Source organism: Aeromonas sp. QDB54, assembly GCF_027707385.1.
Lineage (GTDB): Bacteria > Pseudomonadota > Gammaproteobacteria > Enterobacterales > Aeromonadaceae > Aeromonas > Aeromonas hydrophila.
Map to the genome: position 1 here is coordinate 1 of NZ_JAPCIT010000002.1, position 204,444 is coordinate 204,444.

General features: G+C 60.6%; 221 protein-coding genes, 9 tRNA genes and 1 pseudogene. 118 read left to right on the forward strand and 113 right to left on the reverse strand.

What is annotated here, in order from left to right; genetic code table 11:
* Positions 1-131: 131 nt before the first annotated feature.
* The 4 genes from PG881_RS01785 to rsmC form a co-directional block, all read right to left on the reverse strand.
* Positions 132-217 (reverse strand) — tRNA-Leu (locus PG881_RS01785).
* Between the two features lie 116 nt (positions 218-333).
* A complete protein-coding gene (gene glgA, locus PG881_RS01790) occupies positions 334-1,794 on the reverse strand; it encodes a glycogen synthase GlgA (RefSeq protein ID WP_124251894.1) in 1,461 nt (486 codons plus the stop codon).
* Complete coding sequence (gene glgC, locus PG881_RS01795; RefSeq protein WP_011707513.1) at positions 1,784-3,001, reverse strand: glucose-1-phosphate adenylyltransferase; 1,218 nt, start codon at positions 2,999-3,001, stop codon at positions 1,784-1,786. The genes glgA and glgC overlap by 11 nt, the downstream gene beginning before the upstream one ends.
* Positions 3,002-3,150: 149 nt before the next feature.
* A complete protein-coding gene (rsmC, locus tag PG881_RS01800; protein ID WP_270797864.1) occupies positions 3,151-4,179 on the reverse strand; it encodes a 16S rRNA (guanine(1207)-N(2))-methyltransferase RsmC in 1,029 nt (342 codons plus the stop codon).
* A 280-nt stretch (positions 4,180-4,459) separates the two neighbouring features.
* Between rsmC and dapA the strand changes: the two genes are divergently transcribed.
* The 4 genes from dapA to PG881_RS01820 all read left to right on the forward strand — a co-directional run bounded on the left by dapA (position 4,460) and on the right by PG881_RS01820 (position 8,831).
* Complete coding sequence (gene dapA, locus PG881_RS01805; protein WP_011707511.1) at positions 4,460-5,332, forward strand: 4-hydroxy-tetrahydrodipicolinate synthase; 873 nt, start codon at positions 4,460-4,462, stop codon at positions 5,330-5,332.
* A gap of 94 nt (positions 5,333-5,426) precedes the next feature.
* Positions 5,427-7,067 carry a GGDEF domain-containing protein gene (locus PG881_RS01810; protein WP_270797865.1) on the forward strand — a complete coding sequence of 547 codons (1,641 nt, stop codon included), beginning with the start codon at positions 5,427-5,429 and terminating at the stop codon, positions 7,065-7,067.
* A 4-nt stretch (positions 7,068-7,071) separates the two neighbouring features.
* A complete protein-coding gene (locus tag PG881_RS01815; protein ID WP_011707509.1) occupies positions 7,072-8,175 on the forward strand; it encodes an EAL and HDOD domain-containing protein in 1,104 nt (367 codons plus the stop codon).
* Between the two features lie 65 nt (positions 8,176-8,240).
* Entirely contained in the window at positions 8,241-8,831 is a 591-nt protein-coding gene (locus PG881_RS01820) for an HAD family hydrolase (protein WP_270797866.1), read from the forward strand.
* A 139-nt stretch (positions 8,832-8,970) separates the two neighbouring features.
* Here the strand turns inward: PG881_RS01820 and hfq are convergent, their stop codons facing one another.
* Entirely contained in the window at positions 8,971-9,333 is a 363-nt protein-coding gene (gene hfq, locus PG881_RS01825; RefSeq protein WP_011707507.1) for an RNA chaperone Hfq, read from the reverse strand.
* Positions 9,334-9,510: 177 nt separating this feature from the next.
* Here hfq and PG881_RS01830 point away from each other — a divergent pair, with 177 nt between their 5' ends.
* From PG881_RS01830 to PG881_RS01840, 3 genes are read left to right on the forward strand one after another with little or no spacing between them, the layout of a single operon-like run.
* The gene (locus PG881_RS01830; protein WP_011707506.1) at positions 9,511-10,791 is read left to right on the forward strand and encodes a paraquat-inducible protein A; all 1,281 of its coding nucleotides are present in this window, start codon (positions 9,511-9,513) and stop codon (positions 10,789-10,791) included.
* Positions 10,784-12,430, forward strand: coding sequence for an intermembrane transport protein PqiB (gene pqiB, locus PG881_RS01835; protein WP_017409490.1), 1,647 nt, complete (start codon positions 10,784-10,786; stop codon positions 12,428-12,430). Before PG881_RS01830 ends, pqiB begins: the two co-directional genes overlap by 8 nt.
* Positions 12,430-12,999 (forward strand): PqiC family protein, encoded by a 570-nt coding sequence (locus PG881_RS01840; RefSeq protein ID WP_016352114.1) that lies wholly within the window; start codon positions 12,430-12,432, stop codon positions 12,997-12,999. The genes pqiB and PG881_RS01840 overlap by 1 nt, the downstream gene beginning before the upstream one ends.
* 85 nt (positions 13,000-13,084) lie before the next feature.
* On the opposite strand, the gene ompA is transcribed toward PG881_RS01840, so the two are convergent.
* Positions 13,085-14,143 carry a porin OmpA gene (gene ompA, locus PG881_RS01845; RefSeq protein WP_270797867.1) on the reverse strand — a complete coding sequence of 353 codons (1,059 nt, stop codon included), beginning with the start codon at positions 14,141-14,143 and terminating at the stop codon, positions 13,085-13,087.
* Positions 14,144-14,376: 233 nt separating this feature from the next.
* Between ompA and PG881_RS01850 the strand changes: the two genes are divergently transcribed.
* Positions 14,377-15,111 carry a substrate-binding periplasmic protein gene (locus PG881_RS01850; RefSeq protein ID WP_270797868.1) on the forward strand — a complete coding sequence of 245 codons (735 nt, stop codon included), beginning with the start codon at positions 14,377-14,379 and terminating at the stop codon, positions 15,109-15,111.
* A gap of 59 nt (positions 15,112-15,170) precedes the next feature.
* On the opposite strand, the gene PG881_RS01855 is transcribed toward PG881_RS01850, so the two are convergent.
* Positions 15,171-16,187, reverse strand: a complete 1,017-nt coding sequence (locus PG881_RS01855; protein ID WP_270797869.1) for an SGNH/GDSL hydrolase family protein — start codon at positions 16,185-16,187, stop codon at positions 15,171-15,173.
* Positions 16,188-16,424: 237 nt separating this feature from the next.
* On the opposite strand from PG881_RS01855, the gene PG881_RS01860 reads away from it, so the two are divergent.
* Entirely contained in the window at positions 16,425-16,805 is a 381-nt protein-coding gene (locus PG881_RS01860) for a YgiW/YdeI family stress tolerance OB fold protein (protein WP_011707500.1), read from the forward strand.
* A 68-nt stretch (positions 16,806-16,873) separates the two neighbouring features.
* On the opposite strand, the gene mltC is transcribed toward PG881_RS01860, so the two are convergent.
* The 5 genes from mltC to exeA form a co-directional block, all read right to left on the reverse strand.
* The gene (mltC, locus tag PG881_RS01865; protein ID WP_005305423.1) at positions 16,874-17,974 is read right to left on the reverse strand and encodes a membrane-bound lytic murein transglycosylase MltC; all 1,101 of its coding nucleotides are present in this window, start codon (positions 17,972-17,974) and stop codon (positions 16,874-16,876) included.
* A 93-nt stretch (positions 17,975-18,067) separates the two neighbouring features.
* Positions 18,068-18,340, reverse strand: a complete 273-nt coding sequence (locus tag PG881_RS01870; protein ID WP_005305420.1) for an oxidative damage protection protein — start codon at positions 18,338-18,340, stop codon at positions 18,068-18,070.
* An 8-nt stretch (positions 18,341-18,348) separates the two neighbouring features.
* Positions 18,349-19,410: an A/G-specific adenine glycosylase gene (gene mutY / locus PG881_RS01875; RefSeq protein ID WP_270797870.1), complete on the reverse strand. Its 1,062-nt coding sequence runs from the start codon at positions 19,408-19,410 to the stop codon at positions 18,349-18,351.
* A gap of 197 nt (positions 19,411-19,607) precedes the next feature.
* Positions 19,608-20,288: a GspB family T2SS assembly factor variant ExeB gene (gene exeB, locus PG881_RS01880; RefSeq protein WP_270797871.1), complete on the reverse strand. Its 681-nt coding sequence runs from the start codon at positions 20,286-20,288 to the stop codon at positions 19,608-19,610.
* Positions 20,288-21,934, reverse strand: coding sequence for a type II secretion system protein ExeA (gene exeA, locus PG881_RS01885; RefSeq protein ID WP_194759237.1), 1,647 nt, complete (start codon positions 21,932-21,934; stop codon positions 20,288-20,290). The genes exeB and exeA overlap by 1 nt, the downstream gene beginning before the upstream one ends.
* Positions 21,935-22,206: 272 nt before the next feature.
* On the opposite strand from exeA, the gene PG881_RS01890 reads away from it, so the two are divergent.
* Entirely contained in the window at positions 22,207-23,445 is a 1,239-nt protein-coding gene (locus tag PG881_RS01890; protein ID WP_270797872.1) for a multifunctional CCA addition/repair protein, read from the forward strand.
* An 83-nt stretch (positions 23,446-23,528) separates the two neighbouring features.
* Here the strand turns inward: PG881_RS01890 and PG881_RS01895 are convergent, their stop codons facing one another.
* From PG881_RS01895 to PG881_RS01910, 4 genes are all read right to left on the reverse strand, one after another.
* Positions 23,529-24,407, reverse strand: a complete 879-nt coding sequence (locus PG881_RS01895; protein ID WP_270797873.1) for a hypothetical protein — start codon at positions 24,405-24,407, stop codon at positions 23,529-23,531.
* A gap of 76 nt (positions 24,408-24,483) precedes the next feature.
* The gene (locus PG881_RS01900) at positions 24,484-25,398 is read right to left on the reverse strand and encodes a hypothetical protein (RefSeq protein ID WP_270797874.1); all 915 of its coding nucleotides are present in this window, start codon (positions 25,396-25,398) and stop codon (positions 24,484-24,486) included.
* 96 nt (positions 25,399-25,494) lie between these two features.
* A complete protein-coding gene (locus PG881_RS01905; RefSeq protein WP_011707492.1) occupies positions 25,495-26,184 on the reverse strand; it encodes an LrgB family protein in 690 nt (229 codons plus the stop codon).
* On the reverse strand, positions 26,177-26,578 hold the full coding sequence (locus tag PG881_RS01910; protein WP_270797875.1) for a CidA/LrgA family protein: 402 nt from the start codon (positions 26,576-26,578) through the stop codon (positions 26,177-26,179). Before PG881_RS01910 ends, PG881_RS01905 begins: the two co-directional genes overlap by 8 nt.
* Positions 26,579-26,705: 127 nt before the next feature.
* Here PG881_RS01910 and PG881_RS01915 point away from each other — a divergent pair, with 127 nt between their 5' ends.
* Positions 26,706-27,599 carry a LysR family transcriptional regulator gene (locus PG881_RS01915; RefSeq protein WP_270797876.1) on the forward strand — a complete coding sequence of 298 codons (894 nt, stop codon included), beginning with the start codon at positions 26,706-26,708 and terminating at the stop codon, positions 27,597-27,599.
* A gap of 15 nt (positions 27,600-27,614) precedes the next feature.
* Here PG881_RS01915 and pdxR read toward each other — a convergent pair.
* Positions 27,615-29,043: pseudogene (gene pdxR / locus PG881_RS01920) on the reverse strand (MocR-like pyridoxine biosynthesis transcription factor PdxR).
* Between the two features lie 128 nt (positions 29,044-29,171).
* Here pdxR and PG881_RS01925 point away from each other — a divergent pair.
* The 3 genes from PG881_RS01925 to PG881_RS01935 are packed head-to-tail and all read left to right on the forward strand — an operon-like array spanning position 29,172 to position 30,812.
* Positions 29,172-29,639 carry an OsmC family protein gene (locus PG881_RS01925; RefSeq protein ID WP_039214022.1) on the forward strand — a complete coding sequence of 156 codons (468 nt, stop codon included), beginning with the start codon at positions 29,172-29,174 and terminating at the stop codon, positions 29,637-29,639.
* A gap of 17 nt (positions 29,640-29,656) precedes the next feature.
* On the forward strand, positions 29,657-30,094 hold the full coding sequence (locus tag PG881_RS01930; RefSeq protein WP_017409504.1) for a rhodanese-like domain-containing protein: 438 nt from the start codon (positions 29,657-29,659) through the stop codon (positions 30,092-30,094).
* Positions 30,084-30,812, forward strand: a complete 729-nt coding sequence (locus tag PG881_RS01935; RefSeq protein WP_039214023.1) for a GNAT family N-acetyltransferase — start codon at positions 30,084-30,086, stop codon at positions 30,810-30,812. The genes PG881_RS01930 and PG881_RS01935 overlap by 11 nt, the downstream gene beginning before the upstream one ends.
* A 51-nt stretch (positions 30,813-30,863) precedes the next feature.
* Here the strand turns inward: PG881_RS01935 and ybaK are convergent, their stop codons facing one another.
* The 3 genes from ybaK to PG881_RS01950 all read right to left on the reverse strand — a co-directional run bounded on the left by ybaK (position 30,864) and on the right by PG881_RS01950 (position 33,451).
* A complete protein-coding gene (gene ybaK, locus PG881_RS01940) occupies positions 30,864-31,334 on the reverse strand; it encodes a Cys-tRNA(Pro) deacylase (protein WP_016352096.1) in 471 nt (156 codons plus the stop codon).
* Positions 31,335-31,481: 147 nt separating this feature from the next.
* The gene (locus tag PG881_RS01945; RefSeq protein WP_016352095.1) at positions 31,482-32,747 is read right to left on the reverse strand and encodes an inorganic phosphate transporter; all 1,266 of its coding nucleotides are present in this window, start codon (positions 32,745-32,747) and stop codon (positions 31,482-31,484) included.
* Between the two features lie 23 nt (positions 32,748-32,770).
* Positions 32,771-33,451: a TIGR00153 family protein gene (locus tag PG881_RS01950; RefSeq protein WP_039214024.1), complete on the reverse strand. Its 681-nt coding sequence runs from the start codon at positions 33,449-33,451 to the stop codon at positions 32,771-32,773.
* A gap of 169 nt (positions 33,452-33,620) precedes the next feature.
* On the opposite strand from PG881_RS01950, the gene PG881_RS01955 reads away from it, so the two are divergent.
* Positions 33,621-34,580, forward strand: coding sequence for a CYTH domain-containing protein (locus tag PG881_RS01955; RefSeq protein WP_270797877.1), 960 nt, complete (start codon positions 33,621-33,623; stop codon positions 34,578-34,580).
* 109 nt (positions 34,581-34,689) lie between these two features.
* Here the strand turns inward: PG881_RS01955 and PG881_RS01960 are convergent, their stop codons facing one another.
* Together PG881_RS01960 and lpxL are read right to left on the reverse strand one after the other, a co-directional pair.
* Complete coding sequence (locus PG881_RS01960) at positions 34,690-35,157, reverse strand: energy transducer TonB (RefSeq protein WP_011707480.1); 468 nt, start codon at positions 35,155-35,157, stop codon at positions 34,690-34,692.
* A gap of 152 nt (positions 35,158-35,309) precedes the next feature.
* Entirely contained in the window at positions 35,310-36,233 is a 924-nt protein-coding gene (gene lpxL, locus PG881_RS01965; protein ID WP_029304767.1) for an LpxL/LpxP family Kdo(2)-lipid IV(A) lauroyl/palmitoleoyl acyltransferase, read from the reverse strand.
* Between the two features lie 305 nt (positions 36,234-36,538).
* On the opposite strand from lpxL, the gene hldE reads away from it, so the two are divergent.
* On the forward strand, positions 36,539-37,966 hold the full coding sequence (gene hldE, locus PG881_RS01970; protein WP_270797878.1) for a bifunctional D-glycero-beta-D-manno-heptose-7-phosphate kinase/D-glycero-beta-D-manno-heptose 1-phosphate adenylyltransferase HldE: 1,428 nt from the start codon (positions 36,539-36,541) through the stop codon (positions 37,964-37,966).
* 103 nt (positions 37,967-38,069) lie between these two features.
* Here hldE and tolC read toward each other — a convergent pair whose 3' ends face one another.
* Entirely contained in the window at positions 38,070-39,395 is a 1,326-nt protein-coding gene (gene tolC / locus PG881_RS01975) for an outer membrane channel protein TolC (RefSeq protein WP_024944694.1), read from the reverse strand.
* A 304-nt stretch (positions 39,396-39,699) separates the two neighbouring features.
* Here tolC and nudF point away from each other — a divergent pair, with 304 nt between their 5' ends.
* From nudF to parC, 11 genes are all read left to right on the forward strand, one after another.
* A complete protein-coding gene (nudF, locus tag PG881_RS01980; protein ID WP_180807529.1) occupies positions 39,700-40,341 on the forward strand; it encodes an ADP-ribose diphosphatase in 642 nt (213 codons plus the stop codon).
* 1 nt (position 40,342) lies between these two features.
* Complete coding sequence (locus PG881_RS01985; protein ID WP_101149808.1) at positions 40,343-40,789, forward strand: DUF1249 domain-containing protein; 447 nt, start codon at positions 40,343-40,345, stop codon at positions 40,787-40,789.
* Between the two features lie 26 nt (positions 40,790-40,815).
* Positions 40,816-41,634 carry a 3',5'-cyclic-AMP phosphodiesterase gene (gene cpdA / locus PG881_RS01990; RefSeq protein WP_011707475.1) on the forward strand — a complete coding sequence of 273 codons (819 nt, stop codon included), beginning with the start codon at positions 40,816-40,818 and terminating at the stop codon, positions 41,632-41,634.
* A gap of 9 nt (positions 41,635-41,643) precedes the next feature.
* Positions 41,644-42,231, forward strand: coding sequence for a YqiA/YcfP family alpha/beta fold hydrolase (locus PG881_RS01995; RefSeq protein ID WP_101149791.1), 588 nt, complete (start codon positions 41,644-41,646; stop codon positions 42,229-42,231).
* 2 nt (positions 42,232-42,233) lie between these two features.
* The gene (locus PG881_RS02000; RefSeq protein WP_101149790.1) at positions 42,234-42,857 is read left to right on the forward strand and encodes an NUDIX hydrolase; all 624 of its coding nucleotides are present in this window, start codon (positions 42,234-42,236) and stop codon (positions 42,855-42,857) included.
* A gap of 37 nt (positions 42,858-42,894) precedes the next feature.
* Positions 42,895-43,296 carry a GFA family protein gene (locus PG881_RS02005; protein WP_011707472.1) on the forward strand — a complete coding sequence of 134 codons (402 nt, stop codon included), beginning with the start codon at positions 42,895-42,897 and terminating at the stop codon, positions 43,294-43,296.
* 66 nt (positions 43,297-43,362) lie between these two features.
* Positions 43,363-43,632, forward strand: coding sequence for a DUF1656 domain-containing protein (locus tag PG881_RS02010; protein WP_011707471.1), 270 nt, complete (start codon positions 43,363-43,365; stop codon positions 43,630-43,632).
* Positions 43,625-44,491 carry an efflux RND transporter periplasmic adaptor subunit gene (locus PG881_RS02015; protein ID WP_016352082.1) on the forward strand — a complete coding sequence of 289 codons (867 nt, stop codon included), beginning with the start codon at positions 43,625-43,627 and terminating at the stop codon, positions 44,489-44,491. Before PG881_RS02010 ends, PG881_RS02015 begins: the two co-directional genes overlap by 8 nt.
* A 1-nt stretch (position 44,492) precedes the next feature.
* The gene (locus PG881_RS02020) at positions 44,493-46,502 is read left to right on the forward strand and encodes an FUSC family protein (protein ID WP_101149789.1); all 2,010 of its coding nucleotides are present in this window, start codon (positions 44,493-44,495) and stop codon (positions 46,500-46,502) included.
* A 114-nt stretch (positions 46,503-46,616) separates the two neighbouring features.
* The gene (gene parE, locus PG881_RS02025; protein WP_044800865.1) at positions 46,617-48,512 is read left to right on the forward strand and encodes a DNA topoisomerase IV subunit B; all 1,896 of its coding nucleotides are present in this window, start codon (positions 46,617-46,619) and stop codon (positions 48,510-48,512) included.
* A gap of 71 nt (positions 48,513-48,583) precedes the next feature.
* The gene (gene parC / locus PG881_RS02030) at positions 48,584-50,878 is read left to right on the forward strand and encodes a DNA topoisomerase IV subunit A (RefSeq protein ID WP_101149788.1); all 2,295 of its coding nucleotides are present in this window, start codon (positions 48,584-48,586) and stop codon (positions 50,876-50,878) included.
* Between the two features lie 102 nt (positions 50,879-50,980).
* Here parC and PG881_RS02035 read toward each other — a convergent pair whose 3' ends face one another.
* The 12 genes from PG881_RS02035 to PG881_RS02090 form a co-directional block, all read right to left on the reverse strand.
* Positions 50,981-51,970 carry a toll/interleukin-1 receptor domain-containing protein gene (locus PG881_RS02035; RefSeq protein WP_080722524.1) on the reverse strand — a complete coding sequence of 330 codons (990 nt, stop codon included), beginning with the start codon at positions 51,968-51,970 and terminating at the stop codon, positions 50,981-50,983.
* A 203-nt stretch (positions 51,971-52,173) separates the two neighbouring features.
* Positions 52,174-52,548: a hypothetical protein gene (locus tag PG881_RS02040; RefSeq protein WP_043127135.1), complete on the reverse strand. Its 375-nt coding sequence runs from the start codon at positions 52,546-52,548 to the stop codon at positions 52,174-52,176.
* Between the two features lie 58 nt (positions 52,549-52,606).
* Positions 52,607-52,858 carry a hypothetical protein gene (locus PG881_RS02045; protein WP_162517877.1) on the reverse strand — a complete coding sequence of 84 codons (252 nt, stop codon included), beginning with the start codon at positions 52,856-52,858 and terminating at the stop codon, positions 52,607-52,609.
* 237 nt (positions 52,859-53,095) lie between these two features.
* Positions 53,096-53,998 carry a cold adaptation protein AtcC gene (gene atcC, locus PG881_RS02050; protein WP_101149786.1) on the reverse strand — a complete coding sequence of 301 codons (903 nt, stop codon included), beginning with the start codon at positions 53,996-53,998 and terminating at the stop codon, positions 53,096-53,098.
* Positions 53,999-54,009: 11 nt separating this feature from the next.
* Positions 54,010-54,777 (reverse strand): cold adaptation protein AtcB, encoded by a 768-nt coding sequence (atcB, locus tag PG881_RS02055; RefSeq protein WP_270797879.1) that lies wholly within the window; start codon positions 54,775-54,777, stop codon positions 54,010-54,012.
* Between the two features lie 13 nt (positions 54,778-54,790).
* Positions 54,791-55,333 carry a cold adaptation protein AtcA gene (gene atcA, locus PG881_RS02060; RefSeq protein ID WP_270797880.1) on the reverse strand — a complete coding sequence of 181 codons (543 nt, stop codon included), beginning with the start codon at positions 55,331-55,333 and terminating at the stop codon, positions 54,791-54,793.
* A 23-nt stretch (positions 55,334-55,356) separates the two neighbouring features.
* Complete coding sequence (gene atcJ / locus PG881_RS02065; RefSeq protein WP_113739870.1) at positions 55,357-55,641, reverse strand: cold adaptation protein ActJcold adaptation protein ActJ; 285 nt, start codon at positions 55,639-55,641, stop codon at positions 55,357-55,359.
* Positions 55,642-55,920: 279 nt separating this feature from the next.
* Positions 55,921-56,463, reverse strand: a complete 543-nt coding sequence (locus PG881_RS02070; protein WP_270797881.1) for a protein disulfide oxidoreductase — start codon at positions 56,461-56,463, stop codon at positions 55,921-55,923.
* 3 nt (positions 56,464-56,466) lie between these two features.
* Positions 56,467-56,619, reverse strand: coding sequence for a copper resistance protein (locus PG881_RS02075; RefSeq protein WP_408771211.1), 153 nt, complete (start codon positions 56,617-56,619; stop codon positions 56,467-56,469).
* A gap of 11 nt (positions 56,620-56,630) precedes the next feature.
* Positions 56,631-57,386, reverse strand: coding sequence for a DsbA family protein (locus PG881_RS02080; protein WP_270797882.1), 756 nt, complete (start codon positions 57,384-57,386; stop codon positions 56,631-56,633).
* Positions 57,387-57,396: 10 nt separating this feature from the next.
* Positions 57,397-59,439 carry a protein-disulfide reductase DsbD family protein gene (locus PG881_RS02085; protein ID WP_270797883.1) on the reverse strand — a complete coding sequence of 681 codons (2,043 nt, stop codon included), beginning with the start codon at positions 59,437-59,439 and terminating at the stop codon, positions 57,397-57,399.
* A gap of 54 nt (positions 59,440-59,493) precedes the next feature.
* A complete protein-coding gene (locus PG881_RS02090; protein WP_044801244.1) occupies positions 59,494-59,874 on the reverse strand; it encodes a hypothetical protein in 381 nt (126 codons plus the stop codon).
* Positions 59,875-60,050: 176 nt separating this feature from the next.
* Here PG881_RS02090 and PG881_RS02095 point away from each other — a divergent pair, with 176 nt between their 5' ends.
* From PG881_RS02095 to pspG, 4 genes are all read left to right on the forward strand, one after another.
* Positions 60,051-60,779 (forward strand): 1-acylglycerol-3-phosphate O-acyltransferase, encoded by a 729-nt coding sequence (locus PG881_RS02095; protein ID WP_016352068.1) that lies wholly within the window; start codon positions 60,051-60,053, stop codon positions 60,777-60,779.
* A 206-nt stretch (positions 60,780-60,985) separates the two neighbouring features.
* Entirely contained in the window at positions 60,986-61,648 is a 663-nt protein-coding gene (gene pspA / locus PG881_RS02100) for a phage shock protein PspA (RefSeq protein WP_270797884.1), read from the forward strand.
* A gap of 2 nt (positions 61,649-61,650) precedes the next feature.
* On the forward strand, positions 61,651-61,857 hold the full coding sequence (locus PG881_RS02105) for a PspC domain-containing protein (RefSeq protein WP_017411260.1): 207 nt from the start codon (positions 61,651-61,653) through the stop codon (positions 61,855-61,857).
* 42 nt (positions 61,858-61,899) lie between these two features.
* Positions 61,900-62,118, forward strand: a complete 219-nt coding sequence (gene pspG / locus PG881_RS02110) for an envelope stress response protein PspG (RefSeq protein ID WP_010636066.1) — start codon at positions 61,900-61,902, stop codon at positions 62,116-62,118.
* A gap of 216 nt (positions 62,119-62,334) precedes the next feature.
* On the opposite strand, the gene PG881_RS02115 is transcribed toward pspG, so the two are convergent.
* Complete coding sequence (locus PG881_RS02115) at positions 62,335-62,745, reverse strand: GIY-YIG nuclease family protein (RefSeq protein WP_270797885.1); 411 nt, start codon at positions 62,743-62,745, stop codon at positions 62,335-62,337.
* A gap of 44 nt (positions 62,746-62,789) precedes the next feature.
* Here PG881_RS02115 and PG881_RS02120 point away from each other — a divergent pair, with 44 nt between their 5' ends.
* On the forward strand, positions 62,790-63,524 hold the full coding sequence (locus tag PG881_RS02120) for a substrate-binding periplasmic protein (protein ID WP_043119440.1): 735 nt from the start codon (positions 62,790-62,792) through the stop codon (positions 63,522-63,524).
* On the opposite strand, the gene rarD is transcribed toward PG881_RS02120, so the two are convergent.
* Positions 63,506-64,414 (reverse strand): EamA family transporter RarD, encoded by a 909-nt coding sequence (gene rarD, locus PG881_RS02125; protein ID WP_270797886.1) that lies wholly within the window; start codon positions 64,412-64,414, stop codon positions 63,506-63,508. The genes PG881_RS02120 and rarD overlap by 19 nt on opposite strands.
* A gap of 102 nt (positions 64,415-64,516) precedes the next feature.
* Between rarD and PG881_RS02130 the strand changes: the two genes are divergently transcribed.
* A complete protein-coding gene (locus tag PG881_RS02130; RefSeq protein WP_102987937.1) occupies positions 64,517-65,098 on the forward strand; it encodes a uracil-DNA glycosylase family protein in 582 nt (193 codons plus the stop codon).
* A 10-nt stretch (positions 65,099-65,108) separates the two neighbouring features.
* On the opposite strand, the gene PG881_RS02135 is transcribed toward PG881_RS02130, so the two are convergent.
* Positions 65,109-65,966 carry a DMT family transporter gene (locus PG881_RS02135; protein ID WP_011707447.1) on the reverse strand — a complete coding sequence of 286 codons (858 nt, stop codon included), beginning with the start codon at positions 65,964-65,966 and terminating at the stop codon, positions 65,109-65,111.
* Between the two features lie 91 nt (positions 65,967-66,057).
* On the opposite strand from PG881_RS02135, the gene PG881_RS02140 reads away from it, so the two are divergent.
* Positions 66,058-66,975 (forward strand): LysR substrate-binding domain-containing protein, encoded by a 918-nt coding sequence (locus PG881_RS02140; protein ID WP_270797887.1) that lies wholly within the window; start codon positions 66,058-66,060, stop codon positions 66,973-66,975.
* A gap of 90 nt (positions 66,976-67,065) precedes the next feature.
* On the opposite strand, the gene znuB is transcribed toward PG881_RS02140, so the two are convergent.
* Together znuB and znuC are read right to left on the reverse strand one after the other, a co-directional pair.
* Positions 67,066-67,845: a zinc ABC transporter permease subunit ZnuB gene (gene znuB, locus PG881_RS02145; RefSeq protein ID WP_011707445.1), complete on the reverse strand. Its 780-nt coding sequence runs from the start codon at positions 67,843-67,845 to the stop codon at positions 67,066-67,068.
* A gap of 21 nt (positions 67,846-67,866) precedes the next feature.
* Entirely contained in the window at positions 67,867-68,631 is a 765-nt protein-coding gene (znuC, locus tag PG881_RS02150) for a zinc ABC transporter ATP-binding protein ZnuC (RefSeq protein WP_017411255.1), read from the reverse strand.
* A 94-nt stretch (positions 68,632-68,725) separates the two neighbouring features.
* Between znuC and znuA the strand changes: the two genes are divergently transcribed.
* Together znuA and PG881_RS02160 are read left to right on the forward strand one after the other, a co-directional pair.
* Positions 68,726-69,640: a zinc ABC transporter substrate-binding protein ZnuA gene (gene znuA, locus PG881_RS02155; protein WP_049046015.1), complete on the forward strand. Its 915-nt coding sequence runs from the start codon at positions 68,726-68,728 to the stop codon at positions 69,638-69,640.
* Positions 69,641-69,725: 85 nt separating this feature from the next.
* Entirely contained in the window at positions 69,726-70,400 is a 675-nt protein-coding gene (locus PG881_RS02160) for a transglutaminase-like cysteine peptidase (protein ID WP_045788979.1), read from the forward strand.
* Here PG881_RS02160 and PG881_RS02165 read toward each other — a convergent pair.
* Positions 70,395-71,336: a TAXI family TRAP transporter solute-binding subunit gene (locus tag PG881_RS02165; RefSeq protein WP_270797888.1), complete on the reverse strand. Its 942-nt coding sequence runs from the start codon at positions 71,334-71,336 to the stop codon at positions 70,395-70,397. The two genes, PG881_RS02160 and PG881_RS02165, sit on opposite strands and share 6 nt — an antisense overlap.
* A complete protein-coding gene (locus PG881_RS02170; RefSeq protein WP_270797889.1) occupies positions 71,336-72,628 on the reverse strand; it encodes a LapD/MoxY N-terminal periplasmic domain-containing protein in 1,293 nt (430 codons plus the stop codon). Before PG881_RS02170 ends, PG881_RS02165 begins: the two co-directional genes overlap by 1 nt.
* A gap of 260 nt (positions 72,629-72,888) precedes the next feature.
* Here PG881_RS02170 and mepM point away from each other — a divergent pair, with 260 nt between their 5' ends.
* Positions 72,889-74,226: a murein DD-endopeptidase MepM gene (mepM, locus tag PG881_RS02175; RefSeq protein WP_270797890.1), complete on the forward strand. Its 1,338-nt coding sequence runs from the start codon at positions 72,889-72,891 to the stop codon at positions 74,224-74,226.
* Positions 74,227-74,292: 66 nt separating this feature from the next.
* Here mepM and PG881_RS02180 read toward each other — a convergent pair whose 3' ends face one another.
* Entirely contained in the window at positions 74,293-75,237 is a 945-nt protein-coding gene (locus tag PG881_RS02180; RefSeq protein WP_135318948.1) for a D-2-hydroxyacid dehydrogenase, read from the reverse strand.
* A gap of 162 nt (positions 75,238-75,399) precedes the next feature.
* Here PG881_RS02180 and PG881_RS02185 point away from each other — a divergent pair, with 162 nt between their 5' ends.
* Complete coding sequence (locus PG881_RS02185) at positions 75,400-75,981, forward strand: YjaG family protein (protein ID WP_011707437.1); 582 nt, start codon at positions 75,400-75,402, stop codon at positions 75,979-75,981.
* 48 nt (positions 75,982-76,029) lie between these two features.
* On the opposite strand, the gene PG881_RS02190 is transcribed toward PG881_RS02185, so the two are convergent.
* Positions 76,030-76,509, reverse strand: a complete 480-nt coding sequence (locus PG881_RS02190; protein WP_011707436.1) for a MarR family winged helix-turn-helix transcriptional regulator — start codon at positions 76,507-76,509, stop codon at positions 76,030-76,032.
* Between the two features lie 163 nt (positions 76,510-76,672).
* On the opposite strand from PG881_RS02190, the gene PG881_RS02195 reads away from it, so the two are divergent.
* Both PG881_RS02195 and PG881_RS02200 read left to right on the forward strand, forming a co-directional pair.
* Entirely contained in the window at positions 76,673-77,200 is a 528-nt protein-coding gene (locus PG881_RS02195) for a hypothetical protein (protein ID WP_011707435.1), read from the forward strand.
* 9 nt (positions 77,201-77,209) lie between these two features.
* On the forward strand, positions 77,210-78,808 hold the full coding sequence (locus tag PG881_RS02200) for a BCCT family transporter (RefSeq protein WP_270797891.1): 1,599 nt from the start codon (positions 77,210-77,212) through the stop codon (positions 78,806-78,808).
* Positions 78,809-78,901: 93 nt separating this feature from the next.
* On the opposite strand, the gene mutS is transcribed toward PG881_RS02200, so the two are convergent.
* Positions 78,902-81,484, reverse strand: coding sequence for a DNA mismatch repair protein MutS (gene mutS, locus PG881_RS02205; RefSeq protein WP_270797892.1), 2,583 nt, complete (start codon positions 81,482-81,484; stop codon positions 78,902-78,904).
* Between the two features lie 180 nt (positions 81,485-81,664).
* Here mutS and pncC point away from each other — a divergent pair, with 180 nt between their 5' ends.
* The 9 genes from pncC to PG881_RS02250 all read left to right on the forward strand — a co-directional run bounded on the left by pncC (position 81,665) and on the right by PG881_RS02250 (position 88,954).
* Positions 81,665-82,156 carry a nicotinamide-nucleotide amidase gene (gene pncC, locus PG881_RS02210; RefSeq protein WP_270797893.1) on the forward strand — a complete coding sequence of 164 codons (492 nt, stop codon included), beginning with the start codon at positions 81,665-81,667 and terminating at the stop codon, positions 82,154-82,156.
* Positions 82,157-82,235: 79 nt separating this feature from the next.
* A complete protein-coding gene (gene recA, locus PG881_RS02215; RefSeq protein ID WP_011707431.1) occupies positions 82,236-83,300 on the forward strand; it encodes a recombinase RecA in 1,065 nt (354 codons plus the stop codon).
* A 41-nt stretch (positions 83,301-83,341) separates the two neighbouring features.
* Entirely contained in the window at positions 83,342-83,842 is a 501-nt protein-coding gene (locus PG881_RS02220; protein WP_017411244.1) for a regulatory protein RecX, read from the forward strand.
* Positions 83,843-84,310: 468 nt separating this feature from the next.
* Positions 84,311-86,935 carry an alanine--tRNA ligase gene (gene alaS / locus PG881_RS02225; RefSeq protein ID WP_270797894.1) on the forward strand — a complete coding sequence of 875 codons (2,625 nt, stop codon included), beginning with the start codon at positions 84,311-84,313 and terminating at the stop codon, positions 86,933-86,935.
* A gap of 16 nt (positions 86,936-86,951) precedes the next feature.
* A complete protein-coding gene (locus PG881_RS02230; RefSeq protein ID WP_011707428.1) occupies positions 86,952-88,199 on the forward strand; it encodes an aspartate kinase in 1,248 nt (415 codons plus the stop codon).
* Positions 88,200-88,292: 93 nt separating this feature from the next.
* Entirely contained in the window at positions 88,293-88,481 is a 189-nt protein-coding gene (gene csrA / locus PG881_RS02235; RefSeq protein ID WP_005305164.1) for a carbon storage regulator CsrA, read from the forward strand.
* A 214-nt stretch (positions 88,482-88,695) separates the two neighbouring features.
* Positions 88,696-88,788, forward strand: a tRNA-Ser gene (locus tag PG881_RS02240).
* Between the two features lie 3 nt (positions 88,789-88,791).
* Positions 88,792-88,868 (forward strand) — tRNA-Arg (locus tag PG881_RS02245).
* Positions 88,869-88,877: 9 nt separating this feature from the next.
* Positions 88,878-88,954: transfer RNA gene (locus tag PG881_RS02250), tRNA-Arg, on the forward strand.
* A 357-nt stretch (positions 88,955-89,311) separates the two neighbouring features.
* On the opposite strand, the gene pbpG is transcribed toward PG881_RS02250, so the two are convergent.
* The 6 genes from pbpG to pepA all read right to left on the reverse strand — a co-directional run bounded on the left by pbpG (position 89,312) and on the right by pepA (position 97,485).
* Positions 89,312-90,139 carry a D-alanyl-D-alanine endopeptidase gene (gene pbpG / locus PG881_RS02255; RefSeq protein WP_011707427.1) on the reverse strand — a complete coding sequence of 276 codons (828 nt, stop codon included), beginning with the start codon at positions 90,137-90,139 and terminating at the stop codon, positions 89,312-89,314.
* A 138-nt stretch (positions 90,140-90,277) separates the two neighbouring features.
* On the reverse strand, positions 90,278-90,943 hold the full coding sequence (locus PG881_RS02260) for a DedA family protein (protein ID WP_016352045.1): 666 nt from the start codon (positions 90,941-90,943) through the stop codon (positions 90,278-90,280).
* Between the two features lie 18 nt (positions 90,944-90,961).
* Entirely contained in the window at positions 90,962-92,254 is a 1,293-nt protein-coding gene (locus PG881_RS02265) for a hemolysin family protein (RefSeq protein ID WP_029302168.1), read from the reverse strand.
* Positions 92,255-92,440: 186 nt separating this feature from the next.
* Positions 92,441-95,293 (reverse strand): valine--tRNA ligase, encoded by a 2,853-nt coding sequence (locus PG881_RS02270; protein ID WP_158196633.1) that lies wholly within the window; start codon positions 95,291-95,293, stop codon positions 92,441-92,443.
* Between the two features lie 65 nt (positions 95,294-95,358).
* Positions 95,359-95,814, reverse strand: coding sequence for a DNA polymerase III subunit chi (locus PG881_RS02275; protein WP_029304802.1), 456 nt, complete (start codon positions 95,812-95,814; stop codon positions 95,359-95,361).
* A 162-nt stretch (positions 95,815-95,976) separates the two neighbouring features.
* On the reverse strand, positions 95,977-97,485 hold the full coding sequence (gene pepA / locus PG881_RS02280) for a leucyl aminopeptidase (protein WP_011707422.1): 1,509 nt from the start codon (positions 97,483-97,485) through the stop codon (positions 95,977-95,979).
* A gap of 172 nt (positions 97,486-97,657) precedes the next feature.
* On the opposite strand from pepA, the gene lptF reads away from it, so the two are divergent.
* Together lptF and lptG are read left to right on the forward strand one after the other, a co-directional pair.
* On the forward strand, positions 97,658-98,770 hold the full coding sequence (gene lptF, locus PG881_RS02285) for an LPS export ABC transporter permease LptF (RefSeq protein WP_005305138.1): 1,113 nt from the start codon (positions 97,658-97,660) through the stop codon (positions 98,768-98,770).
* A 141-nt stretch (positions 98,771-98,911) separates the two neighbouring features.
* Positions 98,912-99,982, forward strand: a complete 1,071-nt coding sequence (lptG, locus tag PG881_RS02290; protein ID WP_011707420.1) for an LPS export ABC transporter permease LptG — start codon at positions 98,912-98,914, stop codon at positions 99,980-99,982.
* 153 nt (positions 99,983-100,135) lie between these two features.
* Here the strand turns inward: lptG and PG881_RS02295 are convergent, their stop codons facing one another.
* Positions 100,136-100,657: an RDD family protein gene (locus PG881_RS02295; RefSeq protein WP_164927748.1), complete on the reverse strand. Its 522-nt coding sequence runs from the start codon at positions 100,655-100,657 to the stop codon at positions 100,136-100,138.
* A 143-nt stretch (positions 100,658-100,800) separates the two neighbouring features.
* Here PG881_RS02295 and PG881_RS02300 point away from each other — a divergent pair.
* A tRNA-Leu gene (locus PG881_RS02300) sits at positions 100,801-100,886 on the forward strand.
* A gap of 753 nt (positions 100,887-101,639) precedes the next feature.
* Here the strand turns inward: PG881_RS02300 and PG881_RS02305 are convergent.
* The 23 genes from PG881_RS02305 to PG881_RS02415 form a co-directional block, all read right to left on the reverse strand.
* Positions 101,640-103,250, reverse strand: coding sequence for a hypothetical protein (locus PG881_RS02305; protein ID WP_270797895.1), 1,611 nt, complete (start codon positions 103,248-103,250; stop codon positions 101,640-101,642).
* Positions 103,247-103,807, reverse strand: coding sequence for a baseplate complex protein (locus PG881_RS02310; RefSeq protein ID WP_270797896.1), 561 nt, complete (start codon positions 103,805-103,807; stop codon positions 103,247-103,249). Before PG881_RS02310 ends, PG881_RS02305 begins: the two co-directional genes overlap by 4 nt.
* Entirely contained in the window at positions 103,804-104,379 is a 576-nt protein-coding gene (locus PG881_RS02315; protein WP_270797897.1) for a hypothetical protein, read from the reverse strand. Before PG881_RS02315 ends, PG881_RS02310 begins: the two co-directional genes overlap by 4 nt.
* Positions 104,380-104,491: 112 nt before the next feature.
* Positions 104,492-107,371, reverse strand: a complete 2,880-nt coding sequence (locus PG881_RS02320) for a phage tail-collar fiber domain-containing protein (RefSeq protein WP_270797898.1) — start codon at positions 107,369-107,371, stop codon at positions 104,492-104,494.
* A complete protein-coding gene (locus PG881_RS02325; protein WP_270797899.1) occupies positions 107,371-108,051 on the reverse strand; it encodes a phage tail protein in 681 nt (226 codons plus the stop codon). Before PG881_RS02325 ends, PG881_RS02320 begins: the two co-directional genes overlap by 1 nt.
* Entirely contained in the window at positions 108,044-109,231 is a 1,188-nt protein-coding gene (locus PG881_RS02330; RefSeq protein WP_270797900.1) for a baseplate J/gp47 family protein, read from the reverse strand. The genes PG881_RS02325 and PG881_RS02330 overlap by 8 nt, the downstream gene beginning before the upstream one ends.
* Entirely contained in the window at positions 109,228-109,551 is a 324-nt protein-coding gene (locus PG881_RS02335; protein WP_241871730.1) for a DUF2590 family protein, read from the reverse strand. Before PG881_RS02335 ends, PG881_RS02330 begins: the two co-directional genes overlap by 4 nt.
* The gene (locus tag PG881_RS02340; protein ID WP_270797901.1) at positions 109,551-111,320 is read right to left on the reverse strand and encodes a phage tail tape measure protein; all 1,770 of its coding nucleotides are present in this window, start codon (positions 111,318-111,320) and stop codon (positions 109,551-109,553) included. Before PG881_RS02340 ends, PG881_RS02335 begins: the two co-directional genes overlap by 1 nt.
* Before the next feature lie 9 nt (positions 111,321-111,329).
* Positions 111,330-111,473: a DUF6890 family protein gene (locus PG881_RS02345; RefSeq protein ID WP_019838951.1), complete on the reverse strand. Its 144-nt coding sequence runs from the start codon at positions 111,471-111,473 to the stop codon at positions 111,330-111,332.
* A gap of 41 nt (positions 111,474-111,514) precedes the next feature.
* The gene (locus PG881_RS02350) at positions 111,515-111,778 is read right to left on the reverse strand and encodes a putative phage tail assembly chaperone (RefSeq protein WP_019838950.1); all 264 of its coding nucleotides are present in this window, start codon (positions 111,776-111,778) and stop codon (positions 111,515-111,517) included.
* On the reverse strand, positions 111,775-111,969 hold the full coding sequence (gene lysC, locus PG881_RS02355; RefSeq protein WP_232254303.1) for an Rz1-like lysis system protein LysC: 195 nt from the start codon (positions 111,967-111,969) through the stop codon (positions 111,775-111,777). The genes PG881_RS02350 and lysC overlap by 4 nt, the downstream gene beginning before the upstream one ends.
* The gene (locus PG881_RS02360) at positions 111,902-112,336 is read right to left on the reverse strand and encodes a hypothetical protein (protein WP_270797902.1); all 435 of its coding nucleotides are present in this window, start codon (positions 112,334-112,336) and stop codon (positions 111,902-111,904) included. Before PG881_RS02360 ends, lysC begins: the two co-directional genes overlap by 68 nt.
* Positions 112,333-112,794, reverse strand: coding sequence for a glycoside hydrolase family 24 protein (locus PG881_RS02365; RefSeq protein ID WP_019838948.1), 462 nt, complete (start codon positions 112,792-112,794; stop codon positions 112,333-112,335). The genes PG881_RS02360 and PG881_RS02365 overlap by 4 nt, the downstream gene beginning before the upstream one ends.
* Complete coding sequence (locus tag PG881_RS02370; protein ID WP_019838947.1) at positions 112,781-113,107, reverse strand: phage holin, lambda family; 327 nt, start codon at positions 113,105-113,107, stop codon at positions 112,781-112,783. The genes PG881_RS02365 and PG881_RS02370 overlap by 14 nt, the downstream gene beginning before the upstream one ends.
* A 21-nt stretch (positions 113,108-113,128) precedes the next feature.
* Complete coding sequence (locus PG881_RS02375; RefSeq protein WP_270797903.1) at positions 113,129-113,338, reverse strand: TraR/DksA family transcriptional regulator; 210 nt, start codon at positions 113,336-113,338, stop codon at positions 113,129-113,131.
* Positions 113,339-113,341: 3 nt separating this feature from the next.
* Positions 113,342-113,797 (reverse strand): phage protein, encoded by a 456-nt coding sequence (locus PG881_RS02380; RefSeq protein ID WP_270797904.1) that lies wholly within the window; start codon positions 113,795-113,797, stop codon positions 113,342-113,344.
* Positions 113,798-113,800: 3 nt separating this feature from the next.
* Positions 113,801-114,925: a DUF2586 domain-containing protein gene (locus PG881_RS02385; RefSeq protein WP_270797905.1), complete on the reverse strand. Its 1,125-nt coding sequence runs from the start codon at positions 114,923-114,925 to the stop codon at positions 113,801-113,803.
* Between the two features lie 4 nt (positions 114,926-114,929).
* Entirely contained in the window at positions 114,930-115,616 is a 687-nt protein-coding gene (locus PG881_RS02390; protein ID WP_139742112.1) for a phage virion morphogenesis protein, read from the reverse strand.
* The gene (locus tag PG881_RS02395) at positions 115,613-116,125 is read right to left on the reverse strand and encodes a phage tail protein (protein WP_270797906.1); all 513 of its coding nucleotides are present in this window, start codon (positions 116,123-116,125) and stop codon (positions 115,613-115,615) included. Before PG881_RS02395 ends, PG881_RS02390 begins: the two co-directional genes overlap by 4 nt.
* 8 nt (positions 116,126-116,133) lie before the next feature.
* Positions 116,134-116,595 carry a head completion/stabilization protein gene (locus PG881_RS02400; RefSeq protein ID WP_270797907.1) on the reverse strand — a complete coding sequence of 154 codons (462 nt, stop codon included), beginning with the start codon at positions 116,593-116,595 and terminating at the stop codon, positions 116,134-116,136.
* Between the two features lie 170 nt (positions 116,596-116,765).
* A complete protein-coding gene (locus tag PG881_RS02405) occupies positions 116,766-117,494 on the reverse strand; it encodes a phage terminase small subunit (RefSeq protein ID WP_171279749.1) in 729 nt (242 codons plus the stop codon).
* 3 nt (positions 117,495-117,497) lie between these two features.
* Positions 117,498-118,559 carry a phage major capsid protein, P2 family gene (locus PG881_RS02410; protein ID WP_270797908.1) on the reverse strand — a complete coding sequence of 354 codons (1,062 nt, stop codon included), beginning with the start codon at positions 118,557-118,559 and terminating at the stop codon, positions 117,498-117,500.
* Positions 118,560-118,568: 9 nt separating this feature from the next.
* Entirely contained in the window at positions 118,569-119,435 is an 867-nt protein-coding gene (locus tag PG881_RS02415; RefSeq protein WP_270797909.1) for a GPO family capsid scaffolding protein, read from the reverse strand.
* A gap of 215 nt (positions 119,436-119,650) precedes the next feature.
* Between PG881_RS02415 and PG881_RS02420 the strand changes: the two genes are divergently transcribed.
* From PG881_RS02420 to PG881_RS02430, 3 genes are all read left to right on the forward strand, one after another.
* Positions 119,651-121,471: a terminase large subunit domain-containing protein gene (locus PG881_RS02420; RefSeq protein WP_270797910.1), complete on the forward strand. Its 1,821-nt coding sequence runs from the start codon at positions 119,651-119,653 to the stop codon at positions 121,469-121,471.
* Positions 121,468-122,481: a phage portal protein gene (locus PG881_RS02425; RefSeq protein ID WP_270797911.1), complete on the forward strand. Its 1,014-nt coding sequence runs from the start codon at positions 121,468-121,470 to the stop codon at positions 122,479-122,481. The genes PG881_RS02420 and PG881_RS02425 overlap by 4 nt, the downstream gene beginning before the upstream one ends.
* Positions 122,482-122,546: 65 nt before the next feature.
* The gene (locus tag PG881_RS02430) at positions 122,547-122,798 is read left to right on the forward strand and encodes an ogr/Delta-like zinc finger family protein (protein ID WP_010636117.1); all 252 of its coding nucleotides are present in this window, start codon (positions 122,547-122,549) and stop codon (positions 122,796-122,798) included.
* A 32-nt stretch (positions 122,799-122,830) separates the two neighbouring features.
* On the opposite strand, the gene PG881_RS02435 is transcribed toward PG881_RS02430, so the two are convergent.
* Positions 122,831-123,418 carry a hypothetical protein gene (locus tag PG881_RS02435; protein WP_270797912.1) on the reverse strand — a complete coding sequence of 196 codons (588 nt, stop codon included), beginning with the start codon at positions 123,416-123,418 and terminating at the stop codon, positions 122,831-122,833.
* Between the two features lie 416 nt (positions 123,419-123,834).
* Here PG881_RS02435 and PG881_RS02440 point away from each other — a divergent pair, with 416 nt between their 5' ends.
* A complete protein-coding gene (locus PG881_RS02440; RefSeq protein ID WP_270797913.1) occupies positions 123,835-124,197 on the forward strand; it encodes an XRE family transcriptional regulator in 363 nt (120 codons plus the stop codon).
* Positions 124,198-124,725: 528 nt separating this feature from the next.
* On the opposite strand, the gene PG881_RS02445 is transcribed toward PG881_RS02440, so the two are convergent.
* The 15 genes from PG881_RS02445 to PG881_RS02515 form a co-directional block, all read right to left on the reverse strand.
* Positions 124,726-125,058 (reverse strand): hypothetical protein, encoded by a 333-nt coding sequence (locus PG881_RS02445; RefSeq protein ID WP_270797914.1) that lies wholly within the window; start codon positions 125,056-125,058, stop codon positions 124,726-124,728.
* Entirely contained in the window at positions 125,055-125,216 is a 162-nt protein-coding gene (locus tag PG881_RS02450; RefSeq protein ID WP_270797915.1) for a hypothetical protein, read from the reverse strand. Before PG881_RS02450 ends, PG881_RS02445 begins: the two co-directional genes overlap by 4 nt.
* Before the next feature lie 250 nt (positions 125,217-125,466).
* Entirely contained in the window at positions 125,467-125,694 is a 228-nt protein-coding gene (locus tag PG881_RS02455; RefSeq protein ID WP_270797916.1) for a hypothetical protein, read from the reverse strand.
* 2 nt (positions 125,695-125,696) lie between these two features.
* Entirely contained in the window at positions 125,697-126,194 is a 498-nt protein-coding gene (locus tag PG881_RS02460; RefSeq protein ID WP_270797917.1) for a hypothetical protein, read from the reverse strand.
* Positions 126,191-128,521, reverse strand: a complete 2,331-nt coding sequence (locus PG881_RS02465; protein WP_442866397.1) for a replication endonuclease — start codon at positions 128,519-128,521, stop codon at positions 126,191-126,193. The genes PG881_RS02460 and PG881_RS02465 overlap by 4 nt, the downstream gene beginning before the upstream one ends.
* A gap of 250 nt (positions 128,522-128,771) precedes the next feature.
* Positions 128,772-129,308 carry a DNA methyltransferase gene (locus tag PG881_RS02470; RefSeq protein ID WP_270797918.1) on the reverse strand — a complete coding sequence of 179 codons (537 nt, stop codon included), beginning with the start codon at positions 129,306-129,308 and terminating at the stop codon, positions 128,772-128,774.
* Entirely contained in the window at positions 129,305-129,841 is a 537-nt protein-coding gene (locus PG881_RS02475; RefSeq protein ID WP_270797919.1) for a hypothetical protein, read from the reverse strand. The genes PG881_RS02470 and PG881_RS02475 overlap by 4 nt, the downstream gene beginning before the upstream one ends.
* Positions 129,838-130,254 (reverse strand): hypothetical protein, encoded by a 417-nt coding sequence (locus PG881_RS02480; RefSeq protein ID WP_270797920.1) that lies wholly within the window; start codon positions 130,252-130,254, stop codon positions 129,838-129,840. The genes PG881_RS02475 and PG881_RS02480 overlap by 4 nt, the downstream gene beginning before the upstream one ends.
* Entirely contained in the window at positions 130,251-130,460 is a 210-nt protein-coding gene (locus PG881_RS02485; RefSeq protein ID WP_195879719.1) for a hypothetical protein, read from the reverse strand. Before PG881_RS02485 ends, PG881_RS02480 begins: the two co-directional genes overlap by 4 nt.
* Complete coding sequence (locus PG881_RS02490) at positions 130,457-130,648, reverse strand: hypothetical protein (protein ID WP_045525318.1); 192 nt, start codon at positions 130,646-130,648, stop codon at positions 130,457-130,459. Before PG881_RS02490 ends, PG881_RS02485 begins: the two co-directional genes overlap by 4 nt.
* Positions 130,645-130,818, reverse strand: coding sequence for a hypothetical protein (locus PG881_RS02495; RefSeq protein ID WP_228520097.1), 174 nt, complete (start codon positions 130,816-130,818; stop codon positions 130,645-130,647). Before PG881_RS02495 ends, PG881_RS02490 begins: the two co-directional genes overlap by 4 nt.
* Positions 130,819-130,820: 2 nt before the next feature.
* Positions 130,821-130,997, reverse strand: coding sequence for a hypothetical protein (locus tag PG881_RS02500; protein WP_160163719.1), 177 nt, complete (start codon positions 130,995-130,997; stop codon positions 130,821-130,823).
* Positions 130,998-131,063: 66 nt separating this feature from the next.
* Positions 131,064-131,522, reverse strand: a complete 459-nt coding sequence (locus tag PG881_RS02505) for a hypothetical protein (protein ID WP_045525323.1) — start codon at positions 131,520-131,522, stop codon at positions 131,064-131,066.
* A 10-nt stretch (positions 131,523-131,532) separates the two neighbouring features.
* The gene (locus PG881_RS02510) at positions 131,533-132,042 is read right to left on the reverse strand and encodes a phage regulatory CII family protein (protein WP_010636129.1); all 510 of its coding nucleotides are present in this window, start codon (positions 132,040-132,042) and stop codon (positions 131,533-131,535) included.
* A 26-nt stretch (positions 132,043-132,068) separates the two neighbouring features.
* A complete protein-coding gene (locus tag PG881_RS02515; protein ID WP_010636130.1) occupies positions 132,069-132,287 on the reverse strand; it encodes a hypothetical protein in 219 nt (72 codons plus the stop codon).
* Between the two features lie 165 nt (positions 132,288-132,452).
* On the opposite strand from PG881_RS02515, the gene PG881_RS02520 reads away from it, so the two are divergent.
* The 10 genes from PG881_RS02520 (at position 132,453) to PG881_RS02565 (ending at position 140,674) form a co-directional block, all read left to right on the forward strand.
* The gene (locus PG881_RS02520; protein ID WP_270797921.1) at positions 132,453-133,151 is read left to right on the forward strand and encodes a LexA family transcriptional regulator; all 699 of its coding nucleotides are present in this window, start codon (positions 132,453-132,455) and stop codon (positions 133,149-133,151) included.
* A gap of 9 nt (positions 133,152-133,160) precedes the next feature.
* Positions 133,161-134,015: a hypothetical protein gene (locus PG881_RS02525; RefSeq protein ID WP_270797922.1), complete on the forward strand. Its 855-nt coding sequence runs from the start codon at positions 133,161-133,163 to the stop codon at positions 134,013-134,015.
* Positions 133,996-135,048, forward strand: a complete 1,053-nt coding sequence (locus PG881_RS02530; RefSeq protein WP_270798045.1) for a site-specific integrase — start codon at positions 133,996-133,998, stop codon at positions 135,046-135,048. Before PG881_RS02525 ends, PG881_RS02530 begins: the two co-directional genes overlap by 20 nt.
* Before the next feature lie 243 nt (positions 135,049-135,291).
* On the forward strand, positions 135,292-136,308 hold the full coding sequence (locus PG881_RS02535) for a tyrosine-type recombinase/integrase (protein ID WP_270797923.1): 1,017 nt from the start codon (positions 135,292-135,294) through the stop codon (positions 136,306-136,308).
* Positions 136,309-136,366: 58 nt separating this feature from the next.
* Positions 136,367-137,005, forward strand: a complete 639-nt coding sequence (locus PG881_RS02540) for a hypothetical protein (protein WP_270797924.1) — start codon at positions 136,367-136,369, stop codon at positions 137,003-137,005.
* 106 nt (positions 137,006-137,111) lie between these two features.
* Positions 137,112-137,363, forward strand: coding sequence for a hypothetical protein (locus PG881_RS02545; protein WP_270797925.1), 252 nt, complete (start codon positions 137,112-137,114; stop codon positions 137,361-137,363).
* A 300-nt stretch (positions 137,364-137,663) separates the two neighbouring features.
* The gene (locus tag PG881_RS02550) at positions 137,664-137,999 is read left to right on the forward strand and encodes a hypothetical protein (protein WP_270797926.1); all 336 of its coding nucleotides are present in this window, start codon (positions 137,664-137,666) and stop codon (positions 137,997-137,999) included.
* Positions 137,992-138,183 carry a hypothetical protein gene (locus tag PG881_RS02555; protein ID WP_270797927.1) on the forward strand — a complete coding sequence of 64 codons (192 nt, stop codon included), beginning with the start codon at positions 137,992-137,994 and terminating at the stop codon, positions 138,181-138,183. The genes PG881_RS02550 and PG881_RS02555 overlap by 8 nt, the downstream gene beginning before the upstream one ends.
* Positions 138,180-139,733: a DUF3987 domain-containing protein gene (locus PG881_RS02560; protein ID WP_270797928.1), complete on the forward strand. Its 1,554-nt coding sequence runs from the start codon at positions 138,180-138,182 to the stop codon at positions 139,731-139,733. Before PG881_RS02555 ends, PG881_RS02560 begins: the two co-directional genes overlap by 4 nt.
* Before the next feature lie 581 nt (positions 139,734-140,314).
* Entirely contained in the window at positions 140,315-140,674 is a 360-nt protein-coding gene (locus PG881_RS02565) for a hypothetical protein (protein WP_223933925.1), read from the forward strand.
* Between the two features lie 71 nt (positions 140,675-140,745).
* Here the strand turns inward: PG881_RS02565 and PG881_RS02570 are convergent, their stop codons facing one another.
* Positions 140,746-141,342 carry a hypothetical protein gene (locus PG881_RS02570; protein WP_270797929.1) on the reverse strand — a complete coding sequence of 199 codons (597 nt, stop codon included), beginning with the start codon at positions 141,340-141,342 and terminating at the stop codon, positions 140,746-140,748.
* A gap of 275 nt (positions 141,343-141,617) precedes the next feature.
* Between PG881_RS02570 and PG881_RS02575 the strand changes: the two genes are divergently transcribed.
* Positions 141,618-141,860, forward strand: a complete 243-nt coding sequence (locus PG881_RS02575) for a hypothetical protein (protein WP_103244571.1) — start codon at positions 141,618-141,620, stop codon at positions 141,858-141,860.
* A 93-nt stretch (positions 141,861-141,953) separates the two neighbouring features.
* Here the strand turns inward: PG881_RS02575 and PG881_RS02580 are convergent, their stop codons facing one another.
* Positions 141,954-142,163 (reverse strand): superinfection immunity protein, encoded by a 210-nt coding sequence (locus PG881_RS02580; RefSeq protein ID WP_103244572.1) that lies wholly within the window; start codon positions 142,161-142,163, stop codon positions 141,954-141,956.
* A 251-nt stretch (positions 142,164-142,414) separates the two neighbouring features.
* Between PG881_RS02580 and PG881_RS02585 the strand changes: the two genes are divergently transcribed.
* The 7 genes from PG881_RS02585 to PG881_RS02615 all read left to right on the forward strand — a co-directional run bounded on the left by PG881_RS02585 (position 142,415) and on the right by PG881_RS02615 (position 148,110).
* Entirely contained in the window at positions 142,415-142,843 is a 429-nt protein-coding gene (locus PG881_RS02585; protein ID WP_270797930.1) for a hypothetical protein, read from the forward strand.
* Positions 142,840-143,073: a hypothetical protein gene (locus PG881_RS02590; protein ID WP_270797931.1), complete on the forward strand. Its 234-nt coding sequence runs from the start codon at positions 142,840-142,842 to the stop codon at positions 143,071-143,073. The genes PG881_RS02585 and PG881_RS02590 overlap by 4 nt, the downstream gene beginning before the upstream one ends.
* A 3-nt stretch (positions 143,074-143,076) precedes the next feature.
* Positions 143,077-143,664: a hypothetical protein gene (locus PG881_RS02595; protein ID WP_270797932.1), complete on the forward strand. Its 588-nt coding sequence runs from the start codon at positions 143,077-143,079 to the stop codon at positions 143,662-143,664.
* Positions 143,661-143,918, forward strand: a complete 258-nt coding sequence (locus PG881_RS02600; RefSeq protein ID WP_270797933.1) for a hypothetical protein — start codon at positions 143,661-143,663, stop codon at positions 143,916-143,918. Before PG881_RS02595 ends, PG881_RS02600 begins: the two co-directional genes overlap by 4 nt.
* A 677-nt stretch (positions 143,919-144,595) precedes the next feature.
* Complete coding sequence (amt, locus tag PG881_RS02605; RefSeq protein ID WP_016351995.1) at positions 144,596-146,032, forward strand: ammonium transporter; 1,437 nt, start codon at positions 144,596-144,598, stop codon at positions 146,030-146,032.
* A 336-nt stretch (positions 146,033-146,368) separates the two neighbouring features.
* Positions 146,369-147,721 carry a 23S rRNA (uracil(1939)-C(5))-methyltransferase RlmD gene (gene rlmD, locus PG881_RS02610; RefSeq protein WP_270797934.1) on the forward strand — a complete coding sequence of 451 codons (1,353 nt, stop codon included), beginning with the start codon at positions 146,369-146,371 and terminating at the stop codon, positions 147,719-147,721.
* A 206-nt stretch (positions 147,722-147,927) separates the two neighbouring features.
* Positions 147,928-148,110 carry a DUF5363 family protein gene (locus PG881_RS02615; protein ID WP_187268880.1) on the forward strand — a complete coding sequence of 61 codons (183 nt, stop codon included), beginning with the start codon at positions 147,928-147,930 and terminating at the stop codon, positions 148,108-148,110.
* On the opposite strand, the gene tppF is transcribed toward PG881_RS02615, so the two are convergent.
* A complete protein-coding gene (gene tppF, locus PG881_RS02620; RefSeq protein WP_270797935.1) occupies positions 148,079-148,696 on the reverse strand; it encodes a type IVa pilus pseudopilin TppF in 618 nt (205 codons plus the stop codon). The two genes, PG881_RS02615 and tppF, sit on opposite strands and share 32 nt — an antisense overlap.
* A gap of 40 nt (positions 148,697-148,736) precedes the next feature.
* Between tppF and PG881_RS02625 the strand changes: the two genes are divergently transcribed.
* From PG881_RS02625 to deoD, 7 genes are all read left to right on the forward strand, one after another.
* A complete protein-coding gene (locus tag PG881_RS02625) occupies positions 148,737-149,513 on the forward strand; it encodes a TatD family hydrolase (protein WP_270797936.1) in 777 nt (258 codons plus the stop codon).
* A gap of 225 nt (positions 149,514-149,738) precedes the next feature.
* Complete coding sequence (locus PG881_RS02630) at positions 149,739-151,013, forward strand: NupC/NupG family nucleoside CNT transporter (RefSeq protein ID WP_016351990.1); 1,275 nt, start codon at positions 149,739-149,741, stop codon at positions 151,011-151,013.
* Between the two features lie 123 nt (positions 151,014-151,136).
* Entirely contained in the window at positions 151,137-151,307 is a 171-nt protein-coding gene (locus PG881_RS02635; protein ID WP_005305103.1) for a XapX domain-containing protein, read from the forward strand.
* Between the two features lie 391 nt (positions 151,308-151,698).
* Positions 151,699-152,472 (forward strand): deoxyribose-phosphate aldolase, encoded by a 774-nt coding sequence (gene deoC / locus PG881_RS02640; protein ID WP_011707413.1) that lies wholly within the window; start codon positions 151,699-151,701, stop codon positions 152,470-152,472.
* A 109-nt stretch (positions 152,473-152,581) separates the two neighbouring features.
* Positions 152,582-153,913 carry a thymidine phosphorylase gene (gene deoA, locus PG881_RS02645; protein WP_011707412.1) on the forward strand — a complete coding sequence of 444 codons (1,332 nt, stop codon included), beginning with the start codon at positions 152,582-152,584 and terminating at the stop codon, positions 153,911-153,913.
* Positions 153,914-153,927: 14 nt separating this feature from the next.
* A complete protein-coding gene (locus PG881_RS02650) occupies positions 153,928-155,136 on the forward strand; it encodes a phosphopentomutase (RefSeq protein ID WP_270797940.1) in 1,209 nt (402 codons plus the stop codon).
* Between the two features lie 77 nt (positions 155,137-155,213).
* Positions 155,214-155,930, forward strand: coding sequence for a purine-nucleoside phosphorylase (gene deoD / locus PG881_RS02655; RefSeq protein WP_011707410.1), 717 nt, complete (start codon positions 155,214-155,216; stop codon positions 155,928-155,930).
* A 69-nt stretch (positions 155,931-155,999) separates the two neighbouring features.
* Here the strand turns inward: deoD and PG881_RS02660 are convergent, their stop codons facing one another.
* Together PG881_RS02660 and PG881_RS02665 are read right to left on the reverse strand one after the other, a co-directional pair.
* Positions 156,000-158,246: a sensor domain-containing diguanylate cyclase gene (locus PG881_RS02660; protein ID WP_270797941.1), complete on the reverse strand. Its 2,247-nt coding sequence runs from the start codon at positions 158,244-158,246 to the stop codon at positions 156,000-156,002.
* 53 nt (positions 158,247-158,299) lie between these two features.
* Positions 158,300-158,908 (reverse strand): AhpA/YtjB family protein, encoded by a 609-nt coding sequence (locus tag PG881_RS02665; RefSeq protein WP_017411238.1) that lies wholly within the window; start codon positions 158,906-158,908, stop codon positions 158,300-158,302.
* A gap of 120 nt (positions 158,909-159,028) precedes the next feature.
* Here PG881_RS02665 and serB point away from each other — a divergent pair, with 120 nt between their 5' ends.
* Together serB and PG881_RS02675 are read left to right on the forward strand one after the other, a co-directional pair.
* Positions 159,029-160,039: a phosphoserine phosphatase SerB gene (gene serB, locus PG881_RS02670; RefSeq protein WP_270797943.1), complete on the forward strand. Its 1,011-nt coding sequence runs from the start codon at positions 159,029-159,031 to the stop codon at positions 160,037-160,039.
* A 49-nt stretch (positions 160,040-160,088) separates the two neighbouring features.
* A complete protein-coding gene (locus PG881_RS02675) occupies positions 160,089-160,994 on the forward strand; it encodes an alpha/beta fold hydrolase (protein WP_029304809.1) in 906 nt (301 codons plus the stop codon).
* Between the two features lie 126 nt (positions 160,995-161,120).
* On the opposite strand, the gene PG881_RS02680 is transcribed toward PG881_RS02675, so the two are convergent.
* Positions 161,121-163,499 carry a PilZ domain-containing protein gene (locus PG881_RS02680; RefSeq protein WP_270797944.1) on the reverse strand — a complete coding sequence of 793 codons (2,379 nt, stop codon included), beginning with the start codon at positions 163,497-163,499 and terminating at the stop codon, positions 161,121-161,123.
* Positions 163,500-163,599: 100 nt separating this feature from the next.
* Between PG881_RS02680 and radA the strand changes: the two genes are divergently transcribed.
* Entirely contained in the window at positions 163,600-164,964 is a 1,365-nt protein-coding gene (gene radA, locus PG881_RS02685; RefSeq protein ID WP_024945847.1) for a DNA repair protein RadA, read from the forward strand.
* Between the two features lie 72 nt (positions 164,965-165,036).
* Here radA and PG881_RS02690 read toward each other — a convergent pair whose 3' ends face one another.
* Entirely contained in the window at positions 165,037-165,417 is a 381-nt protein-coding gene (locus PG881_RS02690; RefSeq protein ID WP_011707404.1) for a PilZ domain-containing protein, read from the reverse strand.
* A 101-nt stretch (positions 165,418-165,518) separates the two neighbouring features.
* Complete coding sequence (locus tag PG881_RS02695) at positions 165,519-166,001, reverse strand: Rsd/AlgQ family anti-sigma factor (RefSeq protein ID WP_011707403.1); 483 nt, start codon at positions 165,999-166,001, stop codon at positions 165,519-165,521.
* A 97-nt stretch (positions 166,002-166,098) separates the two neighbouring features.
* Here PG881_RS02695 and PG881_RS02700 point away from each other — a divergent pair, with 97 nt between their 5' ends.
* The 3 genes from PG881_RS02700 (at position 166,099) to PG881_RS02710 (ending at position 167,142) form a co-directional block, all read left to right on the forward strand.
* Positions 166,099-166,284: a hypothetical protein gene (locus PG881_RS02700; protein ID WP_130631666.1), complete on the forward strand. Its 186-nt coding sequence runs from the start codon at positions 166,099-166,101 to the stop codon at positions 166,282-166,284.
* A 58-nt stretch (positions 166,285-166,342) separates the two neighbouring features.
* Positions 166,343-166,615 (forward strand): nucleoid-associated protein HU-alpha, encoded by a 273-nt coding sequence (gene hupA / locus PG881_RS02705; protein ID WP_005305063.1) that lies wholly within the window; start codon positions 166,343-166,345, stop codon positions 166,613-166,615.
* Between the two features lie 101 nt (positions 166,616-166,716).
* Complete coding sequence (locus tag PG881_RS02710) at positions 166,717-167,142, forward strand: hypothetical protein (RefSeq protein ID WP_010636148.1); 426 nt, start codon at positions 166,717-166,719, stop codon at positions 167,140-167,142.
* Positions 167,143-167,216: 74 nt separating this feature from the next.
* Here PG881_RS02710 and PG881_RS02715 read toward each other — a convergent pair whose 3' ends face one another.
* Both PG881_RS02715 and dusA read right to left on the reverse strand, forming a co-directional pair.
* Complete coding sequence (locus PG881_RS02715; RefSeq protein WP_201887128.1) at positions 167,217-167,366, reverse strand: hypothetical protein; 150 nt, start codon at positions 167,364-167,366, stop codon at positions 167,217-167,219.
* 2 nt (positions 167,367-167,368) lie between these two features.
* Positions 167,369-168,355 (reverse strand): tRNA dihydrouridine(20/20a) synthase DusA, encoded by a 987-nt coding sequence (gene dusA / locus PG881_RS02720; protein ID WP_270797948.1) that lies wholly within the window; start codon positions 168,353-168,355, stop codon positions 167,369-167,371.
* Between the two features lie 138 nt (positions 168,356-168,493).
* On the opposite strand from dusA, the gene zur reads away from it, so the two are divergent.
* Genes zur through PG881_RS02735 form a run of 3 tightly spaced genes read left to right on the forward strand, consistent with a single transcriptional unit; the run spans position 168,494 to position 169,638 of the window.
* Positions 168,494-168,952, forward strand: a complete 459-nt coding sequence (gene zur, locus PG881_RS02725; protein WP_011707398.1) for a zinc uptake transcriptional repressor Zur — start codon at positions 168,494-168,496, stop codon at positions 168,950-168,952.
* Positions 168,942-169,403: a chemotaxis protein CheX gene (locus PG881_RS02730; RefSeq protein WP_016351979.1), complete on the forward strand. Its 462-nt coding sequence runs from the start codon at positions 168,942-168,944 to the stop codon at positions 169,401-169,403. The genes zur and PG881_RS02730 overlap by 11 nt, the downstream gene beginning before the upstream one ends.
* Before the next feature lie 4 nt (positions 169,404-169,407).
* Positions 169,408-169,638, forward strand: coding sequence for a hypothetical protein (locus PG881_RS02735; RefSeq protein WP_029302182.1), 231 nt, complete (start codon positions 169,408-169,410; stop codon positions 169,636-169,638).
* Positions 169,639-169,708: 70 nt separating this feature from the next.
* Here the strand turns inward: PG881_RS02735 and brnQ (PG881_RS02740) are convergent, their stop codons facing one another.
* From brnQ (PG881_RS02740) to PG881_RS02750, 3 genes are all read right to left on the reverse strand, one after another.
* Positions 169,709-170,986 carry a branched-chain amino acid transport system II carrier protein gene (gene brnQ, locus PG881_RS02740; protein WP_270798046.1) on the reverse strand — a complete coding sequence of 426 codons (1,278 nt, stop codon included), beginning with the start codon at positions 170,984-170,986 and terminating at the stop codon, positions 169,709-169,711.
* A gap of 393 nt (positions 170,987-171,379) precedes the next feature.
* The gene (gene brnQ, locus PG881_RS02745; protein WP_011707394.1) at positions 171,380-172,687 is read right to left on the reverse strand and encodes a branched-chain amino acid transport system II carrier protein; all 1,308 of its coding nucleotides are present in this window, start codon (positions 172,685-172,687) and stop codon (positions 171,380-171,382) included.
* A 191-nt stretch (positions 172,688-172,878) separates the two neighbouring features.
* Positions 172,879-173,589 carry a tRNA1(Val) (adenine(37)-N6)-methyltransferase gene (locus PG881_RS02750; protein WP_270797950.1) on the reverse strand — a complete coding sequence of 237 codons (711 nt, stop codon included), beginning with the start codon at positions 173,587-173,589 and terminating at the stop codon, positions 172,879-172,881.
* A 128-nt stretch (positions 173,590-173,717) separates the two neighbouring features.
* Between PG881_RS02750 and srmB the strand changes: the two genes are divergently transcribed.
* On the forward strand, positions 173,718-174,941 hold the full coding sequence (gene srmB / locus PG881_RS02755) for an ATP-dependent RNA helicase SrmB (protein WP_016351974.1): 1,224 nt from the start codon (positions 173,718-173,720) through the stop codon (positions 174,939-174,941).
* Positions 174,942-175,117: 176 nt separating this feature from the next.
* On the opposite strand, the gene yaaA is transcribed toward srmB, so the two are convergent.
* The 3 genes from yaaA to tapT are packed head-to-tail and all read right to left on the reverse strand — an operon-like array spanning position 175,118 to position 178,095.
* Positions 175,118-175,891, reverse strand: coding sequence for a peroxide stress protein YaaA (gene yaaA / locus PG881_RS02760; protein ID WP_270797951.1), 774 nt, complete (start codon positions 175,889-175,891; stop codon positions 175,118-175,120).
* 31 nt (positions 175,892-175,922) lie between these two features.
* Positions 175,923-177,032: a type IVa pilus ATPase TapU gene (gene tapU, locus PG881_RS02765; RefSeq protein WP_270797952.1), complete on the reverse strand. Its 1,110-nt coding sequence runs from the start codon at positions 177,030-177,032 to the stop codon at positions 175,923-175,925.
* A 28-nt stretch (positions 177,033-177,060) separates the two neighbouring features.
* Positions 177,061-178,095 (reverse strand): type IVa pilus ATPase TapT, encoded by a 1,035-nt coding sequence (tapT, locus tag PG881_RS02770; protein ID WP_011707389.1) that lies wholly within the window; start codon positions 178,093-178,095, stop codon positions 177,061-177,063.
* A gap of 39 nt (positions 178,096-178,134) precedes the next feature.
* On the opposite strand from tapT, the gene PG881_RS02775 reads away from it, so the two are divergent.
* The 5 genes from PG881_RS02775 to PG881_RS02795 are packed head-to-tail and all read left to right on the forward strand — an operon-like array spanning position 178,135 to position 181,048.
* Complete coding sequence (locus PG881_RS02775; RefSeq protein WP_270797954.1) at positions 178,135-178,836, forward strand: YggS family pyridoxal phosphate-dependent enzyme; 702 nt, start codon at positions 178,135-178,137, stop codon at positions 178,834-178,836.
* Positions 178,837-178,894: 58 nt separating this feature from the next.
* Positions 178,895-179,719, forward strand: a complete 825-nt coding sequence (gene proC, locus PG881_RS02780) for a pyrroline-5-carboxylate reductase (RefSeq protein WP_146062683.1) — start codon at positions 178,895-178,897, stop codon at positions 179,717-179,719.
* A 40-nt stretch (positions 179,720-179,759) separates the two neighbouring features.
* Positions 179,760-180,311, forward strand: coding sequence for a YggT family protein (locus PG881_RS02785; protein WP_017411214.1), 552 nt, complete (start codon positions 179,760-179,762; stop codon positions 180,309-180,311).
* Positions 180,311-180,610 (forward strand): DUF167 family protein YggU, encoded by a 300-nt coding sequence (yggU, locus tag PG881_RS02790; protein ID WP_011707385.1) that lies wholly within the window; start codon positions 180,311-180,313, stop codon positions 180,608-180,610. The genes PG881_RS02785 and yggU overlap by 1 nt, the downstream gene beginning before the upstream one ends.
* Before the next feature lie 18 nt (positions 180,611-180,628).
* On the forward strand, positions 180,629-181,048 hold the full coding sequence (locus tag PG881_RS02795; RefSeq protein ID WP_011707384.1) for a DUF4426 domain-containing protein: 420 nt from the start codon (positions 180,629-180,631) through the stop codon (positions 181,046-181,048).
* 54 nt (positions 181,049-181,102) lie between these two features.
* Here the strand turns inward: PG881_RS02795 and PG881_RS02800 are convergent, their stop codons facing one another.
* Positions 181,103-181,414: a hypothetical protein gene (locus tag PG881_RS02800; protein ID WP_270797957.1), complete on the reverse strand. Its 312-nt coding sequence runs from the start codon at positions 181,412-181,414 to the stop codon at positions 181,103-181,105.
* A gap of 112 nt (positions 181,415-181,526) precedes the next feature.
* Positions 181,527-183,131 carry a peptide ABC transporter substrate-binding protein gene (locus tag PG881_RS02805; protein ID WP_270797958.1) on the reverse strand — a complete coding sequence of 535 codons (1,605 nt, stop codon included), beginning with the start codon at positions 183,129-183,131 and terminating at the stop codon, positions 181,527-181,529.
* Between the two features lie 172 nt (positions 183,132-183,303).
* Between PG881_RS02805 and PG881_RS02810 the strand changes: the two genes are divergently transcribed.
* On the forward strand, positions 183,304-184,011 hold the full coding sequence (locus PG881_RS02810; RefSeq protein ID WP_011707381.1) for a ParB-like protein: 708 nt from the start codon (positions 183,304-183,306) through the stop codon (positions 184,009-184,011).
* Positions 184,012-184,060: 49 nt separating this feature from the next.
* Here PG881_RS02810 and PG881_RS02815 read toward each other — a convergent pair whose 3' ends face one another.
* Positions 184,061-184,726 carry a CatB-related O-acetyltransferase gene (locus PG881_RS02815; protein ID WP_270797959.1) on the reverse strand — a complete coding sequence of 222 codons (666 nt, stop codon included), beginning with the start codon at positions 184,724-184,726 and terminating at the stop codon, positions 184,061-184,063.
* Between the two features lie 290 nt (positions 184,727-185,016).
* On the opposite strand from PG881_RS02815, the gene PG881_RS02820 reads away from it, so the two are divergent.
* A complete protein-coding gene (locus tag PG881_RS02820; protein WP_011707379.1) occupies positions 185,017-185,445 on the forward strand; it encodes a DUF2753 domain-containing protein in 429 nt (142 codons plus the stop codon).
* Positions 185,446-185,448: 3 nt separating this feature from the next.
* On the opposite strand, the gene PG881_RS02825 is transcribed toward PG881_RS02820, so the two are convergent.
* Positions 185,449-186,198 carry an enoyl-CoA hydratase-related protein gene (locus PG881_RS02825; RefSeq protein ID WP_065475681.1) on the reverse strand — a complete coding sequence of 250 codons (750 nt, stop codon included), beginning with the start codon at positions 186,196-186,198 and terminating at the stop codon, positions 185,449-185,451.
* Positions 186,199-186,287: 89 nt separating this feature from the next.
* On the opposite strand from PG881_RS02825, the gene PG881_RS02830 reads away from it, so the two are divergent.
* From PG881_RS02830 to PG881_RS02840, 3 genes are all read left to right on the forward strand, one after another.
* A complete protein-coding gene (locus PG881_RS02830) occupies positions 186,288-186,728 on the forward strand; it encodes a copper chaperone PCu(A)C (protein ID WP_016351963.1) in 441 nt (146 codons plus the stop codon).
* A gap of 95 nt (positions 186,729-186,823) precedes the next feature.
* A complete protein-coding gene (locus PG881_RS02835; protein ID WP_270797962.1) occupies positions 186,824-187,453 on the forward strand; it encodes a TIGR04219 family outer membrane beta-barrel protein in 630 nt (209 codons plus the stop codon).
* A gap of 64 nt (positions 187,454-187,517) precedes the next feature.
* A complete protein-coding gene (locus PG881_RS02840) occupies positions 187,518-188,195 on the forward strand; it encodes an SDR family oxidoreductase (RefSeq protein WP_253628120.1) in 678 nt (225 codons plus the stop codon).
* An 85-nt stretch (positions 188,196-188,280) separates the two neighbouring features.
* On the opposite strand, the gene PG881_RS02845 is transcribed toward PG881_RS02840, so the two are convergent.
* Together PG881_RS02845 and PG881_RS02850 are read right to left on the reverse strand one after the other, a co-directional pair.
* On the reverse strand, positions 188,281-190,005 hold the full coding sequence (locus PG881_RS02845; protein ID WP_016351962.1) for a proline--tRNA ligase: 1,725 nt from the start codon (positions 190,003-190,005) through the stop codon (positions 188,281-188,283).
* 135 nt (positions 190,006-190,140) lie between these two features.
* Complete coding sequence (locus tag PG881_RS02850) at positions 190,141-192,150, reverse strand: methyl-accepting chemotaxis protein (RefSeq protein WP_016351961.1); 2,010 nt, start codon at positions 192,148-192,150, stop codon at positions 190,141-190,143.
* Positions 192,151-192,388: 238 nt separating this feature from the next.
* Here PG881_RS02850 and ruvA point away from each other — a divergent pair, with 238 nt between their 5' ends.
* The 17 genes from ruvA (at position 192,389) to PG881_RS02935 (ending at position 204,441) form a co-directional block, all read left to right on the forward strand.
* Complete coding sequence (gene ruvA / locus PG881_RS02855; protein ID WP_270797965.1) at positions 192,389-193,003, forward strand: Holliday junction branch migration protein RuvA; 615 nt, start codon at positions 192,389-192,391, stop codon at positions 193,001-193,003.
* An 8-nt stretch (positions 193,004-193,011) separates the two neighbouring features.
* Positions 193,012-194,022: a Holliday junction branch migration DNA helicase RuvB gene (ruvB, locus tag PG881_RS02860; RefSeq protein ID WP_011707371.1), complete on the forward strand. Its 1,011-nt coding sequence runs from the start codon at positions 193,012-193,014 to the stop codon at positions 194,020-194,022.
* A 937-nt stretch (positions 194,023-194,959) separates the two neighbouring features.
* A complete protein-coding gene (gene cydA / locus PG881_RS02865; RefSeq protein ID WP_065475691.1) occupies positions 194,960-196,516 on the forward strand; it encodes a cytochrome ubiquinol oxidase subunit I in 1,557 nt (518 codons plus the stop codon).
* A 12-nt stretch (positions 196,517-196,528) separates the two neighbouring features.
* The gene (cydB, locus tag PG881_RS02870) at positions 196,529-197,665 is read left to right on the forward strand and encodes a cytochrome d ubiquinol oxidase subunit II (protein ID WP_270797967.1); all 1,137 of its coding nucleotides are present in this window, start codon (positions 196,529-196,531) and stop codon (positions 197,663-197,665) included.
* Positions 197,666-197,679: 14 nt separating this feature from the next.
* Positions 197,680-197,796 (forward strand): cytochrome bd-I oxidase subunit CydX, encoded by a 117-nt coding sequence (gene cydX / locus PG881_RS02875; RefSeq protein ID WP_005304933.1) that lies wholly within the window; start codon positions 197,680-197,682, stop codon positions 197,794-197,796.
* Positions 197,783-198,094: a cyd operon YbgE family protein gene (locus PG881_RS02880; RefSeq protein WP_039213707.1), complete on the forward strand. Its 312-nt coding sequence runs from the start codon at positions 197,783-197,785 to the stop codon at positions 198,092-198,094. The genes cydX and PG881_RS02880 overlap by 14 nt, the downstream gene beginning before the upstream one ends.
* 105 nt (positions 198,095-198,199) lie before the next feature.
* On the forward strand, positions 198,200-198,607 hold the full coding sequence (gene ybgC, locus PG881_RS02885; RefSeq protein ID WP_011707367.1) for a tol-pal system-associated acyl-CoA thioesterase: 408 nt from the start codon (positions 198,200-198,202) through the stop codon (positions 198,605-198,607).
* Entirely contained in the window at positions 198,597-199,286 is a 690-nt protein-coding gene (gene tolQ, locus PG881_RS02890) for a protein TolQ (RefSeq protein WP_011707366.1), read from the forward strand. Before ybgC ends, tolQ begins: the two co-directional genes overlap by 11 nt.
* Entirely contained in the window at positions 199,286-199,732 is a 447-nt protein-coding gene (gene tolR / locus PG881_RS02895; RefSeq protein WP_011707365.1) for a protein TolR, read from the forward strand. Before tolQ ends, tolR begins: the two co-directional genes overlap by 1 nt.
* Before the next feature lie 5 nt (positions 199,733-199,737).
* A complete protein-coding gene (gene tolA, locus PG881_RS02900) occupies positions 199,738-200,901 on the forward strand; it encodes a cell envelope integrity protein TolA (protein WP_011707364.1) in 1,164 nt (387 codons plus the stop codon).
* Positions 200,902-200,995: 94 nt separating this feature from the next.
* Positions 200,996-202,321: a Tol-Pal system beta propeller repeat protein TolB gene (gene tolB, locus PG881_RS02905; RefSeq protein ID WP_011707363.1), complete on the forward strand. Its 1,326-nt coding sequence runs from the start codon at positions 200,996-200,998 to the stop codon at positions 202,319-202,321.
* Positions 202,322-202,370: 49 nt separating this feature from the next.
* Positions 202,371-202,895 (forward strand): peptidoglycan-associated lipoprotein Pal, encoded by a 525-nt coding sequence (gene pal / locus PG881_RS02910; RefSeq protein ID WP_005304908.1) that lies wholly within the window; start codon positions 202,371-202,373, stop codon positions 202,893-202,895.
* A 158-nt stretch (positions 202,896-203,053) separates the two neighbouring features.
* A complete protein-coding gene (ybgF, locus tag PG881_RS02915; RefSeq protein ID WP_201904063.1) occupies positions 203,054-203,863 on the forward strand; it encodes a tol-pal system protein YbgF in 810 nt (269 codons plus the stop codon).
* A 174-nt stretch (positions 203,864-204,037) separates the two neighbouring features.
* Positions 204,038-204,113, forward strand: a tRNA-Lys gene (locus tag PG881_RS02920).
* Between the two features lie 31 nt (positions 204,114-204,144).
* Positions 204,145-204,220: transfer RNA gene (locus tag PG881_RS02925), tRNA-Val, on the forward strand.
* Positions 204,221-204,268: 48 nt separating this feature from the next.
* A tRNA-Lys gene (locus tag PG881_RS02930) sits at positions 204,269-204,344 on the forward strand.
* 21 nt (positions 204,345-204,365) lie between these two features.
* A tRNA-Val gene (locus PG881_RS02935) sits at positions 204,366-204,441 on the forward strand.
* The last annotated feature ends 3 nt before the right edge of the window (positions 204,442-204,444 follow it).

Sequence of the window (204,444 nt, forward strand, 5' to 3'; positions counted from 1 at the left end):
AGAGGGACTCGAACCCTCACACCCGGGGGGCACTAACACCTGAAGCTAGCGCGTCTACCAATTCCGCCACCTTCGCACATTCGGGTTATCAGTCTGGATTGACATGCTGTCTGATAAAGCATGTTGCAGTATGGTGCGAAGAGAGGGACTCGAACCCTCACATCCGTGGGACACTAACACCTGAAGCTAGCGCGTCTACCAATTCCGCCACCTTCGCATCACTGCGGTGGGGGATTCTATAGAGTTTTGAAGGAGCGTCAACAGCCAAAGGGGACTTTTTTCGCTGTTGACGTTCAAAGCAGCATCAAGGGGACAAAACTTCAGCAATCAGCCTCAGTGGCGGGCCAGTGCGTCCTGATACATCTGCTCGTATTGAGTGACCGAATCCGGCCAGTTGAAGCGGGTGTTCATGGCATTGCGCTGCACCCTGGCAAACTGTTCGGGATCCTGCAGGTAGTAGAGCAGGCTGCGGCGCATGGCATCGAGCAAGATGTTGGCGGTCGGATCGTTGAAGCAGAAGCCGGTGGCGTGCTCCGGGTCGGCATCCCAGTCCACCACCGTATCTTTCAGGCCGCCGACGGCCCGCACCAGCGGCAGGGTGCCATAGGCCAGGCTGTACATCTGGTTGAGTCCGCACGGTTCGAACAGGGAGGGCATCAGGAAGAAGTCGGCACCCGCTTCCACCAGATGAGCGAGCCGGTCGTCATAGGTGTTGATGAAGGCGAGCCGGTCCGGGAATTGTTGCGTCAGGGTCTGCAGCTGAGCTGCGAGGGAGGGATCCCCCGAGCCGACGATCACCACCTGCACCTTGTGATGCAGAAACTTGTCCAGCACCGGCAGCAGCAGGTGAACGCCCTTCTGCTCGGTCAGCCGGCACACCATGCCATAGATGGGCAGATCCACCACCGGCAGGCCGGTCTCCTGTTGCAGGCTCTGTTTGCAGATGCACTTGCCGGCCAGGTTGTCGACGTCATAGGTGGCCGGCAGGAAGTCGTCAAACGCCGGATCCCAGTCCTGATAGTCACAGCCGTTGAGGATGCCACGCAGATCCGCCGCCCGTTGCTGGAAGATGCTGGCCATGCCGTGGGCACCCAGGTGGGTCAGCAATTCGCTGGCATAGTTGGGGCTGACCGCGTTGATCTTGTCGGCATAGAGCACACCGCACTTGAGCAGGTTGACGTGGCCGTAGTCGTAGCTGATGCGCTGTTCGTAGTCGGCAATCTCGGGCACGGCCCAGAACTGCTGGCGCTCGAATACCCCCTGAAAGGCCGCGTTGTGAATGCTGATCACGCTGCGAGTGTGCTGGAAGAAAGGGTTGTGGGCGTGACGGGTTTTCAGCAGCAGCGGCAGCAGGCCAGTGTGCCAGTCGTTGCAGTGCACTATGTCGGGGGCAAAGGCGAGCTGCTCGCTGGCATGCAGCGCGGCCGCAGCCAGAAAGGCGAAGCGCTCGCCGTTGTCCGGATAGGCCTGGTTGTTCTCGGCGTAGAGCTGGGGGCGATCGAAGTACTGCGGACAGTCGAGCAGGTAGACGCAGACTCCCTCCAGATCCATCTGATAGATGCGATAGCCGATATCCGGCAGGCCCGGGTGGGTTGGCAGCCAGCGCGAGACCAGCAGTTTGGCCTCATCCCGTCGCTTTATCGTCTTGTAGAAGGGCAGCATGATCCTGACATCATGCCCCTTCTGGGCCAGGTACAGCGGCAGGGCTCTGGCCACGTCCGCCAGGCCCCCGGTCTTCACAAGCCCCTCAACTTCCGAGGCAACGAACAGGATTTTCAGTGGGTTAATAGCCAACTCTTGCTCCCTTAGGTACCACGACGATACCGCCTTCGGACACGGTAAATCGTTCTCTGTCATGGTCCAGATTTTCACCGATCACGGTGCCGGGCGCAATTTCAACGTTCTTGTCGATGATGGCGCGGCGAATGGAGCAGCCCTCGCCGATCTTCACGTCCCCGAGCAGAACCGACTCGCTGATGTGGCTGCAAGGCCCCACGTTGCAGCGAAAACCCAGGATGGAGCGCTGGATCTGGCTGCCCTGGATGAAGCAGCCGCCGGAGATCAGCGAGTTGGCAATCTTCACCTTGCAGTCGTCGGTATCGACGAAGGTGGCGGGCGGCAGCGGCGGGTAGTGGGTATGCAGCGGCCACTTGCGGTTGTAGAGAGAGAAGGGGGCATCGTCGGCCACCAGGTCCATGTGCGCCTGCCAGTAGGAGTCCAGCGTCCCCACGTCGCGCCAGTAGACGTTGGGTTTCTCGCCCGGAATGACGTTGGTGCTGTAGTCATAGACATAGACGGGAGCGCGCGGGAACAGGCTGGGGATGATGTCCTTGCCGAAATCGTGGCTGGAGTTCTCCTCGGCGGCATCGCGCTTCAGTTCGCGATAGAGCGCCTCGGTCTCGAAGATGTAGTTGCCCATGGAGACCAGCGCCTGGGTGGGATCGCCGGGGATGTGCTTGGGCCGCTTGGGCTTCTCTTCGAAGCCGATCATCCGGCCCTCCTGATCCACCTCGATCACCCCGAAGGCGCTCGCCTCCTCGATGGGCATGCGCAGGGCGGCGACGGTCAGGGCGGCGGCCTTCTGCTTGTGGAAGGTCACCATCTGGCTCACGTCCATCTTGTAGATGTGGTCGGAGCCGAAGATGCAGACGTGCTCGGGGTCGGAGATCTCGATGAAGCGCAGGTTCTGGTAGATGGCGTCGGCGGTACCGTCATACCAGCGTTTGCCCATCCGCATCTGGGCCGGGATCGGGTCGATGAAGCGATCCGTGATGCCGACGATGTTCCAGCCCTTCTTCATGTGCAGATAGAGGGACTGGGACTTGAACTGGGTCAATACGTAGATGCGCAGGAAGTCGGCGTTGACGAAGTTGTTGAGGACGAAGTCGATCAGTCGGTAGCTGCCGCCGAAGGGAACCGAGGGCTTGCTGCGGGTGGTGGTGAGTGGCTGGAGGCGAGTACCTTCGCCGCCGGCCAGGATCATGGTGAGTATGCCTGCCATCGTATTTCTCTCCCTGAATTCATACTATGAAAAGGTTTTCAGCTTGATGCAAAAAAACACCCCTAAAGGGGTGGTTTGAGGTGTGACAATTACCTTATCAGATCCCGTATGGGGCTCTCTACCTGTTTCCGGTGACTGGTTACACTTATTTACACTTTGCTCAGATAGACCTTGAATTTGGCATCGCTGCTGATCACTTCAGTCCGTTTGAAGTGCGTCTCCAGTATAGGCTGATATCGCAGGAAGGCGTTGGCAACTATCGTCAGCGAGCCCTGGGACTGCAGATGATCCGGCGCCTTGGCCAGGAAGGTCTCGGTGGCCGCGTAGAAGGTCTTGAGGCCGGCGTGGAACGGCGGATTGGAGACGATCCGGTCAAATTTCCCCTGAATGTCGGAATAGACATCGGATGCCCGCACCTCGCCCTGCAGGCCGTTGATGGCCAGAGTGCGGCGGCTGGACTCCAGCGCCAGCGCGTTGATATCCACCATGGTGACCTTGAGCCCGGGATTGCGCTTGGCCAGCACCGAGCCAATCACCCCGGCGCCGCAACCGAAATCGAGCAGCGATCCCTGCATGGCCGGCAGGCTGGCCAGCAGCATCTGGCTGCCGAGATCCAGTTCGGATGCACTGAACACGCCGGGTAGGGCCAGCACGGTCAGTTCGGTGTCGCCGGCCTGGCATTGATAGCGACCAAACCAGCTATCCAGCTCGAACGGTTCAACCGGTTTGCTCAGCTCGCCGTGATAGAGCGAGCAGCGGCGCGCCGAGTCGCGTTTGACCGGCTTGTCGCCGTAGGGGGCCAGCAGCTTGTCGGCCCCATTGATGCCACCGCGGTTTTCACCGGCGAGGAACAGCTCGGCACCGGCTTCCAGCAGCGGGGTCATCATGGCCAGCAGATACTGGGCCTCGGCCTTGGCCTTGGGCATCAGCAGCAGCAGAGCATCGAAACGGGGGGCGCCGCCGAGCTGATGGTCGAACAGGATGGCATCCCCCAGCGCGGCCTGCTGGCTGCGGTAGTAGCAGTAGTCCGTGGTAAAGACGGTGAGGGAGTGGGCCAGGGTCGCCAGCTGGCGGGGATAGTCATCCTCCAGCGCGCCGCACACCAGCAGCCGCTTGCCGACAAAGAGGGCTTGGTTTCGTTCCAGCATCTGGCTGACGGCACTGATCGGGCTGCTCATCGGGTCTCTCCACGCAATTTTGGGCGGCCATTATACATAGCCGCTTTCGCCTTGACATTTATGCCGTGTTCCCGAAATATGCCCAGACACTATTTTTTGAGCAGAGATGACGCAATGCGGTTCAACGGGTTGAAACGAAAGCATAAAAAAAGCCTGACATTCGGGCCTGCCGACGTTCGCGCGTAACCTCTCATCCCTGAGCAGATTCAAACCCCGGTTGCGCACATCGTACCGGGGTTTTTTATTGCCACATTCATGAGTCAACGGAGAAGGAAATTCCATGTTCAAAGGTTCAATCGTCGCCCTGATCACCCCCTTTCGACAGGGCAAGCTGGATGAAGAAGCGCTGGCGCGTCTGGTGGAGTGGCATATCGAACAGGGTACCCACGGCATAGTGCCGGTGGGCACCACGGGCGAGAGCCCGACCCTGACCCATGACGAACACTGCCGGGTGGTGGAGCTGGTGGTCAAGCTGGTGGCGGGCCGCATTCCGGTGATCGCCGGGGCCGGCTCCAACAACCCGGTCGAGGCGATCGAATACACCCGTCATGCCGAGCAGGCGGGGGCTGATGCCACCCTGCACGTGGCCGGTTACTACAACCGCCCCAATCAGGAGGGGCTCTACCACCACTTCAAGGCGGTGCACGACGCCACCAGCAAGCCGATCATCGTCTACAACATCCCGCCACGCGCCATCGTCGACGTGCAACCGGCCACCCTGGCCCGCCTGGCCGAGCTGCCGCGCATTGCCGGGGTGAAAGACGCCACCGGCGATCTGGCCCGCCCCTGGACCGAACGCCAGCTGATCAAGAAGCCGTTTGCCTGGCTGTCCGGTGAAGATGCCACCGCCGTGGCCTACAACATTGGCGGCGGTCAGGGCTGCATCTCGGTGACCGCCAACGTGGCGCCCAAGCTGGTGGCCGAAGTGCAGAACCTCACGCTGGCCGGCCAGTGGCAAGCCGCGCGTGAGCTGCAAGATAAGCTGATTCCGCTCCATCAGGCGATGTTTGCCGAGCCGAGCCCCGCCGGCGCCAAGTATGCGGTCTCCCTGCTGGGCTTTTGCAGCGAGGAGTGCCGCCTGCCGGTGATGCCGCTGTCCGAGGCGACGCGCACCCGCATTCGTGACGCGATGCAGGCATTGAATCTGTTATAAAAAGTGGGCTCTGGATCGCGCTTTTGACTGGCTAGTCAATTAAAGTGCAAAGTTTGCCGATATACTCGCTTGGATACAACCAAGGATGGCAGGCATGCAGGAATGGGATCCAGAGCACTTCACCAGTTTTGAACATCTCTGTGAAGTGACGCTGGCGGCAGTCAGGGAAAAAACCGAAGCCGAACAGATCTACTTGTGGCTGCGGGCGCCCGAGTCCCAGCTATACAGCTTTCAGCTCGAACAGGGGCTGATCTGCCTGACTGCCGACGCCCTTGCTACGCTCCAGCTGCCAATCGTTTTCATCGAGCATGCCCTCGACAAGGGACAGCTGGTGGTGGAGCAGCTAGCCCACCCTCACGACATCTGGGAGACGGTTGAACCGCAGACGACACGCCTGCGCGCCTGTTTCCCGCTCAAGCGCCACAAGGGGCTGGAGGCGGTGGTCTATCTGGAGACCCGTCGTCGCCTCGATCGCCTCTCCCGTCGCCAGCAACAGAGCATTCAGCTGCTGATGCACTATCTTGCCGCCGAGCTGGAGAGCCGGTTGCTCGCCAGCCAGATCGATCTGGAGCGGGATCAACGACTGCATACCCAGGCAGACCTCATCCGCAGCCAGGCGCTGCAAGGCTCCTTCCTCAGCATGTTGCAGGCGCTACATCAGGTGGGAGTTCAGCTCTCCCGCTGCGACAGCGAGCATCAACTGCTGCGTGAGGCCGTGGTGCTGGCCCGCCAGGATCTGCAGTTCGATCGCATCGCCATCTTCCTGGTCGACGCTGAGTTCAAGACCATGCACGGTACCTGGGGTACCAACGAGGCGGGCGAGTTGATCGACGAACACCACTTCATCAGTCCCATTCCGGATCACCCCACGGTGCAGGAGGCGCTGCACCGCAAGGATTATGTGCTGGTGCTGGAGGATGCGCCGCTCTACTACGAAAAGCAGGAGGTGGGTCGCGGCTGGAACGCCATGGTGTCGCTGTGGGACGGCGCCACCCCGATCGGCTGGATTGCGGCCGACAACCTGCTGTGGCGTCGCCCGCTCAAGGCCTATCAGAGCGAGATCTTCAAGCAGTATGCGGCCATGCTCTCCCAGTTGCTGATCCGCCAGCGCACCCAGGAGGCGCTTGAGCGTTTCAATCGTGAACTGGAGCAGCGGGTCAGCGAGCGCACCATGCAGCTGGCGGAGACCAACCGGGCGCTGGAGGAGGCCAACAAGCGCCTGTCGCTGCTGTCACTGGAGGATCCGCTGACCGGCATCGCCAACCGCCGCCACTGGGATCTCACCATGCAGCGAGAGTGGGAGTGGGCGCGCCGCCATCAAAACCTGCTGGCGGTGCTGATGATCGATGTGGATGAGTTCAAGTCCTACAACGATCACTTCGGTCACGCCAAGGGGGACCAATGTCTGCAACAGGTGGCCCGTCTGCTGCAAGAGGCGGAGCGGCGGCGCACCAACCTGGTGGCCCGTTACGGTGGCGAAGAGTTCGTGATCCTGTTGTGTGGTCCGCAACCCGGCGAAGCGGAGCGATTGGCGGAACAGATTCACCAGGGGCTCAGCGAATTAAAGATCCCGCATCCGGCCTCCCGAGTTGCTGATTTCATTACGGTTAGCATAGGCTTTAGCTATCTGGTTCCCTCGCTGGATGGAACATGGCAGAGCTTGACCGAACAGGCTGATCAGGCGCTCTATCATGCCAAATCGCAGGGGAGGGCGTGTACGCTAGCCTATCGGTGAGCCCATGTTGTTACGTCGCTATCCCATCTTCAACCGCCGCCTCGCCCTCGTCGCCTATGGCATCGACTACCAGCTTGCCGACCCGTCCGAATGGACGCTGCTGGCGGCCCAGTGCCGGCTGCTGGCACAGGGGCGGCAATACCTGCTGCCCTTCACCCACGAGCAGCTCGATGAACTGCGCCCCCTGCTGTTTGATCAGGACACCATACCGCTGGTCGAGGCCTCGGCCGATCGGCTGCCCGCCTCTTTCCCCGTGCTGGAACAGTGGCGCGACTACCGGCGCCGGCTGGCGGTGCACGGTGCCCAGCGCGAGCCGCGCTGGTTCAACGCCTCCCGGCTGCTGGTGTTCTGGATGGGCGAAGAGGGGATCCGCCAGCCGACGGAGCACAAGCGGATGGCGCTCGACATCGAGACCTGGGGAGACTTCCTGCCGCTCAAGGAGGCGGGGGTCGACTTCTTCGCCGGCGGTTTTCTCGCCCGCCCGGAGCTGGTCAATCAGCGTGCCGCCCAGCCGGACATGAAGCTGGTGCAGGAGATACTGCAGCTGATCTGCCGCGAGGAGTTCTCCTTCGCCCGGGTAGCCACCCTGCTGGAGCAGGATGCCTGGTTGCCGGGGCAGTTGCTGAGCTATGTCAACGCCCCCGGTTTCGATCACGCCAGCCCCATCGTCTCGGTCACCCGGGCGCTCTCCTATCTGGGGGAGCAGGAAATCCGCAAGTTCGTGCTCATCTACGGGCTGGCCAGGGTCAGTCAGCACATGCCGGAGGCCTGCACCCGCATGGCCATCGCCCGCGGCCGCTTCTGCGAGCTGATCGCACTGAATGCGCTCGGCAAGGCGGCTGCCAGCTGGGCCTTTCTGGTAGGGTTGGTACTGGATGGCTCGCTGCTCTCCGAGCAGCTCAAGGCTCACCTGCCCAAGGACGTGAGGCGGGCGCTGGAGTCTCGCGAGGGGCCGCTGTTTCATCTGTTCCAGCTGGTGAAGAGCTATGAACAGGGGGATTGGCCCTTGCTGGCCCAGCTGGCACCTACTTATCAGCTGGAGCCCGCCAGACTGACGCCCATCTATTTTCAGGCACAAATGTGGGGGCAAGCGTTTCTCGCCACCTAGGTCGTGGCGAGCAAAGATGGCTCTGGCTAGAATGGGGGCCCTTTGTTCAGAGACAGACTCCGCACATGACCCTATCCGGATTTCAAGGCCTGGTATTTGACCTCGACGGCACCCTGGTGGACTCCATGCCGCTGCACCTCGCCGCCTGGGCGCACACGGCCCGCGAATTTGGCTTTTACTTCGATGCCGACTGGTTCTATGAGCTGGGCGGTATGCCGAGCCGCAAAATCGCCCTGCTGGTGGCCGAGCAGCAGCAGATCGCCCTGGATCCGCTCATCGTGACCCGCTGCAAGACCGAACACTACGTGGCCAACCTGCACAAGGCGACCGTTTTCCCGGCCATGCTGGAACTGGTTGAGCGCTACCATGGCCGCATCCCGATGGGGATCGGCACCGGCTCGCCCCGCATCAATGCCGAGGCCGTGCTGCGCAATACCGGGCTGGATCGCTACTTCCCCGTGGTGGTGACCGCCGATGACGTGGAGCTGCACAAACCGCATCCCGATACGTTTCTGCTGGTCGCTCGTCGGCTGGGGGTCGAGCCGGCAGGCTGTCTGGTATTCGAGGATACGGGGATCGGCGTGCAGGCCGGTCAGGCTGCGGGGATGCAGACCTGCATGGTCAGGGATGGCCGACCGGTCGACTTGCAGTATTGAAGGAAAGAGAGAGAAAACGGATGGGTCCACTCGGAGGAAGAGTGGAGCCCATTCTCATACGGGACAGACATGATACATGAGAATGGACTCGGTCACCCTTTGACGCAGCAATGGCGTCGGGGTGACCCAGGCAAGTGCATTACTGCTCGCTGCTACCGCCGCCCTGGTTGTCGTCATAACGACCGGGAGCGCCGTGGGGGCGCGGCGCCATGGAGACGCGGGGTTTGCGGGCACGCTGGATGCTGACCTGCGGCCGGCCGGAGTGCATGGCGATGGTGGAAATCTTGGCCTTGTAGACCAGCTGCTGGTTGCCGTGGGCATCGGTCAACAGCACGCTGTACTGGTCGAAACCGCTGATGGTCCCCTCCAGCTTGATGCCGCTCACCAGGAAGATGGCGACCTGACTGCGATTCTTGCGCAACCAGTTGAGGGCAGAATCTTGCCCGTTCCCGAGGGAGAAGGCTTGCTCAATCGTGGAGTAGCTTGGGGATTCAGTTGTCATAAATTATTGTCCCGCGGAAAAAAAGTGGCGTTTGATTGTGCTAAATGGTCACTTGCTTGTCAAAGTCATTCTCACACCTGACCCGGATGGTGCAACGACAGGGCTGGTCGGCGCGGGCCGCTGCTGTAATAATTGGCGGCTCTGGCCCCGTGGCGGGCCTCATGCTGGGGTTTCATCTTGCATCCGGTTTCACACCAACACCAACCCACCTATACCCATGACGCCACCGCGTGCGAAGAGTGCGACCTGCTGGTGCCGGCCACCACGCTGGCCGTGGGGGAGGCGAGCAGCTGCCCGCGTTGCGGTCACACCCTGAGCCGCCATCTGCCGGAGCAGGAGCGCAGGCCCATCGCCTACGGCTTTGCGGCCATCATCATGTTCGTGCTCTCCAACTCCTTTACCTTCATGTCCTTCTCCGCCAAGGGGGTGGGGCAGGAGATGACCTTTCTACAGTGCATCACCACCCTGGTGGATCAGGGCTATCTGTTCCTCGGGGCCGTGCTGAGCCTGACCCTGATCGGCCTGCCGCTGGTCTATATCGGTTCCATCATGCTGGTGCTGTGGCGGGTCGACAAGGATCTGCACAGCAACGCCCTGCGTTCCCTCGGCCGGCTGCTGTGCCGGATCAAGCCCTGGCTGATGGTGGATGTGTTCCTCATCGGGGTGCTTATCTCGCTGGTCAAGCTGATGGGGATGGCCGACATCAAGATGGGTCTGTCGTTCTGGGCGTTCGTCGGCTACACGGTGCTGCTGATCAAGATGATCTCGTCGCTGGACCGGATGTGGCTGTGGCAACGGCTGTTCGGGCCGAGCGAGCTGCACGGGCTGACAGTGGAGGATGACGAGGCCAGCGCCATGACCTCCGGCCTGGTGGGCTGCCACATCTGCGGCGCCCTGAGCGAGGCCGGAGCCGACAGTTGCAAACGGTGCGGCGATCATCTGCACAGCCGCAAACCGGGTGGGCTGAACCGGACCTGGGCGCTGCTCTTCACCTCGGTGATCCTCTACATCCCGGCCAACCTCTATCCCATCATGGACACCGTCTTCCTCGGGGATGACAGCCCCTCCACCATTCTCGGCGGGGTGGTGCTGCTGTGGGCCATGGGCTCCTATCCCATTGCCGCGGTGATTTTTTTCGCCAGCGTGGTGGTGCCGCTGGTCAAGATCCTGGCGCTGCTGTGGCTCTGCTACATGGTACAGCGCGGCCAGGGGGCATCGCCCCTTGGCAAGCTCAAGCTTTATCGCATGACTGAATTCGTGGGACGCTGGTCGATGATCGACGTCTTCGTGGTGGCCATTCTGGCGGGCCTGATCCGGCTCGACAACCTGATGACCATCTATCCGGGCCCTGCGGCCGTCGCTTTTGCGGGTGTGGTGCTGATCACCATGGTGGCTGCCATGAGCTTCGATTCCCGCCTGATCTGGGATTTACAACAAGGAGAACGCGAACGTGAGTGAGCGTAAGAAAAGGTGGAAACCCGGCTCTGATTTTCTGAGCTCGGCCGCCGCTATCTGGATGGTGCCGCTGCTGGCGCTGTTCATCGGGATCTGGATGCTGTTCCAGCACTGGTATTCACAAGGTCCCAGCTTCACCCTGACGGTGGCGACGGCCGAAGGCATAGTGGCGGGCAAGACGGTGATCCGCTCCCGCGAGGTGGAAGTGGGCCGCATCGAGGCGGTGGAGCTCAGCGAGGACTACAGCCATGCGGTGCTGAAGGCCCGTTTGACCAACGCCGCCGCTGGCATGCTCAAGAAGGACAGCCAGTTCTGGGTGGTCAAGCCCAGGGTCGGTCGGGAGGGGGTCTCCGGCCTCGGTACCCTGCTCTCCGGCGCCTACATCGAACTGGCACCCGGCAAGAAGGGCAAGGCGCGCGACGAGTATGCCATGCTGGACAAGCCGCCACTGGCCTCGCAGGACGCCAAGGGGCTGCGATTATCGCTGAGCAGCCGCGACACCCGGGCGCTCGGGGTCGGCTCGCCCATCAACTATCAGGGCTTCACCATCGGCCAGGTGGAAGAGGCGAAGTTCCTGCCCGAGAAGAGCGAGATGCAGTATCAGATCTTCATCAACGCCCCCTATGACGTGCTGGTGAGCAGCAACTCCCGCTTCTGGATGACCCCGGGTTTCGAGGTTTCCATGAGCAGCGAGGGGATGAAGGTGAAGATGGACTCGCTGGAGAGCCTGCTGGATGGCGGCATCACCATGGGGCTGCCGCCCGGCTGGGCGCCCGGCGAGCCGGTCAAGCAGATGGACGACTTCACCCTGTTCCAGGATCAGGCCAGCGTACTGGCCGGTAGCCTGGATCAGTTCATCGACTACGTGTTCCTGTTCGAGGACAGCGTCGGCGGCCTGCACCCGGGCGCGGCGGTGGAGTATCGCGGCATCCGGGTCGGCACCGTCATCTCGGCCCCCTATCTCATCGACGAGAAAGGGGTACAGATGTTCCAGAGCCGGCAGATCCCGGTACTGGCGCGGATCGAGGTGCAGCGCCTCTCCCACCGCTATGCCAACGCGGAGAAGGAGCAGTGGCGGGCGCTGTTCGGCCGGCAGTTCAAGGAGGGGCTGCGGGCGACGCTCAAGACCTCCAGCCTGCTGACCGGTGGCAAGGTGGTGGATCTGAACTTCTATCCGGATGCGCCCAAGTTCCAGCCCACCAAGCTGGCGGGCTATCAGGTGTTCCCGACCGTACAGGCCGGGCTGGATCAGATTGAGCGCAAGGTGAACCAGATCCTCGACAAGTTCGTCGACATGGACACCGCCAAGACGCTGAACCAGGTCAACCACACCCTGGTGACCCTGGAGCAGACCCTGAAGAACGTCAGTGCGGTGAGCGCCAATCTGGACAAGTTCACCGGTCAGAGCGCGACCCAGCAGTTGCCGGCGTCCCTCAACGACAGCCTGAAGCAGTTGCAGAGCACGCTGCAGGAGTACGATGCCAACTCCCAGACCAACCAGGATCTGCGGCAGTCGGTGCAGTCGCTCAACCAGTTGATGCGCGAGTTGCAGCCGCTGGTGCATTCGCTCAACGAGCAGCCGAGCTCGTTGATTTTCGATCGGGCTCGCCCCCGTGATCCCGAGCCCAAGCGAGGTCAATGATGAAGAAACAGATGATGGCGCTGGCCTTGCTGGGCCTGCTGGCGGGTTGCAGTTCTGCGCCGACGCAGCTGCACTACTACTCCCTCGACGCCGAGGCGCAGCAAGCGGCCGCGGTGGTGGCTCAGCCGCAGCACCAGCTGGTGCTCAAGCCGGTGTCCCTGTCCGGCCAGCTGGATCGGATGAGCCTGGTCTATCAGCTGGAGGGCAAGGAGCTGCACTTCGCCGAGTACCATCGCTGGGCGGGGTCGCTGGATGCCCAGCTCGATCAGCTGACTCTGAACGGCCTCTCCAGCCGCTTGCCGGGCTGGGTGGTGCGGCAGGACGGTGCCCGCAAGGGGCCGGTGCTGACTATTTCGGTGGAGCGCTTCCAGGGGCGCCACGACGGACGCGCCGTGCTGAGCGGCCGCTGGCGCCTGCTGACCGAAGAGGGCACTGTACTGCGTGACGTCCCCTTCCAGCAGGTGCGGGTGTTGCCGGCCGATGGTTACGGCACTCTGGTGAGCGAGCTGGGAGCTGGCTGGCAGCAACTGCTCGACCAGATTGCGGCAGAGGTGCGCAAGGGCGCCTGACGCTGTGCTTATGCACGACCCAAAATGAAACGGGAGGCCTTGGCCTCCCGTTTTTTCATTCGTGGCCGTCAGCCACGCTTGAGGATCACTGCTGAACTTCCGAGATCCCTTCGACCTTGACCTCAACCCGGCGATCCGGGGCCAGGCAGACGATCAGCTCTTTCTTGGACTTGCTGGTGCAGCTGTCGCCGGTGACCGGATTGCCCTTGCCGCGACCTTCCACGTTGACCTTGCCTGCCGGCAGGCCCTTGCCGACCAGATAGTCGGCGACGGTCCGGGCGCGCTGCTCGGAGAGCTTCTGGTTGTAGGCATCGGAGCCGATGCGGTCGGTATAGCCGATCACGGTGGCGACGCCATCCTTGGGTCTGGCCTGCTCAATCTGGCTGTAGAGGTTATCCAGCGCCTGGCCGGCGGCCGGTTTGAGGGTGGCCTTGTTGAAGTCGAACAGCACGTCCGAGCTCAGGGTGAACTGTTTGTCGACCACCACCGGCTCGGGCGCCGGGGCCGGCACCGGTGCGGCCACCACGGGGGCTACCTGACCGAAGCGATAGACCACGCCGACCGCCAGCAGACCGTTGTCGAGTTCGGCCCCGGTCTTGTCGAGTGCCTTGTCGCCGAGCGGGGTGGTGTATTGGTATTCGAGACGGGCGGCCCAGTCGCGGTTGAAGGCGTATTCGGCGCCCAGGGCACCGACGAAGGCGGCGCCGTTGTCATTGTCCAGCTGCTTGCTGTCGGTCCAGGCGTAGGCGCCACCCAGGCGGGTATAGAGATCCAGGCTCTCGCTGACCGGCAGGCCGATCTTCATGGTGAGCTGGGCCAGCTGGGCCTTGATCTCGTCCCGGCTGATGTCGGTGGGGACCAGCTTGTCGGTCGCCGTGTACTTGTATTTGCCGAGCCAGTCATAACCGAGCTCGACACCGAGGTTCTGGTTGATTTGATAGCCGAGGAAGGCGCCGGCGCCGACGTCATTCTTGTCTTCTTCGCTGATGGCGTAGTTGTCCTTGATGTCCTGGTTGTGATCGACGCCATAGAAGTTGGACCAACCCAGCTTGGCACCGCCATACCAGGTATTGTCTTGTCCGGCTGCCTGGGCGTTGGCCGTAAGCAAGCCTGAAACCAGCAAGGTAATCAGTGTTTTATTCATGTTGAGCCTCTGCAATTTCATATTGTCGGGGGGAGGTTGACAGGGTCGCCTCTCCTTATGGGTCGGGGCTTATAGCATAGCCACAACAGATTAAGGGTAGTCGCTTTAAGCAGGTTCTCAACCAACTGATATAAAACATAATGTGATTACCATTGCCGCAATTTGCCGCGGGGATTTGCGCTCTGGCGAGGGAGCGCAATAGTTAACCGAGGCGGATTTGCTGCGAGGTGGGCATGAACATCAGATGGATATGGCTGTGCTGGGCATTGTGGCTGGCGCCGGGCTGGGCGGCCGAGACCCTGCAGGTGGTGACCGAGGACTATGCGCCCTACAACTATCTGGAGGAGGCTGACGTCAAAGGGCTGGGCACCGAGGTGGTGGAGGCCATGCTGGAGCAGGCCGGCTTCGAATATACGCTGGACATCTACCCCTGGGCGCGGGCCATCTCGCTGGCGCGCAACCGCCCCAACGTGCTCATCTACAGTATCAGCCGCTTCCCCGAGCGCGAGGCGCAGTTCCAGTGGATCGGGGCGATAGCGCAGATCAATTTTCACGTCTTCGCCCTGGCCAAGCGGGACGACATCAAGCCGTTCAGCCAGCTGTCGCAGGCACGGGCCTGGTCCATCGGTACGGTGCGCAACGACGCGCTGGAGCAGTACCTGATCAGTCGCAAGTTCTCCAACCTGCAACGCAACAACAACCACGAGGCCAACATGCTCAAACTGCTGATGGGGCGCATCGATCTCTGGCCGGTCTCGCAGGAGACGGCCAACTACTATGCTCGCCAGGCGGGCTATGGGCCGGAGGCCCTCAAGATAGTGCACGACATCGAGGATTTTACCGGGGGCGATCTGTACGTGGCGGCGAGTCTGAAGACGCCGCCCGAGGTGATCAAGCGACTGCAGGAGGCGCTGGCCACCATCAAGCAGAACGGCATCTACGACGGCATCGTCAAGCGCTACCGCTGAGCGGTGGGCCCGCCGGGGCTGCACAACAAAAAGGGCCGACTGTCGTCGGCCCTTTTTCATCAGTGGGCGAGGAACTCGTATTGAGCCTCGATGAAGGCTCCGGCCCGCTCGCTCAGGGCGGCGTGTACGACGGTGGTGGGGTGCACCTGATCCCAGAACATCTTGCCTTCGCAGTCGAGGGCGCTGGCACTGCGCCGTACCATGGGGCTGGCAACGGCCTGGGCCAGCAGCGGGTTGCCGGCGATGGCGAGCCGCTCCTGCGGGTTGAAGGCGGAGAGGCTGCTGTCGCTGGCGACGCTGGCTGCACTGCGGGAGGCAAACGGCTTCCACACATAGCCGCCGCCGTAGCAGGCGTTCTCGGTGTCGCTCAGACCGAAGTTCTGCGGCTCGCGCAGCATCTCGGCGAACTGCTTGTCGATCTCGAACAGCTTGACGATGCCGGTGGGGGCCAGCTGGCGTGCCAGGTTCAGCAGCAGCTGGTTGTGGTAGGCGGAGACATGGCTGGCCGCCTCGACCACTTTCTGGCTGCGGGCCGAGGGGTTCTGGCCCAGATCCGGCAGGTTGAACAACAGAATCTGCTTGGCGCCGTTCAATACCATGCGGTTGGCCGCATCGCTGATGGCGTCGCGCACCCGCTTGGCATCCTGCTCGGTGTTCCAGCCATAGGCCAGGTAATCGTTGGCACCGACCCAGAGGATCACCAGATCATCGGGCTTGAAGCTGTCCTTTTGCAGGAACTGGGTCACCTCGTAATCCAGGTTGTTGATGACCTGATACTTGGGATTCCAGGAGATCTTGTTGTAGGCCACCGCGGTGGCGCCCCCTTCCGCCTCGTTGGCGATGGTCAGCCCCGGGAACTGCTGGGTCAGCTGTTCCAGCCAGACCGGCCCGTTGGAGAAGCGGCCCTGATAGTAGGGGGGGCTGGAGGGGAGGTAACCGCGCATCTTGCTGTACATCTTGCCGGTATCGGAGAGGCTGTCGCCAAACATCACGATCCGGGAGAAGGCGGGGCGACTGTCGGCTGCCTGAACTGTCAGCGCGAAGAGTCCCAATAAACACACAAACCATTTCTTCATCTTGTTGTTCTCATTGGTTGGAAGCAGGTGGTGCCTGCAGACTGTTCCTCGATAGGCAAAGGTGCTGGGAAGCTGTTTTGCCATCTTGCAGGGTATCTAGCCGAATTTAATTTCGCAGTATGCGATATGGATTAAATCGATTACGGTCACACCGCTGTCCCCCAGATGGGGAGGCTTCACGTTTGTTTCACGCACCGGCCGGCACACTGCTCCCGTACCCAATGACAGGAGCATGAAATGAACAAGGCAAGCGTAATCGGTCTGTTGACCCTGATGTCCATCTCTTCTTTCGCCATGGCGGCCTATACCGGCCCGCAGGAGCAGAACAAGGTGTCCGTCGCGCAGTTGAAGGATCTGGCCGATGACAGCTGGGCCACCCTGGAAGGGAAGCTGGTCAAGCACCTGGGCGGCGAGAACTACATGTTCCGCGACGCCAGTGGCGAGGTGGAAGTGGAAGTGGATCAGGATGTGTGGCGTGGCACCGAGGTGGGCCCGGACGATCTGATCCGCATCCGTGGCGAGGTGGACCACAGCTGGAACAAGACCGAAGTAGAGGTGGAGAGCCTGGAGAAGGTGGGCGCCGCCCCGCAGAGCAAGGGCGGTTTCATCGCCAAGTAAGGCCTGAACCCCTACGCCAGACGTAACAAGGGCGCCTCCATGGAGGCGCCCTTTTGCTGTTGATCTGCTTAGCCGGTGCGGGCCAGCGTGCGCTTGAAGCCCTTCTCGGCCTGATTGACCTTGTAGAGATAGCGCCTGGCTTCCGCCTTGGGGTGCTGTTCGGTCAGGATCTGGTATACCGCCTCGGGCGAGAGCTGGTTGATCATGCCGGGCGCCGCCTTGCGGTCGCTGGAGAAGGTGTTGAGCACCCCGCCGGCGCCGCCGTTGTAGGCGGAGATGACGGCGTAGCGGCGCGAGCGCGGATCCTGGATATCCACCAGATAGACGGTCTGCAGCAGGTGCAGGTAGGCGGTCCCGACGTCGATGTTGTAGGCCGGGTTGAACAGGTCCTCCCGGGTCGGCTGGCCGCTCTTGCCCTTGACCCGCACGTAGACGTCCCGCCCGGCGGTGGCCGGGATCACCTGCATCAGGCCGTAGGCGTTGGCATGGCTGACCGCATAGGGGTTGAAGCTGCTCTCGGTCTTGATCACCGCGTAGATCAGGCTCTCGGCCACCCCGTACTTGCGGGAGGCTTCCCGGATCAGGCTGGCGTACTTGTAGCCCCGTCTATCCTCGTGGTTGGCCACCATGGGGATGTCAACGAAGAAGATGGTGCGAATGCCCAGGGTGCGCTTCTTCATCGCCGTGTTGAGCAGGTAGTCGGCATAGCGCTCGGCGCGCCAGTCGAAGCGGATCGGCTGGCCCTGGTTGTCCAGCACCTGGCCGTAAAGGAAGGGCTCGCCGCCGGGCAGGATCTCGGCGTCGGAGTAAAGATCCACTTCCGCCGGATCGTCCGGGGTGAGCAGGGTCTCGATGATGGCGCGGCGCAGGTGGGACCGCGGGTCGATGCCGGAGACGGTCTCGACCATGATGTGGCCGCTGGAGAAGTCGATGTGGGCCCGGCTCTTGTACTGATCCGTGTATTTGACGTAGTCAAACTTGCCCGCAAACAGCGCCTCACGCCCCCATATCTCGTTCACATTGTGGGAGAGCGCGCTGATCATGTGTTCGAAACCGCGGATGTCCTTGCCGTTGACGAGATCGTCATCCTCGTTGCCATTGGGCTTGGGGGAGGATGAGCAGGCAGAGAGAAACAGCAGGGTGCACAGCAGCCAGAAAATTCGGCCCATAGAGTCCTCAAACTGGGCGGCGGGCCGCCCGTCACTTCCGTCGTTGCCGTGAGTCGGCGGGGCCGGCCTGCGCAGGCCGGCCCCGTTCACGGATTATTTGCTGGGCGGGGTATAACCGTCGATGGCCACTTCACCCGCTTCGAACAGGTAGTTCACCATCTCTTTCTCCAGCAGCTGGCGATGCTCGAGGTTCATCATGTTCAACTTCTTCTCGTTGATCAGCATCACCTGCTTCTTCTGCCACTCGGTCCAGGCTTCCTTGCTGATGTTGTCAAAAATGCGCTTGCCGAGTTCACCGGGGTAGAGCTGGAAATCGAGACCCGGGCCCTCTTTTTTCAGGCGCTGGCAAAATACGGTACGGCTCATGTTGACCTCTATGGTTGTAAGTCCGGATAGGCGAGCAGACGGGCCGTGGCGGCCGCCAGACCCACCTCTGCAGGATGGCGTAAGTTATACCAGAGTCGGTTATCCGCTTCCATGAGCAGGGGGGCCGGCGGCGCGTCGGTTTCGACCAGCATGGGCCGGATATCGAGGTGAAAGTGGCTGAAAGTATGGCGAAAACCGGCCAGTTCACGGGGTTCTCTGCCGGTCAGGCCGAGCCGCTGCAACAGTCCTGCCACTTCGGCGTCCGACTCCACCTGGGGGAAGCAGTAGAGCCCGCCCCAGATCCCTTGCGGCGGCCGCTTCTCCAGCAGCAGCTGATCGCCGTGGCGGATGAGCAGCATGATGCCGGTACGGGCCGGGATGCTCTTCTTGGGCTTGCTGTGGGGGTAGGCGGTGGGGTTGCCCTGCGACAGCCCCTGGCAATCCTCCCGCACCGGGCAGCGCTCGCAAGCGGGCTTGCTGCGGGTGCAGACGGTGGCCCCCATGTCCATCATGGCCTGGTTGTAGTGGGCCACCCCGAGCTTGGGGGTGAGGCGGGTGGCCAGCTCCCACAGATCGTTCTCCACCTGCTTCTGGCCGGGCCAGCCGGGCAGGGCCAGCCAGCGGGTGAGTACCCGCTTCACGTTGCCATCGAGAATGGCGTGGGGCTGGCCAAGGGAGAGGGAGAGCACGGCACCCGCGGTGGAGCGGCCGATCCCCGGCAGCGCCATCACCTCCTCCAGCCGCTCCGGGAAGAGTCCACCATGGAGGTCGCGGATCTGCTGGGCCGCCTTGTGCAGGTTGCGGGCGCGAGCGTAATAGCCGAGCCCGGTCCAGTGGTGCAGCACCTCGTCGACGGGGGCGTCGGCCAGTGCCAGCACGTCGGGAAAGCGGGCCATGAAGCGCTGATAGTAGGGAATGACCGTAGCGACCTGGGTCTGCTGCAGCATGATTTCCGAGACCCAGACCCGGTAGGGGGTCTTCTCCTGTTGCCAGGGCAGGGTCTTGCGGCCGTGGAGCTGATACCAGTCCAGGATCCTGGTGGCGAAGGTCGCGTTATCTGAGTTGTTCACATTATGCTCATATTATTGATTTAAAACTAAATTGACTAACGTGTAGCGGTCTTGGCGCTGATACCAGTGCAGCGCCCGGTTGGCGAAGGTGGTGTTGTTCGGATTGCTCACGTTGTTCTCATGTTATTGATTAAAAAGGGGAGCTCTCAGGCTCCCTCTTGAAATGGTGGCCAGCCTCGGGCTGGCAGGGGCGCGCTTCAGCCGCGCCAGTCCTGCAGCGCCTTGAGGCTGACGTTCTGGCCGCCCACCTGCAGGATGATGTAATCCTGGGCGATGGCGAGCAGGGTGACGCCGGGGGCGACCTCGCTGCCTTCCCGGTAGGTGCGCCCGTTCAGGGTCACGGCCCGGTTGGCCGGGTTGGAGGAGAAGACGTGGGCACCGTAGGCCAGCGGCGGCACCTGCTGGCGGAGCGCCTGCGGCAGGGCGCTGAGCGGCGTGGCCTGCAATTCTTCCGGCACCTGTGGTGGCGCGCTCTGCTGCAACGGGGTGTTGTTGAGGGCATTGAGAATGCGCTCGGCCAGCCCCTGGCTGCTGTCGGCGGGCGCCGGTGCGGGTTGGGCATCGGTTTTGGGGATGACCACGGGTTCGGGCGGCGGCGGTGGCAGCGGACGGGTGATCATCGGCCTGGGCTCGACCCGCACGAAGGGCGGCGTCACCACCTCTTTCACCTCCACCGTCTTCTCGATGGGGCGGTTGTTGAGCAGGTGCCAGCCGTAGTTGGCGGCGGCCCCCATCACCAGCGCCAGCGGGGCCAGCAGCCACCAGATCCAGCGCCTGGGTTGTTCCTCTTCCTGGCTGACCGGCAGCCCCATCGCCGGGATGTGCGGGGTGAACTGGGGCTGGTCGGCCCGCCGCAGCGCCTTGAGCAGGGTGGACATCAGGAAGCCTCCTCCGACAGTGTGTTGATGGCATCGTCATCCTCTGCCGGATCCAGCTTGGCCGGCTTGCTGGCCCGCTGGGCTGGGTCTTCCAGCTTCGGCATGGGTTCGCCAGCCATCACGTTGAGGCGCAGCAGGGTGTTGCTGCCGGCGATGCCGTCCGGGTTCAGCCCCTGAGCGCGCTGGAACTGCTGCAGCTTGGTCTTGAGCTCGGCATCGAAGCGGCGGACCTTGCGATCCGGCTGCTGCAGGGCCCGGCTGAGGGCGTTGTCGAGCCACTGCACCTGGCTGGGGCCGGCGTTGTTGCCGATCAGGGTGACACCCCCCTTGGGCATGCGCCACAGCAGGGTGTAGCTGCCGCCCCAGTAATCGCTCAGCCACTGTCTGTCCACCTGCCAGCTCTGGTTGCCGATGAGCAGGTTGGCCTTGTCGGGCCCGAGATTGACCAGGGTGGCGTAATAGGTGCCGCCGGTCTCGTCGGTCAGGCTTACGAGGGCGGGATACTGCAGGGCCTGCAGATCGGCCAGGGAGGCCTCGCCCTCCTGGCAGCGCAGGCCGGCACGCGGCGCGTTGTCGCAGGTCGCCTCTTCCAGCTCGGTCTGGTAGCCCCACACCTTGTAGAGATTCTGCATGGCGCTGTCCGGTTCCAGCGCCTGATTGATGGCGCGGGTCAGCTGCTCCTGCTGCTCCGGGGTGTCGTCCACCTTGACCGGCACCTCCACCGTGACTACCGGGCGGGTCGGGAAGAAACCGAAGAACTGCCAGCCCCACCAGCCGGTGGCCACCAGCAAGGCACCGACCAGCGCCACCATCAAGCCGGACTGCCAGGTGCCCTCGTCACGGATGCCGCTCACCTCGAAGGCCGCCAGGCTGATGTCGCCGTGCACTATCTTGTGGCTGCCGCGGGCGAAGGCGGCGATCAGGGCGCGGTCGCAGATGAGGTTGATGAGGCGCGGGATACCGCCGGAGAGGCGGTGCAGGGTCTGGATCGCTTTGGGGGTGAAGATGGGTTGCACGCAGCCGGCCACCTGCAGACGAAAGCGGACGTAGGCGTCCACGTCCTGGCAGGAGAGTGGCAGCAGGTGGTAGCGGGCGGTGATGCGCTGGGCCAGCTGGCGCAGCAGGGGCTGGCGCAGCATCTGCTGCAGCTCGGGCTGGCCGATAAGCACCACCTGCAGCAGCTTCTTCTCGTCGGTCTCCAGGTTGGTGAGCAGGCGCAACTGTTCCAGCACGCCGGGCAGCAGGTGCTGGGCTTCGTCCACCAGCACCACGCTGCGCTTGCCAGCTGCCAGATTGGCCAGCAGGTGATCGCGAATGAGGTCGAACAGCTGCTTGAGGCCGGCATCCTGGCCATAGGCCAGCTGGAATTCGTCGCAGATGGCCGCCAGCAGATCTCGTTCGGTCAGGGATGGATTGAGGATGTAGGCGATCTCGGTCTCGGCCGGCAACTGCTGCAACAGGCAGCGGGAGACGGTGGTCTTGCCGGTGCCCACTTCCCCGGTCAGCAGCACGAAGCCGCCCCCATCCTGCAACCCGTAGTTGAGGTGGGCGAGGGCTTCCCCGTGGCGTTCACTCATGTAGAGGTATTTGGGATTGGGCGAGATGGAGAACGGGTGCTCCGACAGACCGAAGAACTGTGTGTACATAAGGATCCATTCCGTTGTTATGGGCGGCAGGTTAAAGCCTCCCCAAAGGGATGTCAAAGACCCGGATGCCATAAGGGGGGCCAGCGCGCACCCTGATTTGTCGGCGGGAGAAAGGGTGCTGCCGGGTTGGCTGGCGAGGCGGGTGGCGAGGGGCGTTTTGCCTCTCATGGGGCCGTCATCGGCTCGTTCCCGCCAATGGGGGATGGGGGCAGCCATAGTCTCCACCGGCCAAACCGGTATAATCGGGACAGGTTTATCAAGGGAGACACAGCTTGCAGACTTATCTGGTTGGGGGCGCGGTGCGGGATCGCCTGCTGGGATTGCCGCAGGGCGACAGGGATCACCTGGTGGTCGGGGCGACCGTGGAACAGATGCTGGCACTGGGCTTTACCCAGGTGGGCCGCGATTTTCCCGTGTTCCTGCACCCCAAGACCCAGCAGGAGTATGCGCTGGCCCGCACCGAGCGCAAGCAGGGGCGCGGTTATACCGGCTTCGTCTGCCACGCCTCGCCGGAGGTGACGCTGGAGCAGGATCTGCTGCGCCGTGATCTCACCGTCAACGCCATCGCCGAGGATGAGGCGGGGCAACTGCACGATCCCTATGGCGGCATCGAGGATCTGAAGCAACGGCTGCTGCGCCACGTCTCCCCCGCCTTTGCCGAAGATCCGCTGCGCATTTTGCGGGTGGCCCGCTTCGCCGCCCGTTTCCACGCCCAGGGTTTCGTGGTGGCCCCCGAGACGCTGGCGCTGATGCGCGAGATGACCGAGGCCGGCGAGCTGGCCCACCTGACCCCGGAGCGGGTCTGGAAGGAGCTGGAGAAGGTGCTGCTGGGACCGACCCCGCAGGTGTTCTTCGAGGTGCTGCGCGAGTGCGGCGCCCTGGCGGCCCTGTTCCCCGAGCTGGATGCCCTGTTCGGGGTGCCTGCCCCCGCCAAGTGGCACCCGGAGATCGATACCGGCATCCACACCATGATGGTGCTGGCACATGCCTGTCGGCTTTCGCCCGAACTGGCGGTGCGCTTCGCGGCGCTGTGCCACGACTTTGGTAAGGGGCTGACCCCGCCGGAGTTCTGGCCGAGCCACCACGGCCACGGCCAGAAGGGCTTGCCGCTGATCCGCGATTTCTGCGAGCGGTTCCGGGTACCGAACGAGTGCCGCGATCTGGCGCTGCTGGTGAGCGACCTGCACACCCATATCCATATCGCCTTCGAGCTCAAGCCGGCGACCCTGCTCAAGGTGTTCGACAAAGCCGATGCCTGGCGCAGGCCGGAGCGCTTCGCCCAGCTGCTGGACGCCTGCCGTGCCGACTTCCACGGCCGCACCGGCTTCGAGGAGCGGGTCTATGCCGAGCCCGATTATGTGGCGCAGGCGCTGGCGGCGGCCCAGGCCGTGCCGGTGAAGGAGATAGTGGCGGCCGGGTTCAAGGGGGAGGCTATTCGCGAACAGCTGGCCAAGCGGCGGCTCGATGCCATCAGCCGGGTGCGCGACGAGTGGACTTTCCTCGAGGATTGACGAGGTATAGAGACGAGACATGGACAAAAAAGCCCGGGTCACTGACCCGGGCTTTTTCATTGCAGCGTCTGCACGGCAGGCGGCTATTCACCGAGGCCGAAGCGCCCCTGTACGGGGTCGTAGTAGTAAGCCTCATAGTTGAAGTCGATCCCCTCGATGTAGGGATTCTCCAGCCGAAACAGCCGGCGGGTATGGAGGTGGGCGAAGCTCAGGGAGGGTTTGAAGGTATTCAGCCAGAGCGCCTGCAGGGAGCCGTCGCGCCAGGCGGCCTTGAGCCCCTGCAGCACCCGTTCGATGGCCTGTTGGTTGCTGTTGTGGGTGAAGAAGACCCTGGGCAGCGGATAGTAGAGCGCCACATTCTCATCTATCACCAGTCCGGGTACGTCACTGTGATTCAGTTTCTCCTGGGGCAACTCGTTGATCCCGCGGCAGAAGAGCGCGAAACGGCCGCGTGCCACCATCTTGAACAGCTGCTCGTAGCCCTCTACCTCCTGCACCTTGAAACCGGCCCGCTGCAGGATCTGCACGTCGAGCCAGCCCTTGCCCTGACCAATGTCGAAGCGCTTGAGCCCCTCCAGGCTGGTCACTCCGGCGACGGCGCTCTGCTGCTCAGGGCTGACGAAGCAGATGCGGTAGCTGACGATGCCGAGGTGGATGGGAAAGCGCACGTAGTCGATGCCGCTCATGTCCCGGTCGGAGCGGTAACTGTCCATGGCGAACAGGTTGGGGTAGTCATTGAAGCGCAGGCTGACCCACATCCGGGCCAAGGTCATGGGGGGCGCGGCCTGCATCCGGTAGTCGCCATGGCTGGCGCGGGTCTTCTCCAGCGCCAGGTGCAGCAGCTCGCGATCATAGGTGCTTCTGGGATCATGCTCGCTCTCCGGACTCATGTAGGTGAACAGGGTCGGGCTGGCCAGCACGGGCAGGGCCAGCAGCAGGGCAAGCAGCGGGGTCCAGTGCATCATGAGCTCCTGTGAAAGGCTGAGACTCCTCTGAGTGTAGTGGCTCTCCCCGGCGGCGAGCGGGGAGCCGCCGGAGTCACTGCTTGCCGCTGGCCGGCTCGCCGGGCCCGAAGCGCTGGGTGAGGGGATCGTAAAGATAGGGCTGGTAATCGAAGTCGAGCCCCTGCAGCAAGGGGTTGTCCAGCCTGAACAGCAGCCGCTGGTCCAGCCTGGCAAAATCCAGCGCCGGCTTGAAGGTCTTGAGCCAGAGCGCCTGCAGGGAGCCATCCTGCCAGGCCAGTTGCAGGCCGGCCCGAACCCGGCGCAGGGCGTGCTGGTTGTCCTTGTGGCTGTAGAAGAGGTGGATGAAGGGGTAGTAGAGCGCCAGATGCTGGTCGACCGTCAATTGCCCCAGATCCCGGTGCGTATCCAGTTCGGTCAGCAGCTCGTTGGCCCCCCGGCAGAACAGATCCACCCGGCCGCGCACCACCAGCTTGAACAGCCGCTCGTAGCCCTCCACCTCCTGCACCTTGAAGCCGGCCCTGCGCAGTATCTCGGCATCCTGCCAGCCGCGGCCCTGGCCATGGCTGAACTGCTGCAGCTCGTGCAGGGTGCGCACCTGGGCCACGGCTTGCTGCTGCTTGGGGCTGACGAAGCAGATGCGATAGCCGAGGATGCCGAGATCCACCGGAAAGCGGACGTAGTCGAGATCGTGGCTCCCCTCCGGGCGCGGGAAGCTGTCGATGGCTAGCAGGTTGGGGTAGAGGTTGTACTGCAGCACCTGACGCAGCCGGGTTCGGCTCATGGGCGGGGCCGGTCGCAGCTCGTAGTCGCCGAAGCTGTCGCGGGTCTTCTCCAGCGCCAGTTGCAGCAGCTGCTGGCCGTAGAGGGTGCGCAGGTCCCGCTCACTCTCCGGGCTGACGTGGGTCACTATGTCCAGGGCCGGCAGAAGGGGGGAGAAGAACAGGCTGCCGGCCAGCAGCCCGAGGATCATCACTCTGTGGTTCATCATACCGCTCACTGCTGTCACATTGAGTTGAGTGTAGCGGCTGTGGCGCCAAGGTTGGGGGCCTGGGCCCGGGAAACCCGGCTTTTACCGGCGCGCGGGTTACCAGAACAGTTGGCCGAGCAGGGGGGCCAGCAGCACGGTCACCATGCCGGCGATCATCATCACCATGCTGGAGACCACTCCCTCTTCATTACCCATCTGATAGGCCTTGGCGGTGCCGGCGCCGTGGGCCGAGGCACCAAACCCCGCCCCCTTACCGAGTCGGCTGCGAATGGCCAGCAGGGTGAGCACGCTTTCACCGACCGCCATGCCGATGACGCCGGTCAGCACCACGAACAGGGCGGTGAGATCGGTCTGGCCGCCGATGGCGCGGGTCGCCTCCACCGCAAACGGGGTGGTAATGGAGCGCATCGCCAGACTGCGCTGCAGCATGTCGGAGAGATCGAGCCAGCGGGCCAGCAGCACGGTACTGCCCACCGCCATCACCACCGAGGCGACCACTCCCACCGACAGCGACAACCAGTGGCGGCGAATGAGCTGGCGGTTCTCGTAGACCGGCACCGCGAAGGCGACGGTGGCCGGCCCCAGCAGCCACAGTAGCCAGTGGGATTCGGCCATGTAGTCCTGATAGGGGATGTGGAACAGCATCACCACCGCCACCAGCAGGGTGGGGGCCAGCAGCAGCGGCATCAGGGGCAGGATGCGTTTCTTGCCGTAGAGCCACTTGCTGGCGTAGTAGAACAGCAGGGTGAGGGCGAAGCAGAGCAGGCCGAGCAAGGTATCAGACATGACGACGACTCCGGCGGGCCAGTTTCAACTCGAGGCGATAGACCCGGTCCACCACCAGTGCCGTGGTGCCGAGCACCAGTATGGTGCTGAGCAGCAGCACCACCATGATGCGCCACCCCTCCTGCAGCAGCAGATCCTGATAGTTGACCACCGCCACCACCGCCGGCACGAAGAACAGCAGCATCTCGGCCAGCAACCAGCGGGCACCGGCGCTGAACCAGTGGGTCTTGACCACGCCGAGCAGGATCAACGCCAGCAGTGCCAGCATGCCGGTGAGGTTGGCAGGCAGCGGCAGATGAAAGGTACGTACCGCCAGATCCGACAGCAGCCAGATGGCGGCCAGCAGGGCGATTTGGAAGGGGGTCTGGAACCAGCGAATGCAGAGGGCTTTCATGATCTAGGTCTTTCTGTGAACTTGCTCACAGTATAGAGAGAGGTCAAACCTGCAAAAAATGAATTTAAATTATCAAAATCATGCAAAATAGGCATGATCAGGTTTTGCCGTCCGCCAGGAGAGAGCCATGGACATCCGCGCCCTGCGTTACTTTGTCGAACTGGTGCGGGAACAGAGTTTCACCCGCGCCTCCGAGAAGCTGTTCGTCACCCAGCCCACCATCAGCAAGATGATCCGCAACATGGAGGAGGAGCTGGGCCAGCCGCTGTTGAGCCGAGCGGGACGCCGCTTCACCCTGACCGACAGCGGCCGGGTGCTGTTCAACCGGGCCCAGACCATCCTGGCCGAGATGCAGCAGCTGGAGGCGGAACTCGCCGATCTGCAGAGCCTGCAATTCGGCCGGCTGGCGCTTGGCATTCCGCCCATGGTGGGCCACGTCTATGCCGATCTGATCCGCGCCTACCGCAGTCGCTACCCCAAGGTCGAGCTCTCCATCGTCGAGTACGGCGGCAGGCGCATCGAGCAGGCGGTGCTGGAAGGGGAGCTGGATCTCGCCATCACCATGCTGCCGACCAAAGAGGGGGGCGCCCTCAGTGCGCTGGAGCTGGACCAGTACCCGATCCAGGTGGTGCTGCCCGACCTGCCGCGCTGGCGCGATAGCTCTGAAATCCGGCTGGAGGCGCTCTGCGACGAGCCCTTCTTGCTCTACACCCAGGCCTTCACCCTGAGCGAGCGGCTGGAGCAGGCGTGCCGAGCGGCCGGCTTCGAGCCCCAGGTGGCGGCACGCAGCAGCCAGTGGGACTTTCTCACCGCCATGGTGCGCAGCGGCATGGGGGTCGCCTTTTTGCCCGAGCCCATCTGCCGGCGGCTGGCGCCGGACGGGCTGGTGTTGCGACCGCTGGTGCCCGAGCTGAGCTGGCGGCTCGGGGTGATCTGGCCGAGCGAGCGCTACCTCTCTCGTACCGCCGAGGCCTGGCTGGCGCTCTGCCGCGAGCAGGGGCAAACCGACCCCCAAGGCTGAGCGGGCGGGCCGCCTTCAGCCGCTTGCCAGCAGGCTGCCCAGCTGGCGGCAGAGACGGCGCAGGGCCTGGTTGTCGAGGGAGGCAAAGCCGAGCAGCCACCCCTCCTGCGTCGGCGGGCCCAGGTAGAACTGGCCGAGGGGGCGTAGCCCCAACCCCTGTGCGTTGGCGGCTTCTGTCCAGCGCGCCTCGCCGCCGGGGGGCAGCAGCACGGCGCACTGCAGGCCGGCCCCGCTGTGGATGGGGGTGAGGGCGGGGCAGTGGCTGGCCAGCTCGGCCAGCAGCAGGTCGCGGCGGCTCTGATAGACCAGCCGGCTCTGGCGCAGGTGGGTGGCGAAGTGGCCGGCGCGGATGAAGTCGGCGGTCACCGCCTGCAGCAGCTGGTTGCTGTGGCCATCGACCGCGGCCCTGGCCCGACAGAAGGACTCCATCAGCGGCCTGGGCAGTACCAGGTAGGCGAGGCGCAGCGAACCGAACAACACCTTGCTGAAGGTGCCCACGTAGAGCACCCGTCCCTGACTATCCAGCCCCTGCAGGGCGGGGAGCGGCCGCTGATCGTACTGGTACTCGCCGTCGTAGTCGTCCTCCAGGATCCAGGCGCTGTGCCGCTCGGCCTCGGCCAGCAGCGCCATCCGCCGCGGCAGGCTCATGGGCACGCCGAGAGGATACTGGTGGGCGGGCGTGGTGTAGATGAGCCGTGGTGCCGGGTGTTCCCCCTGTGGGTTGAGCCCCTCTCCATCCACCGGCACCGGGTGCACCCGGGCGCCGGCACTCTCCATGGCGGTGCGGGCCCCGGGGTAGACGGGATCCTCCACCCAGACGGTATCGCCGGCATCGATCAGCAGCTGGGTTGCCAGCAGGATCCCCTGCTGGGAGCTGGTGAGGATCAGGATCTGGTCCGGCTCGCACACCACGCCGCGCGATTGCACCAGATAGCTGCTGATGGCGCCCACGCAGCGCCTCCAGCCCCTGCGGCTCCCCGTAATTCATCCAGTCGCCGGCGTGCCGGCGCCACTGCTGCTGCATCAACCGGCCCCACAGAACCTGCGGGAAGAGGCGGGGATCCGGCTGACTGGAGGCAAAGGAGCGGCCCACCTCGGGCACGTCGTGACAGGCGCCGCTGTCGGCCATCTCCTGACCTCGGCGCGACAGACCGGCCGCCGACTGGGGCGGGCGCGGAGTCGGGGAGACCGCGGCCAGCGCCACGAAGCTGCCGGCCCCCACCTTGCGCACCAGATAGCCCTCCGCTTCCAGCCGGCCATAGGCCAGCTCCACCGTACTGCGGGAGACCCCCAGATCGGCGGCCAGCATGCGGCTGGCGGGCAGCCGGCTGTGTTGGGGCAGGTGGCCAGCCAGCATGGCCGAGCGCAGGGTGCGGACCAGCTGTTCGTGCAGCGGCAGATCGCTGGCTTGCTGGGTGGCAAACAGGGTGGGCAGGGCAGGCATGGGGATCTCCCGGGCGCTAATTGGTCTGCTCATATTGGCAAAATTGGTCGGCGTGGCAAGGCCATTATGTCGCTACATTGAGGCTCAAGGTTCGGGATTCACAACTATTGGCAATGAAAGGAGTCTGCATGTCGCAATACGGCGCCACCATCAGCTGGCAGCGCGGGGCCAGCGAGCCCTTCGTCGATCAAGGTTACAGCCGGGCCCACTGGTGGGAGTTCGACGGCGGCGTCAGGGTGCCCGCCTCCTCGTCTCCCCACGTGGTGCCGCTGCCCTGGTCGGTGGCCGAGAACGTCGACCCGGAAGAGGCCTTCGTCGCGGCGATCTCCAGCTGCCACATGCTCACCTTCCTCTGGCTGGCGGCCAGGGCGGGTTACCTGGTGGAGAGCTACCGGGACGAGGCGGTGGGCATCATGGAAGCCAATGCCCGCGGTCGTCAGGCCATCACCCAGGTCACCCTGCTGCCGCTGGTGCAGTTCGGCGGTGAACGTCAGCCGGATCTGGCCGCGCTGGAGCAGTTGCACCATCAGGCACACGAGGAGTGTTTCATCGCCAACTCGGTCACCACCGACATCACCACCCGGATCCGGGTTTGAGTACAAGGAGCGTCACTATGAGTCATGTATTGAGCAGCGGGTTGGCCAGTGCCGAACAAGCCCGCCTCTTCTTCGAGGCCCAGTTGGCCTTGCGCACCGATCCGGCGGATCTGGCCGCCGATCTGCTGGCCGGCGAAGAGCGGATCGTCGTCATCGACACCCGCTCTGCCGGTCACTATGCCGAGGGACACATCCCCGGTGCCATCAGCTTCCCCCACGCCACCATGAACCCGGCCACCACGGCCGCGCTGGCGCGGGACAAGGTCTATGTCTGCTATTGCGACGGCATCGGCTGCAACGGCTCGACCCGGGGCGCCTACAAGCTGGCGGCGCTCGGTTTTCAGGTCAAGGAGCTGATCGGTGGGCTGCACTGGTGGCGGCAGGACGGCTTTGCCGTCGCCACCGGTAGCGAAGCGGGCGTGCTGCAAACGGGAGGGATTGCCTGTGGCTGCTGATATCCATCTGAACGAGTTCGGCCAGCCGGTCGGTGCGCCGCTGCCAGACTGGCGGGGCGCCGAGTTTCCGCCCCGTCGCCCCCTCAACGGCTGGGGTTGCCGGCTGGAACCGCTGGATCCTGAGCGTCACGGCCCCGGCCTGTGGCAGGCCTTCAGCGCCGACAGCGGGGCCATGTGGACCTACCTGACCACAGGCCCTTACGCAACAGAGGCTGACATGCTGGTCTGGCTGCGAGAGTGCGCCGCCAAGAGCGACCCCCAGTTCTACACCATCTTCGACCAGGATGGTGAACAGCCGCTGGGGCTGGCCAGCTACCTGCGCATCGACCCCCTGGCCGGCAGCATCGAGGTGGGCTGGCTGCACTTTTCCCCTGCCTTGCAGCGTTCGCGGCTGGCGACGGCGGCCATGGCGCTGATGATGGCCAATGCTTTTTCCCTCGGCTATCGGCGTTATGAATGGAAGTGCAATGCCTTCAACCAGCCCTCCTGGCAGGCGGCGCTGCGCCTTGGTTTCAGCTACGAGGGGACCTTTCGCCAGAGCCGGGTGGACAAGGGGCGCACGCGCGATACCGCCTGGTTCTCGGTGATCGACAGTGAGTGGCCAGCGCTGCAGGCCTGCTTTGCGCGCTGGCTGGCGGAGGAGAACTTCGATGAGGCCGGCAGGCAGCGGTTGCGGCTATCCGAGCTGACCGCCGCCTGTCGAGCCAATAACGACTAACCCGGCAACATAACAGAGGCCCCGTCAGCGGGGCCTCTGTCGTTTCAGGCGTTACTCATGGTGCTCGCCGATGGGGGCGGCAATCCACTGCATCAGGCGCAGCATGTCAGCGGGCGCTACCCCCACCGAGAGGCCGCGCTTGCCACCGCTCACCAGGATCTCGTCAAACTGCATGGCCGAGTCGTCGAGCACGGTGGGCAAAAGCTTCTTCTGGGCCAGCGGGCTGATGCCGCCGACCTTGTAGCCGGTCAGCTTCTCCGCCTCCGCCGGCTTCATCATCTCCACCTTCTTGAGACCGGTGGCCTTGGCCAGCTGCTTGAGGCTGCACAGGCCGGACGAGGGGACGATGGCCACCACCGCCTGCTTGTCGTGATGGGCGATCAGGGTCTTGAACACCTGGGCCTCCGGCAGGCCGAGCTGGGTCGCGGCATGCTTGCCGAAGTCGTCGTGGGCTTCGCACTCGTAGGGGTAGAGCTTGTGGGGGATCTTGAGCTTCTTCAGCAGGTTGATGGCTGGCGTCATGATGGGTGCCTTGAGTCGAAACAAGGCCAAACAGTCTGCGCCTGTGGGGCGGGTGATGCAAGTTGCTCGCATCCCCAAGGGGTGGATGCGCGCACCGAGATAAAAAAAGCCCGGGTCAATGACCCGGGCTTTTCATTGCAGCGCGCCTCAGGAGAAGCAGATCTGCAGCACGTAGAAGATGGCGATGGCCAGGATGGCGCCCGCCGGCAGGGTGATGACCCAGGAGACCACGATGTTGCGCAGCACGCCCAGGTTCAGCGCCGCGATGCCGCGCGCCAGACCCACGCCCATGACCGCACCGACCAGGGTCTGGGTGGTGGAGATGGGCAGACCGGTGCCGGAGGCGATCACCACGGTAGCGGCGGTGGCCAGCTGGGCGGCGAAGCCGCGGCTCGGGGTCAGGTGGGTTATGCCGGTACCGACGGTGGCCATCACCTTCTCGCCCATGGTGGCCAGACCGATGACGATGCCGATGCCGCCGAGCGGCAGGATCCACCAGGCGATGTGGGAGCTGCCGCCGATCTCGCCGCCGGCCGCCACGATGGAGGCGACCGCGGAGAGCGGGCCGATGGCGTTGGCCACGTCGTTGGAGCCGTGGGCAAAGGCCATGGCACAGGCGGTGATGATCATCAGGATGCCGAATACCTTCTCCACGTTGGCAAAGTGCATCTTGCTGTCATCCTGCGGGTTGTATTGCTGGCCACGAATGTAGAGCCAGCCGGCAAACGCCACCGCGATGGAGATGGCGATGGAGAGCAGGATGCCCTCGCCGTCGGTCAGGTGCAGACCGACGTGGGTCAGCCCCTTCTTGATGGTCACCAGGCAGATCACCAGCGCGGTCAAGAACATGTAGAAAGGCACGTAGCGCTTGGCGTTGTTCAGCGGATCATCGGTGTTGAAGATGAGCTTCTGCACGCTGATGAACATGAAGTAGGCGATGACGCCCGAGATGGCCGGAGTGATGATCCAGGAGCCGACGATGCCGCCGAACTTGCTCCACTGCACCGCTTCCGGGCCAATGCTCACCACGGCGAAACCGACGATGGCGCCGATGATGGAGTGGGTGGTGGAGACGGGCCAGCCGAAGTAGGAGGCCAGGATCAACCAGGCGCCCGCAGCCAGCAGGGAGGCGATCATGCCGAGCACCAGCAGATCCGGCGTATCGGCAAATGCGTTGCTGTCGATGATGCCGTTGCGGATGGTAGCGGTCACTTCGCCGCCGGCCAGATAGGCACCGGCAAACTCGAAGATCATGGCGATGATGATGGCCTGACGGATGGTCAGGGATTTGGTGCCGACCGACGTGCCCATGGCGTTGGCGACGTCATTCGCGCCAATACCCCAGGCCATCAAAAAGCCGAACAAGGCCGCCACGAGCACCAGGGTGGTGCCGTAATTCGCGATAATGTCCATTCAGTGTTTACCCAGTCAGTCGATTACGAACGAGCCAGCATCAGTTCCAGACGGGCGCCAACGCGCTCGGCCTGATCTGCCAGGTCACCTACCCATTCGAGGATCTTGTAGAGGAACATAACGTCGATCGGATTGTATTTCTGCTCAACGGCTTGCAGCTGTTGGCGCAGCCCGATCTGCATGGTGTCAGTATCGTCCTCGATAAGATCCAGCTGGTGGATCATCTCGGCAACCATTTCAACTTCACGTCCTTTAAAGCCGGTTTCGAGCAGCTCATCGAGTTCTCCGATGGCTTTCTCGGCTTGGGCGGTCGCATCGATACAGCGTTTGAGATAGGCCATGAAATCGGCACGCATCTCGGAGGGGAATTCCATTTTGCGGCCAAGCATGCGGCCGGAAATATCCTTGGCACGGTTGGCAATCTTGTCCTGCTGGGTCAGCAGTTCGAGCAGGTCGGTACGGGCAACCGGCAGGAACAGGCCGCGAGGCAGCTTCAGACGAATTTCACGCTTGAGGATGTCCGCTTCTTTTTCCAGCTGGGCAATCTGCTGCCGGATCTTCTCGGCATCTTCCCAACGGTCTTCGGCAACGGCATCAAAGAAGGGAATCAACTGCTGGGAGCACTGGTGAACCTTGACGATATGCTTCTGCAGCGGCTTGATGGGGGACTTGGCAAAAAGCCCCAAAATAGTATTTACTGGCATGGCCAAACCTGTGTCGGTGAAAAAACACTCGATACGATTTTATGAGGGGCGCATGGTAACCGAACTGCGCCATCAATAAAACCGTGAATTAATCCTGATGTATCGCAGGCATTATATCCTCGCGCTTAGCATCACGCCCCCCAAAGTTGCCTGCCAGCCCGGAATGACTATGCAAACTGAGATCGAGATAAAGTTTTTTGTCTCCCGAGATATTCGACAGCCTTTTTTCAACCTTCTGAATTCAATGGAAATTATATCCAACTCTCAAGCCGAGCTCGGCAATGTCTATTTTGATACGCCAGCGCTGGATTTGCGCCGCCTGGAGATGGGATTGCGGATCCGTCGCAGCGATGATTTCGCCGAACAGACGATTAAATGTCGGGGCCAGGCGGTGGGCGGACTGCATGCCAGACCCGAATACAATGCCCCGGTCGCTGGCGATATGCCCGCGCTTGACGCTTTTCCTGACGAGATTTGGCCGAGTCTTTCCACCCGCGATGCAATACAGGGCTCCCTGGTGGCCCAGTTTCGTACCGACTTCCTGCGCCGCCACTGGTTGATCGCCTTCGCGGGGGCCGAAATCGAGCTGGCTTGGGATCAGGGGGAGATCGTCGGCGTGCTCGGCAAGAGTCGCATCGACGAGCTGGAGCTTGAGCTCAAATCCGGCGAGGCGAGCGCCCTGTTCGGCTTGGCAGAGCAGTTGGCCGGGCTTGGCGGCCTGAGGCTCGGGGCTCAGTCCAAGGCCCAGCGCGGTTATCGGTTGGCTGGGCTCGGCAAGCCGCTGGCGCTGCAAGCCTTGCCTGCACTGACCGACCTGAGTGCGGCCGAGCGTATCGCCCTCGGCCTGCAGCACTGGCAGCATCACGAGCAGTACTGGCTGGAACAGACAGACGCCGAGGCACAGGGGCTGGCGTTGCAGCAGCTGCGCCTGGGTATGGACCTGATTGCCGAGGCGGCCGGCAGGTTGCCGGCAGCGGACTGGCTGGTGGAGCTGACCCGGTTCGGGCCGCGGCTGGCCTCGGTCGCCGGACAGGCCGACTGGCAGCAGGCGTTGCCGGCCCTGTTCCTTCAGGCCGACTATGTGCGCCTGCAACTGGCCATCGCGGCCTGGCTGCACCGACAAGGGTAATGAGCCGCGCGCCGCAGCGTTTGCAATGCAAAAAGGTGAGCCTGGCTCACCTTTTTCTTTAACTGTTGATAGGGCCTGCGGGCTGGCAATGGAGGCCTGCGCGGCTGATTCAGACCTGGGTGTAGATCAGTCCGGTGCTGCGCACCACGTCTTCCCCCTGGCAGCGCAGTTCCAGTTCGCTGGTGTCGCAGGGCTGGCCGTTATGCTCGATGCAGAATTCGAAGCGGGTACGGGATTTTACCGGAATGTGCTGCGAGTTGGTGGGGGTGGCCTGCCATTGCCACTGCTGCAGCACGGCGATGGCGGCGTCGCTGAACTGCGGGTCGCTGCTGTCCAGCACCCGGATCTGTTCGGCCCGTCCCGCCGGGTTGATCACGTACTCGAGCGAGCTGCAACCGGTCTGCCCGGCCAGAATAGCCTCTTTGGGGTAGCGGGACTCCATCCGGGTGAGCGGGCTCCACTGGGCGTTCACTTCCTTGAGATCGCTTAAGGGGAGGGAGGTCAGATGGACGCTGTGGGTCTGCTGGCTGCAGCCGGTCAATGCGCACAGGGCGCCCAGCAAAAGAGTGGCTTTCATGTTCGCTTCCCTTCGTTATTGGTATTGCTGGCGGGCTGGGGCCCGCCGCTCGGCAGGGCCATTAATAAAATATTCAGCCACGAATGAAAACCCTTTACCGGCGACAGGCCAGAAAAAACCGCCTTTCGGCGGCTTTTTCGTTTTTTTCCGATTCAGTAATAGCCCGCATCGTCCGGGTTGGGCCTGGTCTTGAAGCGGCGGTGCAGCCACATGTACTGCTCCGGCGCCTTGCGCACGGCGGCTTCTATCTCGCGGTTGGCGCGGGCCGCATCGACCAGGTCGTCGCCGCTCGGATAGTCGGCGAGCGGCGCCCCGATATGCAGGGTGTAACCCTCGCTGGTGCGGATGTTGTAGCAGGGCAGGGTGACGGTGTTCTTCACCCGCGCCAGGGTGGCGGTGCCGGTGATGGTGGCAGCCTGCTCCACCGCGAAGTAGGGCACGAACACGCTGGCATGGCTGCCGTAGTCATGATCCGGCGCATACCAGAGCGCATCGCCGTTGCGCAGCGCCTTGATCATCCCCTTCACGTCCATCCGGTCCACCAGGTATTTGTTGGAGGCGCAGCGACCGTGGTACTGGGCATACTCCAGCACCGGGTTGGTGTTGGGACGGTAGACGCCGACCCCGGGCCGCACCAGGCCGAAGCAGCGGGCGTTGAGTTCCAGCGTGAGGAAATGGCAGGAGAGCAGCAGCATGCCCTGACCCTTCTCCATGGCGGCGATGACGTGCTCTTCCCCTTCTACCTTCATCAGGTTGCGCATCCGCCAATCCGGCCAGAACCAGGCCATGCCGACTTCGAAGATGGCGCAGCCCACACTCTCGAAATTCTGCTTGAGCAGTTTCTCGCGCTCATCCTTGGTCAGCTCGGGCATCGCCAGTTCCAGATTGCGGCGGGCAATCTTGACGCGGGATTTCAGCAGCTTGCGGGCCAGACTGCCGAGCTGGCGTCCCAGCCACATCTGGCTGCGCCAGGGCAGCAGCACCAGCAGCCAGAGCAGGCTGAGGCCGAACCAGCTGGCCCAGTAGCGGGGATGAAACAGGTGGGGTTCGAGGCGGGGAGCATTGTCGTGGGCCATGAAAAGTCTCTTGTTCGCAATCGCCATGCACCGGGCAAGCCCGGTCGAATAAGGGGAGGCGATAAAGGCACGTGGGGATCCTGAACGGATCGTTTTATTCGCAAGCGGGGATTCTAGCCGAAAAGCGGGGTCGGGGGCGAATGGCTATGTGCTGGTCAGAGGGGCTGATGGTGGTTCACTGGCGTAACGGGAATTGTCACTACCGGTTTCTTTAAATGGAAACCGCAGGTTTGCTTTTTCTCCCTCAAATAAAAGAGTGTGATAAAATCGGCGACTGATTTTTCAGGTTTTGAGAGTCGATACAGATGAAGATCACCCTGCCCGAGTTTGAAAAAGCCCGCGTTCTGGTCGTTGGCGATGTCATGTTGGACCGTTATTGGCATGGCCCCACCGGCCGGATCTCGCCCGAGGCACCGGTGCCCGTGGTCAAGGTCGAACACATTGAGGAGCGCCCGGGTGGCGCCGCCAACGTGGCGCTCAACTCCGCCGCGCTGGGCGCCCACGCCGTGCTGCTGGGTCTGACCGGTCAGGATGAGGCCGCCGATGCCCTGGCTGGCCAGATGGCTGGCGTCAAGGTCGCCTGTGACTTCGTTCGTCTGGCCGACTATCCGACCATCACCAAGCTGCGCGTGCTGTCGCGCAACCAGCAGCTGCTGCGTCTGGACTTTGAAGAGGCCTTCCACGATGTGGACTCCACCCTGCTGATGGGCAAGGTCGAGCAGGCGCTGCCGCACAGCGACGTGATGATCCTCTCCGACTACGGCAAGGGTGCCCTCAACGACGTGCCCGGCATGATCCAGCGCGCCCGCGCCGCCAGCATCCCGGTGCTGGTCGATCCCAAGGGGACCGATTTCGAGAAGTACCGCGGCGCCACCCTGCTGACCCCCAACATGTCCGAGTTCGAGGCCGTGGTGGGCAAGGTCAAGAGTGAAGAGGAGCTGGTTGCCAAGGGGTTGGAGCTGGTCAAGCGCTTCGAGCTGGAGGCCCTGCTGGTCACCCGTTCCGAGAACGGCATGACCCTGATCCGCGAAGGCCAACCCGAGCTGCACCTGCCGGCCCAGGCTCACGAGGTGTATGACGTGACCGGTGCCGGTGATACCGTCATCTCCACCCTGGCCACCTCACTGGCCGCCGGCAAGAGCCTGGACGAAGCCTGTGCCCTGGCCAACACCGCCGCCGGCATCGTGGTCGGCAAGCTGGGGACCTCCACCGTCAGCCCGGTCGAGCTGGCCAACGCCCTCTACACCGAGCAGGAGACCGGCTTTGGCGTCATGTCCGAAGCTCAGCTCAAGATTGCCGTGCAGGCCGCCCGTCTGCGTGGCGAGAAGGTGGTGATGACCAACGGCTGCTTTGACATCCTGCATGCCGGTCACGTTTCCTACCTGGCCAATGCCGGCAAGCTGGGGGATCGCCTGATCGTGGCGGTCAACACCGACGAGTCGGTGCGTCGCCTCAAGGGGCCGGGTCGTCCGGTCAATCCGACCGAGCGCCGGATGGCCGTGCTGGCCGCGCTGGGTGCCGTGGACTGGGTGGTGCCCTTCTCCGAGGACACTCCGCAGCGGCTGATCGCCGAGGTGCTGCCGGACCTGCTGGTCAAGGGCGGCGACTACAAGCCGGAAGAGATTGCCGGCTACGCCGAGGTGACCGCCAACGGCGGCGAGGTGCGGGTCCTCAACTTCGAGGATGGCTGCTCCACCAGCGACATCATCAAGACCATCCGCGAACGCGGCTAATACTGCTGGCTCCGTTTATCCGGGGCCATCGCCAGCAAGCGACGACACCCGGATAACAAAAAGGCGACCTGATGGTCGCCTTTTTCATTGCCGATAACGACTATCAGACTTTGGTCTTGGCTTTTGCAGTGGCAGGCATCAGACCCTGGTTTACTTCCACCAGATCCTGCGCTTCCAGCACCCCGGCAGCCTGTTTCAGGCTCAGGATATTGAGGATGTAGTTGTAACGGGCTTCGGAGAGCTTCTGCTTGGCCTCGTACAGCTTGCGGGTGGAGTCCAGCACGTCGACGATGGTACGGGTACCCACTTCGTAGCCCGCTTCGGTCGCCTTCAGGGCGCTGTCGGCGGAGATGACGGACTGGCTGTAGGCGCGTACCGAGCCGATGCTGGCGTTCACGTTGTTGTAGGAGGAACGCACCGTGCTCTGCACCGAGCGGAAGTTCTTCTCCAGCAGTTCGCTGGCTGCCACGTAGTTGTACTGAGCCTGCTTCACTTTGGAGCTAGTGGCGCCACCGCTGTAGAGCGGCAGCTTGAAGGTCAAGCCGATGTTGGCCTGATTGTCATTGCCGCCCGGCATGCTATCAAGCTTGTAATCGGTATTGCTGGTTTGCAGTCCGGCACCCAGATCCAGAGTCGGCTCATGGCCGGTCTTGGCCAGGTCAATCTGCTCCTTGGCGATGTCCTTGCCGATGCGGGCACTGTGCAGTTGCAGGTTCTTGTCCAGCGCCAGCTCCAGCCACTTGTCGGAGCCGAAGGCGGTCTTCTGCGGGCTGAAACGATCGGTGTTGAGCACGTCCAGCTGACGGTGATCGATACCGGTCAGCTCGCGCAGGGTCTCGTAGCTGTTGTCCAGCGAGTTCTCGGCGTTGATCTCGTCCGCCAGCGCCTGGTCACGAGAGGCCTCGGCTTCGTGGACGTCGGTGATGGCGGTCAGGCCCACTTCGAAACGCTGTTGGGTCTGTTCCAGCTGACGCTCTACCGCAACCTTGTTGGCGCGCACGAACTCCAGGGTATCCATCGCCTTGAGCACGTTGAAGTAGGCCTGAGCAGTACGCAGCATCAGGCTCTGGATCTCGAGGTTGTAGGCGACATCAGACTGGGTTGCCTGCTTCTCGCTGATATCCAGATTGACCCAGTTACTGCGACGATAGAGGGACTGCGACAGCGTCACTTCACCCTTGGCGTTGTTGTTGCTCTGGGTATCGTTCTTGTTTTTCAGATAATTGAGCCCGGCACCCAGATCGATCTGGGGCAGCAGAGGGGCACGGGTTTCGTTGATCTTCTCGAAGGCCTGATCGCGAACGGCTTTGGACTGCAGCAACTGCGGGTCTTTGATCTGGGCTTGCTGGTAGATGTCGAGCAGGTTTTCGGCATGGGCACCGGCACTGACGCCCAGCAACACCATGACGGACAAAAGTGTTCTTTTCATAGATCGATTTAACCTTATGTAGTAACCCAAACTGGTTGCTGGAGAGGGCAAATATTGTCACCGACCAAGCTTGATTGCAGCTTAATCACTCTACTATAAGCAAAATTTTATGATAACTGTCTCTTTTCCAGCGACAGGAACGTCAAGAACGAGGGTGAGTTTTCTCCCCCTCGTGCCTAGCCAAATGTCCTGTGGCTGCTAAAATCCGTCCCTCATCTCCGACGGGAGCGAGTGAATGAATGTTCATTCATGTTCCCGGATTTTATGGTCTAACCGAGCCAAGTCAAGCTGGCGGGAGTCTCGTATGTCGCAGCAAGCCTTGCCCCAAACCCGTCACTACTCTGCCGATGACGTGAAAATTATTGATAAATCAGCAGGATATAACGGGTTCTTCAAAGTGAACGTCTATCGTCTGCAGCACAGGTTATTTGCTGGGGGCTGGAACGAGCCCATCGTCCGCGAGCTGTTCGAGCGCGGTCATGCCGCGGCCCTGTTGCCTTACGACCCGGTGCGCGACCAGATCGTGCTGGTGGAGCAGTTCCGTATCGGCGCCATCGAGACCAGCGCCACCCCCTGGCTGCTGGAGCTGGTGGCCGGCATCATAGACCCGGGCGAGGTCGCTGAAGAGGTGGTGCGGCGCGAAGCTGTGGAAGAGGCTGGCATCGAGGTCGGCCGCTGCGAGCACGCCATCAGCTATCTGGTGAGCCCGGGCGGCAGCACCGAGCGTATCGAGGTCTACGTGGGCGAGGTGGATGCCAGCAAGGCCGAGGGGATCCATGGTCTGGCGGAAGAGGGTGAAGACATCCGGGTTCACGTGGTGAGCCGCGAGCAGGCCTATGCCTGGCTCAAAGAGGGGCGCATCGACAACGCCGTCTCCGTCATCGCCCTGCAGTGGCTGGCCCTCAATCACGGCGAGCTGCGTGCCCGCTGGCTGGCGGGGCGCTAAGGTGGCGCTCGTTCATTCCCAGGCCAAGCGCTATGTGCCTGATTTGATGTCCTTGCAGCGTACCTGCGAGGTCAACTACATGACCCTGATGAAACTGCTGCCCCCGGGCGGCAGTGTCGGCGCCGAACGCCGCTATCAGGTGGGCAACGGCCTGCAATTCCAGCTCACGGTGAGCGAGGAGAGTCGCTTCACCAGCCAGGTGATCCTGGCCCAGCACAACCCGGAATTGCCGAGTTATTTGCAGGCCCGGATAGAGATTCGTTTGTACCATGACGTGCGGATGGCGGAAGTGTGTGCGGCGCAACAGATTTCAAGGTTGCAACCACGTTATGATTATCCCAATAAAAATATGCACCAGCGGGATGAAAAGGAGCAGGTAAACCTGTTTCTGGCCGATTGGCTAAAATTTTGTCTCAGACATGGTACCAGCCTGATAAACATCCTCTAGTTGAACTCATAAAAAGAAGCGTGATTTTGGAAACAGAGCTACCCCAGGCGCAGGACGGCAGTGTGCGCCTGTTGCAAATTACCGACACCCACCTCTTCGCGAGTGCCGAGGGGCGGCTATTGGCCGTGCGCACTGCCGAGAGCCTGGCTGCCGTGCTGGAACGGGTGCAGGCCAATGACCATCCGTTCGATCTGATCCTCGCCACCGGGGATCTCTCCCAGGATCACAGTCCGGAGTCCTACCAGCGCTTCGCCTCCATGATGGCGCCGCTGGCGCGCCCCATCTACTGGCTGCCCGGCAACCACGACGACGGCCCCCTGATGACCGAATACCTGCACGCGGCCGGCATCAGCGAGGCCAAGCAGCTGGTGGGCGAGCACTGGCAGGTGATCCTGCTGGACACCCAGGTGCGCGGCAAACCTCACGGGGTGCTGGGGGATCACCAGCTGGCGGCGCTGGATCAGGCGCTGCGCCAGCATCCCGAGCGCCATGCCCTGATCGCCCTGCACCATCAGGCGGTGCCGGTGGGTTGTGCCTGGCTCGATCAGCACAATCTCAAGAATGCCGACGATCTGTTTGCCGTGCTGGCTCGCCACCCGCAGCAGAAGACCATTCTGTTCGGCCATGTCCACCAGGAGTTTGACGAGGTGCACCGCGGGGTGAGGCTGATCGCCAGCCCCTCCACCTGCATCCAGTTCAAACCGCTCTCTGATGGCTTCGCGCTGGACGAATCCGGCCCGGGCTGGCGCTACCTCACCCTCTACCCGGATGGCCGTATCGCCAGCCAGGTGTGGCGTCTGCCGGTGGGGCAGTTTGTGCCCGACCCCAATGCCACCGGTTATTGAGGAGTCGCGATGAAGCCCGTACTCCTCTACCTGCACGGTTTCAACTCCTCGCCCGGTTCTGCCAAGGCGCAGCAGATGGCTGCCTGGGTGGCTGAGCGCAGACCCGATATCGAGGTGGTGATCCCGGCCCAGCCCAACACGCCGGCGGCGGCCTGGGCGGCCATCGAGCAGACCATTGCCGATCTGCAGAGCCGTTATGGCAACGAATTCAAGCTTGGCGCCGTGGGCAGCTCCCTCGGCGGCTTTATGGCGACCCGGGTCAGCGAGCGCTACGGCTGCCACGCCGCCCTGATCAACCCGGCGGTACGCCCGCACGAGCTGCTCTGCGACTACCTCGGCCCCCAGACCAACCCCTACACGGGGGAGCAGTATCAACTGCTGCCTGAACACATGAATGAGCTGCGGGCGCTGGCGGTGCCGGTGAGCGCCCCCGAGCGACTCTGGGTGCTGCAACAGCAGGAAGACGAGGTGCTCGACTATCGCAAGGCGCTGGACGAATACCGCTTTGCCCGTCTCTCGCTGGAGTGCGGTGGCGATCACGCCTTCGTGGCGTTCGAACGCTACCCCGCCCAGATCGTCCGCTTCCTCGGGCTCTAGCCATGCAGCCGCCGTTGGCCACCTTTCTGGAACAGGTGCTGGCCACGGCGCAGGCTGGGCTCACCTACTCCAACGATCCCTTCGACATCGGCCGCTTCGAGGCGCTGCGAGCGGCCACGGTGGCGCTCATCGCCAGCCAGAGCGAGCTGGCACCGGAAGCCATCAGCGGCTGGATCGCCCTCGATCGCGGTTATCCCACCCCCAAGCTCGATGTGCGGGCCTTCATTCAGAACGATGCAGGCCATATCCTGCTGGTGCAGGAGCGCAGCGACGGCTGCTGGACCCTGCCGGGGGGCTGGTGCGACATCGGTGACTCGCCGGCGGAGGCCGTGGTGCGCGAAGTGGTGGAGGAGACCGGCCTGGCGTGTCGGGCCGTGCAACTGCTGGCGCTGTTCGACAAGCTCAAGCACCCTCATCCACCCCAGCTGCCCCACGCTCACAAGGCGTTCTTTCTGTGCGAGGCGACCGGCGGCCAGCTGCTGGGCGAAACCGATGAAACCAAAGGGGCGGGGTACTTCCCCATCGACGACTTGCCCCCGCTCTCCCGCCATCGGGTGGTGGCGTCCCAGCTGCGCACCCTCCATGAGCACTTGCTGCAGGGGCGGCGGGATACTCTGTTCGATTGATTGGCTCGGAACCTGAGCCCGTCTGCAAGGAGGCAGCATGATCAAGCGCATCGGCAATACCCCCATTCAGGAGCGGCACAAGGCCAGCTGTCACTGCGGCGCCGTGGTGCTGGAGCTGACCCTGCCGGACGGCGTGGTGGATCCGCGCCGCTGCGACTGCTCGCTCTGCCGGCGCCGGGGCGCCATCGTCGCCTCGGTGCCGCTGGCCGGCATCCGCATCCTGCAAGGGGAGGATGTGCTGCGCTGCTACCAGTTCAATACCCGCACCGCCAAACACTACTTCTGCAGCATCTGTGGCATCTACACCCACCATCAGCGCCGCTCCAATCCGGCCCAATATGGTTACAATCTCGCCTGCCTCGAAGGCGTCAATCCATTCGAGCTGGGCGAGGTTCCGCTGCTCGATGGCATCAACCATCCGGCGGATCGGCTGGTCTGACCGACAGGGTCTCATCTGCTCCTGTAGCGCCTTGCGGGGCTGTGATAGTCTTGCCAGACCCGCCGCATGGCGGGCCGTGAGTCCGCATTATCTCGCTTGCCAACAGGGAGCCCGCTTGTGACAACTTCAGCACTGCCGGATCTGATCCTGGGCGCCTCTCTCTACTTTCCGCCCCTGTTCAAAGCGGTTCTGCTCGGCCTGCTGGGCTGGCTGCCGGTGCACCACCTGCTGCGTGACTGGCTCTACGGCGGGGATGTCTGGCATCCCCTGCTGATGGATCTCTCCCTGTTTATCCTCGCCGTCAGCGGCGCCCTATGGATATTGCTACATGGCTAAATCACCCCTCGCGACCCTCAAATACTTCTCTACCCTGCTGGTCTGCGCGCTGGCGCTGGCGGCGGGCTGGTGGCTGTGGAACTACTACATGCAGGGGCCCTGGACCCGGGATGGCAAGGTGCGGGCCGAGCTGGTCAGCATCACTCCCGAGGTGTCGGGCAAGATCATCAAGATAGCGGTGAAGGACAACCAGCTGGTCAAGGCGGGGGAGGAGATCTTTACCCTGGATCCCGAGCCCTACCGGATCGCGCTGGACAACGCCCAGGCGGCGCTGGCCAAGGCCAAATCGGATCTCGACAAGGCGGAGCACGAGGCGAACCGGCGCAGCGGCCTGTCGCGCAGCGTCATCTCCGCCGAGGCGGTGGATGAGGCCCGCCTCAATGCCCAGGCGATGAAGGCGGCCTACCAGGTGGCCCAGGCCAATCTGGAGCAGGCCAGATGGTCGCTGGCCAAGACCCGGGTGCATGCCGCGAGCGATGGTTACATCACCAACCTGCAGACCCGGGTCGGCAACTATGCCAGCGCCGGCGTGCCGCTGGTGGCGCTGGTGGACATTCACTCCTTCTACGTGCAGGGCTACTTCGAGGAGACCAAGCTCAGGCACATAGCGCCGGGCAAACCGGCCGAGGTGGTGCTCTACAGCGGGGAGCAGCGGCTGCGCGGCGAAGTGGAGAGCATAGGGCGTGCCATCCACGATCAGAGCGTGGAGGGAGCCGACAACCTGCTGCTGGACGTCAAACCCAATGTGCCCTGGGTGCGGCTGGCCCAGCGGGTGCCGGTGCGGATCAAGCTGCTGGAGGTGCCGCCCGGGCTGACGCTGATTGCAGGCACCACCTGCACCATCACCATAGGGGAGTAAGGTGGCCGCCTCGCTCTGGCGCCAGACCCCCTGGGGCAAGGCCAATGGCGGCCAGTGGCGCTACGCCCTGCGCAACAGCCTGGCCATGTGCCTGTCGCTCTGGCTGGCCTTCGTGCTGGAGCTGGATTCCCCCTACTGGGCGATGACCTCAGCGGCCGTGGTGAGCTTTCCCACCGTGGGCGGGGTCATCAGCAAGAGTCTAGGGAGGGTGGTGGGCAGCTTGATTGGCGCGATGGCGGCGGTGGTGATCACCGGCCTTGGCATCAGCGATCCCTGGCTGTTCAGCTTCCTCATCGCGCTCTGGCTGGCGCTCTGTACCTACATCTCCAACCACCATCAGAACAACGTCTCCTACGCCTTTGCGCTGGCGGGCTACACCGCTGCCATCATCGCCTTCTCCTGCGTCAACGTGACCGACCCGCAGCACATCTTCGACATTGCCCAGGCCCGGGTGAGCGAGGTGATCATCGGCATCCTCTGCGGCGGCCTGCTGATGATGATCCTGCCCAGCACCTCCGATGGCGAGACCCTGCTGCAGTCGCTGCACAAGACCCAGGCCCGCCTGCTGGAGCATGCCCAGCTGCTCTGGCTGGGGGAGGCGAGCCCGGAGGTGCGCACCGCCCACGAGGGGCTGATCGGCCAGATCCTCACCATGAACGTACTGCGCATCCAGGCGGTCTGGAGCCACCATCGGCTGCGCCGCCACAACCGGCTGCTCAACTTCCTGCTGCACCGCCAGCTGCGGCTCATCAGCCTTATCTCCAGCCAGCGCCGCATGCTGCACAACTGGCCGGCGCAACCGGAGGGGTTGCAGGCGTTGCTGGAGCGGCTGCTGGCCGAGCTGGGCCAGCCCGGCTGCGACAAGTACCGCATCGCCCGGCTGCTGGCCCCCTTGGTGCCGACGGCGGCCAGCGACTACCGGCTTCACACTTTCTGGCGGCGGCTGCGCCACTTCTGCTGGAGCTATCTGGAGTGTCAGCGCTGGCTGGATCGGCTGGCCCGTTACGACGATCAGGAGTGGCCGGCACCGCCGCGCCACTCTTCGCTTACCAGCCACACCGACACGCTGGAGGCGGCCTACAACGGCGGGCGCACCTTCCTCTGCGTGCTGCTCGGCTGCGCCTTCTGGATCCACAGCCAGTGGGATGCGGGCAGCTCGGCGCTGACCCTGCTCTCCATCTGCTGCGTGCTCTACTCGGCCACCCCGGCGCCTGCCAAGGGGGCCAACACCATGCTCAAGGCGATCCTGCTGCTGAGCCTCATCTGCTTCGCGGTCAAGTTCGGCCTGATGATCCGGCTCGACGACTTCTGGCTCTTCTGCGCTCTGCTGTTCCCCGTGCTCATCACCATGCAATTGTTTAAGCAGCAACAGCCCAGGCAGGCGGTGCTGTGGGGCCAGCTCATCGTGCTGCTCGGCTCCTTTCTCGCCATCACCAATCCGCCGAGCTACGACTACCTGCAGTACATCAACGGCAGCCTGGGGCAGGCGCTGGGGGTGATGAGCGCCGGACTGGCGTTCCAGCTGCTGCGACCGAGCTCGGATCGGCGCAAGAGCCGCCGCCTGATCCGCTCCCTGCGCCGCCACTTCATGGATCAGCTGAAGCCGGCCCCGCGCCAGAGCGAGAGCCAGTTCGAATCGCTCATCTACCACTGCATCAGCCAGCTCAGCCAGAGCCAGGATCAGACCGCCCGTCTCTGGGTGCTGCGCTGGGGCGTGGTGCTGCTCAACTGCAGCCACATCGTCTGGCAGCTGCGCCAGTGGCGCGGCGAGGATCAGCCCCTCTACCTGGTGCGCGACAACTGCATCCGCTCTCTGCAGGGGATCCTCACCGAGCAGGGGGTGCAGCACGCCTCCCTGGGTCGCACCCTGGCCGAGCTGCAGCGGATCAGCGCGGCCCTGGCCAACCACAGGGAGCCGACGGCGCGGGAGCTGGCCGGCATGGTGTGGCGGCTGCACAGCTCGCTCTCCCAGTTGCAGCAGGCGCTGCCGGTGGCGGTCGAGGCGCGCTGAACGGGCCGGCGGGGTGACTTACCCCGTCCGGATCAAGCTTTGCCGCCGCCGGGTTTGTCCAATACCCTCCCAACGAGTAAGATTCTCCCCAAACGTCAATTCGCAAGGCCCTCCATGTCTACTCAATACAATGCGGATGCCATTGAGGTCCTCAATGGCCTTGAACCGGTGCGTCGCCGCCCCGGCATGTATACCGACACCACCCGGCCCAATCACCTCGGCCAGGAGGTCATCGACAACAGCGTCGACGAGGCGCTGGCGGGTCACGCCCGTACCCTGGAGGTGACCCTGTATGAAGATCAGTCCCTCGAGGTGATCGACGACGGCCGCGGTATGCCGGTCGATATCCACCCGGAAGAGGGGGTCAGCGGGGTGGAGCTGATCCTCTGCAAGCTGCACGCGGGCGGCAAATTCTCCAACAAGAACTACCAGTTCTCCGGCGGTCTGCACGGGGTGGGTATTTCGGTGGTGAATGCCCTTTCCGATCGGGTCGAGGTGACGGTACGTCGCGACGGTCAGGTCTATGACATCGCCTTCGAGCGTGGCGAGAAGGTGCAGGAGCTGACCATCACCGGCACTTGCGGCCGTCGCAACACCGGCACCCGGGTGCGCTTCTGGCCGCAGGCGAGCTACTTCGATTCGCCCAAGTTCTCGGTCACCAAGCTGGAGCACCTGCTCAAAGCCAAGGCCGTGCTCTGCCCCGGCCTCACCATCAAGTTCCTCGACAAGAACACCGGCATCAAGCTGGAGTGGTGCTACGAAGATGGCCTCAAGGATTATCTGGTCGACGCGGTCAAGCAGTTCACCTGCCTGCCGGAGCAGCCTTTTATCGGCTCGTTCAGCTCCGAACAATCGGCGGTGGACTGGGCGCTCTGCTGGTTGCCGGAAGGGGGCGAATGCCTCGCCGAATCCTATGTGAACCTCATTCCCACCGCGCAGGGCGGTACTCACGTCAACGGCCTGCGTCAGGGCCTGCTCGACGCCATGCGCGAGTTCTGCGAGTTCCGCAACCTGTTGCCGCGCGGGGTCAAGCTGACCCCGGAAGATATCTGGGATCGCTGCGCCTATATCCTCTCCATCAAGATGCAGGATCCGCAGTTTGCCGGCCAAACCAAGGAGCGGCTCTCCTCCCGCCAGAGCTCGGCGTTCGTCTCCGGCGTGGTGAAGGATGCCTTCAGCCTCTATCTGAACAGCAATACCGAGCTGGCGGAGCAGATCGCCGAGATCTGCATCTCCAGCGCCCAGCGCCGGATGCGCGCCGCCAAGACGGTGGTGCGCAAGAAGATTACCCAAGGCCCGGCGCTGCCCGGCAAGCTGACTGACTGTAACTGCGCCGATCCCATGCAGGGGGAGCTGTTCCTGGTGGAGGGTGACTCTGCGGGTGGCAGCGCCAAGCAGGCGCGGGATCGCGAGTTTCAGGCGATCATGCCGCTGCGCGGCAAGATCCTGAACACCTGGGAGGTGGAGGCCGGTCAGGTGCTCGCCTCGCAGGAGGTGCACGACATCTCGGTCGCTATCGGGCTCGATCCCGACTCAGAGGATCTCAGCGGCCTGCGCTACGGCAAGGTGTGCATCCTCGCGGATGCGGACTCGGACGGTCTGCACATCGCCACCCTGCTCTGCGCCCTGTTCGTGAAGCACTTCCGCGCGCTGGTCAATCAGGGCCACGTCTATGTCGCCATGCCGCCCCTCTACCGGATCGATATCGGTAAAGAGGTCTACTACGCCCTCGACGAGGACGAGAAGAACGGCGTGCTGCAGCGGGTCGAGGCCGAGAAGAAGAAAGGCAAGGTGATGGTGACCCGATTCAAGGGTCTGGGTGAGATGAACCCGAAACAGCTGCGGGAAACCACCATGGATCCCAACACTCGCCGTCTGGTGCAGCTCACCATGGGGCCTGAGGCCGAAGGGGATGAGACCCTGCAGCTGATGGACATGCTGCTGGCCAAGAAGCGGGCGAGCGATCGCCGCGAATGGCTCGAAGAGAAGGGCAACCTCGCCATCATTTAAGCCGTCGGTCACCTGCCGACCCGCATTTCAGGCGTGCCCTCCAGGGGCGCGCCATAGCAAGAGAAAAACATATGAGTGATGCTATCGAGCTCAGTCTGGACGGGGTAGAGCGCCAGCCAATGCGCACCTTTACCGAACAGGCTTACTTGAACTACTCCATGTACGTCATCATGGATCGGGCCTTGCCGCATATCGGCGATGGCCTCAAACCGGTGCAGCGGCGCATCATCTACGCCATGAGCGAGTTGGGGCTGTCGGCGCTCTCCAAGCACAAGAAGTCAGCCCGTACCGTGGGTGACGTGCTGGGTAAGTACCACCCCCACGGCGACATCGCCTGTTATGAAGCCATGGTGCTGATGGCCCAGCCCTTCTCCTACCGCTACCCGCTGGTGGATGGTCAGGGCAACTGGGGTGCGCCGGACGATCCCAAATCCTTCGCCGCCATGCGTTATACCGAGGCGCGGCTGTCGCGCTTCTCCGAGCTGCTGCTCTCCGAGCTCGGCCAGGGCACGGTGGAGTGGACGCCGAACTTCGACGGCACCATGAAAGAGCCGGTGGTGCTGCCTGCCCGCCTGCCGCACATCCTGCTCAACGGGGTGACCGGCATCGCGGTGGGGATGGCGACCGATATCCCACCCCACAACGCCCGGGAAGTGGCCCACGCCTGCGTGGAACTGCTGGATAATCCCAATGCTGGCCTGGATGCCCTGATGGCCCATGTGCAGGGGCCGGACTACCCGACCAATGCCGAGATCATCACGCCGCGCGACGATATCCGCAAAATCTACGAGACCGGCAAGGGTTCTATCAAGCAACGGGCGGTGTGGAGCGAAGAGGATGGCGACATCGTCATCACGGCGCTGCCCCATCAGGCCTCGGGCGCCAAGATCATGGAGCAGATCGCCGCCCAGATGGTGGCCAAAAAGCTGCCCATGGTCACCGATCTGCGCGATGAGTCGGACCACGAGAACCCGACCCGTCTGGTGATTGTGCCGCGCTCCAACCGGGTGGACGTGGAGGGGCTGATGGCCCACCTGTTCGCCACCACGGATCTGGAGAAGAACTACCGGGTCAACCTCAACATCCTGGGTCTGGACAACCGGCCCCAGGTGAAAGACCTCAAGACCATCCTCACCGAGTGGTTGAGCTTTCGTCGCGAGACGGTGCGCCGTCGCCTGCAGTATCGCCTCGACAAGGTGCTGGCCCGCCTGCACATCCTCGAAGGCTTGCTCATTGCCTACCTCAACATCGACGAGGTGATCGAGATCATCCGTACCGAGGAGGAGCCGGGCCGGGTGATGATGGAGCGCTTCAACATCAGCGAGACCCAGGCCGAGGCGATCCTCGAGCTGAAACTGCGTCACCTGGCCAAGCTCGAAGAGTTCAAGCTGCGCGCCGAACAGAACGAACTGGCGGAAGAGCGCGACAAGCTGGAACTGATCCTGGGTTCCGAGCGCCGTCTCAGCACATTGCTGAAGAAAGAGATCCTGGCGGACGCCGAGAAGTACGGTGACGATCGCCGCACCCCGCTGGTGGAGCGCGCCACCGCCGTGGCGCTGACCGAGAAGGAGCTCACCCCGAGCGAGCCGGTCACCGTGATCCTGTCCGACAAGGGCTGGGTGCGCGCCGCCAAGGGCCACGACGTCGATGTGGAGGGCCTCTCCTACAAGGCGGGGGACAACTACCTCGCCCACGCCCATGGCCGCAGCAACCAGCAGGCGGTGTTCCTCTCCACCCTGGGGAGAACCTACTCGCTGGAGGCCCACACACTGCCCTCCGCCCGCAGTCAGGGCGAGCCGCTCACCGGTCGCTTCGCGCTGGGTGCTGGCGAAGAAGTACGCCATCTGGTGATGGGTAACGAGGGCGAGCCGTATCTGATCTGTTCCGACGCCGGTTACGGCTTCGTCTGCAAATATGACGACCTCATTGGCAAGAACAAGAACGGCAAGGCGCTGCTCACCGTGCCGGAAGGGGGCCTGGTGATGGCGCCCCAGAAGATAGGCGCGCCGGACACCGATCTCTGCATGGCCATCTCCAACGAGGGGCGCATGCTGCTGTTCCCGCTCAATACCCTGCCGGTGCTCGGCAAGGGCAAGGGCAACAAGCTCATCAGCATCCCGTCCGCGCGGGTGAAGGCGCGGGAGGAGTTTGTGGTGATGGCCGCCGTCATCCCGCAGGGCCAGTCGGTCACCCTGTTTGCCGGCAAGCGCAAGCTCACTCTTAAGCCATCTGACCTTGACTACTACCGCGGCGAGCGCGGCCGCCGTGGCGCCAAGCTGCCCCGCGGTCTGCAGCGGGTCGATCGTATCGAGATTGAATCCGCCGCCGGCGCCGAGCCGGTAGCCGGGGAAAATCAGGAAGGGTAATAAAATAATAGGGAGCGAATAGTCGCTCCCTATTATTTTGAGGTGATAAATGAAAGCTTAATTTATTACCATCGCTGGGATTAAATGTTAGTTTTCGTAAACTCAGCCTAACCTACGACTTTGCTTAATTTGGTTGAAAAACATATCCCAGAGGTGTTCCGCCATTCCTTCGTTCGTGAGCAATGTTTCTCTTGAAGAACTCATATTGTAACCCCCCATCAATGGACGAAAACCAAGAACTTGACCATTTTCGGTAATGGTCAAACATTCATTGTAACTATTTCTGGCCATGCCATCCTGGCCATAACATATATCACCCACCCCATGACTACGGCCATTGTTACGCCAAATAGCACACTGACCAACCCGGCTGCCGCTGATGTAAATCGCGCAACTGAATGCATTGGCATCCAGCTGATGGAACTCAGAGTCTACTCCTGAATTACGCTTTTTAAGCTCAGACAAGGAGTTTTCAAAATATCGGGTAACGTACTCGAACCCTTCACGGCAGGCACGATCTTTATCGAGATCGGTGAAGCTCTTTGGCAAGGAAAGGTTGCTGGATCTTGGTGTGAAAATTGATCCAGTTTCTTGAGTCGAAGAAAATGTATTAATCTGTGAACGAAGGCCCACATCCTGCTGCGTATTTTTCGCCTCCATATTGTCAATGGCGCGTACTACGGCATCGACCACTTGCACATAACCTTCATCGTGACTAGCGAATTTCGTAATTGGTTTACCATCCACTGTGGCAGCAAGTATTTTGCCAAACGGTAATTGATGCCAGGCACATTCCCTTAAAATTACCGGAATAACTATTGCCTCGCCCCTTCTATGGCGCTCCATAGCATTTGCCATTTCAACCTGATAACAATAATCAGAAGCGATAAAGTCACTACTGATCAGCAAAAGCACAATATCTGCTTCAGAAAAATATTGATCAATCTTATGCTCGAATACTTCCCCTGGAATAATGCACCGGTCGTGCCATGTGGATATTCTCCCCATGCGTTTCAAGGGTGATAGATGTTTTTCAAGTTCATTACGTAATGCTTCATCAGCATGAGAATAGGAAAAAACGAGGCTAGCCATAATTCTAAGATGCTCCTGAACCATTACTGTTAGATACAACTATTCTGACGATTAAGCACGGAAGGTGCAATGAGCAATATGGCTTGTTCTGTGCTTATTACACCTGATGAGAATTGCATACCCCCCTCTCCCATTGGGAGAGGATCGGTGTGAGGGAAAGTAACCGCTGGGTGCCATCAACAGGGGAATGGCACCGCCGCAAATCAGTTGTCGAAATTCCACTGTATGGGCAGCTCAAGATCGAATATCAGCTGATCTCCGTCGAGGCGAAAGGCCACGCTGGTCTGGTGCTGGTCATATTCATCGATAAGTCGGCAGCTCTCGGCAAAGTTGGATTCGTAGCTGAGGCGCGCACTGCCGCCGGTGTGAGCCTCGTCGAGTTCCACCCCCTGTACCCGCAGTGGCTCTTTCTGACTGAGCTTGACCCGACTGTCACCCACATCCACCAGCCGCTCCAGCAGGGGGAAGAAATCCTGCTTGTGTGCCTCTATCGCCCGGGCGATGGCCTGTTCCAGCTCGGCGTGGCTGGCAAGGGGGCCATTCAGGGTGTAGCGGGTCTGTATCCTTTCCTGGGCCATAAACTGTTCCTCTTTGGGGTTGCCGGCGGGCGCTTCTCCCTTGGCTGTGACGCTGCGCTCAGGCGGGGATGCGGCCATTGCGCACCAGGGCCCGGCGGATGTTCATGCACATCTTGCCGAAGCGCTGGATCTCGTCGAAGGAGGGCGGAATGCCGCGATCGATCTGATATTGCCAGTAGCAGAGATCCGTATCCACCAGCTCCATCAGCTTTTTGGGGCAGCCGATGCAGGTGTTGTCCGGCCCGCATTTGAAGGTATCCGGTTGATAGAGCGGAAATTCCGCCTTCACGGCGTCGATGATCTGCTGCATCGCGGTAATGCGGTCCGGCTTTCTGTTCACGGCTCGTTTCCCGGCTCTGGTATGGGGAGTCATTATATCCCTGCCAAAAATGGGGCCAATGACGCTTACGGGGTAGTTTTCTGCCAAGGGCGGCGGCGATGACAAGGGTTTCTGCTGCCAGCGGGATGGCGGATAGCACAACGCCCGGCAAGCCGGGCGTTGTGGGGAGGAGCGGCGGGGGCCGTCCTGCAAGGGGGCATGGCTCCCTTAGAAGTCGTGATAGAGCGGCCAGCCGAGCAGCGGGTGCTTGAGCCCGGCGCGCATCTCGATGTTGTCGAGCTTCTCCGGCGAGGCGTTCTCTTTTTGCAGCAGCTGGTACTGGCGCACAAAGCCGAGGGTGTGCAGCAGGTTCGGCACAAAGCCCGGGCTCAGCTCCTGGCGCAGGGCGGCGGCCATGTCGGCGGGTAGCGCGCTCAGCATCAGAGCGAGCTGGGCGGCGAGGTAGTCGGTGTCATACCAGCCCTCGTCGAGCTCAACCTCTCGCGCAAGTCGGCGCTTGAGATCCTGCTTCACCTTGAGCGGGGCGGCGCCACTGCCCTTGCCGCAGAGGATGCGGTAGAGCAGGGCCTCGGCCAGCTTGTCCTCCATGGTGGGGTGGTCGCTCTCGCAGGCGAAGAAGTGCTGGTCGATGAGTTCCATCAGGCGGCTCTTGTTGTGCTCGGTCAGCGCCTTCTCGTACTCCTGCCACCCTTGCCACTCCTCCACATCGGGCGGGCTCGAGATCTTGTCCAAGAGCCGGGCATCCACGTCACCGTAGAGGCTGTTGCCAGCCTGCTTGGGGCTGACGGTGATGAGCATCGACCAGCCCTTCTGGAACGGCTTGATGGGGCCTTCCGGCGCCTGCAGCAGCGCCAGCGCCTTGGCCGGATCCCGCGCCGAGAGCTCCTGCAGGCCGAGGCTCACCACGCCGATGACGTCGTGGGCGGCTTGCTCCAGCAGGTGCATCTTGTACTTGTTGTAGTACTTGTCGGCGAATTTGAGGCTCATCAGCACCGCCTTACCCTTGATGGCGGCCAGCTGTTGTTCGCTCAAACGTTCATTGTCGCGGCCAAAGCGCAGCACCTGGGTCAGAAAGGGGCCCTGGTTGGCATCGCGAATGACTAACTGCATGAATGGGCTCCTTAATCCAGAAAGCTGAACATGTCGTCGACGTCGCCGTACTCGTCTTCCTCGACCTTGTTCTTCTCTTTGGCCTGCATCACCAGCTCGGCGGCAAACTTGTTGATGATGCCGTCCCAAGTGGAGTGTTCGCTCCGCAGCAGCGCCTTGATGGCTTTCTCCACCTCGGGGGCCAGCTCGCGAATGAGCATCAAGAGGCTGCGCGGGTCATCCAGCGCATAGTCGTGGCCATCCTCACTCTGCTGGCGCTCGCTGTAGCGCAGGGACTCTTCGAGATCTTCCTCTTCGGCGTGCAGCACGTCGCGATAGCCTTCGTCCTCTTCATAACGATCGCCACGATAGAACTCGATAAAGGGGATGGCGAGGTAGAAGAGACCGGCCGGATCTTCGGCCACGCACTCGAGGATCTCCCGCTGCTTGGCCTCGCTATCCTGGGTGCGGATCAGGTAGTTGAGGAAGTCGAAGGTGTGCTGTTGCAGCTCGTCGGCGTTGTTCTTGATCGCCTCTTCCCAATAGAGAGGCTGCTGGCAGACGATGTCACGGATCCGCTCCGGGGTCATCAGCTCGGAGATGATGGAGGGGAAGGAGATGTCGTGCTGGCCGTTGATCTGGGTCAGGGTAACGATATCAATGTTTTCAATCACTTCTGCCAGCTGGTCGTCAGACATGGTCTTGGCGATCAGCTCGAACTTCTCGCTGGCCTGCTTCGGCTCGATAACGGCCAGTTCTTTGATCTCGATGGCGGTAATTTCTATCAGACTGTTGCTCATGCCTTGCCCCAATTTAGAAACGGACTTCGTCGTACATATCCTGATCGCGGTCGTCATCACCATAGCGGTCACTGCCGCCATGGTAGTCGGCGTCGGCATCTTCCCCGTCTTCCTCTTCTTCGTCGCGCAGCTCATAGTCGTCATCGCCGCGGTGGCTGCCGCGCGGCAGCGGGTTGTCGAGCAGGAACAGCACGGCGCAGGCTTCCATCAGCTGATCTTCGCTCTGGGCCCGCACCGCCTTGACCAGCGGCAGGACGGCGTTGTTGAAGCCGATGCTCACCTTGAACTCGTCCCAGCTCGGCTGCTCGCCGCTGGCGAGCCACTTGTTCCACTGCCCCTTGGCCTTGGCCGGGAACTGCACCCGGCCATAGAGGGCGAGCGGCAGGTATTCAGGCATGAACTCCAGCATGCTCATGTCGGCCAGCAGCAGGGCCTTCATCTGGTCGGTGAACTGCTCGAGCCCCTTGGGGTCGTCCTGATCCCGGTAGGATTCGATGTTTTCACTGGCATCGCTTTGCAGGGCCTTGAGCCGTGCCTGGTCCCATTTAATTTGCATAGTTGCTCTTCTTGCCTGGTGGCTCAGGGGTAGAACTGGTCCCACATCTCCTGCATGGCAGCAGCGGGATCGGTCACGATGACGTTGTTGAAATCTTTGATAAAGGCGGCCCGCTGTTTCGGATCGGACAGCACTTCATAAGCCTGCTTTACCTGGTGCAGCTTGATAGCTGCCTGCTCTTTCTCTTCTTCGCTCGCCCCGTGCAGCTTGTCGGGGTGGTACTGGTTCGACAGCCGTCGATAGGCTTTTTTGATGTCGTTTTCACTGGCGTTGGACTTGACGCCCAACACCCGGAAGTAGTTGTTCATGACGGATCCTGCCTCACTGGCATCGTGGAATTGACCCTGCGCTGGCCTGGCGGCGGGCCTCTTGGCAAACCAGGCTCGGCAAAAACCCGACATTTTAACGCAAACAGGCCGCCATCGCCATGGATAGGAAGCGAACAGATGGGCGTACGGGTGGCGTCGTGCGGGGCCTCGTCAGGGGAGGTTTGGGGCCGTTTGTGACTATTTTGTCAGTTCCATGGTGAGCCATGTGTGACAGGGGTTGAAAAAACGCCCGGACTGGCCGGGCGTCGAGGTCAGGGGTCAGCGCAGGCTGGCCCACAGCAGGCTGGCCCACAGCAGGCGGGCCTTGAGCCCGAGCCATGAGCTCCAGCCGGTGGTGCTGCTCACCAGCGTCCCATCCTTGATGATGAGGAAGGTGGGGGTGACCCCCACCTGCCAGCGAGCGGCCAGATCCCCTCGCTCATCGTTGTGGGTGGGAAAGGCGAGCCCCTTCTTCGCCATCCCGGCGCGCAACTGGTCATCGCTGCCAGAGCGCAGCGCCACCGTCAGCACGTTTTCACCCTGCTGCCAGAGCTGCTCCACCGTGGGGGTGGTGAAGCGGCAGACACCGCACCAGCTGGCCCAGTAGTAGACCAGCAGCGGCTTGCCGCGGCTCTGCTCGGCCAGGCTGGTGGTGGTGCCATCCTGCAGGGTGAAGGGGGCCTCCATGGCCCCCGCCGGCAGGGTGGGGCCGCGCCACAGATCCAGCAGGGTGGAGATGACCAGCGCCATCAGCAGCAGCCAGAGCGCCTCCTTGCCCCAGCGGCGCCAGCGGGGTGGTTTTACGACTGCATCTTCCGCCATGGCTTAGCTCCGCTTGGCCAGCTCGGTCTTTACCAGCTGCTCCAGCTCGTCATAGGGCACGGCGCCCGGCACCAGCTGGTTGCCGATCAGCGTCGCCGGGGTGCCCTGCACGCCAAGGAGGGTGCCGATGCGCAGTCGGTGTGGTCGCAGCTCCATCAATGGCCTCCTCATGCCCGCTTGGCCAGCTCGGCTTTGACCAGCTGCTCCAGCTCGTCATAGGGCACGGCGCCCGGCACCAGCTGGTTGCCGATCAGCGTTGCCGGGGTGCCCTGTACGCCAAGAAGAGTGCCGATGCGAAGGCTGTTGCGCAGCTCCTCGGTGGCCTTGGCATCGGGCTTGAGGGCCGCGTTGCCGGTGGTCGCCAGCGCCTTGTTGATGTCCGCTTCGGTCAGCATCCCCTGCTTGCTCATCAGCTTGTCGTGCAGGGCGAGGAAGCGGGCCGGCTCCTGCTGCCACAGGGTCAGGCTGTACTGGGCCGCCTTGGCGGAGCTCTGCCCCTTGAACGGCAGCAGCTTGATCACCAGCCCCAGATCGTCGGGATAGGCCTTGAGCAGCTTGGTCAGCTGGGGATCGAACTGCTTGCAGTAGGGGCAGTTGTAGTCGGTAAACAGCACCAGGGTCAGCTTGGGGTGCTTGGCGCCGAGGCGCGGGCTGGTGGTGCTGTTGAACAGCACGTCCTGATTGCCCTTGATGAAGTCGCCGAGCTGGGCCTCCTGGGCGGCGGCGTTCTGCTTCTCCCAGGATTCGGCCGCCTCGTCGAGGATCTTGGGGTTGGCGACCAGGGTCTCGCGAATGAGCTCCTTGATGCGTGCCTCCTGCTCCGGGGTGAAGGGCGCCGCCTGCAGCAAGGGGGCGCAGAGGGTGCCGGCAACGAGGGCGGTGCAGAGGGTCAGGGTGCGCAGTTTCAGGGTACGCAGGGTCATGGGATTCTCCTTAAAAATGGGGGGCATCGGCCTGGATGAGGCCGGCCTGGTGCAACACGTCGAGCAAGTCGGCCTTGTCCAGCAGGGGCGAGAGGATCTCTCCCTCTGGCAGGCCGGGCCCGTAGATCTGGTTGAAGGGGACGGCGGCCGCGCCGCGCTGGCGCAGGAAGGCGGAGATGGCATCGCTTGGCCGGCTCCAGTCGCCGCGCAGGGCCACCACGTCAGGGGCCGATAGGGCGCTTTGCACCTCGTCACGCAGCAGCACGTTGTACTTGTTGGCCTTGCAGGTGACGCACCAGTCGGCGGTGACATCGACGAAGACCCGCTTGCGCTGGGCCAGCGCATCGACGATGGCCTGCTCAGAGAGCGGCTGCCAGACCACCCGATCGACGCTGCCCGACCCCTGCGCCGTGAGGGCGCCCCCCAGCAGCAGGGCGCCGCCGATGAGGGCCGAGAGGGAGAGGGCCAGCGTGAAGCCGCGCATACCATAGCGCCAGAGGATGCCAATCAGCAGCGCCAGCAGCATGGCGGCCATCAGCCAGCCGGTGGCCGTGCTGCCCAGATGATTGCCAAGCAGGCTCGCCAGCCAGAGGCTGGAGCCCAGCATCATCAACCCGAGCAGGATGCGCAGTCGCCCCATCCAGCGGCCCGGTTTGGGCAGCCAGAGGGCGAGGCGCGGCAGGGCCGCCACCAGCAGCCAGGGCAGGCTCATGCCAAGGCCGAGCGCGGTGAAGATGAGCCAGAGCTGGCTAAGTGGCGCCGCCAGCGCAAAGGCCACCGCGGTGCCGAGGAAGGGGGCGGAGCAGGGGGTCGCCAGGAGGGTGGCGAAACTCCCTTGCAGGAAGTGGCCACCGAGCCCCTTGCCGCCACTGGTGGCGAGGCGAGTGCTGAGATTGCTGGGCAGGCGGATTTCGAACAGCCCCAGCAGGTTGGCGCAAAACAGCAGGGTCACCGCCACCATGAAGCCGATGAACCCGGCGCTCTGGAACTGGATCCCCCAGCCGACGGCCCCCTGGGTCGCACGCAGCAGGCTGCTCATGGCCGCCAGCACCCAGAAGGAGGCAATGATCCCGGCGCTGGCGGCGAGGAACTGCTTGCGCACCTGTCGCTGTTCGCTCTCTTGCTGCTGCAGCACGGTGCCCAGTTTCAGGGCCAGCACCGGCAGCACGCAGGGCATCAGGTTGAGGATGAGGCCGCCGAGCAGCGCCGCCCCCAGCAGCCAGATGAGAGGCTGGCCTGGGGCTGGCAAGGCGAGGGGATCGGCGATGGTGGCGCGGGTCTGCCAGGCCTCATCGCCGCTGCCGAGCAGCAGGCTGAGGGATTGACCGCGCAAGTCAGGGGCATCCCCCTGCCAGCCATCGCTGACCGGAACCCGGGCAATCAGGGTGTTGCCACTCACCTCGAGCGCGGGCTTGCCGAACTCGGCCCCCTCCAGCGCATCGATGAAGAGCGCGGGCGCCTGCCAGCCCTCTGCCCGCTCGGCGCGCAGCTGCAGCTGGTTGTGCTGGTAGCCGAGCTCGACCCGGGTGTCGGCGGGCAGCGTCTGCGGCAGGGTGCTCATGGTCTGGGCCCAGCCGAAGTCGAAACCGGCCGGCGCCTGCCCATCCACCGCCAGGGTGAAGGGGTAGTCGGTCAGGATGCAGACGTTGCTGCAGGTGGAGAGGCGCAAGGTGCCCTGGAGCGGCTGCCCGGCCGGGTAGTCGAGGCTCAGGGGGAAGCGCACCTGTTGCTGATAACCCTGGGTGCTGAGCCCGGCCACCTCGAAGGGGCGCGGCGTGGGCCAGTGCCACTGGAAGTCGCCGACCGGCTGATCCCACAGGATCTGGGGCGCTATGCCCCCTTCACCCGGGCTGCGCCAGTAGGTTTTCCAGCCGGACTCGAGGGCCACCTCGAGCAGGATGCGGGTCTGGTCAGGGGCGCTGCGGTCGGCTTGCAGCCGGACCTTGGCGTGATCGTTCTGGGGGCTGGTGAGCCAGCCCGTATCGCTGGCCAATCCGCTGGATTGCCACAGCAGGCAGCCCAGCAGCAGGCTCGCCTTGAAGAGAGTTGACATAAACGTTGTCTCGCAAAAAATGAATGACAGCAGGCTGAAAAAGCGCGGCTGAACTCATTCCCGCCAGACACAGAGGGTGAGGTGAAGTCGTCGTTCGGGGGGCGACACGGCCCGTGGCGGCGGCAGTGGCGGCGTGTAGCGCCAGAGCGGGGCCAGCAGCGCGATGAGCAGGGCCACCGCAAAGAACAGTTGCTCGAGGCAGAGCAGGGTGGTGGCGCTCAGCCACTTGCCGTTGAGCTGGCAGCTGTTGGGCTGCGGGCTGGCGGGCGTGCCCTTGTCGGCCTGGTCGTCGGCCGTGACGAAGGAGGGCAGGGCCTGACAGCTGAGAGCATGATCGAGCAGAGCCAGCCGGGCCAGCGGCTGGGCAGCGCAATTGAGCACCAGCAGGCAGACCAGCAGCAGGAGTCGTTTCGCCACGCGTTGTTGGTGAATCATGCTCGCCCCGTTCATCAAGATGGCCACATCCTAACGGCCAACGCCGGGTGGGGCAAGCCGCCGTCCGTTTTAAGGCAGAGGGGCGAGTGGCAGGGGTGGTCGGTTCTGTTTGGCGAACGCTTGTTCGCTAAAAGGGGGACCAGTATACTGCGCCGAGTCAAAATCCGAGGTGTTCGATGCTCAAACTTGCCCGTGTGCTGCTGCTTGGTCTGCTGCTCATCTTCTGGTTCCTGTTCGGTCTGCTGCTTTGTCTGGTGCGTCCGCGCCATCCCAACAACGTCTATGTCTTCGCCCGCATGTATCATGCTGTCTGCCCGCTGATCGGGCTCAAGGTCCGGGTGACGGTGGCCGACGAGGTCAAATCGGTGGGGCCGGCGGTCTACGTCTGCAACCACCAGAGCAACTACGACATCTTCACCGTGACCGGCGCGGTGCAGCCCGGCGTGGTGGCGGTGGGCAAGAAGAGCCTGCTGTGGCTGCCCTTCTTCGGCCTCATCTTCTGGCTCTCCGGCAACGTGCTGATCGACCGCTCCAACCGCTCCCGCGCCATCGGCACCATCGGCCAGGTGGTGGAGCGCATCAAGAATCGCGGCACCTCCATCTGGATGTTCCCGGAGGGGACCCGCTCCAAGGGGCGCGGCCTGCTGCCGTTCAAGGCGGGCGCCTTCCACACCGCCGTACAGGCAGAGGTGCCGGTGGTGCCCATCGTCTGCTCCAGCTACTTCGGCCAGATCGATCTCAACCGCTGGGACAACGGCGAGGTGCTGCTGGAGGTGATGGCCCCGGTCTGCAGCAAGGAGCACGGCGCCGCCGGCATTCGCGACCTCTCCGACAACTGCCGCGCCCGGATGGAGGCCAAGCTGGCCGAGCTGGACAGCAAGCTCGGTCATCCCCGGGCTGCCTGAGTACACCGCTGATTGCATGAGGGAGCCGCCGGCTCCCTTTTTTATTGGTTAAAATCACCACTTGATCGGTATTTTTCGCCACTAAGACGATATTGAAAATACCTGATAAAACCTCATCTATATGTAAGTAAAGGAAAAATTATCTTGGCATGGCTCTTGTAATGTCATGGGAAGAGATAGCCATCCCATCAACAAGGAGCCAGACCATGAGCGTATTTAGCCGCCTGACCGACGTGATCAATGCCAACCTGCACAGCCTGCTCGACAAGAGCGAAGAGCCGGAGAAGATGCTGCGGCTGATGATCGAAGAGATGGAGCAGGTCCAGGTCGAGATGAGAACCCAGGCCGCCCGCGTCATTGCCGAACAGAAGCAGCTGGAGCGTCATCAGCAGGCGTTGCAGCACCAGATCCTGGAGTGGGCGGCCAAGGCCGAACTCGCCATCCAGAAGGGGCGTGAGGACCTGGCCCGGGCCGCGCTGACCGAGAAGTTGGCCGAGGTCAAAAAATGTGAGCAACTGGAGCAGGACAAGGCGCGGGTCGCCGAGGTGCTGGCTCAGCTCACCGCCGACAGCGAGCGGCTGGCCGCCAAGCTGACCGAGGCGCGCGAGAAGCAGAAGCTGCTGACCCTGCGTGAACAAACCGCTCACAGCCGGCTGCGGGCCCGTGCCCAGGTAGACAACCAGCGCATGCACGAGCTGATGGCCCGCTTTGACGGCTTTCAGGGCCGGGTCGATCAGCTGGAAGCCCAGCTGGAGGCGGCAACCCTGGGGCAGAACCCCTCGCTGGAGGCCCAGTTCCGCGAGCTGGAGCTGAACGACGAGATTGAACGGGAGCTGGCCCGCCTCAAGAGTCAAAAGGTGGAGGCATAACCATGACGCCCTGGCCGAAGGATCTTGCCCATCGCAAGCTGACCGGCGTCTGCGCCGGCATCGCCAACGGGCTGGGGCTCTCCAGGGTGACGGTGCGGGTTGCGGCCCTGATGGCGCTGATCCTGATGCCGCCCTTGGCGCTGGCCGCCTATCTGCTGGCGGTACTGATCATGCCGCCCCGTCGTGAATTGAAGCGCTGGCTGGATTGACCCCGGGTCACTCAGCGGCATTAACCCAGTGAGGAGCAACACATGCTGGAATTTATCGTCTTGATGCTGGTTCTGGTCGGCATGGCGCTGGCCGGGTTCACCGTGCTGGCCATGCTGCTGGTGAGCGGCGTCTTCGTGCTGTTTGGCGCCCTGGCCGGCATGTTTGCCCTCATCATCAAGCTGGCGCCCTGGTTGCTGGTGCTGCTGGTGGTGTGCTGGTTCATCAGCAGCCGGCGCAAGCAGGCTAATACCTACCGTTGACACTCCCTGTTACCGGATCCTTCCTTGGCCGCTGTGTACAGCGGCCTTTTTTGCGTCTGCTGGTGGCGTGCTGATTTCAGCAGCCGGCGCAAGCAGGTTAATCAACACCTACCGTTGACACTCCCTGTTACCGGATCCTTCCTTGGCCGCTGCGTACCGCGGCCTTTTTTGTGTCTGGGTGGTGGCGTGCTGGTTTCAGCAGCCGGCGCAAGCAGGTTAATCAACCTGCCGTTGACACTCCCTGTTATCGGATCCTTCCTTGGCCGCTGCATACCGCGGCCTTTTTTGTGTCTGGGCGGTGGCCAGCCAGGACTGGCTGCAGGCGAGCCAGCGCTCCGGCTGGGTGATCAGCTGCTCCTTGAAGGCCTTGCTCTGCTGCTTGAGCCGGTATTCGAGGCGCAGCGCCGCCCCTTTCTCGCCGATGACCTGCTGCCATGCCAGGGTCAGCGGCCCTTTGCCACGCAGGGCGCGGGATCCCTTGCCGCTCTGATGCTGATGCAGGCGGCGGACCGGGTCCGTGCTGATCCCGGTATAGAGCAGGCCGCTGGCGGTGCGCACCATGTAAATGAACCAGTGGCTGGCGGGCGGACTGGCAGCCGGTTCGGCGCCGGGAGCAGGTTCTCTCATTCGATCTCTCTGTGCCACACTCAAGAGCAGCTCAAGGAGGTGCGATGCGAGCGTGGTGGTGGTTGTGGTGTTTGCTGTCGATATCGGCTCATGGCGAGACGCTGCGTCTCTACGACTATCATCAGCACCCCCCCTTCATGACCGGGGAGCAGACCGGTCTGAGCCGGGATCTGGTCAAGTATCTCAATGAAAAGCTTGGCGGAGAACCCAGGCTGGAACTTTGGCTGGTGAATCGGGCCAGACTGGCGCTGGAGATGTCGGACCCCGGCTTCGATGGCCTGGTGGCCTGGGTCAATCCCGCCTGGGTGGGGGATCCCCAGCGCGAGCTCTACCTCTGGACCTTTCCCATCATGCGCGATACCAACGAGCTCATCTCCAGCGTCGCCAGGCCGGTCATCTATCGCGGGCCCGACTCACTGAAGGGGATGAGCTTCGGCGGCATCGAGGGGTATCGCTATCAGGGCATCGACGAGGCGGCGGCCAGGGGCGATCTGGTGCGGGTCGATGCCAAGAAGGTCAAGACCAACTTCAGCCTGCTGGTGCGCGGTCGCATCGACGTGACCCTGGTGCCGGGCTCGGCGCTCACTTTCTTCACCCATGACCCGGCCTTCGAGGGCAAGCTGTTCGTCTCGCCCTTTGCCCAGTCCAGCTATACCCGCCACATCCTGTTGCCAAAATCCCGCAGCGCACTGCACAGCCGGCTGAATGACATCGCCGAGCAGATGGACCGAGATCCCAAGTGGCACGCCATTCTGGAATCCTACCGCGGCAGACCCTGAGCGTCGGCGTTGCGGCGCAGATGGCGCCCGAGCTTGTGCAGCGGCAGCAGGCTCACCAGCAGGCCGGCCCAGACGAAGGCAAACCCCACCGATTTCACCGGATCCGGCGTCTCGCCAAACCAGAAGATGGCGAGCAGGAAGGCGAGGCTGGGCTCTATGTACTGCAACAGCCCCACCGTGCTCATGCGGGTGCGCATCATGCCGTAGCAGAACAGCCCCACCGGCAACAGGGTCGCGGGGGCGCTGCCCATCAGCAGCAGTCGCTCGGTCCAGTCACCGGCCACGAACTGGCTGGCACCGCTCACCGCCAGAGCGCCGATGATCAGCAGGGCGACGGGCAGCTGCACCAGAGCCTCGAGGTAGAGGCTGACGCCGGCGTCATAGTGGACCTTCTTCTTGAGCAGACCGTAGAGGGCGAAGTTGGCCCCCATGATGAGGGAGAACCAGGGCAGCTGGCCGTAAGAAAAGAGCATGTAGGCCAGCCCCGCCAGCGCCAGTGCCACCGCCAGGTGTTTTTGCGGGGTGAGCTTCTCTTTGAGGAACAACACGGCAAACACGATGTTGAACAGCGGCGTCATGAAGAAGGCGAGGCTGGTGGCCAGCACCTGGCCTGTGGTGAGGCACCAAGTGAACATGCACCAGCTGATGGACATGACGGGGCCGGCCAGCAGGATGAGGCCGAGCTGGCGCGGTTCGCTGCGTAGCCGCGCCCAGGGCACCCGGTAGCCGATGAGGAGGAACAGAAGGCCCAGCAGCACCGCCGACCAGAGTACCCGGTGGGAGAGCAGCTCCCACATGTTGACTGCGGTCATGAACTGGTAATAGAGGGGCAGCATGCCCCACAGCACGAATGAGAGGGCCGCGCTGCCGGTGCCCATCCAGTTCTTCATCTCGCTCCGTTTATTAAATTAAACAAATGTGATTGCATGATAAGTATCTGCTGAATCTTTCACAAGCAGGATCCGGCGGAAAACTCTGCTACTATCGGGCCCATGAACCGACTCGACAGTTTGTTTGAACAGATCCGGGCCTGCCGCCTGTGCGAGGCACACTTGCCGCTCGGGCCCAGACCGGTGATCCGTGGCAGCGAGCGCGCCCGTCTGCTGATCATCGGCCAAGCGCCCGGCACCCGGGTGCATGCCAGCGGCATCCCCTGGGACGATCCCTCCGGCGATCGCCTGCGCCAGTGGCTCGGGGTGGACAAGGCCACCTTTTACGATGAATCCCGTATCGCCATCATGCCGATGGGGCTCTGTTATCCCGGCAAGGGCAAGTCGGGAGATCTGCCGCCGCGCCCCGAATGTGCACCCACCTGGCACGACAAGGTGCTGATGCTGCTGCCCAACATAGAGCTGACCCTGCTGATCGGCCAGTATGCGCAAGCCTACTACCTGCGGGATGCGGCGAAAGGGTCGCTGACCGAGACGGTACGCAGCTGGGCGGACTACGGCCCGGCCTGGTTGCCGCTGCCGCATCCGTCACCGCGCAATACCTTCTGGCTCAAGAAGAACCCCTGGTTCGAGCAGGATGTGATCCCCCATCTGCAACAAAGGGTCGCCCCACTGCTGGGGTGACCCTCGTTGGCTAGAGCGCCGGTTCGACCTGTGGTTTGGGCTTGCTGCGGGCCATGGCGATGAGCGGCAGTATGATGCACAGGCACCCCAGCAGCAGCGGCAGGCCCGGCTGCTCATCGAACAGCCATACCCCGATGGCGACCGCCATCAGCAGGCCGGTGTACTCCGCGGAGGCGATTTTGCTCGCCTCCGCCTTGCGATAGGCCACCACGCACAATCCCGCATAGACCATGATCAGCGCCGAAGAGCCGAAGGCGGGCCACCACATCTGCCACTGCCAGTCGCCCCCTTCCCACCAGGCCAGCGCCATGATGAAGGGCATGCTCAACACGTTGGTAAAGAACAGGGTCTGGGCGATGGGCTGCTGGAGCGGGATCCGCTTGATCAGCAGATTGTTGAGCGCCATGGAGAGCGCCACCCCGAGCGCCGCCAGCGCCGCCCAGTTCACCTCGGTGGGGCGCAGCACGATCAGCACCCCGACAAAGCCGATGAAGGCGGTCAGCACCTTCTGGCGCGAGATCGCTTCCCCCGCCAGCCACACCGCCAGCGGCACCATCATCAGCGGCGCCGCATAGAAGAGGGCGTTGGCGGTGGCCAGCGGCAGTCGGGTGAGGGCGATCACCATCAGGCAGACGCCGACGGCCCAGATATGGGCCCGCAGCAGATGCCACTTGAGCGCCACCGGCGGGTTGCGACGCCATGACCAGAGCAGCCAGGGAGCCAGCAGGATGGCGGCGGAGAGCTGGCGGAAGAAGACGAACTGGAACACCGGCTGGTCCGGCTCCAGCACCTTGACCAGCGCGTCGGAAAAGACCGCCACCATATTGCCCAGCACCAGATAAAGGATGCCGATCCCCACTGCATTCATACCACCTCCCATGTTTGATGAGGGAAGGGTAGCCCGTGGGCCGTTATCCAGTAAAATGATAAAAAATCACCATGCATGAGAATTTTGGATAATGAAGCTACCCCCCCTGCGTGCCGTTCAATACTTCGAAGTGGTTGCCCGCCTGCTCAGCTTTTCTCGCGCCGCGGTTGAGCTCAACGTCAGCCAGAGTGCGGTCAGCCACCAGATCCGCCTGCTGGAGGATTTTCTGGGTGAACGGTTGCTGCTGCGCCAGGGCCGGCTGCTGTCGCTGACGGCGCAGGGGGAGGTCTATTTCGAGGGGATCTCCGCCGGGCTCGGCCAGATTGCCCAGAGCTGCGAGCAGCTGCGCGGCGGCGGCGAAATGCGGATCAGGCTTGCAGTCTACAGCTCGTTTGCGGTGAAGTGGCTGATCCCGCGGCTGGCGGGGCTGCGCCAGCTCTATCCCGAGCTGGATCTCAGTCTGGAGATGGTGGCGGAGGATCCCGAACTCTCCGATCGGGTGGCGGACTGCTTCATCACCGTCTCCCCCAAGGGGCCCGGTTATATGCACGATCTACTCTATCGGGAGCGGTTGATGCCGGTGTGCAGCCGGCGGCTGTGGCAGCAGGTGGAGGGGGAGTGGCCCGCAGCTCTGTGGCAACTGCCGCTGCTCTCCATCCAGGCGATCTACAAGGAGAAGGGGGAGGATTGGCGGCGCTGGGCCGACGTGGGCGGGCTGACGATCGCCCCCGAGGCGAGGATGCACCATTTCAGCCACATTCTGCTGGCACTGGAGGCGGCCAACTGGGATCAGGGGGTGGCGCTCATCAACGACTATATGCTGCAGCCGGAGGATCCCGGTCTGGTGCGACTGCCGCTGCATGCACTCGAGACCGGGGACAACTTCTATTTCGTCTGCAAGCGTTCACGCGTCCATGAACCCGCCATCAGCCGGCTGCGCCAGTGGCTCTGGCAGGAGGCGCAAGCCAGCCTGCGCCCCGGCGAGAATGAACCGCTCAGGCGTGTTTGAATAGGCTCAGCACGAGCAGATTGGTGGCGGAGAGCCAGCGAAGGGCCGAGATATGGAGTGGCCTGACGGCAGGGCTCAGGCCACTTAGGTTCAGGCTTTTTTGAACTGGCTCAGGATAAACAGGCTGGTGGCACAGACCACCACCGAAGGGCCGGCCGGGGTGTCCTGATACCAGGAGAGCAGCAGTCCACCGAGCACGGCAAGGCAGCCGATGAGGGCGGCAAAGCCGGCCATCTGTTCGGGTGTCCGGCTGAAGCGGCGGGCCGTTGCCGCAGGGATGATCAGCAAGGAGGTGATGATCAGCGCCCCGACGAACTTCATCGCCACCGCGATCACCAAGCCAATCAGCAGCATCAGCACGCAGCGCAGTACATCAACTCTTACCCCTTCCACTCGCGCCAGCTCTTCCGAGATGGTCATGGAGAGCAGGGGATCCCACAGCCGCCACAGGGTGAGCAGCACCAGGGCGCCGCCGCCATAGATCCAGAGCAGGTCCATCGGCTGTACCGAGAGCAGGTCACCGAACAGGTAGGCCATCAGATCCACCCGCACGTTGTCCATGAAGCTCAAGGTGACCAGACCGAGCGACAGGGCGCTGTGGGCCAGGATGCCGAGCAGGGTATCGGTGGCCACCTGCTGGTTGCGGCTCATGATCACCAGCAGCATGGCCATGGCGAGGCAGCAGACCACCACCGCCAGGGTGAGATCCACCTGCAGCAGGATGCCGAGCGCGATGCCGAACAGGCAAGCGTGGGAGAGGGTGTCGCCAAAATAGGCCATCTTGCGCCACACCACGAAGCTGCCGAGGGGGCCGGCCAGCAGGGCGATGCCGAGGCCGGCCGCGAGGGCGTATAACAGAAAGCTGTCCACTTGATGATCCTGTCGGGTACGTTATTGATTGCGGGAGGGCAGGCGAATGACGGGGGCCTGCGGTTCATGATGATGGTGTTCGCCGTCGCAGTGGTGATGGTGGGTGTAGACCGCCAGCACCTCCTGCTCCGGTCGGCCGAACAGACGGGCAAATTCGGGGTGGCGAGCCACGCTCTCCGGTTCGCCGTGACAGCAGACGTGGCGGTTGAGGCAGATCACCTCGTGGGTGCTGGCCATCACCAGGTGCAGGTCGTGGGAGACCATCAGCACGGCGCAGTTGAACTCGGCGGCCAGCTGGCTGATGAGGGCGTAGAGCTCGATCTGGCCGTTGATGTCCACCCCTTGCACCGGCTCGTCCAGCACCAGCAGCTCCGGTTTGACCAGCAGGGCGCGGGCCAGCAGCACCCGCTGCATCTCGCCGCCGGAGAGTTTCTGCATCCGGTTGTCCAAGAGATCTTCCGCACCGACCCGGTTCAGCGCCTCCTCGATGGAGAGGCGGCCATTCTTACCAAGCTGCAGGAAGCGGCGCACCGTCAGCGGCAGGGTGGGATCCAGATAGAGGCGCTGGGGCACGTAGCCGACCCGCAGGTCGCGGCTGCGGGTGATTTGGCCCGAATCCGGCGTGAGCAGGCCCAGTACCAGCTTGCTCAGGGTACTCTTGCCCGCCCCGTTAGGACCTACCAGGGTAGTGATTTTGCCTTTGTTCAGGGTAAAGGAGACCTTGTCGAGCACGGATCGTCCATCAAATGAAAGACAGACCTCTTTCAGCTCCACCAGTTGGGTCATGACAGCTCCGGGGTTTACAGCCTGTGAGAGTTATAATATAACAATAACGTTGGTTTGTTATATTATCACACACACACTTCCTGACGAGATCTCTATGCGAATTCTTGCTTTGATCACTGCCCTGCTGGCGGTGAGTCTGCCTGTCCGTGCCCTCGAGGTGCTGACCACCATCAAGCCGCTGGGTTTCATCGCGGCCGCCATCACCGATGGCGTAAGCGAGCCCAAGGTGCTGCTGCCGACCGGCGCCTCGCCCCATGATTTCTCACTGCGCCCCTCCGACATTCGCAGCATCAATGAGGCCGACCTGGTGGTCTGGGTCGGCCCCGAGCTGGAAGGCTTCATGGCCAAACCGCTGGCCAAGCATGCCCATGTGTTGACCCTGACCCGGGTCGAAGGGATGCCGCTGTTCGATTACAGCAAGCAGGCCGGCCACGAAGAACACGCCGACGAGGGGCATGAAGGCCATGACCATGACGGTCATGAGGGGCACCACCACGAGGGCGTCGACCCCCACATCTGGCTGGGGCCGACCCAGGCGCTGGTCATTGCCAATGCCCTGAGCGAAACCCTGAGCGCGCAGGATCCTGCCAACGCCGAGCGTTATCGCGCCAACCTGCTGGCGTTCAAGGCCAAAGTAGAGGCCAAGGACAAGGTGATTGCCGAGCAGATGAAGGCGGTGAACCAGAAGGGCTACTTCGTGTTTCATGAGGCCTATGGCTACTGGGAGCGCCACTACGGCATGAGCTCCAAGGGCCACTTTACCGTGAGCCCGGAGCGACGCCCTGGCGCCAAGACCCTGGTGGAGATCCGCAAGGCGCTGGAAGAGAAAAAGGCGAGCTGCATCTATGCCGAGCCGCAATTTTCGCCGGCGGTGATCGAGTCGGTGGCCCGCAATACCGGTGCCAAGGTGCTGCTGCTGGACGAAGTGGGTGAACAGGTGCCGCTTGGCCCGGATGGCTATCCCCGGTTCATGCAGCAGCTGGCCGACGCTTTCGCCGAGTGCCGCTGACAGACCCGTCGAGCCGTGGTGCTCATCGATGGGACGAGCGCAGCCAACTATACTGACTTCCAGCATCTGACAGGGAGTGTCTTGTATGAAATGGCTGCTCGTTTCCACCTGCACGTTGGCACTATGCTGCGCCAGCGTGCAGGCATCCCGCCTCTCCGAATACATCGCCAGCCCCGAGCTGCGGGCAAAATTGCAGGAAGTGTATGGTGGTCGTGCCATTCAGCGGGCCGAGGCATTTTCGCGCCTGCTCACGCCCAGGGCCGGTACCACGGATCAGCAGAAGATCGAGCTGGTGAACAACTACTTCAACAACCTGACCTACAGCGATGATCCCAGGTTGTGGGGAGAAGCAGATTACTGGGCCAATCCGCTGGAGTTTATCGGCGCCCGCGGTGGCGACTGCGAGGATTACAGCATCTCCAAGTACTACACCCTGATGGAGCTGGGGGTGGACGAGAAGAAGCTGCGGCTGGCCTACGTCAAGGCGGTGCGTTACAACCAGTTCCACATGGTGACGCTCTACTTCGCGACCCCCAAGTCGGATCCAATGGTGCTAGACAACATCAACAGCCGGATCCTGCCCGGCAGCAAGCGAACCGACCTTATCCCCGTCTACAGCTTTGATGCCAAAAGCATCTGGATCATGAAGTCCCGCCGTGAAGGGACGCTGGCAGGCAGTGCCGACAGGTTGGCGCAGTGGACGTCGATGAAGACCCGGTTCTCCAGCGAGCAACTGCGCTCCCCCCGCCGCGAGCTATAGCTTGCCCACGGTTTTCAACTCCTCGAAATATTTGGCCGCGCCCGGATGCTGGTCGATGCTCAGCACCGGGCCGGTCTTATTGCGTGCCTGATGGAACAGGTTGGCGTAGCCGTAGGTCTGCTCATTGAACTTGGTTTGCTGGGTCAGCATGGCCTTGGTCAGGCGGTAAACATCGGCTTCCGGCGTGCTGGCGGTGGTCACCAGGGTAGCTGCGATGGCAAAGGTCGGCGTCGCCTTGAGGTTGCCCGGGTAGATGCGAGCAGGCACCTGACTGCGCTGGTAGTACTTCACCCCCTTGAGCAGTTGATCCCGGGTAGCTCCCTCGATCGGCAGAAAACGCACGGCGCAGCGTTTGGCTGTATCCAGCACGATGCGGTTGGGGTGACCCATCACCAGGCCATAGGCATCGATCTGCTTGCTGCACAGAGACTCGGCCAGATTGGCCACGCTCTTGAGATCGAGATCCTGCTCCTTGGTGCCCAGCACGTTGAACAGGGCGAGCGCCGTCTGGCGGGTGCCTGAGCTCTTGAGCCCCATGTCGATGGGGGCCAGCTTGAGCTGCTCCAGGCTGGTGATATCGCCGTCGGCCCTTACCACGATAGTGAAAGGCTCAGCGTGGGTGGCGAAGATGGCTCTGAGCTCTGGCTGCGGCTGACTGACATACGGACCCAGGCCGTGACTGGCCTGGTAAAGCCAGTCCGACTGCACCAGCGCATAGCGGGTCTCGCCACTTTTCAGTTGGCGCAGATTTTCGATGGAGCCCGAGGTCGCCTGTAGCTTGCACTGCAATCCGGCATCGCTCTTGTTGGCCAGCCGGCAGAACTCTTTGGCGATCTGGTGATAGATCCCCTGCTCACCGCCAGTGGCGATGGTCATGGTGTCGGCCAGTAGCGGCAGTGGGCACAGCAGAGTGAGCAACAATCCGGTCTTGTTCATCATGCCTCCTTGCTGGCGTAGCCATCGATGCCCCAGTTGCGCAGGGTATCGATATCCTGAATGTCGCCGGCCTCTGCCAGCAGGGTGTAGCCCGCGCTGTGCAGGCACTGGGCCACCAGATTCCAGTAGAGCGAGGCCTGGGTTGGCTGGCAGCTGATGAAGACAGGGTTGATGGGGTCGAGTTGATTGAAGGTCTCGTTGGTCATCGGGATGGCGCTGAACGCCATCTCCACGCCCTGTTCTTGCAAGGCGGCCAGCCGCTCCTGGGCAAGGGGTGGCACATGTTCCTGATCCCAGCGCCAGTCGAGGGTCTTGCCTCTGCCCTTGGCCAGCAGGGCGGAAAATTGCGTCCAGTCAGCATGGCCAAGCAGGCTGAGCGGCAGTTGCAGCCCCTCGACCGTGTGGTGCAACCAGAGATCGAGCAGGTGCCGGATCTCGTCTGGCGAGCTGTCCAGCGAGGGGGTGACCTCTGGAATGAGGCGGCTGTAGAGGCGAATGCTGCCCTGGGTCGAGAAGAAATGTTGTTGCAGCAGGCCTTCTCCCGCCTCTGTCAGGGTTTGCAGCGGCTGATTTGGTAAAGGGATCTGTTTGCTGAGCTGGCTGATCTTGAGCCGCTGTTGCAGCAGATCCCGTTTTCGTTCGGACACCAGCTGGTTGACCGAGGCCACCAGTTCCTTGAGATCCTGCAGCCAGGGGGAGGCCAGATTGCCGCTGAACTGGCGCTTGCGGATCTTCACCAACTGCTGGTTGATCTGCTCGAGCGGGCGCAGCAGCCGGTTGCAGACCCAGGAGATCACCAGGGTGAATACCAGCAGACCGGCCAGCAGTGCCGTGCCGGTACGGCTGATGGCATTCCACAGGTGCTGGTAGGCATAACCCGTGTGTCCTTCCAGGGTGAGGGTGCCCAGCATGCGCCAGCCATCGGTCAGCTCCTGCTCAATTTTTACCGGCGGCATGTCGATAACAGAGGGGAGCCAGGTCGGCACGTTTTGCTGCGCCGTGTGAAAGACCTTCTGAAACAGCACCTGGCCATCGGGATCCAGCAGGGTGACCGCGCTGACGAAGCCGCCGTCGAACATGGCGTTGACGATGGTTTCGGCCAGTACCTTGTCATCGTTGAGCAGGGTGCCCTGCAGCACTAGGCCGAGGGCCGTGATGGCGGTTTCCAGATTGGCAGACATCTGATCGAGGATGGACTGGCGTACCGTGGTGACCTCCAGCATGAACAGCAGGATGGCCCCGACCAGGAACAAGATCAGGATGATTCTATTTAACAGTTTCGCTAACGACATATCCACCCCATGGAAAAGTTATCGCAACATGCTGAAACCTTGGGTCTGATGCGAGCGGACCCGGCTCTTAAAAATAGGAAAAAAATGGTTAAAAAAGACGATCATTTCTGCCCATAAAGGAATGTTATGCATAAAATGTGAGGTTCATGCAGATTGCTATGAACTAATTGTGAGTATTTAGGTCAAACAATCAGTTTTATACGGTTTCATAACAAACAAACTGACCACTAACACCCTTAGATCTAATGACAGGATAGCGGATGAAACGTCTCCGTCCCTTGGTAGCGCAGGCCGCCAATTGGGAACCCCCGGTTCCCCGCAAACACTTTTACGCCATGCTATTGCTGACCGCGATGACGCTGTCAGCGGTAGCCATATTGCCAGCGCCGGGTGACATCCTGGAGCGGCCATTGCGTCTGGAGTTGCCGATTGCCACCAACGGCACCGCAACCAACGAAGACAATACGGACTTCAACGACATCCCGGATCACGAGCTGGTGGAAGCCGCGACCCCGGAAGATGACATCCCGACCGATGCCACCCCCCAGTGGCAGGATTATCGGGTACGAAACGGCGAAAACCTGACCACCATCTTCAACAACCTGGGTCTCTCCACCACCACCCTCTACAAGGTGCTGGATGCCGATACCAAGAACAATCTGGCACGTCTCAAGCCCGGTCAAACCATCGAGCTGCTGATCGATCAGGACAACATACTGCAGCAGATGAAGATTCGTCTGAATATCAATCAGACCCTGATCCTGGAGCGCACCGACGACACCTACAGCGCCAACATGCTCAACGAAGAGGTGGAGTGGCAGAAGAAGGGGTATGACGGGGTCATCAACGGCAGCTTTTACGTCAGTGCCCGCAATGCGGGGATCCCGGCCAACCACATCCAGAAGATTGCCAACCTGTTCCAATGGCGGCTCAACTTCGCCAAGGATCTGAAAAAGGGCGACAAGTTCAAGGTGCTGGTGCGCCAGGAGACGGTCGAGGGCAAGAGCACCGGCAATACCCAGCTGCTGGGGGTGGAAGTGTTCAGCCAGGGCCAGAGCGTCTCTGCCTGGTTGTCTGAAGATGGCAACTACTACGATGGCCAGGGCAACAGCCTGGAGCGCGGCTTCCGCCGTTATCCGACCCACAGCCGCTACCGGGTCAGCTCCAGCTTCAACCCGAACCGACGTCACCCGATCACCGGCCAGGTGCGTCCCCACGAGGGTACCGACTTTGCCCTGCCGGTCGGCACTCCCGTGATGGCAACCGGCGACGGTGTCGTGCTGAAGGCGACCAGCCACCCGCTGGCCGGCACCTATGTGGTGATCAAGCACGGTCGTACCCTGATGACCCGTTATCTGCACCTGAGCAAGCTGCTGGTCAAGCCGGGCCAGAAGGTGAAGATGGGTGACAAGATTGCGCTCTCCGGCAACACCGGCCGTTCCACCGGTGCCCACCTGCACTACGAGGTGCGGATCAACAACCGTCCAGTCGATGCCATGAAGGTCAAGCTGCCGATGGCTGAACCGCTCTCCGGCAAGGAGAAGCGTCAGTTCCTCGCCAAGGTGAAGAGCTATCGCAAGGAGATGGAGGCCGGTTGATGCCTCTCTCGTCGAAATAAAAAGGCCCCGCCACTCTGGCGGGGCTTTTTTATTGGCTGGTAGCCATCAATAGCCCTTGTCGAAGTCTATCTTGCCGTCCAGCGGCTGGCCGTCGATGAAGCGGATATAGTTGCGCACAAAGATCTGGGCCACATCCTCGGGGAAGCTGTAGGCGCTGTTGTGCGGCGTGATGATGAGGTTGGGCTGGCCCCAGAGCTGGCTGTCGGCGGGCAGCGGCTCCTGTGCGAACACGTCCAGCACTGCCATGCCCAGCTTGCCGGTGCGCAGCGCCGTGAGCAGGTCACCTTCGTGGATGGCATTGCCGCGCCCGACGTTGAACAGGATGGCGCCCGCTTTGCAGTGTTCGAAACGGGGAGCGGTGAAGAGGTGATGCGTCTCGCGGGTGGCGGGCAGGACGCTGACGATGACGTCAGCCTGCGCCAGCACCTTGTTGAGGGCCGGCAGTTGATACACCTGATCGAAGCCGGCCCGCTCGCGGCCGCTGCGGCTGATGCCAAGCACCTTCATACCGAAGTGCTTGCCGGTGTGGGCTATGTGCTGGCCTATGCTGCCGGTACCCAAGATAAGCAAGGTGCGTCCCTTGAGGCCGTGATAGGGGTGGCTTTGCCACAGCCGCTGCTTCTGCTGCTCCCGATAGAGCGGCAGCTGGCGCATCAGGCTGAGCAGATGGCCAAACACGTATTCGCTCATCAGCGGGCCGAAGATGCCGCGCACGTTGGTGAGCTGATAGTCGCGGCGGCAGCTGGCATCCAGCAGCACGTCGACTCCAGCGTAGGTGGACTGCAGCCAGCTGAGCTTGCCGGCCTTGGCCAGCAGCGGTTTGGCCCGCGCCGGTTCAGCCATCAGAATATGGGCTTCGCCGATCAATTTTTCGGCCTCGCCCTGGTTGTCGGCCCGCAGAATGCGCAAATGGGGGAGGTGGGCCGCCTTGAGCAGGCGCTCGTAGTGAGCATTGTCCTGGCTGAGCAAAAGAAGGGTACGTTGACTCATACTCTTGTTCCTTATCAGATTTGCGGCGCGGGAGAGAGGCCGCTCTGTCCTCATCTTACCCGAGTTGACCGGCCAACATAGCCGACCAGGCCGCTTTTTCGTTTTCGCGCGGCCCCTCGTGGGCTACAATCTGCCCCACATTTTGCAAAGGATCCGACTCCAGTGTTTGGTGACAAGTTTTATAAGCGACTGGCCGAGCTACAGCCTTGGCAACAGACCGTCTACACCCTGGCGCTGGCAGAGCGCATGTACCCCAACTATGCGCTGTTTTCCCAGGCCTCCGGTTTCGGGGATGCGAAGGCATTTCGCCACGCCCTGGATCAGATGTGGAATTACCTGACGGTGAAGGGTTCCCGTGTCAATCTGGGGGCGATCCTGGAGGCGTTTGAAGTCTATATTCCCGAGCCTGGCAAATTCGAGTCCTACGGTGCCTATCCGGCGCTGGATGCCTGCGTGGCGCTGGGCTGTGCCTACAACTCGGTGATCTGCCGGGTGGGTGAAGAGGCCAACGATGCCAGCCATGCGTCGGTGGGTACCGTGGCCGGTTTCATCGAGATGCTGGAAGAGCGCGACCTCACCGACGAGGAGCTCTACGAGCACGAATACATGGAAGCCGAGCTGGAGTTCCAGGTCGAGCTGCTCAAGCGGGTTGCCCATGAGCGCGACAGCGACCGCATTCTGGCTATCCGCACCTTTGCGGCCCAGGATGGTGTCTCCAATATCGGCATCAGTCTGGAAGAGTGAGCACACTCTTCCCGGCCCATAAAAAAAGCTCCCGTTCGGGAGCTTTTTTTATGCCCGCTCCTCGGTGAGGGGCCGGACGCTCAGCACCGGGGCCGCGTCTATCTCGTCGGCATTCATCATGGCCGAGATGCGCTGCAGGGAAGAGAGCAACAGGGTCTGTTCCCAGACCTCAAGTGCCTGAAAGCGCTGGATGAAGCGCTCCTGCAGCGGAGTGGGCGCCTGGGCCAGCAGGGCACGGCCTGCGTCAGTCAGCGTCGCATGCACCTTGCGCTTGTCGGTTTCGCTGCGGATGCGCTGCACCAGCTGGCGGCTCTCGAGGCGGTCCATGATGGTGGTGGCGGTGGCCTGGCTCATGTTGGTGTGATCCGCCAGCTGGCGCATGGAGATCTGGCCCAGCTCGTCGATCCCCTTGAGCAGCAAGAGCTGGGGCGAGGTCAGGCCGGCCTCCTTGATCAAGCGCTTGGAGTGCATGTCGATGGCACGAATTATCTGGCGCAGGGCGACCAGCACTTCATCATGTTTTTCCATGGGGAACGAATCGTCGAGGGGCTGTTGAGAGGCGCAAAATTCTCCGCCTAATTCGTCACAAGGTCAATATGGTTTTTACTGTAATGATTTCTGCTCTAATCATTTTTGTGTTAGGTTAGCGGGCATTTTCCGAATTTTGACCCGACCTTTGAGGAGCAAGATGATGAGTGACGAACTGGACATCAAGTCGCTGGCGGCCGACCTTCGGGTGGTCAGAGTGCGTTATGAACTGCCTGATACCTCGGCTTTCGTGCGTTACCAGCCTGCCTATGACGAAGACCCCAACAACCTCAAGGTGCACCACTACGATGGTGAGCTGCCCCTCTCCTGCAGCGAGACTGGTTCTTTCAACCTAAAGGAGTTGGTGAATGAATTGCGTTACGCCTATGTGCTGGTGCACCTCTTCCCGGACGAGAGCGCGATGAACTTCTATCTGACCGGGCTTGATACCGGGCTGGCCCAGCTGGAGTTCATCGGCGGATCCTACGACTTCAACCGGCTCTGGATCACCAGCGGCATCTCCAACCTGGGCGTGCCCATGGCCATCTTCCTCGGCAAGCGTCATGCGGTGAATGGCCAGCCTTCGGTCAGTCTGGTGGACCACCGGGTGCAGACGGCCGGCAAGCTGGTCTACCGCGCCATCGGTGGTGCCGGCGATCACGTGGGTGAAGACTTTTTCAACAACGACTAAGGAGGCCAGATGAGAGCAAGCAAAGGGCTATTCAAAGGCCTCAACCCGATCATGGCCATGACGGCGCTCACCGTTATCACCCTGTTCCTGCTGTTCGGGGTGTTCGTTCCCGAAACCGCCGCCAGCTGGTTTGTCGGCGCCAAGGATCAGATCATTGCCGGGTTCAAGTGGTACTACATTCTGGTGGTCGCCCTGTTCCTGTTCTTCGCTGTCTACCTGATGTTCAGCCGCTTTGGCAGCATCCGGCTGGGTGACGACGACCAGGTACCGGAGTTCGGCTACTTCGCCTGGTTTGCCATGCTGTTCAGTGCCGGCATGGGCATAGGGCTGGTGTTCTGGAGCATCGCCGAGCCGATGAACCACCTGCAGGGCAACCCTTTCATCACCGAAGGGATGACCCCGGAAGCGGCCCAGATCGCCATGCGCCTCACCTTCTTCCATTGGGGCCTGCATCCCTGGGCCATCTACGTGATCGTCGGCCTGTCGCTCGCCTTCTTCAGCTATCGGCGCAAGCTGCCGCTGGCCATCCGCTCCGTGCTCTATCCGCTGCTCGGCGATCGTATCTACGGCTTCTGGGGCCATGCTGCCGACGTGCTGGCGGTGTTCGGCACTGTGTTCGGGGTGGCCACCTCTCTTGGCCTCGGGGTCTCCCAGATGAACACAGGCCTCAACCAGATGTTCGGCATGGCGGTATCGCAAGCGAACCAGCTCTGGCTCATCGGCGGCATCAGCCTGATCGCCACTCTGTCGGCGGTCTCCGGGGTTGGGCGGGGGGTCAAGCTGCTCTCCGAGCTCAATATCTGGCTGAGTGTATTCGTGCTGGGCCTCTTCCTGGTGCTGGGGCCGACCACCTACATCCTCAACGCCTATGTGCAGAACATCGGCGATTACCTGCAGAACATCGTCAAGCTGAGTTTCTGGACCAACACCGAGGCCAATGGCACCTCGGCCTGGCAGTCGAGCTGGACCGCCTTCTACTGGGGCTGGTGGATTGCGTGGGCGCCGTTTGTCGGCATGTTCATCGCCCGCATCTCCAAGGGGCGTACCATCCGCGAATTCGTGCTCGGCGTGCTGCTGGTGCCCTCGCTGCTCGGCATGTTCTGGCTCACCGTGTTCGGCGGTACCGCCATGAATCTGGAGCTGTTCGGCGGTGGCGGCGTGGTGGCCGCGGTCAATCAGGACGTGACCCTGGCGCTCTACCAGACGGTGGAACTGCTGCACTGGGAGACCTTCGGCTGGATCGCCAAGGGCGTGCTGACCCTGCTGATCTGTACCTACTTCATCACCTCCAGCGACTCGGGCACCCTGGTGATCACGACCCTGCTCTCCATCGGCGATCAGGATCCTCCCGTGCTGCACCGCGCCATCTGGGGGCTGGGTCAGGGGCTGGTGGCCGCCATCCTGCTGGTCTCCGGCGGGCTGGCCGCCCTGCAGGCCGCCAGCATCATAGCGGCGCTACCCTTCTCGGTGATCATGCTGGCCATGTGCTACTCGCTGATGTTGGGGCTCAAGCAGGAGAGCCAGCACCAGTTCGAATACCGGCAGAAGCTCAAGCGCCACGACGGTTCAACCCACATGAGCCTGCTGGAGCGGATCGGGCCGGCTTGACCTGGCTGCATCCTGTTGCGGCTGCCATCAAGCAGCCAAACAAAAGGGGAACCTCGCGGTTCCCCTTTTATCTTTCTGATCGGCAGTCGCAGGTTACAGCATCTGCTTGAGGCGATAGAGCAGATCCAGCGCCTGCCGCGGGGTGAGCTCGTCCGGGCGCACCGCTTCCAGCTCATCGACCACCGGATGGCTCTGGAGTGCCATGGCCACCGGGGCCGGACGGGTTTCGCCGGCGGCCACCGGGGTGGCACTCTCCAGCTCGTGCAGTTTGTGACGGGCCTGCTGGATCACCGATTTCGGCACCCCCGCCAGCGCAGCTACCTGCAGCCCGTAGGAGCGGCTGGCCGCCCCCTCCTGCACTGCGTGCATAAAGGCGATGGTGTCGCCGTGCTCCACCGCATCGAGGTGGACGTTGGCCAGCCCTTCCATCAGCTCCGGCAGGCGGGTCAGCTCGAAGTAGTGGGTGGCGAACAGGGTGTAGGCGCCGATCTTGCTTGCCAGCTGTTCGGCGCAGGCCCACGCCAGCGAGAGGCCGTCGTAGGTGCTGGTGCCGCGACCGATCTCGTCCATCAGCACCAGGCTGCGGGCGGTGGCGTTGTTGAGGATGTTGGCGGTCTCGGTCATCTCCACCATGAAGGTGGATCTTCCCGATGCCAGGTCATCCGACGCCCCGATGCGGGTGAAGATACGGTCGATGGGGCCGATACGGGCGCTGTCGGCCGGCACGAAGGCGCCAATGTGGGCCAGCAGCACGATCAGCGCGGTCTGGCGCATGTAGGTGGATTTACCGCCCATGTTGGGGCCGGTGATGATCAGCATCCGCCGCTCCCTCTCCAGCCGGATGGGGTTGGCGATGAAGGGGTCTGTCATCACCTGCTCCACTACCGGATGGCGGCCCGCCTCGATCAGGATCTGATCTTCATCGATGAGCGTCGGGCAGCGGTAGTCGAGGGTCTCGGCCCGCTCGGCCAGGTTGGCCAGCACGTCCAGCTCCGCCAGCGCGGCGGCGGACTCCTGCAGATCGCCGAGGTGGGGCAGCAGGGCATCGAGCAGCTCTTCGTAGAGGCGTTTTTCCAGCGCCAGCGCCTGGGCCTGGGCGGTGAGCACTTTGTCCTCGTACTTTTTCAGCTCGTCGATGATGTAGCGTTCGTTGTTCTTGAGGGTCTGGCGGCGGATGTAGTGGGCCGGCACCAGGTGGCTGTTGGCGCGGCTCACCTCGATGTAGAAGCCGTGCACCTTGTTGTAGCCCACCTTGAGGGTGTTGATGCCGGTCAGCAGCCGCTCGCGCTCCTCGATGCGGGCCAGGCTGGCGGTGGCGCCGTTGGCCAGATCCCGCAGCTCGTCCAGCTCCTGGTTGAAGCCGTCACGGATGACGCCGCCATCGCGGATCAGCACCGGCGGCACCTCCATCACGGCGCGCTCCAGCAGATCCAGCAGTTCGGGGAAGGTGCTGGCGCGTTCGCGCAGCTGCTGCACCGCTTCGTGCTCGCTCTCCGCCAGCAGGCGTTGCAACTCGGGCAACTGGGCGAACGCCTGCCGCAGGCGGGTGAGGTCGCGCGGGCGGGCCGAGCGCAGGGCCAGGCGCGCCAGCACCCGCTCCACGTCGCCGACCTGGCGCAGCAAGCCGCCCAGATCGTCATAGAGGTTCTGCTCGATGAGCTCCTTGATGGTGCTCTGGCGGCCTTTCAGGATCACCCGGTCGCGGATCGGCTGGTGGATCCAGCGCTTGAGCAAGCGGCTGCCCATGGGGGTGGCGGTACAGTCCAGCACGGCGGAGAGGGTGTTGTCGTGACCACCGGCCAGATTCTGGGTCAGCTCCAGATTGCGGCGGGTGGCGGCATCCATGATGACCGCATGATCGGGCTGCTCGAGGCGCACGCTGCGAATGTGGGGCAGGGCGGTGCGCTGGGTGTCTTTGACGTACTGCATCAGGCAGCCGGCGGCGCACAGGGCGGTCTCGCTCTGTTCTACGCCAAAGCCCACCAGATCCTGGGTACCGAACTGCTGGCACAACAGCTTGCGGGCGGTACCGAGCTCAAACTCCCACTCCGGGCGGCGGCGCAGACCGCGGCGACCCTCGACGTGATGCAGGAAGGCGAAGGATTCGGGGTAGAGCAGCTCGGCCGGATTGGTGCGCTGCAGCTCCGCCAGCAGGGTCTCTTCTTTCTCGAACTGGTTGATGAAGAAGCGGCCGGAGCCGATGTCCATGGTGCCATAGCCGAAGCGGCGACCATCGTGATAGACGGCGGCGATCAGGTTGTCCTGCCGCTCGCTGAGCAGCGCCTCGTCGGAGACGGTACCCGGGGTGATGATGCGAATGACCTTGCGCTCCACCGGCCCCTTGCTGGTAGCGGGATCCCCCACCTGCTCACAGATGGCGGCAGATTCGCCGAGCTGCACCAGCTTGGCCAGATACCCCTCGATGGCATGATAGGGCACCCCCGCCATCGGGATGGGGCTGCCGGCCGACTGGCCGCGCTTGGTCAGGGAGATGTCGAGCAGCTGGGAGGCCTTGCGGGCATCGTCATAGAACAGCTCGTAGAAGTCGCCCATCCGGTAGAACAGCAGGATCTCCGGGTTCTCGGCCTTGAGGGTCAGATACTGCTGCATCATGGGCGTGTGGGCGCTGAGATTGGCGCCTGGCGCGGTGCCGGTAGCTTGGTGTTGTGCGGTCATGTGCGATTCCAGAAGGGGCCTCTGCGGGCCAGTGTCTGCGGTGATGAGCCTTGAGCTTGATGGCGCCATTCTACACATAAGCGCCGCGTCGGGGGAGGCTGGCATCTATGCCACTGTGGTTGCGGGCGGCGGAGGCGGGATCGCATAATGTGTCTCTTGAGTGGATCAGAAGGAGCCGTGATGAAACTGGACGCAGAGATAGAGCACCTCGCCATCGAGCTGGGTAAGGCCCTCGGTCAGCGCGGTTGGCTGGCGGCAACCGCCGAATCCTGCACCGGTGGCGGGGTGGCCAGCGCCATTACCGACATCGCGGGCAGCTCAGGCTGGTTCGATCGCGGTTTTGTCACCTACACCAACGAAGCCAAGCAGCAGATGCTGGGGGTGAGCGGCGAGAGCCTTGAGCAGCACGGCGCGGTGAGCGAAGCCGTGGTGCTGGAGATGGCCCGTGGTGCGCTGGCGCACTCCTCTGCCGCCATCAGTGTCGCCATCAGCGGCATCGCCGGCCCTGGCGGCGCGACACCGGGCAAGCCGGTCGGTACCGTCTGGTTCGCCTGGGCTGATCGATCCGGTCGTCATCACTCCCTGCTGGCCCGTTTCGACGGGGATCGCCGGCAGGTGCGCCAGCAGGCGGTGAGACAGGCCTTGTCGGGTCTGTTGGCCCTGCTCAGATAAATTGGGCTTGATACTGTATGAATAGACAGTATACTTAGCCCAACTTCATTTTTACTCACGATTTCCAGCGGAGATTGGCATGGATCAGAACAAACAGAAGGCACTGGCGGCTGCGCTGGGTCAAATCGAAAAGCAGTTTGGCAAAGGCTCCATCATGCGTCTGGGCGACAGCAAGACCATGGATATCGAAGCCATCTCCACCGGCTCCCTCTCCCTGGACGTGGCGCTGGGCATCGGTGGCCTGCCGTGCGGTCGTATCGTCGAGATCTATGGCCCGGAATCTTCCGGTAAAACCACGCTGACCCTGCAGGTGATCGCCGAAGCGCAGAAGAAGGGCAAGACCTGCGCCTTCGTCGATGCGGAGCATGCGCTGGATCCCATCTATGCCGCCAAGCTGGGCGTCAACGTCGACGACCTGCTGATCTCCCAGCCGGACACCGGTGAACAGGCGCTGGAAATCTGCGACATGCTGGTGCGCTCCAACGCCGTTGACGTCATCATCGTCGACTCCGTGGCAGCCCTGACCCCGAAAGCGGAAATCGAAGGCGAGATGGGTGATTCCCACGTCGGCCTGCAGGCCCGTCTGATGTCCCAGGCGCTGCGCAAACTGACCGCCAACATCAAGAACGCCAACTGCCTGTGCATCTTCATCAACCAGATCCGGATGAAGATCGGCGTCATGTTCGGCAGCCCGGAGACCACCACGGGTGGTAACGCGCTCAAGTTCTACGCCTCCGTGCGTCTGGATATCCGTCGCATCGGCGCCATCAAGGAAGGTGACGAAGTGGTCGGTAACGAGACCCGCGTCAAAGTGGTCAAGAACAAGGTGGCCCCGCCCTTCAAGCAGGCCGAGTTCCAGATTTTCTATGGTGCCGGCATCTCCAAAGAGGGCGAGCTGGTGGATCTGGGCGTCAAGCACAAGCTGATCGACAAGGCTGGTGCCTGGTACAGCTACAACGGCGAGAAGATCGGTCAGGGCAAGGCCAACGTCATGAAGCTGTTCGCCGAGAACAAGGCGATGGCTGGTGAAGTGGAAGCCCGTCTGCGCGAGCTGCTGCTCTCCGGTGCCGTACCTGTCGATGACAAGGCTGCGCCGGTTGAGGCAGAAGAGTTTGATGCCGAAAGCGAACAAGAGTTCGAATAAGGAACAAAGGAAGGCCGGGTTGATACCCGGCCTTGTTATTTATGGTTGATGAATCTGCTGACAAACCGGTCGAACTCACTTTTGAAGAGCAACTGGCGGCGGCCCGCGCCTTTGCCATGCGCAGTCTTGCTCGCCGCGAAAGCGCCGAGTCCGAGCTGGCCAGACGGCTGCGCCAGCAGGGCTATCAGGAAGAGGTGATCGAGGCGGTTGTCGATTATTGCCGGGGTTATAACTGGGTCAACGACGAGCGCTATGGCGCCATGGCGGTAAGAGCCGGAGCGGCCAAGGGGCACGGTCCCATCAAGATCCGTTTCGAGCTGCGCCGCAAGGGGCTGGATGACAACCAGATCGACGCCGCCTTCGAGCAGCCGGAGCTGGACTGGTTTGAACTGGCCTTGGCACTGTTGGAGCGGCGAGCCAACGTGGCTGACCTTGCCGATTTCAAGCTGCGGATGAAGTGGCTCAAATACCTGCTGGGGCGCGGCTTTACCCAGGAGCAGGGACGCTATGCGTTGAGCGCCTTGCAGGAGCGCGAGCTTTAACCACACCGTTTCTGCTCTCCTGCAACCGTCTCAGTCTGCTTATGACCTGCAAGGGGGGATGGTGGCGTACTTGTTACCTAGCTCCAACACCAAATACCAAACACCCAGCAGCCAAGATTGTCATGGCGCAGTTCTGCCTCTCGCATGATACCTTCTGCTCGGGTTGTCCGTATCGTCTATCCCGCCGCCATGGACATGGTTGCATGCCCTTTGCCGCTGGTGTCTGTGGATTCAGCAACTTGCATCCTGGTGGTAGACGCGGTGAGAGGCTCCTCGGCAGCAGGCCGATTTTCCGCTGCCATCGGCCAGAACCATGGCTGAAAACGCCCCGGTTTGTCTCCCTTTTCTACCAGTCCCCATTTATGCGCGCTTTTTCACCCGTGGCGGCCCTGTCCGTTTTACTTTACCCCGCAGAAAACTTACATTAATGCGGTTAAAAGTCCGTATTCGAATCAAGCAGGATTTTCCATGTATATGTCCACGTCAGAGATTCGCGCCGCGTTTCTCGAGTATTTCCGTTCCCAGGGGCACCAGGTTGTCTCCTCCAGCTCGCTGGTACCGCATAACGACCCGACCCTGTTGTTTACCAACGCGGGTATGAACCAGTTCAAGGACGTGTTCCTTGGCGCAGACAAGCGTGCCTACAATCGCGCGACGACTTCTCAGCGTTGCGTGCGTGCCGGTGGTAAGCACAACGATCTGGAAAACGTCGGCTATACCGCTCGTCACCACACCTTCTTCGAAATGCTGGGCAACTTCAGCTTCGGCGACTACTTCAAGCAGGATGCCATCAAGTTTGCATGGGGCTTCCTGACCGAGGTGCTGCAACTGCCGAAAGAGCGCCTGCTGGTGACCGTCTACGCGACTGACGATGAAGCCTTCGACATCTGGGAAAAAGAGGTCGGTGTGCCGGCCGATCGCATCGTGCGCATCGGTGACAACAAGGGCGCACCGTACGCTTCCGACAACTTCTGGGCGATGGGCGATACCGGTCCGTGCGGTCCTTGCACCGAGATCTTCTATGACCACGGCGATCATATCTGGGGTGGTCGTCCCGGCTCACCGGAAGAGGATGGCGACCGTTTCATCGAGATCTGGAATGTGGTGTTCATGCAGTTCAACCGTCAGGCTGATGGCACCATGGAGCCGCTGCCGCGTCCGTCCGTGGATACCGGCATGGGTCTGGAGCGTATCTCCGCCATCATGCAGGGCGTGCACTCCAACTACGAAATCGACATCTTCCAGGCGCTGATCAAGAAAGCGGCCGAGATCGTCGGCACCACCGATCTGAGCAACCAGTCCCTGCGCGTCATCGCCGACCACATCCGCTCCTGTGCCTTCCTGGTGGCAGATGGCGTGATGCCGTCCAACGAAGGTCGCGGCTACGTGCTGCGTCGCATCATTCGCCGCGCCGTGCGTCACGGTCGCAAGCTGGGTGCCACCGAAGTGTTCTTCTACAAACTGGCTGCCGAGCTGGCGGCACAGATGAAGGATGTCGCCGCCGAGCTGATTGCCCAGCTGCCGCTGGTCGAGCGGGTGCTGCGCATCGAAGAGGAGCAGTTCGTCCGCACTCTGGACAGAGGCCTGCTGCTGCTGGAAGACGTGCTGGCCAATCTCGGTGATGCTAAGGTCATTCCGGGCGAGGTGGTGTTCAAGCTGTATGACACTTACGGCTTCCCGGCCGACCTGACTGCCGACGTGGTGCGCGAGCGCGAGATCGGCATCGACGAAGAGGGCTTCAAGGCCGAGATGGAGAAGCAGCGTGCTCGCGCCAAAGAGGCTTCCAGCTTCGGCGTGAACTACAACGAGATGCTCAAGCTCGACTTCGAGACCCCCTTCACCGGTTACAAGACCCTGACCGAGCGCACCCGTGTGGTCGGCATCTACAAGGGCGTGGACGAGGTGAGCGGTCTTATCGCCGGTGACGAAGCTGTCATCGTGCTGGAGCAGACCCCCTTCTACGCCGAGTCCGGCGGCCAGATCGGCGACAGCGGTACCCTGAAAGTGGACGACGGCATCTTTGCCGTGACCGATACCGTCAAAGCGGGCAAGGCGATCATCCACAAGGGTTACATGGAGCTGGGCACCCTGGAGAAAGGGGCCGAGGTCGAAGCCGTGGTCGATGGCGAGCGTCGCCAGGCCATCGCCCTGAACCACTCAGTGACTCACCTGTTGCACGCTGCCCTGCGTCAGGCGCTGGGTGGTCATGTGACCCAGAAAGGCTCTCTGGTGGGCGCCGAGCGCATGCGCTTTGACTTCTCCCACTTCGAGGGGATGACCATGGCGACCATTCGCCGGGTCGAGGAGCTGGTCAACAACCAGATCCGCGCCAACCACGAAATCACCACCCAGCTGATGGATCTGGAAGCCGCCAAGTCGGCCGGCGCCATGGCGCTGTTTGGTGAGAAATACGAAGACGACGTGCGCGTGGTGCGCATGGGCGACTACTCCACCGAGCTGTGCGGCGGTACTCACGCCAAGCGCACCGGTGACATTGGCTTCTTCAAGATCATCGCCGAGAGCGGCATCGCCGCCGGCGTGCGTCGTATCGAAGCGGTGACCGGCAAGGCCGCCATCGACTTCATGCATCAGGTCGGCGAGCAGATCGAAGAGGCTGCCGCACTGGTGAAAGGTGACCAGTTCTGCATCGCCGACAAGATTCGCCAGGTGCTGGACAAGGCCAAGATGATGGAGCGCGAGCTGGAGCAGCTCAAGGCCAAGCTGGCCGCTCAGGCCGGTAACGACCTGCTGGGTCAGGTTATCGAGATCAAGGGTCAGAAGGTGCTGGTTGCAGCGCTGGAAGGGGCCGATCCGAAATCCCTGCGCGGCATGCTGGACGAACTGAAGAACCAGATGAAGTCCGGTGTCGTGCTGCTGGCCACCAGTGGCGAGGGAAAGGTCAACTTGATCGCGGGCGTCACCAACGACCTGACCGGCAAGGTCAAGGCCGGTGAGCTGGTCAATCTGGTCGCCCAGCAGGTGGGCGGCAAGGGCGGCGGTCGTCCCGACATGGCCCAGGCGGGTGGTACCCAGCCCGAGGCAGTGCCGGCAGCCCTGCAATCCGTACACTCCTGGCTGGAAGAGCGCCTGTAATCGGGCGAGGTGATCTGTGGCACTCTATGTACAGAAGTACGGCGGCACCTCGGTCGGCACGCTGGAGCGGATCGAGGCGGTAGCTGAGCGGGTCGAGCAGACCCGCGCCCAGGGACACGACGTGGTGGTGGTGGTCTCCGCCATGTCGGGCGAAACCAACCGGTTGCTGGGCATGGCCCAGCAGCTGGATCCTGATGCCAACCGGCGCGAGATGGATGTGCTGGTCTCCACCGGTGAACAGGTCACCATAGCGCTGCTGGCGATCGCGTTGAACAAACGCGGTTGTCCTGCGGTCTCAATGACCGGCGATCAGGTTCGCATTCATACCGATTCCGCTTATGGCAAGGCGCGTATCACCCACATCGACACCGAGCAGGTTCAGGCTGAACTGGGTGCGGGCAAGGTGGTGGTGATCGCCGGCTTCCAGGGCCGTGACGAGCACAATGCCATCACGACGCTGGGCCGCGGTGGCTCTGACACCACGGCGGTTGCCGTGGCGGCGGCCATCAAGGCCGATGAATGCCAGATCTTTACCGATGTGGATGGGGTCTATACCACGGATCCGCGCATCGAGCCCAAGGCGCGCCGTCTCGATACCATCACCTTCGAGGAGATGCTGGAGATGGCCAGTCTCGGCGCCAAGGTGCTGCAGATCCGTTCGGTGGAGTTCGCGGGTAAGTACCGCGTACCGCTGCGGGTGCTGTCGAGCTTTGTCGATGGAGAGGGAACCTTAATCACATATGGAGGTGAGAGGATGGAAGCTCCCCTGGTATCCGGGATAGCGTTCAATCGCAACGAGGCGAGCCTGACCATTCTGGGTGTGCCGGACAGGCCCACCGTGGCTGCGCAGATCCTGAATCCGATCAGCGACGCCAACATTGATGTCGACATGATAGTGCAGAACACGCTGGGCGATGGGACCGCCGACTTCACCTTCACGGTGAATCGCGATGACTATCGCCGGGCGCGCGCCCTGCTGGAGGAGACCGCCAGCGAGCTGGGGGCCGCCTGCGTGCAGGGCAACGGTGAGATCGCCAAGGTTTCCATCGTCGGAGTCGGGATGTGGAACCATCCTGGCGTCGCCCGCACCATGTTCAAGGTATTGGGCGAGGAGGGGATCAACATGCAGTTGATTTCCACCTCTGAAATCAAGATATCCGTGGTGATTGACGAGAAGTACCTGGAGCTGGCAGTGCGTGCCTTGCACTCCGCTTTTGGGCTGGATCAGGAGCCTCATGAGCAGCCCTTGGGAAACAATCCCTGATTGATTTAGTTTCAACCATTTACCATATCGGTATCTTTGTAAGATAATGTCGCATATCGATATAAATACAAAACAGGATACAGGAGCAAGCGAATGCTTATTTTGACTCGTCGTGTAGGGGAAACCCTGATGATTGGTGACGAAGTGACTGTCACCGTACTGGGCGTGAAAGGCAATCAGGTTCGTATCGGTGTGAACGCACCGAAAGAGGTCTCCGTACACCGCGAAGAGATCTACCAGCGCATCCAGGCCGAGAAAGTTCCGGGCCAATCCGGCTTCTAAGCGGCGTTAATGGCTGTGACAAGGCGACACCTCATGTGTCGCCTTTTGTTTTTCTGGGGTGCTGAAAATTGTGTCGCAGGGAGTAAAAGAGCGGGATAAGTGTCGATATTGCTTGAATATTCCACGCTTTGACCAAATGCTGAGCGAACGCGTTTTTTTCTCCAAAAAAGTGTTTGACTAAAAATCCCTGTGAAGTATTATCAGCCCCGCAAACGGAGAGGTGGCCGAGAGGCTGAAGGCGCTCCCCTGCTAAGGGAGTATGCGGCTTATACCCGCATCGGGGGTTCGAATCCCCCCTTCTCCGCCATTTGCGCCCGTAGCTCAGCTGGATAGAGTACCTGGCTACGAACCAGGTGGTCAGAGGTTCGAATCCTCTCGGGCGCACCATAGTGAAAGGCGCCCGTAGCTCAGCTGGATAGAGTACCTGGCTACGAACCAGGTGGTCAGAGGTTCGAATCCTCTCGGGCGCACCATACAGAAGACAGCCTCGACCTCGGTCGGGGCTGTTTTTTTATATGGCATTTCACCGGAAGGGCTGACACGGCTCAGCTCGCGGTATCCTCCCGTTTGGCTCGACAGCCGTCATCCGTCTTGGTTTCAGCCCAACAACAGCGTGACGAAGGCTCCTATGCCTGCATGACGTGCTCCCTTGTCGTGCACCCTTGCCATCTTCTCCCTCACGCTCACGGTATCGCGTCGTATGGCTGTCTCCTTGCCTGAGGCAATCCTTTATCTTCCTTGTGATTACTGTCCCCAGATGAGCGCAGAGGCGGTTTGCGGGCAATAAAAAAGGATGCTGCAGCATCCTTTTTCATCCCCGCAGTGCGGGATCAGCTTTTCAGCCACTTGCGAATGCGGTTGGCATCGCCGACCGGGGTGCGTTTGCCCACGGAGTTGAGCAGCACGATGGCTAGCTCGCGGTTGTCCGGCTTGGCGCGCATCAGCAGGCAGCGGCCGGCCTCGTCGGTAAAGCCGGTCTTGGAGAGGCGGACATCCCAGTCCGGGTTCTTCACCAGCGGGTTGGTGTTGTTGAACATCAGGCTGTAGGCGGGGGTGCGAAAGCGCATGTCCTTACTGGTGTCCTGGGTGAACTCGCGGATCAATGGCTGGCGATAGGCGGCGGCGATGAGCTTGGCCAGATCCTGGGCGGTGGAGACGTTGCGAGTCGACAGGCCGGTGGAGTCATAGAAGCGGCTGTTGCGCATGCCCAGCTGCTTGGCCTTGTTGTTCATGGCCCGCACGAAGGCGGGGCGTCCACCGGGATAGTGACGGGCCAGCGCCGAGGCCATGCGGTTCTCCGACGACATCAGCGCCAGGTGCAGGGCATCGCGGCGTGATACCTGGGTGCCCATGCGCACCCGCGAATAGGTGTGCTTGATGGCGTCTCTGTCGTTCTGATCGATGGTCAGGGTCTGGCCGAGATCCTGGCGGGCATCCAGCACCACCAGTGCCGTCATCAGCTTGGTGATCGAGGCGATGGGGCGCACCCGGGTGGCATTCTTCTGGTACAGGGTCTTGCCCGTACCGACATCCATCACCAGCGCGCTGCTCGATTGCAACTGCAGTTTGGCCGGGTTGGGGGCAGCCAATGCTGCTGGCAATCCCAGCAGTCCAACCAATGCATAAACCAGCGCCATAGCGCTAACCCGACACCGCATACTACCGACTCCATTCACGTCGAATAAAAGGCGCTAGATTCACTCATTTTTACCCTCGCTTGACAAGAGTGCCAGCGGGTAAATCGCCATTATTTAGCTAAAAAAAGGGCCATCTTGCGATGGCCCTGTGTATTTGTCTCAATCCCGTGGCGCACTGGCTTTGCGTTTGCTCAGCCAGCGCCAGATCAGCGCGATGAGACCGCCGACCAGCAGCACGATCGGCAGGCAGAGAATGATGCTGAGGAACTGGGACTGATACTCGGACGCCAGCTTGGTGTGGCTCAGGAAGTAGCCAAAGCCGACCAGCGGGCAGATCCACATGATGGAGCTGACCAGATTGACGATGAGAAAGCGCCCCTGCGGCAGCTCGGTCGCGCCGACGATATAGGGGTAGGCGGTGCGCACGAAGGCGATGTAGCGGGCGGTGATCAGGGTCACGATGCCGTATTTGTCGAGCAGGTAGTACACCTTCTGCTGGTGCTTCTCTTCCACATGGGACAGCAGCCGGTGGTAGAGCTGGGTATGGCCCAGGAAACGCCCCTGCATGTAGCCGAGCCAGGTGCCGACGAAGGTGGCCAGGATCAGCAGCGGGATCACCCCAAGGGAGAGCACGTCCTGATAGATGAGCACGCCGGTCAGGATCAACAGGCTGTCGCCAGGCAGAAAGGCGGTGGGGATGAAGCCATTCTCCAGCACCAGAAACGTCAATAACACGCCGCAGACCATGAAGGCCATCTTGGGATCGGATAGCGTCACCAGATCCTGATGCATAAAGGCGTGAGCCAGTTGGTAAAACTGCTCCATAGTTGCAAACTCCGCAGGTTAGCTGGGTTGATCAAGCAAGGGCATGGCCAGCACCTTGTCGATGCGCAGACCATCCATGTCAACAATTTCCAGTTGCCACTGTTCCAGCGTGACCAGATCTCCGGTCTGGGGAACGCGGCCAAGGAGCAGCATGATAAGCCCTCCGAGGGTGTGATAGTGATGTTTTTCTTCTTCCGGTAGCCGAACCAGTCCCAGACAGTCCTTCAGCTCCGGCAGCGGAATGAGGCCGTCGAGCAGCCAGCTGCCGTCGGTACGCTGGAATGCCCAGTTGTCGTCGCCGTCCTCCTGCTGGAAGTCGCCGGCCAGGGTCTCCAGCAGATCCTGCTGGGTGACCAGCCCCTGCAGCTCGCCATATTCGTCCACCACCAGCACCATGTGTTCGGAGTGGGTGCGGAAGTGGTTGAGCAGCTCGAGGCCGTTCAGGGTCTCCGGCAGCAGGCTGCCATCCTGGGTCAGCGCCGCCAGATCGATGGGCTCTCCCTTGATGTAGGCGTGCAGTACCTTGCTGACATTGATGATGCCCACCAGTTCCGACAGGCTGCCGTCACAGACCGGGAAGAAGCTGTGGCGATACTCCACCAGTCGCTGCAGGTTCACCTCCAGCGGCAGGGCGAGGTCGAGATAGCGAATGTCGCTGCGCGGCACCATCAGTGACGAGAGGCTGCGCTCGTCGAGGCGGAACACATTGCGCAGCATAGTGTGTTCGTGATCCTCGATGATCCCGGCCTCCGAGCCCTCCACCAGCATGGCGTGGATCTCCTCCTGGGTCACGTTGGCACCACCGTCCTGGCTGACACGCAGGATGCGCAGGCTGGCCTTGGTGGAAGCAGACAGCAGCCAGACGAAGGGGCGGGTGAGCGCCGCCAGCCACATCATGGGGCGGGCCACCAGACAGGCGATGCGCTCGGCGCTGAGCTGGCCCAGGCGCTTGGGCACCAGCTCGCCGATGACGATGGAGAGATAGGTGACCACCACGATGACCAGCACGGTGGCGAGCAGGCTGCTGCTCTTGGGGGCCATGCCCCACTCCTGCAGCCAGAGCGCCAGTGGCTGGGCCAGCAGGGATTCGCCGTAGATACCGTTGAGCAGACCGATACTGGTGATGCCGATCTGCACCGCGGAGAGAAAATGGGTCGGATCTTCACTCAGTTTGAGGGCGATGGCGGCAGAGCGGCTCCCTTCGCTGACCATCTTGCTGAGGCGGGCCTTGCGCGCGGTGACGATGGCGATTTCCGACATGGCGAAGACGCCATTAAGCAAAATCAATCCAAACAGGATCAATATTTCCATACTGCAACAGCACTCCGAGTAGAAAAGATCGCTGGCAGTGTAATGAATTTGGGGGCGATGCGCTTGTGAAAGCGGGTGATTTGGCTCGCTAATTTTGCATGAAGAAGCGCAAAAAGCGCGGGGTGGCGGCGGGCGGTCAATAAAAAGCCCCCTGCAGGAGGGGGCTTCTACCAAGTCAAATCCGGCTTACAGCGCGGCGATCTCGGCCTGTTGGGCTTCCAGCTTGGTCAGCTGGAGACGGTAATCTTCCAGCTTCTCGCGCTCCTTGATGATGACCGCTTCCGGCGCCTTGGCGACGAAGGCTTCGTTGCCAAGCTTGCCTTCGATACGGCCGCACTCGCCCACCAGACGAGCAACCTCTTTGGCCAGACGGGCCAGCTCGGCATCCTTGTCGATGAGACCGGCCATCGGGATCATCAGCTCGGTGGCACCGATCAGCTTCTTCACCGACAGCGGGGCGGTTTCACCGTCCGCCAGTACGCGGATGGACTCCAGACGGGCCAGCGACTTGAGGAAGGCCTCGTTGTCGGCTGCGCGCTGGGCATCCTTGGCATCGCACTGGAGCAGCACGTTGAGCGGCACGCTCGGTGCCACGTTCATCTCGGCGCGGATGTTGCGGATGCTGACGATGAACTCCTTCACCCACTCCTGATCCGCCATCGCGGCTTCGTCCACCTTGGCGGCGTCGAACTCCGGGAAAGCCTGAATCATGATGGTGTCGGCGTGTACGCCGGCCAGCGGGGCGACCGATTTCCAGATGGTTTCGGTGATGAACGGGATGATCGGGTGGGCCAGGCGCAGCAGGGTCTCAAGGACGCTGACGAGGGTGTGGCGGGCAGCGCGCTGCTCGGCCTCGGAGCCCTTGGTCAGTACCGGCTTGGTCAGCTCCAGATACCAGTCACAGAACTGGTTCCAGATAAATTCGTACAGCACGCCTGCGGCGATGTCGAAGCGGTAGGTATCGAGGGCGGTACGGAAGTCACGGATGGCCACTTGCAGCTGGGACTGGATCCAGCGATCCGCCAGGCTGAACTGCATCTCGCCACCGTTGAAGCCACAATCCTGATCTTCGGTGTTCATCAGCACGTAGCGGGAGGCGTTCCACAGCTTGTTGCAGAAGTTGTTGTAGCCATCCAGGCGCTTCATGTCCCAGTTGATGTCACGACCGGTAGAGGCCAGCGCCGCCAGGGTGAAGCGCAGGGCGTCGGTGCCGTGGGCCTCGATCCCTTCCGGGAACTGCTTGGCGGTACGCTTGCCGATCTTCTCGGCCATCTGCGGCTGCATCATGTTGCCGGTGCGCTTCTCCAGCAGATCTTCCAGCGAGATGCCGTCGATCATGTCGAGCGGATCCAGCACGTTGCCCTTGGACTTGGACATCTTCTGGCCTTCTTCGTCACGGATGAGGCCAGTGATGTAGACGGTCTTGAACGGGACTTGCGGCTGGCCGTTTTCGTCCTTGATGAAGTGCATGGTCATCATGATCATCCGGGCAATCCAGAAGAAGATGATGTCGAAGCCGCTCATCAGCACGTCGGTCGGGTGGAAGGTCTTGAGCGCCTCGGTGTTGTTCGGCCAGCCCAGGGTGGAGAAGGTCCACAGGGCGGAGCTGAACCAGGTGTCGAGCACGTCTTCGTCCTGACGCAGCACGGTCACGGACGGGATGCTGTGCTTGGCGCGCACTTCGTCTTCGTTGCGGCCCACGTAGACGTTGCCGGCGTCGTCATACCAGGCCGGGATGCGGTGACCCCACCACAGCTGACGGGAGACGCACCAGTCCTGAATGTCGCGCATCCAGGAGAAGTACATGTTTTCGTACTGTTTCGGCACGAACTGGATGCGGCCATCTTCCACCGCCTCGATGGCGGTCTTGGCCATCGGCGCCACGCGCACGTACCACTGGTCGGTCAGCATGGGCTCGATGGGCACGCCACCGCGATCGCCGTAAGGCTGCTGCAGTACGTGATCCTTGATTTCGGCCAAGAGGCCCAGCTCGTCCAGCTTGGCGACGATGGCCTTGCGGGCCGCGAAACGCTCCATCCCGGCGAACTCGGTCGGCAGGGCGGCGTCATAGGCGGTGCTGGGGTTGCCGTTGCTGTCGACCACTTCGGCCTCGGCACGCACGTGGGCGTCCAGGGTGAAGATGTTGATCATCGGCAGGTTGTGGCGCTTGCCCACTTCGTTGTCGTTGAAGTCGTGGGCCGGGGTGATCTTCACGCAGCCGGTGCCCTTCTCCATGTCGGCGTGTTCGTCGGCGACGATGGGGATCAGACGATTCACCAGCGGCAGCAGAATGTGCTGACCGATCAGCGCCTTGTAGCGCGGGTCTTCCGGGTTTACCGCAACGGCGGTATCACCCAGCATGGTTTCCGGACGGGTGGTGGCGACGATCAGGTGGTCCTGGCCTTCGGCAGTCTTGGCGCCGTTGGCCAGCGGGTAGCGCAGGTGCCACATGTGGCCCTTGATCTCGCGGTTTTCCACTTCCAGATCGGAGATGGCGGTGTTGAGTTTGGGATCCCAGTTCACCAGACGCTTGCCACGGTACATCAGGCCATCTTCGTAGAGACGGACAAACACTTCCTGCACGGCGGCGGAGAGGCCTTCATCCATGGTGAAGCGCTCGCGCTCCCAATCCACGGAATCACCCAGACGGCGCATCTGGCGGGTGATGGTGCCGCCGGACTCTTCCTTCCACTGCCAGATCTTGTCGATGAAGGCTTCCCGGCCGTAATCGTGGCGGGTCTTGCCCTCTTCTGCGGCGATCTTGCGCTCAACCACCATCTGGGTGGCGATACCGGCGTGGTCGGTACCCGCCTGCCACAGGGTGTTCTTGCCCTGCATGCGGTTGTAGCGGATCAGGGTATCCATCAGGGTTTGCTGGAAGGCGTGACCCATGTGCAGGCTGCCGGTGACGTTCGGCGGCGGGATCATGATGCAGAAGGAGTCTTTGCTGGTGTCGCCGTGGGGCTTGAAGTAACCCTGGGCTTCCCAGTGCTGATAGAGCGCCTGTTCGATGGCATTGTGATTAAAAGTCTTTTCCATGGTCTCGCCGTATTCTGGATGGATGGATTCTGGTGTTGATTCGTCGTGGATCGAGGGTGGCGCAGTCAGGGCTGCGCCGGATCCGGTGCGGCAAGGACGGGCTGATCCCTCATCTCGAGGGCGTGGCCTGCCTGGCGATAGTGCTTGTAGCGCTCGCGGGCTTGCTGCTTTTGCGTTTCGTCAGTGGGGACAAAATCTACCACTTGAGCGAAGTGTCCTGCAAACAAAGGTGTCTGTTTGGCCAGATTGATGAGGCGGGCATAGCGTCGCCGTGGCGGCTGATGGCCGATCTCCACCGGTGCCTGACCGCTCTCGCCCTGCAGCTGGTGCGGCACGAAGCGCTCCGGCGGCAGCTGCCACAGCAGCTCGTCGAGGCGCAGGGCCTGCGCTTCGTCGTCGCACAGCAGGTAGATATGGCCCGCCCCCCAGCTATCGGCTACGAGCTGGCAGGCGAGGCGTTCGACGGCCGAAGCCTGCGCGTCATCCTGCTCGCTCATCAGGTAAAAGGTCACTTGGCTCATCAGGTTGATCCCGTTTGCGGTGACGGACTATTGACCGCCGGTAAGGACGGGCAGGGGATATTCCTGCCCACCCTCAATGAAACAAGGAAGAGGCGGGCCTCTTCCTTGTGATTCAGGGTAACGCCATCCCGTTTGATGCACGCATCGAACGGGATAAAAGGGTTACTCCTTCTCTTCGATGACCACCCCTGACCGGTTCAGCAGGAACTGGGTCAGCAGGGGCACCGGACGCCCGGTGGAGCCTTTCTCCTTGCCACTCTTCCAGGCGGTCCCGGCGATATCCAGGTGGGCCCAGTTGTACTTCTTGGTGAAGCGTGACAGGAAGGCGGCGGCGGTGATGGTACCGGCCGGGCGGCCGCCGATGTTGGCCATGTCGGCAAACGGACTCTCCAGCTGTTCCTGATACTCGTCGAACAGCGGCAGGCGCCAGGCGCGATCACCCGCCTGCTCGGAGGCGTTGAGCAGCTCGTGGGCCAGCGGGTTGTGGTTGGCCAAGAGACCCGTGGTGTGGTGACCCAGGGCGATGATGCAGGCACCGGTCAGGGTGGCCACGTCGATCACGGTTTCCGGATCAAAGCGATCCACATAGGTCAGCGCATCGCACAGCACCAGGCGACCTTCCGCATCGGTGTTCAACACTTCGATGGTCTGGCCGGACATGGAGGTGAGGATGTCGCCCGGGCGATAGGCGTTGCCACCCGGCATGTTCTCGCAGCCCGCCAGCACGCCGATGACGTTGATGGGCAGCTGCAGCTGGGCCAGGGCGTGCATGGTACCGAGCACGGAGGCGGCGCCACCCATGTCGTACTTCATCTCGTCCATGCCCTCGGCCGGCTTGATGGAGATGCCGCCGGAGTCGAAGGTCAGTCCCTTGCCGACCAGCACGATGGGCTTGGCATCCGGATGACCCTTGTACTCGATGATGGCCATCATGGCTTCGTTGTCGGAGCCGCGGGCCACCGCCAGATAGGAGTTCATGCCGAGCTCGGCCATCTCCTGCTCGCCGATCACCTTGGTGGTGATGTTGTCGAAGGCATCGGCCAGACGACGGGCCTGGGAGGCGAGATAGGCCGGATTGCAGACATTGGGCGGCATGTTGGCCACGTCGCGACAGACGCGCACCCCTTTCGCCACGGCCAGGCCGTGGGCGATGGCTTTTTCACCAATGGTCAATTCCCGACGCGTCGGCACGTTGAATACCAGCTTGCGCAGCGGACGGCGCGGCTCGGCCTTGTTGGTCTTGAACTGATCGAAACTGTAGAGGCCCGCCTTGGTGGTTTCTACCGCCTGGCGCACCTTCCAATAGGTATCCCGTCCCTTGACGTGCAGCTCGGTCAGGAAGCAGACCGCTTCCATGGAGCCGGTTTCGTTGAGGGTGGTGATGGTCTTGTTGATGATCTGCTTGTACTGGCGTTCGTCGAGTTCCCGCTCCTTGCCGCAACCGACCAGCAGCACGCGCTCGCTGAGCACGCCCGGTACTTGATGCAGCAACAGCATCTGGCCTGGTTTCCCTTCCAGGTCGCCACGGCGCAGCAGCGAACTGATGTAGCCATCGCTGATCTTGTCCAGTTGTTCGGCAACCGGAGAGAGGCGACGCGGCTCGAATACGCCGACCACGACGCAGGCACTGCGTTGCTTCTCAGGACTGCCACTCTTTACACTGAACTCCATGGAATCTCCTACATCCTAAAGACAAAAGGCACCTTTTATTGAATAATGCGGTGCTTGTTGGGGTATCAGAGGCGGAGCGAACAGGCACTGGCTCCGCAGTTCAAACTGGTAAAAATCCAATATACGGCCCTATTTTTCAGGCATTCGACTAAAAACACAAGTTTACTTGGGAATGACTGTGATCGTTTTCCGATATTTGTTCAGGGAAACCCTGAAAACCCAGCTGGCGGTATTATTCGTGCTGCTGCTCATCTTCGTCAGCCAGCAATTCATCCAGATCATCGGCGATGCCGCCGATGGTGAGGTGCCGACGCGCCTGGTCTCTACCCTGCTGCTGCTCAACCTGCCCAACATGGCCCTGTTGATGCTGCCCATCAGCCTGTTTTTGGCCATCTTGTTCGCTCACGGGCGCCTCTACGCCGAAAGCGAGATGACGGTGATGCATGCGGTGGGCTTCAGCCACCGTTTCGTGATGCGCAGCGCCATGGTGCTGGCCTTGCTGACGGCGGCCGTCGCCGCCTTCAACACCGGCTGGGTGGCCCCGCAGGCCAAGGAGCGCGAGTACCAGGTGATTGACGAGTTCAAGGCCGATCCGGGTATCTCCTTCCTGCAGGCAGGCCGTTTCATGGAGCTCGACAAGGGGCGCCTGGTGGCTTACATCCAGGACCTCAACGACAAGGGCTCCAAACTGCAGAAAATCTTTGTGTTGCAGCGCTCCCAGGATGGCAAGCCGCCGTCGGTGGTGGTGGCGACCGAAGGGGTGGTCACGGTCGACAGCAACGGTCTGCAGTGGCTGACCCTGAAGGATGGCTCCCGCTACGAGGGGCACTTCAATACCCGCCAGTTCCAGATCTCCGAATTCGACGAGTACAGCCTGGTGATCCGCCAGCAGGAGATGGAGCGCTCCAACCGCAAGGCGGCGGCCAAGCCGACCATGGAGCTGCTGGGTACCCAGGACAACCAGCTGATGGCCGAACTGCAGTGGCGCCTGTCGCTGCCGCTCTCCATTCTGGTGCTGACCTTCCTGGTGGTGCCGCTGGCGCGGGTCAACCCCCGTCAGGGCCGCTATGCCAAGCTGTTGCCGGCCATCCTGCTCTACCTCTCCTACTTCCTGCTGCTCAGTGCCGCCCGTTCTGCCATCGACAGCGGCCGGCTGCCGCACTGGCCCGGCATGTTCCTGGTGCCGCTGGTCTATCTGCTGCTGATCGGGTTGCCGCTCAACCTGCAGGGCACCAGCTGGTGGAACGGGGTCAAGACCCTCTATTTCAAGAGAAAATCGGCATGATGTTGCCATCTGGGAGTCTCTACTGATGTTTGGCATTCTCGATAGACATGGCGACCGGATCATTTTGATGTCGCCCCCGCTCCATACGTCTGTATTTGAGGAAAAAATCAGCATGATGCTGCAACAGGGGGGTCTCTGCTGATGTTTGGTATTCTCGATAGGTATATCGGCCGGGTTATTTTCATGTCGGTTCTGCTGTGCGAACTGACCCTGGTCGGGTTGGCGGCGCTCATCAAGTACGTGGAGCAGCTGAAGTCGGTAGGGGAAGGCAACTACGACATGCTCAGCGCCCTCTACTATGTGCTGCTCTCCATGCCGAAAGAGGCGGTGCTCTTCTTCCCGCTGGCGGCCCTGCTGGGCGGTCTCATCGGTCTGGGCCAGCTGGCGACCAGCTCCGAGCTGGTGGTGATGCAGGCGGCGGGCCGCTCCAAGATCAGTATCGTGATGGCGGCGCTCAAGACCGCCATCCCGCTGATGATCCTGGTGGGGCTGATGGGAGAGTACGTGGCACCCATCGCCAAGCGGATGGCGGACGACATCAAGGCGGGTGCCCTGTCTGAGGGTCGGCTGACCGTGTCGGCTTACGGGGTGTGGGCCCGCGATGGCAACAACTTCGTCAATATCAACGGGGTGCGCAACGATGGCGCGCTGACCGGCATCACCCTTTACCGTTTCACCCCAGAGCGCAAGCTGATCGATATCCTGCAGGCGCAGGAGGGGGTGTTCGAGCAGCATCACTGGCTGCTCAAGCAGGTACAGGTGACCCGCTTCGATGACCCCAGGCAGATCATGAGCGAGACCCAGCCCCAGATGGAGTGGAGCTCAGAGCTCACACCCAAACAGTTGGGGGTGGTGAGCATCGATCCTGAAAACCTGCCGGTGGCGGGACTGCTGGATTACATCGGCTATCTGGATGCCAACAAGCAGGATGCCGGGCGCTACAAGCTGGAGATGTGGCGCAAGCTGCTGTCACCGCTCTCGGTGGTGGCCATGATCCTGCTGGCCTCCTCCTTCATCTTCGGCCCGCTGCGCTCGGTCAGCATGGGGGCGCGGATGCTGATGGGGATCATGACCGGCTTCGCCGTCTACGTCAGCGATCGGGTGTTTGGCCCCATCAGCCTGGTGTATGCGGTACCGCCGATCCTGGCAGCCATCGCACCGAGCCTGCTGTTTGGCGGTATCTCCTTCTATATTCTGAGCCGCAAGCAGTAGCGGCCTGAAGGGCTGCTGACAAAAAGCGGCCATCGCTCCTGCTGCACTGCTGTTTGGTGGCATCTACGTCTATATCCTGAGTCGCAAGCAATAAGCGTGTCGGCCAGCAAAAAGGGCACCCTCAGGGTGCCCTTTTTCGTTGCTGCCACAGGATCAGCGATTGAGCTGTTCCAGGTTTTCCTGTTTGCCAAGCACCACCACTTCGCATTCGGACCAGATGTCCTGAAACGCGCGGGGTGACTTGTGGTTGAACAGGCAGAGCAGGTTGCCGAGGCCGAAGGCCGCCGTGGCCAGCCGGATCAGGGCCTGGGTGATGCGAATGTTGCTGCCGTCGGTATTCTGGATGCGCAGACGCCAGGCCCGCATGCCGATGGTCTGGCCGGCGCGGGTCCAGAACCAGGTGTAGAAACCGCAGATGATGAAGGCGAGCCAGGCGCTGTAGATGGGGCTGGTCAGCAGCCAGGCGGCGTCCTTGCCTTCGGGCACGGTCGCCATGCCGGTTGCCAGCAGCAAGTGTGCCACCCCCATCCCGATAAAGCCGGCGATGATCAGCAAGGAGATGACCACCAGATAGTCATAGAGCAGGGCGCCGAGCCGGCGCAGCAGGCCGGCGGAAGGGTAGCGCGCAGTCGCGGGAGGGGTCGGTGTCGGTTGGACGGATTTACGCTTGGCCATCGTTTTTATTCCATTAATATGATGCGGGCATTCTATGTAACTGACCCAGCCTCGGCAAGGCGTTGAATAAATGAGCAAACAACTGTGAGAGCAAGAAAAACACCTTGCATGCCCAAGCGCCATTCGTATAATCCCTCGCAGTTGCCCGGGTGGCGAAATCGGTAGACGCAGCGGATTCAAAATCCGCCGATGAATAATCGTGTCGGTTCGAGTCCGACCCCGGGCACCATTTAGAATTCAATGACTTAAGGCCACCCAAGCGGGTGGCCTTAAGTTTTTCTGGACCCTCAACATGGTGATGTGTCCACATCGTGTCCACCTAGGTTTAGGTGATCGGGTTGTTGTCGTGTCCACTTCCACTAGGTCAGGACCAAGCGTGACCGGACACACTTCACAGAAAACCTATTTTCCGTGGGGCAGGCCAGCCAGCGCACCCAAGCTGCCGCGCCCTTTCAAAATTTCAGTTATCAAATCGGCCCTCATTGCACCTAACTGGCTGAAACAAAACGCCTTCTAGCCGTTCCCTCGCGGCAAACCGGATCCTTCCCAATCATTCAAATCCTCGCGGAAAGTACTACCACCCCAATATATTCAACGAGTTACGTTTTCACCTTCGTTACCCAGAGCCCCGCCGAACTGTAAAACCCTGCAATTTCTTTCGATCCTTTCAGATCCTCAATGGGCCGCAGATCCTTTATCTGGCGCGGTCTGGGCCTATGGTTTTGCGGTAATCCACTTTTGCAAAAATTTTTATTGATGAGGCGCGCAGGCGGGAGCGGAAGAGCGCGGTTTCCGTGACGCAGACGCGGCGGTGGGCGTCGCTGCCTTGTGCTCGGAGGCTGTGTGCGTGCTCAGGCTTCACGTATGATGCAGCCCTGCCCGATGGTGCCTCTTCATGCGGCGCTATTCCCTGGCCATGCTCAGGCGCTGTCAGGCAGATAGAAGAAGGCCCCACGGTGTGGGGCCTTCTTCGCTTGGTAGGTTACTCAATGATGGGGGAGAGGGTGCTTGCCAGTTGGCCGGCCTGCTCGCTCTGGCCGATGAATGTATCGGCATTGGTTGGCGGTGGGCCACCGTGGTTATGGCTGGCGGCGGTGGCGGCCAGTTGCTCCACCACGTTCATCAGCTGGTTGAGCAGACGGAAGATGTTCACCCCATCGCTACCCATCCACGACTTGGGCGACGCGAAGTGCTGCAGCTCGCCGGCCAGCGCTCGGCGAACCAGGGCGATATCTTCATCCAGGTTGCCGCCCGCTGTCTGGCTCATGTTACCGGCGCTGCCCAGGATCATGTCTTCGGCGGTCAGCAGTTCGATATCCCCGAGCGCCTCGATGCACTTCATGCCCCCGATCTCTTCCACGCTACTGGCCAAGACGCTCATCCGGTGCTGACCGAACTCGCCCAGGTACTCGTCCGCCTCGCGGATCATCTGCATGGCTTTGTCGTGCTGGCGGCGGTCAGTATGGCGTGACTGGTTGCCCACGGTATCGGTACGGCTGAACACCTCGGCTCGTTGCTGCTGCAGCTGCTCGCCCGGAGCGATATCCGGCAGAGGCCAGCCAGTGCCCAGGATGGTGCGGATGAACGGCCGATCGGCACGACCAAAGGCAAACCCCAGCTCGACCATGGTCCCCTCGATGGGGAACTGCATCAGCCCCTGCTCAGGCCCGCCAAACATGACAGGCAGCGGCACAGCCCGATAGAGCGGTGTCCCTTCATCTGGCTCGCCATTCTCACCATACAGCTGGACATCTACCGCATAGCGAGGACGGAACGGGTCATTGAGCTGACCGGCGGCGGCCTGGTCGCTGATGGCCTCGACCCTGCCGAACTTGGGCAGGTGCATCTTGTCGGCCAGCTCTGGGAACTCCCCCTCCATCTTGCGCCGCTCTGGCGACTTCACCGGTTTACCTGGTGTGGCTGTGGTCAGGGTCATTTCGTCACCCTTGAGCCGTACCCGCTCCACCCGCTTGCCGTTGACGATGGCCCCCGGGCGCATGGCCGGGATCGGGGACAGGGTAATGGTGTTGCCCGCTTGGCGGGCCGAGAAGGCAGGATCCAGCTCCACCGCCTTATCTGCCCAGCGGCTATGGGCATGACTGCCCACGAAGATGGCGCCATCTGGTTGTTGATGCCAGATGAAGTCAGGTACAGAGAAGGCGCGGCCCGCATTATCGAGCAGCTGATAGCCTGTGCCGGCGCTGGTGAAGTTGGGGATCTGGGTGTCTGTGTAGTCTGCCCCGTCTGGCAGCAAGAAGGTGAGTTGGGTCTGGTCGGTCAGCCAGGCCAGCAGGCTGCGCAGGGTGGCATGCTGGATACTGACAGGGAACTTGCTGCCCAGGATCCCGGCCAGCTCACGGCATAGCAGCTTGCTGGCACCGTTGGCGGCGGGTTGGACGTCATAGACATAACCGGTGAACCAGCGGCGCAGTTCACCGTTGTAGCCGGTATCCAGGGTCAGGGTCTGCCCCTTGGTTGCCGTCCCTTCGATGGTCAGGGAGGCGCGGCCACCGGCAGAGAGGTCGAGCACGATATCATGGTCAACCAGATGGGCTGGCTTGCCCCCCAAAGTCAGATTGGTCGATAGTTTCACGCCATTACGTCTCCCAGCTTGTCATCCAGCCCCTTCATCACTTTCTCCCAGGAACTGAGCTGCTCCTGCTCAGACGCTGCCGCGCTGCTGTCTGTTTTCGCCGGCGTGGCATTGGCGGTGCCTTGCCCCACGGTGGCAGCCGCCTTGGGGAGGCGCTGCTCGCGCTTCTCCGGTACCGAGTTATGTTCGCGCAGGGTGAACTGCACCTGCCACGCCAGCAGGCCTTCTTGCTCGCTGGCGGTGATGCGGCCGGCAAACTTGGCCTGGCGCACCTTCACCGACTTGGCGAGCAGCGAGCCGACCCGGTAGATATGGCGCTTGCCGCCGTCACCTTTGGCATCAGCCAACTCAAACAGGCGGCTCAGGGTCTTCTCATCTTTGAACGGTACCAGCCCTGACACATCCAGCTCCTTGGCCTTCTCCCCCTGCTCCGAGCTGCTGGTGCTGCTGGTCTGGCCGCTGTTGTCTTTGTCCTGAAACTGCATCGATGCCGAGATCCGCATCGACTTCATCACAATGGGCTCACCGTCCAGGGTGAGCATGGCTGTCCGGCTCATTGGGTTAACTCCTGCCAGAAGGTGAGGGGGGAGGTGGAGAGCAGCAGGGCGCCAACGGTCATGCTGTGACTGTGGTCAGGGTGCTCACTGTCGAGCAGCTGTGCGGCGAGGCTGGCCGGCTCGCCATAGCCGTGCCAGCTCCACAGCATTCCGGTAAGGCTGGGCTTGTGGGCAAGTGCCTCATCCAGCTCGGCAACCCTGGCTGCGCGCTTGGCGGCCAGCAGGGCCAGCTTGGCGCGGGTGGCCACAGGGGCTGGCGAGTTCCCCTCGCTCTCCTGTAAGGCATCGTTGGCAGCCGTCAGCATCAAGCGGCGGCGCAGCGGCTCCCAGATCAGCGGTTCGTCGGCTTTCCAGCGCGGCACCATGGCCGCAGTTGGCTGGGCCATGGTGTCGTTGTTGGCACTCAGGCGGCGCAGTGCGGCGCACCACTCCGGCAGCGGCAGTATGGCGCATACCGACGCCAGCTTTGTGGCCAGTTCCTGCTCACTGGTACCGGTAACCAGCCAGGCCACCGCATGGAACGGGCCTGCAGGAAGGTGTGGATCGGCCCCATCCTGCAGCTTGGCGGCCATGGCTTTGATGGCATTGGGGGCGGCAAGGCTAGACCTGCCGCTAGATTTTATCGAAAAAGGTGAGACTACAATTAAATTTCCCATACCAACCATCTCTGCATATGTTATTGATTTATAGGCCTGCAATGGTCAGTCTTTTTTCTATTTCATTTATCTTGGCCTCATTACGGCTGTCTCTACGCCGAGCAGCAGCAAGGGCAAGCCACAGACACTGATCTGGTCTTATCCCCCACCTGTCGCCGGCTTCTTGAACAAGGACTGTGCCGGTATAGAGTGCTCTGGTCGTCCCGAACTCCCCTTCTAAGTCTTCGAATATGTCTTCGTATTGGTCTTCCCACTTGTCATAGCAAAGCAACCCGTACTCAAATCCATTGATGCCGTGTTTGGCAAACGCCTTATGTATTTGTTGTGCAAATGGGCCAAAGTGCCACCGAGCTTCATCTCCTTTATCCTTTATTGATGACAGCCACTGGAAAAGCACGATGTCAATCTCATCCGCTGCATCCAGCATTTTATCTGTGATTTCTTTTGGCGGTGTTTTTTCACGTTCGTCAGATGTGTTAATGGCTCCAGCGACACCATAGAACTCCTTAACTCTGTATGAACCTGTACCACATGTAACATCGTTGTCCTTATATGGGCCAAATGCAGTGTTTGTGAATCGGTACTTGTCCTCACCGCCAAGCCGTAAATAAACCCCGCCAGCTTGTTGCCTAAGAACAACAGCAGAAGGGTTTGCTGCATCACCAAGCACTAACCCACAAGAGCTCCCTGCAGGAGCTCCTATCCCGACATAATTAGCACCAGCCGAATTAGCAGCACCATCAAAAACAAAGTTAACCCCGCCAACAATGCTCCAGTCGCATGCATCAACAGAGCCAGTCGCTGAAAAATGAAACCGCTTATAAGGTGCTGTTATGTTGTCATACCCGAACATATAGCGACCATTACCCAAGTTAGGGTAATACTGAATGTTCCTAGTGTCCCTATTGTCTATTTCGACACCTTCAACCCCAGCAGCTGACCCTACAAGGCCATGAAGCGCTCTAGAACGAGCAATCGTAGGCTCAGTGATAAATGTTGGGTTGTTCGTGTTTATCGTCCCAAACGAGCGACTCTCCCAACCAATGCGAACACCAGAGAAGGTGTTGTTATAGTTTGTGCTGTGACTCTGGTAGTCAGACACAATCCCATAAGGCGTATCAATAAAATCAATAAAGTCAGAGTGTGCATATGATGAGCCGCTTACTCTAACACCCACTGAAGCATCTCGAGCTTTTACCCTTTTTTGATCCCACCCAATATAGGCTGTTGAGTTCCCATAAACTCTGATCGCATTGGCACCCGCTTGATAATCGCCACCCTCAATAACAACCCGGCAGCGAATGTTTGCATTCACACCATTTTGCTCACAGTCTCGAGTCCAAACATTGACGAGCTTTCCTGTCGTTCCTGCATCCATGACTAATCCTGATGCCAATCCGGAACCATTTCTTGCACCACGTAGCAGTATGTGTGACAGGATGAATCGCATCCCATTGCCGATCCAAAGAACTGACCCTTTGCTTTGTCCAGAGACATCTATTACTGCCACTGGTTCATTTTCAACCGTAGGCCCAAAAATATTGATGGGGTTTTCAGATGTTATCCCTGTGATCTTGGCGTCAGAGGCAACCACTCCAGCTGAAACTGAAATGTTCCATTGCCCCCGTAAAACACCTCCAACATTCTCTAATGCTGAAAATGCCGCTGACATGGTTTTCATTGGCCTATCAGCCGTAAAACCATCACCAGTCAGACTACCCGACCCAGAAACGTATAATGTATTTACCCCCCAAGCGAGAGAGTCAACTCGATAAACACTATCCCCTCTTTTTATTCCTCCTGGACCGCGATGCTTTACAGAATGGAACTTATCTATATTTCCTTGAACTTCATATACTGCTGGCCAATAAACATCGTTGCCTGTGGCGATAGCATCGTCTATTGCTGAAATGATGGCGGCATCATTATTGATGGATGTTTTTGACGCTCCTCCAGCATATTTTTCAGCATTCACATAAACTGGAAGCCCTCCAACAAGGCCAGCCCCAGACTCAGACTGTAATTTTTTGATGAAATCAAAAATGTAATTAAAGTCATACTCAGTGCTTACTTGTACCCGGTCATCAGCAACGGCACCCGATTGGGGGATGCTCCCAAGCTTGGCCACGAAGTGCTGATAGCCATTGCTGTCCACATGGTCGGCCAGATCCGCCACGCTGGTGATGATGGTGAAGTGGTTTTGATGCTCAGAGAGCAGCGAGCCTGAGCGGTGAACGTCTACCCAGACACCGATCGGCTTAGTGCCCGGGTAAATGATCTCCGGCTGTTTCAACTCGATGCGTAGGCCGCCGACGATGGCCACACCCTGTGTGACCTGATAGCCACTGTCCTGTTGTACGACCTTGAAACCATCGCCGATGAAGGTGTGATGACCATAGAGTTGGCAAGTCAGTTTTCGCAGGTCTTCATCCTGCCCGCGTAGGCGGGCGGCATAGTCAATCTGCCAAGTGCCGGCATCCACATGGGTGAGGGTGGCCTCGGCGGCCTGGTCGTAACCCATCAGCATCGACTTGACCAGGGAGTTACCGGTCTGGCCAGTGGTCTGGTCGGTCTTGAGCTTGGTCTCGCGGCCCTTGTAGACAATCATCCCGATCACGCCGTTTTGCTTGTTGCGCAGGTACATGGCATTGAATGAGAAGTCGCCGACCGTGGTATCCATCACGATGGTGTAGGCCACGGCGTTGTTGTTGATGCGGCCGCGCTGGTCCACGTTCTGGCGATGCACGATCTGGCTTTCCGGCGGCAGGCCGGAGTCCGGGTCGATGGGGGAGGTGATATCCAGATTCGGGATATCTGCCAGGATAAACTCATCCAGTACGACCGGTTGCTCTGCGGCCAGGCTGGACTGCCAATAGTGTTCGAATGCGTTGGTAATGACCTGGCTCATCAGGACTCCTTGCGGGGCAGGCTTGCCCCGTAAACGTGTTGAATGAAATGGATTTGACCGGCGCGCAAGTACCCCTTGCAGGCGGGTTTATTGAGGGTTGCGGCAAATACCTGTTGACCCATGTCAATGCGGCCAGCATGCAGGTAGCCCACGGCGGGATAGAGCACCTGGAAGCGGTAACGGCGGCAGGTGCGGCCGTAGTGCTGGATCAGGGTTTCCATCAGTTGCTGATTGGAGGCCAAGGCGCTGTCGGCCACCTCGATGGTGATGACGTCCCAGGGGGTAGCGTCTTGGCGTTCATGAAGCTCACACCAGCCGATGCCCAGACGCTCAAAGATGCGCTTGAAACCGGCCACTTCGCCGGAGTCCTGGGCGTTGATGAAGGCGTACTTCACCCGCTTGCGGAACAGGTCAAGCGGTTCTCCCTTGAAGCGGGTGATATCCCGCTCCCAGGCGATCAGCGCCAGCATTGCCTCCGAGCAGGTCATTGGGTCTTGCTGGGTCAGCGGTTGCAGCAGCCAGCCGCGCAGGCGGCGCCAGAAGGCCATGATGCCTTTGGCCAGGAATGCAGGCTCTTGCACTCCCTCGGCGATGGTCTTGCCGTCTTCCCACCAGGGAGCCGTGCTGTCTGGCAGCTGCGGGGCCTTGTCCTGGTGGTTGAGCTCGGTGGTCTTAGTCATGGAGGAACACCTCCAGCGCACTCAGGCGCGGGATGGCGAGGCCAGAGACGATATCCAGCTCGGTGAAGTGAAGGCTCTTTATCTCGGTGAATGCCTGATGGAGCTCGCGGCCAAGCTGGCTCAGTGAAAAGCGAGACTGCGGCCACGCCCGGGTCACTGACGGATAGTCAGCTGACTGGCGAAAGGCCGCCTTCACCATCAGCTCCACTTCACGTTTGAGTGTCAGCCGCTGTTCGGCTGTCATGTTCTCGGCTGGCCACAGCTCCAGGTGCAGCGAGTGCTCGGTTTCCGGCATGGCCATCACCTGCAGGTCATCGCCGTGGCCGTGGTTGCCCTGGTTGTTCACGTAGTCATTGAGCTTTTCGATCAAGCTGGCGGGGGTCGTCCCCACTTCCAGCAGGATGAAGGCATTGGCGGTACCCGGGCCCCGCGGTGCGTCGTGCTCGAAGAAGATGTGGTCGGCGCGGATCCCCGCCACGCTGGCCAGCATGGAGCGATAGATGGCGTCGATGTGATAGCGACCCACCGCCGAGAACTGGTTCTGGATGCGCAGGCCAAGGGCGTCATTGCTCTCGGCATCGGCGCCCTGGGTGGTGATCCAATCCCGGTCAGCGTTGCGAGCTGACAGGATGCCGGTCACCGGTTTGCTCAGCAGGTTGTAATAGCCCGGGGCCAGATTCCAGGCACCACCGGCGAACTCGGCCTCGCAGACTACCTTGGCCACGGCTTCACCGGCGGGGCTCACCACCTCTTGCAGCGGTTTCAGGCGGTAGAGGGTGCCGTTGATGCGCTCGGTGGTGATCCAGACATCGGCCGGGATGGTGACGGCCTCGCTCTGGTTGACCTTGATGAAGTTGACCAGGCCCCGGGTCTTCTGGGCAGCCTTGCGGGTGAGATCCACATCCCACGCCTTGAGGTCGAGATAGGCATCATTGGCGGTGGCTGCAAAGCTGGCCGGCAGCACATGGCCCGCCAGCAGGGTGCGGATCAGCCACAGCGCCGGAGTGATGACCACGGCGCGCACCAGCCGCCAGAACGGGCTCACATCGCTGTCGTTGGTGATGAGCGAACCGGCGGCCTCCACCTCCTTCTTGAGCTCGGCCTCCATGGCCTCTTCGGTTGTCGGTACCCCGCTTTTTGCCAGCAGGGCCATAAAATCCACGGTTGGGCGCAGGTTCACAGGGTTACCTCCAGATCGCCAAATTCATAAGTGCGGGCGGTGACCAGGATGCGGTCGGGGGCCTCTTCGCTGATCACGATGGTGCCGGGGATCAGCCTGATGTCGTTCTCGACCAGCAGCTCGATTTCGGTCATCACATCGGCGCGCAGGGTTGGGCTGCGCTCGCCGATCAGCTTGCTGGCCAGCCCTGACTCCATGATCCGGTGCTTGATGTCCTGACCGATGCTGTGGCGGTCTTGGGTGTAACGGGGTTGGCCACCGGCATCCAGCTGCCACGCCCCGTCTACCACCCAGATATCGATGTACTTGGCATCACTCATCACGGGGTCTCCAGCCATGCGTTCTCGGCCATCTGCTCAGGTGTCATCGGATTCTGGCTGGTCATATGAACCTCACCGATGTGCAGCACCTTTGCCGGTTTCTGGTTGGCGGTGGTGGCAGCTGCGTTGGCCTGGATCAGCTGCTGGCCAAGCCCACCTGACGGGATGCTGCTGCCCCCTTCGCGATAGCGAGCGAGCGGGGCGTTAATGTTGGCAGGGTTCGGCAGGTTCAGATCAGGCATTGACCCTGCTTCGATGTTGACGCCCGGGATCATGTTCAGCTTGTCGATCAGCCAGTCGATGGACTTGCCGAGCAACTGGAACACGCCCCAGTCAGAGAACGTCTTTTTCAGGTCGTCCCAGTAGTAGATGACCGCCGCCACCGCACCGATCAGCAGCACGATGCCAGCCACGATCAGGCCGATGGGGTTGGCGTACATGGCGATGTTGACCGCCAGCAGGATGGCGCGAAAGGCAACCAGCCCCGCTTTGAGCAGGTTGAGCGGCGCCATGATGATGCTCCAGGCGATGCCCAGCCCCAAGGTGGCCAGCTTGGCCAGGCCGGCAACCAGCATCCACGCCCCGGTGACCATGCTTAGGCCAACGATGGTCAACATGGCATAGCTCACCACCTTGGTCAGGTTCGGGAAGATGTGAGTCCAGCGCAGCACATCGTTGGCGCCATCAGCAAAGACGCCCACCACGGCATTGATAGCCGGCAACACCACCCCGAAGGCGGCTGCCCGGATGGCGAACCAGGCTTGCGTCACCCGTTCCCACTGGTCAGTCATGGCGGCGGCCATCTGCTCGGCCTTGCCCATGCCGTGGGTGTTGGCCAAGGCGTTGATGTTGGTGGCCAGCCCCTTGGTGTTGGTCATCAACAGTTTGATCATGGCCACCGCCTCGTCCGAGCCGAAGGCCTTCTTGAGCTCGTCCCCCTCGGCCACGCTCATGGTCTCGCCATATTTGGCCTTGAGCTTGTCCATGATGGTGAGGACCGGCAGCATGTTGCCCGCAGCGTCGGTGAACTTGAGGCCGAGCGCCTTCTGAGCACCACCTACCCCGGCCAGAAAGGCCTTGAACTTAGTCCCCGCCTCGCCGCCGCTCATGGTGGCCTGCAGCTGGCCGAGCACGGCGAACTGCTCATCCATCGAGATTCCGGCGGCGGTGGCGTTGGCCCCTATTGCCCCAAAGGCATCGGCCATGCCCTGACCGGTGGTCTTGAACAGTTGCACCGCCAGCGCCGTCTTGCCGGCCACATCCTCGACCCAGTTGGCCTTGCCCATCTGCTTGGCCTGCTGCTCGAAGATGCCGTACATGGTGCCCATGTAGTTGGTGATGGTGGCGGTGTCTGCCTTGGTGGCTTTGGCCAAGGTGGTGGATGCGCGGGTGAAGGCTGGCAGTTCGTTGCCCTCCAGCCCGGCGATCGCGGATTGGATATCGTAGGAGGAACGCACGATCTCGGTGGCCGACTCACCATACTGGATGGAGAGTTTGAGGGCCTCGCGCCCCAGTGCGCCGAGCACCTCCTTTTGCACATCCAGCGATGCCACCTCGGCCAAGGCCCGGTCCATTTCGATGGCCGGGCCCAGGGCGCCCTGGATCGCCATCACGCCGCCGGCCACAGTAGTGGCCCCCATGGCCATGTTGCTCCAGCCCTGACGGCCAGCCTTGGTGACCTTGTTCATCTGGGCATTGATGCCGGCAAGTGGCTTGGTGACCTGGTCAACCAATGCCACCTGCATCATCAATTTTTCCATCCAAGCCATAGGGGTCTCTTATCCGTTCAGTGCTTTGGCGATGCCCTCGGCCACTGTGGCGGCGTTGGACTCTTGCTGGTGTTTGTCTATCCACAAGGCGCGGGCCAGGCTGTCTAGGTCGTCATCCTCATGGGGCAGGTAGTAGCGCCGCAGCGCCAGCACCTGCTCCAGTTGGTTGCGCTCGATGGCCTCGGCTCGCGCCGTCAGTTTTTTACGGTGATCTCCAGCTCTGGCGCGAACTCCTTGTTGATGGCGCCAGCCAGCTGCAGGGCGGCACTGGGGCGCTTGAGCAGCTCATCGAGCGCCTCTTTGCTCTCGGCGCAGACGATCTTCTTCACGTAGTTGTGGGCCGGTGCCACCTTGTCGTTGGGCATCATGTCGTTGATGAAGCTGTTGTAGGCCACCATGGTGGGGGCGAATTTCAGCTCTTTGCCGGCGACGTCCAGGGTGATGATCGGTGTGCTCATGGGGTGGTTTCCTCTTGTTCAATCCAATGGTTCAGGGTGTTGATCTGGGTTTGGCAGCGGCGCAGTGCCGTCTGCAGGGTGGGGATGAACCGCACGGCCTCGCCGTAGGTGGTCCCCGTAAAGTCAGGCTCCGGGCAGTGTGGCACCAGCCCCGGCGGTGGCAGGCGCTTGACCACCTTGGTTTGCACCACCGTGGTGGGCTGGCTGGAGCAGGCGCAAAGCGCCAGCAGGCAGAGGCTCGCGAGCACAGTCCGGGCGGCCCGCTGGCGGTGTGGCCAACGCTTGTTGCAGTTCATCGGCGGTCTTCCTGTTCTGGTTGTCGTGCTCGGCCAAGGCCGCGTTCTGGTCGCTCAGCATCAGGCGCAAGCCCTTTGCCTGCATCAGCAGTTCCTGGAAGGCGATCGATTGTTGGTTGTTGGTCGCCTGCAGGGTGTTGATGGTTTCGTTGGCGCTGGCCAGCTCCTTGGTGCGCGATGTGAGCCGTTCACCTTGGGTAAACAAAATGGTGCCAAGCACAAAGCCGATGATGGTCGGCAGGAACCGGATGAGCGTGCTCATGCCAGCACCCCGCCGAACTCGGTGAATTTGGCCAGCAGGTCAGCCAGCTTGTGTTCGCGCTGGCCATAACCGGCGCCCGGCAGGCTGGCCCAGATGTTGGCGCACTTGGCCACCGCTTGGGGGATACGGCCCTTGAGCACATCATCCAGCGCCTTGCGCTCGCGAATAAGCTGGATAGCCCAGGCATCTTGCGACTCGGGGCCAAAGTCCGGCAGGCCGAGCTGATCGCGGTAGTGGGCCCAGTGCTTTGACAGGTGCTGATAGCGGCCCGCAGCGGTGCTTTTCAGGGTTGGATTTACCTGCACCAGCACGTTCGGATGGGTGCGGTAGTCGGTGAAGAACCCCGCCGGATTAACCAGCTTGTTGTAACCGTCATCGCCCCGGCCCTTTGTGCCTTCTGAAAAGGCGATCATGTCGAGAAAGGCGGCCACCTGCGGGTGGCAGTTACTGCGCGGCATTGCTGTCTCCCTTCTTGTTGAACACCAACTTGGCCCGCTCGCGGATGATGTCTACCCCGAGCAGTCCCACCACACCGCCGATAAACGGGGCCGCCTCATAGGGGACGCCGAGCAGGGTGGTACCGGATGCGGCGGCCAAGGTGATCAGGCCGCACATGGTTGATTCGATCAGGCGGCGGCGCCCGCTGCCGCCGTCATAGGTGATGCGCATAAATGAAATGCTCAACGCCAGCAGAGCCCCGGAAACGGCGGGCCAGTTATCCATCAACCAGGCCAGCAGGGCGGCCCAGAGGGTGGGGTCTTTGTTTGGCATAGGGTTCATATCCCGTTCTCGTTATTGCCCGCGCCGTTCTGCGCGGCTCTTGCAGCTGACACACAGGCGCACACCCGGCACATGCAGGCGGCGCGCTTCCGGGATCGGATCGCCGTACTCCTCGCAGTGGTGCAGGCTCTCGCCCTGGTGGTGGCTGCGGCCTAGCTGGTTATCCAGCTGGGCCGCCAGCATCCGCTCGGCGTGTTGGGTGGCACGGTCGATCAGATCCATCCGTTAGCCCTTCATGTGGCGGGTGTCGTCTTCTGAGAGGTACGGCACGCCATTGATGTGAACGAAGTCGGGGGAGGTGACGAAACCCTTGATCTTGTGCACCCCCTTGCTGCCCCCCTTGGGGTCAACATCCAGCAGGTCAGAGATCTGCAGCTTCACGCCGAAGGCCTCTACCTTCATGGTTTCGTCACCGGTGTCGGCGTAGAACAGCACATCGTCAGGCTTCATCCCGCGCCAGCTACCGGCCCGCTTGGCCGCATCGCACAGCATGGTGAAGTTCTTGGCATCGAGCTCGAACTCCAGCTCTGCGGCCACATCCCCATCGACATAGCCGTCAGGAATGCCACGTGTCTGGGCCACTGCGCTGTTGTCGGTGATGGAGAGGCTGGCTTTCTCGACGTGCACCATGGCGCCCATCAGTTCGGTATCGAAGCTCTGGCCTGAAATACGTCTGGTCATGGGTTAGCCCTCCCCGTTGTTGAGGCTCAAATCGAGCATGATGTTGACGGTGATCCCCTTGGGGCAGTCCACGGTGCGCACCACCACGTAGATGGAGACCAAGTTCTTGGCCGTCCACTTGATGGTGATATCGCCATCCTTGGGTGAGGCGATATCGCCCGGGAACAGCTGGCCGTTGATGGTGACGGCCTTGGCCATTTCGCGCAGGTCTTTGCCGAAGTACATGATGGCGGCGGCGGTGCTTCCCGGAGTGGAGTTGAAGGAGCGATCGGCGACGCGGGCAATGGCGCGCAGGCGCATCCGGCGGGCAACTTTGTAGACTACCCGCAGGTTTTCGATCACCTGGTAGTCGCCGCCTTCGCCGTCCAGAGTGCGGCCATCAGCCCAATAGATGCCGTCATAGTCCAGGTACCACATCGGTACCGAATAGCGGTTCTGTTCGAGGGTTTGCAGGGTGGCCAGCGGCAGCTCGGTACCGTCTTTATCCTTCGGCTTGTTGCCAAGGCCCACCATGGCGCCGGTTTTCACCCGGGCGGGGCTGTCGGCGATGCTCACCGCACGGTTGCAGAGGCGACCGGCATAGGCCCCGGCGAGGTTGGGCCACAGCTGCGGCAGCAGGGTGACGGATTCCGCCTTGATGCCATCTTGAAGCGCGACCAGTTTGGCCTCGTATTCGCTCCAGTCCTGGCCGCCTTCGAGGGTAGTGACGATGCCCGCCACGACCAGCAGCATGAACTGCCAGCGCCCCATTTTGGCGATCAGCTCCTGGTTGAGGGCGTGGGCGGCGTTGATTTTCGCCTCGTCCCACTCCTGACCCAGTACCACACAGCCCTCAAAGGATTGGGTTTTCTGGGCCTCACGGACGGCATCTTTCCAGTCCATGTCGGTGGGCAGCACAAAAGCGGCGGCCGTCCAGTTCTGGCCCGCGTTGGCCATCGCGGCTTGCAGGTTGGTTTTCAGCTCGCTGTCGGCCTCGCCCAGCAGCTTGTCGAAGTCGCTCTGGGTGTTGAGCGAAAGCAGCTTGCCGGTGTTGGTCGGCGCGGTGCCGATGAACAGCAGGTGGCGCTCGACTTCCGTCACGGGCCCCTGCATCTGGTTCTTGTTGTTGATCTGTACATAAGGCCACATGGCGTTATTTCCTCTTCATCTCTTGCTTGTTGACGTCCCAGCCGTAGTTGATGCTTTGCAGGGCACGGGCAAAGGCTTGCTCTCGTTGCTTGGTATTGGCGCCGAGGAACGGGCGGGCTGGCAGCTCAATCTCCCAGCTCTCTTTCACCGGCTCGTCCTTGAGCTTCTTGATCAGCAACCCCGCTTGCGCGTAGTTGAGATTGCCGGTAATCCAGCCGAGCGATGCCGATCTGTATGCCCGCTTGCGCTTGCCTGGACGCTTGAACCCAAGCTCCCGCAGCTTGCGGGCCTGCGCCTTGCTGGCCTGCTTGTTCTTGCCGCCATCGCTGGCGGCGATACGGCGCCGACTGGCCGCGGTCACCTTGTAGGTGTGTCCCTTCTGGTGGGTGTTGGCGACAACCCCGGCATGAACGTTCATCGCCCCCTTCTTGAACCCGAGCTCGGCCACATCCTGGCTTGGCTCATGGATCACCAGCAGCTTTGGCAGGCCTCGCAGCATCTTGCGCTTGCCCCGTTTACGGGGGGCCCAGGCATTGCCGTTGGGGTCTTGCTGCTGGCGCACGTTGCGGGCGGCCAGCTTCTTCATCTCGTTGGCTGCTCGCCACACCAGCCGCTGGCGCTTCTTTGGCGGCAGGGCCAGCAGGTTGAGCTGGTCTTTGCTGCGCTGGGTGTCGAGAGTGATGGTGATCATGACTGGTCACCGATCTGGTGATGGCCGGTGTCACCGACGTTCATATCGATGTGGTCTGCCACCCAGATTTCATACGGGGCCACGTTCCAGCGTTTGCCCATCCAGTTGATGGGGCCCTTGGGGTGTTCGATCAGGCGCAGCGGCTCGGTAAAGGCGAGCTGGATCTCGAGATCGGCGGTCTTCTCATCGTTCGGGGTGACGGCGTATTCGGGATCGGCCAGCTCGAACTGCTCGCGAAAATCGTCATGCTCCTGCACCCAGGCGGCCACAGAGGCCAGCACGATGGCCGGATCCAGCTCGCGAAACGGCAGTTGCTCGACGGTGAACACCGCCTGATAGGTGAGCCATGCCACATCCATTCCGGTGGGGCCCATGTTCTTTGGCTCCAGCCTGATGGTGCCGTTCTCCATCCAGCTATCCAGATGCTTGTGGCACTTGGCTGGCAGCACCCGCTGGATCTCGGCGTGGAGAGCGTGGAGGAAATAGCCCTGGGCCTGCTGTTCGTTCATGCCGTCACTCATATCAAGGACACCCCCGCACGGCGCTTGCCCTTGATGCTGCGCACCAGTTGCTGACTCTCTGCCAGCAGATGGGCGCGTTGGTCTGGTGAGCGCTCCACCTGGTTGTTCGCGGCGGCCCGCTCGGTGACGCTGGCGAACTCCGGTAAGAGGGCCGCCTTGGCACGGGCAAACACGGCGGCCAGATACTGCTCGGTCATGGCATTGGTGCCGCCCTCAAGGCTCGGCCCCGGCACCTCGGCGGCGCTGACGTAGCCCTCGGCCATCAGCGCGGCCTGACGCATCGCCAGTTGCAGGTTGATTTCAGAGACGGCAGCCAGCAGGGCGGCGCTTGTGGTCTGTTGGTCGAGGTCGGCAGGCAGGGCGCGGCGGCGCTCGAAGTCGGCCACGGCCACATCAGGCCAAAACCCGTCATTGCGGATGGTGGCGGCGCTGTAGTCGATATCCTTGCCTGCAAACATCTCTGACCCTCTGTCGATTCTTGCCAATGTGAACACCACTTCCCCGATCACTCAGGTCGCCGATGACGCGGCGAGAAAAGGTGCACCCCTGAAGCCACGGATCACAGGATTCGGCGCAGGCCTTGCGGCTTGCCTATCCTCCCCGCCGGGGTGCGGTGGCGCGGAGAGTCTTATTGCTCCGGATTCAGCGCCCGCAGGCGCATGGCAATTTTGAGCAGCAGGGTGTTTACCCCCGCTTTGCGGTGCAGCTTCTCGGCCTGAAGCAGCCAGTGGGCGGCCTGTTCCAGGGTGGCGCTGTCACCCACTGCACTCGGTCGAGGCTGGCCGTCCTGGTCGCGCAGCAGCAGGCAACCCGCAGCCTTGAACCACTTGGCGGTCAGTTTCTCGTTGAGGCGCCACTCGTTGCGCACCTTGTCGAACACCCGGGAGAACCAGGGCTCGACGGCGTGGCCTTCGGCGGCGTTCTTCTCGGCCCACTCCAGCACGGTGTCGGCCACGAAGGTGGCCCAGTCTCGTTTGAAGTTGTTCGGGGTGCGTTGTCCCTGCTTGATGGCGAGCTCTGCCCAGGCGATCCCTGTGTCGAAGTCGCCAACGTCAAAGGCCCAGATCACCAGCCTTTGAAACAGCTCGTTCTGGTAGGACTGGCCGGACTCGGCCACGCTTGCCAGATACCGCTCCACATAGGGGCGGTATTTTGGCATCAGCTCGTCGCGTTTCATGTTCACCCGATCCCCAATGCGGGCCAGCTTGCGCAAGCGAACGATGTCCTGTTCCAGGGCAATCATTTGCAGGTGCAGGCTGTCAGCCACCGCACCGGTGGCCACGCCAGTGCAGGCGGCCTGTTCGGCCCCCTGCATGGCATGCACTCGCTGCTTGTGGCGTTGGCCGGGTGAGCTCATGGTTTACGCACCCGCTTCTGCGGGAGCGGCAGGAGCAGCACCGATTTCGATGTCTGCCTCTTCAAAGCCGCCATAGGCCAGGTGCTCGCCCAGGGCATAGCCTTCCATCCGCCAGTACTGGTTATCGAAGCACTTCTTGTCCTGGTTATCTTCTGCCTTGCGGTTGCGGGTGCCGCGCTGGGTGTAGCAGTGCAGGTTATCCAGGGTGGTTACTACCATCCGCTTGCCCGGGAAGAACGGGGGGATGTAAGCCTTGCGACCGGCAATCGACTCGGCCAGCTTCTGGGCTGCGATCTGCTCGCTCGGCTTGGTCGCTTCGCTGTAGAGCTTGGCCTGAGCTGCCGCCACCAGATCGGTACCGACCAGCACCACCAGGCGGGGGTCTTGGCGGAACAGCGGATCGATGGTGGTGTTGATCAGGTCGGAGGCCATCTCGTCCAGGGTCTTGTAATCGCCCTTGCCGTCCGGGTCGAAGTAGATCTTCTTACCCGCTTCGGCCTTGATGATCTGGCTGCCACCGTTCCACTCGCGGGCGATCTGGTGCCAACCCTTGTTGACGTCTTCACCCAGCGGATGGGCCGCAGGGTCGGTGGTCTCTTCGGCAGATACGCCGTTCCAGCCGACCCGCAGAATATCGAGGGCGAATGCAGTGTTGATGAACTCACCGACCAACTTGATGAACTCACCCTCGCTGCCAGCGTTGGCCCAGACGCACAGGGTCGCCCAGTCGAGCGAGGCGCACGAATCGGTCTCGGTCAGCTCATAGGTGTTGCCGGCCACGCCGACCTTGCCGTTGAAGCGACCATCTTTCTTGCGGCCAGTGAACAACTTGCCGATGCCGACCTGTACTACCTGGCCTTTGATCTGATCCACATCCATACAGGTGATGAGGCTCAGGAACTCGACCGAGGCGAGCAAGGCAGAGCGCATGCCGGTTTCCACCGGGCCACTGATGACGCTGAACTGTTTGTCCAGCACGTTAACGGGGATGCCATAGGTTTTGGCCAAGGCATTGCTGTATTGATCCAGGCGCTGACGTGCCTGGGGGGTAAGTGACTGACTCACGGCCGCTCCTTAATAGACGGTGGGGGTATCGTCACCGCCGAGCGCATCAGGTCGTTGACCCGGCACTTCAACGGAGAACTTGTCGATCTGGCCTTTCAGCTCGCTGACGGTGGCGGCCAGACCAGTGATGGTCTCGTTCAGCTTGCTGAACTGGTCATCAGTGACTTTGTTTTTGTCGCCTTCGTCTTTCGGTTCAGTCACCGGATCGGTCTTTACTTCCGGTTTGGCATCCAGCTTCGCGCTGAAGCTTGCGAACTGGGCACCAAGACTGGTCAGAGTCCCGTTCAGCAGTTCGAACTGTTCTTTGGTCATTTCCTCATCCTCTGGATGGCTGGGGGTTGGTTTTGATTCAGGTTCACCATGGCTGGCCATCAAACTGAAGAGCTTGCTCATAAAGCCATCCGGCTTTTCGTGCTTGGGCAGCTTGAGCATGGAGAGATCCAGCGGTTCGCTGGTGCCGATGACTTGGCCCTTGCTGCTCTTGCTGAACTTGAGTTGGGTGGTGCCGGTGCTGGCAGGCTGGTCGGTGACGCCCAGACCAATCAGATAGGTGCGGCCCAGATCGGCGAATTGCTCGAACGGCTCGATGGAGCAGAACTGGTACTGGCCGTTTTGGTTCCAGTAGACAAGATCCCGATTAGGGCAGAGAACGGCGAACAGCTTGAGCTTGCCGTCTACCTCTTCGGTCTTGAGTGCTTGCACGGTGCCATAGCTGGACCAGCGATCATGCTCTGGCCAGATGACGGCGGTGTAATAGGTCGGGTCGTAGGTCTCGGCCATGTCGACCAGCCATTCGCGGGTTATGTCTCGTCCATCCACCGCTTTGCCTTCGGTGGCGATACAGACAAAGCCAGTTCTCAAGGTTGATTCGTTCATGCCTGATCTCGATTGATACTTGTTGAGACGTCCTGAAACTTCTTGAGACGTCCTGATGCGAGCTCAGGCTATCGGGTCGGCAAGGGGTATTCATCCGGTTGTGTTCAAGGCGATTCGGATCCATGGGGATATCCGAATTGCTTGGAACATCAGGGCAATAAGTGGGGGCGGGGGGCTGGCTATGATGGCGCCATCATTCACAAGATGGAGGCGCCGTGGCGTATCCCGAAGAGATCCGCAATGCTGCGCGGGGGCTTTATCTTAAGCGCTGGACACCCCAGGAGATCAAGGACGAACTTGGCCTTAACTCCTGCAGGGTAGTCTACTTCTGGGCCGAGAAGTACGGCTGGCGTGACCTGCTGACCGAAGAGGCGGTAGAGGATGCCATTGCCCGCCGCCTGCACTCTCTGCTGGGCCGAGAGAAGAAAACCCCCGAAGAACTCGACGAAATCGACCGACTGGTCGGGCACCATGTCAGCCTGAAAGAGAAGGCACTCAAGTGGGCCGAGCGCCAGCAGGCGCTGACCGCCCGCCGTGAATCCGGTGACGAGCCTTCCCCCGACCGTTCCCCGCGCAGCAGGGGCGGGCATGATGGCGGTGGCCGCAAAGGGAAGGGCGGCAAGAAGGGCAAGAACGAGATCGGCCACCTCACCGAGGCAGACTTTGCCGAGTGGCTTGGTACCTTGTTCGGCTATCAGCTGCGCTGCCGCGAGGCCAAGAACGACCCGGCACTGCCGCGCACCCGCAACATATTGAAGTCACGCCAGATCGGCATGACCTACTACTTCGCCGGTGAGGCGCTGGAAGATGCGGTACTGACCGGCGGCAATCAGATATTCCTGTCAGCCACCCGCGCCCAGGCAGAGGTGTTCCGCTCCTACATCTGCAAGATTGCCCAGACCTTCCTCGGTGTCACCCTGACCGGTAACCCCATTGTGCTGTCGAACGGGGCCGAGCTGCACTTCTGCTCGACCAACTCCAACAGCGCCCAGTCCCGTTCCGGCAACGTCTACATCGACGAGTATTTCTGGATCCCCAACTTCGAGAAGCTCTCGGATGTGGCCAGCGCCATGGCGACCCAGAGCCGCTGGCGCAAGACCTACTTTTCAACGCCATCGAGCAAGGTTCACGAGGCGTACCGGTTCTGGACTGGGGATCGTTGGAAGGGCCAGCGACCGAGCCGGGTGGCCATCGATTTCCCTGGTGAAGATGATCTGCGCGACGGCGGCCGCATTTGCCCTGATCGGCAGTGGCGTTACGTCATTACCATCGAGGATGCCATTCGCCTTGGTTGCAACCTCATCGACATCGAGGAGCTCAAGGACGAGTACCCGGAGGAGGTGTTCGATCGCCTCTACATGTGCCGGTTTATCGACGATGCCCTGTCGGTGTTCAAGTTCCAGGATATGGAGCGGGCAGGGGTAGACCCCAGCCGCTGGGAGGACTACAAGCCCGGGCGGCCCGACCCGTTTGGCCGGCGCGAGGTGTGGATGGGCTACGACCCGAGCCGCACCCGCGACAACGCCACACTGGTGGTGGTCGCCCCGCCCACTGTCGCCGGCGAGCGGTTCCGGGTGCTGGAAAAGCACTACTGGCGCGGGCTCAACTTCCAGTATCAGGCGCAGGAGATCGAGCGGATCGCCAAGAAGTTTAGGGTCACGTATCTGGGGGTCGATGTGTCCGGCATTGGCTCAGGGGTATATGACCTGCTTAAGCCGGTATTCAAAGGGGTGTGCCACCCCATCAACTACAGCATCGAGAGCAAGTCGCGGCTGGTACTCAAGATGATCGACGTAGTGGAGGCCAACCGCATCGAGTGGGACAGCTCGGATCGGGATATCCCGCTGGCGTTCCTGGCCATCAAGCGCAGCACCACCGGTGGCGGCCAGATGACGTTCAGGGCTGCCCGAGACAATGTGACCGGACACGCAGACGTATTTTTTGCCATCGCCCACGCCGTGGCCAATGAGCCGCTCGATACCAACCGCAAACGTAAATCCACCTGGACAACCAGCGAAGTTAAGAAGGCAGCATGACCAAACAACAGCAGCAACCGGCCGAGGTGGCCACTCCAACCAAGAGCGGAACGGTAGCGTTCAGCATGCCGGAGGCCATCGACCCCACGGCATGGATGACAGATTATACCGGGGTTTTCTACAACCCCTATGGCGAGTATTACCAGCCGCCCATCGACCGCAAGGGGCTGGCAAAGGTGGCGCGGGCCAACGCTCACCACGGAGCCATTTTGATGGCGCGGCGCAATATGGTGGCGGGCCGCTTTACCAATCAGCGCAGCACCGTCACCGCCTTTGCTCACAACTACCTGCAGTTCGGGGATGCGGGCCTGCTCAAGCTGCGCAACGCCTTCGGCCAGGTGGTCGGGCTGCACCCGCTCTCGAGCGTCTATCTGCGCCGGCGCGAGGATGGCTGCTTTGTTTACCTGCAGCTGGGCAAGCCGAACCTGATTTACCGGCCGGAGGATGTGATCTGGCTGGCCCAGTACGACCCGGAACAGCAAGTCTATGGCATGCCTGATTACCTGGGTGGCTTGCAGTCTGCCCTGCTCAACCAGGACGCCACTCTGTTCCGCCGCAAATACTTCCTCAACGGCGCCCACATGGGGTTCATCTTCTATGCTACCGACCCGAACATGGACGATGACACTGAAAAAGAGATGAAGGAGATGATCGCCAACAGCAAGGGGGTGGGTAACTTCCGTTCCATGTTCGTCAATATCCCGGAAGGCAAGCCCGATGGCATCAAGCTGATCCCGGTTGGGGATATTGCGACCAAGGACGAGTTCGCAGCCATCAAGGGGATCACCGCCCAGGATGTACTGACCAGCCACCGCTTTCCGGCGGCGCTGGCCGGCATAATCCCGGCCAATGGCGGCGGAGGCTTGGGGGACCCCGAGAAGTACGATGCTACCTATGCCCGGAACGAAGTGCTGCCGTTGTGTGAGCTGCTGCGGGATTCCATCAATGGGGCTGGACTCCCTCGATCCCTTTGGGTCGATTTTCGGGAAACGATAGGTTCTGCTGTATAAAAAAACAGTCCTTTTGGGGTAAGATGCAATCTATAGGTTGGATTTTAGATTTATCGGGAGGGGTGATGCGGGTTTATTGCAAAGTGTGTGGCCAGAGGGGCCGCATTACCAAGACCAATCGGCTGAGCGATGATGTATCTGATCTCTATTGCCAGTGTACTGACGCCGAGTGTGGCCATTCCTGGGTGGCCTGTCTGTCGTTTGCTCATACCCTGAGCCCGTCAGCCAAGACCACGAACCAGTTGGTGCTCAGTTTGATGAGTTCGTTGACACCAGAAGGTCGGCAGTTGGTACTGGAAGGACTGGGGGCGCAATAGCGCCCCTAATCCTCTTCGTCTTTTTTAGCCAATCATTCTGCTTCCGGCGCAGGTATTTTTTGTGCTGCATAATAGATTTCCAAAACTTCATCTACTACAAGCTCTACACAGAGTCTCCCTCCTAGCCAGTGGCCGCGCTCATCAATGACAGTTGAGATGGCGTCGGCAGAAATTCCTTGCTTTGGTGAGTCACTACGAACAAATTTATCGCTATGACGTCCACCACCAACTAGATATCCGTCATTTCCGTGGGCGTGTTCTATCATATCACGCAGGTCTTTACCTTCTGAAAGCAGGTGCCTGGCTCTGCTGTAAGGAGGTTGTATTGCTGGAAAGAGATACTGAGCTCTTTTGAGAAGGCGGAGCAAGTTCCCAGTCACGACAACAAAATGGTAAGCATCTAGCGCTGTTTTATCGGAGCATTCTTGATGTTCACCTTTATATCGGATCATCGTTTCTAGTCCACCGGAAAACATTTTTTCAAATGTTTCTTTTACTGACCTGCTTGACGTCAAATATACGTCAGCATTCCTGAGGCAAGCCCTAAGCCAAAAAAGAAGTTGTTGATGGTCGTACCATGTGGCCTCATCAGGTGTTGGGTTTTTAATCTTTTTTTTCATATTTGGTTTTGCCTATGGTTTGGTTCAGGGAGGGGACATGCTCGCACCTATCCTACCAAACTACAGCCGTCCCTGGCGCGTGACCGGTCACTATTCAGTTAACAGGCTTTTTCTCTTGTTCTTCTAAGCGAATTCCCAATTCGCATAGTGTGGCGATAGCACGGCACATTCCTTCTCTATCCTCGATTTCCAAATCAGGTGTTATCCGTGCTATATCCCTGATTGAACTGTAAATCTCTGTTTGAATCCCCGTCTGCACACTGCCTCCTACTACTGGTTAGACCTGATGATTTTATCTATAACCGGATTGCATATCTCGACGATCGCCGACTAGATTTTTCATATGTATGCATAAACACCTGTCAGATCTGACAGTCACCATGACCCCGAGCACGGGCACCTGCCGGAGGCGCCCCATGAAAAGAAAGACAAATCCAGCCCGGTCCGCCCGGGCCTATGTGGATCGCGCAAAAAGCACCACCAAAGCCGTGCTGAAAAGGCATGGCCTCACGAACAGTGCCACAGGCAAGATCATTGATGTGGCGCCGGCTACTGTTGGCCGCTGGCTGGATGACCAGACCCGCGCCTTTTTCGATCTTGAGCACGCTGCCGCTATCTGTATCCATCTCGGGATCCCTGTCTCTCACCTGCTTCCCCCTGGTGACTGGCTGATTGGACACCACCAGAGCCCGCAGCGGGATCAATTGATGGCCCTGAGCGAGGATGAAATTGATTGGTTGCTCGCCGTTCGGGCCGGTGCCATGGCCTGTTATCGCTGATGTCATCGGTGCTCCTGGTAGCCTGGTGGTTAAGTCACTGACCAAGCCGGTCACATAGTCCGCCAGTAATTTGGTAATAAAATCCCCTCCAGCATGGCTGGATTTTTGTTTGAGGGATTGACGTGGCGGTATGGTATCCATGCTGCCACTTTCTGGTCAATATATTTCTATCAGGCTTCTCAATCGAGTTTCCTTCGTTTGCTCACAGCACTTATTTTTAAGAAAAATAAAGATTACTCAATGCGTTACGTAACGCTGAACATCCTAGCAATTGTGGTGAAATATATTTCGCTGGCGGGATAAACTTAAATCTAGTTTTGAGATAGCGAATGCCAAATAAACCCCGTTTTGTAGATAACACAATGCAGTTTGGGGCGTTAAATATAAACCAGAGTTCATTTTGGGATGAAACGCATCAACTGGAGTTCAGTTTGAAGCGCATAACGTATGTTACGTTTTTCTGCATTATTTGAAATTGTGCTTTTTTAATAAACAGAGCCTCAATTTTTTGAGGCTCCTTTGGTTCCGTTATAACGCGATGTCTTTTTCTCCTGATGTGAGCCAGCAGGCCGACTCGCCCCTGTAGGTTCCGCGACAGCCCACCGGTAGTCTGTTGCCACAGTGCTGGCAGGTGGTGGTGCTCAGATTTGCCTCCTGTTCCAACCAGCGTTCCCAGTCCCGCCGGATCAGGGTGCTGATGAATTCGTCTGCACTGTATGGCTCTCCGCTCCCTGCCCTGGCAATGCAAAGGTGATCCAGCTGCTGGCGCTCCCGTTCTGAGAGCGCCACCTCCACCCGCTTAATGCCCAGCGCTGCGCGTCTGGCCCGCTGGGCCTGCTTGCGTTTGGTGGCAGGGTTCATGCTTCGCCTTCCTCTGCGGCAATCTGCTGCAGTATTGTGTCCACACGTTCTTTCGCTTCGATCACTTCTCCATCGGACAGATAGACATAGGCATGGATACCATTCCACTGGCTGCAACTTGATGGTTCGCTGACTCTGTAGATAGCGGCAACGCTCACTGCGTGACTTCTCCCTTTGGTATCTGTGAGCCTAATCATGCCGCGCCCTCCCTGACGACCATGGCATCTAGCTTGGCCCATGCCCGCCAGCTGGATACCGTAGTCTCGACCGATGGATTGTCAGATGTTGGATGGCCGTATACCACATGGGTGACGGTGCCGCGTTCGTTCTGCTTGGTGGCCTTCACTTCCCTGGTGGTACCGAAGCGGGTGAGCACGTCACCAGGTACTGGATGTTTGCGGGGGTCTCTCATTCCTCACCCCCGGCAGTTTCCTGCAACCATGCCTTGGCTTTGGCGATCACCTGTTCATCAGTCTCGCCCTCTGCACCTACTATCGGCAGGCTAATATCCCCAATACACGCCCGCGCTACTGGAGTCAGATCCACGATATCGACCTTGGTAGTGATCTCTTGTTGCAGCAGGTACCGTGCCCGCTCTTGCACCGTCTCAAGTGCCTGAAAAGCTTTCATGTCCATGGTTACGCTCCTGTTTCGATTTGACGGTGGTCGACCACTACCTGGTGCAGTGCTGGCCGGTATGTTGGATTGAGCTGTTCGGCGGCGCCCGGATTGGCTCGGTCGATGGGGCTGCCCGGTGCGATAAAGAGGGTGCGGCCGGTGACGGCGCACCGGATTGTGCCGCTCTGGTCGATGGCCACAGGGGTGAGCCCGTCCACGATATGGCGGCGGCCAACAGATCGGCCATCTGCGGTCAGCACCGGTACGGTGGCGCGGTTGGCTCTGGCCTGAAACGGGTTCGGTACCTCGGCGGCGATGGCCGGCAGGGCCAGCGATGTTGGACGAGGGTGCCGGCGGCGCAGGATGGCGCAGGCTACGGACTGCTGTTTGCCCTTGAGCATCCCCACCCACTGGCTGATTTCCTTGGCTGGCCAGCGCTGCTGCAGGATGCAGGTCACCCGATTATCCAGGCTGCGGTACTCTTCCCGGCTGACGGTCTGTTTGCTGTTCGTGTTCATGCCCACTCCTCGCTGTAGTCGTTCTCTTCTTGCATCCACTCCGGCACATCCAGCCCCTCCAGTACCCGCCACATCTCTGACTGATAGGGCTCCGGCAGCATCTCTATCCAGCTGCGGGTACCGGTATGGCCCTGTGCCTGGTAGACCTTGCCGCAAAGCTCAACCAGCATCGGCCAGTCCTGATCGCCTTCCGGTACCGCGTACTCATCCGGTTGGTTCGGCTCGGCTGGCGACTGGCCATCTGGCACCCAGTCCGGCTCGCTTGGCATCGCTCGGCTCGATTGCACCTGACCATTCTCAAGCCAGAGGGTGAAACCGTCTGCGCGAACGCTGGCGCCTGAGCGCAAACGCCCGATAGAGAAGGGTGATAAACCCCATTGCTCTGCCATCAACTGATCCGCGAACGCCTCAGGATCCGGCTGCGTACAGTTATTGTCAGAGCTCCAAGGTGCCGGGCTGTCGCCCGTCTTAACCCCAACCCCCCAAGCCGAACCCCTGGCGGCCTTGGCGGCTTCATAGGTGCCTGCAGGCACTACCTCCCAACCAGTAAGGCGAGTTCGCACACCGAGACGAGCGGATTGCAGGCCCATCAGGCGCTTGATGTCTTCGCCGTAGCTGTTGGCCTGCTCCTCGATGAGATGGGCCAACCTGATGGGGTGCTCGGCGCGGGTAGCCATCGCGCCGCCCATGGCGTGGAGGTAGCAGCGAAAGATGCCGTTATCCGCGGCAAAGCGGGCAGCCTCAAAGCGCGGGTCTTGCAGCACCGGCTTGGGCGGGCCGACCAGATCGCCGTGCTTCTTGGCGTTGCTGATGCGGCGCAGCTCGCGCCAGACCCCGACCGGTGCGCCGCCGATCTGCTGGAAGGTGCGGATCCCCCACCAACTAGCCCAGGCGCAGGCATGCTGGGCACCTAGGTCTGCCTTGGTGCCTGCTTCTTCATCACCATCCACATGCTCGCCGTCGATGTTCTTGGCGATATAGGCGGCGATGTAGCCTGTTGCGTCCCCCTTGGAAGGGTCGATCTCCTTCCAGTCGAAGCGCGGAGTAAAATCAGTGAAGGGGATGCCCTGATTGCTGCGCTCCAGTTCCTGCCGATCATCTGTCAGGGCATAACGTTGCAGGGTATCGATCACCCCATTCCGGTCGCATTTGCGCATAAACAGCAGCATGTGCCAGTGCGGTGTGCCATCGTGGTGCGGTTCGCAAACACGGAAGCCATAGATAGGCATGCCCCAGCGCTTCAGGTATGAGCGGGCCCGGCTCCAGAGCTGGCCCAGATAGGCGCAGGTGTCGCGCGGGGTGGCGCCCTGATACTTGTCATTTTCGATGGTCTTGCCGTTGCTGCCCGTCTTCCAGGCGTGGAATCGGCTGGGGGCTGTCCAGGTGAAGAACACACCCACGTGGCCCTGCTCCTCGGCGTAGTCTTCAAAGCCGCGCATGCGGGTCATCATCTCGGCTCGACGGTTGACCGGGTTGGCATTGCTCGCTTCCCAGCAATCCTTCATCGAGATCACCAGGTCGTGCTGCTCGTTCATCACTTCCGACTCGGCCAGCCAGCGCATCATGGCCCGCTTACGCTCGCGCACCACCTTCATGGTGGCGTTCGAGACGTAGGCAGAAACGCCCTTGCGCACCTTGCCCAACAGAATGGCGATGTGCTCTTGCAGGCGATCCCAGCAACGGTTGACGCGCCTCTCCCACCACTTGGCAGAGAGCAGGCGCACCATGACGCTCATGATCCAGTTATCCCGCGCCTCTCGGGTTTTGAACTCCGGCATCTTGCCGATAAAGCCCCACTGGTCTGCAGGCTGCTTGATGGCTTCCCATGTCTCCATCAGATCCAGTTCACCGGCGGTGGCGTTCTGCTCGATATTTTTCCAGATGGCGGCCGTCTGGTTGGCGAACTGGTGGGCGACCCGCTTGCGGCCGTCATCATCACGCAGGTGGTGGGCATCGACCGGCAGCGCCATTACCAGAGAGCGAACCCACTTAACCCGCTCCCGCAGCCAGATATTTGCGCTACGGCAGTTGCGGGCGGTTCCATCTTTGCGGCGGCGCACGTACTGCTTGAACAGCACCTGCGTGAACTGCATGGATAGGCCATCGAGCAACTGCACCGCCCAGACCAGATCGTATTCACCAGGGGTGCCGACAAAGGCGGCATCCAGCTTGGTGCCCGGCATCGAGTTGGCGAGCGCATCGATGCGCGACCGCAGGGCCTTTTTAGAGAGCGGCAGCTGGTTGCGCTTTGGCGTGGGCAGGCGAGATATGGCAAAACCAAGTTGGCCAGCCTCGGCGGCTGGCCCTGTTTTTTGTTTGTTGGTCATTGTGCAGCGGAACCTAACAGCGAACTCAGGCCGCAACGGCGGGCCTTGATAACGAGGGTTGTGTGGGCGCACATCCGGCGGGTTGCGGCGCACTGGCGAAGTGTCAGCGCTATGGTGGCCCGTGGTCGAGGCGATAGCTGGCGGCACTCGATGAGCTGGCGCTGATACCCGCGCAGGCGTGCACTAGCGCCGCGCAGGTCTTCCCACCACCAACCCAAATCCCTTTCCATTTCTGATATCAGGCGGTAGTTCATGCGGCCTCCACTGCTATGAGGTGGCTCAGACCATCTGGTAAGGCAACTCGGCTCCCCTTGTCCCAGATAAACCAGCTGTATTCGCAAGAGTCAGACCCGCCATTCACAAAGCGTGGGCGCGGAACCAGGATCGGGGTTTTGTTCGGAAAGCCAATCTCAGCCCAGAACGGCACCCGCTTCTTGCTGCCCAGGAAGTTAACCCGTTGCAGGTAAATCAAGGTGCCGTCAGGCGCGAGCTCAGACAGGCTCTTTTTCAGAAACTCCTCTGTCAGCGAGAACGGTGGGTTGGTGATGATGACGTCAAACTTGCGGCCAAAATCCCATTCCAAATAGTCACGACCTTGGCTGATTTCCGCCCACTCCTTCTGTTCAGCAGGAAGTGGCACAGGGTTATAGATGTTCCCTTCTGCGCGGCACGGCTCCATAAAGATGTCGTCATGGCGGAAGTTAATGCAGCGCATCAGCGCAGCCACTGCACTTTCTGGGGTCGGATAGAGCTCACGCTCGATGGTGTTGCCGGTGGTGCTGCTCATGCCGCACCCCCTACCACCGTGCAGCCGTTCACCGGTGACCAGCTTGAGATCGGCACTTGCAGGCCCAGTTTGTTTTGATCACGCTCGCCGCTCAGCAGCAGGAGCGCTTGTTCGTTGCAGTTTTCACAGCCGCACCACTGGCCGCCGCATTGGCAGAACTCTTGCTCGCCGTGCTTCTCTCTGGAGTAGATGGAGAGGCGCAGGCAGTCTTGGCACAGCACAAAGAAGCTAATGCGGATAACGCTCAGGCGATTAGGGCGGATCGGCTCCTTGGCCATTGGCTTGCTAAACACGGTTTCATCAGGGCCAGAGGCCATATCAACGCCAATAAAGAACGGGTTATCCATAAACGGCAGCAGGTCATCAACCGGCTCCTGAGCGGCATCGTCTTGCGGCTGGAATACCAGCCGCTCTTCTTCGAGATCCCACGTAAAAGCGCTTTTCCCCTCTACGAACAGCCATTCATCAGCAGCCTGTGGGTTTGCGGCCGCGAACTCGTTAAACAAGCGAAGGAACATCAGGTCGTTGCTCATGCCAGACACTCCTCATCGTCGCGGTCTACATAGGCAGCTTCGGCTTGCGCTTCTGCGGCCAGCGCCATCAGACCATGCAGCGCCAGCAGGATCATGGCAGCCTCCCTATACAGACTGCTGCGAACCCCACCATCAGATGTCATTTCAGCAAACCAACTGGCCACCTCGCCCGAGTCGAGAAATACCGTGATGCGCGAGATGAGATCTACCTCCCCCCCGGCGGCATATTCCTGCAGGTCACGCCACATCCCCCCGATGCTGTCGATCCCCTCCAAGATTAAGTACCTGTCGCCTTCGATCGGCTCTCCTTCCGCGACCAGTGCATCTGCCGCTTTCCACAGTGCATCCAGCAAATCAGTGGTGCTAACCATCGGCTCCAGCGCCAGCAGTCGGCTTATCTCTTCACGTGTCATGCTTCGTCCCCCATCACTGAGTCGTCATCGAGCAGATCGGCAGGACGGCTGGTCACGACCAGTTGCACCTGGATGTACTCATCCCCCGAGTAGAGATCGCCCAGGGCGATCCGGTTTTCCTGCTCGCCGGTGGCCAGCAGTTCGGTCAGCAGCGGCAGCACTGCCTTTTCGGCGCGCTTGGCGATATGGATTGCATCGAAGCTCATGCGCTGGCCCTCCCGTTCATTGAGCGGAACACCTTGAGCCAACGCAGCTGCTGGCGGGCCTGCTCGCGTAGATTGCGGCCCTCTGGGCCGCGCTTGGTGTTGTATGTATTTGCCTTGATGCGATGTGGCAGCTCTGCCAAATCGGCCAAAGCCGCCTGCGGGGTGATGGGGTGGAACAGCTTTTTCATGCCACCCCCTCGATGATGCGGATCGCGCCAGAGGTCATGCGCTCCATGCGGGCGTACCCGTTCTGGCCGCGCAGCCAGGTGGTGCCGCAGTTGGTGTAACCCTGCCGCACCAGATAGGCGCTGGCGTCTTTGATGGTCGGAACGGTGCGGCGAGTGATAGCTGCAGACATGATCAGATCCCCCCTCGGCTGTTGACGCATGACCATACCGCTCGCCATGCCATGGCGGCCGGTTGTTCCACTGCATTGATCAGGTCAGGGCTTGAGTTGTAGCGGCTGCCCAGGCGGGCCAGCTTGCGGTTTTGCAGGCGCAGGTTGCGCACTGTGTCGAGAATGGCTAAAGTTGGCATTCGACCTCCTAGTCGATAACTGATTGATGAAAGCCCGCTGGTGTTGGCGCACCGATAGCGGGTTTTTTATTGCCCGATTGCTCGTGGGCCGCTTTGGGTCATCTGGTTGGCGGCCATGACGGCGCGTTTCATGCGCAGCTTTGCGGCGCGTTCCTTCTTCTCTCTCTCGATATCCCCGATCGGTCTGGTCACTGGTGCCGGGTGCCACACCTTGGTGTCACAACCGCCGCGAAACTCCCCCTGGTACTCCAGCGCGATCACCGCCATCCTGACCGCCTCGCGTTGGGCATGGGGCAGGGCTGACAAGGTGGCTGTCATCAGCTCGCCACGTGGCTGGCGGGCGATGGCACAGATGGCCGCTTTCTTGGCTTGGCTCATGGCCAGCCAGTCGGTGTCCAAACTGGAACGGGTCTTACCGAACAACTCACGCAGCATCAGGCAGCCGGCGGTATTCATGGCCACCTGCTCCATCGGAGTCAGGCCAGCGAGGTTGCGTTCTTCGTGGTTGATGGTTGTCTGTTGCATGGGTTTCCCCTTACATAGTCATGGTTTGCATCAGGATGTCTGATGCACAGGTGACAGTAGGCACAGCCTGAAAGCGGGCCTCGATGTCGTGGATCAGCAGTGCCAACGACCCCATTGCAGAGGTGGCCACACTGACGATGGTGTTGCGTTCGGTGCGTGAAACCCGTCCCTGCTCGGCCAGCGCCAGCGCGCGCTGGCCAATGCTGGCCACCTTGGCATTGAGGTCGATCGCTTGATGGGGGAGGGATGGCGCACGTTCAGCGTTTGGAATGGCGATGGCGGTCAGCCCGCATTCCAGCAGCATGCCGTCGAATAGGGTTTCGTCCCCTTCGGTGGCGTGATACAGCGCGATGAGATCGGCCACGGTCAGCTGGTGCGGCTGGTCAGGGTTGAGTTTGTTTCTCAACACCTGAGCATCTATGCCAGCCGCGGCGGCGACCTTGCTGATCACATGGGTGGAGGTAAATCTGCTGCATGCAGATTCAAAGTGCGGATGTTTGCAGTCGTCACCGATAAACATGGTTCTCTCTCCATTGAGTGCCATAGTTACCGGGAGATTGCAGGTGTGTATGACGCTGCCGCAGCCTGTTGATAGAGTGCGACCATATTGATCAGAACCCTGTGCTTAGGCCCTGTCTTGGGCATGATTTGCAGTTCACCTCTGGCAACCATCTTTTTCACTGTGCCAACAGGAATGCCGGTATCTGCGCTATAGCGCTCGATGGTTTTAACTGGCGTGTCGATCTGGAGTGCAATCTCTGACATGATAGATCCCCTTAAACGTTGCTCTATACGACTCGATATAGCTCTAAAGCCACATCCTAACTCTTCAAGGTGGATTGTTGATCTAAAGAGTTACTCAGTCAAGCTAAAAGGGCATTCATTGTTCAATAAGGTTCTACAAGGTGCTTTATGACTACGGAGAGAGCTTTGAAAGTTGACTTTGATCAATCGTCATTCTCAGAACGACTTAATAAAGTGATTGGCAATGAGCCTATTCGTGCTTTTGCTCGACGAGCTGACATGAGCGATAGCGGCCTAAAGCGTTATCTTTACGAGGGGACCATTCCCCCTATAGATCGAGCATTAAACTTAGCGCGGGCGGGTGGAGTTACTTTTGATTGGCTGGTGTTTGGTATTGGTGATGGAGCTAATACCCCACCTTCTCATGCATCGCATGACGCCAGCCACTGTGTTCAAAGTGCTTATCAAGCAGATGAGTTCACCACTATTCCTGGTTATGCAGTCTTTGCCAGTGCAGGCCATGGCGCCAATATCACAGACGAACCACTGGCCGAGCCGATGGCGTTCCGTACCGATTGGCTGCGCCGTGAAGGATTCGACCCGGCCAAGATGGCGGTCATCCGAGCCAAGGGCGACAGCATGGAACCGACCATCAATGACGGTGATGTGATCCTGCTCCGCCTCAAGAACGGGGAAGCTCCCCGCGATGGGCTCTATGTGCTGCGCCTCGATGGCGGCCTGTTTGTCAAACGCCTGCAGTTCGACCTGGGCGGGGTGCGCATCATCTCTGACAACCCTTTGTATAAATCCCGCGACCTGAGCAAATCAGAGCTGGCCGAGCTGGATCTGGTTGGCCGGGTGGTGTGGGCCGGCAAGAAGTTTTAAGGAGTTAACATGCTTTCGTTGATGGCTGCCTTGGCGGCCCTTTTGTGTTTGTTGCTGACTGTGGCCGGTTTGTTTAAACCTGCGTTGTTTGGCCAGAAGCGCCGCCTGAATGCGTTTTTTATCGGCCTTTATTGGGCCCTCGGGTTTTCCCTGCTGGGTATGGTACCGGATGGCAAGATCGAGTTGTCTGGCGGGCTTGTGCTGTTGGCCTTGCTGGCTGCTGCTCATAGCATCCTGCTGTTCATCAGCCATGCGCTGGCCGTTCTCAAGATGAGCCAAGAGGAACGGGCGCAGGCGCGCCCAGGCAAAGCAGCGGCCGGGGTTGTGCTGTTGTTCCTTGCTGCTGGCGCTGGCGCTTGGCTGTCCCGACCTGCTCCGCTTGATGCCCCTATGCCACCCGCTGATAGTGTGAATACCCAGCGTGAGCAACAACCATCAGAGCAGCGACCCACCACGGTACTGCGGGGACTGTCACTCGCTGAGCAATGCCGACTTGAGCAGGATATCTATCAGCAGATGAACCAGGTCACTGATGGAGTGATGGCGCGCTTTGGTGGCCTGCTCAATGGCCAGCAGATCGATCCCAATCAGTTCGCAGAGTATCGGTTCAGCACTGTCAATCCTGCGATATCTGCGGCCAGCGATTCGATGAACGGCCTTCGCACCAGTCACCTAGATGATGATGTGGTTATCCGGCTGGCGGCTTCCCTGGTGCAGCGCACCTATTCGTTTGTTGGCCAACTCTATACCGCCTCCAGAACTGGCGATGATGTTGCGTTGAAATCTGCACGTGACCAGCTGGCGCAGGCCGTTGCATCCCACAAGCAAGCCCGGGCGGTGTGCGATGACAGTCAAAAAAATTGAGGGGCAAGCCAAGCCATGGCGGGCAGACGTTCGCCCTGATGGGGTAAGCGGCCCCCGCTTGCGCAAATCCTTTATGACCAAGGGGGAGGCGCTGGCGTGGGAACGGCACCAGTTGATGAACAAGCCATGGCTGAAAGAGGATGAGCCCGAGCCAGAGCAGAACGGCCAGCGGCTGCTCGATTTGGTTCACCTCTGGTTTGGCCGCCACGGGCAGACCTTGGCTGATGGCGACCGGCGCCGCGATAAGCTGGTTTGGCTGTGCGAAGCGCTGGATAACCCGCTGGCCAGCGAGTTCACCTCCGAACACTTCTCTGCCTACCGGGAGCGGCGTCTGGCCGGTGAGCTCTATGTACCAGGGCAGCGAAAGCAGGTCACCCCCACCACCATCAACCGCGAACAGCTGTATCTGCAAGCAGTGTTCAACGAGCTGGCCCGCCTCGGGGTTTGGCACGGCGGTAATCCGCTTTCTGACCTGCGCCAGTACAAGGTGCAAGAATCCGAGCTGGCCTATCTATCCCAGGATGAGATCGAGCAACTGCTTGATGCCTGCAAGGAGCAGCGGGATCTGTGGCTGGTCGTCATGCTTTGCCTTTCGACCGGTGCCCGCTGGTCTGAGATTGAGAAGGTCAGCCGATCACAGATCGGCATGGGGCGGATCACTTTCACAAAGACCAAGGGCAAGCGGAACCGGACTGTCCCTGTCGCCCCCTGGTTGCTAGCCATGCTGCCCAAGCGTACTGGCCGCCTGTTCGATGATTGCTATGCCGAGTTCGAAAAGGCCATCAGGCGAGCGGGTATCAAGCTGCCGGCTGGCCAGAGTACCCACGTTCTGCGCCATACCTTCGCCAGCCACTTCATGATGAATGGCGGCAACATCCTGGTGTTGCAGCGAATCCTCGGCCACACCGATATCAAAATGACCATGAGATACAGCCATTTTGCACCAGATCACCTAGAGGATGCGGTACGGCTAAACCCCATCACCGCCCTGAAAAGTGTCCATAAACAGTCCATCGAGCCGCCCCATATTTAGCTATATGTGGTCATATTGAGATTTTTGACCTTTTATAAATCAGTAACTTATTGATTATAAAGGGCCTCTGACGGTTTCAAAATCCGCCGTTGCAAAACGTGTCGGTTCGAGTCCGACCCCGGGCACCATTTAAAACTCTTGTCTGGTCAACAAGATACGGCGTTTAGGCGCTGTCCTCTCTCGGAACAAACTGCGGTTGAAACTCTCAATAACGTGCAATTACGTGCAAGAGGTTTTAACCAGATGGCAAACGTTCAAAAAATATCCGGCAAACGTGGCACAAGTTACCGTGTCCAGTTCATGCGAAATGGTCGGCGTGTCGGTCAAACCTTCCCCCGCAAGAAAGATGCAGAAGCCTTTTTGGCTCAAATCACTGTATCTGACGATCTAGCCGATGCGCTAACAAACGTCACTTTATCAACAACGACCCTATCCCAAGCAATCCGCGATTACCTCGACCAGTACAATGGCCGAGACTCAAGCATTATGCAGCGCCTCACATGGTGGGCTGACCGCCTTGGCACCAAGCCAGTTGGCCGCGTAACACGCCAGCAGGTAAAAGCTGCCCTGAATCAGTTGCAAGTAGAGGGGAAACAACCCGCCACCCTCAACCGTTACCGAAGCGCGTTATCTAGCGTATTCGTATGGTTCAACGACAAGCACGACACCAAGCACAACCCCGCCCGTGAAGTTCGCCAGCAGACCGAAGATAACGCTCGCACCCGTTTCTTGTCTGATGATGAATTGCCGCGACTACTGGCCGCAGCAAAAGCCAGCAAATGGGATCGCCTGCATTTGCTGATCTCGATGGCAATATTCACAGGCGCTCGCCGCAGTGAGCTGATCGGCCTGCAATGGTCAGATGTTGATCTCAAGGCTAGAACAGCCCACCTGCACCATACAAAGAACGGCACCCAGCGAGTGCTGACCCTTCCCCCGTCCCTTGTTCAAGAGCTGATGAAGTTTCGGCAAGTGGGCAACGCCTACTTATTCCAACACCCCAGCAAATTGAATGCCCCCTTTGAGCACTTTGATTCATTCTGGCAAGCCTGCCGTGATGAAGCCGGAATAACAGATTTCCACTTTCACGACCTGCGGCACAGTTGCGCCAGCCTGCTTGCCAAGAATGGGGCCTCTCTATTGGAGATCGCCCAAGTGCTAGGGCACAAATCAATCACCATGACCCAGCGTTACAGCCATCTTTGCAACGGTCACAAGCAGTCATTGACTGATCGTGTATTCGGGGCAATTGCTTTGTGATTTGCCTCAGTAGACATCTGCACTACAGGATAAAGCCTACCGACAAGGACATTTGAGCATGAGTGACACAGAAGACACAAAAGACGCGATTCTCGAGCGCTTGAATAACGCGCGTGCCAATGCAAAAGCACTAAAGCACCCATTCCCGCCGCAGAGGATCATAGAGGATTTGGCTGATCGGTTAGCTCATTTCCACCCGCAATTGAAATATGAGCGATCAAAGACAGAACGAGGAGAGCGGAAGAACGCTATCCGAAAGGGGATCGAGGCCGTTGCTGGGGAGGTTGAGACGCTAAGGAAGAGGCTGGCTAGCTTTGAGAAAAAATACCCGGACGCCGCAGATGATGCCCGTTTCAATGTGAACGCTCGCTTCAACCTAGCCCTTGGCGACACTTCGCTATCTGAGCTGATGAAGGCAGTAAAGACGGGGCTTATCCTCACGGCTCGAAAGTACACATACGAGTCCTTTGATTTCGAGGTGATCCGGATTATCGAAAATACGTGGCGCAGTGGGCGTGACAACGGCGAGAAACTGAAGACGAAAGACACCGTTGACGGGGCTTTCATCTGTTTTTTAGCTGCCGCATTAGGCACATCAAACGGTACGGCTCGAGACCGATGGCGCGCGTTCAACAGGGCTCGAACTAATGCTGTCGAACAGACTGAAGCGCGGGGCCTTGAGCGCCAGCAGGGGTGACAAACAGGTAAAAAAAGAGCATTTCATCACCCTGCCCATAGCTGGCTTCTGCGACATTATGAACCACGTAAGACCGCGACCGCAGAATCACGACCAGAGAGAGCAAATGATGATTAATCAGACCGATTTAATAGCCGAAGCGACCGACCTCACCCACTGGGTGCCGAGTCGTGAGCTTTCAAAAATGTATCCACAATTCACAGCCTCACAAATGAAGGCTCTGCTATGGAAGCGTCAGGAGCACGTTGGGTTGTCGCGATGTTGCCGGATGGTCGGGGCGAGGCTTTACGTCAACACCAAGTTGTTAGGCTATTGGCTAGCTGGTGCGCTACCAGAACAGCAGGCAGCGGATGAGTAAACCGATGAACACTCAACTACAGCAAGGCATTGGAATGTACCCAGTGCAAAAGCTTGGGGAAATCCCAAAAAAAAGGCCCACCGAACGGGTAGGGCCTTGAGCAGTGGAGCCGCGAAACTCCAGTACTGCTTGTACTTCTCCTGATGGTGGACGAACACCATCCTGTACTGCAACAAATACCGACGAGGTTATTTGCATGAATATTGTAAAGCATATCACCAGACTGGTGAAGTCTGATGCGTTCCTGGCTGCCGTGTGCGGCGTGTGGCTGTGCTCCATGATCGCGTGGGGCGCTATGTTATGAACCGAGTTGTCGAAATCCTGACCGCCAACAAACACCTATTCTCGCACCAACATTATCGGCTGCTGATGCTGATTGCTGAGAACCCGAATTCTTACCGCCGAGATCTTGAGGCGCTCGATCCTGAGTTACATTATCTGCCAGCACTCAACCAGAAGGTTAGCGAGAGGCTAGCTGTAATCGGACTTGAGATTGATGCACGTTCGGCCCTAGATGGTACGCACAGAAAACTGTATTCGCTCCGAGAGATCCGCCCAGATCACGCCAAGTCCGTTCGGGCTACCTGTGATGCGTTCGGTTATGGCGTCTATGCCGAAGGGGGTGGTGATGAGTAAATCACCAATTCCTCGCATGGCAGACGGCACGATTGACGTTTTCAAACTCAAGATGCGCGATCCCGTGAGAGTTGATTATTCAGCATATCAGGCGACACCAAGGGAGATGGCCGAGATGGTGATGGCTGTTGTTGATATTCAGTGCCAGATGCGCGAGCAGGTCGTGATGGGGGTAGCGGCATGACCGATTATGGAACGCTTGGCGACAGCTTGGCACGGCGCAAGCAAGAGGCCGTCATTTCCAAGCCATCCCGAGCCGCTAAACTCCTGCCACCATCTGAGGCAGGGAAATATGCCCGCGAGGCTACGGGGCACACTGAATCAACTCTCGATGACATATTGGCGTCGGTAGCGCCTAGCTTGAGCGATGAGCCGGAGACCGTTGCCGTGTCGCTGCTTGATATGGCAGGCGATCACCCTTTGGCCATCTATGCGCGAGAGGTTGCCGACTCCATTCAGATAAGCCGAGATAGCACATTCATGATAGGGCTGGGGCTCACATCTGCCGTTGTGGGCTCGACCTATTGCGTGAAGACGCCTTGGGATGCCGACTTGCCACTTGGCCTTTACGTGACAGCAGAACAGCCCCCAGCCGCTGGGAAATCCGGTGTAATGTCTGCCTTTCAAAAGCCATTTAGATCCGCTGTTCGCCGAATGAATGATGAGCGAAACAACGCATTGGACGCACTAGAGGCCCAGATTGAAGCCGCTGATGACCCCGCAATCAAGGGTGAGCTAGTGGAGCAATTGAGCCACAAGCCGCAGCCGTTGAGGGCTTGGATAAGCAACGCGACACCCGAGGCACTGGAAAAAGACGCTATCAGTCCAAACAGCGGCCTATTCATGCTCGCATCGGATGAGCGGGGCTTGCTGAATAGTGTGTTCGGCCTGTCATACAGCAAGGGCTCTGCGGTCAATATGGATGCCGCCTTGAAAGGCTTTGATGGCGGTTCGTATGTGAGTGTTCGCGCTACCCGAAAGGGCTTTGATGGCGAGGTGCACGGCTCAATTGTTTGCTTTGCACAGCCCGGATCGATTGAATCAATCATGCAGGCGAGCGGTGGCACTGGGCTAGCTGAGCGGTTTCTGTGGCTGAGTGATGACCATAACCTTGGTAAGCGAAATCACCTGAAGCCTTGGAGCAAGCCAAACGCTGACGGGTACCATCGGTTATGTAGCGAGATCACCAAGCTGATGCCCAGCCGTTTTGCCGTTGATAAGCTGGTTCCGTTGGGCTTGCCTGTGCCACTGGTGGATCAGTTGAGGATAGCAAAGCAGTCGATAGAGTCGGATCTGGCCGATGATGGCAAGTTCGGAAATGATGCTGTGCGCGGTGCTGCTGGTAAGTTTGACATGCAAGTAATGAAGATGGCCGCAATCCTGCACGTTGCCCGCCATCTGTGCAAGGGCGAGCCTGTGCCCGCTAATGTCGGAGCGGCAGACTTTGAGATTGCTTTAAATCTGTGTCGTGAGCTGCTGGAGCGTTATCGGCAGGCGCTGGTAGCAAAGCGGATCATTGGCTTTGGCGCTGAAAGTGACGCCGTTATCGATTACCTGGAGCGCTTCCCGAGCGGCAGAGATGAGAGGTCAATAAAGAACAGCCTGCGCTCGAAGGCCGTATTCAAGGGGCGGGGAACCAAGCCCATCGGGGCAGTCATTGAGCGCCTAGTGGCCGCTGGCGTGTTAACAGCAGAGCGAGGGCTAGCCGACAAGAGGAACATAAGGCTGGCCTAAAGTTGGCTGGATATGCGAAGGGGGCTTGATGCTCCCTTTTTTTGTGTCTGGAAAACCCAAAAAGGCACAAAACACACACAAAAACACGCCATCCCAGTCACACCAAGGCTTTCAGCGTGTGCACCGGAACACACAAACACACACAAAAACACGCCATCCCAGTCATACCAAGGCTTTCAGCGTGTGCACTGGAACACACACACAAGTATCTAGGTTGTCGGTTTGTGTGTGCCTTTGTGTGTGTTTGTGTTTTCTGACACACACACCACAACCCGCGCCATTACTGGCTTTAGCTTGATTTGTGTGTGTTTTGTGCCTTTTTCGACTTCTGGAGATTGGGCTGTGGTCAGGTGGGCCTTTCCTTCATCTGCACGGTTAGCCGCTGCCGTAACGTATCGAAAACTTTTCGACACCCAGCAGCGACCGCTGTCACATGGGTGTGTCTAGTGCTAAACGAAAAGCTCGTAAAACCTGCCTACAAGCGTGATGGAAAACATTTCTCACACCTAATCATTAGCTTGTGATGGCTGTTAGGTGAGCTAGCTACATGCTATGATTCTTCATTTTCAATGGAGTCTGGTATGAAGAACGTAATTGCCTTGTCTGTTGCTGCCGTGGTTGCCTTATCTGGGTGTACTATGCGCGTTGCAGACATGACCGTTGGTAGCACCAAAAATTACAATATCAATGGCGCGAAATTTGTTAAAGGTCAGCGCGTTGCTGGCGAGGATAGTTACCCAGTAATTCTATTTCCATTGGGTATTCCAAACGTTAAAACTGCAATGGATAGAGCTATCGAACAAGACAAGTGTGCAGTTGGATTAACTGACGTAGTTGTCACTCAAATGAACCATGCATTTCTAGTTGGCTCCATTGGCTTCAAGGTTGAAGGTGATCAAATCATTGACACCTCTTTGCAAGGGTGCGACAAGAAAAACTGATTTTAATATGCCTTTAGAATAGGAGGGCATAAATAATGCCCTCCCAAATTTCCCATAGCTCATCGTAATACTTAGTTCATACAACGCTGAATTTTGGTTGCCACATCTTTCAGTGTTGACAATGCCATATCTGGATTGGCTCCATCCCAAGCCCCGACAGGCTGGAATCCATTGTTAGCACTAAAGCCAGTCTCTTTCTGTGCCTGCATAATGTCAGTGAAAGAAAGGAGTAGTTTGCCACCCTCTTTTTTAGCTACGACATCAAATTGCACAGTGCGGGAAATTGGCGCGAATCCGAATGTGAATGAATAATCAGCTCTTCCCTGCGCAGCAACTTTTGACCCATCATCTGATTTGTATTTTATGACTTCACCGCCCGCAGAGTTGTTCTTATCGCCAGCCATGTAAAGGTTACCTGAAGCCTGCCCTACAAAGCTTTTGGATGTATCGCTTAGTTGAATATCTTTATTAGACAAGCTTGAGGCAATGCAGAAAGCAAGGTCTGAAGATACTGATGCTTGAGAAGAAAGCTCATAGCGATCTAAGAAACTATTTCCGCCAGCCTGCTTAAGCGTTAAGCCATCAATGCCATTCAAGTTGCTGCTAATTTGATTAGTTGCACATCCGGCCAAACCGAGACCAATCCCTAGAATTAGATAAAGTTTCATTTCTCTATCACTCCATGTTGAATATTTTTGGGCAGGTTATCACTTTAAGGAGTCAAGCGACAATCCATGTGGTGGCTAAGTTTGATGTATGTGATGCACTTGGCGATTCACCCCTTGGCTAGCATCACCAGTAAGTCAGCCTCTGCCGATGCTACTACATCAGCATCGGAACCAGCCTTACTGACCCTCCTGAAAATGCAGAGCTTGACGACGAGCAGCACGCATTGATAAAGTGATATTGTAATAAAGTGATAATATGATATTGAGGTGAGTCGATGAAGAAAATGATCACTGAACACGCCGCACTGCTGCGCTTGAATCGCAAGTTGAAAAAGGAACAGCAGAAGGTGTGCCGCTCCCGATTCTCACAAGTCAGCGGCGACTATGGTGAGCTGGGGCGCTTTTATGTGGTAGATGAATCGATTGGGGCTGTTATTGCCAAGGATATTGATTTGCCACAATGGATGAATCAGGCTGGTATCCTCAAAGACTATGAAGAGATTCAGGCTGCTGAATAAACCCATGAAACCCGCACTGTAGAACACTTTGCGGGTTTTTGTTATGAAGAGCTAACCAAGGCTTATGCAATCAGTCTGAGCCCTTCCCCTTGGCTAGCTGCTCTTTGTTTGGCTGCCTTCGACATTGGCAGTCAGTGCCCACACGAAAGAACCGATCCAGCCCAGAACCGTCCAGCCTAACAGCAAGTTCAGGGCAGAGATCGCCGTTGCGTTGCGATGCTTTCGCAATACGGCAATGAATAGCGGCAGAAAGTAAACGATGACTATGAACGCCAGAGTTCCCACACTATCAAACAAGTCCATGTAATCCCCATGTTGAAGCCGTTTCAGGTTCGGTAATCCTAACCTGTTTATGCTGCTTACTCTACTTTCGTTTTAACCACACACCAGCAAGCGAACACACCTATCAGGAACATTATCCCAAGGGTCTGATAAAACATACGCATATGCACCTTTAGTTTGTGTTTGTAATATTTTAGCGCCCCGCATTTCATAATTCCGATGTGATAAAATGAATCCCTGTTAAAGCAGTGAGAAAACAATGGGGGGTTAATATGGCCTGGCAAAAAGGCGAGACTGGAAACAGTAATGGTAGGCCTGCTGGTTCGGGTAAAGCTCAAATAGTGCGGCGTATCATTGGAGACGTTTTTGGCGACGAGAACGGGGCAATCCAAGCGGTGGCAGAGCTGGCAAAAGGTGGCGACCTCCAAGCCTGTGCTCTGCTCCTGAGCAAGACCATTCCGCCTTTACGCTCAAGCCACGAAGCCGTGACGCTGATTGATGCTGAGACCCTTCAAGGTACGAGCGCAAGCCAGCGAGCTGCCCTGATTAACGAGGCGGCAATCACTGGCAGGTTGCCACCGGATATTGCCTTGATCTTGCTTGATGGGGTCGAGCGCGAATACCGAATATTAGAAAGCACAGAATTGTTTGAACGGTTTGAAGCCCTAGAGCAAAAACTAAACCAGAGGGATAAAAAATGAGTCAATTACACGGCAATATTCAAACGCTGACGAACGCAGATCTCGATAAATTCGTCGACATTTTGGCAACCAAGGTTGAAGCCAAAATCATGGCTAACCAGCAGAAGCGCGATATTCAAAGTCAGATCACCAAGGCTCTTACCGATGCGCTGGCAAAACAGAACAAGCCAGCTCAAAAACCAATTGCCGAAGAAGAAGATATTTTTGCTAACTACAAGATTGAGGGCTGATAAATGAAAATTGAAACCATCAAGTTTGACATGGGTAGCCGTTACGCCGTTCCGGTGAGCATGATCGCGACATTGGCAGAACATCAAGATAGGGCCGACGCTTTGATCGGGAAGGCGTCTGAAAAGATGAATCAGGAGCTTGTAGCATTGCGTGAGAGGCTCATGAAAGAGGTTCCGATGCCCAATCATGCTGCATATCGGTCAGAGCTTGTGAAGGCCAGGGAGGCAGCCCAGAAGCGTTTAGACGATGGCGCTTCCGCAGCTAGTGCCGCGATCAGTGAGACCGATCAGCTTCGCGCCGTGATGGCCTTACAAACCCGGATGATTGCCGGGGCCAGTCTTGAAGAGTTGCTGTCAGAGTTGAGCGACTACAAGGCACTGAACAGCCTAGCTACACTCGCCGAGCAACTTGGCCGAACTAGCATTGCATCAGAAGCGAAAGCAAAAGCGATTGATGTTGCCACCGATGGCGCACAGCGAGAGGTTGACCAGCTTTCAGGCTGCTTGCTTGAGCTTGTTAACGCTGAGGCCAACTATCACGCGCAGTGGAAAATGATGTTGGAGCAGATTGGCAAGGGCGCAGAGGAATGAGCGCCAGAACTCGAGCGTATTTGAAGCGAGTGGAGGCAGTCGAGAAGGCCGTTTCCCGCTTACACGGCGGCGACTCAATTGAAGAGTGCGGGCGATACTTTCGTGCGCTGGATGGCCTGCTAAAGCAAGGGGATCTAATCATTGCGACTAATGGCGAGATTGCCGCCCACGCCATCAAGCAAGGGGTGGAGCCTGAAACACTAATCCGGTTCGCTGGAATCATAAATCAGGTAGTTATTACCGATGATTGTTAACGGCCCCTGACGGGGCTTTTTTTTGAGTCCTTTACCTTGGCTAGCCAAATAGGTGATTTCGTGCAATTTCGTGCAACCCGTCCAAGACCAGCTAAAACCAAGCACAACCGAAAACCAGTTGAAATAAGGGTTTATGACCTGTACGATTTGCCTGAAATCGTAGTTTTGGGATTCAAAATCCGCCGGTGAATAACCGTGTCGGTTCGAGTCCGACCCCGGGCACCATCAAATTCCAAAACAAAAGGCCATCAGCAATGATGGCCTTTTGTTTTTCCGCTTTCTCCTTTCTCATCGCTCTTCTGTTTTCTGGCTGATATCGGCAGGCCGGCTACTCGCCTATGTCCCGCATGGCGTCCCTCTGCGCTATTTCGGTGCGGCAGTATGTGTGTGCACAGCGGAAGTGCGCACTTGCTCAAGTTAGCGCGTCCCGTGCGCCAATCTGGTGCGTCACTTCGCTGTGGTAAGCATAACTTAATGATTTAAAACTATTTATTAAGTTGGCCTGCTTTGTGCTTTGAAGCATTTATGTCGCCATGATGCCGCTCATCCGAGGAATGATGGGCGGGGCGGTCACCAGTGTGTAGCGAATGTGGATGTACGTGAATCGTCGGTTTCGATGTTCATATCAGGAAATGGACCCGGCCGGGAGCCGGGACGACAGGGAAGGAGATGGCTGTATGCTCAAGAGACTCGTGATGACTGGCCTGTTGGCGCTTGCCGCCTTGCTGGCCGCCCCCAGTTGGGCTGAAGAGGTGGTGGCCGCCTCGGCCGAGGTCGTGCAGGCTGCGGCCCCGGCAGTCGTAACCATCAACAAGGGGGACAATACCTGGATGCTGCTGTCGGCAGCCCTGGTGATCCTGATGTCCATTCCGGGCCTGGCCCTGTTTTATGGCGGGCTGGTGCGCAGCAAGAACATGCTGAGCGTGCTGATGCAGGTGTTCACCCTGTTCTCGCTCATCTGCGTGTTGTGGATTCTCTACGGCTATTCGCTGGCCTTTACCGAGGGCAACAGCGTTTATGGCTCTTTCAGCAAGGCGCTGCTCAAGGGCGTGACCCCTGATTCCATCGCCGCCACCTTCAGCAAGGGGGTCGGGATCAGCGAGTTCATCTATGTGGTGTTCCAGGGCGCCTTTGCCGCCATCACCTGCGGTCTGATCGTGGGGGCCTTCGCCGAGCGCATCAAGTTTGCCGCCGTGCTGCTGTTCTCGGTGATCTGGTTCACCTTCGCCTATATCCCGCTGGCCCACATGGTGTGGTACTGGGCGGGTCCGGATGCCTATACCACGGCCGATGCCGCGGCAGCGGCCACCGCGACCGCCGGTTATCTGTTCCAGCACGGTGCGCTGGACTTTGCGGGCGGCACAGTGGTGCACATCAACGCGGCGGTGGCCGGTCTGGTCGGTGCCTACCTGGTGGGCAAACGCCTGGGCTATGGCCGTGACCCCATGACTCCGCACAGCCTCACCATGACCATGATCGGGGCCTCCCTGCTCTGGTTCGGCTGGTTCGGTTTCAACGCCGGCTCCGCGCTGGAAGCCAACGGCACGGCGGCACTGGCCTTCATCAATACCTGGGTGGCTCCGGCTGCGGCGGCCCTCTCCTGGACCCTGGCCGAGTGGGTGATGAAGGGTCGTCCCTCCCTGCTGGGTGCGGCTTCCGGAGCTGTCTCCGGGCTGGTGGTGATCACTCCGGCGGCCGGCTTCGTTGGAGTGGGCGGCGGTCTGGTGATGGGCCTCATCAGCGGTGTTGCCGGGCTGTGGGGAGTCCACGGTCTCAAGCGGCTGCTGGGCGCCGATGACAGTCTGGACGTGTTCGGCGTGCACGGGGTGTGCGGCATCCTGGGGGCGCTGCTGACCGGCGTCTTCGCCAGCCCGGATCTGGGCGGTACCGGGGTGTGGGACTACGTCACCAACCAGGTGGCGGAGGGTTACTCCATCCTGGCGCAGGTCAAAATTCAGGCCATCGGGGTCGGTGTGACCATCCTCTGGTCCGGCATCATCTCGGTGGTGGCCTACAAGCTGGTGGATCTGCTGATCGGCCTGCGAGTGAAAGAAGACGCGGAGCGGGAGGGGCTGGATGTCACCACCCACGGCGAGAAGGCCTACAGCCTGTAATCCGCCATCTGTTAGTCAGCAATATTGCCGCCGGCCATGCCGGCGGCTTTTTTATGTCGGGCTGTCAGGGTTGGGGGGCCGGTTTGATGGCTGGGCCGTTGGGGTGATAGCCAGTCCGTGGTCACCATGCTCTCTTATTAAGGACAACCCCTGAATCGCGCCGGGGGACTCCGGCTTTTTCGGCAGATAACGCCAGGCGGGGCAATGTCCTCGGTCTTGTTGCTGTTTTATGCCTGCAATTTGGCCGGATCTCCGCTAAACTCTGCCACCTTTTCTTGATGGGGCTGGCTGGGCCGGTTCCATCACCCCTCTTTATATGTACTTTTGGAGCCGCTCATGCCGTTAGTGGGACATCAACACCAGATCGAGATCCTGGAACTGACCGACAAAGGAGATGGCAAAGGACGCCTGTTCGACCGCCCCCTGTTTGTCGAAGGTTTGCTGCCCGGTGAGCAGGCGCTGGTGGAGCTGACCGAGGTCAAGCCCAACTATCTGCACGGCAAGGTGACCGAGCTGCTCCAGCCCTCCGCCGATCGGGTCGCCGACTTCTGCCCGAACACCGAGTGCGGTGGCTGCCAGGTGCGCCCGCTGGCCTATCCGGCCCAGCTCAAGCTCAAGCAGGCGCTGGTGGAGAGTGCGCTGGAGCAGGCCGGGTTGGGTGATACCTCCGTCAGGACGATCCTCGGCATGGACAGCCCGTTTGCCTATCGCAACAAGGCCCAATATGCGGTGCGCGGTTGCGACGCTGGCGCCGAGATCGGCTTTTATCGCAAACACTCCCATGACCTCATCACCGCCGACGATTGCGCGGTGCAAGACTCCCTGCACGTCGAGCTGAACGCCCGGGTACGCAGCTGGATGCGCGAGCACGACATCGCCGCCTATGACGAAGTGAACCACACCGGCTGTGTGCGCAACCTGATGACCCGCAAGGGCTTCAAGAGCGGCGAGCTGATGGTGGTGCTGGTGACCCTGGGCGAGGAGCTGCCGTTCGAAGCCGAGCTGCTGGCGAGCTTAAGCGATCTGCCGGTTACCACCCTGGTGCAGAACATCAACGAGGAGCGCACCAACCGCATCCTGGGTGCCACCAACCGGGTGCTGCTGGGCGAAGGGGTGATCCGCGACAAGATCCACGAGCTCGAGTTCGAGATCTCGCCGCTCTCCTTCTTCCAGAACAACCCGAGCCAGACCGATGTGCTCTACTCCAGCGCCCTCGAGTATGCCGAACTGACCGGCAACGAGACGGTGTTCGACATTTATTGCGGTATCGGCACCATCTCCCTGTTCCTGGCGGGCAAGGCTGCCAAGGTAGTGGGGATCGAGTCGGTGGAGAGTGCCATCAGCGATGCCCGTCGCAACGCCGCCCTCAACGGCATCGAGCACACCGAATTCCACGTCGGCAAGGCCGAGCAGCTGATGCCCGAGCTGCACGCTCAGGGGGTGACCGCTGACGTGGTAGTGATGGATCCGCCGCGCAAGGGCTGTGACAAGGCCGTGCTGCAGACGCTGGTTGCCATGGCGCCGCGCCGGCTGGTCTATGTCTCCTGCAACCCGCAGACTTTGGCCCGCGATCTCGCCTGGCTGGTCAAGCAGGGCTTCGTGCTGGATGAGGTGCAGCCGGTCGACATGTTCCCGCACTCCATGCACGTGGAAGCGGTTGCCCGTCTGAGCCTGTCGGCCAAGGGCTGATCGCCGGGTCATGCACGTAGAAGCCGTCGCTCGACTGAGCCTGCCCACCTAGGCATGAATTGAATTAGCCAGATGGCTCTGATAAAAACGACTCCAAATGGAGTCGTTTTTTTATACCTGTCATTCCGGTATCGAGTCGTGACATTAGCGGATTCGGAGCAGATAGGCAGAAACGGCAAGGGGACGACAGAGACGAGGAACAGACCATGAAAGGCATCTTGTTACGCTGGCTGGCTCGCTACGATGGCTGGTGCGAGGAGTGGGGACTCACACCGGAGAACCGGCGCTGCTGCGTGCCGGTACGCCACGAGCAGGATGACGCGCCGCAGATGGAGCAGCAGGGCGAGTCGGAATCGCTCACTGGAAATTGCGGGTCACGGCACCAGTGACGCTGTTGTAGTCGAAGGAGAGGCCATCCGGATAGGCCGGGAAGCGGCCGATGGAGTCGCGCAGGGTATAGCGGCAGTTGCTGTGCGGCTCCCCATCCGCATCTACCTGGTTGGCAGGCAGTTCGCTGGACAGGTAGTCGGCGTTGAGCTGGATCTCGGGATCCTGATCGACCGAAGCGACGGTATAGCTGCTGTCCAGCAGCCCCTGAAACAGCAGGCGGCAGTCTGACTGGTTGCTCACCGAGATGTAGTCACCCTGACCTGTGACATAGGGCTCATCTATCCCCTTGCGACCCTGATCTTCGTCTGTGCCGGCGGGCCAGCCATAGCGGTTGATGTCGAGATTGCGCTGCCCCATGCTGCCAAGATTGTAGAGCGCCTGATCCTGCGTTTTGACCGCCCAGCCGGCATGGGCCAGCTGCACCGCGCTGGCGAAGCTGGTGGCGGTGGTGGCGACCGTACTCTTGAGAGCGTCATCCTTGAGATTGATGAAACGGGGCAGGGCGGTGACGGCCAGGATCCCCAGCACTATGATGACCAGCACCAGTTCTATCAGGGTAAAGCCGTGGCTTGTGCGTTTCATCATGATATGGACCCATTAATTACGACAAACAGGTGAGAGCGACATGCAACTGATCGACACCCATTGCCATCTCGATTTTCCGGTCTTCGCTCCCGATCGGGCGGCGCTGCTGGCCGAGTGCCGCCAGCTGGGGGTGAGCGAGTATATCATTCCCGCCGTGGGAGAGGAAAACTGGGGCCGGGTGATGGCGCTGGCGGCAGAGCACGACGGTATTTCCTATGCCCTGGGTGTGCACCCCTGGTATGTGGGGGGGCAGACTCAGGCGGTATTGACCCGGCTGCAGCGATTGCTGGCCGAGCGTCCACGCGGGCTGGTGGCGGTGGGCGAGTGCGGGCTAGATCTGCGCTCCCATGTGCCGCAGGAGGGGCAGCTCGAGATGTTCGAGGCTCAAATCAAGCTGGCCATGGAGCATGAGCTGCCCTTGATCGTCCATTCGGTGCGCGCCAACGACACGGTTGCCAAGATCCTCAGGCGCCTGCGTCCGGCCAGAGGGGGCGTCATCCACGCCTTCAGCGGTTCTCTGCAGCAGGCAGAGGCGTTCTGGCAACTGGGATTTCGGCTCGGTATCGGCGGGGTCATCAGCTTCGAGCGGGCCAACAAGACCCGGGAGGCGGTGCGCGACATGCCGCTGGAATCCTTGCTGCTGGAAACCGACGCTCCCGACATGCCGCTGCAGGGTCAGCAGGGGGCGCCCAACACCCCCGCCAACCTGCCGAAAATTGCGCAACTGCTGGCCGATTTGCGGCAACAACCACTGGTCCATGTTGCCTCGGTGTTACGTGAATCCACTTTGCACGCTTTCCAACTGGGCAAGTCATAAATTAACAGCCGATTAACTATTGATAGCGGCATGATAAAAAACGGGGTGAGTAAAAATCGTTTGCGGTCTAATTTGACGACCCCTAGCGCATTTCATGCTTATAAAATGTGACCAGCATTCTACTTTGTCGCACCGTAATTAGTATAATGCGCACCCTTGATTGATGGCTTTGAGATACAAGTTGTTAACAAGCTGGAAGGTGCTACTAAAGAGGAAGTGTTAATAATGAATTTGATAATGGGTCTGGTAGGGATGGCAACGCTCGTCCTTATCGCGGTGCTGTTCTCCAGTAATCGCAAAGCAATAAAAATTCGCACCGTTGCCGGTGCCTTTGCAATTCAAGCTGGACTGGGTGCATTCGTGCTGTACGTCCCGGTTGGCCGAGATATTCTGGTGGGTGTATCTGATGCCGTTTCCAGCGTCATCGGTTATGGCCAAAACGGTATCGAATTCCTGTTCGGTGGTCTGGTCAGCAACAAGATGTTCGAAGTATTCGGTGGCGGCGGCTTTATCTTCGCCTTCCGCGTACTGCCGGTCATCATCTTCTTCTCCTCGCTGATTGCCGTTCTTTATTACCTGGGCATCATGCAGTGGGTCATCAAACTGCTGGGTGGTGGCCTGCAAAAAGTACTGGGCACTTCCCGTACCGAATCCCTCTCTGCCACTGCCAACATCTTCGTGGGTCAGACTGAAGCCCCGCTGGTGGTGCGTCCCTTCATCTCCAAGATGACTGACTCCGAGCTGTTTGCCGTCATGTGTGGTGGTCTGGCCTCCGTTGCCGGTTCCGTACTGGCTGGCTACGCCTCCATGGGCGTTAAGATGGAATACCTGATCGCCGCCTCTTTCATGGCCGCTCCGGGTGGTCTGCTGTTCGCCAAGCTGCTGGTACCGGAAACCGAGACCCCGAGCTATGACGAGAACAATGCCGATGGCGAGCTGGAAGACAAGCCTGCCAACGTGATCGATGCCGCTGCCGCCGGTGCTTCCGCCGGTCTGCAACTGGCCCTGAACGTCGGTGCCATGCTGCTGGCCTTCATCGGCCTGATCGCCATGATCAACGGCATCTTCTCCGGTGTGGGTGGCTGGTTCGGCTATCCGCAGCTCTCCCTGGAACTGCTGCTGGGCTGGATCTTCTCCCCGCTGGCCTTCCTGATCGGGGTACCCTGGAGCGAAGCCATCGTGGCCGGTTCCTTCATCGGTCAGAAACTGGTGGTCAACGAGTTCGTGGCCTACCTGAACTTTGCCCCTTATCTGAAAGATGAAGTGCTGATCAATGGCGTGGCCATGTCTGACCACACCAAGGCCATCATCTCCTTCGCCCTGTGCGGCTTCGCCAACCTGTCCTCCGTTGCCATCCTGCTGGGTGGTCTGGGTTCCATGGCACCGAACCGTCGCGGCACCATTGCCAAATTTGGTCTGAAAGCCGTACTGGCTGGCTCTCTGTCCAACCTGATGTCTGCGACCATCGCAGGCTTCTTCCTGGCGCTGTCCGGCATGTAATATCGCCTGACTGTCAGGGTAAAGACGAACGCCACAGCGAGAAGCTGTGGCGTTCGCGTTTGGGGCGGTGACAACCGTTTTCCTTTCTAAACTAATAATAAAATGAGTCAAATCGGAGGTTATATGAATGAAGTGCTACTGGCGATGGCGGCCGGCTTTATCGTTGGCTTGTTGTTTTCTTTCCTCAAATTGCCGATCCCGGCCCCGCCCGTATTGTCCGGGGTAATGGGGATCGTCGGAGTCTATCTGGGGGGGCTGGCATACTCCTGGATACTCACTCGCTTCTTCTCTTAACGCACTTTTCAGTACCGGATTTGCCAGATGTGAGGTACCTCTGAAAATGGCAAATCCGGCTTGCAAACAAGGGGTATCTCGGCTGAAATAGGCATTGCCAGCAGGGTGCTGGCATTGACTAATGCCCGATGAAATCGGGTGTTGGCGGTCAAATGGAATTGATTGGGAAGTCGGGTCAGACCTTGTCTGCCTTTCTCAAGTCTTCATGGAACCAAGTCCGCACTTTTGTAAGAAAGTGACAGGGCTCTTGCCTTATTTGCAGCCTCATTGCCCGTGCAATTGCGCTGCAATTCCATTCCCGTTTCTTTGGGAGTCGTGTCTTGCCGGTTGCGTTGCGACAGGCGGACCCATGCCCTGGAATCCGGACTAAATCGAGACTTTGGAGAACAGAATGACTGATCTGAAACTGGCCGCCCAGCGCGCCCTGAACCTGATGGACCTGACCACTCTGAATGATGACGACACCGATCAGAAGGTGATCGACCTGTGCCGCAAGGCCAAGTCGCCGGCCGGCCTGACCGCCGCCGTCTGCATCTATCCCCGTTTCATCCCCATCGCTCGCAAGACCCTGCGTGAAATCGGCGCCGCCGACGTGCGCATTGCGACCGTGACCAACTTCCCGCACGGCAACGACGACATCGAGATCGCCGTGGCCGAAACCCGCGCCGCCGTGGCCTACGGTGCCGACGAAGTGGACGTGGTGTTCCCGTACCGTGCCTTCATGGCCGGCAATGAACAGGTCGGCTTCGATCTGGTCAAAGCTTGTAAGGAAGCCTGTGGTAGCCAAGCCCTGCTGAAAGTGATCATCGAAACCGGCGAGCTGAAAGAAGAGGCGCTGATCCGCCGCGCGTCTGAAATCTCCATCGACGCCGGTGCCGACTTCATCAAGACCTCCACTGGCAAGGTGCCGGTCAATGCGACCCCGGAAGCGGCGCGCATCATGATGGAAGTGATCAAGGCCAAGAACCCGAAAGTCGGCTTCAAGCCGGCCGGTGGCGTGAAAGACGCCGCCGTGGCGGGTCAGTACCTGGCCATGGCCGAAGAGATCCTGGGCAAGGACTGGGTATCCGCCCGCACCTTCCGCTTTGGTGCATCCAGCCTGCTGGCCAGCCTGCTGGCCACACTGGGGCATGGCGACAAGCCGGCCAACACCAGCGGTTACTAATAGGTTGATGAGAGGGCGGACCTGGTCCGCCCTGTTTCGCCCCCACCATGCGGTGTGCGGGCAAGGATTCAGGCTTGTGTAACGCCAGCAATGGCGGAGGGAATGAAAGATGTTTTTGCCTCAAGAAATCATTCGCAAGAAGCGCAACGGTGAAGCGCTCAGTACCCAAGAGATTCAATTCTTCGTTCAGGGCATTACCAACAACACCATCGGCGAGGGCCAGATTGCGGCGCTGGCGATGGCGGTCTACTTCAAAGACATGACCATGGATGAGCGGGTTGCCCTGACCTGCGCCATGCGCGACTCCGGCATGGTACTGACCTGGGATCACCTCAATCTGGGTGGCCCGATCGTCGACAAGCACTCCACCGGCGGTGTGGGTGACGTCGTCTCCCTGATGCTCGGCCCGATGGTCGCCGCCTGCGGTGGTTTCGTGCCGATGATCTCCGGCCGTGGCCTGGGCCACACCGGCGGTACCCTCGACAAGCTGGATGCCATTCCCGGCTACCAGACCTCGGTCGACAACGATCGTTTCCTGAAAGTGGTGAAAGAGGCGGGTGTCGCCATCATCGGCCAGACCGGCGATCTCGCCCCGGCCGACAAGCGTATCTATGCGGTACGGGACATCACTGCCACCGTCGAATCCATCGCCATGATCACCGGCTCCATCCTCTCCAAGAAGCTCGCCTCCGGGCTGGAAGCGCTGGTGATGGACGTCAAGGTGGGCTCCGGTGCCTTCATGCCGACCTTCGAAGCTTCCGAAGAGCTGGCCAAGAGCATCGTTGCCGTGGCCAACGGTGCCGGCTGCCGCACGTCAGCACTCTTGACCGACATGAACCAGGTGCTGGCTTCCAGCGCCGGCAACGCGGTGGAAGTGCGCGAAGCGGTGCGCTACCTGACCGGTGAATACCGCAACCCGCGCATCCACGCCGTGACCATGGCACTGTGTGCCGAGATGCTGATCTCCGCCGGCCTGGCCAGCGATGACGGCGAGGCCCGCCGCAAGCTGCAGGCGGTGCTGGACAACGGCAAGGCGGCCGAGATCTTCGGTCGCATGGTGACCGGTCTCGGTGGCCCGAGCGACTTCATGGAGCGCTACGATCACCACCTGCCGAAGGCCGCCATCGTGCGCCCTGTCTATGCTGCCAACAGCGGTTTCGTGACTGCCATGGACACCCGTGAACTGGGCCTGGCCGTGGTCGCCATGGGCGGTGGCCGTCGCGCTGCCGGTGACAAACTTGATTATGCGGTCGGTCTGACCGACTTTATCCGCCTGGGTCAAAGCGTCGAGGCAGACAAGCCGCTCGCCCTGATCCACGCTCAAACTGAAGAGCAATTCGCTCAGGCTGCCAGCATGGTGCAGGCCGCCGTCAAGATCGGTGACACCCGACCAGAGGCGCTGCCCGAGGTCTACCGTCGCATCGGTCTGGCTGATTTGTAACAAGGGGAAGTCCCATGAAACGTACCTTTATTCTGATGATGGACTCTTTCGGTATTGGCGCTGCAGCCGACGCCGACAAGTTCGGAGATGTGGGCGCCAATACCCTTGGCCATATCGCCAAGGCCTGCGCCGCCGGTGAGATCAAAGGCCGTGGCGCCCTCAATCTGCCGAACCTCAGCAAGCTGGGTCTGGGTCACGCAGGCGAACTCGCCAGCGGCACCTTCCCGGCCGGTCTGAACAAGGACATCGACGTGGTCGGCGCCTACGGCTTTGCCCAGGAGCTCTCCTCCGGCAAGGACACCCCGTCCGGTCACTGGGAGATCGCCGGTGTGCCCGTGCTGTTCGAGTGGGGTTACTTCCATGACCACCACAACAGCTTCCCGCAGGAGCTGCTGGACGCCATCGTCGAGAAGGCCGGTCTGCCGGGGTATCTGGGCAACTGCCACGCCTCCGGCACCCAGGTGCTGGATGATCTGGGCGAAGAGCACATGCGCACCGGCAAGCCGATCCTCTACACCTCTGCTGACTCCGTGTTCCAGATCGCCTGCCACGAAGAGACCTACGGCCTCGAGAAGCTCTATGAGCTGTGCCACATCGTGCGCGAGCTGCTGGAGCCCTACAACATCGGCCGCGTCATCGCGCGTCCGTTCGTGGGCAGCGGCAAGGGCAACTTCAAGCGCACCGGCAACCGCCACGACTACTCCGTGCTGCCGCCGGCACCGACCGTGCTGGACTACATGAAGGAAGTGGGCGGTCAGGTGGTCTCCATCGGCAAGATCGCTGACATCTATGCCCAGCAGGGCATCACCAAGCAGGTGAAGGGGACCGGTCTGACCGAGCTGTGGGACCGTACTCTGGAAGAGGTGAAAGCGGCCGGTGACCAGACCATCGTCTTCACCAACTTCGTCGACTTCGACTCCTCCTACGGTCACCGTCGCGATGTGAAGGGCTATGCCGATGCGCTGGAGTATTTCGACTCCCGCCTGCCGGAGCTGTTCGAGTTGCTGGAAGATGGTGACGTGGTGGTGCTGACTGCCGACCACGGCTGCGATCCGACCTGGGGTGGTACCGATCACACCCGCGAGTACATCCCGGTGCTGTTTTACGGCAAGCCGGTCAAGGCCGGCTCTGTCGGTCGTCGCGAGACGTTCGCCGACATCGGCCAGAGCATCGCGGCGTACCACGGCCTGCCCAAACTGGCATACGGTACCAGCTTCCTGTAATTTACCCGCCCGCCGCCTCGGCGGCGGGCAACCAATAAAGACAATAAAACTCAACCTAGTGTGAAGGAATCAAGAGAATGGCAACTCCTCATATCAATGCGAAAGATGGCGCCTTTGCTGATACCGTGCTGATGCCGGGCGACCCCCTGCGCGCCAAGTACATCGCCGAGACTTTCCTGGAGAACGTCGAGCAGGTGTGCGACGTGCGCAACATGTTCGGTTTCACCGGCACCTACAAGGGTCGTCGCATCTCCATCATGGGTCACGGCATGGGCATCCCGTCCTGCTCCATCTATGCAAAAGAGCTGATCACCGATTACGGCGTGAAGACCCTGATCCGCGTCGGTTCCTGCGGTGCCGTGCGTGAAGACGTGAAACTGCGTGACGTGGTGATCGGCATGGGTGCCTGCACCGACTCCAAGGTGAACCGTCTGCGCTTCAAGGATCACGACTTCGCCGCCATCGCCGACTTCGATCTGGTTGCCAATGCCGTACAGGCCGCCAAGAACAAGGGCGTCGCCGTGCGCGTGGGCAACATCTTCTCCGCCGACCTGTTCTACACCCCGGACCCCTCCATGTTCGACGTCATGGAAAAGTACGGCATCCTGGGTGTCGAGATGGAAGCCGCCGGCATCTACGGTGTGGCTGCAGAGTATGGTGCCAAGGCACTGACCATCTGCACCGTCTCCGACCATATCCGTACCGGTGAGCAGACTACCTCCGAAGAGCGTCAGCTGACCTTCAACGACATGATCGAAATCGCGCTGGATTCCGTCCTGCTGGGCGACAACTAATCCCCCTCGCGCATGAATAATGACAACGGCGGCCTTCGGGTCGCCGTTTTGCATTTCAAGGATGGCAGCTCAGAGGTCGAGGGCGAAGCGTCCCTTGCCGGCCTGCTTGGCTTGGTACATGGCACTGTCGGCCCGGTGCAGCAGATCGTCGATGTGGCAATACTGGCCCGAGTGGCAGAGCGCACCGCCGATGCTGCCGGCGAGGGGCAACAGGTGGCCGGCCACGTCGGCCGGCACCGCCATTGCCACCAGCAGCCGCTCGCACAGGGCGGGCAGCTCCAGCTCCGGCTGGCGCAGGGCCGGCAGTATGATGGTGAACTCGTCGCCAGCCAGGCGTGCCACCATGTCGCCGGGGCGCACCTCGGCACTCAGCACGCTGGCGAAGCGCTGCAACAGAGCGTCGCCGACGTGATGGCCGAGTTGATCGTTGATCCGCTTGAAGCCGTCGAGATCGAGGAACAGCAGGCCCAGGGTCTCGGCATTCTGGCGCACCCGCTCCAGCTCCCGGGAGAGGCGCAGGGTGAAGGCGCGCCGATTGGGCAGGCCGGTGAGGGGGTCGTGGGCCGCTTCGTGCTCCAGCTGGTTCTGCAGCGCCTTGAACTCGGTGATGTCGCTGCCGAGGATGTAGACCCCCGGCTCATCGCCCCGGCTCGGGATCATGGTGATCCTGAGATCGCGCGGGCCGATGGGCAGCTCGAAACGGTTCTCGAAGCTCACCTGCTCGCCGGCGAGGGCCCGCTCCAGATGGGCGATGGCCCGGCCGTAGGCCGCGTCGCCTATCACCTCCCGCACGCTCATCTCCCGCATCAGCTCGGCATCGAGCCCGAAGTCGCGGCAGTAGGCCTGGTTGGCGAACAGGTAGCGCCCCTCGGGCGAGACCATGCTGATGGTGACCGGCAGGCCGTCAGTGATGGCCCGCAGCCTGGCCCGCCCGCGCTCAATCTCGGCCAGCACCTGGCGGCGAGCCGTGATGTCGTGCAAAAACAGGGCGATGCGCACCTTGCCGTCGAACTGGTAGCGCTCGGCAATCACCTCCACCGGGATGCGCCGGCCGTCGTGGGTACCGATCTCGCACTCCAGGCGGCGCGCAGCACTCTGGGGATGGGTCAGCTGGGCCAGCAGGGGGTGAGCGCTACCGAGCAGGGCGGGCAGGGTACGCCCCAGCATCTCTTCGGGGTGCCAGCCCAGCAGAGTGGTGGAGGCCGGGTTCCAGCCGGTGATGACCAGCGCCTCGTCGAGTTCGAGGAAGGCGTTGCTGGTATGTTCCAGCATGTGCTGCAGGCGGCGCTGCTCCTGCCACAGGCGCTGCTGCATGGCGCCGCGCTCCTGCATCTCGCGATGCAGCTGCTCCACCGTGCTCGACAGCTCGCGGGTGCGCTCACGGACTTGCTGCTCGAGCCCCTGCTGCAGCTGCAGCAGCTCGGCTTCGGCCTGCTTGAGCTCGGTGAGGTCGGCGAACACGGCGATCAGGTGCGGCGCCATGGTGCGGCTATGGCACAGGGTCACGCTGAGCTGGACCCAGCACTGGCTGCCGTCGGCCCGGATCATCCGCTTCTCCAGCCGGTAGTCCTGCCGTTGCCCCGCGAGCAGGGCGTTGAACAGGGGCAGCTCGCGTGGCAGATCCTCGGGATGGGTCATGGCGTGCCAGGTGCGGCTCAGCATCGCCTGTTCGCTGTAGCCCAGCAGCCGCTCCAGCCCCGGGTTGGCCCGCAGCCACTTGCCTTCGAGGGAGGAGAGGGCCATGCCCACCGACGACTGGTTGAAGGTGAGGGTGAACAGGTGATCCTTGTCCTCCAGCACCTGATTGAGGCTGCGTACCTGATGGCGCCGCTCCAGATCGTGCAGGGTGTTCTCCACCAGGCGGCCGAAGTCGTCGAGATCGCGACAGGCCTCCTGGTCGAGGTGGCGCGGTGCATGATCCACCAGACAGAGGGTACCGAGCACCACGCCATCCAGCACCCGCAGCGGCCGCCCGGCATAGAAGACCACGTGCGGCTCCTCGGTCACCAGCGGGTTGTCGGCAAACCGCGGGTCGAGCCTGGCATCCGGCACCTGCATGATGTCGGGACGCAAAATGGCGTGGCCGCAAAAGGAGTGCTCCCGGCTGATCTCGCACAGGGCGACGCCGGTGCGGGCAAGAAACCACTGCCGGTTCACGTCGGTCAGCGAGACCATGGCGATGGGCAGCGAGAAATGGCGGGTAATGAGCCGGGTCAGGCGATCCAGCTGATCGATGGGCTCGCGGTCAAGCAGGCCGAGGATGCGGAGTCGTTCCAGTCGACTCTCTTCATCCAGCGGCAGAGAGGGGGCAATCATACAGCGCTCCTGCTGGTGGCATTGCCAGTTTCGGGTCGGGGGATCGCGCCGCCTTATTGCGGCTCGACCGGTTTGCTTTTCTTCTTGTGCTTGCGCACCCGCATGTAGTTGCGACGGATCCCGTAGGAGATCAGCAACCCGGCCAGCAGGGCGACCAGCAGCATCAGCCGCTGCTTCTCCTGTACCACCTTGAGCCGGGTATCCTTGTCCGCCAGCATCTGCTGCTCTTCCAGCGTAATGCGCAGATACCCCAGGGTCTGCTCCCCATCCAGGATCTCCTGCACGAACTGGATGCGCCCCTTGCCCTGCTCCGGTATCGACTTGTTGCTGTCACCGATGGGCAGCAGGCTGTCCAGCGGCACCGCATTGTCCGACTGGGCGAGGGGGATGCCGCGGGCATCGTAGAGGGTGACGTCGAGGATCTCGGGCTCGGCGGCCAGATCCTGGGCCAGCCGCTCCAGCTCGCTGTTCTTGTCCTCCTTGAGCCAGCGCTTCATGTCGCGGGCAGCGTAGGCCACCAGCGCCTGGGCCCGGTTGCGAGCCTCGCTGTGCAGCGAAGCCTGGCTCTCACCCTGCATGTGGATGAGTACCGCGAGTACCCAGAGCCCGAGCAGGACGCCGGCACCGAGACTGAGCACACGTTTGATGGGGAGATGACGCAAGCGTTGAGCCTTTTGCTGACAAGGGGTGGCGGGATCTTGGCGCTTGCCTGTACAAAAAGCAATACGCTACTCTGGGCCAGCATTGTTAACCCCATGATCACCAAGGAAGGCGTTATCCCTATGTTGTTGTCCCAATTGCCCGCAGAGATTTCAGAGTGGCCCGAGTGCCTGTCCGGCGCCCCTTGGTGGGAAGCGACGCCGCAGGCGTTGCTGCCTGCCGCCAGTGCGCTGGATGGCGGCTGGCTGGTGCTGTTCGGTCGCGCACTGGCCGGTCATCATCTCGGGCGGCTGGCCGGGCTGCTGGCGCAGCACGAGTTGCAGGCCAGACTCTATCCGCCCGCCATGCCGGCCGGGGTGCCTCTGCTGCTGCTGGGTACGGATCGCTTCTCACCCGCTCTGGTACAGGCGCTCAAGGGGGAGGAGTGGGACATCGATCTGTGTCATCTGTCGGCCCTGCCCAGTCTGGCGGAGCCCGGTTTGCTGGTGATGGACATGGACTCCACCGCCATCCGCATCGAGTGCATCGACGAGATTGCCCGGTTGGCTGGGGTCGGCGAGCAGGTGGCGGCGGTCACGGCGGCCGCCATGCAGGGCCAGCTGGAGTTTGCCGACAGCCTGCGTGCCAGGGTCGCCCTGCTGGAAGGGGCGCCGGTCTCCCTACTCGACCAGGTGGCGGCCGACATGCCCTGGATGCCGGGCCTGCAGTTGATGGTCGATACCCTCCAGCAGGCGGGTTGGAAGGTGGCGATCGCCTCCGGTGGCTTCACCCGTTTTGCCGGCCAGTTGCAGCGGGAGCTGGGGCTGGACGCCATCTTTGCCAACGAGCTGGCGGTGGAGGGGCAACAGCTGACCGGCAAGGTGAGCGGGCGCATCGTCGATGCCGCCGTCAAGGCCGAGGTGCTGCAGCAGCTGGCGCAGGAGTACGGCATCGCGGCTGGCCAGACCGTGGCCGTCGGCGATGGCGCCAACGATCTCAAGATGATGGGGGTGGCCGGACTCGGCATCGCCATCCACGCCAAGCCGCTGGTGCGGGCGCAGGCGGCGGCCACCCTCAATCACCACGATCTTGAAGGGGTGATCTGCCTGCTCGGTGCGCTGGCCTGCCGCCAGCAGCGCTGGGATCGCCGCTAGTCGCGGCGCCTCGGCAAGACCCCCACGTCACGGAGGACGTAGTCTCATAATGGAACTGTTACAGCAATCCCTGTTTATTCCCTGCGGCGCACATCGGCTGCACGTACGCCACATTCAGCCGCGGGTCGCGGTACATGGCGAACCGATCCTGATGGTGCACGGTGCCATCGAGAACGGCCGCATCTTCTACACCGAATCGGGCAAGGGGCTGGCCTGCTTTCTGGCCCGCCACGGCTATCAGGTCTATGTGGCCGACCTGCGGGGACGGGGGCTGAGCACACCGGCCATCGCCGAGCAGGCCGAACATGGCCAGCATGAGCTCATCACCGAGGATCTGCCGGCCCTGCACCGCTGGATTGCCGCCCGCCACGCCGGTTTCAAGCTGCACTGGATGGCTCACTCCTGGGGCGGTGTCATCATGGCGTCGACCCTGGTGCGCTTCCCCGAGTTGGCGGATCAGGTGGCCAGCCTGGTGTTTTTTGGTACCAAGCGCGGCGTGTCGGTACAAAATCCGGAGCGCTGGCTGAAGGTGGATCTGATCTGGAACCGGTTGGCCCCCTGGCTGGCCAGGCGCAACGGCTTTCTGGCCGCGCGCAGTCTGAAGATCGGGGCGGACGACGAGCCGCTGCGTTACCTGCAGGAGACCATTCCCTGGGTCAAATGCGGCCCCTGGCAGGATCCCAGCGACGGGTTTGCCTACGACGAGGCGGCGGCCCGGGTCAACTGGCCACCGCTCTGGATGATCTCGGCCAAGGCGGACAAGGTGCTGGGCCACCCGACCGACGTGCGCCGCTTTAGCGCCGAGATGGGCTCGGCCGCGCGCCATACCCGCCTCGGCCGGGACAACGGCAACCGGCTCGATTACGACCACATCAACATGTTGACCGCCCCGCAGGCGCAGGAAGATCACTTCCCGCAGATCCTGGAATGGCTGCTCAACCCGCAGGCTGCCTGACAAAGACAGGTTGGCGGAGCGGGTTACTATCCGGTGTACTGATGAATGAACCATGGCGGGCCAGAGGCCCGCCATGGTTTTATTGCTCGCCGGCCAGGTTGAGGGCCGTGGTTTGCAGGGGCCTGCTCAATTGACGGGCGCCGTGATGCCGAGCCGGAACAGGGTCGCCTGGCTGGTATCGGTCAGCTCACCCACCCCGACTACGCTCCACAGCTCCTCTTCCAGCTTCTTGGCCTTGTGAATGGCGAACTTGGCGATGTAGTCCAGCTCGTTGGCGATGAAGTTGGTGTCGGGGCGGCCGGTGCGGGAGATGCCCACCAGCACCGAGTAGAACTCCCCCTGGCGCAGCGCCTGTTCGATGAAGCTGCGCTTCTCCGCCACGTTCTGGAAGCTGCTGGCGAGCCGGCTGGTGAAGATGGGCAGGCCGGCCGCCGTCTGCAGGCTGGCGATGTAGACCTCCTCTTCCTGAGGCTGATCCTCCCGCTCGATGGCCCGCAGTGGGTTCATGATGAGCTGTTTGAGCAATTCGCCCTGGAACAGGGGATAGAGGTTGTCCTGGTCACCCTGCTCGGCACAGGCTTTCAGCAACCGTGACAGGCTGCGCGCCTGGGGGGCATGACCGATGGAGGCCGGCCTGGGGGCGCCCTTGAGCTTGTTGATATAGACCGGGGTGCTGAAGACGTGGTGGGTGTAGATGTTGCGAAGCGCCCGCGCCATGCCGCGATAGCGGCGCTGCTCCTGGGCTGCTTTGAGCTTGTTCTGGTTGCTCTCGATCAGCAGCTTGAAGAACTGGCGGCCGGTGTGGCGCTCCGGATCGCCCTCGATGCACAGGTGCAGCACGGTGCGGGTCAGGTTGATGCTGACCAGCCGGTAGGGCAGACGCTGCAGATCCATGCTCTTGGAGAGCTCCTGCAGGCGCGGCAGGGCGATGGTAACGATGTCGTCCTTCACCCCCTCGAACGGCTCTTCCAGCTCGATCTGCATGCCGTGAGCCGAGATGTCGCGGGTCCAGCCGAGCCAGGCGCGACCATTGTGCTTGATGGCCACGGCCGTCTTGTGGATGTAGCGGGCCTCCTTGCGCAGCTGGACATAGTGCAGCGTCTCGATCTCGAAGGGGGCGGCACTGCTGTCGTGGCCGAAACGCTGCAGCTCGTTGGCATTGTGCTGGGCGCTGGCATCGTACTGAAACTCCTCCCGCTGGCTGTCGAGACCGACATCCTGCAGCAGGCCGACATAGCTTATCTGCTTGAGCCGCTCCTGCAGCAGCATGTCTTGCAGCTGGGGGCTCTCCTTGCTCTGCTGGCTGGCCAGATCGGCCTCGTGCAAGTCACAGCGCTCCAGGCTGAATTTGTAGACCCGCCAGCTGGGGCGACGGGCGCCGACCTGGAAGAAGAGCGACATCAGCCCGCTCTGCAACAGCTCTTCCCGGGTGGCGGAGAAGAAATAGAGGTGGCTGCGTACCGAGTGGGTGAAGCAGTAGATCAGGGTCTCTTTCAATTCACCCGCTGCCGGCAGCAGGGCCTGCATGCGGGTGGCGGAGAACAGGCTGGCGAGCATGTCGCGGTTCTTGGCATCGCGCCAGTATTCGAGGATGTGCTGGTTGTTCTCGGTGCGCAGGGCGATCTCGAGGCTTGGGCTGTCGCCCGAACCGAAAAACAGCGGCATGCCGGTCATGCGCGGCAGATAGAACTGCTCATACCCCTTGATGATGGCGGCGGAGAGCAGGTAGTCGACGCTGACCCGATAGCGACTCTTGTTGCTCTCGATGAACTCGCTCAGGAACTGGTCGAAGCCGGGGTGTTCGCCGGTCTTGACCAGTCTGAGCCAGAATTTGCCCTCCTTGCTCTCTTCCCCGAGGATCTGGTAGCTGACTGAATGGTGCAGGACCGGGTTGGCATGATCCCGCTCCAGCCCGGTAAAGAACACTTCGACCTGGGCGCCGGTCTGGTAGTTGGGCAGATAGGGCACCGAGACCCGGATCCCGCCGAGGGAAAGGTCGGAGCTTTTGGCAAACAGCTTGTCGCCATCGGCAAACTTGATGAGCACGGGGGAGCTGAAGTGCATCCGCTCCTGGCGTCGGCCATAGTAGCTGGCAAAGGCGATGGGGTTGACGTCGTACTGGCGAAACGGGCTGGCAGGGGGCTGCAGCGGGCCATCGCTCTTGCCATGGTGGTGCTTCTGCCAGTATTGCAGTGCCTCGTAGACTCCCAGGGTGTAATCGTCTTTGTAGAGATAGCACTGGGACTGGAACAGACCGATGGCCTCGGCCGGCATGAAGTGGGTGATCCCGTCGGATTCATGGACCAGACACTCGTCACCCAGTTCGTCCCGCATGTCGATCACGCGACGGCAGGGGGTGCATCTGCGCTTGATCTCCATCTTGATCAGAAAACGGCTGTTGCTGTTTTCGTCCTGGGTCAGGCGATTGAAGATGTCATCGAAATCCTTTTCTCTGAGCAGGGGGATGAGCTGTTCAATTAGGTGCTGTTGTTGTTCTGAATCCATGTGTTCCTGCCACGGAAAGTCACTTTTCCGATTCTGGGTTTGATCTGTCGGTCGCAAACAAGTATATCAAGCAGGAATTCATCCTGTCCCCGAGTTATCCATGGCCAAAAACAAAACTGCCTATGTTTGTACCGAATGTGGCGCCGACTTCACACGCTGGCAGGGCCAGTGCAGTGAGTGCAAGGAGTGGAACACCATCAGCGAGGTGCGCCTCGGCTCGGTGACCCCGGGCAAGAGTGCCCGTTATACCGGTTATGCCGGCGCCATCGGCAGCCAGGTGCAGACGCTGGCGGAGATCGCCACCACCGAGATCCCCCGTTTCTCTTCCGGTTTCAAGGAGCTGGACCGGGTCCTGGGGGGCGGGGTGGTGCCGGGTTCGGCAATCCTGATCGGTGGCAACCCGGGGGCGGGCAAGTCGACCCTGCTGCTGCAGACCATGTGCGGTCTGGCGGAGCGGATGAAGACCCTCTATGTCACCGGCGAGGAGTCGCTGCAACAGGTGGCGATGCGCGCCTCGCGCCTCGGCCTGCCGACCGACAAGCTGCGCATGCTGTCGGAGACCTCGGTCGAGCAGATCTGCCTGATTGCCCAGCAGGAGCAGCCGCAGATCATGGTCATCGACTCCATCCAGGTGATGCATGTGGCGGATGTGCAGTCGGCGCCGGGTTCCGTGTCTCAGGTGCGGGAAGCCGCTGCCCTGCTGACCCGCTATGCCAAACAGAATCATGTCGCCATCTTCATGGTGGGCCACGTGACCAAGGATGGCACCCTGGCCGGCCCCAAGGTACTGGAGCACTGCATCGACTGCTCCGTGCTGCTCGATGGCGGCCACGATTCCCGCTTCCGGACCCTGCGCTCCCACAAGAACCGCTTCGGGGCGGTCAACGAGCTCGGCGTCTTCGCCATGACCGGGCAGGGGATGCGGGAGGTGAGCAACCCTTCCGCCATCTTCCTCAGCCGCGGTGAAGAGCAGGCGCCGGGGTCGGTAGTGATGGTGATCTGGGAGGGGACGCGGCCCCTGCTGGTGGAACTGCAGGCACTGGTGGATTACTCCCAGCTCTCCAACCCGCGCCGGGTGGCGGTGGGGATGGATCACAACCGTCTCGCCATGTTGCTGGCGGTGCTGCACCGCCACGGCGGTTTGCAGATGGCGGATCAGGATGTCTTCATCAACGTGGTCGGCGGGGTCAAGGTCGAAGAGACCAGCGCGGATCTGGCCCTGCTGCTCTCCATGGTCTCCAGTTTCCGGGATCAATCCCTGCCCAAGGATCTGGTGGTGTTCGGGGAAGTGGGGCTGTCCGGCGAGATCCGGCCCGTGCCCTCCGGCCAGGAGCGGTTGCAGGAGGCCGCCAAGCATGGCTTCCGCCGGGCCATAGTGCCGTACGCCAACGCACCCAAGCATCCCATCGAAGGCATGGAAGTGGTGCCGGTCAAGAAGCTGGCCGATGCCCTGGAGGCTTTGTAATCGGCATGGTGGCCGCAGGCAGGCAATAAAAAGGAGCGCAATGGCGCTCCTTTATTACATCGGGTATGCCGCTCAGGGGTGAGGGTGTTCGAGATGTTCGCTCAGCAACTGCTCCAGCTCTCGGTGCAGCAAGTCTTCATCGCCGACGTTGAGCTCGATCATCCGCTTGAGGTGGGTGGCGCTGTCGATGTCGATGTGGTGGCAGTAGAACCCCAGCTTCTTGCTGGCTTCATGGGTCAGCATGACCTGCATCTTGATCTCGATGTCGCTGCCGCTCAGCACGAAGCTGAGTGAATACTCTTTGTTGTCGTGGCTTTCCCAGTCATCGGGCCGGATCAACAGGGCGCCCTGCAGGGAGATATCCACCAGCTGGGTCCGCCATTTCTTATCTCCCTGGACGAGGTCGGCCATGGTCAAGTAGAGGATCCGTGAAAAACGGCGACGCTCGGACATTCTCATCTCCTGTCAGCAATAGGAATTGGAGCTAAAGGTCATGACATAGAGTGTAATGCACCTTGCACATCAGGATCTTGAACTGGCTCCGAAATTGGATATCAAACCTGTTGGGCGCTGAGTGACTCCACGACCTGCAATGCTTTGATCAGCCGATCTTCCTGTTTGAAACGATCTTCCAGCACGGGACCTAGCTGGTTCAGATCCTCATCCAGCAACAGCAACTGGGCCTCATCGGCATTGCTGTACTTGTCGTTGAACTCCAGCGCGAACTCGGTGCAGGCCCGGATGTGGGGATAGATGCGTTTCGCCAGTTCCAGCTTGTCGCCGCTGGCCTGTTCGAAGGCGGTCACCACGTGGTTGTAGATCTCGAAGTGTCCGGCGCTGACGTAGTCGACCAGGCGTTCACAGAAGCCTTGCAGTTCCACATGGCCGGGCAGCGAACGCTGCTTGGTGCGGGCGGGAGTCAGTCCGGCAAGTCGCATGTATTCGACCAGCAATGCCTGCCTGGCATCCAGCCAGTCGTCGATAGCTCTGTGCTTTCCTGCCAATGCGCGTTTGGTTTGTTCCAGTTCAGTTAACATAGTCCCTCCGTGGGGCATAGGCATGGAGTGCTATCGTGACGGGCCTCCGGCCTTTTTATTGACTGACGACACCCTCCTATAACTAGGGAAAATCCAGTTGACCGTCAATAGGGGCATGGGGATATTGTTACACCGGGTGGCGTTTTGGTTACAAGGCACCATCATTTGCTCTCCTCTTCCCGTCAATTACGATCACGAAGGGGCGAGATATGTGACTATTTCCGCAGATCTTGATGAAAACCCCAGCATTCAAGCCAATCCGGCTGATAAAGCCTTTGCCTGAGTGTTTTTTTTTGAATAGAGTGGCCCGGTGCTAAATGCCCGATCATAAAGGAAATGTTATGAACAAAGCTCAACTTGTCGATGCAATTGCAGCCAAAGCAGATCTGAGCAAAGCTCAGGCCAAAGTCGCTCTGGAAGAGATCATCAATGGTATTACCCAGAGCCTGAAAGAAGGTGATGCTGTGCAGTTGGTGGGTTTTGGCACCTTCAAGGTGAACCATCGTGCTGGCCGTACCGGTCGCAATCCGCAAACTGGTAAAGAGATCCAGATTGCAGCCGCGAATGTGCCGTCCTTTGTGGCAGGCAAGGCGCTCAAAGACGCCGTCAAGTAATCCCCAAAAACCCGGCGCCAGCCGGGTTTTTTATTGCCATCGTCAGCGGAAATTGTTTCAGATACACTCAAGATATGGCGTGCGCCGTAGTGAGGTGGATGATGGAACAGAAAAATGCCATTCGGCAGGTTGCCGTACCTTGGGCTCCGTCCCGCCAACTCCCCCCGGGCCTGGTTGTGGCCGAACTTCATCAGGATATCTGGAGCGACTCCCTCACCATCATGCTGGGCAGGGCCCGCAGCATCGATCTGCCGCCGCAGATCCTTTGCCGGGTCTATTTCCGGCATATCTTTGCGGTGCGGGTAATGGAGGATTGCGATCTGGCCGAGGGCAAGGATAGCCATGCCATCGAGGAGCAGATCCAGCTCATCACCCCGTCCCGATTTGCCAGCTGGTTCCATCAGGAGTCGGATGGTCTGCATCTGGACGAGGATCTGCAGCACTACCGCATCTCGACCTGGGATTATTGCGCCGATGTGTTGACGTCCAGGGCGCCCGAGCTGCAGTTCGTGGACAAAGGCGATTAGCGAGGCTGAAGAGACAATAAAAAACCGGCAACACCCAGTGTTGCCGGTTTTTTATTGGTCGACGCGGGGCGAACTCAGCCGAGCAGCTGATCCCGATGCAGCCCCAGCACGATGAGCAAGCCGAGGAAGTAGAAGGCGCTGAGTTTGATGCCCAGGATGGCGAGCAGGCCGGCGCAGAGCCGGACGATGGCCTTGTGCAGCCAGGAGCCGGTGAAATGGTACATGGTTACTCCGCCGCCTCCGTGGTGGCGAATTCCGGCACCTTGGCCATGGCATCCAGCACCACCTGGATATCCGCTCCCGGCTTGCAGGCGTTTTCACTCAGATGGCGGCGCCAGGCGCGGGCTCCCTGCATGTTCTGGAACAGCCCGAGCATGTGGCGGGTCATGTGGGAGAGATAGTTGCCCTTGGCCAGCTCCTGCTCGATATAGGGCAGCATCATCCGCACTACCTCGTGGCGGCTCGGCACGGCGTGGTTCTGGCCGAACACTAGATTATCCACCTGCGCCAGAATGTAGGGGTTCTGATAGGCTTCGCGCCCCATCATGACGCCATCCAGGTGTTGCAGGTGCTCGAGAGTCTGCTCCATGGAGGTGACGCCGCCGTTGATGGCGATGGTGAGATCCGGGTAATCCTGCTTGACCCGATAGACACGGGGATAATCGAGGGGCGGGATTTCGCGGTTTTCCTTGGGGCTCAGGCCGCTCAGCCACGCCTTGCGGGCATGGACGATGAAGGTGTCGCAACCGGCATCGCGTACCTGTTCGATGAAGGCCTGCAGAAATTCGTAGGAGTCCTGATCGTCGATGCCGATACGGGTCTTCACCGTCACCGGAATATCGACCACATCGCGCATCGCCTTGACGCAGTCAGCCACCAGGGCGGGTTCACCCATCAGGCAGGCGCCAAAGCGGCCGTTTTGCACCCGATCGGAGGGGCAGCCGACGTTGATGTTCACCTCGTCATAGCCGCGCTCCTCGGCCAGTTTGGCGCAGCGCGCCAGATCGGTCGGATTGCTGCCACCCAGCTGGAGGGAGATGGGGTGCTCCTGCTCGCTGTAACCCAGATAGTCTCCCTTGCCGTGGATGATGGCGCCGGTGGTCACCATCTCGGTATAAAGCAAGGTCTGGCGAGTCATCAGACGATGGAAATAACGGCAATGCCGATCGGTCCAGTCCAGCATGGGGGCGATGGAAAAACGCTGCGCCTGCATAAAAATCATCCGGGTTGGCTAAACAAAGGGGGCGGATTTTACCACAACGTGAGGCAGCCCCAGAAAATGAATTTTGTCACCGCGTCAAAGGGGGCCCTGTGATAGTATCCGGCTAATAAAAAGGGTAATTGCGTGATCATGAATCAAGACCAACTTTTACAACGAGCCGAACGACTCTGCGAACAACGCGGGATCCGCTTCACCCCTACCCGGCGTCAGGTATTCAGGTTGCTGGCTGCCCACGGCAATGCCATCAGCGCCTATGATCTGTTGGCCCAGTTGCAGCAGACAGAGGCCCATGCCAAGCCGCCAACCGTTTATCGGGCGCTGGATTTTCTGCTCGAACAGGGCTTTGCCCACAAGGTGGAGTCGCTCAACGCCTTCATTTTCTGCTGTCACTTCGATCATGCCCACCCGATGCAACTGCTCATCTGCGATCGGTGTGGCGAGGTGGTCGAGTTGCATGACTCGGCGATCGATGGCGCGTTTTCCGAGCAAGCCCACTTGCATGGCTTTACTATTACCAATAAGACAATAGAGGCACATGGCCAATGTGCTCGCTGTACGCCCACCGTAGGAAGTCAACATGAAGGCTGATTTTGTAAACCCGTTCCTGCTCTCCCTGCTCAATGTGCTCTCCACCATGGCACAGCTCGAGCTCAAGCCGGGCAAACCCAAACGCAAGATGGACGAGCTGGCGCGCGGCGATGTCTCTGGTCTCATCGGCATGGTCGGTCCGCAGACCCGTGGCTCGCTCTCCATCAGCTTCGAGAAGGGGTTGGCGCTGGAGATCATGCGCCGGATGCTGGGCGAGGCACCGGCTACCATCAATGAAGAAGTGACCGACATGGTGGGCGAGATCACCAACATGGTGACCGGCGGTGCCAAGCGCATGCTGGGGGAGAAGGGGTATGAGTTTGACATGGCGACCCCCATCATCGTCTCCGGCCCCAATCACACCATCACCCATCGTGCCGACGGCACCAAGATCATGATGCCGTTCGAATCAGATTATGGTCGTGCCACCATCGAGATCTGTTTCGAGTAACCCTATGTGGAAAGCGCTGAAATGGTTCTTCATCGGGTGGGCCCTGCTGCTCATCCTGTCTGATCTCCAGATCACCACCTCGCTCTACAAGTACGAAGACAACCGGGTGGTGGTGAACTTTCCGCGCTGGCAGGCAGACCAGCCCTGGGGCACCTTTGAGTGGCATGCCGGGCGGGTGGAGACCCATTGGTATGGTCTGGCAGGCAGACCCAAGCCGGTAGATCCGCTGCTGTAGCAGCCAGGGTGACAGATGCAATGCAAGAGGCCAGCTGATGCTGGCCTCTTGTCGTTGGTCGCCCGGTTGATCAGGCCGCTTCGGCGGCCAGATCTTCGCGGGGGCGCAGCAGCATGCCGAAGCCGCAGGTCAGCAGGGTGGGCAGCAACCAGGCCAGCCCCTTGTCGAACAGCGGCAGGAAGGCGAACGCATCCATCTGCACGCCGGCCGCTCCCAGCCCGTCCAGGCAGCCGAACAGAAACGCCACCAACAGCACGGCGCGAAACGCCAGCCGTGGCCGGCCAAAATAACCCTGTACAAAGGTCACCAGCACCAGTGCGATGGCGACCGGGTAGATGGCGACCAGCACCGGGATGGAGAGGCTGATGAGCTGGCTCAGCCCGACGTTGGCCACCAGGATGGAGACTCCTCCCATCAGCAGTACCCACTTGCGGTATGTCCAGCCGGCCAGACCGTGGAAGTAGTCGGCGCTGGCGCAGAGCAGGCCGACCGCGCTGGTGAAGCAGGCCAGGGTGATGATGGCGGCCAGGATCAACTGACCGTAGTGGCCGAACAGGCTCAACACATAGGCGTTGACGATGGCGCCGCCATTGTCGACGTTGGTGACCACGCCCGCCGCGCTGTTGCCCAGATAGAACAGGGAGATGTAGACCGCCGAGAGGCCAACCGCCGAGATGAGGCCCGCGATGGTCAGGTACTTGAACTGGCTCGGGTAGTCCTCGATGCCCCTGCGTTGCAGCAGACCGATGATGAGGGCACCGAACATCAGCGAGCCGAGGGTATCCATGGTGTTGTACCCCTCCAGCATCCCCTTGATGAGCGGCGTATCCGTGTAGTCGCCGCTGGCCTCAGGTAGGGTGCCTTGCGGGTCAACCAAGACCCCGACCGCCAGGATCAGCAACATTACCATCAAGACAGGCGTCATGTATTTTCCCACCGCATCGAGCAGCCTGCCCCGATCCAGCGATACCAGGATCACCAGCGCGAAGAAGAGCAGGCTGTAGAGCAGCAGCCCGTGTTGGCCAGCTTCGCCGAGCCAGGGCTTGAGCCCCATTTCATAAGCCACCAGCCCGGTGCGGGGGGTGGCAAAGGCCGGCCCCATGATGATGTAGATGGCGATGGCCAGCGCCGTGGCCGCCCAGGTCGGCAGATAGCGGGTCATCGCCGTCCAGCCGCTGCTGCCTTGTCCGGCGCTGCCTCTGGCAACGGCGACCAGCGTCAGCAGAGGGAGACCCACCGCCGTCAGCAGAAAGCCGACCATGGCTGGCATTAGATGCTCACCGGCCATAAAGCCGGCGAGCGGCGGAAAAATGATGTTGCCTGCCCCGAGATAGAAAGCAAACGTCATAAAACCCAGTCCGAATACGTCGGACAACTTCAGTGATTTCGTCAAACCTGACCTCATCTGCCTTATCAGCTTGTTCTTGTTGATTGCACCCACTGCCTGGCAGATAACCGGATAACAATGCTTCCCTCTCCTCCACGATGAGCACATCGATAAAGGAGCACTCTTCTGAGCATAAAGAAGAGAAATTTGATCTCAATCACACATTAATATCTTGAAACAATTTAATTGGCCAGAATAAATCACCGATTAGCCAGCGGTTGGCAGCAGTGAAAGAGCTCGGTATGGCGGCAGGGGGCTGGCCGCAGGAAAGGGGTAACGGGTGGTAAAAGGCTGTTGGCAGACAAACAAAAGAGCCTGCGCAAGGCAGGCTCTTTGAGATGGGCGGGAGTGAAATCAGGCGGCTTCGGCAGCCAGTTTCTCGCCGGAGCGTACCGCCATGCCGAGGCCACAGGCCAACAGCGTCGGCAGCAGCCAGGCCAGGCCCTTGTCGAACAGCGGCAGGAAGGCAAATGCATCCATCTTCATGCCGGCGGCGCCCAGACCGTCCAGGCAGCCAAACAGGAAGGCGACCATCAGTACGGCGCGGAACACCAGGCGCGGACGACCGAAGTAACCCTTCAGGAAGGTGACCAGCACCAGAGCCACGGCAACCGGGTAGATGGCGACCAGCACCGGGATAGAGAGGCTGATGAGCTGGCTCAGGCCCACGTTGGCGACCACGGCGCAGATGACCCCCAGCAACACCACCAGCTTCTTGTAGCTCATGCCGGTGAGGTTGTGGAAGAAGTCGGAGCAGGCGGAGATCAGGCCCACGGCGGTGGTGAAACAGGCCAGGGTGATGATGGCGGCCAGGATGAACTGACCCGGCTGACCAAACAGGCTCAACACGTAGGCGTTGACGATGGCGCCGCCGTTGCTGATGTCGGTGGCGACACCGGCTGCGGTGTTGCCCAGCTGGAACAGGGAGACGTACACCACGGACAGACCGATGGCAGAGATGATGCCGGCAATGGCCAGGTACTTGAACTGGCTCTGGTAGTCATGAATGCCTTTCTGGCGCAGCAGGTCGACGATCAGGGCACCGAACATCAGGGACGCCAGGGTGTCCATGGTGTTGTAGCCTTCCAGGATCCCTTTCACGAAGGGGCCGTTCTGATAGTCACCGGAAGAGGCCGGCATGTCACCTTGCGGGGCGACGAACACGCCGATGGCCAGGGTCAACAGCAACAGCATCAGCACCGGGGTCAGGTATTTGCCGATGGCATCCATCAGCTTGCCCTGATTCATGGAGACCAGGATGGCCACGCCGAAGAACAGCACCGTGTAGGCAGCCAGACCGGCCTGGCCCATGTCACCGATGAAAGGCTTGAGGCCCATTTCATAGGCCACCAGCCCGGTACGGGGGGCGGCGAAGGCCGGACCGATGATAATGTAGATGGCGACGGCCAGTGCGGTGGCGACGCCGGCCGGCAGCAGCTTGGTCATGCCGGCCCAGCCGTTGCCTGCCTTGGCGACAGCGATGATGGTGATGAGGGGCAGACCGACGGCAGTGACCAGGAAACCCAGCATGGCGAGAGAGAGGTGCTCACCTGCCATGTAACCAGCCAGCGGCGGGAAGATGATGTTGCCGGCGCCCAGATAGAAGGCGAAGGTCATGAAGCCCAATCCGAGCACGTCGGACAATGTGAGTGATTTCGTCAAGTTCAACCTCGTCTGTCTTGTAAACTATTGCTTGTTATAGTTTTTTATTGGTCAGTGACCGATATTGTTCAGGGGTAAAAAAAAGGAGCCCCGCTTGTTTTTTCATCGCAACCAGTGGTTTGAGCTGGTCTTGAGCGGGCGCTCGTTTAGGAGTCAGCATAATGGCGTGAAAAAATAGTTCAAGACGAAATTTACATCTTCAAATAGAAGGGGCTGGTCAGTTGGATGTATCTGTCGGAATAGGTTCCATCAGCAGAATGGATCACAATTTCACCCTGCTCACACTTGTTTAATCCTCTACCAAGTCGCAATAAAACACGATTTGCCTCTTTTCCGGCTCTGGTGATAACAGCTGTATAACAAACGGCGTGCAGATCATAATCCGCCGAGATGCATAAAATTTCATCGGCCATGGCCGTTGGCACGACCAGCGCAACCTCGCCGTTGGGGGCCAATAGTCGGTCACAGGCGGTCAGCAGATCCCGGCTGTCGAGGCCGCCGGTATGACGTGCCAGTGCCCTGGCCGGATCGCGAAATGACTGGCCCGCCACGAAGTAGGGTGGGTTGGAGACGATGAGATCGTAAGGGGCGGCCTGATAGGTTTGAATGGCACTCTCGATGACGGTGACCCGCCCATGCCAGGGGGAGGCTGCCGCATTCTCGCGAGCCTGCCGGGCTGCATTGCTATCCAGCTCTACCGCATCGATGCGGCAGTCGGCAGGGCTGCGCTGGGCCAGCATCAGGGCGATGAGGCCGCTGCCGCTGCCAATGTCGAGCACCCGGCGGACATTGGTGACAGGTGCCCAGGCGCCGAGCAGGATGCCATCGGTGCCGACTTTCATGGCGCAGCGATCGTGATCGACGTGAAATTGCTTGAAGGTAAAACCGCTGTTTCGTCCCATCCGACTCCCGTCCTGTGCCAGCGCCGCAGAAAATGGTCGGCGATTATAGCGACTAAGCCACAGTCGCCATAGGAGCCGACGACATAATCGCCTATAATCTGCCGTTTCCTTAATGACCGAGTATTGCCATGAGCCAGTCCTTTGATGATTTCGACCTGAATCCAGCCCTCAACCGGGCCTTGGCCGAGATGGGTTTCACCCGCCCCACCACCATTCAGCAGATGGTGCTGGAGCCAGCCCTGGACGGCCGCGATATTCTGGCATCCGCCCCGACCGGTACCGGTAAGACCGCCGCCTTCCTGCTGCCAGCCCTGCAGCATCTGCTGGACTTCCCGCGCCGCAAGCCGGGCCCGTGCCGCATGCTGGTGCTGACCCCGACCCGCGAGCTGGCGCTGCAGGTCACCGCCCACGCCAAGGCGCTGGCGGCTCACACCAACCTCAGCATCGAGACCATCATCGGCGGCGTCAGCCATGAAGAGCAACTGCCGGCCCTGACCAAAACCACCGACATCGTGGTGGCCACCCCGGGCCGTCTGCTCGAGTACATCGAGAAAGAGGAGTTCGAGAGCCACGACATCGAGGTGCTGGTGCTGGACGAAGCGGACCGCATGCTGGACATGGGCTTCATCAAGGATGTGAACCGCATCGTGGAAGAGGCGCGCTACCGCAAGCACACCATGCTGTTCTCCGCCACCCTGGAAGGGGCCGGTCTTGAGAAGTTCGCCAACGATATCCTGAAGGAGCCGGTGGAGCTGCACGCCGAGCCGCCCCGCAGCGAACGTCGCCCCATCACCCAGTGGGTGCACCTGGCCGACGATGCCGCTCACAAGCTGGCCCTGCTGGTGCATATCCTCAAAGATCCCGAGACCCAGAAAGCCATCATCTTCGTCAAGACCCGTGAGCGGCTGGCGGAGCTGTCCGGTCAGCTGCAGGCGGCTGGCGTCTCCTGCGCCTGGATCCGCGGCGAGATGGAGCAGAGCAAGCGCATCGAGTCGATCCGCAAGTTCCATGAAGGGGAAGTGCCCTTCCTCATCGCCACCGACGTGGCCGCCCGCGGCATCGACCTGCCCAACGTCAGCCATGTCATCAACTACGACATGCCTTACGGTGCCGATGTCTACGTCCACCGGATCGGCCGCACCGGCCGTGCCGGCAACCGTGGTTGCGCCATCAGCCTGGTGGAAGCCCACGACATGGCGATGGTCGCCAAGATCGAGCGCTACACCGAAGAGCGTCTCAAGCGTCGGGTGATCGACGAACTGCGCCCCAAGCACAAGGAAGCGCGTGTACCGGTGAAGAAGAAAAAGCCGAAGGACGACAAGAAGAAGTCGGCCAAGAAGAAAAAGAAGTAAGCCTGCCCGCCACAACGGCCATCCCCGGATGGCCGTTGTGCTATCTGCTGCCCACTCGGCGGGGGCCAGAAAAGAAAAAAGCCGACGTATAAACGTCGGCCAATAAAAAGTGCTTACAACAGAGGATTCACCTATTCAGACTTGGGGATCCTGAATTTGGTTCCCTCGGGTTGTAATTAATTTTCAGCGCGTTTGAACATCAGGGTATTGGCATCGGACTCTTCCGGTACGAAGTAGTAGCCATCGGCGTTGAACCCGGTCAGCTGCTCCACCTTGGTGAGCCGGTGCTTGATGATGTGGCGGGCCATCATGCCGCGCGCCTTCTTGGCGTAGAAGCTGATGATCTTGAACTGGCCGTTCTTCTCGTCCTTGAACACCGGCGTGATGATGCGCCCCTGCAGGGCCTTGGGACGTACCGACTTGAAGTACTCGTCGGAAGCCAGGTTGATCAACACCTCGTCTCCCTGAGCAGCCAGTGCCTTGTTCAGCTGGGCGGTGATGATGTCGCCCCAGAACTGGTAGAGATCCTTGCCACGCGCATTGTCGAGGCGAATCCCCATCTCCAGCCGGTAGGGCATCATCAGATCGAGCGGGCGCAGTACCCCGTAGAGGCCGGAGAGCATGCGCAGGTGTGCCTGGGCGAAGTCGAGATCAGCCTCGCTGAAATCCTCCACTGCCAGCCCCGTGTAGACATCCCCCTTGAAGGCCAGCAGCGCCTGGCGGGCGTTGGCCGGGCTGAAGTCGGGTTGCCAGTCGGCAAAGCGGGCGGCGTTGAGGCCGGCCAGCTTGTCGCTGATCTTCATCAGGCTGGCGATCTGGTCCGGGCTCAGCTGGCGGGCCCGGCCGATCAGCTCGGCGGAGTGGTCCAGCAGCTCGGGTTGGGTGAAACGGGAAGTCACCAGCGGCGACTCGTAGTCCAGCGTCTTGGCCGGGGAAACCACAATCAGCATAACGATCCTTTATAGCGGTGACGCACGCCCCTCATTCATCCAGAGTGACGTTGTCGAGAGTGCCTGCACCCAGCTGCTCGCGCCCCGACAGCTTGATCAGCAGTCGCAGGTCGTTGGCCGAGTCGGCATGGGCAAGGGCCTCACTGTAGCCAATTTGGCCGGCACAGAACAGGGCGAACAGCGCCTGATCGAAGGTCTGCATGCCGAGCTCGGTGGACTTGGTCATCACCTCCTTGAGCCGGTGCATCTCCCCCTTGCGGACGATATCGGTGATGAGCGGGGTGTTGAGCAGCACCTCGAAGGCCGCACAGCGACGGCGTCCGTCCAGGCTGGGCAGCAGTTGCTGGGCCACGATGGCACGCAGGTTGAAGGAGAGATCGAACAGGAACTGGCGATGTTTCTCCTGAGGGACCAGGTGCAGGATGCGGTCCAGCGCCTGGTTGGCATTGTTGGCGTGCAGGGTGGCGAGGCAGAGGTGGCCGGTCTCGGCAAACTGCAGGGCAAACTCCATGGTTTCTTGGCTGCGAATTTCGCCGATCAGGATCACGTCTGGCGCCTGGCGCAGCGAACTCTTCAGCGCCACGTCGAATGACGCTGTGTCTATGCCCACCTCGCGCTGGGTGATCAGGCTGCGGCCGTGCTGATGCACGAATTCCACCGGATCTTCCACCGTCAGGATGTGGCCGTCCACATGCTGGTTGCGAAAGCCTATCATGGCCGCCTGGGTGGTGGATTTGCCGGCTCCGGTGGCACCAACGAACAGCACCAGCCCGCGCTTGGCCAGGGCGATCTCCTGCAGGATGGGGGGCAGCGCCAGTTCGTCGAAGGTGGGGATGCGGGTCTCGATGCGGCGCAGCACCATGCCCGGCAGCTCCTGCTGCCAGAAGGCGCTGACCCGAAAGCGGCCAAGCTCTTCGCGGTGGATGGCGTAGTTGGCCTCCTTGGTGTGCAGGTAGCGCTCGAAGTGCTCCTGGCTCAGGGTCTCCTTGACCAGCGCCAGCGCCCTTGCCTTGTCGAGGGGGGCTTCTGCCAGCGACTGCAGGTGACCGTTGACCTTGAGGGTCGGCGGCGTGCCGACCGTGATGAACAGATCCGAGCCTTTGCGGGCGACCAGCTCGGTCAGCAGGGCATCCAGATTCATAACGACTCCTTCCCTAGATTCGTCGTGGTTAGATGGTGTTGGGATCGACCGCCTTGGCCTTGGCATCCAGCGCCGCCACTACGCCGCGGCTCACCAGCTGCTTGAGGCTCTGGTCCATGGTCTGCATGCCGTGGGTCATCCCGGTCTGGATCACCGAGTAGAGCTGGGCAATCTTGTCTTCCCGGATGAGGTTACGCACGGCGGGAATCCCCATCATGATCTCGTGAGCTGCCACCCGGCCGCCGCCGATGCGCTTGAGCAGGGTCTGGGAGATGACCGCCCGCAGCGACTCGGAGAGCATGGAGCGCACCATGTCTTTTTCCGCACCGGGGAAGACGTCGATGATCCGGTCGATGGTCTTGGCCGCCGACGAGGTGTGCAGGGTGCCGAACACCAGGTGGCCGGTCTCGGCCGCGGTCATGGCGAGGCGAATGGTTTCCAGATCGCGCATCTCGCCCACCAGGATGATGTCCGGGTCTTCCCGCAGCGCCGAACGCAGGGCGTTGCTGAAGCTCTTGGTATCGCGGTGTACTTCCCGCTGGTTCACCAGACAGCGCTTGTTCTCGTGCACGAATTCGATGGGGTCCTCGATGGTGAGGATGTGGTGATGAAAGTTCTCGTTGATGTAGTTGACCATGGCCGCCAGGGTGGTGGATTTACCCGAGCCGGTCGGGCCGGTCACCAGCACCAGGCCGCGCGGGTATTCGGCAATCTTGCGAAAGATCTCCGGTGCGTCCAGATCTTCGAGGCTCAGCACCGTGCTGGGGATGGTCCGAAATACCGCGCCGGAGCCGCGCGCCTGCTGGAAGGCGTTGACCCGGAAGCGAGCCAGGTTCGGCACCTCGAACGAGAAGTCCACCTCGAAGTTCTCTTCCAGTTCCTTGCGCTGGTGGTCGTTCATGATGTCGTAGATGAGGGCGTGCACTTCCCGGTGTTCCAGGGCGGGCAAATTGATCTTGCGAACCTCGCCATCAACCCTGATCATCGGGGGAACCCCGGCCGAGAGGTGTAGATCCGAGGCTTTATGTTTTACACTGAAAGCCAATAACTCTGTGATATCCATAGATTTGTCATTCTCCCATCACAAGATCACTAACGAAACATGAACCAGATTGCCGAGCACCTGCTTCAGGTCAAGGAACGTATTGTACAAGCCGCCAGTCGCGCGGGCCGAAGCCGCGATCACATCCAGTTGCTGGCGGTCAGCAAGACCAAACCGCTGGAGGCCGTTTGCGAGGCCTATGCCGCCGGTCAGCGCCGCTTTGGCGAATCCTACGCCCAGGAAGCGGCGACCAAGATAGATACCCTGCGTGAGCAAGGGGCCTGTGCAGACATAGAGTGGCACTTTATCGGCCCGCTGCAATCGAACAAATCCAGGCTGGTGGCCGAGCGCTTCGACTGGGTGCAGAGCGTGGACAGAGAGAAGCTGGTCGAACGCCTGAACAACCAGCGTCCGAGCGGGCTCGCGCCGCTAAATGTCTGTCTGCAAATCAATATTAGCGGAGAGAGCAGCAAATCCGGAACGTCGGAGCAAGAGATTTTCCGCCTGGCTGAACTGGTCTCCCGCTGTGAACGGCTGCGGCTGCGTGGCCTGATGGCGATTCCGGAGCACACCAGCGACGAGGCGGTGCTGGCCGCCCAGATGGTGCGCATGCAGACTCTGTTCACCGAGCTTGGGCAACAATACCCGGGCGTCGACACCCTCTCGATGGGGATGACCGAGGATCTCGAACTGGCGATCGGCCACGGCAGCACCATGGTGCGGGTCGGTACCGCCATCTTCGGTGCCCGCGACTATTCATGAGCAAGGCCCGGGATGCGATGCATCGGGCAGTGCTTTTTTCAGGTAACAGGAGTGTTTGATGCAGCATAGAATCCTCGCCTTTATCGGGGCGGGCAACATGAGCCGCAGTATCATTGCCGGTCTGGTTCAGGCGGGCTATCCGGCCGACCGGATCATCGCCGCCAACCCCAGTCGGCCCAAGCTGGATGCGCTGGCCAACGACTACGGCATCCGCATCACCCAGGACAACGCCGAGGCGGCCCGGGCGGCGGAGGTGATCGTGCTGGCGGTCAAGCCGCAGCTGATGGCGGCCATGCTGAGCGCGCTGGTGGCACAGCTGGGCACGCTGGAGGGCAAGCTGCTCATCTCCATCGCTGCCGGCATCAAGGTGGCGCGGCTGGCCGAGATGGCGGGTGGCCACGGTCGGATCATCCGTACCATGCCGAACACCCCCTCTCTGCTGGGGCTGGGGATGACGGGACTGTACGCCCCGCCCGGCATCGAGCAGGCTGACCGCGAGCTGGCCGAGCAGATGATGCAGGCGGTGGGCAAAACCCTCTGGGTGGAGCAGGAGTCCGCCATCAACGGCGTCATCGCCGCGGCCGGCAGTGCGCCCGCTTATTTCTTCCTGTTCATGCAGGCCATCGCCGAGGAGGCCGAGGCCATGGGCTTCTCCCCCGAGCAGGCTCGCCTGCTGGTGCAGCAGACCGCCCTTGGCGCGGCCGCCATGGTTGAGCAGAATCCCGAGCTGTCGCTGCAGACCCTGCGCGAGCAGGTGACCAGCAAGGGCGGTACTACCGCCGAGGCGATCAAGACTTTCCAGCAGCAGGGACTGATGCCGCTGACGGCACACGCCATGCAGGCGGCCGTTGCCCGGGCCGGCGAAATGGAAACCCTGTTCTGAACCCGATTTCTCTTACTCTCTGTCTCAACCTGGAGCCCAGATGAACACTGCTTATTTTCTGATTAACACGATTTTTGACCTCTATCTCATGGTGGTGCTGTTGCGCGTCTGGCTGCAGTGGGCCCGCGCAGACTTCTACAACCCCATGAGCCAGATGGTGGTCAAGCTGACCAATCCGCTGGTGGTGCCGCTGCGCCGGATCATTCCCGGGTTTGGCGGGCTCGACATGGCCTCTGTGCTGCTGGCCATCATCATCGCCTTCGCCAAGCTGGCGCTGCTCAAGAGCATGAACGTGCTGCTGGCCGACTGGCTCACCCTCAGCCTGTTTGCCGGGCTGACTGTGCTGAAGAAGGCCGGCTCCATGATCTTCTGGGTGCTGCTGATCCGTGCCATCCTGAGCTGGGTCAGCCAGGGTCGCAACCCCATCGAGTACGTGATGCACCAGCTGACTGAGCCTTTCCTGGCCCCCATCCGCCGCATTCTGCCGGCACTGGGCGGGCTGGATCTCTCCGTGCTGGTCGCCTTTATCGGGCTGCAGGCCATAAACTATCTGTTGGGTGATCTGTTCGGCCAGCTGTGGTGGATGATTTGATGGCAGCCGTCCTGCGGGAAGGGGATGAGCTGATAATGCATCTGATGATCCAGCCCAAGGCGAGTCGGGATCAGATCGTCGGATTGCATGGGGAAGAGTTGAAAGTGGCCATCACGGCGCCGCCGGTGGATGGTCAGGCCAACAGCCACTTGATCAAGTATCTGGCCAAGCAGTTCAAGGTGGCCAAGGGGCAGGTTCGCATCGTGCGGGGGGAGCTGGGGCGGCACAAGACGGTCGCCATCGAGGCGCCCAGACAGATCCCCGCCGAGGTCAGTGCCCTGCTGGACAATCAGGGTTAACACGAGAAGGATGACACCATGAAAACAGCCTGGATAAGCTGCCTGCTGGCACTGCTGCTGACCTTGCCCCTGCGGGCCGAACAGATGAAGGAGCTGGGCCCTTGGCAGGTGCACTACAGTGCCTTCAACTCCAGCTTCCTCACCCCCGAGGTGGCCAAGGCCTACGGCCTGGAGCGCAGCCGCTATAACGGCATCGTCAACATCGCGGTGCAGAACAAGCAGGGGGTCGCCCAGGCGGTGGGGATCAGCGGCGAGGCCAAGAACCTCACCGGCACCATCCGCAACCTGAGCTTCCAGGAGGTCAAGGAGGGGGATGCCATCTACTATCTGGCGGTGCTGCCCTATCGCAACGAGGATACCTACCAGTTCACCCTGAAGATCATGGGAGAGGGGCAGCAGCAGACGTTGACCTTCCAGCAGACCTTCTACGTCGATTGATATCGGTACCTGTCATGCCCAGAAAAAGCCCCGAACGCAGGTTCGGGGCTTTTTTCATGACGGCGAGTCGGCCGGCGGGGTGAAGTCGTGGATCTCCCCGATCCGCGGGGTGAAGCGGGGATCCTGATCCCGGTTGTGTTCCACCCACTCCATGGCCTGACAGAAGCTCTCCTGCTTCGAGAACTCGCTGCGCACCTGATCGATGGCCCGCTCCGCGCTGCGCCGCTCCATCTTGCTGGCCTTGCGGTCGCTGAACTGCTTGTGCTGGGCCAGCATCCACTCGGTGAAGGCCTGGCGGCACTGGGCCTCGCTGGCTGCCTGGACGGGCAGGGCCGCCAGCAGGGCGATCATCAATAAATAGCGCATAACAACATCGGTGACTGAGGGGTGTGGTTGTCTGAAAGGGCGGCATTCTATGCCGAAAACTTGAGCATGAACAGGGGAAGAGAGGGAGCCGGCATGGCCGGCCCCCACAGGGTCAGTGTTTGACGAGGTAGAGTTGGCGGCTGTAGGCCACGTCTTCCGGGTTGTTGATGGGATAGCCCTTGAGCCAGGGCTTGATCAGTCGGGCGTTGGTGTACTGATAGATGGGAGCGATGGGCGCCTCGTCCTGCAGTATGGTTTCGGCCTCATCGAACAGGCGGGCCCGTTCACGGGGATCCTGGCTGTTGGCAGCCTTGGCCAGCAGGGCATCGTAGCCGGCGTTGGCGAAGCGGGCCATGTTGCCGCTGTGGTGGGAGCCCCACAGGCCGAGGAAGGCGGACGGGTCATTGTAGTCGGCCACCCAGGAGGAGCGGATCACCTCGAACTGGCCGCTCTGGCGGCTGTCGAGATAGGTTTTCCACTCCTGATTGGTGAGCTCGACCCGGGCTCCCAGCTTCTGTTTCCACAGGTTGGCGATGGCCAGCGCCATCTTCTTGTGTACCTCGGCCGTGTTGTAGAGCAGGGTCAGCTTGAGCGGGTTGGCCGGGCCGTAGCCCGCCGCCTTGAGCAGGGCTCTGGCCTTGTCGTCCAGCTCCTGCTGACTGCTGCTGGAGAGCAGGTTGGCCTTGGGCTCGAAGCCGGCAACCACGTCCGGGGTGAAGTGATAGGCCGGTTTTTCTCCGGTGCCCAGGATCTTGCTGGCGATGAGGCCCCGATCGATGGTGTAGGAGAGCGCCTTGCGCACTCGCACGTCGTTGAGGGGGGCGCGCTGGGTATTGAAGGCGTAGTAGTAGGTGCCGAGCTGATCCGGGGTATAGACCTCGCCCGGGATCTGCTGCATCAGCTTGTGATACTGCTCCTTGGGGAAGGATTCGGTAATGTGCAGGTCGCCGGCCAGGTAGCGGTTGGTGGCCGCGCTCTCCTGGTTGATGGGCACGAAGGTGACCTTGGTCAGCACGGTATGGGCGCGATCCCAGTAGTAGGGGTTGGGAGTCAGCTCCAGCTTCTCGTTCACCACCCGCTGACTCAGCACGAAGGCGCCGTTGCCGACCAGCTTGCCGGGCTGGGTCCACTGGTTGCCGTATTGCTCCATGCTGGCGCGATGCAGCGGCGACAGGCTGGGGTGGGTCAGCAGGCTCAGGAAGTAGGGCACTGGCTGGGAGAGGGTCACCTGCAGGGTATGCTCATCGAGGGCCTTCACCCCGAGCTCTGCGGGGGGCAGCTTGCCGGCCACGATCTCATCCACCTTGTCGAAGCGGGCCAGCTGGGCGAACCAGGCAAAGGTGGCGGCCTCCTTGGGATCGACCAGTTTGCGCCAGCCGTAGACGAAGTCGGCGGCCTGCACGGGATCGCCGTTGGACCAGCGGGCATCCGGGCGCAGATGGAAGGTGAAGTGCTGATTGCCCTGGTTGTCCCAGCTGGCGGCTACCCCGGGCAGCACCTTGCCGTCCGGTCCCTGGGTCAGCAGCCCCTCGTAGAGATCCCGCAGTACCTGCAACTCGGGCAGGCCGACCAGCTTGAGCGGGCTCAGGCTTGCCGGCTCGTCTTTCAGATGACGCACGACGGCCTGTTCGGCGGCGAGCTGGGTGCCGGGTGGAACATCGGCAGCCTGGACACAGGCACAGCCCAGCAGGGCCAGCAGGGGACTCCATCCTTTCATGGTTGATCCTTCAAATAGTGTGAAGCGGGGTGAAAACTCGGCGAGAAGTGATCGCCGACAGACGGGAAATCATGATATCCCGTTTGCTGGTCAGACCGCCAGTATGAGTCCCTTGGATGAGGGGACTCCCCGGCATCTTATTTGACCCGCCATTCGGGCAGAGGAGTGAGCAATGAGAACATGGATCCTGTTGGCCCTGGCCATCAGTCAGGGGGCCTGGGCGCTGGCACCGTGTGAGCGCGAGAGCCAGGTTGGCAGCTGGTGCGAGGTAAACATAGATCAGCTGCATCCGACCCAGGGCGGCGTGGGCCAGATCCAGGTCGACAACACCCAGGCCGAGCTGGCGGGCAAGAGTGCAAAGCAGCTCGACAAGTTGATGAAAAAGAAAGAGATCCCCATCGTCATTGCGCCCGATGGTGGTTACTGGCTGGTGGACAGGCACCATCTGACCAAGGCGTTGTGGCAGTCTGGCGTGAAGCAGGTGCGGGTCAAGGTGATCGCCAGGTTGCAGGACAAGGAGAACTTCTGGAGCCAGATGCAGTGCAACCACTGGGCCTGGCTCAAGGATGAAAAGGGTGGCGCACTGACGCCGCAGCAACTGCCGGCCCACATCGGTGAACTGCCGGATTACCCCTACCGGACGGTGGCCGGGCTGCTGCAGGATGCGGGCTATTTCGACAAACGGGAGCAGGTCTACTTCGTCGAATTTGCCTGGGCCAGCTGGCTCGGCCAGCAGATGGATTGGTTGCCGGTCGACAGTGCCAATCTGGCGGATCGCCTCTATCAGGCCAAACGGCTGGCATGCAGCAGCAAGGCGGCGGATCTGCCCGGTTATCCGGGCAAGCAGTGCCGGGTCAATCAGTCGCGCAGCGGCAACTGAGGGGATAGCCGCTATCAAAGCAACTGCGGGGGGCCAATGCCCCCCGCTGTCATGATGATTGCCGGGCCTGCTGCCAGTGCGCGGCGGCCTGTTCCAGCAGGGCCACTTCGCCTTGCTGGATCAGCGGCAGCAAGGCCTGCACCTGGGCATCCGGCCATTCCCACCAGGCCAGCGCCTGCAAGCGGGCGATCTCTTCCTCAGCAAAGCGCATCCTGATCACTTTGGCCGGCGTACCGGCCACCATGGCATAGGGCGGCACATCCTGATTGACCAGGGCGCGCGCCGCTATGATGGCGCCGTCGCCGACGGTGACCCCCGGCATGATCATGGCGTCCATGCCGATCCAGACGTCGTTGCCGATGCGGGTGTCGCCGGCAGGGCGATAGCTGCGCTGGAGGGCATCGAGATCGGCAAACGGATAGGTGCTGATGAAGTCGGCATTGTGGGTGTGGTTGCCGCCCATCAGGATCTTCACCCCGGCGGCTATTTGCACATAGTCGCCGATATGCAGCTGATCGATGTGCCAGAGCGGCTCCCAGCCGGTCTCTGGGCTGCGGCTGAAGCTGTCGCCGTGCAGATAGCGCACGGCGGCCTCTTCAAACGGACCGTCCCAGGCGCCGGAGTAGTAGCTGCGGCGCCCCTTCAGGTGGATGTTGGGGTTGCTCACCGTCAGGTGCAGGTACTCGACCTGCGACCAGTGTTGGCAGGGTTTCATGGTTGTCTCCTCGTTCAAATGGATAGGGTGGATGGCGCGAGGAGCGCAGCTAATAGATCCAGACCAGCAGGCGGGGCACGCACAGGGTCGAGCAGCCCAGATCCTGGGGTAAACGGGGTCGCAGCATGGAGAATGCGGGTCCTGAAGGGTGGATCGGCATGGTAAGTCATATGGGGATGGGGGCCAAGCCAAGCATCGTTATCTGGTCAAAACCTGCACGAAATATCGGGTTGATATTCATTCTCAACTGGGCATGATAAAAGTCCCACCCATCAACCAGGGAGATCGGCATGACCCATCAAATCTGGCAGCGTTACATGCTGGAGGCTGAAAACGCACTGGGCGCTGGCGCGCTCGGCACCGCCATCTGCCTCTATCAGCAGGCCCTCGCCGAGGTATATGAACTGAGTGACGGTGAGCTGGACGAGTTGGCCAGCATGCGGGTGGCGACCTGCCACCGGCTGGCCGATTTCTGGCGCGCCATGGAGGAGCCGGCCTACGAGCTGCGTTACCTCAAGCTGGCCTCCGAGCTGGTGACGGCGTTGGTGCCCCAGTGTCCGAACCAGGAGTGCGAATCCCTCATCAGCGAACTGGGTTGCTGTCGGGCGGCGCTGCTCTCTTTCCTCAAGCGCCACCCCAATCCCGACATTGCCCGCTTGATCCAGTTGCAGGATCAGGTGCAGGGCTGCGAGCTGATCGGCCGTTTTCGCCTCAACTGAGGATCATTTACGGCCTTTGAGGCGCTGGGCGATCCGCGTTTGTGCCTCTTCCCCCTGCAGGGCGAGGGAGAAGGCACGCGCCTCCAGATCGATGACGAAGTGCACCGCCTGCCTGAGCTCCTGCTTGAGCAGCGCCTTGCTCTTTTGCAGTGCCTTCGGCGCCTTGGCAGCCAGCTTCAAACCCTGCTCCCGGGCAAAGGGGAGCAGGGCTTCGGCCGCCAGCACCCGGTTGGCGAGCCCCAGCCGCAGTGCCTCGTCGGCATCGATGGCTTCGGCCAGCAGCAACAGCTCCGCCGCCTTCAAGTGACCCACGCTGCGCGGCAGCAACAGGCTGGAGGCAAACTCCGGCACCAGCCCCAGCTCGACAAAGGGCAGTTGCAGGCGGGCATTGTCGGCCAGATAGACCAGATCGCAGTGCAGCAGCAGGGTGGTGCCGATCCCCACCGCCGCACCGCCGACCGCGGCGATCACCGGCTTCGGGAAGTCGGCCAGGGTGTGGAGGAACTGCAAGATGGGATCGTCCGCCTCCAGGGCCTCTTTCCCCACGAAGTCGGCCAGATCATTGCCGGCGGTAAAGCAGTCGCTCTGCCCCTGGATGAGCAGGGCATGGATGGCGTCATCTTCCGTCGCTTGTCGCAAGGCGTCGGTGAGCGCACGATACATGGCGGTATTGAGGGCATTGCGCTTGTCGGGACGATTGAGGGTCAGGGTGAGCAAGCCATCCTGCTGCTCGACAATGATAATGGGGTCCATGTCTAAATCCTTGTTATTGCTGGCTGTCAAAAGCTTACCGCTGCGGTAATCTTTGCGGCGTTTAACAACATCATAAAAGGATTTCAACCATGTTTAAACGTGCGTTCTATTCCCTGCTGGCCCTGGGGCTGGCTGCTCCCGCCCTGGCCAAGGTCGAGGCTGTCGACGGCTATGTGCGCCTGTTGCCGCCGGGCTCGCCCAACACCGCCGCCTTTCTGGTGCTGAAGAATGATGCGGATCAGCCGGTCAAGCTGGTGGCTGCCGCCTCGCCCGAGGTGGGCCGCGCCGAGCTGCACACCCATCTGCACGAGAACGGCGTGATGAAGATGCGCCAGGTCGAGAGCATAGAGGTGCCGGCCAAGGGGGAAGTGGCGCTCAAACCCGGCAGTTTTCACATCATGCTGTTCGAGGTGCGCGAGCTCTCCCAGGGCACCCCTTTCCCGCTGACATTGACCATGGATGATGGCCAGAAGCTGGAGTTGAACCTGCCGGTGAAGCCGATTGAACCCATGGCAGGCATGCAGCACTGACATTAATGGACGCTTGTTCAGTTTTTTACACTGTGTATTCCCGTCGCACTGGGTAAAATGATGGCCTTTCCAGTCCATAGATAGAGAGTGACGTGATGAAGAAGACCTTGATTGCCGGTTGCGTACTGGCCCTGTTCAGCCAGGCTGCTATGGCTGCCGATGACTGGCGTTTCGCTGCCGGTACCGATGTATGGAATGCTCAGGGCAGCGGCCAGATCAACGGTGTCGGGGCCAATGGCAGCTACGACGAGAACTACAACTGGAGCGGCTACCTGCAACTGGAGCACGGCATCATCCTGCTGCCCAACGCCAAGTTCGAGATCTCCGATTTCGGTACCAGCGGCGGCGCCCTCAACAACGATCTGATGGCGTATGACTTGAGCCTCTACTATCGCCTGTTCAACAACGACCTGTTCCAGATCGATCTGGGTCTGACTGGTCGTCGCTACGATGGTGATTTCAACACCCAGCACTACTCCTATGACAAGGACGTGCTGATGGCCTACACCGGCGCCGAAGTGCGCATCCCGGGTACCGGCTTTGCCGCCTTCGGCGATGCCCGCGTGCAGGATGCCGACAACTACGACTACCGTCTGGGTGGTTCCTACAAGTTCGCGACCGTACCGCTCAAGGTGCGTGCCGGCTGGCGTGATGCGAGCATGGACTTCGACCGTGTTGACCAGCGGGTCGACGGCTGGTTCATCGGCGGCGAATTCATCTTCTAATTCCGGCAACGGCTGATGACGATGCCCCCATCATCCCGATGGCGGCATCCGACGAGGAAAGAGCATGGGTCATATCATAGTGACAGGGGCGGGGTCCGGTCTGGGCCGGGCGCTCACCATAGGTCTGGTTGAACGCGGTCATCAGGTCTCCATGATGGGGCGTCGTTATCAGAGGCTGCAGGAGCAGGAGGCGTTGCTTGGCAAGGCGGTGATCGGCATTGCTGCCGATCTGGCGCACCACGAAGAAGTGGACGTGGCGTTCGCCGCTGCGGTGGAGTGGGGCGGCCTGCCCGAGCTGGTGCTGCACTGCGCCGGCGTGGGCGAGTTCGGCCCGGTCGGCGTCTATACCGCCGAGCAGATCCGCCGGGTGGTGGAGAGCAACCTCATCTCCACCATTCTGGTGGCCCAGCAGACGGTGCGCCTCATCGGCGACAAGGGCGGTGTGCTGGCCAACGTGCTCTCCTCCGCCGCCCAGGTGGGCAAGGCCAACGAGAGCCTCTACTGCGCCTCCAAATGGGGCATGCGCGGTTTTCTGGAGTCGTTGCGGGCCGAGCTGAAAGGCTCGCCGCTGCGGCTGGTGAACCTCTATCCGAGCGGGATCCGCAGCGAATTCTGGGACAACTCGGATCACGTGGACAGCAGCGGCTTCATGACCCCGGAAGACGCCGCCGCCTACATGCTGGATGCGCTGGAAGCCAGAAGCAGCTGCCATGTGACCGATCTCTTCATCGGTCGCAACTAGCTGCGGCCAGCCTCGCCTCTGCCCTGCGGCAGAAAACAAAAAGCGCGCCTAATGGCGCGCTTTTTTATGGGGGCAAGGGGCGGAATTAACGGCCCAGCTTGGCCTTGAGCAGGGCAACGATCTCGCTGATCGCCACTTCCTGCTTCTCGCCAGTGCGGCGGCACTTGTACTCCACCACACCGTTGTCCAGACCGCGATCGCCGATGACGATTGCGTGCGGCACACCCAGCAGCTCCATGTCGGCGAACATCACGCCCGGGCGCTCTTTACGGTCGTCGAACAGCACATCCACCCCGGCGGCCTTCAGCTCGGTGTAGAACTGCTGAGCCTGCTCGGCCACGCGCTCGGACTTGTGCATGTTCATCGGCACGATGGCCACTTCGAACGGGGCGATGGCTTCCGGCCAGATGATGCCGTACTGGTCGTTGTTCTGCTCGATGGCGGCAGCCACCAGGCGGGAAACCCCGATACCGTAGCAACCCATCTCCATGGTGACGGACTTGCCGCCCTCGTTCAGCACGCTCGCCTTCATGGCTTCGGAGTACTTGGTACCCAGCTGGAAGATGTGGCCCACTTCGATGCCGCGCTTGAGCAGCAGCTTGCCCTGGCCGCACGGGCTTGGGTCGCCTTCTACCACGTTGCGCAGGTCGGCAACTTCGTAAGTGGTGATGTCGCGATCCCAGTTGGCACCGGTCAGGTGGAAGCCGGTCTCGTTGGCGCCGCAGACGAAGTCCGCCAGATGGGCGGCGCTGCGATCGGCGATGATGCGACCGGCAAAGCCGACCGGGCCGATGGAGCCTGCGTCGCAACCGGCGGCAGTCTTGATCTGCTCGTCGTTGGCGAAGGTCAGCGGGTTGGCAACACCCGGCAGTTTCTCGGCCTTGATTTCGTTCAGCTCGTGATCGCCACGCAGGACCAGTGCGATGACGGCCTGGTTGCCGTGTTCGTCCTCTTCGCCCAGCACCAGCAGGGTCTTGGCGATGGCGCTCGGCGCCACGTTCAGGAAGGCGGCCACATCAATGATGGTGTGGACGGCCGGGGTAGCAACCTTGGTCAGGGCCGCGGTGGCGGCAGGGCGCTCGCCAGCCGGTGCCAGCGCTTCGGCCATCTCGATGTTGGCGGCGTAATCTGATGTATCGGAGAAGGCGATCAAGTCTTCACCGCTCTCGGCCAGCACCTGGAATTCGTGGGAGCCAGTACCACCGATGGAGCCGGTATCGGCCTGCACCGGACGGAAGTTCAGCCCCATGCGGGTGAAGGCGGCGCAGTAGGCGGCGTGCATCCGCTCGTAGGTTTCGATCAGCGAAGCCTTGTCGATGTGGAAGGAGTAGGCGTCCTTCATCAGGAATTCGCGACCGCGCATCACGCCGAAGCGGGGACGCACTTCATCGCGGAACTTGGTCTGGATCTGGTAGAGGTTGAGCGGCAGCTGCTTGTAGCTGTTCACTTCGTAACGCACCAGCGAGGTGATCACCTCTTCGTGGGTCGGACCCAGCACGAAGGGACGGTTGTGACGGTCGGTCAGACGGCACAGCTCGGGACCGTAGTCATCCCAGCGGCCGGATTCCTGCCACAGCTCGGCGGGTTGCACCACCGGCATGGAGACTTCGATGGCACCAGCATTGTTCATCTCTTCGCGAACAATGTTCTCGATTTTTTTCAGAACCCGCAGACCGGACGGCAGCCAGGCATACATGCCGGAGGCCAGTTTGCGGATCATGCCGGCGCGCAGCATCAGCTGATGGCTGACGATCTCGGCATCGGACGGGGTTTCCTTGAGAGTGGAAAGCAGATATTGGCTGGTACGCATCGCGGTAGACCTTAGCTAAGACGGGCGGCTGGGCCCTGGATAATTTCAAGAGCGGAATTTTAACAGGCCGGACCCTGCGGCCCAAGGGCTAAATTCGTACGACGGGAGAAAGCGGGGGCATCGCCCCCGCTTGGGTCAGACCCGAAATTGCGACAGCAGGCGCTGTTGCAGCAGGCTGGCCTGATGCAGGGAGGAGGCGAGCTGCAGGCACTCCTGCGCCTCCTGCTCGCCGGTCTGGGCCTGCAGGCTGATGCCGGAGACCTTGTCCGAGGTGTGGCTCAGGGTATGGGAGAGCTGACCGGTGGCATCGGCCACCTGTTGCACCATGTCCGCCAGATGGTCGATGGCCTCTTCCACCTTGAACAGGATCTGCCTGGTGTTGTCAGAGTCCTCCATACCGGATTCCACCGTCTTCAGATTGCGCTGCATCATCAGATAGGCTTTCTCGGTCTGTTGCTGGATGCTGTTGATCACCTCGGTTATTTCGGCGCTGGAGGAGGCGGTGCGATTGGCCAGGGTGCGCACCTCGTCGGCCACCACGGCAAAGCCGCGGCCCATTTCGCCGGCCCGGGCCGCCTCGATGGCGGCGTTGAGCGCCAGCAGGTTGGTCTGCTCCGAAATGCTGCTGATGGTGGAGATGATCTGGCCAATCTGGCTGGCCTGCTCCTTGAGGGCATTGATGGCGTTGGCGCACTCGCCCACTTCCACCACTACCCGCTGCATGCCGTTGCTGGCGGAGGTCACGTATTGGCTGCTCTCGGCGGTGAGCTGGCGTACCTCGTTGGCGTTTTGTGCCGCCAGGCTGCAGTTGTCCGAGATGGAGGTGGCGACCTGGACCATCTGCTCGCTGTCGTGGTGCAGTGCCTGGGCGTGTTCGGCGGTCTGGCGGCTGCTCTGGCTGATGGCTTCGACCCGGTTGACCGAGGTGTGGACGTGCTCGCTGATGTGCTGGTTGTTGTCCATGGTGGAGCTGATCATCTTCTGCAGTTTCTCGATGAAGCGATCCACGCTGCCGGCCAGCGAGCCAATCTCGTCGTCGCGCTTGAGATTGATGCGGGCATTGAGGTCGCCTTCTCCTGCCGCGATATCCTGCATGCGCTGATTGACCTGCAGCAGGGGTTTGACGATGGTGCGCACCAGCCAGAAGCCGCACAGGGTCACGAGCAGCAGGCTCAACAGCAGGCCCCCCAGCAGCAGGTTCTTGGTGTGGCTGATGATGCTGTTGAGCTGGTTCACCTGATCCTCGACCGTGGCGTCCCCCTTGGCTTCGACCTCGACCAGTTGCTGCTTGAGCTGGTCGGCACTGCGTTCATAGTTGACCAGTTGACCCTGATACTCGCCCAGTGCCGCCATCCACTGCACCATCAGCCGCTGTACCTCGGTTTGCAAGGTGCGGTACTGGGTTGCCAGCGACTGGCCGGCAAATTCCCCTTCGCCGGGCACATCAAACATGCCGCTGCCCAGCATGGCGTCGACCGCTTCCTGGTAGAAGCGGGTCGCCTCCTTCATCTCGGCCTGGATGGCGGGAGTCGGCCCCTCGCTCTGCATCTTCTCCAGTGCATAGAGCTGGCGCAGGAAGCCGATGTTGGCCTCCATGCCGCCATCGGCAGCATGCCAGCGGGTTGCCAGACCGCCATTCCAGCTGATGGCCTGATCCGGCGACTGGGTCAGGCTCTCGACCGCGCCGTCCCCCACCACCTCAAGCTGGGTCGAGAGGCGGGACATGCGCTCCGAGCTGGCGCGCAGCGCCTGATCGACGCTGGTAAAGGCCCGGTAGAGTGCCAGCAACTGCTCCTGTTGCTGCTGATAGGCCAGATGCTGCTGATCCATCGCGCTGATGGCGGTGGCGTCGATCAACCGGCCTTCCCCCACCCGGCGCATGGCATCGGCGGTGGCCGCTCTGGCGCGCTGCAGCTCCGGCTCGTCGAGCGGCATGCCTCTGAGCATCTTCTGGATGTAGAGCGACTGGTTGCCGAGCTCGATGGACCCTTCCATGGCGCCATCGGCAGTCTGCCAGGCGGCGCCCAATACATAGGAGAGCAGATCCGCCAGCCGCTGGCTGCCATACCAGCCGACGATGCCCATCCCCAGCGTGCAGCTGAGCAGAATGGTCAGCCCGAGATTCGATGTGGTGACAATTTTCATGATGCAGGACCTTCCTTGGCTCCGAACAAACCCAATTCAGTGTTTTATCAATGGCGGGAATCCGCCATTCCCGATGAAAAATAAAGTTGTTGCCATACCCGGATCCAAGCATGGCTGGCAACGGGCGAACGTGCCGAGAATCCGCCCCGATCCTCACCGCCCTATGCTGGATACTTATCCAGTTATTCTTTATGCTATGAGCCAATTTACAGATAGCTGGTTTGGTGAGGAGATTGCCGTGATTGGTCGCTTGAGAGGCGTAGTCATTGAGAAACAACCCCCCGAGGTACTGCTGGAGGTCGGGGGCGTGGGCTATGAGGTACAGATGCCCATGAGCTGCTTCTATGATCTGCCCGAGATCGGCAAGGAGGCGACCATCCACACCCACTTCGTGGTGCGGGAAGATGCCCAGCTGCTCTATGGCTTCAACCACAAGCAGGAGCGGGCGCTGTTTCGCGAGCTGATCAAGACCAACGGGGTCGGTCCCAAGCTGGCGCTGGCCATCCTCTCCGGCATGACTGCCACCCAGTTCGTGCTGAGCGTCGAGCGCGAAGAGATAAGCTCCCTGGTCAAGTTGCCGGGAGTGGGCAAGAAGACCGCCGATCGGTTGGTGGTGGAGATGAAGGACCGGCTCAAGGGCTGGGTCAGCCACGATCTCTTCTCGCCGGCCGAGATCACCCTGCCTGCCAGAGAGAGTGCCCTGCGGGCGCCGGATTCGAGCGAAGAGGCAGCCAGCGCGCTGGTGGCGCTCGGCTACAAGCCGCAGCAGGCCAGTCAGATCGTCAGCAAGGTCGCTGTCGACGGCATGTCGGTGGAAGATATCATCCGTGAAGCACTGCGCAGCCTGGTGTGAGGTAGACAATGATTGAAGCGGATCGTCTCATCTCCGCCTCCGGCGGGCGGGAAGAGGAAGTCATCGATCGGGCCATCCGGCCCAAGCTGCTGGCCGATTACACCGGTCAGGATCCCGTCTGCGAGCAGATGGAGATCTTCATCGCGGCGGCGCGCCAGCGCGGCGAGGCGCTCGATCACCTGTTGATCTTCGGCCCGCCGGGGCTTGGCAAGACCACGCTGGCCAACATCGTGGCCAACGAGATGGGGGTCAACATCAAGACCACCTCCGGCCCGGTGCTGGAGAAGGCCGGCGATCTGGCGGCGCTGCTCACCAACCTCGAACCGAACGACGTGCTGTTCATCGACGAGATCCACCGCCTCAGTCCGGTGGTGGAGGAGGTGCTCTATCCGGCGATGGAAGATTACCAGCTCGACATCATGATCGGGGAGGGGCCCGCCGCCCGTTCCATCAAGCTCGATCTGCCCCCCTTCACCCTGATCGGTGCCACGACCCGGGCTGGCTCCCTCACCAGTCCGCTGCGGGATCGTTTTGGCATAGTGCAACGGCTCGAGTTCTACAACGTCAAGGATCTGACCGACATCGTCGCGCGCAGCGCCCGTTGCCTCGGGCTCGACATGACGGAAGACGGTGCACTGGAGGTGGCGCGTCGTTCGCGCGGTACGCCGCGAATTGCTAACCGTTTGTTGCGCCGGGTGCGCGATTTTGCCCAGGTGAAATCTGACGGCCGCATTGATGGACCCATAGCGGCCCGAGCCATGGACATGCTGGACGTGGATAATGAAGGCTTCGACTTCATGGACCGCAAGTTATTGTTGGCTGTGATAGACAAGTTTCTGGGCGGGCCGGTGGGGCTCGACAACCTGGCGGCTGCCATCGGGGAGGAGAAGGACACTATCGAGGATGTACTCGAGCCTTATCTGATCCAGCAGGGCTATCTGCAACGTACACCCAGAGGGCGGATCGCGACACCAAGAGCTTATGCGCATTTTGGCCTGCAACGGCCAGATGAAGGGTGAAAATAGCTGATTGAACAAAAAACCGCCGCTAGAGGCGGTTTTTTGTTATCCGGGCAAAAAAAAAGCCCACTGCGGATGCGGTGGGCAAAGACAATTCAGGATGGATGTTCACAGACAGTGAGTGCGTCTGGAGACAGACCGGTAAAAAAACAGAGGAGCCGTCGCGAGGCCTCAGAGTCGGTTCATTTGATAGAGCTGCACGAACGAAAGCTTGTAGTAACGGATGGTTTTAGCAACAAACTTTTTCATCTTTGATTCCAATAAACAGGTTCGAAATGTTCATCGAATACGTACCGGGAACCCAGATTGACCGGCCTGTATCCAAGGGTATGCCCTCACTGCGAGGCGCATTGTAGGAGCTCTATCGGACTCGGACAAACAAGAAAAATTACCTATCTCAGATTAGATTAACTAATCATTTTGCCGGCTTGTGGAATTAGCATGAACATGCGCTTTTAGTGGTTTTTAATTAGTTTGATTCGGACCCGGCACAGCCACAGGAAACATTATGAAAACGACCTTGTCAGTTGTTTTTTAACAGAACCATTACTAATTGGTGATAAATATAAATTTGATTTAAATCAATGATTTGCGATCTTTGTTTTTTTGTGACACAGCTCTCTAAAATAAATCTCATCGGTCGTGAAAATGCCTTTAAAAGGCATGTATTCATGATGGTTTTACATTGATTTCAATCAAATAAAGGTGATATAAAACGCAGGTCATTATGGGCGGGAATAAAGCAAGCTGGATTGTTTTGTAATTGTTAAACATTAGCTTTTTTTGTTCCATATTATTGCCTTGTTGTTAATGTGGTGGCAGTCGAATCCGGTCGTCAGTGCAAAACTGGAACATGACCGATAATTCGGGGACTTCCAACGGAAGCTTTGTCCTTAAAACTTAAAATAGCCGTGCCAATAATCGGTGAGGAAACATCATGATTGCTGAGCATGTGGTAGACCTATCGCGGTTCCAATTCGCTGCGACGGCCCTTTATCACTTCCTGTTTGTGCCCCTGACGCTCGGAATGGCCTTCATTCTGGCGATCATGGAGTCTGTCTATGTGATGACCAACAACCCTGTCTACCGGGACATGACCAAGTTCTGGGGCAAGTTGTTTGGTATCAACTTTGCCCTTGGGGTCACCACAGGGCTGACCATGGAGTTTCAGTTCGGTACCAACTGGGCTTACTACTCCCACTACGTCGGCGATATCTTCGGGGCCCCGCTGGCCATCGAAGGCTTGATGGCCTTCTTCCTGGAATCTACCTTCGTCGGTATGTTCTTCTTCGGTTGGGATCGCCTCTCCAAGCGTCAGCACCTGGCTGCGACCTGGCTGATGGCACTCGGGACCAACCTCTCCGCCCTCTGGATCCTGGTGGCCAACGGCTGGATGCAGAACCCGGTCGGTGCCGAATTCAACTTCGAATCCATGCGGATGGAGATGGTGAGTTTCGCTGATCTGGTGTTCAACCCGGTTGCCCAGGTCAAGTTCGTGCATACCGTCGCGGCCGGCTACACCACGGGCGCCATGTTCGTGCTGGGTATCTCTTCCTATTACCTGCTGAAGAATCGTGATGTTGCCTTTGCTCGTCGCTCCTTCGCCATTGCAGCCGCTTTCGGCATGGCTTCCATCCTCTCCGTGCTGATCCTCGGTGACGAGTCCGGTTACGAGACCGGTGAAGTGCAGAAGGTGAAACTGGCGGCCATCGAGGCCGAGTGGAACACCGAGCCGGCACCTGCCTCCTTTACCCTGTTCGGCATTCCGAATCAGGAAGAGATGCGCACCGACTACGCCATCAAGATCCCCTATGCGCTCGGCATCATCGCTACCCGTTCCCTGGATGGTCAGGTCACCGGCCTCAAGGATCTGAAGAGCGAGCATGAGCTGCGCGTGCGCAACGGCATGACCGCCTACGACCTGTTGACCAAGCTGCAATCCGGCGACAAGTCCGACGATACCCGTGCCCGCTTCGATGAAGTGAAGCAGGATCTGGGCTACGGTCTGCTGCTCAAGCGCTACACCAACAACGTCACCGATGCCACCGACGAACAGATCAAGGCTGCCGTGGATGACTCCATCCCGCAGGTTGCACCGCTGTTCTTTGCCTTCCGCATCATGGTTGCCTGCGGCATGCTGATGCTGCTGCTGATCGGTCTGGCCTTCTATGACAGCACCCGTCACAAGATCGGCGAGCGCAAGTGGCTGCTCAAGGCGCTGCTGTACGGTATCCCCTTGCCCTGGATCGCCATCGAGTGCGGCTGGTTCGTCGCTGAGTATGGCCGTCAGCCCTGGACCATCGCCGAAGTGCTGCCGACCTCCGTCTCTGCATCCAATGTGCCGGCGTCCGAGATCTGGTTCTCCCTGATCGGGATCTGCCTGTTCTATACCGTACTGCTGATCATCGAGATGTACCTGATGTTCAAGTACGCGCGTCTGGGCCCAAGCAGCCTGAAGACGGGCAAGTACCACTTCGAACAGAGCAAGGCATAAGGAGAGTAACCCATGTTTGATTACGAAATGTTGCGTCTGGTCTGGTGGGTGCTGGTCGGTGTCTTGCTGATCGGTTTCGCCATCACCGACGGCTTCGATATGGGGGTGGGCGCACTGCTCCCCTTCGTCGGCAAGAAGGATGTCGAGCGTCGGGTGATGCTCAACACCATGGGCCCGCACTGGGAAGGCAACCAGGTATGGCTGGTGACTGCCGGTGGTGCCCTGTTTGCCGCCTGGCCCATGGTCTATGCCGCCGCCTTCTCCGGCTTCTACATCGCCATGATCCTGACGCTGATGGCCCTGTTCTTCCGCCCGGTCGGCTTCAAGTACCGCTCCCTGCGTGAAGACGCCAAGTGGCGCAGCAACTGGGACTGGGCGCTGTTCGTCGGCAGTGCGGTGCCGCCCATCGTGTTTGGGGTGGCATTCGGCAACCTGCTGCAGGGCGTACCGTTCGACTTCAACCAGTTCATGATGCTGACCTATCACGGCAACTTCTTCGGTCTGCTCAATCCGTTCGGCCTGCTGGCCGGCCTGGTGAGCCTGTTCATGCTGGTCACTCAGGGTGCGACCTGGCTGATGATGAAGACCGACGGTGAAGTGCTGGCCCGCTCCCGCACTGCTGCCATGATCTGCTCGCTGCTGACGCTGGTGCTGTTCGGTCTGGCCGGTTTCTGGGTCAGCGGCATGGAAGGCTATGTGGTGGTCAAGGCGGCCGCGACTGATGCCGTTTCCAATCCGATGAACAAGGAAGTGGTGCGTCAGGCCGGAGCCTGGATGAACAACTACAGCCTCTATCCCTGGATGGTTGCCGCACCTATGCTGGGTCTGGCCATGAGCCTGCTGACCGCGCTGTTCGCCAAACTGAACAAGGGCTGGCTGGCGTTCACTACCTCCTCCCTGGCGGTTGCCGGCGTGATCCTGACTGCGGGCTTCTCCATGTTCCCGTTCGTGATGCCTTCCAGTCTTGAGCCGTCACTGAGCCTGACCATGTGGGATGCCACTGCCTCCTTCAACACCCTCAAGGTGATGACGGTGGCGGCTGCCATCTTCGTACCGATTGTGCTGGGTTATACCCTGTGGACCTACATCAAGATGTTCGGCCGGGTGACCAGCAAGCACATCGAAGACAACCAACAATCGCTCTACTAAGAAGGTGCCCTGATATGTGGTATTTCACCTGGATCCTGGGTCTGTTGCTGGCTTGCGCATTCGGCATCATCAATGCGCTCTGGCTGGAGCACACCGAGAACATGGATCGCCAGATCGATGAGAACAAGTGATCGACTCGCCCGGTTGGCCGCTCCATTGGAGCGCCAACCCTGGCAGGGGTTGATGCTGTTGGCGGCGGCCCTTCTGGCCGTCGCCATTTTACAGGCTCCCAACCTGGTGGCCGCCAATACCAGTGAACACGGGCTCTGGCTCGCGCCCTGGCTGATGTGGGCGGTCTGTTGCGGCGTCATGCACGGGCTGGGATTTCATCCCCGCAGCCTCATCGGTCGTGTGCTGTTTTGCCCCTGGCTCGCCTGGCCCAGTTTGTTATATGGGCTCTGGTTGACCCAAGGCTATTTCCTTTCATAAAAAACGGGGGGAGGCAGGATTTCCCTGCTTCCCCCTGCTTCTTTCCTATTCAGCCCTGCGCTATGATAGTCCCCCATCTGACTGTCGAATGGATCACAGATTGTTATGGGGGAAGTCTCTGAGTTTCCGGTACGGGTCTACTACGAAGACACCGATGCCGGGGGCATCGTCTACAACGCCAATTATCTCAAGTTTATGGAACGTGCTCGCACCGAGTTCCTGCGCTGCGGCGGCATCGAACAGGATGTCATGCTGCGCGACGGGTTCGCGTTTGTGGTGAGTCGAACAGAGATCGATTTCCGCTCGGCGGCCCGATTTAATGAGCTTTTGACTGTATTAACGCAAGTGACTGAAGTGAAACGCGCCTCCATGCGTTTTTCACAACGGATACTGGCGGCTGATGGACGACTGATCACCCAGGCCATGGTACAGATAGCCTGTGTCAGTCATCCGCATATGAAACCTGTTGCAATACCTGAAAATGTGAAGGGAGTGCTGTTAAGTGCACGCTGAAATTTCGTTTATTGGCCTGTTTTGGCAAGCCAGCCTGCTGGTAAAACTGGTCATGATGACCCTGATGGGTATGTCGGTAGTCTCCTGGGCGCTGATCATCCAGCGTTCCAAGGCCATCAAGGCAGCCAATCTCGCATCGGAGCAATTTGAAGACAGATTCTGGTCCGGGGTCGATCTGAACCGTCTCTACCAGGAGTCCTCCTCCCGTCGCGACGACATCGAAGGCATGGAAGACATCTTCTACTCCGGCTTCAAGGAGTACGCCCGTCTGCTCAAGGCCGGTGCCCGTGGTCAGGATGCGGTGATGGACGGTACTTACCGTGCCATGCGGGTCTCCCTTTCCCGTGCCGTGGACGAACTGGAATCCAACCTGCCGGTGCTGGCGACCATCGGCTCCATCAGCCCCTACATCGGTCTGTTTGGTACCGTCTGGGGGATCATGAACGCCTTTATCGCCCTGGGTCAGGTGCAGCAGGCCACCCTGCAGATGGTGGCACCCGGTATCGCGGAAGCGCTGATCGCCACCGCCATGGGTCTGTTTGCCGCCATCCCGGCCGTTATCTTCTACAACCGCTTCTCCAACAAGGTCGAGCGGCTGGAAAACGCCTACGCCAACTTCATGGACGAGTTCACCACCATTCTGAACCGTCAAATTGCTCAGCAGCAGGGTGATCAGTAATGCAAACCTATCAGCGGATCCGGCGCAAGAAGGTGGCCGAGATCAACGTGGTTCCCTATATCGACGTCATGCTGGTGCTGCTTATCATCTTCATGGCGGTGACGCCCGTGATCACGCAAGGGGTCAAGGTTGACCTGCCGCAGGCGGAATCCGAGCAGTTGCCGGAAGATGCCAAGCCGCCCTTCATCGTCAGCGTCAACACCGAAGGTGAGTACGTAATCAAGGCCGGCGAGGCCGATGACGAGCCGGTGCCTGCCGGTACTCCCGAGGCGATGCAGCAATACATCACCGAGAAGGCCATGGGCTACCTGGCCATCAACCAGAACGCCCCGGTGGTGGTCGCCGGCGACAAGTCGGTGCGCTATGAAGAGGTGATCCTGCTGATGGTGGCCCTCAAGAAAGCGGGTGTGCCTCAGGTCGGCCTGATGACGGATCCGGTGAACTGACGGAGATGGATGTGAAGCGTGGTATTTCCGGTTATCTCATCGCGTCGCTTCTGCTGCACCTGATCATCGGCATCATCCTGTTTGTCGGGCTCGACTTCAGCAAGCCGAAGCGACCCGAGTCGAAGGGGCAGATCGTCAATGCCGTCATGCTCGACGAGAATTTCCTCAACGAGCAGGCCAAGCAGATCCAGCAGCAGAAGTCTCAGCCCAAGCCGCAGAAGGTAGAGAAAGAGAAGGATAAGGAAGACACGGACATCGCCAAGCGCGAGCTGGCCCAGCAGCAGGAGCGGCTGCGTATCGCCGAGACCAAGCGCAAGGAGGCCGAAGAGGCCACCCGCAAGGCCGAGGCTGAAAAGCAGAAGAAGGTAGCCGAGCAGAAGCAGGCGGAAGAGAAGGCCCAGAAGGCCGAGGAAGCCCGCAAGCTGGAAGAGCAGAAAGCCAAGAAGGTGGAAGCCGAGCGCAAGGCCGCGGAAGAAGAGAGCAAGGCGCTGGCGCTGAAGAAGAAAAAGGAACAAGAGAAGAAAGAGGCCGAAGAGAAGCAGGCCAAGGCGGACGCAGCCAAGAAGGCGGAAGCCGAGAAGAAGGCCAAGCAGGAGGCTGAGAAGAAAGCCAAGGCCGAAGCGGACAAGAAAGCCAAGGCGGAGGCCGAGAAAAAGGCCAAGGCCGAAGCCGACAAGAAAGCCAAGGAGGCCAAAGAAGAGGCCGCCAAGAAGGCAAAAGCTGACGCAGAGAAGAAAGCCAAGGCGGAGGCCGACAAGCAGGCCAAGATCGCGGCAGAGCGCAAGCGCAAGGCGGCCGAGGAGGCCAAGCTGCAAAAAGAGATGGAAGACATGATGCAGCAGCAGCTGGCGGCTGAGGCAAATGCTCGCAGTCAGGCTGCATCTGCTGCAGCGCAGGGCGAGGTCGACAAATACGCGGCACTCATCAAGGCGACTGTTGAGCGATATATGATTTTGGATCCCACCATGCGGGGCAAAACATGTACTATCGGCGTACGTCTTGCGAGCACTGGCTTTGTCATTTCGGTAGATAACGGCCAGGGTGACCCGGCGGTATGTCGTTCCGGCAAGGCGGCCGTATTGAAGGCCAACCAACTGCCGGTGCCGAAGGATCCTGCGGCGTTCGAGATGTTGAAGGAGTTCAACCTCAAGTTGGAACCGAGCATCTAAGGCCTGGGTAAGGTAAATCGTGTAGCGTGGTTGGCAGCATCTTGCCGAGAAAGGAAGTTAATCTCTCATTTTTTTGGAACCGAGTATTTAAGCCATGATAAGAAAAGTGTTTTTTGCTTTGGTTGGCTGTTTGTTGCTGGGCCAGAGCGCCCAGGCGGCCTTGGACATCGTCATCACTGGCGGTATCGACAGTGCCCGACCCATTGCGGTCGCCCCCTTCAAGTGGGAAGGCAATGGCCAGCTGCCGCAGGACATCGCGGAAGTGGTCTCCAACGACCTGATGCGCAGCGGCAAGTTCAAGCCGCTGGCTCGTGGCCAGATGCCGCAGACGCCGAGCACCAGCGGCGAAATCAACTTCGCACCCTGGGCTTCACAAGGGGTCGAGGCCGTGGTGGTCGGTTCCATTGCCGCTGTCGGTGACGGTACCTACAAGATCAACTTCGAGTTGGTCGACGTGCTGAAGGGCCAGCTGGCCAAGGCGCAAGGTGGCGAGAGCAACGGCTATATCCTGGACAGCCGCATGGCGACCATCCCGGGTGCCCAGATGCGTCAGTTCGCTCACCGCATCTCCGACATCGTCTATGAGCGTCTGACCGGCGAGCGTGGGGCCTTCCTGACTCGTCTGGCCTATGTATCCGTCCAGCAGGGCACCCAGTTCCCGTATCAGCTGCGCATCGCCGACTACGACGGCTACAACGAGAAGACCCTGCTGCGCTCCCGCGAGCCGCTGATGTCCCCGGCCTGGTCGCCGGATGGCAGCAAGCTGGCCTACGTGAGTTTCGAGAACCAGAAGTCCGAGATCTACGTGCAGGATATCTACACCCAGCAGCGCAGCCTGATCACCAGTTTCCGCGGGATCAACGGCGCGCCTGAGTGGTCTCCGGATGGTCGTCGTCTGGCTATCGTTCTCTCCAAGGATGGTTCACCGAACCTCTATGTGGTTGATGTCGCTAGCAAGCAGCTGACCCGCGTCACAACCAGCCGGGTGATCGACACCGAACCCTCCTGGATGCCGGACGGGCAAAATTTGTTGTTCACCTCTGAACGTGGTGGCAAACCCCAGATTTATAGCGTAAATTTGGCGACTGGTATGACTCGCCGGATGACTTGGGAAGGTGAATCCAACCAGGGCGCATCCATCACTCCTGATGGCAAAATCATGGTGATGGTGACTCGTGTTCAGGGGCAGTACCGTATTGCCCGTCAGGACATGGAAAACAATGCCCTGCTGGTCCTTACCCAGAGTGCGCTGGATGAGTCGCCAAGTGTGGCTCCCAATGGCAGCATGATCATTTATGCCACCATCTATCAGGGTCGTAAGAGTCTCGCGTTGGTGTCGACTGATGGTCGCTTCAAGGCTGTGCTTCCGACCAGTAGCGGTGAAATTCGTGCACCAGCTTGGTCGCCCTTCTTGAATTGATAAAAATCCAATTGTTTTTTGTTTTGTTATAAAGGTTTAAGGAAATAGCATGCAACTCAATAAACTGCTCAAGGGTTTGGCCATCGCACTGCCACTGTTCACCCTGGCCGCTTGTAGCTCTTCTTCTGATTCTGACGCCGCTGGCGCTGAGTCAGGTATGACCGACGGCATGGGCGGTGTACAAACCGGCGGCGCCAACGGCATGTTGTCCCCGGAAGAGCAGATGCGTCAGAAGTTCGAAGCGCTGCAACGTGACAACGTGATCTACTTCCCGTTCGACGGTTACGATATCCAGGGTCAGTACGCTGATCTGCTGGATGCCCACGCCAGCTACCTGCGCGAGCGCCCGAGCGTTAAAGTCCTGATCGAAGGTCACGCCGACGAGCGCGGTACTCCGGAGTACAACATCGCCCTGGGCGAGCGTCGTGCCAAGGCCGTTGCCAAGTATCTGCAAACCCTGGGTGTGCAGGCCGAGCAGCTCTCCATCGTCAGCTATGGCGAAGAGAAGCCGCTGGACATGTCCCACACCGAGGATGCCTTTGCCAAAAACCGCCGTGCGGTTCTGGTTTACTAAGGTTTAAACCGAACAAAGTTCGTTTATATGCAAGCGGCCATTTCGATGGCCGTTTTATTTGCACTAAACGCCAAGGTTTGATCCGAATGAAATCTGTATAAGCGAGCGACGATGGCGCTGGCCGTTTTATTTGCCCTAAACGCTAAGGTTTGATCCGAATGAAATCTGTGTACAAGCAAGCTGTTGTTGCGCTGGCCGTATTGGTTGCTCTGAATGCGCAGGCGGCGGCTCCCGTCAGCGATCTGAGCGGTGACTCGGGTGGCGGTGTTGTCCTTAGCGGCAACAACGGCGCCATCGTGCCCACCGGCAGCCTGGAAGACAGGGTTGCCCTGCTGGAGCGCACCCTCAATGCCCGTCTGCGCCTGCAAGCCGAATTGCAGCAGCAGGTCGACTCCCTGCAGGGGGAGGTATCCGAGCTGCGCGGTCAGCTGGAACAGCAGACTTACCAGATGGAACAGTCGCAAGAGCGTCAGCGTCAGCTCTATCAGGAGCTCGACAAGGTGGCCAACAGCCAGCCTGCTGCTACGCCAGCCGCCCCGGCAGCCGCCGCTGCGAGCGCGGCACCGGCAGCTGCGGCCAACTACTCGACCAACCTGAATGAGAACCAGGCCTACGATGCGGCCGTGAACATGGTGCTCAAGGAGAAGAACTACGACAAGGCCATCCCCGCCTTCGAAGGGTTCATCAAACAGTATCCAAGCTCGAGCTATGTCCCCAATGCCCATTACTGGCTGGGTCAGCTGTTGTTCAACAAGGGTGACCGGACCGGCGCTGCTGCCCAGTTCACCACGGTGGCAACCAAGTTCAGCAAGTCGCCCAAGCGAGCCGATGCGCTGTTGAAGCTGGGCATGCTGGCACAGCTTGACGGCAAGAAGGCGGAAGCGAAGAACTTCTATGAGCAGGTGATCAAGGGTTACCCGAACACCTCGCCGGCCCAACTGGCCAAGCAGAGTTTGAGCAAGCTGTAACATTGCTGCATGTCACTGTTTTCGTAACAGTCTTGTAAATACAGCCCCGCTTTGTATGCGCAATGAACAAACAGATTGAATTTAAGATTTTTCTATTGCGCCAGGATGATAAATCCGTAATATAGGCCGCCGTCAGAGCCGGTGCAGTATTGCAGTCGGTCCTGGTCGTGGTGAGGGTCGTTAGCTCAGTCGGTAGAGCAGTTGACTTTTAATCAATTGGTCGCTGGTTCGAATCCAGCACGACCCACCATTCTCTCCACCAGGTGGAGACAGCATTCCCAGGTCGCTTAGCTCAGCTGGGAGAGCACCTCCCTTACAAGGAGGGGGTCACTGGTTCGATCCCAGTAGCGACCACCAGTTTTAAACTGTTTGCCAAGGCAAGCAGTGTGCCAGGCAAGTCGGTGTGGGTCGTTAGCTCAGTCGGTAGAGCAGTTGACTCTTAATCAATTGGTCGTAGGTTCGATCCCTACACGACCCACCAATCTGGCCACAAGAATTCCCAGGTCGTTTAGCTCAGCTGGGAGAGCACCTCCCTTACAAGGAGGGGGTCACTGGTTCGATCCCAGTAACGACCACCATCT

Bases quoted from the DNA above. Each gene is read 5' to 3' on its own strand.
- glgC (WP_011707513.1), bottom strand. From the start codon at position 3,001: ATGGCAGGCATACTCACCATGATCCTGGCCGGCGGCGAAGGTACTCGC.
- rsmC (WP_270797864.1), bottom strand. From the start codon at position 4,179: ATGAGCAGCCCGATCAGTGCCGTCAGCCAGATGCTGGAACGAAACCAA.
- dapA (WP_011707511.1), top strand. From the start codon at position 4,460: ATGTTCAAAGGTTCAATCGTCGCCCTGATCACCCCCTTTCGACAGGGC.
- PG881_RS01810 (WP_270797865.1), top strand. From the start codon at position 5,427: ATGCAGGAATGGGATCCAGAGCACTTCACCAGTTTTGAACATCTCTGT.
- PG881_RS01815 (WP_011707509.1), top strand. From the start codon at position 7,072: ATGTTGTTACGTCGCTATCCCATCTTCAACCGCCGCCTCGCCCTCGTC.
- PG881_RS01820 (WP_270797866.1), top strand. From the start codon at position 8,241: ATGACCCTATCCGGATTTCAAGGCCTGGTATTTGACCTCGACGGCACC.
- hfq (WP_011707507.1), bottom strand. From the start codon at position 9,333: ATGACAACTGAATCCCCAAGCTACTCCACGATTGAGCAAGCCTTCTCC.
- PG881_RS01840 (WP_016352114.1), top strand. From the start codon at position 12,430: ATGAAGAAACAGATGATGGCGCTGGCCTTGCTGGGCCTGCTGGCGGGT.
- ompA (WP_270797867.1), bottom strand. From the start codon at position 14,143: ATGAATAAAACACTGATTACCTTGCTGGTTTCAGGCTTGCTTACGGCC.
- PG881_RS01850 (WP_270797868.1), top strand. From the start codon at position 14,377: ATGAACATCAGATGGATATGGCTGTGCTGGGCATTGTGGCTGGCGCCG.
- PG881_RS01855 (WP_270797869.1), bottom strand. From the start codon at position 16,187: ATGAAGAAATGGTTTGTGTGTTTATTGGGACTCTTCGCGCTGACAGTT.
- PG881_RS01860 (WP_011707500.1), top strand. From the start codon at position 16,425: ATGAACAAGGCAAGCGTAATCGGTCTGTTGACCCTGATGTCCATCTCT.
- mltC (WP_005305423.1), bottom strand. From the start codon at position 17,974: ATGGGCCGAATTTTCTGGCTGCTGTGCACCCTGCTGTTTCTCTCTGCC.
- PG881_RS01870 (WP_005305420.1), bottom strand. From the start codon at position 18,340: ATGAGCCGTACCGTATTTTGCCAGCGCCTGAAAAAAGAGGGCCCGGGT.
- exeB (WP_270797871.1), bottom strand. From the start codon at position 20,288: ATGTCCACCCTGCTCAAGGCGCTGCGGCGGGCCGACCAGCCCCAGTTC.
- exeA (WP_194759237.1), bottom strand. From the start codon at position 21,934: ATGTACACACAGTTCTTCGGTCTGTCGGAGCACCCGTTCTCCATCTCG.
- PG881_RS01895 (WP_270797873.1), bottom strand. From the start codon at position 24,407: ATGCACTGGACCCCGCTGCTTGCCCTGCTGCTGGCCCTGCCCGTGCTG.
- PG881_RS01900 (WP_270797874.1), bottom strand. From the start codon at position 25,398: ATGATGAACCACAGAGTGATGATCCTCGGGCTGCTGGCCGGCAGCCTG.
- PG881_RS01905 (WP_011707492.1), bottom strand. From the start codon at position 26,184: ATGTCTGATACCTTGCTCGGCCTGCTCTGCTTCGCCCTCACCCTGCTG.
- PG881_RS01910 (WP_270797875.1), bottom strand. From the start codon at position 26,578: ATGAAAGCCCTCTGCATTCGCTGGTTCCAGACCCCCTTCCAAATCGCC.
- PG881_RS01915 (WP_270797876.1), top strand. From the start codon at position 26,706: ATGGACATCCGCGCCCTGCGTTACTTTGTCGAACTGGTGCGGGAACAG.
- PG881_RS01925 (WP_039214022.1), top strand. From the start codon at position 29,172: ATGTCGCAATACGGCGCCACCATCAGCTGGCAGCGCGGGGCCAGCGAG.
- PG881_RS01930 (WP_017409504.1), top strand. From the start codon at position 29,657: ATGAGTCATGTATTGAGCAGCGGGTTGGCCAGTGCCGAACAAGCCCGC.
- ybaK (WP_016352096.1), bottom strand. From the start codon at position 31,334: ATGACGCCAGCCATCAACCTGCTGAAGAAGCTCAAGATCCCCCACAAG.
- PG881_RS01945 (WP_016352095.1), bottom strand. From the start codon at position 32,747: ATGGACATTATCGCGAATTACGGCACCACCCTGGTGCTCGTGGCGGCC.
- PG881_RS01950 (WP_039214024.1), bottom strand. From the start codon at position 33,451: ATGCCAGTAAATACTATTTTGGGGCTTTTTGCCAAGTCCCCCATCAAG.
- PG881_RS01955 (WP_270797877.1), top strand. From the start codon at position 33,621: ATGCAAACTGAGATCGAGATAAAGTTTTTTGTCTCCCGAGATATTCGA.
- PG881_RS01960 (WP_011707480.1), bottom strand. From the start codon at position 35,157: ATGAAAGCCACTCTTTTGCTGGGCGCCCTGTGCGCATTGACCGGCTGC.
- lpxL (WP_029304767.1), bottom strand. From the start codon at position 36,233: ATGGCCCACGACAATGCTCCCCGCCTCGAACCCCACCTGTTTCATCCC.
- hldE (WP_270797878.1), top strand. From the start codon at position 36,539: ATGAAGATCACCCTGCCCGAGTTTGAAAAAGCCCGCGTTCTGGTCGTT.
- tolC (WP_024944694.1), bottom strand. From the start codon at position 39,395: ATGAAAAGAACACTTTTGTCCGTCATGGTGTTGCTGGGCGTCAGTGCC.
- nudF (WP_180807529.1), top strand. From the start codon at position 39,700: ATGTCGCAGCAAGCCTTGCCCCAAACCCGTCACTACTCTGCCGATGAC.
- PG881_RS01995 (WP_101149791.1), top strand. From the start codon at position 41,644: ATGAAGCCCGTACTCCTCTACCTGCACGGTTTCAACTCCTCGCCCGGT.
- PG881_RS02000 (WP_101149790.1), top strand. From the start codon at position 42,234: ATGCAGCCGCCGTTGGCCACCTTTCTGGAACAGGTGCTGGCCACGGCG.
- PG881_RS02005 (WP_011707472.1), top strand. From the start codon at position 42,895: ATGATCAAGCGCATCGGCAATACCCCCATTCAGGAGCGGCACAAGGCC.
- PG881_RS02010 (WP_011707471.1), top strand. From the start codon at position 43,363: ATGGCGGGCCGTGAGTCCGCATTATCTCGCTTGCCAACAGGGAGCCCG.
- PG881_RS02015 (WP_016352082.1), top strand. From the start codon at position 43,625: ATGGCTAAATCACCCCTCGCGACCCTCAAATACTTCTCTACCCTGCTG.
- parE (WP_044800865.1), top strand. From the start codon at position 46,617: ATGTCTACTCAATACAATGCGGATGCCATTGAGGTCCTCAATGGCCTT.
- parC (WP_101149788.1), top strand. From the start codon at position 48,584: ATGAGTGATGCTATCGAGCTCAGTCTGGACGGGGTAGAGCGCCAGCCA.
- PG881_RS02035 (WP_080722524.1), bottom strand. From the start codon at position 51,970: ATGGCTAGCCTCGTTTTTTCCTATTCTCATGCTGATGAAGCATTACGT.
- PG881_RS02040 (WP_043127135.1), bottom strand. From the start codon at position 52,548: ATGGCCCAGGAAAGGATACAGACCCGCTACACCCTGAATGGCCCCCTT.
- PG881_RS02045 (WP_162517877.1), bottom strand. From the start codon at position 52,858: ATGCAGCAGATCATCGACGCCGTGAAGGCGGAATTTCCGCTCTATCAA.
- atcC (WP_101149786.1), bottom strand. From the start codon at position 53,998: ATGCAGTTAGTCATTCGCGATGCCAACCAGGGCCCCTTTCTGACCCAG.
- atcB (WP_270797879.1), bottom strand. From the start codon at position 54,777: ATGAGCAACAGTCTGATAGAAATTACCGCCATCGAGATCAAAGAACTG.
- atcA (WP_270797880.1), bottom strand. From the start codon at position 55,333: ATGCAAATTAAATGGGACCAGGCACGGCTCAAGGCCCTGCAAAGCGAT.
- atcJ (WP_113739870.1), bottom strand. From the start codon at position 55,641: ATGAACAACTACTTCCGGGTGTTGGGCGTCAAGTCCAACGCCAGTGAA.
- PG881_RS02070 (WP_270797881.1), bottom strand. From the start codon at position 56,463: ATGGCGGAAGATGCAGTCGTAAAACCACCCCGCTGGCGCCGCTGGGGC.
- PG881_RS02075 (WP_408771211.1), bottom strand. From the start codon at position 56,619: ATGGAGCTGCGACCACACCGACTGCGCATCGGCACCCTCCTTGGCGTG.
- PG881_RS02080 (WP_270797882.1), bottom strand. From the start codon at position 57,386: ATGACCCTGCGTACCCTGAAACTGCGCACCCTGACCCTCTGCACCGCC.
- PG881_RS02085 (WP_270797883.1), bottom strand. From the start codon at position 59,439: ATGTCAACTCTCTTCAAGGCGAGCCTGCTGCTGGGCTGCCTGCTGTGG.
- PG881_RS02090 (WP_044801244.1), bottom strand. From the start codon at position 59,874: ATGATTCACCAACAACGCGTGGCGAAACGACTCCTGCTGCTGGTCTGC.
- PG881_RS02095 (WP_016352068.1), top strand. From the start codon at position 60,051: ATGCTCAAACTTGCCCGTGTGCTGCTGCTTGGTCTGCTGCTCATCTTC.
- pspA (WP_270797884.1), top strand. From the start codon at position 60,986: ATGAGCGTATTTAGCCGCCTGACCGACGTGATCAATGCCAACCTGCAC.
- PG881_RS02105 (WP_017411260.1), top strand. From the start codon at position 61,651: ATGACGCCCTGGCCGAAGGATCTTGCCCATCGCAAGCTGACCGGCGTC.
- pspG (WP_010636066.1), top strand. From the start codon at position 61,900: ATGCTGGAATTTATCGTCTTGATGCTGGTTCTGGTCGGCATGGCGCTG.
- PG881_RS02115 (WP_270797885.1), bottom strand. From the start codon at position 62,745: ATGAGAGAACCTGCTCCCGGCGCCGAACCGGCTGCCAGTCCGCCCGCC.
- PG881_RS02120 (WP_043119440.1), top strand. From the start codon at position 62,790: ATGCGAGCGTGGTGGTGGTTGTGGTGTTTGCTGTCGATATCGGCTCAT.
- rarD (WP_270797886.1), bottom strand. From the start codon at position 64,414: ATGAAGAACTGGATGGGCACCGGCAGCGCGGCCCTCTCATTCGTGCTG.
- PG881_RS02130 (WP_102987937.1), top strand. From the start codon at position 64,517: ATGAACCGACTCGACAGTTTGTTTGAACAGATCCGGGCCTGCCGCCTG.
- PG881_RS02135 (WP_011707447.1), bottom strand. From the start codon at position 65,966: ATGAATGCAGTGGGGATCGGCATCCTTTATCTGGTGCTGGGCAATATG.
- PG881_RS02140 (WP_270797887.1), top strand. From the start codon at position 66,058: ATGAAGCTACCCCCCCTGCGTGCCGTTCAATACTTCGAAGTGGTTGCC.
- znuC (WP_017411255.1), bottom strand. From the start codon at position 68,631: ATGACCCAACTGGTGGAGCTGAAAGAGGTCTGTCTTTCATTTGATGGA.
- znuA (WP_049046015.1), top strand. From the start codon at position 68,726: ATGCGAATTCTTGCTTTGATCACTGCCCTGCTGGCGGTGAGTCTGCCT.
- PG881_RS02160 (WP_045788979.1), top strand. From the start codon at position 69,726: ATGAAATGGCTGCTCGTTTCCACCTGCACGTTGGCACTATGCTGCGCC.
- PG881_RS02165 (WP_270797888.1), bottom strand. From the start codon at position 71,336: ATGAACAAGACCGGATTGTTGCTCACTCTGCTGTGCCCACTGCCGCTA.
- PG881_RS02170 (WP_270797889.1), bottom strand. From the start codon at position 72,628: ATGTCGTTAGCGAAACTGTTAAATAGAATCATCCTGATCTTGTTCCTG.
- mepM (WP_270797890.1), top strand. From the start codon at position 72,889: ATGAAACGTCTCCGTCCCTTGGTAGCGCAGGCCGCCAATTGGGAACCC.
- PG881_RS02180 (WP_135318948.1), bottom strand. From the start codon at position 75,237: ATGAGTCAACGTACCCTTCTTTTGCTCAGCCAGGACAATGCTCACTAC.
- PG881_RS02190 (WP_011707436.1), bottom strand. From the start codon at position 76,509: ATGGAAAAACATGATGAAGTGCTGGTCGCCCTGCGCCAGATAATTCGT.
- PG881_RS02195 (WP_011707435.1), top strand. From the start codon at position 76,673: ATGAGTGACGAACTGGACATCAAGTCGCTGGCGGCCGACCTTCGGGTG.
- PG881_RS02200 (WP_270797891.1), top strand. From the start codon at position 77,210: ATGAGAGCAAGCAAAGGGCTATTCAAAGGCCTCAACCCGATCATGGCC.
- mutS (WP_270797892.1), bottom strand. From the start codon at position 81,484: ATGACCGCACAACACCAAGCTACCGGCACCGCGCCAGGCGCCAATCTC.
- pncC (WP_270797893.1), top strand. From the start codon at position 81,665: ATGAAACTGGACGCAGAGATAGAGCACCTCGCCATCGAGCTGGGTAAG.
- recA (WP_011707431.1), top strand. From the start codon at position 82,236: ATGGATCAGAACAAACAGAAGGCACTGGCGGCTGCGCTGGGTCAAATC.
- PG881_RS02220 (WP_017411244.1), top strand. From the start codon at position 83,342: ATGGTTGATGAATCTGCTGACAAACCGGTCGAACTCACTTTTGAAGAG.
- alaS (WP_270797894.1), top strand. From the start codon at position 84,311: ATGTATATGTCCACGTCAGAGATTCGCGCCGCGTTTCTCGAGTATTTC.
- csrA (WP_005305164.1), top strand. From the start codon at position 88,293: ATGCTTATTTTGACTCGTCGTGTAGGGGAAACCCTGATGATTGGTGAC.
- pbpG (WP_011707427.1), bottom strand. From the start codon at position 90,139: ATGCGGTGTCGGGTTAGCGCTATGGCGCTGGTTTATGCATTGGTTGGA.
- PG881_RS02260 (WP_016352045.1), bottom strand. From the start codon at position 90,943: ATGGAGCAGTTTTACCAACTGGCTCACGCCTTTATGCATCAGGATCTG.
- PG881_RS02265 (WP_029302168.1), bottom strand. From the start codon at position 92,254: ATGGAAATATTGATCCTGTTTGGATTGATTTTGCTTAATGGCGTCTTC.
- PG881_RS02270 (WP_158196633.1), bottom strand. From the start codon at position 95,293: ATGGAAAAGACTTTTAATCACAATGCCATCGAACAGGCGCTCTATCAG.
- PG881_RS02275 (WP_029304802.1), bottom strand. From the start codon at position 95,814: ATGAGCCAAGTGACCTTTTACCTGATGAGCGAGCAGGATGACGCGCAG.
- pepA (WP_011707422.1), bottom strand. From the start codon at position 97,485: ATGGAGTTCAGTGTAAAGAGTGGCAGTCCTGAGAAGCAACGCAGTGCC.
- lptF (WP_005305138.1), top strand. From the start codon at position 97,658: ATGACTGTGATCGTTTTCCGATATTTGTTCAGGGAAACCCTGAAAACC.
- lptG (WP_011707420.1), top strand. From the start codon at position 98,912: ATGTTTGGTATTCTCGATAGGTATATCGGCCGGGTTATTTTCATGTCG.
- PG881_RS02295 (WP_164927748.1), bottom strand. From the start codon at position 100,657: ATGGCCAAGCGTAAATCCGTCCAACCGACACCGACCCCTCCCGCGACT.
- PG881_RS02310 (WP_270797896.1), bottom strand. From the start codon at position 103,807: ATGAGCCGGACAGCCATGCTCACCCTGGACGGTGAGCCCATTGTGATG.
- PG881_RS02315 (WP_270797897.1), bottom strand. From the start codon at position 104,379: ATGGCCGCCAAGCTGCAGGATGGGGCCGATCCACACCTTCCTGCAGGC.
- PG881_RS02320 (WP_270797898.1), bottom strand. From the start codon at position 107,371: ATGAGCCAGGTCATTACCAACGCATTCGAACACTATTGGCAGTCCAGC.
- PG881_RS02325 (WP_270797899.1), bottom strand. From the start codon at position 108,051: ATGACTAAGACCACCGAGCTCAACCACCAGGACAAGGCCCCGCAGCTG.
- PG881_RS02335 (WP_241871730.1), bottom strand. From the start codon at position 109,551: ATGAGTGATGCCAAGTACATCGATATCTGGGTGGTAGACGGGGCGTGG.
- PG881_RS02340 (WP_270797901.1), bottom strand. From the start codon at position 111,320: ATGGCTTGGATGGAAAAATTGATGATGCAGGTGGCATTGGTTGACCAG.
- PG881_RS02350 (WP_019838950.1), bottom strand. From the start codon at position 111,778: ATGAGCACACCGATCATCACCCTGGACGTCGCCGGCAAAGAGCTGAAA.
- PG881_RS02360 (WP_270797902.1), bottom strand. From the start codon at position 112,336: ATGAGCACGCTCATCCGGTTCCTGCCGACCATCATCGGCTTTGTGCTT.
- PG881_RS02365 (WP_019838948.1), bottom strand. From the start codon at position 112,794: ATGCCGCGCAGTAACTGCCACCCGCAGGTGGCCGCCTTTCTCGACATG.
- PG881_RS02370 (WP_019838947.1), bottom strand. From the start codon at position 113,107: ATGCCAAACAAAGACCCCACCCTCTGGGCCGCCCTGCTGGCCTGGTTG.
- PG881_RS02375 (WP_270797903.1), bottom strand. From the start codon at position 113,338: ATGGATCTGATCGACCGTGCCACCCAACACGCCGAGCGGATGCTGGCG.
- PG881_RS02380 (WP_270797904.1), bottom strand. From the start codon at position 113,797: ATGACCAGACGTATTTCAGGCCAGAGCTTCGATACCGAACTGATGGGC.
- PG881_RS02385 (WP_270797905.1), bottom strand. From the start codon at position 114,925: ATGTGGCCTTATGTACAGATCAACAACAAGAACCAGATGCAGGGGCCC.
- PG881_RS02390 (WP_139742112.1), bottom strand. From the start codon at position 115,616: ATGATCACCATCACTCTCGACACCCAGCGCAGCAAAGACCAGCTCAAC.
- PG881_RS02395 (WP_270797906.1), bottom strand. From the start codon at position 116,125: ATGAACGAACAGCAGGCCCAGGGCTATTTCCTCCACGCTCTCCACGCC.
- PG881_RS02400 (WP_270797907.1), bottom strand. From the start codon at position 116,595: ATGTTTGCAGGCAAGGATATCGACTACAGCGCCGCCACCATCCGCAAT.
- PG881_RS02405 (WP_171279749.1), bottom strand. From the start codon at position 117,494: ATGAGCTCACCCGGCCAACGCCACAAGCAGCGAGTGCATGCCATGCAG.
- PG881_RS02415 (WP_270797909.1), bottom strand. From the start codon at position 119,435: ATGAACGAATCAACCTTGAGAACTGGCTTTGTCTGTATCGCCACCGAA.
- PG881_RS02425 (WP_270797911.1), top strand. From the start codon at position 121,468: ATGACCAAACAACAGCAGCAACCGGCCGAGGTGGCCACTCCAACCAAG.
- PG881_RS02430 (WP_010636117.1), top strand. From the start codon at position 122,547: ATGCGGGTTTATTGCAAAGTGTGTGGCCAGAGGGGCCGCATTACCAAG.
- PG881_RS02435 (WP_270797912.1), bottom strand. From the start codon at position 123,418: ATGAAAAAAAAGATTAAAAACCCAACACCTGATGAGGCCACATGGTAC.
- PG881_RS02440 (WP_270797913.1), top strand. From the start codon at position 123,835: ATGAAAAGAAAGACAAATCCAGCCCGGTCCGCCCGGGCCTATGTGGAT.
- PG881_RS02445 (WP_270797914.1), bottom strand. From the start codon at position 125,058: ATGAACCCTGCCACCAAACGCAAGCAGGCCCAGCGGGCCAGACGCGCA.
- PG881_RS02455 (WP_270797916.1), bottom strand. From the start codon at position 125,694: ATGGACATGAAAGCTTTTCAGGCACTTGAGACGGTGCAAGAGCGGGCA.
- PG881_RS02460 (WP_270797917.1), bottom strand. From the start codon at position 126,194: ATGAACACGAACAGCAAACAGACCGTCAGCCGGGAAGAGTACCGCAGC.
- PG881_RS02465 (WP_442866397.1), bottom strand. From the start codon at position 128,521: ATGACCAACAAACAAAAAACAGGGCCAGCCGCCGAGGCTGGCCAACTT.
- PG881_RS02470 (WP_270797918.1), bottom strand. From the start codon at position 129,308: ATGAGCAGCACCACCGGCAACACCATCGAGCGTGAGCTCTATCCGACC.
- PG881_RS02475 (WP_270797919.1), bottom strand. From the start codon at position 129,841: ATGAGCAACGACCTGATGTTCCTTCGCTTGTTTAACGAGTTCGCGGCC.
- PG881_RS02480 (WP_270797920.1), bottom strand. From the start codon at position 130,254: ATGACACGTGAAGAGATAAGCCGACTGCTGGCGCTGGAGCCGATGGTT.
- PG881_RS02485 (WP_195879719.1), bottom strand. From the start codon at position 130,460: ATGAGCTTCGATGCAATCCATATCGCCAAGCGCGCCGAAAAGGCAGTG.
- PG881_RS02490 (WP_045525318.1), bottom strand. From the start codon at position 130,648: ATGAAAAAGCTGTTCCACCCCATCACCCCGCAGGCGGCTTTGGCCGAT.
- PG881_RS02495 (WP_228520097.1), bottom strand. From the start codon at position 130,818: ATGTCTGCAGCTATCACTCGCCGCACCGTTCCGACCATCAAAGACGCC.
- PG881_RS02500 (WP_160163719.1), bottom strand. From the start codon at position 130,997: ATGCCAACTTTAGCCATTCTCGACACAGTGCGCAACCTGCGCCTGCAA.
- PG881_RS02505 (WP_045525323.1), bottom strand. From the start codon at position 131,522: ATGCAACAGACAACCATCAACCACGAAGAACGCAACCTCGCTGGCCTG.
- PG881_RS02510 (WP_010636129.1), bottom strand. From the start codon at position 132,042: ATGTTTATCGGTGACGACTGCAAACATCCGCACTTTGAATCTGCATGC.
- PG881_RS02515 (WP_010636130.1), bottom strand. From the start codon at position 132,287: ATGTCAGAGATTGCACTCCAGATCGACACGCCAGTTAAAACCATCGAG.
- PG881_RS02525 (WP_270797922.1), top strand. From the start codon at position 133,161: ATGCTTTCGTTGATGGCTGCCTTGGCGGCCCTTTTGTGTTTGTTGCTG.
- PG881_RS02530 (WP_270798045.1), top strand. From the start codon at position 133,996: ATGACAGTCAAAAAAATTGAGGGGCAAGCCAAGCCATGGCGGGCAGAC.
- PG881_RS02535 (WP_270797923.1), top strand. From the start codon at position 135,292: ATGGCAAACGTTCAAAAAATATCCGGCAAACGTGGCACAAGTTACCGT.
- PG881_RS02540 (WP_270797924.1), top strand. From the start codon at position 136,367: ATGAGTGACACAGAAGACACAAAAGACGCGATTCTCGAGCGCTTGAAT.
- PG881_RS02545 (WP_270797925.1), top strand. From the start codon at position 137,112: ATGATGATTAATCAGACCGATTTAATAGCCGAAGCGACCGACCTCACC.
- PG881_RS02550 (WP_270797926.1), top strand. From the start codon at position 137,664: ATGAACCGAGTTGTCGAAATCCTGACCGCCAACAAACACCTATTCTCG.
- PG881_RS02555 (WP_270797927.1), top strand. From the start codon at position 137,992: ATGAGTAAATCACCAATTCCTCGCATGGCAGACGGCACGATTGACGTT.
- PG881_RS02560 (WP_270797928.1), top strand. From the start codon at position 138,180: ATGACCGATTATGGAACGCTTGGCGACAGCTTGGCACGGCGCAAGCAA.
- PG881_RS02565 (WP_223933925.1), top strand. From the start codon at position 140,315: ATGAAGAACGTAATTGCCTTGTCTGTTGCTGCCGTGGTTGCCTTATCT.
- PG881_RS02570 (WP_270797929.1), bottom strand. From the start codon at position 141,342: ATGAAACTTTATCTAATTCTAGGGATTGGTCTCGGTTTGGCCGGATGT.
- PG881_RS02575 (WP_103244571.1), top strand. From the start codon at position 141,618: ATGAAGAAAATGATCACTGAACACGCCGCACTGCTGCGCTTGAATCGC.
- PG881_RS02580 (WP_103244572.1), bottom strand. From the start codon at position 142,163: ATGGACTTGTTTGATAGTGTGGGAACTCTGGCGTTCATAGTCATCGTT.
- PG881_RS02585 (WP_270797930.1), top strand. From the start codon at position 142,415: ATGGCCTGGCAAAAAGGCGAGACTGGAAACAGTAATGGTAGGCCTGCT.
- PG881_RS02590 (WP_270797931.1), top strand. From the start codon at position 142,840: ATGAGTCAATTACACGGCAATATTCAAACGCTGACGAACGCAGATCTC.
- PG881_RS02595 (WP_270797932.1), top strand. From the start codon at position 143,077: ATGAAAATTGAAACCATCAAGTTTGACATGGGTAGCCGTTACGCCGTT.
- PG881_RS02600 (WP_270797933.1), top strand. From the start codon at position 143,661: ATGAGCGCCAGAACTCGAGCGTATTTGAAGCGAGTGGAGGCAGTCGAG.
- amt (WP_016351995.1), top strand. From the start codon at position 144,596: ATGCTCAAGAGACTCGTGATGACTGGCCTGTTGGCGCTTGCCGCCTTG.
- rlmD (WP_270797934.1), top strand. From the start codon at position 146,369: ATGCCGTTAGTGGGACATCAACACCAGATCGAGATCCTGGAACTGACC.
- PG881_RS02615 (WP_187268880.1), top strand. From the start codon at position 147,928: ATGAAAGGCATCTTGTTACGCTGGCTGGCTCGCTACGATGGCTGGTGC.
- tppF (WP_270797935.1), bottom strand. From the start codon at position 148,696: ATGATGAAACGCACAAGCCACGGCTTTACCCTGATAGAACTGGTGCTG.
- PG881_RS02625 (WP_270797936.1), top strand. From the start codon at position 148,737: ATGCAACTGATCGACACCCATTGCCATCTCGATTTTCCGGTCTTCGCT.
- PG881_RS02630 (WP_016351990.1), top strand. From the start codon at position 149,739: ATGAATTTGATAATGGGTCTGGTAGGGATGGCAACGCTCGTCCTTATC.
- PG881_RS02635 (WP_005305103.1), top strand. From the start codon at position 151,137: ATGAATGAAGTGCTACTGGCGATGGCGGCCGGCTTTATCGTTGGCTTG.
- deoC (WP_011707413.1), top strand. From the start codon at position 151,699: ATGACTGATCTGAAACTGGCCGCCCAGCGCGCCCTGAACCTGATGGAC.
- deoA (WP_011707412.1), top strand. From the start codon at position 152,582: ATGTTTTTGCCTCAAGAAATCATTCGCAAGAAGCGCAACGGTGAAGCG.
- PG881_RS02650 (WP_270797940.1), top strand. From the start codon at position 153,928: ATGAAACGTACCTTTATTCTGATGATGGACTCTTTCGGTATTGGCGCT.
- deoD (WP_011707410.1), top strand. From the start codon at position 155,214: ATGGCAACTCCTCATATCAATGCGAAAGATGGCGCCTTTGCTGATACC.
- PG881_RS02660 (WP_270797941.1), bottom strand. From the start codon at position 158,246: ATGATTGCCCCCTCTCTGCCGCTGGATGAAGAGAGTCGACTGGAACGA.
- serB (WP_270797943.1), top strand. From the start codon at position 159,029: ATGTTGTTGTCCCAATTGCCCGCAGAGATTTCAGAGTGGCCCGAGTGC.
- PG881_RS02675 (WP_029304809.1), top strand. From the start codon at position 160,089: ATGGAACTGTTACAGCAATCCCTGTTTATTCCCTGCGGCGCACATCGG.
- PG881_RS02680 (WP_270797944.1), bottom strand. From the start codon at position 163,499: ATGGATTCAGAACAACAACAGCACCTAATTGAACAGCTCATCCCCCTG.
- radA (WP_024945847.1), top strand. From the start codon at position 163,600: ATGGCCAAAAACAAAACTGCCTATGTTTGTACCGAATGTGGCGCCGAC.
- PG881_RS02690 (WP_011707404.1), bottom strand. From the start codon at position 165,417: ATGTCCGAGCGTCGCCGTTTTTCACGGATCCTCTACTTGACCATGGCC.
- PG881_RS02695 (WP_011707403.1), bottom strand. From the start codon at position 166,001: ATGTTAACTGAACTGGAACAAACCAAACGCGCATTGGCAGGAAAGCAC.
- hupA (WP_005305063.1), top strand. From the start codon at position 166,343: ATGAACAAAGCTCAACTTGTCGATGCAATTGCAGCCAAAGCAGATCTG.
- PG881_RS02710 (WP_010636148.1), top strand. From the start codon at position 166,717: ATGGAACAGAAAAATGCCATTCGGCAGGTTGCCGTACCTTGGGCTCCG.
- PG881_RS02715 (WP_201887128.1), bottom strand. From the start codon at position 167,366: ATGTACCATTTCACCGGCTCCTGGCTGCACAAGGCCATCGTCCGGCTC.
- dusA (WP_270797948.1), bottom strand. From the start codon at position 168,355: ATGCAGGCGCAGCGTTTTTCCATCGCCCCCATGCTGGACTGGACCGAT.
- zur (WP_011707398.1), top strand. From the start codon at position 168,494: ATGAATCAAGACCAACTTTTACAACGAGCCGAACGACTCTGCGAACAA.
- PG881_RS02730 (WP_016351979.1), top strand. From the start codon at position 168,942: ATGAAGGCTGATTTTGTAAACCCGTTCCTGCTCTCCCTGCTCAATGTG.
- PG881_RS02735 (WP_029302182.1), top strand. From the start codon at position 169,408: ATGTGGAAAGCGCTGAAATGGTTCTTCATCGGGTGGGCCCTGCTGCTC.
- brnQ (WP_270798046.1), bottom strand. From the start codon at position 170,986: ATGACGTTTGCTTTCTATCTCGGGGCAGGCAACATCATTTTTCCGCCG.
- PG881_RS02750 (WP_270797950.1), bottom strand. From the start codon at position 173,589: ATGGGACGAAACAGCGGTTTTACCTTCAAGCAATTTCACGTCGATCAC.
- srmB (WP_016351974.1), top strand. From the start codon at position 173,718: ATGAGCCAGTCCTTTGATGATTTCGACCTGAATCCAGCCCTCAACCGG.
- yaaA (WP_270797951.1), bottom strand. From the start codon at position 175,891: ATGCTGATTGTGGTTTCCCCGGCCAAGACGCTGGACTACGAGTCGCCG.
- tapU (WP_270797952.1), bottom strand. From the start codon at position 177,032: ATGAATCTGGATGCCCTGCTGACCGAGCTGGTCGCCCGCAAAGGCTCG.
- tapT (WP_011707389.1), bottom strand. From the start codon at position 178,095: ATGGATATCACAGAGTTATTGGCTTTCAGTGTAAAACATAAAGCCTCG.
- PG881_RS02775 (WP_270797954.1), top strand. From the start codon at position 178,135: ATGAACCAGATTGCCGAGCACCTGCTTCAGGTCAAGGAACGTATTGTA.
- proC (WP_146062683.1), top strand. From the start codon at position 178,895: ATGCAGCATAGAATCCTCGCCTTTATCGGGGCGGGCAACATGAGCCGC.
- PG881_RS02785 (WP_017411214.1), top strand. From the start codon at position 179,760: ATGAACACTGCTTATTTTCTGATTAACACGATTTTTGACCTCTATCTC.
- yggU (WP_011707385.1), top strand. From the start codon at position 180,311: ATGGCAGCCGTCCTGCGGGAAGGGGATGAGCTGATAATGCATCTGATG.
- PG881_RS02795 (WP_011707384.1), top strand. From the start codon at position 180,629: ATGAAAACAGCCTGGATAAGCTGCCTGCTGGCACTGCTGCTGACCTTG.
- PG881_RS02800 (WP_270797957.1), bottom strand. From the start codon at position 181,414: ATGCGCTATTTATTGATGATCGCCCTGCTGGCGGCCCTGCCCGTCCAG.
- PG881_RS02805 (WP_270797958.1), bottom strand. From the start codon at position 183,131: ATGAAAGGATGGAGTCCCCTGCTGGCCCTGCTGGGCTGTGCCTGTGTC.
- PG881_RS02810 (WP_011707381.1), top strand. From the start codon at position 183,304: ATGAGAACATGGATCCTGTTGGCCCTGGCCATCAGTCAGGGGGCCTGG.
- PG881_RS02815 (WP_270797959.1), bottom strand. From the start codon at position 184,726: ATGAAACCCTGCCAACACTGGTCGCAGGTCGAGTACCTGCACCTGACG.
- PG881_RS02820 (WP_011707379.1), top strand. From the start codon at position 185,017: ATGACCCATCAAATCTGGCAGCGTTACATGCTGGAGGCTGAAAACGCA.
- PG881_RS02825 (WP_065475681.1), bottom strand. From the start codon at position 186,198: ATGGACCCCATTATCATTGTCGAGCAGCAGGATGGCTTGCTCACCCTG.
- PG881_RS02830 (WP_016351963.1), top strand. From the start codon at position 186,288: ATGTTTAAACGTGCGTTCTATTCCCTGCTGGCCCTGGGGCTGGCTGCT.
- PG881_RS02835 (WP_270797962.1), top strand. From the start codon at position 186,824: ATGAAGAAGACCTTGATTGCCGGTTGCGTACTGGCCCTGTTCAGCCAG.
- PG881_RS02840 (WP_253628120.1), top strand. From the start codon at position 187,518: ATGGGTCATATCATAGTGACAGGGGCGGGGTCCGGTCTGGGCCGGGCG.
- PG881_RS02845 (WP_016351962.1), bottom strand. From the start codon at position 190,005: ATGCGTACCAGCCAATATCTGCTTTCCACTCTCAAGGAAACCCCGTCC.
- PG881_RS02850 (WP_016351961.1), bottom strand. From the start codon at position 192,150: ATGAAAATTGTCACCACATCGAATCTCGGGCTGACCATTCTGCTCAGC.
- ruvB (WP_011707371.1), top strand. From the start codon at position 193,012: ATGATTGAAGCGGATCGTCTCATCTCCGCCTCCGGCGGGCGGGAAGAG.
- cydA (WP_065475691.1), top strand. From the start codon at position 194,960: ATGATTGCTGAGCATGTGGTAGACCTATCGCGGTTCCAATTCGCTGCG.
- cydB (WP_270797967.1), top strand. From the start codon at position 196,529: ATGTTTGATTACGAAATGTTGCGTCTGGTCTGGTGGGTGCTGGTCGGT.
- cydX (WP_005304933.1), top strand. From the start codon at position 197,680: ATGTGGTATTTCACCTGGATCCTGGGTCTGTTGCTGGCTTGCGCATTC.
- PG881_RS02880 (WP_039213707.1), top strand. From the start codon at position 197,783: ATGAGAACAAGTGATCGACTCGCCCGGTTGGCCGCTCCATTGGAGCGC.
- ybgC (WP_011707367.1), top strand. From the start codon at position 198,200: ATGGGGGAAGTCTCTGAGTTTCCGGTACGGGTCTACTACGAAGACACC.
- tolR (WP_011707365.1), top strand. From the start codon at position 199,286: ATGCAAACCTATCAGCGGATCCGGCGCAAGAAGGTGGCCGAGATCAAC.
- tolA (WP_011707364.1), top strand. From the start codon at position 199,738: ATGGATGTGAAGCGTGGTATTTCCGGTTATCTCATCGCGTCGCTTCTG.
- tolB (WP_011707363.1), top strand. From the start codon at position 200,996: ATGATAAGAAAAGTGTTTTTTGCTTTGGTTGGCTGTTTGTTGCTGGGC.
- pal (WP_005304908.1), top strand. From the start codon at position 202,371: ATGCAACTCAATAAACTGCTCAAGGGTTTGGCCATCGCACTGCCACTG.
- ybgF (WP_201904063.1), top strand. From the start codon at position 203,054: ATGAAATCTGTGTACAAGCAAGCTGTTGTTGCGCTGGCCGTATTGGTT.